We start from the raw sequence: 230686 nt of genomic DNA, 5'->3' as shown, positions 1-230686 counted from the left end.
TTGGTATATAGGAAGTTTGTTTTCTTTTAAGGAATGCAAGAAGGTAAAGGAGGTATAAAAAAATATAATTTATTAAGTGATATAAACTATTGTTTAAGGAGTGTTAGAAGAAAAGTATATAATCCTTAATCGCAAGCAATGAAGATTTAAAATATATAGTATTTAGATTGAAAAATTTATTAGAAAAAGGTAGCTGCCATATAAATATAACAACTACCTTTATAAATTAGGTACTTAATGTACACTAACCTACACAAGTTAAGTATATATTAAGTACCAGATGAAAGTCAAGGAGGTACTAAAATGTATGATGAAATTATAGAAATATATTTTGATTATTGGATAAATGAACATATGTATAGAGATATTTTAGAAAAAGACAAATATTATATTGAAAGTTGGAAAGAAATTAAGAAGGCTAATAAATTATTAGAAAAAAATTTATCAGAAGAAAAGAAAATGGATGTATTAATAGAATTAAATGATTTATTTAATTCAGTTGTAGAGATTGAAAGAGAACTTGGTTATAAGCTTGGTTTTAAGGCAGGAGCCAGATTTATGATTGAATTATTAAATAGTTAATTTGACATATTGTAAATAAAGAGTTTTTGAAGATGTAAGGAATTAAATGTGTAGTTATCAATGAAAAATAAGCTTTGAATAGTATATAAAATTATTATTTTGAATTTATGTGTATTAAGATTAAATTTTTATTTGTAATTAAAATAATTATCTACTATAATTTAAATATAAGGGAAGCTGGAACCTTCCCTTATATTTAAAATTTTAGATTATACCAAAGATGACTATTTTTACGACAGTTAAAAATGTGCCAACTTGAAGGACGAGTTCAGTTAATTCTTTTAGGAATTTTTTGAACTCTCGGATTTTTTTATTAGAAAACATTATGTATTATCACCTCATTTCTTTATGTAAATTGTAGGTTGAATAAATAAAACCGTACCATGCTTATATTATACATGGATATAAGGCGATTAGGATTATATAATAAAAATTTTATAAAAAAAATAATTATGTAATGTGTAGTATGAGAATAAGTAAAATTGTGTGATGAAATGTATATGCTAGAAAAGGTATTAAAATTGTACTTTGTAGAAAATTTTAATTGTTTAATATTATATAAATTAAATTATAGCATATTCTGAACTCTTATTTTATGGAGAAACAATTTTTTTATAATAAACTACCTATACAATAGACTGATGGTATTTTGTTTTTTGAAGTAAAATAGTGGAAAAAAATAAAGGCATTTAAAGATATATGTCTAATTTTATAAAATAAACATATATTACGAAATTTATATTAAATATTTGAGGAGATAAAATGATATTAAATAAGATAGAAATAATTGGAGATATAGCTCACTTTAAAATTCCTATGCATAGCAAGATACAAAGAACATATGAGATTCCACCAATATCAACAATCGTTGGAATTTTGAAAAATATATATGGTGAAGAAATCGATGATTTTACACTGGGATATGTTATATATCATAATGGTACATTTAAGGACTTACAAACGATATATAAAGAAATAAATCCAAATGTAAAGACATTAACAGATAGTGATAGATTTCAAACTGATGTATGTCCTATTGAATATCTAATTAATCCTAAACTCATCATATATACAGATATTAACAAAAATATAGAATTTAATGAACCACTATGTTTAGGTAAGACAAATTGCTTAGCAAAGGTACTGTCCTTAGGTGAAATTAAAGTAAATCTAATAGATAAAGAAGCTGTTGGATACAATCAGTATACAGATATTAATATTGGAGATGGAATGATAAAAAGAATAAATACATTAACAAAATATAATGAAAAGAAGGGTTATTATGATATATATTCATCAATGGTAAGAGAAAATAATGAGTTTGAATATAATAAATATTATGATGAAGATGAGAAACAGAATATTTTCTTATGGAATTGGAAAAAAGGAGGAGTAATTAAATGCATTTAGTAAGAAGATATTTGATACTCACAGTGGATAATGAAGTTGTATTAGATTACAATTACCAGTATGAGCTAATGAAAAGGATATATGAAGCTATTGAAGTTAATGATAGAAGAAAAGCACTAAGCCTTCACAATGAAGGTTATAAAATAGATAAAAAGGTATTTAAACTATTTAATTATACAATGATGTTTGAAGATGCTAAATATTCAAAAGAAGGAATACATTTGAATTCTCGAACAAAAATTAGATTAATTCTAAGTGGATATGATGATATATTAAATAACATAATAAAAGGTTTTATTAAATGTAAGGTTTTTAAACTATATAATATAGAGTTTAAATTATCAAATATGGATGAAGATTCAAAGATAGGTTTTAATAGTATAACACTTTATAAAGTAAGGTCACCTATTGTAGCAAGTCTATATGACTTAAAAAGTAAAAAGCAAGTATATTTAAATCCAATGCAAGAAGAGTTTTATAAAGCATTGCATGATAATTTAATGAAAAAATATAAGCTTATATATAATAAAGAATATACTGGTGAAGTATATTTTGATATTGAGGATGTCTTATCAGTAAAAAAGAAATATGTAACCAATATAAAAGGAAAAGGATTTGTAATTGGGTATACAGACTTTGAAATATTTGTAGAAGCTGATAAGGATATGCAAAAAGTTATTTATTATTGTGGACTAGGGGAAAAAAATAGTATAGGAATGGGGTTATTAACTTATATAACTTCTAGGAGGGCTTAACATGGATAGAAGTTACAATGTATTTGTTGATAATGGTCTATATGTATTAGCTCATTATTTGAATAAAGATGTTAATGATATAACTTATCAATATATAGAGAATAGTATAGATTTAATGAGTGATAAAATTGAGGAATTTGTAAGTTGCGAAAAATACTCTAATTTAAAAAGTATGTGTTTTAGTAATTCTACATTAACTCAACCAAAAGGAAAAGTTACTTTAAAGGATAAACTAAAAGGTTTTGTTGAAAATAAAGGAAATGAATATTGTAGTTTGTGTGGTCAATATAAAGCTAAAGTTAAAATTGAGGATAAAGAATATAATATAGGAAGAAGCTATATGCCTAATTTAGTTGCAAATACATTTTATAATTTTTCTAATAACTTGCAAGGTTTGAATATATGCCCATACTGTTTAGTATTGACTATGTATTCAATTTTAAATTGTAGAGTGAGTAAGTATGCTTTTTTATACAATTCCACATCAAATGAATTTATGGAAGATTACACTTACAATATGCAACAAGAAAATTTAATTGATATAGAGTTGAGAGCAAAGAAAGAAAAAGAAAAATATTCAACTATAGAATTATTAGAGAGTCTAATTTGTAAATATAACTCATTTGATGGGCATATAGAGCAATATATGTTTAATAACTCTGGTCAATCTCAGGATATTCAAGTAAATAACATAAAAAATAGTGATGTAAATTTGTTAATGAAATTGCAAAAAGAAGCATTACTAAGAGAGTTTAAAGATTTACACCTAGATATAGATGTACTAAGAGGTACTTTAGAAAGTAACTATCTCAGAAAAATCTATAATTTGGACAAGAGAGAGAAAATAGCTTCTGATGAACTTATTGTATTTTTAAACAGGGAGGTGAATATATTGAAAAAAGTTAAAATTGATATAATAAAAAAACTAACAGAAAAATTAAAAGCTAGTAACTTAGATATAGACAAAATTTACAAAGAATTGAAAATGTTAGGTAAATTTCATGCATATGAGGACTGGTTAGTTAATTTAAATGAAATATATTATGAAGATACTGGAGAAAAGTTATTAGAAACAGATGATTATATAGAATTGGATGATGTAAAAGGTTTTAGACAGATTAAAAATTTAATATTAGTAAGTTTAATTTAATAATATTATGGAGGGTTAAAATGGAAAATAAAAATTCAAATAGAATGTTAAATATAGGCTATGCAATAGAAGTTTTGTGTGGACGATTAAATGGAAGTAGCAGTGAAGTAGAAAAGAAAAATAATTCCTATAAGAACTCTACTTATACAAAAAAAATAGGAAATAGAAGTAGAATATCAAGTCAATGTCAGAAATATAATCAAAAGCTATTTATGGAGCAAGTTTGTGGCTATGAACAAAATATTAAAACTAAAGATGGTAAACAAGTAAAATTGATTCCAAACCCATTTAAATATGCGACAGATGATATATTTGGCTTTATGATGGCAGAAAAATTATCTATAGAAGAAGATGTGTACAATGAATTATCAGATGAAGAAAAAGAAATATATAAAAAAAATAAGAAGAAATATGAAGCAAATATAACTAAAAAAAGAAAGTCAAGATGGCAAATGAACTCTTTAATAAATGTATCAAATAGAAAGGTTGAATGGGAGTGGAATGTTTGTGGAACTACAGGAGATAGTATGCCATATCAAGTTGAGGTATATTCAGGAGTACATGCAAATATAGCAAATCTTAATATAGGAAAGATAGGAGAATATGATATATCTGATATAGCAAGTGAGCATAGAGATTATACAACTTTAGAAGCTAAATCAATTGGTGTTGAAAAGTTAGATAAAGAAGAAAAGTTTAAAAGAATAGAGGCTCTTCTAAAATCACTAGAATACTTAAGCATAGAAGGAAATAAGACAAATCATTTAACTGATACAAAACCAAAATTTGTTGTATTGGGGGAATACTCATGGGGAAATAATGTATTTCAAGGAATTGTCAAAGAGAATGGATTAGATATAGAGATGTTAAAAGAATCTATAGAACAAAATGAAGAATTTAGACAAAGTGATATATGGATTGGGATAAATAAATTTTATGATGATACATTTAATGAGATAGAAGTTAATAATGAAAAGGAACAAATAAAGAAATGTCTAGAAGAAGAATTTGAAGAATATGATTTTATAAAAATATCAAATGTACATGAAGCTTTTGAGAGTTATAAAAAATTTCTAAAAGAAACTTTATAAAGGTAACATAATGAATAGTTTAGATAAGTATAAAGCTAAATCAGATGGGATAAGTATAGATAAGCATAATGAAGATATGAATTACATAATGAATCAATTAGTTAGTATATATAATATATCTGATGATATGAGAAACGATTTGAATGAGGCAATTGTATGTCATGATGTAGGAAAAGTAGTAAAAAGTTTCCAAGATAATATTGAAAATACAATAAGAAGGGTTAGGCATGAGTTATTGTCAGCAAGTATTAAGCATTTAAAGAGAGGTCAGAAGCTAGCTATATTAACTCACCATAAAGATATAAAGTTTTTAGAGGGTCAAATAACAAATTCTATTTATGAAATTGAATTGAATGAATTAAAGGAAATATTAGATGTTGAAGTAGAAGATATAAGACCATTTATAAAGGAAATATCAAGAGCAAGAAATGATGATACTAGAAAACTTGAAAATATATTATTAAAAGGTTACTTGCAATATTGTGACCATATAGCTTCTGCTGGAATTAAAAGTATAGATAAAGGATTTAACTCTATTAAAGATTTTAGTCTACCAAAGGGTGTAAGTTATAATTCAATACAAGAAAAAGTCTTAAATATGGATAAAAATGAAGATATAATGATAATGGCTATGACAGGTCTTGGAAAAACAGCAACATCATTGTATTGGAGTAACCTAGCTCAAAATGAAGATAAAAGTAAGAGAGTGTATTATATACTTCCTTATACAGCAAGCATAAATTCTTTGTATGAAAATTTCCATAATAGGAATATAAGTGTAAGTATGTTACATAGTAAAGCTCCATATTTTTTGAATAAAATCAGCGATGAAGAAGATATAAAACAACTTTATCAGATATACAAAAAGAGTGTAAAACAGATTAATGTATGCACTATATTTCAGTTGGTAAAGTCTATATTTTCTTGTAAAAGATTTGAAATGTTACTATCACAATTAAAAGATAGTATATTTATAGTTGATGAAATACATTGTTTTGATACAAGAGTATTGTGTTATACATTGGAGTTCTTAAAATATTTAAAAGAAAACTTAAATATACAAATATGTATAATGAGTGCAAGTATACCAACTTGCTTAAAAAAGTTAATACAGGAAAGATTGAAAATAAGTACAATTATTGAGCCAGATAAGAATGATTTAATAAACAGACATAAGCTAAATAGAATAAATAAAAGTATACTAGATAGTTTAGACAAAATAGAAAATGATATGATTCAAGGAAAAAGGGTATTAATATGTGTTAATTCAGTGGATTTAGCTCAAGAATTATATAGGAAGCTTCAAAGTTATAATCCTAAACTAATACATGGTAGATTTAACACTAGAGATAGGGAACAAGCAGAAGAAGGTATAGAAAAAAGTTTTTTATTGATAGGTACTCAAAGTATAGAGGTGAGCTTAGATATAAGTTATGATGTACTTTATACAGAGTTAGCTCCTTTTGATTCGTTGTTACAAAGGTTTGGTAGAGTAAATAGAAAGGGCGAAAATAAGGAATTAAGTAATGTATATATATATGATTATGATATGAATCTTAATATATATGATTATGATATAGTAAATAGAACAGACACAGTAATATCAGAGATAATACATAAAGATAATTCTATAGTTAATGAGAGTAAAGTTTCATTTTATTTAGATAATGTCTATCTGGATATAGATATGGATAAATACAACAAGCATAAAACTACCTTAGAAATTATAATAAGAAACATGAGAGTAGGCGTCTGGAATAAATCTGCTAGTATTGACATGCTTAATAATGATAGTATTAGTGTTATACCTGAAAGTTTAATAGATGAGTATAAATTGTTTTTAAATCAAAAAATGTACTTGGAAGCTAGTTCATTATTTGTAAATGTATCTGTAAAAAGATATAATTCCAATAGAAATATGTTTTATGAAGATAATGATGTAATTGTTACAAGCTATAGTTATGCTAATAAATTAGGTCTAGAATTCGATTAGGAGTATTTATTTAGATAGTTGTAAATATACATGTTTTTATATATAATTATGTTGAAGCTTATTATTTAAATTGTACTATATTAGTTATAAAATACCATGCTTATATTATGTGTTTGAATTAAACTAAATTAGTTGAGATATTAAGAATAAAAATGTTAATATAAGCAAGTTATATTAAAATATATAGAAATCATATGATAATATTTATATATTTTAGATAATGAAAAAACTAATTAAAGACATAGACATATTTTTAATAGTTTGTATTTTGAGTATAAAAGATATTGATTGTTTAATTAATATCTTTTTATATTGTTATCTTATATCAAAAAGTATGCAATAATTCTATGTTAGATATGTTTTTAAATTTATTATGTCTTAAAAATAATATTTAGTAGTTTTGGTTTTGCAGTGAGCGAAAAAATTACATAAGTGGCTGTAAATTAGTGATGGCAAAGATTACAACTGTATTTTTGATTGTATCAAAAAACACTACTTAGGGCTCACTGCAAATTATTCATTTTAATAATACTATAAGTATTGGAATTACTGTAGTTTTATTTGGGGTTTAAATTACACTAAGTTAGTTATAAATTAGAACCCCTTTTAATTTGCTCGTATCCAACTAAAAAGTTTAAATTACACTAAGTTAGTTATAAATTGAGGATTACTAAGTATATATTTAGTTTCATCATCAGTTTAAATTACACTAAGTTAGTTATAAATAAAAAACAGGACAAACAAGACAAAATCTTTCAAACAAGTTTAAATTACACTAAGTTAGTTATAAATTGCATTAACAAAATCCTCAACATTCAAAAAAGAATCGTTTAAATTACACTAAGTTAGTTATAAATTTATATTGAGAGTATGCTTTTACATATCCTCTCCCAAGTTTAAATTACACTAAGTTAGTTATAAATGAGCAGGAAAAAGAACTTGAACGACTTAAAATTAAAGTTTAAATTACACTAAGTTAGTTATAAATCAGTCTAGCTTAGATTAATAATAGGAGCTTTTTAACACGTTTAAATTACACTAAGTTAGTTATAAATTGATATGCAAAGTCAAATATAAACATACCTTTTGGTAGGTTTAAATTACACTAAGTTAGTTATAAATATGTTCGCAAGTTTCCAAGACAATTCTAAGCTATAGTGTTTAAATTACACTAAGTTAGTTATAAATAAGCGTACGATTTGTCTAATAGCATATCATATCTACGTTTAAATTACACTAAGTTAGTTATAAATTGACTAATTTGTTCGCCAAGTTGATTAAACCATTCTGGGTTTAAATTACACTAAGTTAGTTATAAATCATTGGGTATATTATTCAGATGGTGATGGTGGAGGAGGTTTAAATTACACTAAGTTAGTTATAAATTTTCTTTTTGCTAAGAATAATATCTCATTAAAGAAAGTTTAAATTACACTAAGTTAGTTATAAATAGTGAAAGTACTTTTAATACTTTTGATGATTTTGAAGGTTTAAATTACACTAAGTTAGTTATAAATTTTCGCTTCTTTTTAATAAAACGTCGCATAATCATCGTTTAAATTACACTAAGTTAGTTATAAATATAAAACAATTGTGATTATTATATAAATAATTTTAAAGTTTAAATTACACTAAGTTAGTTATAAATAAGGTTCATAAAGGTACTAATCTTGTTGTATCTAATGTTTAAATTACACTAAGTTAGTTATAAATGAATCACCTTCTGAATCTGTTTCAGTCTTTATTGCCTGTTTAAATTACACTAAGCTAGTTGCAGATATATCAGAAAGTATATATAAAATTATGTGTAAACTATATTGTTATGAGTACAAATAATATTTACCTATTCATTAAAAAACTTAACTGAGAGTTTGATTTATATTATGGAACCATCAAGATTTTTGGGTAATACAAAATCATACCCCAACAATACCCCAACTACAAAAATAAACAATAAAAAACAACCAAAAAAATTGCTCCGATATCATAACTAAATAGCCATATACCTATATTCACAAAAACCAACAAAACAATCAAATAACCACTTATAGACTCCCCTCGTCTCCACCATTGAAATCCACAAAAGATATTAGCAAATTGCTAATATCTTTTTTTGAAAATGAATTTAATAACATATATAATTAACTTATAAAACACACATGAAGAGGTAAAACTATATGGCCAAAATTGATAATATGATGTCCATACTATGGATGTTAAACTCAGATAAAAAAATTACCGCAAAACAAATATCTGAAAACCTAGAAATAAACATAAGAACTGTCTACAGACACATTGATACATTATCTGCCAGTGGAATACCTATAATTTCAGATACAGGTCATAATGGTGGATATACACTTTTAAATAATTTCATCAAAGCACCTCTTTTTTTCGATACAGAAGAGCAAACTGCACTACTTCATGCAGCTATATTTGCTAAAGAAGAAGGGTGTTTCTTAGATGAAACACTAGATAAAGCAACGTCAAAGTTAAAAATGTATTCAAATCAAAAACAAGAAGAAATTTTAACAAAACATTTAATAGGTTTTGAAGTAATAAAACCCACTGGAAAAATATCCATAGAATCTGGACTTAAAAAGTTAAAAAATAGTATAGCAAATGAATTATCTGTAGAAATTGACTATCACACAGCTAGTGAAGAAAAATCAAAATGTAGGATTATAAATCCATATGGAATTGTTCGTTGGAATAATAATTGGTACATAGTAGCATTTTGTCAAATGAGAAATGAGATTCGTAGTTTTAGGGTAGATAGAATTAGTAGTGTTATAGAAACAGCAAATACTTTTAATAGACCAAAGGAATTTTCAGCAAGTGAATTCTTTATAAAGGGGATTATGGACGAAACAAAAGATGAAGATAATACTATACAATTAGTTATAGAAGGAAAGATAAATGCATTGGACAACTTATGTCAGCATTGGCTTCTAGGATATTATTTGAAAGAAAGGACTTCAAATAAAGCAATATTTAAACTTCAAGAAGAGATAATATTTACATATGTACCAAATATACTTATAACTTATAGAAAATCGATACAAATAATTGAACCATTAAGTCTTAGGGATAAAGTAGTTGAAAATTTACTCGAATTAATTAATCATTATCAAATTTAATAACTTAACTGACAGAGTCTGTCAGTTAAGTTATTTTACAATATAGGTATATTAATTAATAAGATAAGGAGTAAAAGATGAAAAATAGAAAAGTATATATGTATGTATTTGATACTATGTCAGATTGGGAAGTTGGATATTTAACTGCTGAATTAAATACAGGAAGATATTTTAAAAAAGGATTAAAACCACTAAAAGTAATTACGGTAGGAATTGATAAAAATCCTATTATAACAATGGGTGGATTAAAAGTTTTGCCTGAGATTACAGTTGATGAGTTCGATATGGAAAGTAATGATTTATTAATTTTGCCAGGGGGAAATACTTGGACATCTATAGGTCATGAGATAATATTAGAAAAAGCTAAAGAGGCTTTGAGACAAGGGTCTATCGTTGCAGCTATTTGTGGTGCTACTTTAGGACTAGCTAAAACAGGTTTACTAGATTTTAGAAATCATACAAGTAATGATTTGGAATTTCTAAAAATGGTGATACCAAGTTATTCTGGAGAAAAATATTATAAAATGGAATCTGCAATTAGTGATGAAAATTTAATTACTGCTTCAGGAATTGCACCATTAGAATTTACGATACAAGTTTTAAAAGTTTTAGATGTTTTTAAAGAAGAAGCATTAAGTTCTTGGTTAAATCTTTATAAGACACATGACTCTAAATATTTTTTCGAATTAATGAATTGTAATAAATAAATTTAAGATTTATTTTTAAATTCAAAATCTAAACCACTTTCTCTATGGCAATAGATAAGTGGTTTTTTATTTTGGTTATGAAATCCATACCCATACTCCAGCCACAAAAAAAGGTATTTTTGAAGGATATTGAAGTGAATTTAGGTTGTATAATTATACATTTCAATATTGCGTATTAATTAGAGTAATAGTTAGTAAATAATATGATTAAGAGGATAGATATAATAAACTAATCTAATACTGTATTGTAATTTTTATTAAGTAATATATTAAGTAGTAGAATTTTTTAGAGATATAGTTCTATAAAAGTGAATAAATAAGTAGTTTTATAATATTATTTGTAACTATTCTATGCTTATCATGAAATATTTTATAAGCTATACCTATAAAAAATTATTAAGAATTTACAATATTTTCTTGCAATTTATTTGGAAAAGTTATATATTTATAACATGAAGTGTTATAAATATATAACTTTTAAGGAGTGATTTTATATGTCTAGATCGAAGCTTGGTGTTAAAGCAAATCTTGTTTCAGAATTCCTGATGTTATCCTATTTATTTATAGACTTATTATTAAAAAAGTTTATTTTTAAAGAAGAAGGTATTTGGATTACTTTTATAATCTTATTAGTTTTTTGGGCATTTGACTCAATGTATAATAAAAAATATAATGATTTAATTGACGAGGCATCAAAACTTATGTTGTTAAAGGTTGATCAAATTGCATCAAAAATAATGCTATACTCTATGTTTGTAATAGCTGTTCTCTTTTCAGCTAATCATGCAAGAGATTTGGATATATCAAATTTGGATATAGGTATAATTCTCTTAGCAGTATTATTTATACAATCTTTAGCTAAATTAATCTTGTATATATATTTTGATAAAAGAGGGATATGTAACTGAGTGGCAATATCAACGAAAATAAAAAATTAAAATATAACTTTTAAGGAGTGATTTTATATGTCTAAATCAGAAACTGGAGTAAAGTCAAAGCTCATCTTAGAATTACTTGTAATAACTTATCTTTTTATAGCTGTATTAGCTACTAAGTATATTTTTAAAGGTCCAAGTACTGCATCTCTTCCAGGACTGAGCTGGTTAATAGTCTTTGGATGCTATTCAGTTTATAATAAAAAATATAATGATTTAGTTGATGAATCATCTAAATTTATACTATCAAAGGTTAATCAGATTGCAATAACAATAATGATGTATTCCATAGTTATAATTGCTATCTTCTTTGCAACTCCTTATACAAGGAATATAAATATATCAAACCAGGATACTGGAATAATTCTTATTGCAGTATTATTTATACAATCATTATCCAAATTAATTTTGTATATGTACTTTGATAAAAGGGGGATATGTAACTAAGTGTCAATATTGATGAAGACAAAAATAAAAGAGTATAGGGAAACACTCCTTATGACACAAAATGAACTTGCTAAATCAGTTGGAGTAAGACGTGAGACTATTGTACATTTAGAAAATGGAAAATATAATCCTTCTTTAAAGTTAGCGATGGATATCGCGAAAGTATTCGATACTACAGTAGAAAATTTATTTGAATTTATTGAAGAAGAATAGTGGATAGGTTATAAACATTTATAAGATGACTAATGAAATATGGTTATTTAATTATTAAATTTGTTAAAAATATTTATATAAGAAGTAGTCAATACTTTTGATTAATATTTAAAATAGAACCCACATATATACATTATTTATTGAAGGTGGACTAGATAAAAATAATAAGTGCTATAAGAAAGTATTCATACTATATAAGCATTCGTTCAGGTGGTCTATTTATAGGTCACTTTTTATGTGCATAATGATAATACTAATACTTAAAATATGTCTTGAAGAAATAAAATACTCAGATTGAAAAATGGATTAATGTGAATATAAAAATTATATGTATAAAAATAAGTATAACTATAGAAAAAAACAATAATAAAACAGGAGTATATAGAAAAATACAATTATATAGATTATTGTCGAATCGTTGACTATAAGAATAATAACATTTAAAATGAACATGGAGAATATGGGGGGAGGAGTTAATATGAAGAGAAAAATAGCAGCTATTTTATTAACTGTGGTAATGTCATTATTACTTGTAGCTTGTAGCAATGATAACACATCAAAAAGTGATAAATTAGAGGATACATTAGTAGTATATACTACTCATGGTGAGGATATGTTAGGAGCAATTTCTGAGGAATTTACAAAGGAAACAGGAGTTAATGTTGAATTCATAAACTTAAAAGGTGAATTAGCAGACCGCGTTAGAAGTGAAAAAGATAATCCACAAGCAGATGTAATGTTTGGTGGAGATACATCTACATATATGCAATTAAAAGAAGAAGGATTATATGAAAAGACTGAACCAAGCTGGAATAATGAATTAGACAAGTCTTATAAAGACTCAGAAGGATATTGGTATGGAACTATAAAAACACCAGTAATGATGTTTTATAACACAAAATTATTATCAGCGGATAAAGCACCAAAAGATTGGAGCGATTTAACAAAAGAAGAATATAAAGATTTAATAGTTACTAGAGACTCATTATCATCATCTATGCGTTCTACTGTTAGTAACTTAATCAATTACTATTCAACTACTAAGAGTGAAGCTGAAGCTTGGAAGTACCTTGAAGGTTTAAATAAAAATATCAAGAACTACTACAATAGTGGAAGTGTTATGTATTCAGCAATTGGTAAAGGTGAGGCTGCGATATCTGTTGCAGTGTTAAGTGATATAATAGATAATAAAGAAAAAAATAATATGCCATTAGAAGTTGTAGATGCACAGAGTGGTTCTGTAGTAATCACAGACTGTGTAGCAGCTCTAAAAAATGCTCCACATCCAAATGTAGCAGCTAAATTTGTAGATTTTGTTGGAAGTGCTAAGATTCAAGCTATGATTGCAAATGATTTTAACCGTATACCAACATTAGATTCTGCACTTAAAGATTCACCAAAATGGATGTCAAAAGAATATAAAGCTATGGATGTAGATTGGTCTGTAATTGGAAAAAATCAGTCTAACTGGATTGAAAAGTGGGAAACAGATATAATAGATAACAATAAAACTATAAAATAGTCTAGTTAGATAATTTAATATTATATACAAAAATAGTGAGGATTTTCCTCGCTATTTTACGTATAAGGGAACTATGGTATGTCATGATTTTTGTATAACTCATACAACCAAATGATACTAATGCACTGATATTAAATAAAATAGATTTTGAGCAATTAATGAAGTAGTCAACGATATGAAGTAATTCATTTATAAATATTAGATAATTTGCGGGGTCGATATGAAGAATATAGAATTAAAGGAAATTAATCATTATTATGGAAAAGAAAAAGTATTGCATGATGTTAATATATCCATTAAAGAAGGCGAGTTTTTTACTTTATTAGGTCCTTCTGGATGTGGTAAAACGACTATTTTAAGAATAATTGGTGGATTTATAAAACCTTCTTCTGGAAGTATTTATGTTGGTGATAAAGATATTACTAACCTAGAACCAGAAAATAGAAATATGGGAACTGTTTTTCAAAACTATGCACTGTTTCCGAATATGACTGTAGAAGAAAATGTATCTTATGGATTGAAAATAAAAAAGTTATCTAAAAAAATTATAGTAGAAAAATGTGATACTTATTTAGAATTGGCAGGAATGAAAAATTTTAGGAAAAAAAAGATTGATGAACTATCTGGTGGACAGCAACAAAGAGTGGCAGTAGCAAGAGCATTAGCTACTGAGCCTACGATGCTTTTATTAGATGAGCCAATGTCTAATTTAGATGTAGCTTTAAGAGTCAAAATGAGAGAAGAAATAAGAGAGATACAGAAAAAGATAGGTATTACTACTTTATTTATTACTCATGATCAACAAGAAGCTTTAGCTATTTCTGATAGAATAGCTATAATGGATAAGGGGAAAGTTCTTCAAATTGATATGCCAATGGAAGTTTACAAAAGACCATTGAATGATTTTGTGGCAAACTTTGTAGGTACTTCAAACTGTATTGAAAAAGAGGATTATGTTAATTTTAATATTGAAAAAGAGACAAAGCCATATATTTATAAAAGACCTGAAGAAATGGTATTATTGCAAAACACTAACCAAAGAGGGTTTGTAAAAGTAAAAGTAGAATCTAAGAATTTTTTAGGTCCAATCTTAGAATATACAGTATCAAATAATGGGAAAAAATATCAAGTGACTGAACTTAATAGGATGAATAATAGTAATAAATTAAATGTAGGGGATAGGGCATATCTAGGTGTGTTGAAAGGTGAATAATATGATTAAAAAAATAAACCATAGTAAATTCACACCTAAAAATATTATTTCTATTATTTTATACAGTATATTATTTTGGATTCTGATTGGGTATATTATCGTTCCAATAGCTAATACCTTTGCACAAGCATTCCAAAGTGAAGGTGGATATTCTTTTGAAGTTTTCAAAGAATACTTTTCAAACACTAATAATTTAAGGGTAGTAAGTAATACTATAATTTTGGGATTAGGTTCTGTACTTGTATGTGGAATTATGGGAATATCACTTGCCCTGTATATGACATTTGTTTGTGATAAACACAAAAAAATCATACATATTCTTTTACTAAGTCCAATGATGATTCCTGGAGTAATTATGGTAATTGCATGTATTCAGCTTTATGGAGAAAGTGGGATAGTTACAAAATCTATAGAAATTTTACTTTCCTTTATCAACAAACCCTATGATTTTAGTGGATTAAAAGGGATTTTATTTGTAGTCGCATATACTCAGTATGTGTATTTTTATTTAAATGTATATGTTGCCTTAAAATATGTAGATTACTCAACAGTTGAAGCTGCAAAAGGAATGGGAGCATCAAAGCTAAGAGTATTTTTTGATGTAATATGGCCTGTTATTACACCTGCTGTTATAACTTCTACTATTATAACTTTTGCATCAGGGATTAGTTCTTTCTCAGCACCAAATCTTATAGGTGGTGGTTTTAAAGTTTTGAGCACTCAGATTGTTAGGTCTAAGGCTAATAATCACATGGATATAGCATCAGTTCAAGTAATTACTTTGTTACTAATGGGGATTGCATTTATGCTCTTGTTACAGTATTATGGCAAAAAATATGGAGTAGTATCCTCCTTAAAATCTCAAAGTTATAAAGTCGATAATAGAAAAAAAGACTTATTTACATTTGTATGTAAGATTATTATTGAAATACAAATTATTATAATTATGCTTCCTATAATTACTATTGTATACTTATCATTTGTAAGTACACATTCAATTATGACGACCATATTTCCTAGAGACTTTACACTGGAGAACTACCAGATGATTTTCCAAAAATCACGTGTATTACAGCCTATTTTAAATAGCTTGAAAATGTCTTTAATGGCAGTAGCATTAGGATTGATAATTACTGTACCAGTTTCGTATTTAGTAATTAAAAAGGATAATACATATAATCGACTAGCAAAATTTATTATAATGTTACCTTGGAGTATGCCTGCAAGTGCCATTGCAGTTAACCTAATTAATACATTTAATCAAAAAAGTATATTTGCTTTTAATGAGTCCTTAATAGGTGGTTTTTATATTTTACCTATAGCATATGCAATTTATGCTTTACCATTACTATTTTCATCTAATGAGGTTGCTATGAGGTCAATAAATTTAGGACTAGAAGAATCATCAAGGAGTTTAGGTGCTGGAAGAGTACAAACCTTTTATAATGTAATAATACCAAATATGATGCCAGGGATAATTTCAGGAGCTATATTAGTATTCATTCGTACAATTGGAGAATATACAATGTCAGCCTTGCTTTATGGTGTTTACAATAGACCTATTTCAATTTCCATTGTAACTAATATGCAAGAGTTTAAGATAGGAGTATCTATGGCTTATGGTGTATTAGTAATTGGTATATGCTATATAGCATTAGGAGTAATTTTTAAATTAGATAGAAAAAGATTTACATAAAATAACAGATACTAATTTATAAATTGATGGTTAGAAGACTAAGACTCTTTATTTCTTGGAAATAAACTAAAGGAGTGTACTTTTGGTGTTTTATGTCAAGTTTATGACAGTGAAAAATTAGATAATTGTGAGTATGATTCCTATAAATCATCTCTACTATTGAAATCCACAAAAAGATATTAGCTAGTTGGCTAATATCTTTTTGATTTTTTTGATATCAATATAGTATTAACTATGGTACTAGTATTTTAAAATTTATATCTACATGTATGTAAAATATACTATTATTAACCATTAATTTTCTAGTAAATGAAAGTAGGGTATTTGATATGTTTACATCTTTTGATAAATTAGATGATATAGCTATAGTATAGAATTTAAATGAAGACTTACAAAGTAAGTGCAATTATTAGAGTATACTTTTTAGCTTCTTGAGTATTGATAATAAGTAAGTTTAAAAAATTAGGGCACTAAATTATTTTATAAAATTTTATAATTTGGTATATATTTGCTTTATGAATTATTATTGCAATTTATAATATTAATTTGTTAGAATGCAATAATTTGAAGCTTTAAAGAGATTATAGTTATATTTATCTAATTGATTATTATAAAGAATTAGGACGGATAAGATATATTAAAATAGTTAAGAAGAGAAGCTTTACATAGTAAGTATGGTTAACTATGATACAGGCTTCTAAAAATTCCTTATTGAAAAGGAACTAAGAATATATAATAAAAGTTCCTTTTCAATAAGGAAAACGATTGTTATTTTCTGACTTTTATTACCCTGATATTATTTAAATATAAACAACAACAAAACCAATAACAAATAAATCAAAATTTAAAATTAAAAATATCAGGAGGTACAATATGTTAATAAATATGAAGGAAATGTTACAAGTGGCACAAGAAAATAAATTTGCAGTACCAGCATTTAATATAGGAAGTGGGCAAATACTTAAAGCAGTGGTACAGAGTGCTAATGAAAAAAATGCACCAGTAATCCTTGCAATACACCCAAATGAGTTAAGTTTTCTAGAAGATAGCTTTGTAGCTAGTTGCATAGAAGAAGCAAATAAGAGTAAGGTACCAATGGTAATACACTTAGACCATGGAGCAAATAAAAATCAAATATTAAGAGCTATAAGATGTGGATTTACATCAGTAATGATTGATGGGTCACATTTACCATATGAAGAAAATGTAGCTATATCTAGAGAAATAGTAGAAATAGCAAGAGGATTAAATGTATCTGTAGAAGGAGAACTTGGCACAATAGGGACAACTGGAACATCAGGAGAAGGTGGCTCTGATGAAATAATATATACAAATCCACAATTAGCTAGGGATTTTGTTGAAAAAACAGGAGTAGATACACTAGCTATTGCAATTGGTACAGCACATGGTATATATCCAAAAGGATTTAAACCAGAACTTAGATTAGACTTATTGAAAGAAATAAAAGAAGTAGTAGACATACCTTTAGTCCTTCATGGAGGCTCATCAAATCCAGATGAAGAAATAGCACAAGCAGTTAAACTAGGAGTTTGTAAAGTAAATATTTCAAGTGATGTTAAATCAGCATATTATAAGAAGTGCAGAGAAGTATTAGAACAAAACCCAAGTTTATATGAACCAGATGCTATATATCCACAATGTATAGAAGCTGCAAGGGAGGTTATAGAGTTTAAAATGAATTTATTTAATGACATAGATAAATTAAAATGTTTTTCACAAAAAGAAGAATTAGTGATTGGATAACAATTTACGAGGAGGTGAGAGTCTATGATAGAGCAAATATTACGTAGCGATTGTATTGTATTAGATAAACAATTTAAAACTAAGAAAGAAGTAATTGATTATATGGCAAATCATTTGTATCATGGAAATTATATAAATGATAAAGAAAAGTTTATAATTGATATTAATAAACGTGAAAAAGAATCACCAACCAACATGGGAAATTTAATAGCTATCCCTCATGCCAAGTCAAGTGCAGTAAATCAACCTGTGATGATGTATTTAAGAACAGATAAGGATATTGTGGATAATGATGGTCAGAAACTTAGGTCATTTTTTATGATAGCAATTCCAGAATCAGGTTTGGATGCTCATCTTAAGATTATATCTAAACTAGCTACATATTTAATGGATGAAAATCTTATCAAGAATCTACTAAATGCAGAAACTCCATATGAAATATTAAATATATTTAATTGTAAGGCTGTAGAATCAGGAGATTTAAGTAATAATCAAAGTAAAGGTCTTATAGTTGGAATAACAGGATGTCCAACAGGGATAGCTCATACTTTTATGGCAAAAAAAGCATTAGAAGAAGCAGGGCAAGAACTTGGATATGAAGTTAAAATAGAAACACATGGAGCTATAGGTATAGAAAATAAGTTAACTAAAGAGGATATAAAAAAAGCAGAGTATGTGATTATAGCTTGTGATAGAGAAATTCAAACAAGTAGATTTATAGGAAAGAAAGTATTACAAAAGAAAGTAGCAGATGCTAAAAATGTTTCATTAGCTAAAAATTTAATTATAAATGCTGAAAATGGCATGGCTAAAGAAATTAAGCCAGGTGGAAAAACTTTAGAAGATTCAAAAGAAATACTTCAAGGAGCAGAGAAAAAAGGTATTTATAAACACTTAATGAATGGTGTATCTGAAATGATTCCATTTGTAGTAATAGGTGGGATTGGTATAGCTATAGCATTTATGTTTGGTATATTTGCATCAGACCCGACTCACGAAACATACAACCCTATAGCTGGATTCTTTGGGCAACTTGGAGGTGACTCAGCATTTAAGTTATTCATACCAATACTTGCTGGTTTTATAGCTAAATCAATTGCTGGAAGGCAAGGTTTTGCTCCTGCTATGATAGCTGGTTTTATGGCAGTTATTGGAGGTTCAGGATTTCTGGGGGGTATGGTAGCAGGATTTGCAACAGGATACATAGCTTTAGGAGTAATTAAGATAACAGAAAACTTACCAGATGTATTAAAGGGAGTAAATGCTGTACTGATATGTCCACTGTTAATTGCGTTTACAAGTGGAGCTATAATGTTCTTCATAGTTAATACACCAGCATCATGGTTAAATGAAGCTTTACAGTCTTGGTTACAAAGTATGTCTGGAACTAATAAAATATTATTAGGTGCAATATTAGCAGGAATGATGGCATCAGATATGGGAGGCCCTATTAATAAAACGGCTTCTGCATTTGGATTAGCTATGTTCTCTAGTAATGTATTTGAACCATCAGCTGCATTAATGGTAGGAGGAATGGTGCCTCCATTAGCAATAGCATTAGCTATGTTAATATTCAAAAATAAGTTTACTAAAGAAGAAAGAAAGTCAGCACTACCAACTGCTATAATGGGTGCATCTTTCATAACAGAAGGGGCAATACCATTTGCAGCTGCGGACCCGCTAAGAATGATTCCAGCAAATATAATTGGTTCTTGTATAGGTGGTGCAATATGTATGAGTTTAGATATAACCTTGATGGCACCACATGGAGGAATATTTGTAATACCATTTGCATGTAGTTCACCAATTGCGTATATAGCTTGTATATTAGTTGGAACAGTAATAACAACATTAATTATAGGGATAACAAAGCCTACTATAAAGAGTGAAAGTAGTGAATTTGAAGTACTTAGTGCTTAAATTATAAATAAAATTGAAAATAAGGATATTGAATAAGTAGTTGGTTATATCTCAATATCCTTATTTTTTATTTTGAAATTATATTCTATATTATATGAATTTTGTAAAGTGTATCATAAATTCTTTTACGATACAGAAGTATCTTAGTATTCTTACATAGCTATGAAATATGCTAAAATAGTACTTAATAGAAATATCAAAAAATAGGTAGGGGGCATAAGTATGCTTGTATCAAGACAAATTGAATTTCTTAAATTGATATTAAACGAAAATGAATATAGACCTATAAAATACTTTAAAGATAAATTAAATGTATCAGATAAAACATTACAAAAAGATTTGAAGATTATTGAGGTATATCTAGAAACTTTTAATATAAAAATTGATATAAAAAGAGGTTGTGGAATATTAATAGAAGCCTCAGCAAAGAACAATATAGACTTAATTAATAGTTTAAACATACAATCAAAGGGAAATAAATCTTTATCAGTAGAGCAAAGAAGAATGGAAATTTTAAAATATCTATTATTAAATTCAAGTAATATAACTTCAATAAATCAGCTATCGGATAAATATTATGTAAGTAAAACCTCTATAGTAAATGATTTTAAATATATAGAGGAATGGATAAAAGAATATAATTTAAAACTTAATAAAACCTTAGAAGGAACTAAAATTATAGGTAAAGAAGTGGACATAAGGAAATCGATTGCTAAGATGGTGGATGATTTATTAGATGAAAATTATGAACAGCATGATATATCTGAGTTAACAAGATTAGACTCTGCTACATTTAGTGCATTGATAAATTTATTTGATATTGATTCTATTATATTCGTAGAAACTATAATCACAGAATTGGAAGATAATTTAGGATATGTTATAAGTCAGCCCTACTATATAAATTTAATTACACATATACTTATATGCTTAAAGAGAGTTGGAGAAGGTAATCAAATAGAGTTCCAGGAGGAAAAGGAAGTTTCTATATGTAATTTGGATGAGTTAGTATATCAAAAGGTAACTACACTTATAGGTAAAATAGAAAATAGATACAGAGTAAAAATAACTAAAGATGAAATTAAATATATTTATATATATTTAGTATCATCTGGATTTAGTAGCGAAAGTAATAAGAGTAGCAATGATGAATCAGATATATTAAGTGATAGTGAAAAAGTGTCATCTATAATGATAGAGAATATGTCACAGTTTTTAAATATAAATCTTAGAGATGATGAATTATTACAAAAAAGTCTAGCATCTCATGTAAGACACATGTTAAACAGATTAAGATATGATATCCAAATAAAAAACCCATTATTAGAAGAGATACGAGAGAGATTTTCGGATGTACTGGGGTTGTGCATGATGACTATAAATATTATGACAGAGTATTATAATCTAAAAAATATTAGTATAGATGAAGTTTCATATCTAGCTACATATTTTCAAGCAGCTATAGAAAGAAATATGAGTGATAAAAGAGTAATAGTAGTTTGTAATACAGGATATGGAACGTCTCAGCTTCTTGCAGCTAGATTAAAAAGAGAATTTCCTGAGTGGACTATAGTTGATATAATTCCTATGCATCAATTGAATAAGCGAAATTTAGATGATGTAGATTTTGTAATATCTACTGTAAATTTAGACTTGAAAGACAAATTACATATAGTTGTATCAGTACTATTAATGGAAAGTGACATTAATAATATAAAAAATGCCTTACTTAATAAACCTCAAAATAATATGGTCTTAGATACAAACTTATTAGGTGTATATTTAAAAGATAATATATATTTTAATTTTGATGTAAGTCAGATGAGAAGTTTAATAGGTATGAATTTAAGCAGTAAATATGAATCTATCTCATTAGGAAAAGATTTAAATATATATATATGTAATCAAAGTAAAGTAAATAGAGGAATAATGAATGTTGATAATATTAATAGAACGATTAATCTTTATTTAGAAACTAGTAATCGTAGTTTTTTAAAGCATATTTTGATTGAAGTATCAAATCTATACAGGCAAAAGAACTATATAAATTATATAATAGATTGCGAAAGAAAAGAGGATATTAAAATATTATTTAATAACAATATACTGGAGAAAATAAATGGAAATTAGAGATATATTAAGCGAAGAAAATATTATTTTAGATTTAAAATCAACTACAAAAGAAGGCATAATACAAGAATTAGTAGATAAATTATACGATAAAGGAAGTATAACTTCAAGAAGCAAGTTTATAAAGGCACTAAAGCATAGAGAGAAAATAGGCTCTACAAGTATAGGTTATCAGATGGCTATGCCACATGGGAAAACAAAGTATGTAAAGAAAGCATCTGTGGTAATAGGTAAATCTGTAGAAGGTGTAGATTGGCCAAGCATAGATGGATTGCCTGTAAAAGTAATAATTATGTTTGCTATGCCACAATCTGAAGGAAATGAGGACATAATATTAATGTCTAAAATATCTTATATTTTAGGTGGTAAAGATATAAGTGAAAAGCTTTTAAATGCACATACTAAAAAAGAAATATTAGATGTATTTTATGAAGCCTAGATATTATATGAACTATAAATTTGAATTTATTTTGAGGTATTGAATTAATCTAAGAAAATTTGGTGAAATCTACATGGATTATAATTCTTATAAAAGATATATTTATTTAAAATGTGCATCTGATTGGGGATGTGCTTTTTTGTTATTTGTTATAACAATAAATAAAAGAAACTTATTATATGAAAACCATAATGCTTTAAAATGTATGAAAATCTTGTGTAATAGAGAGGGTAAAAATTTAATGGTAATCAAATTCTTTACCAATGAATATAAAAAATATCTACGTGTTATAATAGTTTAAACTAATGAACGAAAGGTAGATAAAAGCATATGAGATATAAGCATATAATTGAAGTTAATAAAGAACTTTGTATTGGATGTGGACTTTGTAAAAATGATTGTCCAGTAAATAATATAGATATAAAAAATAAAAAATCAGTAATAAAAAATCAAGATTGTTTAATGTGTGGGCATTGTGCAGCAATCTGTCCAAAAGAGGCTATTACACTAACAGGGTTTGATGAACCACCAATAGAACTTACAAAGAAGCCGAATATAGACCCAGATGAATTACTAATGGCAATCAAATCAAGAAGAAGTATCCGTAAGTTTAAAGATAAAGATGTTTCTTCAGAAATTATAAATCAAATTATAGAAGCTGGTAGATATACACCTAGTGCTAAAAACTCACAAGATATTTCATATATTGTTTTGGATAATAAAAAATTAATATATGAGAAGGAAGCAGTGAAATTTTTTAGAAAAATAAAGCCTATTGCAAATATCGCTGTTAAATATTCAAAGGAAGTTTCGATTGATGATAACTTTTTTTTCAAAAATGCTCCTACTGCAATAATGATAGTTACAAAAGATAAGATTAGTGGTTCACTTGCAGCATCAAATATGGCACTAATGGCAGAATCTTATGGTTTAGGAGTTTTATTTAGTGGATATTTTTCAGATGTAGCAAATAATTCACTAAAGCTAAAGAAACTTTTAGGTCTAAAACACAGGGCTCATGTACTCACAACACTAGTGATTGGATATCCAGATGTTAAATATAGACGTACTGCACAAAAAGAACCAGCAAATGTTAGATACTTATAAGAGGAGGAGGATTTTATGGAAAAAGAATGTCAGCAAAGAATGCAAGAAATAACATCTAGATTTAAAGAATGTCGTAAGGCTATCTCTGCTATGGGTGATGAAACTAGACAGTTAATTTTAATTACGCTTTTAGAAAGTGATTTTAATGGAATACGAGTGGGAGAAATTACAGAAAAAACACATCTTTCTCGTCCTGCTGTATCTCATCATCTTAAAATATTGAAAGAAGCAGAAATTGTTAATGTACGTAGAGAAGGAACAAAAAATTATTATTATCTCGATTCAAAAAAATCACAATGGAAATCATTAACAGAGTTAATAAATCTTATATTTATTGGAATACAACATATTGGTGAAAATGATATAAGAAAAGGTGAGTAAAGTAAAGTGATTTAATAAAAAGGAGGTAGTCTCAGAAATGATTTTAAAAATCGTTTTTGAGGCTACCTTCTTTAATAGTTCAAATAACAAAAATATATTATTCTAAATAGTATCTTTCTTTATGCTGAGTATTATTTTTATACTCGATAGCCTCAGTAGGGCAACCACAAATACATGCCATACAATGAGTGCAGTTATTTCCCCAATTTGGCTTTTGTTTTTTTAAATTAATATTATTTAAAGGACATAGTTCTACACATTTGCCACAGCCAATACATTTATCAGTATAGTGAAATCCTTTAGCATTAATAATCATTTTATAAAAAACTACATTTGTTATACCACTTTTAATTGTACCTCCTAAACCACTAGGGGTAATGATTTCAAATTCATTTTCATCATTTATATCAGAAACAATTTTATAGATTTGTTTATCTGCTTCTTCAATAATTTGTTTTGCTGTTTCTTTATCTGGTGTAGGAAATAAAGCTATATAATTTTCTGGCATTTTAATTTCTGCCATACCTTTTAGTTGCCACTCTTTGTATTTACATAATTTTTTAATATAGTTTATGGATTTTGCTGTATCACCACCACAGGTCATTATGAAGTAAACTTTCTTGTTGCCTAAAAACTTTGTTTTTTTTATAAAATCTGTAACCACTATTGGTAATCTCCATGCATAAGTAGGGCATACGAATATGAATGGCTTGTTTGTTGATATTAGGTCATCTGTTTTCTCTTCTTTTATAAGTTGATTTAATGATATTAGCTCATCACTTAATTCTTGTGCAATTTTGCGAGCTATATATCGGCTATTACCAGTACCACTAAAATATAAAATCATAATTATATCTCCCTAACTATTTTTTATTTTGACCCCTAATGCTTTTGTTCTAATAAAGTAATTTATGGATATATTGTATTGTAATAAATATAAAATTTACTAGTTAAAGAAATTATAGCACATTAATCTTTTTAATATTTATTGGTAAAGAATTTGATTACCATTAAATAATAGTTGTATAAGATGGAATATATAAAGAAAACGTTGACAAAATATGTCTAATGTTTTATCATAATAATTGGAATTAGGTAGTAATTGTTTAAGTACAAGCTAAGCTTATTCATTAATAATAGCAGTATCCTAGGAAGGAGTATGCCCATTATTATGGATAAGCTTTTTTTATGCTTAAAAGGAGGATAATCATGATAATTAATAAGATATTAAACAATAATGTTGTAATCACATTAGATGAAAATGATGAAGAAATTATCGTCATGGGTAAAGGCATTGGTTATCAAAAATCAAAAGGTAGTCTAATAGATAAAACTAAAGTAAACAAAGTATTTAGAATATCAAACAAAGAAATATCAAATAAGCTACAAGAATTACTTAATAATATTCCTATAGAGCATATGAAATTATCAAGTGAAATTATAGAATATGCACAGACAAAGTTAAACAAGAACTTAAATGAAAGTATTTATATATCGCTAAGTGACCATACATATTCTGCAATTCAAAGAATGAAAGAAGGAATAAACGTAAAAAATGCAATACTTTGGGAAATTAAAAGGTTTTACAAAGAAGAGTTTGAAATTGGAATGAAAGCACTGGACATTATTGAAAGCAAAACAGGTGTAAAATTGCCTGAAGATGAAGCTGGATTTATAGCTTTTCATATAGTCAATGCCCAGCTAAGTGAAGGTCATACTTTGGCATCTGATATTACAAAGTTAATACAAGAAGTACTTAGTATAGTTAGATATCATTTTAGGATAGAATTTCATGAAGAATCAGTATTTTATTATAGATTTATAATGCATCTTAAATTCTTTGCACAGAGATTACTTTTAAATAGTGCACATGAAGGTGAGACAGACAAAGAGTTATTAAGTATTATTAAGTCTAAGTATAATAAAGAGTTTGAATGTGTAATCAAAATTAAAAAATTTATTAAAAAACAATATAACTACATATTAACAGATGATGAACTTATATATTTAACTATACATTTAGCTAAAGTAGTTAAAGATTCAAAAATGTAAGTTGAATAATCTTGTAGTAGTTTATATGGGAATAGTTGTTGAAAGGAGTGATACTAAAAAGATATACCTATGGTTGGATGGTAACATTGAGTTGGCCAAACCTTCAAATTTCAAAAAATTAATTTAAATGGAATATGGAGGAGAAAATGGGAAAATACAAGCAATTAGCACAAGACGTAGTAAAAAATGTTGGAGGAAAAGAAAATATTAGTGGACTAGTACACTGTATTACGAGATTACGTTTTACATTAAAAGATGAAAGTATAGCAAATGATGATGTGTTGAAAAATATGGAAGGTATTGTTACTGTAATGAAAAGTGGAGGACAATATCAAGTGGTTATAGGAAATCATGTTGAAGCTGTATATAAAGATGTAGTTGAAATAATTGACTTAAATGAATCAAGTACAAATTCGGAAACTAAAAAATCAGGTAGTATGTTAGATAAATGTATAGATATAATATCAGGAATTTTCCAGCCAGTACTAGGAATAATGGCAGCCTGTGGTATGTTAAAAGGTTTTAATGCTTTATTTGTAGCAATGGGATTATATAGTGATGTATCTGGTGTGTATATGGTAATAAATGCAACAGGAGATGCATTGTTTACATTTCTTCCTTTATTTTTAGGATATACTTCAGCTAAAAAGTTTGGTTTAAAACCAATGCTGGGATTAGCATTAGGAGCTGCAATGTGTTATCCTGCTATACAAGGCAGCAGTATATCAGCAGGTACAGATGCGATGTACACATTATTTAAAGGGACGATGTTTGCATCACCAGTATATATTGATTTCTTTGGATTACCAATAATATCAATGGATTACACTGGAACAGTTGTACCAATTATATTTATAGTGTATTTTGCATCTAAGTGTGAGAAATTATTTAATAAATTTATTCCAGACTTAGTTAAGTTCTTCTTTGTACCAATGCTTACGTTATTAGTAACAGTACCTGTTGCACTTATAGTTATAGGTCCTATAGCAACATTTGGTTCTACACTTATTTCACAAGTTGTACTTTCAGTAAGAGATTTTAGTCCATTATTAGCAGGTGCTATAGTAGGATTTACTTGGCAAATTCTTGTTATTTTTGGTATGCACTGGGGGTTTATCCCTGTATATATAAATAATGTTATGACTTTAGGATACGATAATGTTATGATGCCATTCTTTGCTTGTACATTTGCAAGTTCGGCAGTTGTATTAGCGATATTTTTTAAGACTAAAAATAAGAAATTAAGAGAGATGGCAATACCAAACTTTATATCTGGTATATTTGGAGTTACAGAACCAGCAATTTATGGAATGTTATTACCTTTAAAGAAACCATTTATAATAAGTTGTATCGCTAGTGGTATTGGAGGAGCTTTCTATGGATTCTTTAATCTTAGAAAGTTTATAACTGGAGGGATGGGGATATTCGAACTTCCAGCAATGATTGAACCAGATGGAGGAATGAGTAACTTAATAGTAGCTCTTTCTGGTATAGCTATATCAATGATTGTAGCTTTTGTATTAACTATGGTTTTATATAAAGATGAGAAAACAGAAGAGTCTAAAGAGGTAAAAAATAAAGTAGAAGAAGAAACAAAAGAAGTTAAGTCTGTTAAATTAGAAAAAGAGATAATAGCAAGTCCTATAAAAGGAGAAGTATTAAATTTAAGTGATATAGAAGATGCAGCATTTGCATCTGGTGTACTGGGTCAAGGTGTAGCAATAATGCCTAGTGATGGAAAAGTAGTTGCACCAGTAGATGGAGTGGTTACAACCTTATTCCCAAGCTTGCATGCTATAGGAATTCTTTCAGATGCAGGTGTTGAAGTGCTTATTCATATTGGATTAAATACGATTCAATTAGAAGGAAGAGGTTTTGAGGCATATATAAAACAAGGTGACAGGATTACAAAAGGTCAAACAATGCTAAAATTTGATATTGATGTAATAAAAGAGTCGCGATATAGTGTTGTAACTCCAATTGTTATTACAAATTCATCACAATTTTTAGATGTAGTAGAAACAGAAAGTAAAAGTACTGAATTAGAAGATAATCTGATTACAGTTATATTTTAGTAAAAGATTATGGTGTTAATAAAATACTAAGGTATTAATGAAAGACTAAAGTATTAGCATAAGTTAATGCTTTAGTGTGATTTTAGGAGGCTTAACTATGAGTTTTAGAAAAGATTTTCTTTGGGGAGGAGCTACTGCTGCTAATCAATGCGAAGGTGGATATAATGAAGATGGAAGAGGTCTAGCAAATGTAGATGTATGTCCAACAGGAAAAGATAGAACAGCAGTTATTACAGGAAAATTAAAAATGTTTGATTTTGATGATGAGCATTATTATCCAGCTCAAACTGGTATTGATATGTATCATAATTATAAAGAAGATATAAAGTTGTTTGGTGAAATGGGATTTAAAGTATACAGAATGAGTATTGCATGGAGTAGAATATTCCCAAAAGGTGACGAAGAAACACCAAATGAAAAAGGTCTTCAATTTTATGAAAATATATTTAAAGAATGTAAAAAATATAATATAGAGCCATTAGTTACTATTACACATTTTGACTGTCCTATGTATTTAATTGAAAAATATGGTGCATGGCGTAATCGTAAGATGATAGGTTTTTATGAGAAATTATGTAATGTCATTTTTAGAAGATATAAAGGATTAGTGAAGTATTGGTTGACCTTTAATGAAATAAATATGATTCTACATGCTCCATTTATGGGGGCTGGTATTTGTTTTGAAGAAGGTGAAGATATTGAAAAGATAAAATATCAAGCTGCTCATCATGAACTTGTGGCTAGTGCAGTTGCAACTAAAATAGCTCATGAAGTTGATGCAAATAATCTAGTTGGGTGTATGTTTGCGGCTGGAAGTGTATACCCTTATAGTTGTAATCCTAATGATGTATGGGAAGCTACAAAGCTAGATAGAGAAAATTATTTTTTTATAGATGTACAATCTAAGGGTAGATATCCCAATTATGCATTGAAGTATATGGAACAAAAAGGTATTACACCAGAAATGGAACCTGGTGATATTGAATTATTAAATAAACACACTGTAGATTTTATTGCATTCTCATATTATAACAGCCGTTGCGTTAGAACGGATAAAAGTGTAGATGATGTAGCTGAAGGAAATATATTTACATCTGCTAAAAATCCATATCTTTCATATAGTCAATGGGGATGGCCAATTGACCCACTAGGTCTAAGAATTACGTTAAATCATGTATATGATAGATATGAAAAGCCATTATTTATTGTAGAAAATGGATTAGGAGCTAAAGATATAGCTGATGAAAATGGTTATGTAGAAGATGATTATAGAATCGATTATTTAAGAGAACATATAAAAGCTATGTATGATGCAGTTTCTATAGATGGAGTAGATTTACTAGGATATACTATGTGGGGTCCTATTGATTTAGTAAGTGCTAGTACGGGTGAAATGGAAAAGCGTTATGGATTTATATATGTAGATAGAGATAATAGTGGTGATGGAAGTTTGAAAAGAAGTAAAAAGAAAAGTTTTGAATGGTATAAGAAAGTAATTGCTTCAAATGGTGAAGATTTGTATTAATATAAGAATAATATAAAACTAGTATTGAGTATAATTTTTTATTTTTGTACCAATTATTTAAACTTACAAAAATATATTGTAGAGATAACTTATAATTATTATATTAGATTGATTGTGGTTAATTTTAGATTTAATAGCTATAAAAATCTATTAAAATAGAATTAAATTAAGATGTGCCCTATAGAGTAGATACCTAAAAAATCTATTTTGTAGGGTATTTTAAATATCTAAAAGATGAGATAGATTAAGTATGTACATGGCGATAATAATTAAAAGAATTAATAGGCATAAAAAAGATGGTTCCTATTTAATATAGGAATCATCTAATTAATGTTGTATAGATTTTTTAAAATTATTTCTGATATTTATTTTTTACTTTGTTGTAGGCAAATATCTATACAGTTATTTAGCCATTTAATTTGACCTTCTTCTCTTATAATTGCACCATCTAATACAAGATAATCACCAAAATAATCATCATAAAAATCAGGAATTTCAGTATAAGCATCTTTTTGACTTATTAAAAATTCAAGTCTTTTACTATGCTCAATACATTGATGTTTAAGTAAAGCAATTCTATTCTCTAAATCTAGATTATTATAAAAATATACTCTCAATCTAAACTTATTTTTAGGAGTAGGTTCCATTGGGATGTCTTTAGATAACCAAATTAAAAACTCTTCTTTTCCTTTTTCTGTTATGTAGTAAACTTTTTTTTCTAACACATCACCACTAATTTCAACTTCATGAACTATTAAATCCTCATTAGTTAATTTTTTTAACTCTGGATAAATTTGACTGTGTTTTGCACTCCAAAATTCATTTAGTTGAAAATTAAACTCTTTACTTAAATCGTATCCTGTCATAGGTTTTCTATTTAATAGTCCTAATATCGCATATTTAAGGGTTCCCATATTTCACCTCTTTAGTATTATTATCAATAAGTATATTATATCATTTTTTATAAAAAAATAGGTTAAATAAAACAAATGTAAATACAAACATGTAATTTATTACATGTTTGTATTTACATGAAAACATTATTATGATAATATTAACGTAAATAAAAGGAATAGATTGAATTATTTGGAGGGGAAAAAATAATGAACTATACTAAAAAAAGATGGATTATATTAATCGCAAGTTGTTTTATTAATTTGTGCATTGGGTCAATCTATGCATGGAGTGTATTTGCTACACCTATGGCGGAATACTTAAGTGGAATTAATGGGACAGTATTTACTGCAGGAACTTTAGCAATAGTATTCACAGTTACTAATTCTGTTGGTCCTATAACTATGATTACTGGAGGACGAATAAATGATAAGTTTGGTCCTAAGAAAGTTATTTTTGTAGGAGGACTTATATTTGGAATTGGAATGATTTTATCTGGATTTTCAAAAAGTTTACCAATGTTGATATTAACATATGGAATCATACTAGGTCTTGGGGTTGGTATGGTATATGGATGTACAATAAGTAACTCTGTTAAATTTTTCCCAGATAAACGTGGGTTAGTAGGGGGAGTAACAACTGCTGCTTATGGATTTAGTTCTGTAATTATACCACCAATAGCAAATGGCATAACTGCTAACTTTGGTATTACAACAGCATTTAAGTCAATAGGGATAGTATTTCTTATAGTTGTATGTGGAGCATCATTTTTTATTGAAAAATGTCCAGATGATTTTGTCCCAGAAGGATGGATACCACCAGTTATGCAAGGCAAACAGTTAAAAAATAAAGATTGGAGAGAAATGCTTTCTTCACCTATATTCTATGTGATGATTATTTTATTAACATGTGGAGCGTTTTATGGATTGATGTGTACATCCATGGCATCTGCTTTAGCACAAAATATGATAGGAATGACATCAGCAACAGCTGCGATGGCAGTTTCTGTTTTAGCTTTATTCAATACAGCAGGCCGTATTGTAGCAGGCTATATATCAGATAAGATAGGTAGAATAAATACTTTATCAATGGCATTTCTAATTTCAATTGTAGGTTTATTGTATTTATCAACTTCAGTACAAGGAGAAATAGTGAAGTTTTACATAGGTATTTCTATTATAGGGGTATGTTTTGGGTCATTTATGGGGGTATTCCCAGGATTTACAGTAGACCAGTTTGGTCCTAAAAATAATAGTGTTAATTATGGAATTATGTTCATAGGATTTGCATTTGCAGGATATATTGGTCCTACAATAATGAAAAACGTTTATGCAGTGGATGGTAATTATACGAGAGCCTTCACAATAGGAATTGTTATGGCAATAATAGGCTTAGGATTAACCTTTGTTTATAGATTTGTAAATAATAAAGAAATATTAAAATATCAAAGTAAAAAAGTAAGCTAATATGGAGGAGATAATATTATGAAAAGAAAATATCCAAATTTATGCAAGCCAATTAAAATAGGAAATGTAATATTCAAAAATAGAATGTTTTCTGCACCAATGGGTGGAACAGATATAACAGCTGATTGTACAATAGGACCAAAGTCTACAGCATTTTATGAATTAAGAGCAAAAGGTGGGGCTGGAGCTGTAACTATAAGTGAATGTATGGTTCATCCAGAAACTGATGGTTCACATGCATATCATTTAGATTTAAAAGTAGTTGATTCTTTAGCTAGTTTTACATATACGGCAGATGCCATAAGACGTCATGGCGCAGTACCAAGTGTGGAACTATCGCATTCTGGTCAATATGCAGGAACTTACTTAGTGGATAAAAGCAAAAAGCAAGGTTTGTCACAGTACGGAGTAAGCCCAAGTATAAGGGCTGATGGTCTAGAAGTGAAGGAGTTAACTCAAGAATTAATAGATGATATAGTAAAATCTTATGGAGAAGTTGCAGGTCTTGCTAAAAGAGCTGGGTTTGAAATGATAATGGTTCATGGAGGACATGGATGGTTAATCAATCAATTCTTATCACCATACTTTAATAAAAGAACTGATAAATATGGAGGTACTTTAGAAAATAGAGTACGTTTCGCACAAGAAGTATTAGATAGTGTTCGTGAAGCTGTAGGTCCAGGATTCCCAATAGAATTTAGATTAAGTGGTTCTGAATTATTTGAAGGTGGATATGATTTAGCTGAGGGGATTGAAATATCTAAGCTATTAGAGTCAAGAATAGACTTACTTCATGTTTCAGCAGGAACATATCAAAGAGGATTTGGAATAACACATCCATCTATGTTTGTACCTCATGGATGCAATGTTTATCTTGCAGCAGAAATCAAAAAACATGTAAGAGTAGCAGTTGCAACTCTTGGTGGACTAAATGACCCAGCTCAAATGGAAGAGATAATAGCTAGTGGAAAAGCTGATGTAGTTGAAATGGCAAGATCATTGTTAGCAGACCATGAACTTCCAAGAAAAGTAATGTCAAATAGAGATGAGGATATAGTTAAGTGTTTAAGATGTTTCACTTGTATGGCTGAAAGAGCTGCAACTTCCACTAGAAGATGTACAGTAAATCCACTTATAGGTCGTGAAATAGAAGGTATGGAAATAACTCCAATATTAAAACCTAAAAAAGTTTTAGTAGCAGGTGGAGGTCCAGGTGGATTAAAAGCAGCAATAACAGCGGCACAACGTGGTCATAAAGTAATACTTTGCGAAAAATCAGATGCATTGGGAGGAATATTAAAAGGAGAACAAGCCATACCATTTAAATATGAGATGTATGAACTTGGAAATACTTTTAGTAAATTAGCAAAAGATGAAGGTGTAGAAATACGCTTAAACACAAACGTTACTAAAGGGTATGTAGAAAAAGAAAATGTGGATGCCCTAATAATAGCAGTAGGTTCATCTCCACTAGTTCCGCCAATTCCAGGACTTGATGGTGATAATGTGATAGTTGTAAACAATTATTATATAGAAAAAGATAAGATTGAAGCTGCGAAAGAAATAATAGTGCTTGGTGGAGGTCTTGCTGGATGTGAAACAGCAATACATTTAGCTAAAGGAGGTAAGAAGGTTCATCTAGTGGAAATGAGAAGTGAACTTGCTCCAGATGCAAATATAAGACATCGTCCAATACTTTTAGATGAAATAGAAAAACAAGGTGTTGAAGTACATACAGAATTTAGAGGATTAAAAGTATCAGAGGAAGGCGTTCTTTGTGCTGATAAAAATGGTAATGAAATTTTAGTTTCAGGAACACATGTTGTATGTGCACTTGGTCAAAGAGCTAATAGAAATATAGTAGATGAGCTAATAGATTGTGCTCCATATGTAGCACAAATAGGTGACTGTGTACGTCCATCTACTATAACTACTGCAGTATATCAAGGATATCATGCAGCACTTGATATATAATATATGTGAAGTCCATGAAATAAAAAAATATTTATGAAATCTTTGATAGGTTTATATAGATAGTATATTAAAATTAAACGAAAAAGAATTTTGATTATATGACTTAGTCATGATTTTGAGCATGTTACTAATTAGAAGCCAGAGTTCAAGTATATATGTGAAAATAGAGGAACACTCTATACATATATGCTTGGGTCTTTTTTATTGAAAGGAGATTAATCTTCCTGATTATAAAAAAATTGTCAGAATATATTGACAGAAGTAAACTTTGAAATTATAATTTATATCAAGAATAGTCTAATAATATGAAAGTTAGTATCTTTAAAATTTAATAATTTTTTGTGGCTATTTTGAGAATAATTTAAGACTAGTAACCCTATAATTTATCACTGATTTAATATGATAAATAACTTTATTTCTTAAAATGTGATTTTCAAAGTTATTAGATAAAATTTATTTTGAAGAAGGGAGAACAATATTAAATATAAGTTTATCTTTAAACTTAAAGAAAACCTGGAATAAAATATCTTTTAACAATAGTAATAGATATGTTATTAATTTATATTAGACATTTTAGGAATAATTTAAGACATATATAAAGTATAAATACTATATCAATATTTAAATTAATATAAATTTTCTAACATGTATATTAAAATTAAAGATAATTGTGGTACAATTCTATATTTATCCAATAATCTAGAGAGTTAATGGATAAAAAAATCTAGTAAGTTAATAGTTTATAGTTAACATTTAAAAAGGTAACTGTAGATATATTTATTTAGGTATTTTAAGAATAATTTAGGACGAATAATGAATGTAAAAGATATTAAGTTGTGCTATATGTAGTCAAAAGTAACTGCAAAATATACATTTTATAATTATTGTTTTATTGATAAAAAATTATTATATTCAGGAGGAAACAACAATGGAAAATTTTTGGAATCCACTTACATGCTTTACTGTATGTGTAATGATTTATGCTTTTAGTGAGTTCTTATCTAAGAAAACAAAAGGTGCAATTTCAACGTTGCTATTTGTATGTATTATATTTTTATTAGGGTTTTGGACAAATATTCTGCCAAAAGATGTTACAGGTGCATCAGGGATATTAGCTGCAATGAGTAACTTTGGTATAGCATTACTAATAACCAATTTAGGAACACTTATAAATCTTGAAGACTTATGTCACGAATGGAAAACGGTTGTAATTGCAGTAGTAGGTATTGTAGGCATAGCAGTTGGGTGTTTCACAGTGGGTAGTATGTTATTTGGTAGAGAGTATGCTTTAATAGCAGCACCTCCAATAGCAGGTTCTACTGTTGCTGGAATTATCGTGACAACTGTAGCAGAAGCAGCAAATAGACCTGAACTTGCAGCATTTGTAATTCTAGTCTTATCATTTCAAAAATTCTTTGGTATTCCTATAACAACATATTGTATAAATAAAGAATTAAAATTTAAAAGAGATAAGGGAGATTTTTTTAAAGATGAAATAAAAAGTAATTTTAGACTTCCAAGTATGAAGATTTTCAAAGAAGAGTCAAGTAAAAAATCATCCACTCTAGTATATCTTGCGAAACTTTCAAGTGTAGCTATGATTGGTAATTTTGTGGGATTGGCAACTATAATACCTGGATTTACTCCTACAAATTATTATTTAAATCCCAATATAGCATGTTTGTTAGTAGGGTTAATTTTTACAAGGATAGGCTTTTTAGAAAAAGGGATTTTAGATAAATCTCAATCTAATGGAATTATAATGTTTGGTTGTATGTTGATGTTACCTGGAGGACTTGCTAAGGTGACTCCGACAGCATTATTTGGAATGATTGTTCCAACTATAGGGATACTTGTTGTAGGTTCTGTATTTATAATATTATTTACTGCAATTGTGGGAAAGCTGTTAGGATATTCTCCAAGAATGTCAGCTGCAATTGGTGTAACTTGTATGCTTGCTTATCCAGCAACACAGATAATTTCTAACGAAGGTATTGATGCAATGGAAGGAACTGAAGAAGAAAAGCAAAGAGCAACAGATTATTTGTTACCAAAGATGATTATAGGAGGATTTGTTACTGTAACTATTGCTTCAGTGGCATTTGCTAGTATAATAGGTCCACTTATATTTGGTTAACATGAATATATTTATAGGGGGTATAAGTAATGATAGGAAGTATATCTATAAGTGAGATAGATGAAAAAAGATTTAAACTTGATGATTTGAGTAAAAAGATATGGGAAAATCCAGAAAAGGCATTTAGAGAGTTTAAGGCATGTGAGAATACAGCAAATTTTCTAAGATTCGAAGGCTTTAATGTAGAAGTAGGAGTGGCAGGTCTAGCTACAGCTATTAAGGCAAGTTTTGGTTCAGGTAAGCCAGTTATAGGTTTTATGGGAGAATTTGATGCACTACCTGGTTTAAGTCAAAAAGTTTCAACAAAGCAAGAAGCATTTGAATTGGGAGGTTATGGTCATGGATGTGGACATAATCTATTATGTACTGCACATGTAGGAGCAGTAGTGGGTCTTAAAAGAGAAATGATAGAAAATAATTTAAGTGGGACTATAGTGTTTTATGCATGTCCAGGGGAAGAACAATTAACAGGTAAAGGGTTTATGGCTAGAGGTGGAGCATTTGAAGGATTAGACTTAGCTATAAACTTTCATCCAAATAAAATTAGCGAAGCTACAGTTGGTATATCAACAGCTGTTAACTCTGTAAAATTTCATTTTAAAGGAAAAACTGCACATGCTGGTTCAGACCCTCAAAATGGAAGAAGTGCCTTAGATGCTGTAGAACTTACTAACGTAGGAGCTAATTATTTGAGAGAGCATGTTACTTCTGATGTAAGAATTCATTATACTATTACAGATGGAGGAGTAGCACCTAACATAGTTCCTGATAAAGCATCAGTATGGTACTATACAAGAGCTTTAAGCAGGGAGACTGTGGAAAATACATATGAAAGACTTATAAAAGTAGCAAAAGGAGCTGCAATGATGACGGAGACTGAGATTGAAGTAGAGTTTTTAGGAGGATGTTACAATACTCTAAACAATCATATTTTAGCAAATCTTGTATCAGAATGTATGGATGATATTAAACAAGAGCCTTGGACTCAAGATGAATTGGATTTTGCAGCTGAGTTAGATAGACAAAGTACACAACAATATAGTGCTATGATAGGTAAATATAATTTGCCAGAAGGAACTCATCTATATTATGGTGGAGGAAATGTTACAAATTTCAATAGTTATGGCTCTACTGACATTGGAGATGTAATGCATATAGTTCCTACAGCATACTTTTTTACAGGATGCACAAATTTATGTGCTCCTGGGCATAGTTGGCAGTTTACATCTTGTGCAGGAAGTTCTATTGGAGAAAAAGGTATGATATATGCAGCAAAAATTATGGCGATGTTTGGAGCTAAAATACTTAACAATCCAGAAATAGCTAAAAAAGCGAAGGAAGAATTTGATAAAAATATGAATGGAAAGACATATAAGTGTCCTATTCCAGATGATATTCCAACCCCTTAAATGAGATATAAAGTTTAAAATATAGTTTAACAGACAATAACATAAATTATTAATAAATATTCAAAAGGTATATCTTAAAATACAAATACAAGATATACCTTTTAAAAAATTATATAATTTTATTTACTGCTCAGTGATAAAAGATTTCTCTATATACTATATTTTAATATTTATCTTCTGATATAAATAATTTGTATACTCTTTCAGGTCTACCTTTTGTTGAGTTTTGTTTTTCATATAATATAGTAGCATTTCCAGATTTCAAGAGACTACTTAAAAATCTATTGGCAGTTCTTACTGTTACATTTAAACATGAAGATAATTCCTTAGGAGTAACTTCATCTTTTTGTAGAATTTCAATGACGGATATAATTTTTTGAATAGTAAGAGTAGACAATTTAGAATTTTTGGCAATTGTATTTATGTGTGGAGTTACTTTATTTGAAACTGTAAGTAACTTATCACATAGTAAAGGCCCTATTGTCTCATAACTTTCATTAACTAAGAAACTGTAATTTAAAGGATTTATTTTAGATTCCTTATTAGCATTTATGGCATTAGACATAGCTTGTTTTATGTTATTACCAATCCCATATCCAACACATACTTTAAGATTTATACTATTTTCAATAGATTCTTTTATATAACATGTAGTAAAATTTTTAGTTAATGATTTAATGGTCTCACATTTAGTAAAAATTTTAAAAGAGCTACTATCTTTCTCAATTATAAAATCAGTTAATTTATCTTTTTTTAGATTGTTTAATATTTTATAAATTTGGTCTATAGTATAATCATCATGGTTTGTATCTTTAACTGTTATATATATTACACCTGGTTGGTTTATCTTCATTCTATGTAAATTGATGTCTTTTATTAAGTTGTTAAAAGTGTTTTTTAATAAATCTATGTCAGGATATATGAAATGAAAATTTACTCCTGCATCTTGTAGCAGAGGAACAATACTACTAAAACGAGTAGTAGAAAAATCAATTTTACCTTCATTCCATAAATCAATATGTTTTTTTGCAATACTTTTTTCAAGTTCTGCTATATCATATAAACTCATTTTAGAGGCATTTGCATTAATACTACACATTAAATCTCCAAATGTGCCATTTGATAGATAATATGATATGTTTTTTGGATTATCTGCCCAATCCATTAGGTCAAAGTATGCCCTAGAAAAATCTAATGTATTGTATTTAAAAATAAGTTTTAGAAACATATCATAATAACTTTGTAAATCAGTACCAAAATCAACTAAAGGTTTTTTTATAGAACCAGCTTTTTTTGTAATAGCTTCCTTAGGGATAGGTCCACTGACTGCGAATCCATCAAATTTATCTTCAATTTCTAGATATAAATCTCCAACATGAGAAAAGTTATTATAAATATATATTTCAATTTCTATATTAATATTTAATTTTTTTATAGAATTCTCTACAAATTCTTTTAAAAATTCGGTTGTTATGATTGCTATTTTCATAGATTACTTCCTTTTCAATTATTATAATTATTTTATGTTAGATACTATCTTAATCTATTGTGTTAGTTAAAATTATATTCAAATTGAAATAAATAGTTTTTTATAAAATACGATTCTTTAGATAGATTAGTGTTTATAAACTTTAAATTAGCCGAATGATTATATTCATTTACCTATTTTATGATTATAAGCTTAACTGTTTGATATTTTTTAATATTTGTGTTAGTCATTTACCATTTATTTTAATTGAAATTATTTAATTATTAAATCATTTATATAACTTTTACTTTTTCTAGTCAAGACAAAAACTATATTTATTTGTATTATTATATATAATGATATCATGCTCAAATATTTATTGTCTAATTAATTATAATGTATTAAAAATGATAAATGGGTAATAGACATTATTACTGAAAATCGTGTCCATCATGAAAATCTATAAAGTGTCTCTCACATAACATTTTATAATTGTCAGTGTGATAGTTACCAGTAATTTAAAAGTAAAAGTATTGAATATATTGAATTGTAATAACTTTCTAGTAAATGGTTGAAAAATTAATAAATAATTTAGATATTCTTCAGTTATATGATTGTATTCTTTATTTATCCATTCTTTAGGTAAATACTTTGTCTTATTAGCTATCTTAGAAATATCAGTATAATTAACTTAGTACTTATGGGGAGTATTACTTGTCATAGCAGGAGTATTTATAGGATTAGGATCAGCTTTTGCAAATATGGAAAAATTTTCTGATTTGGGGCTTACTGGGTTAATATAGGAAGGTTCATTCATAAATGTGTTCTTTAAAGTAATATTGGGTAAATGAGCTAGGTGCAAGTGGAGTTATTAGGAAGAAAAACTCAGTTTAAGTTATATTTGGGCCAAGAGCTCCTAAAATTAAAGCTGTGTTAGGTGTAGATTAATAGATATAGAGCCATGCAAATTATATTACTTTGTATGGTTTTATTTATTTAATAGTAATAGACACGATATGTCTAATAATTAAATAGCTATACAAGCAAAAATAAGGATTCTTCTATATTTTTATGCTATAATTTAAACATATTTATAACAATTAAGGGGAAAAAAATGCAGGAATCAAAACAACTAATTATAAATTCAAAATATAGTAATTTATTAAATGAACTAAAAAAAAATTTAAAAGAATGTAAATCATTTTATTTTAGTGTAGCATTTATAAATTATAGTGGAGTACAATTGTTGCTAGATACATTTAAAGAATTGGAAGAAAAAAATGTAAAAGGCAAGATAATAACTACTACATATCTAAATTTTACAGAACCAAAAGCATTAGAAAAAATACAAGAATTTAACAATATAGATATGAAAATATTCATAGCAGATAGAGAAAAAGGTTTTCATACAAAGGTATATATTTTTGAAAATGAAGACCATTATAAAATTATAATAGGTTCTTCAAATATTACTCAAAGTGCATTAAAAAGTAATATAGAATGGAATGTAAAGATAGTTTCAAAAGAAGATGAGCCATTTATAAAAGATGTATTGAAGGAGTATGATAACCTTTGGAAGATGAGTTCAAATCTTAATGATGAAGTGTTACAAAGATATATGTTATTTTTAAATGAAATTAAAAGAGCAGAATCAAAAAGAAAAATGGTGTTTGATAATTTTGTACCAATTAGACCTAATAAGATGCAAATAAAAGCTATGGAAAACTTAGAAAGGCTAAGGACTCATGGAGAAAATAAAGCTTTAGTTATTGCTGCTACTGGAACAGGAAAGACATATATGTCCGCATTTGATGTAATGGAATTTAAACCTAAGAGATTATTATTCATAGTTCATAGGGAAGAAATTTTAAAAAAGGCCAAAGAAACATTTTATAGATTGTTAAAAGGAATGAATTTAAAAACAGGTTTATTTACTGGTAATAAAAAAAACTCTGACGCAGATTATCTATTTGCAACAATACAAACTATGAATAAGCATTATACTGAGTTTGAAGAGGATTGTTTCGATTATATTATAATTGATGAAGCTCATCATAGTGCCAGTAAATCATATTTAAATATTTTGAATTACTTTAAACCTAAGTTTACATTAGGTATGACTGCTACTCCAGAGAGATGTGACAGTTTAAGTGTATTTGAGCTTTTTGATAATAATGTTGCCTTAGAAGTTAGATTGCATGAAGCACTTGAAGAAGATTTAGTAATACCATTTCATTACTTTGGTATAACAGATGTTGAAGGTGTAGATTTAGAGAATGTTGATTTAGAGAATACATCAGAGTTAGCTAAACGCTTAATGATACACAAAAGAGTAGATTTTATTATTGAAAAAATGAATTTTTATGGACATGATGGACAGTTTAGAAAATTATTAGGATTCTGTGTAAATATAGAACATGCAAGGTATATGGCTGAAGAGTTTAAGAAAAGAGGTATAAATAGTGTTGCACTTTGTGGTGAGGATTCTATTGATAAAAGACAAGAATATATTGAACAATTAGAAAGTAATAAGGATAGTTTGCAGGCTATATTTACTGTTGATATATTTAATGAAGGTGTTGATATACCTTCTATAAATACTATTTTAATGCTACGACCTACTGCATCTCCTATAATATTTATTCAACAATTAGGGAGAGGGCTTAGAAAAAGTGGAGATAAAGAATTTTTAACAGTACTTGATTTTATAGGAAATCATAAGAAGTCCTTTTTAATAGCTATAGCTTTAAATGGTGCAAGATATTATGATAAGGATAGCATAAAGGTAGCTGTAAGTACTGATTTTGCTAATATACCAGGATGTACTCATATTCAAATTGATGAAATCTCTAAGGAAAGAATTCTAACACAGATTGATGGAGAAAATTTCAGGTCAGCACAATATTTGAAGGATGAATATAATCAATTCAAAATCTTATGTGGAGGAAGAGTACCATATTTCTTATTAGATTATATAAAATTTGATGGTTCACCAGACCCAGTTAAGTTTATAGATAAAGATGGGACTTATTTAAGTTTTATAGGTAAGATAGAAAAGGATGATAGTATTAAAACATTATTAATGGATAAGGATTTTGAAAAAATATTAAAAGAATTAAATGCTAGTTTACCTTTAAAAAGAATAAATGAATTTATCATACTTAAATATTTATTAAATTATGAGAGTATTAACATAGAAATAGCAACTAATGAAATATTAAAGTATATTAATAAAATAGACTATGATAGTGTAATTCATGCTTTTGAATGTTTGAATCATCAATATTGCGATTCATCAATAATAAAAAATAAGGTTAAACTAATAGAGTATAAAGGTGATACTTTGTATAGAAGTAGTATATTTACCCAAATAATTAATGATAAAAAATATAGAAAATATATAGAGGATGCTATTACATATGGGATTATTAGATATGAAAAAGAGTTCAAAGAAGATTACTATGGAGTACCATTCTTAAAGTTATATGAACAGTACAAAATGATTGATATAGCATTACTTTCTAATTATAGAAAGATTCATTCTGCATTTAGAGGGAGTGGACTTTTGGTTAATGGGAATGAATATTTCCTATTTATTGATTTACATAAGGAAGAAGGAATAGATGAAAGGATAAATTATAAGGACAAATTTCTAAATCAACATTATTTTCAGTGGCAATCTCCAAATTCTACACGACAGTCAACTGATAGAGGGAAGAATTTAATTCATAATAAAGATAGAAAAGTTAACTTACACTTATTTGTGAGAAAATATAAAGAAATAGATAAGAAGGCACAACCATATATTTATATAGGTAAGGGTGATTCTGTAGAATATAGAGGGGAAAAGCCTATAACCATGAAGATAAAACTTCATCAAGAAGTTCCTGTTAAAATATATAGAGAATTTATAAAAAAAGTAGAGGTAATGAAATAGGGATATATTAATATATCCCTATTTCATTACCTCTTTTACAATAGGGATATCTGCAGGAGCCCATACTAAAGAGCTTAAGTTTTCTTTTTTAAGGTAAATTAACTTGGAGTGTTCATTCGGAGTAGGAAACTCCTCTATTAATGAACATTTTATACCAATTAAGTTTACTATAATTTTTTCATATTCATGAGTATTTTCAGCAAATATAATATCTGCTTTCACTTTACAACTTAATTCTTCTTGTATTTCTCTTTCTATTGCATCAAATAAATATTCTCCTTCTTTAACTTTTCCACCTGGAAATTCCCAGTGATTTGGTAGAGACATATCTGGAGCTCTAAGAGCACATAGAATTTCATTATTCTCATTTTCTATAATTGCAGCAACTACTTTTATTATTTTTTTCAACTAAATCACCTCATAAAATAAAATACCATAATTAATAAATTTAAACAAATTTAAAATTATAAAGTTAATTGTAAATATAATAGTATATATATTTTTACTACTTGTACCTTTATAAATAGAAGATGCCATTTTAGATAAACTAAAGATTGTATCTAGTAATTATAAATTTTTTTATAATATATTTAAGGATAAGCTTATATAAGAGAAATGTATATGAATATATACATAAATGTTAAAATTAGTTGATAGAATTTAAATAATAAATTTAGTACGATAAATATAGGAGATATGAAAAATATGCTTAATACAAATTTGAAAAGACTAAGAAAAATTCATCAGTATACACAAGAGGATTTAGCTGAGAAGCTTAATATATCCAGACAATCAGTAGCAAAATGGGAAAGTGGAGAATCTGTTCCTGATATAGATAATTGTATTAAACTTGCAAAATTGTACAATGTCAAACTAGATGACTTAGTTAATCATTCAGAAGAAAAAACAGGTATTATAGTACCACCTAAAGGGAAATTTTTCTTTGGAGCTGTTGTAGTTGGAGAATGTGGTCAGATTGTTATTCCAAAAGAAGCAAGGGATATATTTAATATAAATACAGGAGATAAATTATTGATACTTGGAGATGAAGAAAGAGGATTAGGAATTGTTCATCAACGTGATTTAGTAAATTTCATAGGTCATATGGGAGTAACAGATAAAGAAGAGTGATTTTAAAAAATTATAAAAGGATGGATAAAGTATGAGTAAAATAGTATTTTTCAGCATTCCTGCATATGGTCATACTAATCCTACAATTGAAGTAGTTCGTGAATTAGTCAATAGAGGGAATGAAGTATTGTATTATTCTTTTAATGAATTTAAATATAAAATTGAAGATGCTGGAGCAAAATTTATTGGTTGTGATAAATATCTTCCAGAATTACGTCCTGAAGATGAGAAAAAAATTGGCAAAGATTTCTCTGGGTTAATTGATATGATAGTATGTACTACGATATCTTTGGAGGAAAAAGTATGTAGAGAACTTAAAGATTTTAATCCAGATTGTGTTGTATCAGATTCATTAAGCTTTTGGGGGAAGTTGTTTGCACAAAAACTTAATATTCCATATATATGCTCTACAACAACTTTTGCATTTAATAAATATACAGCAAAGATGATGAAGCAAAGTTTTATGGAAGTTATCCGTACGATTTTTGGTATGAGACTCATTAATAAAAAAATAAAGCTACTACAAAGAAAAGGATATGATGTAAAAAATTTTATCTCTATGGTTTCCAATGACAATGATACAAATACTCTTGTATATACATCAAAAGAATTTCAACCAATGGCAGAAACTTTTTCCAGTAAGTATTCCTTTGTAGGACCATCGGTATCAAAGTTGATTGTCGAACCTAAAGATAAAAAGAAAAAGCTTATATATATTTCACTTGGCACGATTAATAATAAAAATATTAACTTTTATGAAAACTGTATAAATGCATTTAAAGATTGTGATGTTGATGTAATCATGTCTGTTGGTAGAGATACTGACATTAAAAGTTTAGGGCATATACCAAATAATTTTGAAGTTAAAAATAGTGTTGAACAGATTGCTATACTTCAAGAAACTGATGTGTTTATTACTCATTGTGGTATGAATAGTGTAAATGAAAGTTTGTATTATGGTGTACCTATGGTCTTATTTCCACAACATTCAGAACAGAGAATGGTAGCTAATAGAGTTGCTTATTTAGGTGCAGGGATTATGTTAAAAGAAAATAGGTCAAGAAATATTAAAGATATAGTATTTAAAGTTATGAATAACAATGAATATAAAGAAAATGTAATTAAACTATCTAAAAGCTTTTATAATGCAGGAGGTTCAAAGAAGGCAGCTGATGTAATATTACAGTTGATAAAGTCATATTGTTGAGGATATAAATTTAGAAAAAATACTGACAGTGAGGTCTTTTAACCCACCAGTTAGGGCATATATATTGATGTTAAATATGAGGGATGTTATATTTTAATAGAAAAATATAACATCTTTTTTTTGTGAATGATGATAAGTTTTAAATAATAAAAGGAGGGAAATTAACATGAGAAAATATAAATTTATTTTATTAGTATTAATTATAGGTATTGTAGGTATATCAGGAAGTGTTGTATATAATAATTATTTCAAGCCATGGAAGGATGCTGAGATATATATCAATAAATATATGGAAAAACAAGGTGTTTCAGAAGATGATATAAAGAGTATTACAAAAGAAAAGGCAAAGAAAGCAAGTTACAAAGGAATACTGTATAGAGTAAATTACAAAGATGATTCACAGTATGAATATCAGTATTTTTATAGTGATGATTATTATGCTCTATATGTAAATAAAGTTATGCTACAAATTTATAATGTAGAAAATAATAAGCTTCTAAAAAGTAATGAAGAATTAAAAAGTGTTAGGTATCCACCAATTTATCTTAAAAAAGAGTTGGATAAATAGTTCATGATAAAATAGAATGATTTTTTATGGTAATTTACTTTAAAATAGTGCTATCATATTTAAATAAAAATTTATCATTATAGCGAAATATTCATAGTTTTAAAGATGTTGCAAATTATAAAAAGAACACAAATATATATGTGGAAATCTAGGGCTGTTTTATACATATATACTTGAGTTCTTTTTATTGAAAAGAGGAACATATTAAAATAATTTGAATAATAATGAAACATTAGTAAAAAAATAAAAATAAAATTATTGTATTTGTCATTGGTGAATTTCGTCAAATAGGAATGATAAAGAAAATGAAGTTTTACTATGAAATATGATAATGATGTATTGTTAAAAATTTTAAATATATAGATACAAAATTTAATACTGTATTAATTTCATTTTTTTATATGAAAATTAATACAGTACTAGACCTTATTTTTACAATACTTTATCTTGCAAATAGTGCTAGATTTTGATTTAAGTTGACAATCTATATAAGATTGCATACAATTAACTTAATAACTGAATAAATATATTTAAAGAGTAGGGAAGTTGGTGAAAATCCAACACGAACCCATCACTGTAAGCATGAATAAATTCCACATAATACCAGAGTTACTTGGCAAAATTGAGGGATTAAATGTGTAAGTCAGATACCTGCATTAAATATTAATAAATAAATTTAGGGGGGAGCAACTAAACTTATTATTTTGTATATGAAATTTAGAAATTGAAGTATACATATTAAAATGGGATGTTATAGCATTATTTGCTATAGCTTTTTTTATGCTCATATTTATAAACAAGGGGGAAGTATATAATGAGGAAGAACTCAAATAAGAAGTTAATTAGTGTGATTTTAACAGTTGTGTTAATGTTATCCTTGTTAGCTGGATGTAGTAAGCCAAAAGAAAAAAATGATGTTAGCAAAATGAATAATGAAAAGGAAGTAGTTTTAGCAGCAGCTAGAGATTTGGCTCCAGGAGAGCAAGATGCATATTACACAAGTTCAATACTTTATGTATGGGAGCCATTAATAGGGTTAGGTGATGATGGCAAACCAAAAGCAGAACTTGCAGAGAAGTGGTCAAATTCAGATGACTATAAAGAATGGACATTTACAATAAAGAAAGGTGTGAAATTCCATGATGGAGTAGAGTTAAATGCTGATTCAGTAGTAAAAAACTTTGAGCGTTATATGAGTATGAAAACTAAATCTTCACCTTTTTATTCATTTGATATAGAAAAAACATATCCTAATTTACAAGAGGTGAGTAAAGTTTCAGACTATGAAGTTAAACTTACTTTTAGCAAGCCAATATCAACTTTAATATATAATATGGCGAGGTTTGGAAGTGCTATGTATAGCCCAGAGTGTTTTGATGTGCAAACAGGAGATTTTACTAAGTATGCACAAGGAACTGGTCCATTTAAAATAAAAGACAGAGAAAAAGAACAATATGTTTTATTAGAGAGAAATCAAGATTATTATGGAGAGAAAAGTAAAGTTAAAAATGTAAGAGTAAATGTAATTAAAGATGCTCAGACTCGTTATACAGCACTTAAATCAGAAGAAATTATGGGTGTTATGGACCTAGGAGCAATTACTCCTGAGTTAGCAAGTGAACTAGTAAAGGATGAAAACTTTGAGATTAAATCATCTCCATCAACAATAACTCAATTTATATCAACAAATGGTACGAGAGCACCATTTAATAATGTAAAAATAAAAGAAGCATTAAGTTTATTGATAGATAGAGAAACTATAGTAAATAAATTTTATGGAGGATATGGAACTCCAACTATGAATATATTAAACCAAGGTTCTCCTTTTGGTAAGGAAATTAAACCTATTTATGATGCTGAAAAAGCAAAAAAAATCATAAATAACGAATTAAAAGGAGAAACAAAAGAGCTAGAATTTATAATTCCATCTTATGGAGTAGACCGTTACCCATATAAAACTGTGGCAGAGTATATACAATCTGTATTAAGTGAAGTTGGGTTAAATTCTAAAATAACTATACTTGATGGAGCTGCTTTTAAGGAAGCACAAAAAACAGGAAATTATGATATAGCTCTTCACACTCAAGGGCTTCCAAATGCAGAGCCATTTTCTATATTCGATAGTTATATGAGAAGTACAGGTTCAAGTAATATAGCTTATTCATTAGGTTATAAAAATGAAAGAGCAGATGAGTTGATAGCTAAATTAGAAAAAACAATGGATTTAGATGAAAGAAGTAAAATATATGATGAACTTCAAGATATATCAGCACAACATCCATCAGCTATACCATTATTTGAAGATGTTAACTTAATTGCCTATAATAAAAAAATAACTGGGTACAAGCCTACATTATATGGAACTACATTAGCAAGTATGGAGTGGAGTGAGTAGTGAAAAATTCATTTAAATATTTGATTAGAAGAATATTGATGACTATTCCTATTTTGATAGGAATAACATTTTTAGCATTTATATTGGGTGTTATAGCTCCTGGCGACCCAGCAGTTGAATATTTAAGCATGGATGGTATTTCTGCTCCTACAGAAGAAGAAATAGAAATAGTTAGAGAAGAACTAGGATTAAATGATAGTATTATAGTTCAGTATATTAATTGGACTAAAAAAGCTATAACTGGAGATTTAGGACTTTCCTATATCAAAAAGACATCTATAACAGAAGATATATTGAGAAGGTTGCCAATAACCTTCTCTTTATCTTTAATGGCTATGTTTTTTGTTATAGTATTGTCTATACCATTAGCTATAATCATGGCTCTTAGGAAGGATTCAGCTATAGATAAGATTGGGACTTTTGTATCATTATTTCTGACTTCTATCCCAGGATTTTGGTTAGCCATTATCATGCTAGGTATATTTTGTGAAACTCTTAGGTGGTTACCTACAAGTGGGTATGGAACAATTAAACACTTAATAATGCCTGGATTTGTTTTAGCAGCTGGAACAATAGGAACTGTAGCTAGGTTAAATAGAGCAACTTTAATAGAAAGTATGGGACAAAACTACATAACAGTAGCAAAGTCTAAAGGATTGCCAAATAGGATAGTTACTTTTAAGTATGCTTTTTTAAACTCTTTAATGCCTATTGTAACTGTTTTAGGAAACTATTTTGGTGCAATTTTAGGAGGCTCTACAGTAGTTGAAGTTATTTTTAGTATTCCAGGTATGGGAAGCTATGTAATACAAGGAATAATGAGTAGAGATTATCCTGTTGTACAAGGATATGTACTATTTACAGGAATTATATTTGTATTGTTTAGTTTAGTTGTAGATATATGTTATCTATTTCTTAATCCTAAAATAAGGATAGGAGGTAAATGATATGGAGAAATTTAAAGGAATATTATTTATACATAAAGTAGCTTTTTTGGTGTTAATAATTATGATACTTGTTGCTTTTTTTGCTCCTAAATTAGCTCCATATGACCCTAATAAGGTGCAAATGGCTGACAGGTTAATGGGAATATCTAAAGAGCATATACTTGGGACAGATACTCTAGGAAGAGATATTTTAAGTAGGATATTGTATGGAGCTAGAGTGTCTATATCTTTAGCGTTTGTAGCAACTTTGTTAACAATGATATTTGGTAGCTTTGTAGGCATAGTAGCAGGGTATTGTGGTGGTATAGTAGATATAGTAATTCAGTCGATTGTAAATATATTTCAAGGTCTTCCAAGTCTTAGTTTTATGATTGCCCTTGCTGGAGTTCTTGGTCCAGGAATAAAAAGTTTATTAATAGCAATAGTATTTACTTCTTGGGCTGGATTTTCAAGAGTAGTTAGAGGAGAAGTATTAAAGGTAAAAGAAGAAAAGTATGTTGAAGGTGCAAGAGCATTAGGTGCCAGTCATCTTCACATAATTTTTCATTATATAATTCCAAATATATTTGCTCCATTCATAGTACTATTTACAATAAGGATAGGTAAAAGTGTACTTTCTATGGCATCACTGAGTTTTTTAGGATTAGGGATACAGCCTCCACAGGCCGATTGGGGAGTTATGATAAATGATGCTAAAACTCATTTTAGAAGTTATCCTAATCTGTTACTAGCACCAGGATTTAGTATATTACTGTTGTGTTGTAGTATAAATTTAGTTGGAGATGCATTAAGGGACATGTTTGATGAAAAAAACAATTCTTTAAGTCAATATCTTTAGAAGGAATTAAAAAATATGAGTAGAGATATAAATATAAAAGATTTAAAAATTTATTTTAATACTAAGGAAGGAAAAGTGAAAGCTGTAGATGGAGTATCTGTAACTTTTCAAAGTGGTAAAGTTACAGGAATTATTGGAGAAACTGGTAGTGGAAAATCAGTACTCGGATTAGGAATTTTAAATCTTGTATCTAATAATTCAATTATTTCAGGTAGCATTTTATATGAGGATAAAGATTTACTAAAACTTAAGGAAAAAGAAATTAGAGAAATTAGAGGAAAAAAGATAGCATTAATACCACAAAATCCATCGAGTTCTTTCAATCCAATACTAAAGATAGGAAGTCATATTAATGAACTTTTCCATTATCATGAAAAAGAAAGGAAGGGCTCTTGTAAAAAGAAAAGTTTAGAGATATTAAGAAAATTTTCTTTTTCAAATACTGATTTAATTTATAATTCTTATGGTTTCCAACTAAGTGGAGGAATGAGTCAAAGGGCATTAGCAGCTATAGGGACAGCACTAAAACCAAACTGGATAATTGCAGATGAACCAACTAAAGGGTTAGATGCCATAATAAGAAAACAAGTATATGAGGTATTTTATGATTTAAGAAGTAATATGGGTGTTAGCATGGTACTCATAACACATGATTTAATGTTAGCTAAAAAACTCTGTGATGAAGTTATGGTTATGTATGCAGGTAAAATCATAGAAAAAGGTTCCAAAGATAGTATATTTAACAATCCATTACATCCTTATACAAGAGGTTTAATTGATTCACAACCAAGTAAAAAATTAATGCCTATTGATGGAATAGCACCAAGTCTAACAGACTTACCAAAAGGATGTAGGTTTTTTCCAAGATGTAAAGTTGCAAAAAAATCATGTTCTGATTATGAGCCAGTATTATTTGATGTTAATGGTTCAAAGGTGAGGTGTTTTATTTATGATAAAAATTTGTAATCTTTACAAAGAGTTTAGGAGTGGAATAATTAACAAGAAAATAGTCAAGGCAGTAGATGACGTATCATTTGAAATAGAAGAAGGAAAGACTTTGGGTCTTGTGGGAGAAAGTGGGTGTGGAAAATCAACTTTATCAAGGCTTATTTTAAGACTTATTAAATCTGATGGAGGCAAAATTTATTTTAATGGTAGAGATATAAGTAATTATAATTTTTCTAAGATGAGGAATTTAAGAAAAGAGATGCAAGTAATATTTCAACATCCAGATTCGGCTCTAAGTCCTAAGAAAACTATATATGATAGCCTTATAGAGCCATTAAAAATTCATAAAATCTATGAGAAGAATAAATCAACAGAACTTATAAGGGAATATTTAAGTTTTGTTGGACTTAGTGAAGAAATCTTAACTAGATACCCATATCAAGTAAGTGGAGGACAAATACAAAGAGTTGCTTTAGCTAGAGTACTTTTATTAAAGCCTAAATTTATAATATTGGATGAGCCTACATCAATGTTAGATGTATCTGTGCAGGCTCAAGTTGTACAAGTCTTGAAGAAAGCTCAAAGACAGTTTAATATAACCTATTTATTTATATCTCATGATATAGACTTAGTTAAGGAATTTAGTGATGAAATTGCAGTTATGTTAAATGGTAAAATAGTTGAAATTATAGGTTCAAAAGAATTATATAAAGGTGCAAAGCATGCTTATACTAAAGAGCTTATCGAGAATTTTATTAACTTTTAGAATATAATCACCAGTCATTTAGCTAAGTATTTAATTAATCAATTATTATGTTGATAAAACTTAATCTTAACATTTTAGAAAGGGTGATTAATCATGTATTACAAAGATATAGATTTCGAAAAAAAATGGCATGAATATATTGAAAGTAAAGAAGGATATTCAAAGGAAAGAGCTTTTGATGATGAGGTAGAAAGATTATTTTTTAAAAAATTATCTCATAAATATGATGATAAGCCAACTCTTTATGATTATTCAAAAGAAGTATTTGATTTTATTGATAAATTAATAGAGAAAGGAAAAAATCTTATAGAAATAGGTGCAGGGACAGGAAAATTCACTATACCACTTTCTAAGAAATGTAAAGTTGTAATTGCTAATGATTTTTCAAGAGATATGCTTGATATGCTTGAAGAAAAGATTAGAGGATATAATATAACCAATATAAAAACAATGCAAGGTAAATGGGAAGATGTCAATTTTGAGTGTAGTGACTACATTTTATCTGTAAATTCTCTTTATAGAATTTGGAATATTAAAGATGCATTGAATAAAATGAATAAGTTAGCTAAAGAAAAAGTAATTATAGTAAGAACTATTCAAAAGCCATTATTTAATGACTTATATATTGCTTTAGGAGAGAAGGATAGAACTTGTCCAGATTATATATATATTCCAAATATATTACATTCTTTGAATATATGTGCAGATATAAAGTTTATTGACGTAGAAAATGAAATTGAATTCGATAGTATAGAAGACATATATCTTAAAATTAAGGCTGAATTAAATAAAAATATTAATTTTGTTGAAGTGGTGGATAAATATATAAACAATGTAATAGAAAGAAGAGAAAATAAATATATTTTCAAACATAAAACTAAGGTTGTGATTATATATTGGAATAGTATTAATTAAACTTGTTAATGTCATTAAATGTAAGTATTATTATATTGAAAATATTTACAATCTCGACATATTATGCTACAATTATTTACAATAAATAAAATTTAATAAGCATTACCTCGTCTAATAAAAAGATTGAGGTAGAGGTTGCATTTACTAAGATTAATATTGAAGAGGCCGGAAGCCAATGAATCAATATAAAAGGAGTAATTGCCGAAGTGCTAGTGTCCAAAGCTAGTGCTGGGACTGTATTTAATAGGTACAGTACTGTCATCAAAATCATCCCGAATTTTGATGGAGAGCTATCTTAAATAAGATAAAGGGAAGATGTAGGTATGTTGTATTTAGCACATTTAGCTCAACATGTATCCATGTTGAGCTTTTTTACATCTATACAAAATAGGATAGAAAAGGGATGCAATAATAAAATATTTTAATTTAAAAGTGGGGAGAATACAAATGAGCAGTTTAAAAAAGAAGAGGTTTACTATGCCGCAGACACTTACTATAATATTCTTATTAATAGTAGTAATGGCAGTTCTTACTTGGATAGTACCAAGTGGAAATTTTGAAAGGGTAGATATAGACGGAAGGTCAGTTGTTGTTGCTGGAACTTATGAAAAAGCACCATCAAATCCACAAGGTGTTACTGATGTATTTTCAGCTCCTATAAATGGATTTATAGATGCAGCTGAAGTCGTTGGATTTGTTTTGATAGTTGGAGGAGCTTTTGGAATAGTTAACAAAACAGGTGCAATAGAAGCAATTATAGCACATACTGTAAATAGAATGAAGAAGTTTCAATTTTTAATAATACCTATATCAATGATTTTATTTGGTCTTGGTGGTACAACTTTTGGAATGAGTGAAGAAACATTACCTTTTTATATGATATTTATTCCACTTATGACCAGCATGGGATATGATTCGTTAACCGCGGTGGCAACAGTATTTATAGGGGCAACAGCTGGATTTGGAGCGGCTACTACTAATCCTTTCTCTGTAGGAATAGCACAGGCATTGTCACAAATAGCACCAGGTTCTGGAATAGAGTTTAGAGTTGTTATGTTTATAATATATATGGCTATATCTATAGCATTTGTTATGATGTATGCTAATAGAGTGAAAAAAGACCCTAAAAAGTCTTTAGTACATGATATATCACTGAATCAAGAATCAATAACTAATAGTGATACAACTATAAAAGAATTTACAAAAAGAGAAGCCATTGTAATAGCAATTTTTGTAATAGGTATGGGAATTATGATATTTGGAGTTTTAAGATTAGAATGGTATATAGCTGAAATTGCAATGATATTTACAGCCATAGGTATAATATCTGGAATAGCATCAGGGCTTAAACAAGATGAAATAGTTAATTCATTTATAAGTGGAGCAGGAGATTTAATGACAGCAGGGTTGTGTATAGCATTTGCACGTGGAATCGTAATAATAGCAGAAAATGGATTTATAATAGATACAATTTTAAATTCTGCAGCAAATTTATTAAATGGATTACCAAAAACTATATTTATAAATTTAACTTTCTTAATAGAAGGATTAATAGCATTTTTAATACCATCAGCATCAGGGCTTGCATCACTTACGATACCTGTACTTGCACCACTTGGAGATTTAGTAGATGTATCTAGACAAATGATAGTTACAGCGTATCAATTTGGTATAGGTGTAACTAACTTAATAACTCCTACATCAGGTGTTTTAATGGGAGCACTAGCAGTAGCTAATATTCCTTGGTCAAAGTGGGTTAGATTCGTAGTTCCTCTAATGGTAGTATTAACAATTCTTGTAATGGTATTTTTGACAGTAGGATTATATCTAGGATTTTAATAGGAGGTAAGTTATGATAGAGAGTATAAAGAAAAGAGCTTATGATATAGAGAATGAACTTGGAAAACAAATTGAAGAAGTATGTGATTTTATATTCAACAACCCAGAACTAGGGGAAGAAGAATATATATCATCAAAATATTTAGTAGAGAAAATGAAAGAGTATGGATTTGATACAACTTATCCATACTGCAATATAGATACTGCTTTTAGAGCAGAACTAGGGGATAGTGATGGTCCTACTATAGCATTTTTAGCTGAGTATGATGCACTTCCTGGATATGGAGAAGATAAAGAACCAGGTCATGCTTGTGGTCATAACTGGATTGCGGCATCTACACTAGGGGCTTGTATAGTATTAAGCAAGTTAAAAGAAAGTTTTAAAGGAAAAATTGTACTAATAGGAACACCAGCTGAAGAAACAACAGGAGGAAAATGTGACTTAGTTAAAGCAGGAGCTTTTGACGATATTGATGTAAGCTATCAGATGCATATAGAAGCTTTTAATAATATAAATTGTAAGGCTTTAGCAATAGATTCATTAGAATTTAGTTTTGAAGGTGTATCAGCACATGCAGCTAGTCATCCTCATATGGGAGTTAATGCTTTGGACGCAGTACAACTTACTTTTGCTGGAATAAATGCTCTAAGACAACATGTAAAATCAGATGTTAGAATACATGGCATAGTTTCAAATGGAGGGGAAGCACCGAATATAGTTCCAGAAAAAGCAGCTTGTAAGTTTTTCGTAAGAGCTGCTGAAAGAAGTTATTTAGATGAAGTAACTAAAAAGGTTATAAACTGTGCAAAAGGTGCAGAATTAATGACAGGAGCTAAGCTATCTTATAGATATTTTGAAAATTCTTTTGATAATATAATAAATAATAAAGTACTTCAAAATATAACAAAAAATAATTTAATTGAAGCAGGCATAACAGATATATTAGAGGGAAAAGAGGGACCAGTAGGTTCTACAGATATAGGTAATGTAAGTCAAGTTTGTCCTACTATGTATACAGAAATAGCTTTAGATATAAATCCAATGGTATATGTACATGAAAAAGAGTTTCTAAATTATGCAAATTCTACGGAAGCTTATGATAAACTTCATAAAGCGGTAAAGGCAATGGTGGGTTGTGCATTAGAAATTTATTTAGAAGATGGACTACTTGATGAGATTAAGAAAAATCACTTAAATTAATTTAAATTAAACATAAAACAAAGAGGTATTACTTGAAAATTGGTAATACCTCTTTTATTAATATTATAGAATTTAAGGGATGTTATAATAATTCTAGGTATATAAAGAGAAAGATGTATGATAATAATTAGGTAAATAATTCTATAAGAATAAAATCTATTTCATATATATCTGACCTTTTTTGTAATGAAAAAATAGGATAATTTATATACAAAGAAATATAGAGTATAAAATAAAAGGAAAATTAGTCTTATAAAATTGTATATTAAAATAAGGAGTAGATAAATATGAAAATATTAATCTCTATAGATTCATTTAAGGGGAGTTTATCTTCAATTGAAGCAGCAAACGCAATCAAAAGAGGAATATTAAAAGTCGAAAAAGATGCAGAAGTAAAGATACTGCCACTTGCTGATGGTGGTGAGGGTACTGTAGATGCTTTAGTTCAAGGTATGAATGGTGAAAAAGTAACTATATCAGTTATTGGACCAATAGTTAAGAAAGTAAATGCGACATATGGATTATTAAAGGACACAAATACTGTAATAATAGAAATTGCTCAAGCATCAGGATTGACATTAGTGCCAACAGAATTTAGAAATCCTTTGTACACTACAACTTATGGTGTCGGAGAAATAATAAAGGAAGCAATAAAGAAGGGTTATAGAAATTTTATAGTAGGTTTAGGTGGTAGTGCTACCAATGATGCAGGAGTGGGTATGCTTCAAGCATTAGGATTTGAGTTTTATGATGAGAATAACAAATTAGTAGGTTTAGGTGGAAAAGTTCTAAAAAAAATAAGACATATAAAAATAGATAATAGACTAAAAGAATTAGATGAATGTAACTTTAAAATAGCCTGCGATGTAAACAATCCATTGTTTGGAAAAAATGGAGCCACATACATATATGGACCTCAAAAAGGTGCAACACCAGAAATAATTGAAGAGTTAGATAGTGGGCTTAGAAATTTTTCTAATATAGTCAAAGATGACTTAGGTAAAGAAATAGCTAATGTAGAAGGTGTAGGAGCAGCAGGAGGCTTAGGATTTGCCTTTTTAGCATTCTTAAATTCAAAGCTAGAATCAGGTATAAAAATAATATTAGAAGAAATTAAATTAGAGGATGAATTGCAAGATGTAGACTTTGTAATAACAGGAGAAGGTAGATTAGACAATCAAACTGCAATGGGTAAGGCACCAATAGGAGTTGCAAAATTAGCTAAAAAATATGGAGTAAAAGTAATAGGTTTAGCTGGGGCAACAACTGAAGATGCAATTAAGTGTAATGAAGAGGGAATAGATGCTTATTTTTCTATAGTAAATAGAGCTATGACAATAGAAGAGGCTATGGATAAAAAAATTGCAAGTAATAATATGACTGCGACAACAATACAAATATTTAATCTTATAACTAGTGTACAACAGTCAAGAAATAAGTCATATTAAAATTAGATGAAAAAAGAAAGCTGTTACACATTAATTTAGGTGTTTTCAATGTGATAGCCTATTTATTTTTATTACAGAATATTATAATAATATAATGAATTGAAGTACAAAATCATGATATTATAAATAGACATTGACTAAATCTTAATTGTGTATAAAAATAAGTAATTAAGAGGTAATAGATTATTTATATAATATTTGATAAATTTAGATATAAGGAGAGAAAAATATGATAATTGAGCTAAACAAAAGTAATTCTGAAAATCTAACTAAGACAGAACTTGAAATAATTAAATTTATAAATGAAAATGAGTCAATATTGCCAGAATTATCTATAGTAGAGATTGCTCATGAGACATATTCATCTCCAGCAACTGTTTCAAGGGCAATTAGAAAATGTGGTTTAAATGGATTTAATGAACTTAGGTATAGACTAACAGTAAAAGATGAAAATGATGACATACAAAATATGGGAGACATAATAAATAAATCTTTTATTGAAGCACAGAGGGTTATAGAACAAATATCTTTAACTACATTAATTAATATAATAAAAGCTATAAACGAGTCTAGTAAGATATATATTTTAGCAAGAGGACTTACTGAATATGTAGCAAAAGAGTTTAGTCTTAAGTTGCAACTGCTCGATTTCAATGTGGTCTTTATAAATGACCCTAACATAATGAAAATAAAATCTAAATCAATAAAAAAAGATGAGCTTATAATTATTTTTTCATTGAATGGAAACACTGTAGAACTTGTAGAGTCAGCACAAAATGCCAATTTAGGAGGCGCTAAAGTTATAACATGTTGTTGTAGTGAAAATGCAAAACTTATAAAGCATTCAGATTTATATATTGTGGGATATAAGCATGAGCATATATCTATTTCTGAATATGAAGTATCATCTAGGTTACCCTTGTATATTATATCTAGGATAATTATAGACTATATGGTTAGGTATAATAATTCTGAGAATTAAATTTAAAAGTCTATGAAAATCAATTTTCTATTTGTGAAAAGATTTTCATAGACTTTTTTATTATAATGAAAACATACATAACAGAAACAAGGGGGAAGACAATGATATATACATTAACTACGAATCCTGCAATAGACATGAATATATCTACTAATGGTATAAAGAGTAAATTAGTAAATCGTACATCAAATGCAATATATTCTCCTAATGGAAAAGGTCTAAATGTATCATTTGTACTAGGTTATTATGGTATAGAATCTAAGATATTAGGTTTTTTTGGAGGATTCTCAGGAAGATATATAGTTGAAGAAAGTGAAAAGAGAGGGTTTGATGTATTACCCACTTGGGTAGAAGATACTACTCGTATAAATATATTTTTAAATGATGGAAGTGATGAGTTTAAGTTTGTTAATTCTGGCTCATATGTAAATGAAAAACAAAAACTAGATATGTTGGAGAAGATAGAGTCTTTAGAAGATATAAGTCATCTATCAATAAGTGGTAGTCTGCCACCTGGAATTGATGATAATTACTATGAAGATATATTTAAGATTTGTAAAAATAAAAATATAAAAATAATACTGGATATAAGTTCACCAAAGTTAAAGGAATTACTACAATATAATCCATATTTGATAAAACCAAATGATGAAGAAATCAAAGATATATTTGGAATTATTGTAAGAGATGAAGAAGATATTAAAGATGTACTTAAGTTACTACACTTGAAAGGTGCTCAAAATATCTTATTAACCTTAGGGGAAAAAGGTTCTTATTTTTATAATGGAAAATCAATTTATTATGCTAGTACTCAACCTGTTACAGTTGTTAGCTCTGCTTGTGCAGGAGACTCTGCATTGGCTGCTTTTTTGAGTATATGGTTGGAAAATCAAGAAGATATTGAAAATGCATTAAAAAGGTCATCAGCAACAGGAGCAAGTGTAGCTGAAAGTAATGGTATAGGTAATTTGGAGAATGTAGAAGATTATATAAAAAATATAAAAGTTAGAAAGGTGGTATAGAAATGGGTAAGAGGATGATTTTAGGTGTAACAGGTTGCCCAACTGGGATAGCTCATACTTTTATGGCAGAAGAAGCGCTAAAAAAAGCTGCCAAAGAATTAGGTTGTGATATAAAAGTTGAAACGAATGGAGCTATAGGAGTAGAAAATAAACTAACAGCAAAAGATATCGAAATGGCAGATGCAATAATAGTGGCTTGTGATAAAAACGTTGATATGGATAGATTCAATGGAAAGCCAGTAATAGAAGTACCTGTCAAAGAAGGCATACACAAAGCTAGTGAGCTTATACAAAGGTGCATTGATGAGAAAGTACCTATTAGAAAAGGAAGTACATCAAGTAGCAAACTTAAAGAAGAAGGTAATTTGTCATTTGGTCAAAAGTTATATAAGGACTTAATGAATGGTGTATCCCATATGTTACCTTTAGTAGTAGCAGGTGGAGTACTAACTGCCATATCATTTTTATGGGGTATTTACTCATTTGACCCAAATTCAGAACAGTATAATCAGATAGCAGCTACATTAAAATCTGTTGGTGGATATTCTATGAATTTGATGGTTCCTGTATTAGCAGCGTTTATAGCTCAATCTATATCAGGAAGACCTGGTATGTTAGCAGGTCTTGTTGGAGGAATGATATCATTTGATACAGGTTCAGGATTTTTAGGTGGAATTATAGCAGGATTTTTAGCAGGTTACTTAGTAAATTTATTTGTACATATATTAAGAAAATTACCAAGACAGTTAGAAGGTCTTAAATCAATTTTTATAATTCCTATAGTGAGTGTAGGTTTTGTTGGTGTAGTTATGTTATTACTTGGAGGGCCATGTTCAGCACTTAACAATGCTATGATGAACTTCCTTTCAGGGTTACAAAACTCAAGTCCTATAATATTAGGAATCGTAATAGGTTGTATGTCAGCATTTGATATGGGAGGTCCAGTAAATAAAGCAGCATATGTAACTGGAACTATGCTTCTAGGACAAGGAAACTATTTATTTATGGCAGGTGTATCTGCAGCTTGTATAACACCACCACTAGTAATAGCAATAGCATCTACTTTATTTAAAAATAGATTTACAGAAGAAGATAGAGCAGCAGGGTTAATTAACTATATACTAGGTAGTACTCACATAACAGAAGGAGCAATACCTTTTGCAGCAAAGAATCCATTAAAAGTGTTGCCAGTACTTATGATTGGTTCATCAATATCAGCAATTTTAACTTATATAATGAAAATAGAAGTACCAGCTCCACATGGAGGATTTTTGGTTCTAGGATTAGTCAATAAGCCACTTTTATGGGTAGGGTGTATATTGTTAGGTTCATTAGTAGGAGCCATACTTTATATGTTGGTTACACCTAAAGTAGTAGATAACAAAACTACTACAGAAAATACAACTGAAATCAAAGATGAAAATAGACATAAAAGCACAGATAACATTACAAGATTGGAAAACGTATCTAATGGCATAACTTTATATGATGAAGAAACAGTAGTTTTAAATGTTAAAGGAAAAAAGAAAGCAGATGTAATTGATGAGATGGTTGAAATACTTGATAAATCAGGTATTCTTTCAGATAAGAATAAATTTAAAAAAGAAATTTATAAGAGAGAAGAAATATCGTCTACAGGATTTGGTATGGGGATAGCGATACCACACGCAAAAACAGATGCAGTAAAAATACCACGTGTAGCAGTAGGTATATCAAAAGAAGGTTTTGATTTTGAATCAGAGGATGGAAGTCTAGTACATATTATATTTATGATAGCAGCGACAGATAATGGTGATAATTTACACTTAAAGACATTATCTCAACTATCTTCAAAGTTAATGCATGAAGAATTTTTAAATGAGTTACTAAATAGTAAGACAAGTAGAGAAATAGTATCAAAATTGAATAATGAAGAAATCAGTATAAGTATATAGGAGGATTAATTATGGCATTAGTGACAACTAAACAAATATTATTAGATGCACAAGAAGGACATTATGCAGTGGGTGCATTTAATGTTGAAAATATGGAGATGGTTATGGCAGTAATAGAGGCAGCTGAGGAACTTAAATCACCTGTGATACTACAAACAACACCTTCAACAATAAAGTATGCAGGGCTAGATTATTATTTAGCAAATGTAAAGGTAGCATCAGAAAAGGCAAGTATCCCTGTAGCAATGCACTTAGACCACGGTTCAAGTTTTGAGCTAGCTATGCAAGCACTTAGAGTTGGATACACTTCTATTATGATTGATGGTTCTCATGAAAGTTATGAAGACAATATTTCAATATCCAAATCTGTTGTAGATGCATGTACGCCTTCAGATATACCTGTTGAAGCTGAATTAGGTAAAGTTGGAGGTAAGGAAGACGACTTAGATGGTGGAGATGGTGGAGCATACACAGACCCACTAGAAGCAAAAGAGTTTGTAGAGAGAACTGGAGTATCATCTCTAGCAGTAGCAATAGGTACAGCACATGGTCTATATAAAGGAGAACCAAAGCTTGATTTAGATAGATTATCTAACATTAGAGAAGTGGTATCAGTTCCATTAGTGTTACATGGTGGGTCTGGAATACCAGATGAGATGATTAAAGAATCTATAAAAAGAGGAATTTGTAAGGTTAATTATGCAACAGAATTAAGAATTGCTTATAGCAATGGAGTTAAGGATGTACTTAATTCTGACCCAGAAGTGATTGACCCTAAGAAGTATGGTAAAAAAGGTTTAGATTCAGTTAAAGAGTTTGTTAAGAGTAGAATGGAAGTTTGCGGATGTGTAGGAAAAGCAGTAGGAACAGTGGAGTGTTAATAAAAGAAAATAATTTTATGAACATTTGAGATAAAGTTATATACAATTACAGAAAAATTAAGAAATAAAATAGAGAAGATTTAGTGCATATTTATTTAACTAAATAACTAGTTCTTCAAGTATCTAGATAAATCTAGTAAAAACATATTATACAAGTCTTAAAGTTATAATTGTATTAGAATGTAGAAAGGATTTTGTAGATAAGTCAAATAATCCTAACAAGTATAAAGACTAAATTTATAGTTTAATATTAGAGTAAAATAAACAATTGAATATGTATAACATAGATATACAAAAAGAGATATTGAATTTTTCTGCAATATCTCTTTTTTGGTAATAAATTAGATAATTAAATTAATTTAAATACTATCTAATTAAATTTTTAATATTAAGGTCTAATAAAAAATATTATACAAAAATAAATCTATGACTTTATTAATAAATCATATGTACAAATAACTCATTAAGACAAACTAGATGTATTTCTGCTATATTGACTTATAAAACCTTTAGGCATTTTACTTATAAAATATACAACCATAATGCAAGATAAAGGCTTGTCAACTATATTGCTTAGAATTCTTGGAAAGAATGCAGCAGTAAATATCTCCTGCCCAGACTGAACTAAAAAACCAACCAATAAATCAGCACCACTTCCACTCAAGCCACCAAACAATAAAACTGAAATAGGAGTACCAATTAAAGGACAAACAATAGCTAAAATTATTCCTGTGATAATAGCATTTTTATAATCAAACCCTTTTTTCTTAGAAATATAACCAACAATAAGACCAAGAGCAATGTTTACAAGGGCAAAAGGAATATTTGTAGGTCCTGATATAACACCTAAAACTAAATTTGTACAACCACCAATAAGGGCACCCCAAAAAGGACCTAAGACAACAGCCCCAAGCACAGTACCAACTGTATCTAAAAATAATAATGGTATGTTTATCATAGATATAAATATACCTAATACAATGTTAATGACTATACACATTGAAGAAAATGTGATTTTTTTAGTATTCAATTATAATACCTCCTAAAAAATGTATACATTTATCATATTATAGATTATAAAAGATTACTAATTGTATATTTCTATATAGAATATTACAAATATAGAGCAAATAAATAATATAATTAGCAAAATATGTAGTATTATTAAAATTAAGAATAACTAAGGAGATTATTATGAAAAGAAATAGAGAGATAGTAGTGGTATGTCATTGTATATTAAACTGTAACTCCAAAGTAGAGGGTTCATCAGAATTTAAAGGTGCACAAAATATAGCAGTAAATTTAATAAATAATGGATATGGACTAATTCAACTACCATGTCCAGAGATAATTATGTATGGAATAAATAGGTGGGGGCATGTAAAAGAACAGTTTGATAATAGTTTTTTTAGACAACAATGTAGACAAATGTTAGTACCTTATATAATGCAGTTTGATGAATACTTAAAAAATAATTACAATATAAAAAGTATTATAGCAATAGATGGTAGCCCAAGTTGTGGTTATAATAAGACTTGTAGTTCTGAAAAATGGTTTGGTGAATTGTGTGGTTGTACTGATTTGAAGAATAAAATAAATGATGTACAATTAGTAAATGGCAAAGGAATTTTTATAGAAGAGTTAGAAAAATTACTTAATGAATATAATTTGAATATACCAATAGTTGGATTTAATGAAGCTAAAGAAGGAAAATAAATATATTTTCATAAGGCATGATAACTATTTACTATTAAAAGAGTATTGAATACCTATAATGATATAAATGAATTTATAAAATGATTATTTATATAAATTAAATTTGTAGTAATTTTAAAATTAAAAGAATAAAACTCTTGAAGATACTAGTTTAGTAAAGCTAGTATCTTTTGTTTTGCCGTAAAATCCATCAATTATATCAAAAATATGTATGAATCAATCAAATTACTAACAAATTCAAATTATATCCATTACTAATATATAATGATTTAATACATATGGGTCAGTATAATAAAAAGACTACTAGAAATATATGATTTGTTATACTTTCTAATTATGAGAAACTAAAAAAATATAAATTAAAATAAATTTAAGACATTAAAAAGTATTATCTTTTATTAAATTGGAAAATTACGTTAAATTATGGAAAACGATTGACAAATAGAGTCAAATAAAGTATATTATTGGTAAGTTAGTTTAATGTACAAATAAATGATGGTATAAAGTCATTTACATCAACTCATATATTAGAGTAGTTGACCTAACAGTACATTAAATATAACACTATATCATCTATTTAGGAGGGTGGCTGTGGTAAGAATATTTGAAGATTATATTGAAAAAAGATTTGACAATGAACTATTGCGAATAGAAGCATGGGGAAAAAATTCTTTACGTATCAGGTCATTTGTAGACCAAAATTTTGTTGACGAAAACTATGCTCTTGACGAAAAACCTAAGTTAAATAAAGACGATATTATAATTAATAAAAATGAAGATGGTAGTGTAGTCATTAAAAATGGGAAAATAAAGGCTGTCTTAGACCATAGAGATAGAATTACTTTTTACAATGATAAAAATGAAATATTATTGAAAGAGTATATCCGATTAAGAGCTGTAAAACATGATGATGGTGGAGAAGATGTAGGTACAATTGAAATTACCAAAGATTTTAACTCTACTCTTAAATTAAAATCAAGAGAATATCGACCAAGTTACAATGGTGATTTTGAAGTAACTACTAGATTTGAGTCTGAGCCTTCTGAAAAGGTTTTTGGAATGGGACAATATCAACATAAATTTTTAGATTTAAAGAATACTGTACTAGAATTGGCTCAAAGAAATTCTCAAATATCAGTTCCTTTTTATATTTCTAGTTTAGGTTATGGATTTTTATGGAATAATCCAGGGATTGGAAAAGTATCTTTCGCCAAAAATATGACAGAATGGAAGATGTTTTCTACAAAATTTATAGATTATTGGATTACTTGTGGAGAAAGTCCAAAAGAGTTAAACAAAAATTATTCTCAAGTCACAGGGACTGTCCCTATGATGCCTGAAAACCTTTTGGGGCTATGGCAAAGTAAATTAAGATATAGAACTTCAGAAGAAGTTTTAGATGTTGTGGAAGAATACTCTAAAAGAGGAATTAAACTTTCATCAATTGCAATTGATTATTTTCATTGGCCTAAGCAAGGTGAATATAAATTTGACCTAGATTATTGGGAAAATCCTAAAGAATTAGTTAGGAAACTAAAAGAAGAGTATTCAGTAGAGCCAATGGTATCTGTATGGCCTACAGTTCAAAGTGATGCAGAAAATTACAATGATTATTTAGAAAATGGTTATCTAGTTAATGTTAATCGTGGTGTCAGAATGACAATGCAAATTCAAGGAAATACAGTATTTGTAGACATGACAAACAGAAACGCAAGGGACTATGTTTGGGATAGAATAGATAAAAATTATAAACAACTTGGAATTAACTATTATTGGTTAGATGTAGCTGAACCTGGATATTCTGTTTATGATTTTGATAACTATAGATATAAAAAAGGAAATGTTTTAAGTTGTGGCAATATTTATCCGATTGATTATTTAAAAATGATTTATCATGGTTTACATGATGATACAGAGTCTGTTGTAACTCTTGTAAGAGGAGCTTGGGCAGGAGCTCAAAAGTATGGAGCTTTGGTATGGTCTGGTGATATTGATTCTAGTTTTGAAGCTTTTAATAATCAAGTAAATACAGGATTAAATATGGGACTAGCAGGTATACCATGGTGGACTACAGATATTGGAGGTTTCCATGGAGGAAATCCTAAAGACCCAGAATTTAGAGAGCTTATGGTAAGATGGTTTCAATATGCTACTTTTTCACCAATTTTGAGAATGCATGGAGATAGATTACCTCATAGCAAACCATTATCAAATAAAGGTGGAGGTTCAATGGTAACAGGAGCTCCTAATGAAATATGGTCTTATGGCGAAGAAGTTGAAGTAATTCTTACAAAGTTTATCAAAATTAGAGAAAGTATAAAAACTTATTTATCAAAATTGATGAAAGAAGCTCATGAAGAAGGAACACCAGTTATGAGAACTTTATTTTATGAATTTCCTGAAGATGATAAAGCTTGGGAGATTGATAATACATATATGCTTGGAGATGAAATCTTGGTTGCTCCAATAATGAATTATAAAGACAGAAGTAGAAAAGTATATTTGCCAAAAGGATATACATGGGAAAATATCTTTAGTGGGGTTAGTTATGAAGGTGGAAAAGTTTATGAAATTGAATGCCCTCTTGAAGAAATTCCTATATTCTTAAAGCAAAATTCTAAGTATAACTTTGAAGAGTTAAAAAATATTTTGAGTGAGGTGAAATCATAATGGAACCACAATTATGGCAATTATTATTAATAGTAGTATATGGATTTTTTATAAACTATGAAAAAAATTCAACAATGTTTGGAACATATCAACCAGTAACAGCAGGTTTTATTACTGGTCTTATCTTAGGTGATATAAACACAGGTTTATATATCGGAGGTACACTACAACTATTATCATTAGGTATTAGTAATTTTGGTGGAGCATCAATACCTGATTATCAGACAGCAAGTATAGTAGCAACATTTATAACTATTACAACTAAGCAAGACGCATCTGTAGGAATCTCTATAGGTATTCCAGTTGCTTTATTGATGGTACAATTAGATGTTCTTAGAAATACTATTGGTATATGGCTAGTTCATAAAGCAGAAGATGGAGCTAGAAAAGGAAATTATAAAAATATAACATATATGCAAATGTTAGGAGTATTACTAACAGCAGCTACAACAGGTATTCCAGTTGCTCTATCTGTAATATTTGGACCTTCTTTAATTAACACAATTTTAAAATATACACCTGAATGGTTAACAGGTGGTTTAACAGTAGCTGGAGGATTACTTCCAGCAGTAGGAATAGGATTATTACTTAGATACCTTCCTGCTAAAGAGTATTTTAGTTATTTAGTAATTGGTTTTGTTTTAGCAGTATATATGAAAGTACCATTGTTAGGTGTAGCTTTAATTGGAGGAGCAATTGCACTTATAATTTACAAAAAGAATGTAGAAAATCAAGCACAACATTATACTGTGGTAGGAGGTATGGATGAAGATGAGTGATAATGTATCAGTAAATAAATCAAATGAAAAAGTTAAAAAAAGTGTTTTATGGCGTTGGTTTTTCACGAGTTCTGTCTCTTCAAATTACGAGAAGATGCAAGCTTTAGCATATTGTTATGCAGTATTGCCATTTTTAAAGGTAGTATACAAAGATAATCCAGAGAAACTTCAAAATGCTGTATTAAATCATTTACAATTTTTTAATACGAATCCATGGGTTGCACCTTATATTTTGGGTATTAATGTAGCTATGGAGGAATTATCAAGTGAAGATACTGAAGAGGCTGTTACTTCAATTAAAACAGGATTGATGGGACCTGTAGCAGGTTTAGGAGATAGTTTATTTGTTGTTATTCCATGGACAATTTTTGGAGCAATAGCAGCTAATATGGCGATAGATGGGAGCCCATTTGGAATCCTACTATGGATTGCAGTGAGTGTAGCATTAAAATTATTAAGTATACCATTATTTAATGCTGGATATACATCAGGTACTAAGCTAATATCTTCAATTGAAAAAAGTTTGAAGATTTTAACTGAAAGTACATCTATTTTAGGATTAATGGTGGTAGGTGCATTAATACCATCTGTAGTAAAAGCTAATGTTGCTTTGAATTTTCAACAAGGCGACTTTACAATGAAAGGTCAAGAAATATTAGACCAAATTATGCCTGGACTAGTTCCTGCAATTTTAGTTCTGGTTGTTTATTGGGCTCTTAAAAAGAATGTAAAGCCTATATACTTAATTTTAGGTGTAATGGTTGTTTCAATAATTTTATATGCATTAGGTATTTTAAAATAAGGAAAGGATGATATTAGATATGGAAATGAAAGGTATTAAAAATATTCGTATAGATGACCGTTTAATCCATGGTCAAGTTGCAACTATGTGGAGTAATAAATTAGGTGTTACAAGATTAATGGTAGTAAATGATGCAGTAGCTAATAATTCTGTTCAAAAACAAGTTCTAAGAATGGCTACACCTGCTGGAATAGCATCATCTATAATTACAGAAGAAACTGCTATAAAAAATATTACTGCTGGGAAGTATGAAGGACAAAATGTATTATTAATTGTCAAGTCTCCTGTTGACCTTATTCCATTTGTAGAGGCTGGATTAAAAATACATAATATAAATGTAGGAAATATGTCAAGTAGAAAAGATACAACAGTATTAAAACCTAATATCAGTGTTACAGAAGAAGAGAAAGAAGCCTTCAAAAAACTTTTAGATGAAGGTGTTGAAATAACAACTATAATGACACCTGATGATAAGAAAACTTATCTTGTAGACATTTTATAGATTTAGAGAGGTGTATTAAAATGAATAGTATTATTTTAATGAGTCATGGAAATATGGCTGAAGAAGTATTAAATTCTGCAAAAATGATAATAGGAAATTCTATAGATTATCCTACTGTAAATATGAAACAAGATGATGGAATTGAAGGAACAATAAAAAAACTTAAGAAAGCCTTGGAAGTATATAAGGAAAGTTCAGAAATAGTTATAATGGTGGATTTACTAGGTGGAACTCCATGCAATGCAGCTTTATTAGAGGCTAGTAGTGATAGCAGAATTAAGATTATTTCAGGACTAAATTTAGGTATGGTTGTTGAATCAGCTTTTTCAGATGCAAAAGAATTAGCAGTAAAATTAGAGCAAATAGGGAAAGATAATATTTCTATTGTTGAGCCAACAACAAGTTTATTATCTGATGATGAGTAGATAATGTTAAGATTTAATTAATATATAACGTATAAGAAAAAGAATACAAATAATTTTGTGTAAGTACTAGAATAAATTTAATTTTAGAATGTACAGTTTAAAGGGGTTATGGCTATATAGTCATAACCCTTATTTAAGCTTATTTTTATTTTTATAAAAATAGTACATGTCTTAAGATATTCTTAACTTTTTTGACTTTCATAATTACTATAACTAATATTTAATTAAGATGAATATTTGATTGATTTAATAATTTAGGTCAGTTTCTAAAACTTTGAATTCACTTATATATAATATCGAAGCTATTAAATAAAGTGACTTATGAAGTGATTCATCTGTTGTAAAGGTTGATTTAGATGTAGTTATATTTTTTTATGTTCCATTACAATTGTAGCAAAAGCAATAGATAGATTCACTTAGATATTAAAAAATGTAACTAGCTTAAATAAGCTAGTTCTCAGATTATTCAATATTATAGCACAGCTATTTTATCATTTATTTCATTCATCAAAGTTAGGTTTTGTATATTTAAGAAGCTTTTAATATTTACAGCAGAACCACCATATAGAGATGCCTCAGAACCTAATGATGAAATTTCTATATTTATGCCTTTGTTAAAAGAGCTAACCAGCATATCTTTTGTAATCTCTAATATTTCAGGTATATTTCTGATTATTTCGCTATTTAAATATATTATCTCAGGAGCATAAGTTGCAATAGCATTGTTTATAGCTAGCGATAGGTAACTACAAAATTCATGGATAACTTTTTTAGTATTCTGATTATCTTCATAGTATAATTGTTTTACCATATCAGAATCTATTTTAGACATATTTTCTAAAGAACAAATCTGTTCAAATACTTTTTTCTCTGAGCAATATTGTTCTAAACAGCCACGGTTTCCACATGGACATAGTTTACCATTAGGCATGATAATAGTATGACCAATTTCACCACTCATACCATTTCTACCACTATATAATTTATTGTTTATTATAATGCCTGAACCAAATCCACTATGAATACTAAGACTAAGTAGTGAATTATGTACAGTTGAAAAAGTACTCTCAGCTAAAGCTGTTAAGTTTGCTTCGTTTTCTATATGAATAGGGAAGTTGTATTTTTTACTTAGGATACCATATAAATCAATCTCATTGAGATTATAATATGGAGTGAATAATATATTATTTTCACAAGTAATCCCATGTATAGCTAAAGTTAGCCCTATTACATTATAAGGAGTGTCTATTTTGGACATATTATAACTATCTATAATTTCATCTATCAATTGTATAACGTTATCTTTATTGACTTGTATATCTGTTAATTTCTTAGATTTTATAATAGTTCCATCTAAGTAAGATAGAGAAGAAAATATATAGTCATATCCAATATCCATACTTAAAGAAATTCCCGCACATTTATTGAATACTAAAAGTATGGGTTTTCTTCCACCACTATGGGTACTATTTCCAATTCCTATTTCATGAATCAAAGACTCATCGATAAGTTTTTTGGTAATAGCAGATATAGTTGCTTTATTTAATCCTATAGAAGAGGCTATACTTGCTCTAGAAATAGGACCATTCTTTATAATTTGTTCAAGTACCAATCTTTCATTCATTTCTCGAATTGTGTATTTATCAGTAACCAATTTGATATTCCTCCTTAAAATAATATTGTAATACTTTTCAGACAAAAATAAAAGGTTATTTTGCATTGACAAAGATAATTAAATATTTTATTATTAGTTCATAAGTTAGTTTAATATACTAACAAAAATAAAGCAAGTAAAATATGCCTAAAATATAAAAAAATTGAATTAGGAAAACGATAATTATGAAGTGATGTCTCAAGGAGGGATGAAGTTGGAGTATGTATTAGGTGTGGATATTGGTACATCAGGTACTAAGACAGTCTTATTTGATAAACTAGGAAATACTATAAAAAGTTGTACATATGAATATCCTCTTATACAAAAGAAAGCAGGTTGGGCAGAACAGGATGCAAATGATTGGTGGGAAGGAGTAGTTGAATCCATAAGACATGTAGTTCAAAGTTCAAATATAAGTAGTGAATGTATAAAAGGAATTGGATTATCTGGGCAGATGCATGGTTTAGTTATGCTAGACAAAGAAGGAAATACTCTAAGAAACTCTATAATATGGTGTGACCAACGTACAGTAAAAGAATGTGAAGAGATAACTGATTTAGTAGGTAAAGAAAGATTGATTGAAATAACTGCTAATCCAGCGCTTACAGGATTTACAGCATCGAAGATATTATGGGTTAGGAATAACGAGCCTGACATTTATGAAAATACTAATAAAATACTTCTTCCAAAAGATTATATAAGATACAAATTGACAGGTGAATATGCTACAGAAGTATCAGATGCAAGTGGTATGCAATTACTTGATATAAGAAAAAGAAATTGGAGCGATGAAGTACTAGAAAAGTTAAACATAGATAAAAGCCTTTTAGGTAAAGTTTATGAATCTCAAGAAATTACAGGGTATGTGACTAGGGAAGTAGCAAACTTAACAGGGCTTAAAGAAGGAACAATAGTTGTAGGTGGGGCTGGAGACCAAGCAGCAGGAGCTATAGGAAATGGAATAGTTAAAGATGGAATAGTTTCATCTACTATTGGTACATCAGGTGTAGTCTTTGCATATACAAAAGAACCGAAAATTGATAAGGAAGGTAGAGTTCATACTTTTTGTCATGCAATACCAAATACATGGCATGTTATGGGAGTTACTCAAGGAGCTGGATTGTCATTAAAATGGTTTAAAGATAATTTTTGCCAAAGTGAATTGGAAGTATCAAACTCTTTAGGTAGAGATGTATATGAAATTATAAATAGTCAAGTAAGCCAAGTACCAACAGGATGCAATGGATTACTTTACCTACCATACATGATGGGGGAGAGAACTCCTCATCTTGACCCTTATGCAAGAGGAGTATTCTTTGGATTATCTCCAATACATTCTAAAAAAGAAATGGCAAGGTCAATTATGGAGGGAGTTTCATATAGTCTAAAAGATTGTATGGGTATAATAGAAAAACTTAATATAGAAGTCAATGAAGTAAGAGCTTCAGGTGGAGGAGCTAAAAGTAAAGTATGGAGACAGATGCAAGCGGATATGTTTAATCAAGTTGTATATACTATAAATTCAAGTGAAGGACCAGCTCTAGGAGTTGCAATTCTTGCATTAGTAGGAGCTGGAATATACGAAAGTGTCCAAAAAGCTTGTGAGGTTATAATAAAAACTTCAACTAAATTAGAGCCAATCAATCAAAATGTAGATATATACAAGAAATATCATAGCTTATATAAAAAGATATATAATTCTTTAAAAGATGACTTTAAATTATTAGATGAAGTAGTTAACTTTAAATAAGAGTAATAAAAATAGCTTATAAATGAATATAAAAGATAGTTTTAAATAAAAAAATATTACATACATCATATGTGTAAAACATTAGGAGGATATAAAATGAGTGAAATATTTAAAGGAATAGGACAGATAAAATTTGAAGGTCCACAATCTAACAATGAGTTAGCATTTAGATACTACAATCCTGAACAAGTAGTAGGCAATAAGACTATGAAAGAACACTTAAGATTTGCAATGAGTTATTGGCATACTTTATGTGGAGAAGGTAATGACCCATTTGGAGTAGGTACAGTAGATAGACCTTGGAATAATATAACAGACCCAATTGAAATTGCAAAGATTAAAGTTAATGCAGGGTTTGAATTTATGTCTAAGATGGGAATTGAATATTTCTGTTTTCATGACAGAGACATAGCTCCAGAAGGAAAAGATTTAGAAGAAACAAATAAGATATTAGATGAAATAGTTGAGTACATAAAAGTTAAGATGAAAGAAACAGGTATAAAGCTATTATGGGGAACTGCTAATATGTTTGGAAACCCAAGATTTGTTCATGGGGCATCTACAACATGTAATGCTAATGTTTATGCTTATGCAGCAGCTCAAGTTAAGAAAGCTATGGAAATAACTAAGTATTTAGGAGGAGAAAACTTTGTATTCTGGGGTGGAAGAGAAGGTTATGAAACTTTACTTAACACTAATACAGAACTTGAAATGGACAACTTTGCAAGATTTCTACAAATGGCTTTAGATTATGCTAAAGAAATAGGATTTACTGGACAATTTTTAATAGAACCTAAGCCAAAAGAGCCTACTAAACATCAATATGATTTTGATACTGCTACTGTTTTAGGATTCTTAAGAAAGTATAATCTAGATAAATACTTTAAAATGAATATAGAAGCAAACCATGCTACACTTGCAGGTCATACTTTCCAACATGAATTAAATATGGCAAGAATAAATGATGTTTTAGGAAGTATAGATGCAAATCAAGGAGACTTATTATTAGGGTGGGATACAGACCAATTTCCAACAAATATATACGATGCAACACTTGCTATGTATGAAGTATTAAAGCAAGGAGGGATAGCTCCAGGAGGCTTCAATTTCGATTCTAAAGTAAGAAGAGCATCTTTTGAAGTAGAAGACTTATTCCTAGCATATATTGCAGGTATGGATACATTTGCAAAGGGATTATTAGTAGCTCATAAATTATTAGAAGATAAGGTATTTGAGAACTTTACTAAAGAAAGATACTCTAGTTTTAGTGAAGGTATAGGTAAAGATATAGTAGATGGTAAGGTTGGATTTAAAGAATTAGAAACTTATGCATTACAAATGCCACTTATAAAGAATAAGTCTGGAAGACAAGAAATGCTAGAAGCTATACTTAATAGATACATATATGAAGTAGATACAATGTCTAAGAAGTAGATATAATCTATAAAATACAAAATCAAATTAAAATCATAATAAAATACCTATTTTGAATTAACAAATTCAAAATAGGTATTTTAAAAATTATTGCAGCCAAAATGGCATATTTACAAATGGTGTAAAATTATCAAATAAGTCTAAATACTCTTGAGCTCTTTTAGGGTCATCACATTGTACTAAACCATTTTCAATAGTTTGGGTAATTGTGATTTCTTTTGTAATTAGTTTTGCCCAAATCTCTTTAGAAGCATCAATTGAAACATCAGCTTTTACATAACTATCCTGATTATGTATTTCAACAATCCCTCTACGTAGCTCTAGCTTAAATGCTTCATTAGTATCAGTCACACATGCTAATAGTGTCATATGAATATCAGAACATTTAGGGCCATTTAATTTAACCTTAAAAGATTCAAACATGGCCTTGGATGTTAGGCCTATAAATGAGTTTGAAAATGGAGGAAATCCAGCATTGGCTCCAACTTGATTTACTATCTGTTCAAAACCTCCATCTAATGCAAGAGCACTAGTCAAATACCAATTACGCCAAGTAGCATTTTCTGTTTGGTATCCAAGCATGCGAATAGCAGTTGCTTTAAGTCTTCTAGCCTCCATATCATTATTATCTATACGTATAGGATAATTTAATATCTCTGTAGCCCATTCATAGTCTTTTTCATCAATAGCTTTCTTAGCCTCAGCTAATATTATTTCACGGCCACCCATAATTTTCACATATTTTTTAGCTGAATCTTTAGGATAAATCGGATTTAATTTACTTGCCTCACCATTGAACCAACCTATATATTGGTCATAGACAGCTTTAACTCCCTGCTTAAATGTTCCATAAAATTCACCTAAACGCTCTCTTTGAAATAGATGAGGAGGAAGTTTTCCTAATTCATTTATTGCATAATCAGGAGTATAACCCATATTTATAAGTCTAACAGCTTGGTCATGAGTATATTGTATGGCATCTCTATAATCTGTTAGAAGTGAATTACATTCATCTTTACCATGTAAAGGTCTCATATGAGTTCCAACTAAATAATGTGGTTGATATTCACGAATTTTATCAATTCCTGTGTACCATTTCTTAGCATCACGAACGGTGCCTCTAACAGTATATATATTGGGGAATATTTCACCCTGAACAGCATCTCCAACAAACATTATCTTTTCTTTAGGTAAAAATATACACATAGCATCTTCAGTTTCAGCTTCACAGTGGAATAGTTCTAAATCAACTCCTGATATAGTTATTTTTAATCCATCTTCAACAGATGAAAATGTATTCGGTTCAATAAATTTATTAGAACCTTTTGATAAAACTGGTCCACATCCTAAATTAACATAACCATGTTCTCCCTTAGGAAGTACAGAACCATACATCCAAACAGCTCTTCCCATTCTAATATCTAGTAGTTCTCCACTAGCTTGAGAGAAGTGTTTTATAAATGTTTCATCAACAATAACTAGAATTTCTTTATTTTGGCTTTGTTTTTGATTTACACAAACACTCATACCACCCCAGTGGTCACCATGATTATGAGAGATTATGACAGCCTTAATGGGTTTATCAGTAATCTTACGAAAATGCTTCATGATTTCTTCCATCATTTCAATGGTTTCACCTGGGTCAATAATTATAATTCCATCAGTGCCCTCAATCATTATAGGATAAGATAATCCAAAACCAACTGCACTATATACATTTTCGCCTGTTTTATAAATTTTTTGTTCCATTGTTTTAGAATGCTCTGTCAATCTAGGATTAACAAATTTTGATTTTTCAGTATAAGCAAAATTACTCATGAATATTACTCCTTTTAAATATTAAAAAATTTATTGGTTTACTCTAGTAACAACTGGAGGTAACCATTTACCTAAAATGGCATCTTTACTTGGACCATATAACCTTAGTGTCATGTAAAATTTCTCTTTAGGGGATGGTAACCAGTTTGATATTTTATTTTTATCTTTAGGTGATTTATTTTGTATATATATAGTTAGTGAACCATCTTCAGCGTAAGATAGTCCTTTTGTACGGTCTCCAATAGAGTAACGGTCAATCTCATTATCTACTAAGAACACATTTTTAAACAAATACATTGTTAATGACCAAAATTGGCTGACAGGAGGAAGTTGATTTTTATTGAACTTTATCTCATAATCGAAATTTCCATCTAAAAATTGACCAGTACTATCTTGGAAAGTACTTGGGTATAAAGATTCTTCTGGTTGATTAGCTAAAGCACCTTTATGCCAAACTATGGAACGTTGTAAATAGTCCTCTCCATAATTACCAATACCTTTTCTAGCTACTCTCCAAAAGTTATGGGATTCTCCAAATTCTAAGCCACCTTCATTAATAAGTTTTATTGCACTATTACAAGCTTCATTTAATATATCATCAGGAACTTCTTTTAGTTGCTTTAATGATAATATGTTTGTCCTAGTTTTTAAGGTTGGAATTAATAAAAGTATGTTATTAAGGGTTTCAAAGAATTCATGGTAATTTGAATTTTTATATATTGGTAAATCCTTGGTATCATGGTCATCATGAGATGTTTTATTAGACGTTTCAGAAAGTCTATGTATTTTAAACTTGTTTTGTATATCTTTAACTTCTTGAACATCGTTTTTATCATGGATAAGAATTCTTAAAAATGCTAATGCAAAAGGTGTATCACTCTTAATCACATTGGTATCTTTAGGTAAGTCACCATTCCAATCTGGTCCGATAATAGTAAATCTATTTGACTTTGTACCTGTTAATCTTCTTCCAATATTAGTAATTGTTTCTGTAAATAAGTCTAATAATTGTATAGAGTAGTATCTATCATTAGTATCTGGAACTTCTATTACTGCTGGTTGTTCACGTAAGTCTAGCCAAGCTCTTGAATATGTTGTATCATTGTTTGGTGCTGGTATAAATGATGTTTTTGGTGATGCTACAGTGGCAGTGTGAGCAAACTCATTAAAATTTGTTGATTTAGTTTTTGGATTAATAACTTGTGTATAGAGTAATTCATACATACCTACTATTGGATATCCATATATATAAGTATTTTGAATTGTTTCAAATAAATTAGTTTTGTTCATTGATAGCCTCTCCTTTAAAATAATCTCATTATATTCCACAGACATGTCATAATAACGAATAACATGACTGAATTATAAGCAATGATTAAATTATTTTTATTTATTTTTTTATTAATAGTTGTACCGAGTATTCCACCTAAAATTGCAGCTGGAATTATATATAGTAACATCGGTATTTCAAGCTCTGAAGGTATTGATTTTGAAATTAATAGAGTTATTATCTTTGAAGCTTGTGAGAATAGTATTAGTATTATTGAGTTAACAGATGCACTTTTTAAATTCATTGAAAAAAATAATGTCAGAGCAGTTATATTTATAGGGCCTCCTCCTATTCCTAAAAAAGATGAAATCATTCCTAAAGTATATCCAAGCAAAACTGTAAATATACGATTCTTTATATTGAATTGTTTTTTGTTAGGTAGATTTATGTATACCAATATGGTTACTAATAAAGACAAAAGGAGTCCATTTTGAATTAGCTTTATAAACCTATCTTTGTTAATAAAATCAACTACAAGTTCAAATATCTCAGTGCCAATTAAACCACCTAAAATTGCACCTATTCCAAGTAATACAGTTGTAGGTTTTTCAAATTTAGTTTTATATTTAATATGTTTAGTAACAGCAGAACAAGACATAGCAAATACTGCACATGTTGATAAAAAATTTATAACTGAAGCATCTAGTTCAGTTACTGCATCTAGCACTGGTTTTATGATAATCCCACCACCAAGTCCAGAAATTGCACCTATAATAGAGGCTATAAATCCTACTATAAAAAATACCATATGTATCTCTCCTATTTTGAAGTTTTATGTTGATTTCTTGATAGTAAGTGTGCCCTAAAATAGTAAAATAATTTATCTATTTTTACAAATACTTTAGATATATGATAAAATGTAGTAATTATTTGACTCTTACATTTTAATTTGTTTAAAATTATTTTTAGTTAAAAGAATTTAAAAAAGAGAAGAATAGTAATTTCTATTTACGATAAGAATATTAAGATATTAAAAATGTCTAACTAATATAAGAATTATAATAAAATCTAAATATTATTAGATATTTATGATGTTACTAATATAATAAAATCTAAAATTTGAAAGTTGATGAGAATTATATGAAAAAGAAAATATTGTTTTTAGTAATTATTTTAACATTTATAATTTTATTAGGTAATTCTACTTATTCCCAAAAAAATCAACTATCTGAAGCAGAAAAAGTAGATGATTTTAAGCATGTATATAATGTTATAAAAACAGGATATCCTTATCTAAATGTAAATAAAAGGATTAATAATACTGATTGGTTAGAAAATAAGGATGAATATATAAAAAGAATAAAGAGTACTGAAAATGATGAAGAATTTATAGAAGAAATGTCATCCATATTATCTGAATTAAATAATAAACATACAGAGGTAATTGACAATAAAAAACGATATGAGCTTTTTAAAAAATCATATTCTAATAATGATTGGTATGATTTTCTTAATGATGAAAAAGTTGTGGATAGATATGATTCTATAAATACTAAAATAAAAGTCCCAAATAATATTTTTGCAAGAAAAAAATTAATTTTAGAAGATGTAATCAAAGGAAAAGTAGGATATATGTATCTACCATCAATGTCATCAAAGAGTGGGCCTATAGGCAATGATTTAAAGGATATTGAAACCTATATTAATACTTTAGAAAAACATAAAGCTTTAATTATCGATATAAGAGGAAACTCAGGTGGCAGTGATAGATACTGGCAAGGTATTGTATCAAAACTTATAAAAAATGATGTTGAAATAAATGGATATAGAATTTATAGGAATAATAATGAAATAGTAAGAAAATACACAAGTGTAAGAAATATAAAATTAGAACCTATAGAAAACTTACCAACAAACATAAAGAAAAATGCACCAAAAGAAATTATGAAAGATTTTAGTGATTTTGAAAATACTTCTTATACCATAAAAGCAGAAAATGACTTGAAGTTTAAAGGAAATATATATTTACTTGTAGATAAAAAGATATATTCATCATCAGAGTCATTTGCTATGTTTTGTAAGGAAACTAAATTTGCTACTTTAGTAGGTGAAACTACTGGAGGAGATGGTGGATGTATAGATCCTGTGTTGTTTAACTTAAAAAATAGTGGTCTGATAGTTAGAATGGCGAGTTGTATGTATCTAAATAAGAATGGAATATGTGATGAAGAATTTAAAACTATTCCAGACTTTAAAGTGAAAGATTGTGATAGAGCTATGAATTTTGAAGATGATAATTGTATAAAAAAGGTACTAGAGCTTGAAAATATTAATAATTAGAAAGCTTTTAAAAGTTATCTTGTTAGTTGAAATATTGAAATATAAAAATGTAAAAATACACTGTGAAAAGCAATTTGAAAAGATTTTAAATCTTTTCAAATTGCTTTTTTACTTAAGAGATTTTTCATTATAGTTGGACATGATTAAGCAATTTAATTTATAAGTTTAGTAAAGATATTATAATAAGTTACTAGAAAATATTAGAATGCAATAAGATAGAATTAAAGTATATTAAAATCTAATAAATAGCAATAAAATACAAAATAAATTTGACTTTTTGATATTTCTAAATTAAGATGTTATTATTATCAAATGAAAGGTAAGTGTAATTATGGACGAAAAATTTTATACAATAGACCAAGTTGCAAATATTTTAGAAATGCATCATAAGACAATAAGAAAATTTATAAAAGATGGAAAATTAAAAGCTAATAAAGTTGGCAAACAATGGAGGATATCAAAAGAAGATTTAGATAGGTTTATGGATGTAAAGAGTGATAAGAATAATGGTTTAGAATTTAAATTGAATTCATCTAAAGAACTAGGATGTATTCCAAAGATTAATGTATCTACAGTAGTTGACATAAATAGTATTTCAAATAATGAATACTCACGTTTATCAAACTTACTTTTGGCACTTGTAAATAATCCAACTTCAATGTCAGGTGGCTCTACTATTAACTTGAAATATAATGAAAATGAAAATAGGCTTAGAGTTATGTTATGGGGAGATATAAAGTTTATTGAGGATATGTTAGGTTCTATATCCATATTAATGGAAAATATTTAAAACAGAAATGAGGAAAAAGATGAATTATAATATAAAAGAACAAAATGACAGAAAATATATTTTTTTAGAGAGTAAATTTAATTCTGAAGGAGAAATAATGGATATTATATCTCTATGTATGGAGCATGGTATAAATTATCTTATGCTTAGTAATAATGCATTTTCAGATGATTTTTTAAATCTAAAAACTGGGCTAGCAGGTATTGCATTACAAAAATTTATGACTTATAGGATACAAGTTGTTGCAATTATTGATGATGAAAGCAGGATAAATAAAAGATTTTCAGAATTAATGCGAGAGCTAAATAAATCAAATAATTTTAGAGTAGTTAACAATTTTGAGAGTGCTAAAAAACATATCTCAAATATAAATTGATAATATAAAGCTATAGACTAAATACTTTAATAGCCTTTTTACCTATGTTACGAAAGTGTAATGTTAACAGTTAAAATGTAATATTTGCTTAAGGATTTATCTATATAAAACCTTTAAAATAAACATATATTAAAAAATTAGCAACTGGAGGCTATTATTATGAAAGAAATATTAAAAATAAAAAATATATCAAAAGATTATGGGATAAAAGGATTTAGAACAAATGTATTAAAAAATATATCTCTTACAGTTAATGAAGGTGATTTTATAGCGATAATGGGTCCATCTGGTGCAGGGAAAACAACATTACTAAATCTTATGTCTACACTTGATAAACAAACTTCAGGAGAGATAATCCTAGATGGAATTAATATATCAAAAGTAAAAAATAATGAACTGTCAAAACTAAGAAGAGAAAAAATAGGATTTATATTTCAAGACTATAATTTATTAGATAACATGAAGTTAATGGATAATATAGCACTTCCTCTAGCATTAGGAAAAAAGAAAAGTAAGGAAATAGAAGCTAAGGTATTTTCTATAGCCAAAAAATTTGGATTAGAAAATCATTTAGATAAATATCCTTATCAGTTATCAGGAGGGCAAAAACAAAGAGGAGCAGCAGCTAGGTCATTAATTACAAACCCAGCAGTTATATTTGCAGATGAGCCAACAGGTGCTTTAGACTCTAAGTCAGCATATGAACTTTTAGAATCATTAGAAAGAATAAATAGAGAAAATAATGCTACTATTATAATGATTACACATGACCCTCTAACTGCAAGTTATTCTAATGAAGTATACATGATAAATGATGGGAATATAAAGTGTAAATTAAACAAAGGAAGTAATAGAAAAGAATTTTATAAAAAAATTATGGATATGTTGGCCTCTATGGGAGGTGACATGTAAGTGAGTATACTTGGAATTGCTTATAATAACTTTAAAAGTAACATAAGAACATATCTAGCATTTTTTATATCTATGGTTTTTTCAGTAGTTGTACTAACTAATTTTGAATTATTAAGATATGGTGATGCTATAAATGTATTGCAAGGAGAAAATAAAAATTTTACATTATCAGTGTTAATAGCTGTAATAATGATATTATCAGTATTTTTATTTTTCTTCATCTGGTATGCAACAAATATATTTTTTAAAAATAGGTCAAAAGAAATTGGGATATTGTCTTTTATGGGGTTAGACTTATATACGATAGGAAGAATATATTTTGTAGAAAATATGCTTATAGGGGTAAGTTCTTGTATAACAGGAATAATTATAGGAATAATAACCTCTAGATTTTTTCAAGTAGTGATAATAAAATTATCTGGATTTGATATAAATGTATCTAATGGGCTTAGCATGGAAGCTATACTATATACTACTTTGATATTTATTTCTATATTTATAGTAATGGCTATAAAAGGTTTTATAACAATATGTAGAAGTAGCGTAATAAATCTAATTAATACATCTAAAAAGCAAGAAAAAATACCTAAAGTAGGAATAGGGATATATATTTTAGCTATAATATCAATTATAGTAATAGGATATGGTTATTACCTTTCTACTAATATAAGGACTGGAAATATAATGAGTGTAATACCTGTCATAGCTATAATAATAGTTGGGACTTATGGACTATTTAAATCAGTTGTTCCTGTTATATTTGATATTATAATAAAAAATAAAAAAATATTATTTAATGGAAACAATATAATTGCAATAAACAATATAAATTACAGATTAAATAAAAACTATAAAACTTATGCTATAATAGCAATAATTATAACCACTACAATATCTACTCTTGGAGCATCAGTTGCAATGAAATTTATACATCAAAATGCTCAAGAGCAAAGAAATGTATATACTGCCAGTATAGTTTCAATGGACAAAGATGAAGTGAATAAAACACAAATAGAGAATATAATAAAAGATACTAATAAGATAAAATATTCAGTAAATCCCGAACTAACAATTTTAGAAAACACAGATAGTAAGAATATTTATGATAAAACTAATACGATAATGAAATATAGTGATTTTAGTAGTATTCTTAAAGCAAATGGTCATGATGAAGAATTAAGAGAGTATAGTGATAAGCTAGTTAGAGGAGGTAATGTAATAGAGTTAAAAAGTCCTCAAACTATAGTATCAATAGCCACAAAAGAAGCTCATGTAAACCTTGATGGATATTTATATAATATTTCAAAGGGAGAAGTAAAAGTTCCAGTGTTAGGCACAGGATTTAATCAAAGCATCATAGTAGTAGATGATGATACATATTTCAAATTAAGAGATAAAGGACAACAAATATATTTTTATGGAGCAAAGGTGTATCAAGAAGAAAATAGCCAATTGATGTTTAAAAATCTTGAAAAGAATCTAAATTTAAAAAATAGCTATATTCAGAATGGACATAAAGCTCTAAATGAGGGGCAATGGATGAAATTTGCATATGTAGTACTTGTATTTTTATTCTTAGTATTTGCACTTGTAGCTGGAAGTATAATTTACATGAAAATATATAGTGATGCATATGAAGATAAAGATAAATATAAGATTTTATTAAAAATAGGTACTACAGAAAAAGATATAAATAGAGCTATACTTAAAGAAGTAGCTATTTTTTATACTTTACCAATGTTAAGTGCAACAATATCTAGCTATTTTGCATTGAGGTTAGCAGGAGATTTGTTGATGACTAATTTATTTGGTATATATATACTAAGTTTAGTTATATGCTTGATGATATTTATAATATATGGAGCAATATCTGTCAGTAAGTTTAAGCGTGTAGTATATAAAAATTAATTGATAAATTGCTAAAAAGAAAGGAGATTCTTTTAATAAGAGTCTCCTTGTTGATTAACGAAACAATTTGGTTAATCAACCTATATAATAAAATATGTTATTATAGTAATAGTTCATAGTATAGTTAAATATTAAAATAATGGAGAATACATAAATGTATAAAATTTTATTAGTAGAAGATGATATTGATTTATCCAAAGAAATTGCTCTTGCATTGGATAAATGGGGATTTAGCATAGAATTAATTAATAACTTTGAGATAGTATTAGATGAATTTATAGATAAAAAACCAGATGTAGTACTTTTAGATGTAAACTTACCATTATATAATGGGTTTTACTGGTGTGAGAAAATTAGAGCTATTTCCAATGTACCAATAATATTTTTATCGTCAAGAGATTCTGACATGGATTTAATAATGGGGATAAATAATGGAGCAGACGATTATATTACCAAACCATTTTCTATAGATATATTAGTTACCAAAATAAACGGTATAATAAGAAGAGTTTACAATTATAGTGACTCTAGTAGTATTATGTACTGTGAAGAGTTGATGTTTGATGTAGGTAGAGGAATTATAAAGCACAAATACAATGATAAAAGTTTAGAATTAACTAAAAATGAAATAAAAATTTTAACTTTATTGTTAAAAAATAAAAATAGAATTGTATCAAGAGAAAGCCTGATGATGACTTTATGGGACAATGATGAATTTGTTACAGACAATGCACTTACTGTAAATATTAATAGATTGAGAAGTAAAATTAAAGAATTAGGGTTTGATGATTTTATAAAAACTAAGAAGGGCATAGGATATATAATACAATGATAGCGAAATATTTAAAAGGTAGGTCTAAGTATCTTATCATCTGTTTAATTATAGTCAGTATAATAAATATATACTTATTTGCTATAGATGTATTTAAAAATAAATATGCAGAGTTGGTATATTTAGATTTTTTAGTACTCTTTATAACAATATTATTTTTTGTTGTGGATTATATCAGCTTTAGAAATAGTTATAAAAGTTTATATGATTGTATAGAAGATAATGGTGAAATAGATGGTTATTTGGTTGGGGGACAATCTTTTGAAGAGAATCTAATGAGAGCTATTATAGAAAATCTAAAAATAAAAAATAACAATGATATAGAAATTTATAAACAATCTTTAAAAGAATTAGATGAGTACATGGCTAAGTGGGTTCATGAAATAAAGATTCCAATATCTTCTTTGAGTATAATTACAGATAGGTTAAGCAGTATAGAAGATAGTATAGATATTAAGAATCAAGTTGCTAAGATAAACTTTTTAGTTAACTCCATTTTATATAGTAGTAGAAGTAATACCATGTTTGAAGATGTATTTATAAATAAGGTTAAATTAGAAAAATTAGTAAAAATGGCCATAAAAAATAACTCATTTTTGCTTATAAAAAATAACATTGAAGTTAGTTTAAATAAACTAGACTATGATGTCTATACAGACTCTAAATGTATGTCATATATTTTAGACCAAATTATTAATAATGCCATAAAGTATTCTAAAAAAGCTGGTAAAATTGAGTTTGATTCAAGGGAGTTAGAAAATGGAGTAGTATTATCTATAAAAGATTTTGGAATAGGCATAAGTGAAGAAGATATAGTTAGGATTTTTGATAAAGGTTTTACAGGTACAAATGGAAGGAATCAATTGTATAAGTCTACTGGAATGGGGTTATATTTTGTAAAGAAAATGATAGATAATTTGGGTCATGATATTGATGTCCGTTCAGAAAATGACTCATATACAATTTTTAATATTTATTTTTATGATATATCAGATTATTTAAACATGAATAATTAGGATACGAGAAAGATAATCTAACAAGATTAAAGACAAAGATATATATACTTTAGAAAAACTATATATATTTTTTTCATTGAAAACTGTCTCTACATTTAATATTAATTATATAGTATTTTTTAAATAAGACATAGATTTTAGGGATATAGATAAAGGGATAGCAATTTAAGCTCTCCTTTTATTTTTATGTAAATATAGTCTATGAACGAATAGCTATTTAATAAATAAAAGTTATTCATTTAAAAATAACAAAAATGAACAGAAAAATTAACCTATTAAATAATAATATATATAAACATTAGATTAACATTAGAATGTTATATTTGTTGAAACAAAATAAAATTAGAATAGCAACTATTAAAAAATACTAATATGTGATTGCAATATAAATAATACTCAAGGAGGAATAAATAATGAAAAGATCAAAAAAGGTTTTAGTTGCATCAGCTATTTCATTGTGTATATTAGGTACCACAACAGGTGTATATATAAACAAAAGTAAAAGTTTAGAAGCTGAACAACACAATATAATAGCTCAAAATAGAATTGTAAAAGTTCAAAGAGGAGATATAAAGACAGTTGTAGAGGCAGGAGGAAAGGTATCTCTAAGTGATAAAAAAGAAACAAACTTAAATGAGATAGTAGTGACATTATCAATAAATCAGTATGATATATCTAAGTTAAAAATAGGCCAAATTGTTAATGTAAAATCGAAAGCATTTCCAAATGATAATATCATAGGAAGGATATCTGAAATATCTAATAAAGTTAATGAAGGAGAGAATCCAACATATACAGTAACTGTGTCAATGGATAATCCTGTAATGGAATTAGGAGAAAGCACTCATTCCAATTTGGTTCTAAGAAAAGGCCCATCTAAAGAGTATATGTCAGATAATAAAATAGAAAAAGGAGAAGTATTTTATATACTAGAAAAGAAAAATAACTGGGTCAAGATAAGATTAAAAAACAGTACTGAAGGTTGGGTATCAAAAAATGCAGTTAAATTAAAAGGATTAGAAAAAGAGAACATAGAATCAAGTATAGCTAAAAAAGAAGTGATTCTTAGAAAGAGTAACTCATCAGGAAGTAATAGTATTAGAAAGCTGGTTCAAGGCGAAAAGGTTAAACTAATTGATAAAAAATATAATTGGTATAAAATTGAATTGAGTGATAAAACTACTGGATGGTTGCAAGAAGAAGATTTAGTGTTACAACAGTTAAAGGATGGGATGTCTGTAACAGGTACAATATTAATAAGTGAAATTAAAAATATATTAAAAATTCCTATAGATACAGTTCAAAAAGATGAAAAAGGATACTATGTAACTATAGGAGAAACAAATAAGAAAAGATACATAGAAGTAGGTGAGAGTGATTCAGAAAATATAGAAGTTACAAAAGGTCTTTTATACGGGGAAAGTGTAAGTATTCAATCACCTATAAGTTCTAATGAAAATCAAGAATCAAGTCCAAAGATAGATAAGCAAGTAGGCTAGAGAGGTGATAATTTGTGAATAATTATGTAATACAAGCTAAAGATTTATTAAAGACTTATAGGATAGGTGATGAAAAAATAACAATCCTAAAAAAAGTATCATTGAATATAAAACATGGAGAATTTGTATCGATAATAGGACCATCAGGTTCAGGAAAATCAACTTTTATGAATATTATTGGGTGTTTAGACTTGGCTGACAAAGGAGAATATATATTAGATGGTAAAAGTATAACATCTTTGAATGAAGATGAATTGAGTGTAGTAAGAAATAGAACAATAGGATTTATATTTCAAAACTTTAATTTATTAAGCAAACTATCTGCCTTGGAAAATGTAGAGTTACCACTTATTTATCAAGGAAAAACACCAAAAGAACAGAGAAAAATAGCTTTGGGATGCCTTGATAAAGTTGGGTTAAGAGATAAAAAAAATAATAAGCCAAATCAATTATCTGGAGGTCAACAACAAAGAGTAGCTATAGCTAGAGCCTTAGCTACAAATCCTCAAATATTATTAGCTGATGAGCCAACAGGTGCATTAGATAGCAAAACAAGTGAAGAAATACTTAATATATTAGAAGGTTTAAATAAAGAAGGAAAGACTATAGTTATGATAACTCATGATATGGATATAGCAAGAAATGCTACAAGATTGATAAGGATAAAAGATGGTGAAATTTTTGAATAGGAGGTGAGCATATGAACATTTTACCAATAATAAAAATAGCTTTAGGAGAAATAAAATTTAATAAATTGCGTTCATTTCTTACTATATTAGGTATATCCATTGGAACAGCTAGTGTAATTCTATTTGTTACTATATCTATAGGTAGCCAACAGAGTATGTACAAGAGTTTTGAATCAAAACCATTAGACCTTATAACTACAAATGTATATGGTGACAAAAAGATAAGTGACTTTGACTTGAAGGCTTTAAAAAGTAGCAAGAATATAAAAGAAATATCTCCAGAGACAAATAAGTCTGCGACTGTTAGTTATAATAAAAAAGATAGTCAAAGAAATATAGTTGGAACAGATGGAAATTACGCAAAATTAAATAATCGTGAACTTAAAAATGGAAGATTTATTATGCCAATAGATAATGATAAATCTACAAAAGTAGTTGTATTGGGTAGTAAGGTTGCTAGTGATTTGTTTCCAACAGGAGATGCTATTGGAAAGAACATAGACATAAAAGCTATACCTTATAAAGTTATAGGTGTATTAGATAAGCTTGATGAAAGTTATGATAGTCCAGAAGATGAGAATCTATACATTCCTTTTGAAACAGCACAAATTATTTTAGGTCTAAGTGATATATCTAAAATAAATGTAAAATCTTCTTCAAATGATACTGTAATGTTATCAATGAGTGAAATAAAAGCTTATTTCAATAAAAAAGGTATGGGAGTGACTGATTTTTATGTGGCAAGTAATAAGGAAATGCTAGAATCCATGAAATCTATGGATAGTATTATGAACTTAATGGTTGGAGCGATAGCGAGTATATCATTATTTGTAGCTGGTATAGGTATAATGAATATGATGTTAGTATCTGTTACAGAACGAACTAAAGAAATAGGTATAAGAAAAGCCTTAGGATGTCCAAGAAAATTTATATTGACACAGTTTCTAGTAGAATCTCTCACAATAAGCTTTATAGGTGGTGTAGTAGGTTCTATAATAGGTATATTTGGGTCTATCCCTATATTAAATTCTATGAATGCTGAGACATATATAGCCTGGAATGTAGTATTTATAGCAGTGGGGTTTGCCATATTTATGGGGGTAGTATTTGGTATATCCCCTGCGAATAAAGCATCTAAACTACAACCAATAGTCGCTCTAAAATCAGAATAAAAATTATTTATAATAAAGATAACTTAAGTAATTTAATAAATAATATTTAATAGGTTAACTTTTAATAAACAGTAGTTGTATATAATAGAAGATATTAGAATTTTAACAAATTTAACTAAAGGAGAATAGTATGAAAATTAATAAAAAACTATCAACAGCAATAATAATATCAATGGTAGCATTTGCTACAGTAGGATGTGAAGGGAATGACAATCAAGGAAATGCAGAGAAAAAAAAGCCTGTAAATGTACAAGAACAACAAGATATCCCAGAGCAATTAGACTTAAAACCTGGTGATGAAGATAAATTGATAACACCTTAAACAGAAAACTAAATAAGTTAAAACATTAATTAATAATGAGTTTAAGAAAAGAATCATAAAATTGAAAAATCTATTCATATATATTTATTTATTACTACTTGGAATAAATATATGAAATATACTACAATAAAAACCTAATGTTTATATTACATTAGGTTTTTTATTTATAAAAATTATTGTCTCTAAGTTCCTGAGCGTGTATACGATTAATTAAAAATTGTTTTAACTTAGTCAAGCATAAGAATAAAATAGCCCTATTTTCAAATTCTATTCTATTTACAGGCAAAGGTTGATTTTGCATGCTTAACAATAATCTATCCAATTCTTCAAGTAGTAGACTCCCTGTCTCAGCTTCAAATTCAGTATAACCTATCTTATGTATGAAGGCAGAGAGAATATGAGCTTGTGGAGGAGCAAAACTTAGTTGAGATACATAGATATATAAATTTTCTAAGATGTCACGTTGACTTTTTACGATTTCCATGTGGTCTAAAAAAAATTTTGTATCACTTAATAAAGTATTATTTATTTTGTCATAGGCTTCAGAAATACTACTATCGATAAGTGTATTTAGAGTATATAAATCTCTGTTATATCCACTTTCTTTTTTAGGATTTACAATGATTTCAGCAATATCTATAAGTACATTACTCACTTCTTCTTGTAACTTTTTTTGCACTTCATAAATTTTATGTATATTGGTTGGGATATACATATTAATTATAACTCCTATTCCAGTACCTATTACAAATATACCAGCTTCATTTAAAATCCATTTAGCAGATGTTTCTCCTTGAAGAAAGTAATGTGAACCTAAAACTATACACATTGCAATAACATCTTGTATATTGAATAAAAAGCAAAGCAATATTATTATAAATATGAATATTGAAAATGAAGTTAAATTATATCCTAAAATATTAAAACATAGGTATGAGAAAATAGTACATAGAAGAAACCCGTAAATTTTTCCAATAGAACCTTTAAGTGTCTCTTTTTTAGTGTTCTTTACTGTAAGTAACACTATAACTCCAGCAACCATTGAGTATTCTAATTTTAATAACCAAGCAATAAATATAGCAAGAGAGCACCCTAAAGATAATTTTATAACTTTAAGTAAATCAATATTGTTCAAATACAAACCTCCTTTAAAATATAATAAAAATAATTTTATCATAAAATCAATTTTATTTGAAATGGAGTTAACAATATTTTATTTAAAAAATACTGTAAAAGCCGATAAAAAGATAAGCAAATAGAAATACAAAGATATCTTTTTTAATGTAAAACATTGTAGAATACAAAATATTCTAATGAATATAAAATAATTATACTATATTTAGGAAATAATATTTTAAATTACTATTATATTAGTGAACAATATAACCATAAATATATCTATTATTATTAACAGAAAATAAAATTATATAGTTAATGTTATTTTATAATTGATTTGGTATGGAGATTTTTTTCTTTTATGTTATACTATTTATGAACGTAAATATAAAGATTAAAATACATAAATAAATATGTATTATAAGTTTTAAATAGCCATATTAATGAACTTAATTATTGTTCATAATAGCAAATTGGAGGAGATAAAAATGAAAATTACTGAAGGATATATGCCTTTTGAAGGTTTTAAAACCTATTATCGTATAGTAGGAGAAAACATTGAAGGAAAGAAACCATTAGTACTACTTCACGGAGGACCAGGCTCTACACACAACTATTTTGAAGTGTTAGACAAGATAGCTGAAAGTGGTAGACAAGTAATAATGTATGACCAAATTGGCTGTGGTAATTCATTTGTAGAAGGGCACCCTGAGTTATTTAATGCTGATACTTGGATAAAGGAGCTTATTGAACTGAGAAAACATCTAGGGCTTGAAGAAATTCATCTATTGGGTCAATCTTGGGGAGGTATGCAGGCTATTTGGTATGCAATTGAGTATAAACCACAAGGTATAAAGTCATACATTCTTTCATCTACTCTTTCCTCTGCAAAGCTTTGGGAGAAAGAACAAAAAAGAAGAATCTCATATATGGATGAAGCCGACCAAAAAGCATTGCTTGATGCAGTAAGTACAGGAGATTACTCTAGCAAGGAATATAATGATGCGCTAGAAAAATTTATGGAAATGTACTGTGCAGGTGAGGTGACAGAAGATTCTCCTGAATGCCTAAGAAGACCTAAAAAATCAGGTTCTGAAGCATATATTGTAGGATGGGGACAAAATGAATTTTCGCCTACAGGAACTCTTTCTGGATATGAGTTTACAGATAGATTACATGAAATCAAGGAACCTTGTTTAGTAACTAGTGGGGCAATAGATTTATGTTCACCATATATTGCAAAAACTATGTATGATAGAATTCCTAATAGCAAATGGGAGTTATTTGAGTATTCAAGACATATGCCATTTGTTGAAGAAAATGATAAATATATAGAAGTTTTAACTAAGTGGCTAGATGCTAATGATTAAAATAATTTAAATTTATATAAAAAGAAGGCTGGACATATTGTCTAGTCTTTTTTTAGTATAAGCAGAAGTGTTAAAATTTTATTTAATTTTATAAATAATGGAAATATATTTATGTATCTGTATTTAATTTTATTGGATTCTAGAAATTTTTTTATATATTGGTATAATTATTCTGTTTAAATTTGCTTAAAAAGTATATTAATTATAATAAGAAACAATTATATAAATAGGAATAGATTATTATAATTAGTATAGAGATAAAAATAATTATAGAAAGAAAGGAATATTATGGAAAAATCAAGAGTTATTGAAATGATAAAAAATAATCCTAATATTATATCTACTTTAAATAATCCAACTGACGAAATGAAACTACTAGCTATCAAAGAAAATGGTCTTGTACTAGAATATATAAATAATCCAACTAGAGAAATGCAAGAATTAGCAATAGATAATAATGTTAGAGCAATTAAATTTGTAGATAATCCAACAGAAGATATGATGATAAAAGCGGTAAATGAAGGGTGGAGTATACTAGACTATATCAAAAATCCAACTGATAGAGTTATTAAGATGGCTATAAATCAAGCTGGGTGGGCTATTAAGTATGCTAAAAATCCAAGTGAGGAGTTACAATTATTAGCAGTAAGAAAAAATTATGATTCAATAAAATTTATAAAAGAGCCTTATGAAAGTGTACAAGAAGAGGCAGTTAGAATAAGTTATGATGCATTAAGATATATAGATTCACCTAGTTATAATACTGAAATTATAGCTATAAAAAATAATGAAGCAGCTATTGGTTTTATAACTGATTTAGATAAGAACAAAATATTAGAATTCTTGAAAGTTAATATTTTAGTGATTAAATATATTATAAAGAAAATATCTAAAGATGACCTAGAGGGAGTATTAAAAGAAGTATTATCAAAGGAAAATGTTGAAGAAAAATATGTTAGAGATTTTTTAAACTGTAGTGTTATAGATAGGAATAGTGAAAATATACCAATAGATAAAATTATGTTTATTTATAAGTATGGGAGTAAGACAACAAAAAAAATAGCTGTGGACGAGAAATTAAAGATTATGTAGGAGAGAGAAAAATGAATTTTATAGACACATTAAAAAGCGTTGACTTAATATTATCCACTGGAGAAGTACCTTTAATAGTGGGTGAAAGTGGGATAGGAAAAACAGCTTTAGCAAAAAAGCTTGCTGAAGAAAATGAATGGAGTTTAGTTGTTATTGATGGAAACCTACTTAAAGAGGGTGAAATAGGAGGTCTTCCAACTATAGAATCTTATGTAGGAGTTAATTCCAATGGATATAAGGTTGAAAAGAAAACAACAGTATATGCGGTTCATAATAAATTAAGAGAAATTGATGAAGAAATATCCAAGGGTAAGATTGTTCTTTTATTTATAGACGAGATAAATCGTTGTGAGCATACAGTGCAACAAGAACTTATGAACTTAATTTTGAATAGAGAGATTAATGGATATAAGTTACATGATGATGTAAAGATTTTAGCAGCAATGAACCCATCAAGTAAATATGGTTCAGACTTTGATTATCAAGTTGTGGATATGGATGCAGCTCAAGAAAACAGATTTGTATGGCTAAATATGGAGAGTGAGCATACACAATGGTTAAAATGGGCAGTTGATGAAGGTATTGAAAGAAAAGTTATAGAGTTTATTTCTACTTTTCCAGAATATCTTCACAAAATAAATGAAGATGATGTAAGAGCAACTCCTAGAAGTTATGAAAGAGTATCTAAAATTTATAAAGTTTATAAGGAAAAAAATAATTCAATTCCTAGAGCAGTATTTTTAAACGTTATAAAAGGGAATATAGGTAAGGTTATTGCAGAAGAGTTTATAAGTTTTATTGAATCAGATTCTAAACCATTAATATCTTATGAAGATGTTTTTTTAGGAGAATCTATGGATGATTCTATTATAGAAAGAGTAAAAGATGAGAGTCATACAAGGCTTTATCTATCAGCTATGAATATTTTAAAAAACTTAGAATTAAATATAAAGAATGATAAATATGAGTCAAACCAATATATTAATAGATTTATTGAATTTTTAAAAGTATATCCTGTGGATTTAATGATAGGAATTATGAAGGATATTAGAAACAGTTATACAGAAGTGTATAAAAAAGCTATAGAAAATGAAGAGTTCGTAAAATCATATTTTGAATCTTATAGTCTAATAAGGGGATAATGTATGGAAAATTATTTTGATAATAAAGCAAAAGAACTTTATAATAAAGCAAGTGAAATTATAAGTACTCATTCTATGTTAAAGGCAAATCGTGCGAATGAGAAATTTGATGTAGACATACCAAAAGATTTTAAGGATGAATTTTTTAATCTTATAGATAAAGTTAATTTAAGTCTTATGGAAGAAAAGGATAATTTTTATGGGTATTTTTTGTTTCAGATGTCAAGAGAGATAAGATTTGATATAAGTAGCCCCACAGGTGTAAATTTTAAAGGGGCTAAATATGTTATTTACTTTAATCCAATGATTTTTTTAACACTTGATATAGAGCAAATGGAAACTACAATTAAACATGAAATTCATCATATATTATCTATGCATTTGGTTAGAGCTAAAGAATTAAAGGGAAAGTATAGTACATTAGCTATTAATATGGCAATGGACATAGTAGTAAATAAATTCTTGAATAATTTACCACCATATGCAACTACTTTGGAATGGGTAAATTTAAAATACTCCTTAAAACTTGAGCCATATGAGCCTTTTGAGTATTATGTAGAAAAGATTCAAACTGAATTAGATTTACTAGAAGAGGACAAAGATGGTGAAGAAGATGATAGTGATAAATATGGAAATATAGAAACTAATTATAGCCCAAAAAAAACTCATAATATTTGGGAAGAATCTAATGATATAGATGAAAAAACTCTTAAAGAATTTACTGAAAAATTTATTAATAGCTCTCAAAAAGGCAAAATTTCTGCTTATTTAGAAAGTATGATATCATCACTTAAAAATAGTAAAGGCGAATTGCCATGGAACTTGTATCTTAATAGGATAATGGGTACAGTTGAAAGTAATAAAAAAAAGACTATAACAAGAAGGAATAGAAGACAACCAAATAGATTAGACTTGAGAGGGGAACTTAGAAGTCATAAGGCAGAAATAGCAGTTGCTTTTGATATAAGCGGAAGTATCAGTGATGAAGAGTTTAAACAAGCGATTAAAGAAGTTCTTAATATTGTGAAAAACTATAGTCATGAAATTACAATTATAGAATGTGATAATGAAATTAGACGTGTATATAAAGTGAGAAACGAAAAAGATATAAAAGATAGAATTCGTATGGGTGGAGGTACTAGATTTTCTCCAGTATTTGAATATGCAAATAATAAAAAGATTAATTTGTTGGTTTACTTTACTGATGGTAAAGGGGAAAATAAGCTACAAGTAGCACCTAAAGGGTACAAGATTTTATGGGTTATTTCTGGAAGAGGAGATGAGCTTTCATTGAAAGAGCCTTATGGAGCAGTTAAGAAACTTACTAAAGTTGAAGTAAAGAATGAAATATTAGAGATAAATGATGTAAGAAATGATGGATATTCAATGAATAGTCAAGCTCCAATTTTATAAGTACTCATAAAATATAAACTATTTTCAGTTATATTTGTTATGCAAATATAAAAAATACATTAATTAGTGGTTAATGTATTTTTTTTATTTTAATAATATAAGTTTTATTTACATTAAAGGTCCAAAATATGTTAAAATTAATATATAGCAGATAGTTTTGGCAAGATGAATTCAGTTGCCAAAGCTATTTTTTATTAAGGATGGTGATGTTTTTGTTTAAGGTTGATGATTATATAATGTATGGTATGACAGGAGTATGCAAAGTCCTGGATATAACAAATGAACAATTTACAAATGGAATAAAAAAAGAGTATTACGTGTTAAGTCCTATTTATTCTAGTAACACAGTAATAAAAATTCCTGTAGATAATGAGAAAGTACCAATGAGAAAGTTACTTTCTAAAATTAATGTTATTTCATTAATAAATGATATTCCTAATATGGATACATTATGGATAGACAATGAAAAAACAAGAAGTGAGCAATTTAAAAAAATACTTAGAAATGGTAAATGTGAAGAGCTAATAAAATTAATAAGGAGTATATATGATAATAAAGAGTATGTAAAATCTATTGGTAAAAAAACACATCAAGCAGATGACAATATAATGAAAGAAGCCGAAAGATTATTGAATGAAGAATTTGCAACTATTTTAGATATCTCTCCTGATGAAGTTAGTTCATATATATCAAGTCGTATACCTCAATAAAGTATTTTATAGTATCTTTTATTTAAAAATCATAGTCTAATAAAATATAATTAAAAAATACGAGCAGAATATAATTTAAATTGTAAGTATTAGAACATAAAAAATATTAAATTTAAAGTAACTATACATAATTTAAATATAGACTGTAATAAATTTGAAAAAGTAATATTCAATACAAAAGATAAAATAAAATTTAAAAATAATTTTAAAATATATGTTTATGAATATTTTTTTGTTGTTTTTAATCAATTTTAAAAATTGAATATTTAGGTTGATAGTATGATGGGTTATCTAGATTCTAAAGTGTATAATATTATCAAATATTTTTTTATTTTAAGCAAATAAGATGGATACTATGTTGAATAGAATCCATCTTATTTAAATTTCATTTATAGTTATTTATTTAGGGACTATTTTTTATACATGAAAATCTATTGTAATAGAGTATTTTTTGATTATGAGATTTTTTAAAAATATAATCGACAAAATAAGACTAAATATATAATGATACTTATAATCAAGGAAATTACTGTATATTTACAGTATAACTTGAAAAATTATAGGTGTACAAAATTTGTTGAGCATTTTATTGGAGTAGTATGTAATGGTTTAATAGTTTGTTTTTAAATAAACTTTTTCTTTTTTAATTAAAGTGCCATTAAGATAATAAATAAATATAATTATTTATAAATGATTATATTTTGTTAAAAAATACTCATTAGATGTATTTAGTTAGATTATTTATAATATAGCTGGAATAATTGTATTTATCTATATTTAGAAATTTAAGATTATAAATCATTTTTAGAAGATAAAGTATATATAAGTTTGAAAATTAATGAAATCTATTAAGTTAATTAAATATATAACAGTTATTTAATTAACTTAATAGATTTTTTTAATTCAATTTGGATTTTTTTATCTCTTATTTATTGTCATTACTTTCAAAAAATATATCTATTTTGAAATATATAATTTGGTTATTATATATTGGATACAAAAAGCTTATTTTAAGCAATAAGTAAACTAATAAAAAAGTAAAAATTTCATTTCTAAAAAAACATTCTAGGTATTGATTTAACTTATATTTCCATACAAAATATTTTATATAATAAATATGACAAATATAATTTAAATTTTTCTAATTATTTACTGTCGATTAATCGATTTTTTCCTTGCATAGAAGTATATATTTATGGTACGATTTACATGGTGAAATAAATAGGGGGAGGTGAAAAACAAATATTCGTGAAAAAGTTTTCAAATTGAAGCATTTTTGTGTGAAATATATTATAAATACATAACACAGCTTTGGTTAATACTATTAAAGCGAATATATTGATAATCACTTTAAAGTAAAAGTTTTTATGTTTACATTCACAGTTTTTAGTATAAGTTTAATCACAAGAAATAAATCTAATCTGTGAATAGATAGTAGTTTATTTATTTAAGTTGAGAATTGGTTAGATGAAGTAATATATAGATTTAAAAAGTAAATAAACATTATTTAAATAAATATATGTTGCTTTATTCAAGACTCCTTTAAAAAAGCACTTAAATGTAATCATATAAGTTGCCACAAAAGGAGGAATTTAGTTTGTAAAATACTATCACGTAAAAAAATAAGAATTGCTATGGTGAAGCTTTTTCATGGTTTTAAATAAGAATCTAATGACTTATAAATATATCTGAAAATAATGAATTTATATAATTTAAATTTATAATCAAAAAAAACATTAAATTTGTTCCATGAAAAGATAAACTCTACAAATAAAAACGCAATTATCTTAATAATTATTACAAATTGTTTTACAAAACAATATCACCATATCTTTCGTTAAAAAGGAAGAATCTGGATATAACGTAAAAATATAAAAATACAATTAAGAAAGGATTTAAACTTATGAGCACAACAGTAAATAAGAAGGGTAAATTCCCTATAGGATTTTATATCTGCTCTACAACTTTCTCATTTGAAAGAGCAGCATATTATTCTGCAAAGTTTTTAATTTATATATTCCTTACAACAGCTGTAATTCATGGTGGACTTGGAATAGATAAGGGACAAGCTGCTATAATGCAAGCTAACCTTGTTGCATTCACATATCTTGCACCAATCATTGGGGGATATATATCAGATAGATGGATAGGAGCTAGATATACTATACCTATAGGTATGCTTATCATGGGAGTTGGATATTATCTTGGTTCTATTGCAACTACAGTTTCTATGGTAAATGCAATGATAATATTAGTTTCAATTGGTACTGCATTCTTTAAAGGAAATGTATCTGCAGTAAATGGACAGCTTTTTGATAATCAAGAAGAGCTTGATACAGCATTCTCAGTACAGTATTCTTTTGTTAATATAGGTTCTTTTATTGGAACTACAGCAGTTGGTATTCTTTATCTTAAAACATTTGCAAAAAATGGTATACTTGGATTCTCTCAATGTTTCTTCATAGCAGCTGTACTTTGTGTAATAGGTGCAATATGGTTCACATATGGATGGAGATTCCTTGGAAATGCAGGAAAGAGACCATTTAAAGAAGGCGTAGTTGCTGAAAAAGTTGAAGCAAAAGATAATTCGCCTCTTACAGGTATGGATAAGAAGAGAATTTGGGCTATTATACTTATTTCATTCTTCTCTGTAGTTTTCTGGTTATTCTGGTACTTAACTTATCTTGCAGTTTATGATTATGGTGCAGCATTTGTAGACATGACTATTGGAGGGTTTGAAATTCCTCTTGCTTGGTTTGACTCATTAAATGCACTTGTATGTATAGGACTAGGTCCAGTTCTTGGAGCATTATGGTTCAAACTTGCTAGTAGACCACAAGGAGATATAAGTTTATTTAAAAAGACAGGTCTTGGATTAGCATTCTTAGGTCTTGCATTCTTAATGCTTGTTGGAGCAGAACTTTCAAGAGGGGTTGGAGCTCCTGAAACTGCTAAAGCTAGTATAATATGGATAATCATGTTTGGTATACTTCTAAGTTTTGGAGAAATGCTATTCTCACCACTTGGTAACTCTTTTGTAAGTAAGTATGCACCTAAGAAACTTCTAGGTGTTCTTATGGGAGTATGGACATGTGCTACTTTCCTAGCTGGTCAAGGGTATGGATATATATATGCATTCACTCTTAAATTTGATATGATTAAGGTATATACTGTAATTCCAGCAATACTATTTGTTGCAGCTATACTATTATTCTTATCTGACAAGACATTAAGTAAACTTGTTGAAGAGGATAAATAATCAGTAAATAACAATTATTTTATATGAATTAATCTATTATGATTATATTGTATTAGGCTGATTTGTAGCTAATTAGTAATAACAATAAAAATTTACTTTTAAGTATTACATTATTATATATTGAAGTGAATTTATTAAAAAATAGATAAAAAATACTAGTCTTAGTTGGCTAGTATTTTTTTATATTAAATTAGATAGAGAATTAATACATAATTTCTCCACTTAAAACAGTATAAGCACTTCCTCCGATTTTTACAGAAGAGATATCATTATTTTCTTTTGTTATATTTACATATACCTTTCCAGGTCTATTTATAAAGTTACCTTGTTCACCAATAAAACTAGTTTTCTCTAAAATATTATGCTGTACTATATAAGATGATACACAAGCATTTCCAGTTCCGCATACAGGGTCTTCTGTAACTCCAACATATGGAGCAATAGATCTTAAATGATAGTCACATTTTTCGTCTATAGTTTCTGTACAGAATGGAGTTATACCAATTATGTTATTTTTACCACTAAATTTTTTGATTTCATTTAAGTCAGGAGAAATATTTTTTAAATCATCCAGAGACTTTAATCCAAGTACAAGCCACCAAAGTCCAGTATTTACCTTCATAATTGGATAATCAAGTAATCTATCTTCATTTACACCTATCATTTGTGCAAGCTCTTTTCTGTAACTATCTAGATTTTCAAATTCAGGGGGATTTTGTTCCATCATAAATATATTTTCATTATCTATTTCTTTAAGTTCTACAGATAGTACACCAGCTTTTGTTTCTTGATAAAAAATATTTTTATTAGTATCAAGTTTTCCCTCTTCTAAAAGTGCATGAAAAGTTCCTACTGTTGCATGCCCACATAAATCAACTTCTAAGCCAGGTGTAAAGAATTGTACCTTGAAATCTGCCACATTTGACTTTGAAACAAATGCAGTCTCTGATAAATTCATTTCTTTAGCTACATTTTGCTTGATTTCATCAGAAATATTGGATGCATCAGTAACTACACCAGCAGGATTTCCACCAAAAGGTATAGTTGTAAAGGCATCAACTTGTTTAATATTAATTTTATTCATTTTTAAAACCTCCTTTTGTTTTTTCTGAAATATAAATTTCATGTTTTATGTATTGAGCTCCAATATATAATATATTAGAGTTTCTTGTCCAGATTGAAATAGCTTCACTTCCTTTAGATAAGTTTCCTGTCAATATTTCATTGTCATCTACAATTAAAATAATCCCTTTATAAAACTTTTTATTTTCAAGTGTAGTATTATTTCCTCCATGAATATGAATGTTACTTAGACCTTCAATATTTTTATTTTCTAAAAGTAGTATTTCAACATTAATATTTTTTTTACAGGCAATTAGAAGGTCATTTTTTAGTTCAAGAATTTCCTCATAAGGGCAAGTAATTATAATTTCTTGCTTTGCATTGTTTATCATTTCTGTTGCTTTTTTTAATATATTTTTATCGCCTTTTATATTTAAAACATATTCTATACTTTTACCCTTATTTAATACCTGTAAGTTATCGTTTAGTTTGTCTATAGAATTATTAAATTCTTCTTTTTTATTTTTTAATAATTCACTAGGATTTATAGGGACATATTTAATAGGGTCGGTTCCAACATTGACAATTATATTATTGTTTATTAGTTTTGTTATATTTTCATAGACTTTTGACTGTGGGACACCTGATAATTTACTTATCTCGTATCCTGTTAAAGGATTTTCTTTTAATAATGCTATGTATATTTGAGATTCATATTTTGTAAATCCTATATTTTGTAATTCACTAACTATATCATCCATAGGTAAACTCCTTTCATAAGAAATTAGTAACTACATAGGTAGTTATTAATTAAATTTTATAACTTAAATAGCGAAATGTCAACTATAATTAAATAAAAAATAAAAACACATATTATAAATATTTAACATTACAATCATGCTTAGCATTAGATTAAAGTTACTAAAAATGAGTAGTTACAAAAAAGTGACTAATTGAACTGTTGAATGGGTCGTAGTATATTAATATCAAGAAAACAATAAAGGAGATATATATTATGTCAAAAATAATAAATAATAATGATTTTATAAACGAAGTAGAAAATAAAGATGGATTAGTAGTTGTAGATTTCTTCGCAACTTGGTGTGGGCCTTGTAAGATGTTATCACCAGTATATGAAGCCTTAGGAAATGAGATGGCTGAAAAAGCAAACTTTTTAAAAGTGGATATAGACCAAAGTATAGAATTAGCTCAGCAATTTGAAGTATCTACAGTACCAACTGTAATAATATTTAAAGATGGGAAACCTGTAGATAGATTAATAGGTTTTATACCTAAAGAGAATTTAAAAAACAAAGTTGAATCATATATGTAATTAAAATAAATCTCATATATAAACAAAAAACTCATCATAATGAGTTTTTTGTTTATATTTATATTGTACAAATCTTTAAAGTGGTTACAAATAAGTGCCTAATTGCCAATTATATCATATGTTGATATATTATTTATATAAAAGAAAAAGGAAAGGTTATTAAATAATAGGTGAGACTATGAGATATGATATTGCGATAATAGGAAGTGGTCCAGCAGGACTTGCAGCTGCTATAAATGCCAAAATTAGAAACAAAAATATAATTTTATTTGGAATTGAAGATATAAGTCAAAAACTTATTAAAGCACCTTCTATAGAAAACTATTTGGGAATTGGGAATATAAGTGGCTTACAGCTTAAAGATAAATTTAAAAAACATATAGATGATATGGGAATAGAGATAACTCAAAAAAGAATTAATAATGTATATAGTATGGGTGAATATTTTACATTAGTTTCTGGAAATGATACATATGAATCAACTACAGTTGTACTGGCAACAGGTATTGAATATGGAAAGATGATAAATGGAGAAGAAGAATATCTCGGAAAGGGAGTAGGATATTGTGCAACATGTGATGCCATGTTATATAGAAATAAAAAAGTGGCTATAATAGGATACAATCATGAAGCAGAAGAAGAAGCGAACTTTTTAAGTGAAATAGCAAGTAGTGTGTACTATATACCTATGTACAAATTAGAAAATAAAATCAATAGTAGCATAAATATAATAGATGATAGACCTTTAGAAATAAAGGGTGAAAAATTAGTTAATAAATTAGTACTTAGAAAAAGCGAGTTGGATATAGATGGTATATTCATTATAAAAGATAGTGTATCGCCAAAATATATGGTTCCAGGGTTAGAAGTAGAAGATTCACATATAAAATCAGATAAAAATATGAACACAAATATTGAAGGTTTATATGTAGCAGGAGATTGTGCTGGTAAACCATATCAATATTTAAAATCAGCAGGACAAGGTCAGACAGCTGTATCTAGCGCAATTTCTTACTTAGATAAGCAAAGGATAAAGAAGTCTGTGCTTGTTGACACTTATTAGATAAGATTAATAAAAACTCTAGGTATTATTTTTTTAATACATCCCCCAACATTGAAAAATGTTATTTAAAAATAAAGCTTCAATGTAAAAAGGTGAATTCTATTATATGAATTCACCTTTTTACATTGAATATTATATAAGTTTTGTATAAAAAATGTATTTCTTTTGACGATTAAAAGTATTTTGATATAGTTCATTTTTTATTTGAAAATAATACTAATCTTTATCTATTGCTGAAAAAGAATAGAAAAAGCTTATTTAAAAGCCAAAGTTTTAATAGCATATATAAATCTATCTATTTCATCAAAAGTATTGTACATTCCTAAACTTATCCTAACAAGACCTACAGGATTTTCCCTCATAAATCTGATGTATGCTTCTTTTGGACTTATACCTAATAGTTTTTGTACATAAATATCTGCTCCTACTACTCCAGCCCCAGTTTCTATTCCAAAGTCATCAACTAAATATTTTGCTACATCCTTATAATACATATTGCTTATATTGAATGATATATTTGGGATAATTACATTGTTTGATTTATCTCCATATATTATCACATTAGGTATTTTCTTCAATTCTTCTTTAGCATATAAAAATAATTCTCTCTCGTATTTTGAAATCCTGTTTAATCCAATTTTATTTAAAGTATTTAGTGCTTTTCCCATTGCAAGAGTTCCAAAATACTCTGGATATCCTGCTTCAAAACGCTGAGGTACATTTGCATATATTATTTTGTCATCAGATACAAATTTAGTAGAACCTGAGCCATATAGCACAGGTGTAAATTTTTCAAAGAATGATTTAGGACCTACTAGAGCACCACCATTTAGTGGTGAATAGCATTTGTGTCCACTAAAAACAATAAAATCTATATGCTCATCACATTCATGTGGCATCATCGAAAAAGGTTTATGCTGAATTACTTGAACAATATCCACTAATATCTTGGCACCATACTTATGAGCCATCCTTGCTATTTCATATATAGGAGTGGTTATACCTGTAACATTACTAGCACCTGTGACTGTAACAAGAGATACATTACCAGCATTATTTTTAAGCATATTTTCTAATTGGCATAAATCAAGTTCTCCTTTTTCTGTAATTCCAACAACCTTTGTAGGAAAGTTAACTTTAAAAGGTAAGTAATTAGCCATATGCTCCATTGCTGTAGTAATAACAAGTTTATTTGAATTTTCATTTTTAAAAAATTCTGCTAATAAGTTGATTCCTTCTGTAGCACTTTTGACATAAATAACAGAGTCTTTTTCTTTGTCTGCATCAATAAGCTTTAGAATAGTATGTCGTACATTCTCATACTCTAAAGTATTTTTTTCTGAGAGTATTCCTGGAGCATTAATATAAGTAAGCCAAGGAATCTCACAATTTAAGTTATCCACCACGTTTTTTAAAACTAATGGAGTAGCGGAGTTGTTAAAATATATTCTTTTAACAGCTTCACTATTCTTAGTTTTAACTTTAAGATTTGCACCTTCAATGTATTCTGATAAATCCATGAATGGCATAAAAAAACCCCTTATCTAATAAACTATTTTATTTTTTATTAAACAAGCTTAAGTTTTAATCAAGAGCTTGTTTAATATATGTTATGTTTTTATAAAAGATTTTGTTAATTAATGACTGTTAAATCCTTTATTGAATTTATTAATACATTGATTGTTAAATATCTTGTTGAGATATTTAAAGACTGGATTGCTTCAACTCAAATTTGACAAGTACAAATATTTGAATAATAATAAGGTTGAGTTTTGTTTAAAATATAAATAGTTATAAAGCTAGGTTAACATTCAATAAACATTCATTATATATAATAAAGAGATTGATATTTTATTTAGGAGATGATTATGTGAGAGTATTAATAATAGAGGATAATAAGGAACTTTCTTATAATATAAAGTCAGGTTTGGAAAATGAAGGGCTTGTAGTAGATATAGCAAATTGTGGATTAGATGGAGAAGAAAAAGCATTTATAAATGACTATGATGCTATATTATTAGATTTAAATTTACCTGATAAAGATGGAATAGAGATATTAGAATTTTTTAGAAGTAATAATCTAAGTACACCAATAATAATTGTAACTGCGAGAGATGGAGTAAATGAGTTAGCTAAAGGTCTTGATTTAGGAGCTGATGATTATATAGTAAAGCCATTTCAAATTATAGAATTAAGAGCTAGGATACAAGCTATTATAAGAAGATTTTATGGTAGGACAAACCCAGATATTAAAGCAGGACCTATTACAATAAATCCAGCATCAAGAAAAGTGTATGTATATGATAAAGAGGTAAAGTTGGGAACTAAAGAATTTGATATAGCAGAATATATTGCAAGTAGGTATCCAAATATTGTGTCAGGTATAGATATATCAGAACATGTTTATGATGAATATTTTGACCCATTATCATCTGTATTAAGGGTACATATAGCTAGATTAAAAAAGAAATTAAAAGAAGTTGCAGGTAAAGAGATAATAATAACAACTAGAGGGATAGGATATTCTATATGCAAGGATTAAAGGATAAAAAAACTATAGTATTAATTTTATATTCTGTTATAGTTTTTGTGATTTTTGCAATAGGTCTAAAATATATTATAAATACACCCGATATAGATAAGAACTCAGTTTATAATGACTTAACTCCATATAAGGGTGAAATAACCTTAGACAATATGTATGATACAGATAAAGTGGTAATGAATAATTATGAGCTTATACTTAAAAGTAATTTTAATGTAGTGATGATATTATTTTTTGCTTTTATAGTAACGTCTAATTTTATACTTTTAGCGATACTAAATCGATTGGATTTTAAAGAAAGAATAGAGATATTAAATAATATAAATAACATTGAAAATGAGAATGAAATATTGAGCATAGACCCAGTTATGTCTGGAGTATATAAAGATTTAAAAAATAAATTTGATTCTCATATTGAGGACTATAAAAGATTGAATTCATATCTATCACATGAACAAAAAAATGCTATATCTATATTGAAAACAAGTTTAGAGCTTGATGGAAATAAGGAATTATTAAATACTCTTGATAAAGTTTCAAATAGCATAGAAGATGTACTTGCAATAAGTGATATAAAAAATAATGAGGATATGTATGAGATTGATATAGCCTTAATATGTGCACAAGTGTGTGATAATTATTCTAAAATATATAGTAATTTGAAATTTGATTTTGATGAAGATGAAAATATGAGTATCTATGGAAAAGAAAAGTGGATTTATAGAGGAGTATCCAATCTTTTAGATAATGCAATAAAATATGGAGAAGGTAAAGATATATATGTAAATGTAAAAAATCAAAAGGGCAGTGTTATTGTATTGGTAAAAGATAATGGTATTGGAATGAATAAACATTATATAGATAAAATATTTTATGATAGGTATAGAATAAATGAGCTAAATAAAGATGGGTATGGTATAGGCCTTAGTTTAGTAAAGCATGTATGTAATTTATGTAATGGTTTTATATGGGTTGAAAGTGAAGAAAATAAAGGTTCAACTTTTTATTTAGTATTTAAAGAATATAATTAACAACTAATAAAAATTATAATAATATTGCTAACATAGTATTCAATTAATAAGAGGAGATATAAAGTGTATATTTTAAATAACGCAATCAAAAATCTGATTAGAAATAAAGTTTATAGTTCATTTAGTATAGTTATTATGTTATTAATGGTTTTATCAATATCTATTTTCTCAATAATAAATTTAAGTTCATCTATTATAAAGCAAGAATATGAGAAAAAACTTGATTCACAGGTTAGTATTAAAATTAATGAGAAAAAGATTGTCCAAAATGATTCAATAGAATACTTGAGAGGATATGATATTTTAAATTTAGATGACTATTTAAATTTTTCAAAATCAAAATATGTAAAGAAAATGTCACTGATAGGAAATCTTGTGGTATACCTTGATAATAATAAAAAAAATATAGTTAGTAATGATAAAAATCGTGCCTATGATAATATAGTTACAAGTTGTGTAGTTATGGGGTTTACAGATAAAAATACCAGCCTCAAATATTATAATTTAGATATAAGCAAAGGAAGAGTATTCCAAAAAGACAATGAATGTATAGTAAGTGAAGACTTTCTAGGTGTTAGTAAGTTTAAGGTTGGAGATACAATATCTTTGCTAAATGATTATGATACTAATGTGAAGTTAAATCTAAAAATAGTAGGCATATATAAGAAAAAAACTGGCAATAAAGTAGAAAATACTCAAGATATAAGTATATACAACAATATATTAACCTCATATAATACTATAGCTGAGTTTGAAAAAAAGATTAAACCAGAAAATCAGATGATTTATACAAGTGCTAGCTTTTTACTTAGAGACTCTAATAGTAGAAAAGTCTTTGAGAAAGAACTAAGAAATAAGGGGCTAAGTGAAATCTATAAAGTTACTATAGATGAGTCAGCATATCATAAATTGATGACTCCAATAAAACATTTGTCTAGTGTAACTTTTACGGTTACTCTTGGAATATTAGTGTTAGGTTCAATACTGTTAATGATAAGTTCTGTAATATCAATTAAAAAAATAAAATATGATATAGGAGTACTAATGCTAATTGGAATGTCTAAATTTAAGATAGTCAGAAGCTTTATTTATGAAAGTATCATAATGATTTTTATATGTATTATACTTGGATTAGGAATTGCAAGTATATCGGAAAAAGCAATATCAAATTATGCTTTTGAATATCAATATAAATACAATATAACATATAATGACTATTTGTTTGATTATGTGGGAGATAAAGATATAAATATAAATGACAATATCACCAAGCAAGAGATGAAAAGTTTAAAAGCTAAATCTACTTTAAATTTTATGTTTAATATAATTATTATATCAATAATATTGGTATTGTTAACTAGTATAGTATCCATATATAGTACAATTATGTACAAACCAATACAAATAATCTATGATAGAAATTAGGTGATGCAGATTGTCAATACTTAAATTAATTGATGTTAATTATAAATATGAGAGTAGTAGTAAGTTTGTATTAAAAGATGTCAGTGTAGAATTTGAAACTGGAAAAATGTATGTCATTATAGGAAAAACTAGAGCGGGAAAGAGCACTTTGTTGTCTATAATAGCAGGTCTTGATGATTGCACTAGTGGAAGCATTATATATAATGGTGAAGATTTAAAAGATGTAAATAAAAATATTTATAGGAATAAGCATGTAGGTGCAATATTTAAAGGCTATAACTTGTTAAATAATGCTACTGTTTTAGATAATATTATTCTTACTATGATGATTGGTGGAAATAGAGAAAAGAATAAGAATGAAATTGCATATAAGATTCTAGAAAAAGCAGGAATTAATAGAGAAAAAGCAAATTGGAAAGTGAAAGATTTATCTCACTATGATAAGAAAAAGGTATGTATTGCTAGAGCATTATCTAATAAGCCAGATTTAATAATTTGTGATGATATTATAGAAAATATTGATGATAAAAGTGAAAAAAAATTGGTAGATGTATTTTACGAACTAGCATCTAAAGATAATAAATGTGTGATAATAGCTACAACTTTTGACAGAGTCGCTTTATGTGCTGATGAGTTGTGGGGAATAAATAATGGAAAATTAATGTTTATAAAAAGTAGAGACAATGAGATAGATTAAACTACTAAATTACACGAAAATGAGCTACAGTTGGGGGGAACTGTAACTCATTCTATTTTGGGGGAGATAGGTTGAACTTATTGGTTATCCGTATCATGTTTTTAGTATAGTCACTTATTTAAATTTATATACATTTTTTTATAAATTTTACATAAAATGTTAAATGGTCATTGAATATAGTAATAGAAATGAATAGTAAACTTATAAAAATAGTAAAGATATGGTTAAATAAAAAGAATAAAAATGTATTGTAAATAATTAAAAAAGTATTTTATAAAGTTATAAGAGATAAATAAGTATAATAATTTGACAAAAAAAGAAAAATACAATACATAATAAAATTATATAAAATATTGTAAAAAATATGGCCTAATTTTTAAGAATTAAAATTTATATTAGTTAATATATATATTTAAAAAAAGATTAGAAATACACTATAATCTGAATTTCAATAAATATATATAAAAATTAAAATGGAACACTTGAAAATACTGGAAAATAATTAAAAAATAATTTGAGGATATAAAATATAGATTAATTTTAATTAATTAAATACAGAAAAGAAATACTTAAATATATTTAAATAAAAAAACGATAAAATATGACAATTTGATTGGAAACAATTAAAATATTTTGTTATTGTAGTATTATAGGGTAAAATGCAAAATATATTCGAAAATGAAATTTTAAATATTGACATTAAATTAAATATAATATACTATGTAAGTGTGATGAGAGATTTTTTTTAGAGGGGATTTATAGTGAATATAAAAAAAATATTTAATAACAATGTAGTAGTAAGCTCCCTGGAAGATGGCACAGAAATAATTATTACTGGTGCTGGAGTTGGATTTAAGAAAAAAGTAGGAGATTTGATAGATGAAAGTTTGATTTCTAAAAAATATTTTGTTCAAGATAATCAAAAAGACAAATACAATCAAATACTTAACAAGACCTCTATTGAATACTTTAAAATTTCAGAAGAAATTATAGAAAAGGCTAATGAAGTTTTAAATACTCAAGTAAATGATTCAATAATATTAGCCTTAACGAGTCACATAGAATTTGCTGTCCAAAGAGAAAAACAAGGTATAAAATTACCAAACTTAATATTGAATGAGACAAAACAACTTTATAGAGAAGAATTTGAATTTGGATTATGGGCAATTAATGAAATTGAAAAAAAGATAGGAATAAAGTTGCCTGAAGATGAAGCTGGATATATTGCTATTCATATAATCAATGGGTTGGAGAATTCTCAAAAAGATGAGGGTATTAATATACTAGAGTTTTCAAAACAAGTTATTCAGATAATTGAAGAAGTACATGGGTTTAAATTAGATGTAAATTCACTAAATTACACTAGACTTATAACTCACTTAAAGTTTTTTGTTCAAAGGATTTTAAGAAAAGAAACTTATAAAGATAGTGATATTGAAGATATGTACAAGTTGGTGAATAAAAATTATAATAAACCTAAAATATGTACTCAAGAAATTGCAGCATTGGTATTAGACAGATTTGAATATAAAATTAGTAAAGAAGAAGAATTATATCTAATGATTCACATAAATAAAATAACAAACAGTGGTTGTTAGGATTGTAACTGATAAGCAGGCAAAACCTAAGTCATTGAACTTAACTATTAGATTAAGTTTTTTGATTTAGGCTTTTTTATTAAATACAGACAGTGAGTTTTAGGATTGTAACTGGTTAAGCAGGCAAAACCTAAATCATTGAACTTAACTATTAGATTAAGTTTTTTGATTTAGGTTTTTTTATTAAATACAAGCAGTGAGTTTTAGGATTGTAACTGGTTAAGCAGGCAAAACCTAAATCATTGAATTTAACTATTAGGTTAAGTTTTTTGATTTAGGTTTTTTTATTAAATATAGACAGTGAATTTTAGGATTGTAACTGGTTGAGCAGGCAAAACCTAAATCATTGAACTTAATTATTAGATTGAGTTTTTTGATTTAGGTTTTTCTATAAATTTGATTATGTTTTTATATGAAAATAGGAGGGTAAAATTATGAAAAAAAATAAGTTAGGTTTATGGAACTTCTTCCAAATGTTAGGAAAAACGTTTATGTTCCCAATAGCGCTACTTAGTGTTTCAGGGATGATGTTAGGACTTGGTGCAGGTTTTACAGACCCTAAGATGATTGCCATGGTTCCGTTTTTAGGAAATGAATATGTCAACATGATTTTAAATTTCATGCTGACAATAGGATTATTTGCATTTAATAATTTGGGAGCATTATTTGCAATGGCAATTCCATTAGGATTATTAAAAAAAGAAAAAGAGTTTGGAGCTTTTTCAGGTCTAGTAGGATTTATAGCAATGCACATAGGTACAAATTTTTATTTAACAAGAGCTGATTTATTAGTACCAATAGACCAAATGTCAACTAATGGTCAAGCTATGATTATGGGAATACAAACATATAATACGAGTGTTTTAGGTGGTATTGTAGCAGGTCTAATCGTTTATGCCATATATGATAAAGTTAGTAATTTGAAAATGCCAGAGTCATTAGGATTCTACAGTGGTCCAAGACTAGTTCCAATTGTTAGTTTAATAGTTATGAGTATTGTTGGTTTATTAATACCTATTGTTTGGCCACCATTTTTCAATGCATTCCAAAATTTAGGTAAATGGATTTCTTCAGCAGGGCCATTAGGATATTTCTCATATGCAGTAGCAGAAAGAGTTACAATTCCATTTGGATTAAATCATCTTGTAACATCTGTATTCCGTTTTACACCAATAGGTGGAACTGCTGTTATTGATGGAGAAACATACTTTGGGACATTGAATATGTTTATGGCATATGTAGAGAATAATCAGATTATACCTCTTGATTTAGCTGGTAAAATGGAGCAAGGTAAATTAATGATTCAATATGGACTAGCTGGTGCTGCATTAGCTATATATCGTACAGCAAAACCAGAAAACAGAAAAGCACTTAAAGGGCTTTTAATATCAGGAGTTTTAACAGTTATTATAGGTGGTATAAGTGAGCCAATAGAATTCTTATTCTTATTTATCTCACCAGCATTATTTGCTTTCCATACATTTATGAATGGTTTAGCAAACATGGTGCTTCCATACTTAGGTGTATTAATGGGATTCACAGGAGATTTAATTGCATTCATAAGTTTTGGTGTGTTAAGAGGAACGGCTACAGGATGGCCAATAGCAGTATTAGTAGCCGCTTTATACTTTGCAATTTACTATTTTGTATTTAAGTGGGCAATTATTAAGTTTAATATAAAAACTCCAGGACGTGAAGATAAAGAGATAAAAGTATCTGAGGGTAATGGTTCAGATTTTAAAAACCTATCTACATATAAAGGACAGCAAATGATATCTGCTTTAGGCGGACAGTCTAATATATTATCATTAGACAATTGTGTAACTAGATTACGTCTAAAATTGCAAGATGTATCATTAATAAATGAGGATGCAATTAAAGAAGCTGGTGGTATAGCAGTTGTTAAATTGGATGAACACACAATACAAGTAATTATAGGAACTCAAGTGTATTCTTTAAGAAAGCAAATGGATAAAGCTATGGAAGGTCATTTGGAGGCATGCAATGATTAACTTTGATAAAAAAATAGACCGATTGGGTACATATTGTACCCAATGGGATTATGTAGAGGATAGATTTGGAAAAAAAGGATTACTTCCTTTTACAATATCAGATATGGACTTAGAGTTTCCGCATGAAATAACAGAAGCCTTGCAAGAAAGATTAAATCATAGAGTTTTGGGATACAGTAGATGGAAACATGATGATTTTAGAAATTCAGTTATAAACTGGTACACTAAAAGATTTAACTGTTATATTGATGGTAATTGGATATATTACAGTCCTAGTGTAATGTACTCAATTAGTAAGCTTATTGAGATATTCAGTGATGAAGGAGATGGAATTCTGATAAATACTCCTGCATATAATGCTTTTTATGATGTTATAGCAAATAATAATCGTAATATTATAAAATCGCCTCTTATAAATGAAGGTGGATTCTATTTGATTGATTTTGATGATTTTGAGAAAAAATGTAAGAAGTCTAAGATATTTATTTTATGCAATCCACATAATCCAACTGGGAGAGTGTGGAGTGAGTTAGAACTTGCTAAGATGATAGGCATTTGTAAGGATAATAATGTAAAGATAATATCAGATGATATACATATGGATATTGTTTATGATAATAGAATGACTCCTATTTTAAAGGTTGCAGAAAGCTATTTAGATTCCATATTTATTTGTACATCAGTATCGAAGTCTTTTAATATACCAGCATTGACTGGGTCATATGTGATTATACCAAATGATGGTACTAGAAATAAATTTGAAAATATCACTAGATATCGTGATTTTGTAAATTCTCCTGCAATACTAGCAATACTAGCAACAATGGTTTGTTACAATGATTGTGAATATTGGTTGGATGAGCTATTAAAATATCTTAAAGAAAATCTTGAATATACAATTAATTATATAAAAGATAATTTAGGACCATTAAAGTTGGTTATGCCAGAAGGTTGTTATTTTGCTTGGATAGATTTTTCTGACCTTAAGATAAGTAGTGAAGAATTCCAAAAGTTATTGATGGATATTGGAGAAGTAGCTATTATGTCAGGAAATGTATATGGAGAAGAAAGTGAGTTTTATTTACGATTAAATGTAGCATGTTCAAGGGAGAAACTTGAACATGGTTTAAATAGAATTAAAAAAACTATAGATTATATTGCAAAAAATATTTAATATAGAAAGGGAGATAGTTATGAGCTATTTAAAAACAATGGTTGATGTTATGACTACTGAAATGAATGCCATAAAATGTTTAATAGATGAAGCAGGTATTGAATATGAAAGTATAGTTAATGAAATTGCCAACTGTGAAGGTAAAGTGATTTTTATGGGTGTAGGTAAATCTGCACATATAGGTAAGAAATTGGCAGCTACATTTGCCAGTACTGGAACACCAAGCTTTTTTGTACATGCAACAGAGGCAGTACATGGAGATTTGGGAATGATTGAAAGCAAAGATATTACAATTCTAATCTCAAATAGTGGAAATTCTATGGAAGTAGTAAATTGTATAAAGTATGTTAAAGCAATTGGTTCTAAAACCATTGCATTTACTTCAAATAGAAATTCAGTATTGGCAACAGAGTGTGATTATGCTTTAATATATCCAGCAAAGGATGAAGCAGACCACTTAAATTTAGCACCAACAACATCATCTACAATTACTTTAGTTTTAGGAGATTCTATTGCATGTGCATTATCTAAAAATAGTAATTTTGATTCAGCTGATTTTTATAAATACCATCCAGGAGGAAGTCTAGGGGAGAAACTAAAAGCAGCTAATAATGGTTAAAAGTAAAGAAGGAGAGTATGTTTTATGTTCAAGATGTTTAAAAAGAAATCAATAAAGTCGCCCATATCAGGGAAAGTAATAGAATTATCTAGAATTCCAGATGCTGTATTTTCTCAAAAACTTATGGGAGAAGGTGTAGCTATAGATTCTACAGGAGACATTGTTTATGCGCCAATTAATGGAAAGATAGCAGTAATAGCAGAAACTAAACATGCATTTGTAATAGAATTAGAAAATGGGATGGAGCTTCTTATTCATGTTGGTTTAGATACTGTAAATTTAAAAGGCGAAGGGTTTGAAGCATTAGTAAGTGTGGGTGAACAGGTCAAAGAAGGGACACCAATGTTGAAAATTAACCGTTCTTTGATTGAATCAAAGGGTATATCACTTATTACTCCAGTTACAATAACTAATTATTCAGAGTACAATATGAATACATATAATGTAGGCAATAGTGTTGAAGGTGGAAAAGACACTGTAATCGAATTTAAATAAAAAACTAAAATATAGGATTAGTATCTATAAATTTATAGTTTAATTAATCAAATAGGTTTGTTGAATAAAAAGGAATTCTTTAATTATTAATTGAGGAATTTCTTTTTTTATATTGCAATTTCAAATCAATAAATAAACGGACTTTATAAACAAAAAACAAAAACGTTGACCTTATTAATAAACTTTAATATAATGTATCTATATAAATAATAAACTATAGAACAGAGGTGGATATATGAAAATTGAAAATCTTTCTATTAATGATATTAAACAAGGTTATGTATTTAATGATGAGTTAAATTGTTATATTTGCATTACATGTGAAAAAACATATGAAGTGGGAGAAATATACAGAATAGGTGATAGATTCTTTGAAGCCTCAAAGGCTATTGAATTGCATATGGAATTAGAGCACAGTGATTACTTGGAAAAATTGATTAATGGCGATTCAAAGTACAACACACTGACTGAAAATCAAAAACAATTATTTCAATTATTTATTAGTGATTTACCAGATAAGGAAATTGCAAAAAAGGTTGAAGTATCTACATCTACTATTCGCCATCAAAAATTTATGTTTAGAGAAAAAGCAAAACAAGCCAAATTGTATTTAGCATTGTATGAGTCTGTGTTTGAAGAAAAATCTAATAGAGGTAGTACTATAATACCAATCCATGAGCATGCTAAAATGGTTGACGAAAGATATGTAGTAACTGAAGAAGAGAGAAAACACATTTTAGAGACCTCATTTGAAAGTATGAATCCTCTAAAATTAAAAGTATTTTCATCAAAGGAAAAGAAAAAAGTTGTAATTTTATCTAAGATTTTGGAAAAATTTGAGTATGGGAAGCAATATTCGGAAAAGGAAGTTAATCAGATTTTAAAATCTATATATAATGATTTTGCAACAATTAGAAGATATTTAATTGAATATGGTTTTATGAGTAGAAATAAAGAATGTACAAAGTACTGGTTAACATAATGATAATAGTAAAGTCTACTAACATATAAGGTTATTTTACTTTGTTAATTGTGGAAGGAGTTAAATATGAATGATGAGTTGAAATATATTTTACACAGTAAAGGTGTAGATATTGTTCGTTTTGTTGATATATCTGAATTTCCAGCAAGTCAAACACATGGTTTTTCTAAAGCAATTTTATTTTGTATAGGATTATCAAAAAAATTCGTTACAGATATATATAACAACTTATCTACAGATAATGATGATTTCTTAGAAAAGGAGGAAAAAGCAGAAGAGTTAGCTGATTGGATTTCAAAATATATTCAAGATAAAGGTTATAAAGCTTATTCTCAATCAGAAAAAAATAATCTAGAACATGGATATTCTGAAAAAGGCTATATTAATCCAACAATGCAATCAGGTATTAGTACTTTACCACATAAGACCATAGCAAATATTAGCGGTATTGGATTTATGGGAAAAAATAATTTGTTTGTAACTGAGAAATATGGTTGTGCTTTTAGTATGTGTACTGTACTTACAGATGCTCCAATTTATGTTGAAAGATATCCTTTAATGGATTCGAAGTGTTTAGACTGTAATATTTGTGTAGAAAACTGTACTGCAAAAGCTATACATGGAAATGAGTGGGCTTTGCCAGGTAAAAGAGAGTCTCTTATTGATATTTCAAAGTGTTTTTGTGTATTGAAGTGCATGATGAGTTGTCCATGGTCATTAAAATATGCAAATCAGAAATAAGTCTACTAGATATTATGTTAAAATATATTAGAGCATAATTATATTAATAAGGAGATTGAATATGATAGTAAGTGTGAGTAGGAGAACTGATATACCTGCTTTCTATAGTAAATGGTTTTTTAACAGGCTTAAAGAAGGTTTTGTATATGTTATTAATCCAATGAATCCAAAGCAAGTTAGTAAGATAGAGTTAAATCCACATACTGTCGATTGTTTTGTATTTTGGACAAAGGATGTAACTCCAATGATACATGATTTAAATAAATTAAAAGACTATAAATATTATTTTCACTATACTATAACATCATATGGCAAAGAAGTAGAAACACGAATTTCAGATAAACAAAAGGTAATAGATTCATTTAAGAAATTGTCTGGAAAAATAGGTAAAGAAAGAGTGATTTTAAGATATGACCCAATTTTTCTAAGTGAAAAGTATACTGTAGGTTACCATATTAAAGCATTTGAAAGGTTATGTAATCAACTTGATGGATTTACAGAAAAATGTATAATAAGTTTTATTGATTTATATAAAAAAACGAAATTTAATACTAAATCATTACATATAAAACCATTAGAAATTGCAGAAGTAGAAATGCTATCAAAAGAGCTTTCTAGGATTGCTCATAAATATGGTATAGCGCTTGAAATGTGTTCAGAAGAATATAATCTAAGTAAATTTGGGATTGGAAAAAGTAAGTGTATTGACGATAAGTTAATATCAAAGATTATAGGTAGTGAAGTAGAAGTAAAAAAAGATGATACACAAAGAGCTGTTTGTGAGTGTGTCAAAAGTGTTGATATAGGACAATACAATACTTGCAGACATTATTGTTTGTATTGTTATGCTAATTTTAATTATACTAAAGTAGAAGAAAATTATAGACTTTATAAAGAAGACAATAAATTACTTATAGGGACTTTAAGAGCAGATGCTAAAATAAGCACTAGATACATGAAGAGTATTAAAGTAGATAAAAGTGAGGATACACAAATTAGTATGTTTGATTTAAAATAAGTCAATTGCTTTAATATATTAAGAATATAGATATTTATAATGATGAAATTAAACTTAATAGATATTTTCTATACAAGAAAAATGGTCATAATATGTCAATTTGACCATTTTTTTGCTATAATTAAAAATACAAATAACTTAAGTAACAAAGGAGGTAGAATTTGAATTTTTTAAAAAAATATCCTATACCTATTGCAAGTTTGATTTTATCGATATTTACTCTAGGTAACTTACTACAATCTTATAGTGAATCATTACGTAATGTAATTGGATTTATAGGGTTTGTTTTATACGCAATTTATATAGTCAAAATAGTATTACTTAAAAAGGGTGTTAAAGAGCAATTAGAAAATCCCTTAATATCAAGTACATTTCCAACTGTAACAATGGCAACAATGATATTTGCTACATATATAAAACCATTATCCTTAGAATTAGGTATTGTAATTTGGAGCATTGGAGTTGTAGGTCATATTGTGTTGATAGTCTTATTTAGTAAGAAATTCTTAGTTAAATTCTCAATAAAAGCAGTATTTCCATCTTGGTATATAGTATATGTTGGGATAGTTGCAGCAAGTGTTACAGCACCAGCATTTAATCAGCTTTTAATAGGTAAAATTGCTTTTTGGATAGGATTTATATCTTATATAGTTCTTATACCTGTAGTTTTAAAAAGAGTGTGGATAATCAAGGAAATGCCTGAACCATCTTTACCAAGTATAGCTATATTAGCTGCACCAGGGTCATTACTATTGTCTGGATATATTAATTCTTTTTCAGATAAAAATAGTGTAATATTATACTTGTTATTTATACTTTCAATTGTATTTTATATTATAGTTTTGGGGTATTTACCAAAATTATTAAGATTACCTTTTTATCCAAGTTTTGCTGCATTTACATTCCCTATGGCAATAAGTGCAATGGGCATGAAACTAATGAATGGTTATCTAACTAAATCAGGTCATCCTGTGAGTTGGATTTTATATGCTTCTAAACTAGAAGAGATAATAGCTACAGTGATTATTTTGTATGTTTTAATTTTATTTATTATATATCTTGGTAAATCAGAAACTACATCTAAAGCTAAATAAAAATTATTAAATATACGTATTTAGTAAAGATATTAATATCAATAGATGAAAGTGATATTAATTTTAGAGACTTGATTTAGCTTAATTTTATTGGAGGATAAACAAATGAAAACAAAAGAGGAATATGTAAAAGAGGTTAGAGCAATAGCAGAAGAATACTTTAGAAAAGGAGAGTTTTTTTGTTCTGAAGCAGTTCTTCAAACAATAAATGATGCTTTAGGACAACCTTTGAGTCCTGAGATAACTAAGTTAGCATCAGGATTTCCAATAGGACTTGGAAAAGCACAATGTCTTTGTGGAGCAATATCTGGAGGTGAAATGGCTTTAGGTATTGTATACGGAAGAGTTCATGGTGAAACTATGAATCCAAAGATGTTTGAATATGCTAAGGATTTACATGATTATATTAAAAAGGAATATGGCGCAACATGTTGTAGAGTTATTACAAAGAAGTGGGATGGAGATAACTTTATGTCTCCTGAAAGAAAGGAACACTGCATTAAAATAACAGGTCAGGTCACAGAGTGGGTTGCAAATAAACTTGTTGAAGATGAAAAACTTAATATTAAATAGGATTATAAGAGCCTGTAAATTTTGAAGAATAAATTTACAGGCTTCAATTATGTAACTAATTTTAATAATACAATTAACTCTAAATATATAAATAGATTAGTTAAAGCAAATAAAATATTTACTTTATAATACTTAGCATAAGGACACCAAACATGATTAATATTATGCCAAGAAAAATAGAAAGCCATTCTTTTTTATTTTTCTTCTCTTTAAAGAATATAATACCTCCTAAAGTGGCTACTATCACACAACTTTGGGAAATAGAAAAACTTATTGTAACTCCCAATGCATTAGTTGTTATAAACATACCTAAATTCGCTATTGACCATAGTACTCCAGTAATTAAATTAAATAAAACATTTTCCTTATATATAATTTCTTTAGAAAAATACTTAACAATAATAAATGAAGTTATCAACATACCAACAGATTGAGGTAATATAATTCTATATCCTTCTATTGAAAATATTTGATTAGTTACAACATATAATGCTAAAAATAAGGAAGACAATAATACAACTCCAACACATTTTAACATATCATTATTAGTAGATTTTTTTGTTTGATAGTTTGTAAGAAGTATGCCAAGTACTATACATAATATCGACAAGGAACCAATCAAAAACATTTTAGAACTACTCCACTCATTAAATAAGATTACAGCTAATAATGTTGTAAAAGTCAATTGTGAACCATTTGAAATCGGCATTACTTTAGAGACACTAGTAATTTGAATTGCTTTAAACTGCATTAGTTGCCCCAAACTCCAGAATATCCCAGAAATCATACTTACAAGAAATGAAAAAAATGTAATCTCAGGATGTATAACTAAAGTTATTATAGTGGAAAATATAAACGCACTTATAGATGTACCTAAAAGTTGTTCATAAGGAGAACTTTTTTTTAGATTTGCAACTATTGGCATCAATCCCCATCCCATTACAGGAAGCAAAGCAATAATTATTGTCAGCATTAGGTTATTTCCTTTCACATTAAATTTAGACAGTTTTTAATTTATCATCTAAAATTAAAGTATTCAATACATCAAAATTACTGTATTTAATAAGGAAATATTAGTAGTTTTTTAGAAAAACATTTTCCATTAAAATAAAAACAAAGGGAAGGAGTAAATTTGAAAATGTTAACTGATATGATTCAAAATCGTGAAATTAGAATAATAAAGTTTTTATTAAAAGAAGGTCATACAACTGTCAAAGAAATAGCAGATGATTTAGATGTTTCAGAAAAAACAGTTTCAAAATCTCTTAAAGAAGTAGAAGCAGTGCTTAAAAAGATAGGTCTTTCTTTAGTAAGAAAACCTAAAATAGGAGTTTATATTGACGGAGATTTAAAAAAAATACTTCCTTACCTAGATAATAAAGGAAGTCAAATTCCTACAACTAGAGAGGAGAGAGTAATATATATATATTCAATATTGTTAAAAAGTAATGATTATATTACTATACAACAAATTTCTGACGAATTATATATAAGTCGTGGAACTATTGAAAGAGATTTAGCTGAGGTTGAAAAATTACTAAAAAACGAAGGCGTCTCTATATATAAGAAACCTAGTAAAGGAATAAAATTGGATATAAGTGAAAGAGATAAAAGGCAACTTACTGCTAAGTTTATACATAAATTTTGGAGTAGAAACTGGTATATTAAGCAAGAACAAGAAAGCTTTTATCAGGCCTTTGAAAAGATACAAGCAGATGTAAATGGTATTTTTTCTGAAGATGATTTATCCATAATTATTGATATTCTTAGGAATTTCAGCAGAGAAAGAAATTTTGAGTTTTCTGATTATGAGTTTCAGTCATTAGTTATCCATTTAGCCATAGCTGTAGAGAGGATTAGAAAAGGTGAGTATATAGAAGAAAGTTTGTATGTCGGAAATATTGAAAATAATCAAATGTCAAATACAAATTATTTGGCAAAACAACTAGAGCAAAAGTTTTCGATATTATTGCCAAAATCTGAAATTGGATATATAAACTTACATTTAGTAGCAGCTGACCAACATAGAGACACTGCTGAACTGAAAGATACTCCAGATAATCACTATGAGACAAATACAAATAATATCTCAAATCTTCGAGAGATTATTAAAAATACATTGTATGAGACAGCTTATGACAAAGATTTGATTGATGGACTTACTTCACATGTACATTCATCAATAAATAGATTGAAATATGGTCTTAGTATTAAAAATCCATATGTAAATACAATCAAGCAAAACTTTTCTTTATCATTTGAACAGGCTTTAGATTTAAAGAAAGTAATTGAATTTATATATGATATTAGGATAAATGATGATGAATGTGCTTATATAGCACTACATTTTGAAGCTTTTAGGGAAAGAATGAAAGAACTTCCACAAAATGTTAGAGTAGTTCTAGTATGTAGTACAGGTCTAGGCTCATCCAGATTATTATCTGCAAGAATAAAAAAATACTTTCCTATGATAAAAATTGAAAAGATACTTTCTGTACAAGAATTAATATCTAGTAAAATTGATGCTGACTTGGTGATAAGTACTATTTATTTAGAGTTAGAAACTATTCCTACAATAATAGTTAGCCCTATTTTAAATGAAAGTGATATAAGAACATTAGAAAAAAATATACAAAATGTTTCAGTAAGTACTTCTAAAAAATATAAATCTTTTAAAAACTTAATTTTTGAAGAAAATATTTTATTAAATATTGAAGCTTCAAATTATGAAGAAGTAATTAAACATATAACAGATAATTTGATAAAAAAAGGTTTTGCAAAAGAAGGAGTAGCTGAGAGTGCAATTGAGAGAGAAAATTTATCTTACACATCTTTTCAATCTATAGCCACACCTCATGCTAATCCTAGATATATTAAAAAATCTAATATATCTATTGCAACTTTAAAAAATCCTATTATATGGGGAAATGAAAAAGTAGAAGTTATTTTCTTTATTTCATTAGAAAATGACAAAAACCTGGAGCTTGATGAAATATATGAAGTTTTTTATGACTTCATTGACAATAAAAAAAATATAGATGACATACTAAGTGCAACTTCACCAAAAGAAGTGTACGATTTGCTAATGGAGGAGAATATATAGTGAAAATATCAGATGTATTAAAAAAAGAGCAAATTGTTTTTAATCTTGCTACAAGCACAAAAGAAGAAACAATAAAAGAATTAAGTAGCATATTTGTTAAAAACGGAATTGTAGATAATGAAGAAGAATATGTTAAGTCTGTTTTAGAAAGAGAAGAACATGCAACTACAGGTATTGGTAATGGTATTGCTATTCCTCATGGGAAAAGCGATGCTGTCAAGCAATCTTCTATAATATTTGCAAGAACTAAAAATAAGATTGAGTGGGATGCTTTAGATGAAAAACCAGTAGATAGTATTTTCTTACTGGCTATAAGTAACATTGATAAGGATAGTAATCATCTTGTATTATTATCTAAATTGGCTACTAAGCTTATGGATGATGATAATGTAGATGCACTAAAATTAGCTAATACAGAACAAGAAATAATTAATATATTTAATGAAGGAGATATGTAGAGATGAAAAGAAAAATTATAGCAGTAACAGCATGTGCAACAGGAGTTGCACATACATATATGGCAGCACAAGCATTAAAGAAAGCTTCAAAAAAAATGGGGCACCTTATAAAGGTTGAAACACAAGGAGCTACAGGAATAGATAATGAATTAACTACAAAGGATGCGCAAATTGCAGAAGTAGTAATATTTGCAGTAGATACTAAAGTTAGAAATGCCGAACGTTTTGAAGGAAAAGAAATATTAGAAGTACCAGTTAATGCACCTATAAAGGATGCGGAAAAAGTAATAAATGATGCACTAAAGTTAATTGACAATAAATAAGTGGAGGAAAGTAGAATGTTAAAAAAGATAGTCTCTGAGTTAAAAAAACATGTCTTAACAGGAATTTCATATATGATTCCATTAGTAATTGCAGGCGCTATGATAATGGCAATATCTCGTGTGGGTGGTTCTTTCTATAATATACCAGATATATGGGATGCTAAATATGCAGAAAGTGCTAGTAGTATTGTTAGAATATTGCATGATTTAGATGGTTTTGGAGGCACTGCTTTAGGATTAATGTTTCCTGTAATTGCTGCATTTATAGGATTTTCTATAGCTGATAAATTAGCCATTGTACCAGGTCTTGTTGGAGGTATGATTGCTAAAGATATAGGAGCTGGATTTTTAGGAGCTTTAGCGGTTGGTTTGATAGCAGGATATACATGTTTATTTATTAAAAATCATGTTAAGCTACCAAAATCAGCAGCTTCAATAGTGCCAATATTCATAGTTCCAGTATTCGGTACATTAATCACTGTTGTATTAATAAATTATGTGATAGGGATTCCTTTTGCTACATTAAATACTGGATTAGAAAATTGGTTAAATGGATTATCAGGTACAAATCAGATATTAATGGCAGCTATTATTGGAGCTATGATGGCAGTTGACTTAGGAGGACCAGTTAATAAAGCCGCTTTAACAACATCACTTGCATTATTAACAAGCGGAATTTATGCACCTAATACTGCTGCAATGGTGGGAATTGTTATACCACCATTAGGATTGGGGCTTGCTACTATATTAGCAAAACAGAAGTATAATAAGCAGTTACGTGAAGCAGGTAAATCTTCTCTTATAATGGGATTAATTGGAGTAAGTGAAGGGGCTATTCCTTTTGCAGTAGAATCTCCATTGAAAGTAATCCCTTCATGTGTGATTGGAACAGCGATTGCCTCAGCTATGGCAGTTGGTCTAGGTTCAGTAAATGCAACTCCAATTAGTGGGTTTTATGGGTGGTTTACAGTTGAGAACTGGCCAATGTATATATTATCAATAGCAGTTGGAACAGCAATTGTGGCTGGTTTAGTTATAGTATTACGTGGAAATCCAGTAATTGAAGATGATGAATTTGAAGAAGATGATTTTGATGAAGCAGAGTGGGAATCTTAAAATTCAATATAAACCTTATTCTACATAAGGTATTAAATATTGATTTTAGACTTAAATATAAAAGATAAAGAACAGAGGAGATTAAATGGTAAAAGCACATATTGTTAATCATACACATTGGGATAGAGAATGGTATTTTACTTCTGGTGATGCATTAGTACTTAGTGAACAACTATTTACAGATGTAATTGATGAACTAGAACGTAACACAGATGTAAGTTTTGTACTTGATGGACAGCTTTCTATTTTGGATGACTATGTACAACTACATAGAGAAAAAATAGAAATCATCAAAAAGTTAATAAAGGAAGATAGACTGCATATTGGACCATGGTTTACTCAAACAGATGCATTCTTTGCTAGAGGAGAGTCTATTTTAAGAAACTTAATGATTGGTATTTTTGAAAGTAAAAAATATGGTAAGTATATGAAAATTGGATATTTACCAGATACATTTGGGTTTAATGCACAAATGCCTGTCTTATTAAAACATGTAGGTCTTGACAATATATTCTTTTGGAGAGGTATACATCTTGGTAAACAGGTTCAATCACCATATTTTAAGTGGAAAAGCCTAAATGGTGAAAGTTATATATATGCTGTAAATATGCCACATGGATATGGAACAGGTATGCTTTTGGAGCCTTCATCAAAGTATGTTAATGGACGTTTAGACCCTGCAATTGATTTCATTAAATCTTATAGTGATGTAGAGGAGGTACTAATACCTTCAGGAAATGACCAGTTGAATATAATAGGTGATTTTAAAAATAAAGTTAAAGAGATTAATGATATTGGAAAGCATTCATATATAACAAGTTCATATCAAGAGTTTTTGAATTATGTAAAATCTATAGAGTCACTAGAAAGTTATAGGGGTGAATTTAGAGAGCCAGTACTTGCAAGAATACATAAATCAATTGGTTCTAGTAGAATGGATATAAAATTAGCCTGTGATAAACTAGAAAATAAGCTGATTAAAAGGATAGAACCATTGTTAGTAATTGCTAAAAAAAGTAACATTAAAATAAGTAATCAACTATTGATAAATACATGGAAGAAACTTTTAGAAGGACAAGCACATGATAGTTTGGCTGGATGTGTAACTGATATTGTGACAGATGATATTCTTCATCGTATAAGAGAAGCAAACGAAATCTGTGACAGTATTGAAAATACTATTGTCAAAAAAATTTCAGAAGGGCTTAAATTATCTAAAAATGATATTTTAATATTTAATACAGAAGCTAAAAGTTTTAATGGATATAAAGAAATACAAGTTGTAAGTGATAGTAAAAATATTTGTTTTAAAGAAGATGTAGAGGCTACTATAATTGAAGAAACTTATGTTAAATCGAGAGAAAACATATTAGAAGAGACACCTGCTGGTAATATATTTATTGAAGAGCCAGGTTATTATATATTAAAAATAAGAATAAATATACAGCTTCCTGCACTTGGATATAAAGTTGTTAGTTTTGAATCAAGTGATAAGGAAATGTTAATACTTAATGAATCTAATGATACCTTTATATCTAATGATAATTATAAGATAATGTATGAAGATGGAAGCTTAAATTTACAGCTTAAAGATGGCACTTATATATCAAACTTTTTAACATTAAAAGACAGTGGAAACGCAGGAGATACTTATGATTTTTCTCCATTAAAAGATGATGAAGATATCAAACTTTCATTTAATAAAGTATCTACAGAAAAAGTTATGGGATATGAAAAAATAATGGTTGAAGGTACAACTTTACTACCACTTACATTAGAAGATAGGAAAAATAAAAACCTTAATGGAAAAGTAAATGTAAAAGCTAGTATTACTTTAGTAAAGGAAAGTCCATTAATAGATATAAAACTTTATGTTGATAACGCAATACACAATCATAGATTACGTGTTCATGTAAGAACTGATATAAAAGATAACAGAAATATAGCATCATTACCATTTGGGTATATAACAAGAGAAAATGGAGTTGTTGATAACTGGGAAAAAATTTATAATGAGATGCCTATAGATTTAGAACCTTTAGAAAGTAATATTACACTAACAAATCAAAATAGAAGTTGTACTGTATTTACTAGAGGAATAAAAGAATATCAACATATTGAAGATGAGATTGCACTGACTTTACTTGCTACTACAGACGAATTAGGTAAACCTGATTTATTATATAGACCAGGACGTGCTTCTGGTGACACGACTAAAAAGGGTCATGTAAGAATTAAAACTGATAAAGCTCAAATTCTTAAAGAGATAGAGTTCTCATTTGCAGTATACATGAATTCCAAGCCATTTGATGAATTAGAAGTTGCAAGTTTAACTCACAATTATCTAAAAGAATGTGTAAGTTATCAATTACAGGACTACAATTTCTTTTTGTATCGTATAGATAATAAGATTCAAAAATCTATTGTTGAAAAATCCGTAAGTAGAGAATTGGAAATAATATCTTTACCAGAGCGCTACCTTGTGTCAGCATGTTACCCTTCTTACTATAATGAAGAAAAGTTTGTAATAAGATTGGAAAATCCAACTAGTAAAAAAATGATATTAGATGAGCAAATATTTAAAAATAGAAACGGGAAAATAGTAAATGCAATAGAAGAATTACAAGAACAACAAGTTTATGAAATAGCACCTTTTGATGTTATTTCAATATTATTAGATTTATAAGTGAAAAATAAGTTTATTGTTTAAAGTCTGACTGATAGTAATTGGTCAGACTTTTTAATTTGCATAAATTTGGGTAAATATTAATGTATAAGTTTAGTATTTCATATGAAATTTGTTAAAGTAGAGGAATAGTTTAACAGGATAAGCAGTTTAAACAAAGAACTATTATATTAGAGTAATTTTATGGGTAGCTTGGAATCAATAAAATTTTAATAAAATGAATTAAGATATATATTTCAATAACAATTATTCAATTTGATTTTGTGTTAAGTTCTATGTAGTTACAAAAAAGTGACCAATTGTGATATTTATATAAAACTGATATATTAATTACATGACATTTAAAATAATTTGTTTTTAGGGATACATATAATAAAAATTTTAATTAAATAAAGTTAGAAGTATACATAATATCCATAAACATACTGCTATAAAAATTCATTTAATAATTAAAGAAAAGAGGAGAGTAAAATGTACAATATAGATGATATGATATATGATTGTCCAGTAGAGGCTTTATCAAGTATATTAGGTAAAAAGTGGGTAGCAATAATAATCTGGGAAATACAAAAAGATAAAAAACGATTTGGAGAGTTACAAAGAGCTATACCAGAGTGTAGTAAGAAAATGCTAACTCAACAATTAGATTTTTTAATTGAACAAGAAATTATAGTTAAGAAAAAAAGGCTGGTTAATAATATTGTAGAGTCAACATATTTTTTAAGCGAGTCAGGATTACTATTGCTTCCTGTTATGGAAAAAATGATAATGTGGAGCAATAAAAACTTAAATTGTGATAAATAAACCTTAAAACTTACTATGAAATTTAGAATGAAGCAGTTAAACTATGAGTAAAAAAGGTATTAAAATTGCATGTTTTTAATCTGATTCTGGTATAGCAATAAAATTGTAATATTGGAAATAAAATAAGGAGGAATTTTAATTTGCAAAATGTAAATTTATTTTTAGTATTTATAGAAGGTATAGTGTCGTTCTTTTCACCATGTATATTGCCAATTCTGCCTATTTATTTAAGTATATTATCAAATAGTAGTGTGGAGAGTTTAAAAGAAGGAAAGACAAATTTTATAAGAAGTTCTCTATTTAAAAATACTATATTCTTTGCTCTTGGAATCTCTACTACGTTTTTTATATTAGGTTCATCGGTAAGAGTATTGAGTATGTTCTTTAGTGAGAATAAAGATTTAATAATGTTCATTGGTGGGATTATAATTATTATCATGGGCTTATTTTACATGGGGATAATTAAGTCTTCAATACTGAATAGAGAAAAAAGATTTAATGTAAAGTTTAAAGAAATGAAAGCAGTGACAGCTTTTATATTAGGGTTTACATTTAGTTTTGGGTGGACACCTTGTATTGGTCCAATACTAGCATCTGTATTAGTAATGGTTTCAAGTTCGAGCAATCACCTTAGTGCAAATCTTTTAATAGCAGTATATACTATTGGATTTATTTTGCCATTCATAATTACATCTATGTTTTATAGTAAACTATTTAAAACTATAGATAAGATAAAATCCAACATGGAAATTATTAAGAAAACAGGTGGGCTTATACTTATAGTATCAGGAATATTAATGATGGTGAATGGATTTGGAAGTATAAGCAAACATTTTAATATCCCACAAAATAGTAAGATTGAAAGTAATCAGGAAGATAATAAACAATCAAGTTCTAAGGATAAAGGAGATAATTCTAGTGTTAATGATGGTCAAAAAGACTCTAGTGATGGAGCGGGGTCTAAAGATGAAGAAAGAATAAAGTCTATTGATTTTACTCTAACAGACCAATATGGTAAAACACATAAATTAAGTGATTATGAAGGCAAAGTTGTATTTTTGAATTTCTGGGCTACATGGTGTCCTCCATGTAAAGAAGAAATGCCTCACATAGAACAACTATATAAAGACTATAAGAAAAATAATGAAGATGTAGTAATTTTAGGAGTAGCTTCACCTAATTTAGGTAGAGAAGGCTCAAGAGAACATGTGGTTAACTTCTTAAAAGAAGAAGGATATACTTTCCCAGTTGCACTTGATGAAGATGGAGCGTTAGCGTATCAATATGGGATTAATGCTTTTCCAACTACATTTATAATTGATAAGGAAGGATATGTAACTCAGTATATTCCAGGAGCTATGGATAAACAGACTATGGCATCTTTTATTGAGAATCAAAGAAATAAATAAATTAAAATGTTTAAATATAAGGACTTAAATAAATTTAAGGTTACAAAAAAGTGCCTAATTGTACTACCTAGATAATCTTGTTATAGTAAAGGTATAAATAACACAAGAAGGGGTTGAAAATTATATGAAAAAAACATTTGATGCAATAATAATAGGATTTGGAAAAGGTGGAAAAACATTAGCAGGGGATTTGGCAAATAAAGGATTAAAAGTAGCTTTAATAGAAAAGTCAAATAAGATGTATGGTGGAACATGTATAAATGTGGCATGTATACCAACCAAAAGTTTAGAGAATTCAGCAAACAGTGTAAAAGTAAAACATATAAGTTCTTGGGATGAAGCTCAAGTTGAATATGAGAAAGCTATAGACAAAAAAGAAACTTTAATTACAAAACTTAGAGAAGCTAACTATAATAAATTAAATTCAAATGAGAATGTAACGATATTCACAGGAATGGGGACTTTTATTGATGAAAATACAGTTCAAGTTAGAACTGAAAATGAAGTTTATGAATTAGTAGCAGATAAGATATTTGTTAATACTGGCTCAAGACCATTTATACCTAATATTAAAGGTGTGGAAAATAAGAATGTAGTATATGATAGTGAGTCTCTTATGAATTTAAGAACTCTACCTAAAAAAATGACAATCATAGGAGCTGGCTTTATAGGTCTAGAGTTTGCAGGTATTTACAGTTCATTTGGAGCAGAAGTTACAATATTAAATTCTAATAATGGTATTTTACCAAATGAAGATACTGAGGATTCAGAAGAGATAATAAAATTACTTGAAAAGAGAAATGTAAAAATTATAAATAATGCAAAGATAAAAGAGATTAAAGAAGTTTCTAACTTAGCTATAGTAGAGTATGAAATAGAAGGTAAATTACAGGAATTAACAAGCAATATGATACTTGTAGCTACAGGAAGAAAGGCAAATACTGAGGGCTTAGGACTAGAAAATGCAGGTATAGAATTAAATGAAAGAGGGTTTATTAAAGTATCAAACACTCTTAAAACTAACAAAGAGCATATATGGGCTATAGGAGATATAAACGGAGGTCCACAATTTACTTATATTTCACTAGATGACTATCGTATAATTATTAATCAGTTATTTGGAGATAAAACTAGAACAAATAGTGATAGAAAAAATATACCAAATTCTATATTTATAAGTCCAGCATTTTCAAGAGTTGGTCTTAATGTTAAACAAGCTAAGGAAAAAGGATATGAAGTATTAGTAGCAAAGATGCCAGTTGAAGCAATTCCAAGAGCTAAGCAAATTGGTAAGACAGATGGATTTATAAAGGTTGTAATAGATAAAAAATCAAATAAGATACTTGGAGCTACTATGATATGTGAAGATTCAAGTGAGATTATCCATTTAATTCAATTAGCTATAGATTTAGAAGTAGAGTACACATATTTAAGAGACCGTGTTTATGCACATCCAACTATGACAGAAGCTCTTAATGATATTTTATCTCCTAATATGATAAAGGAAGTATAAAATAAATTTAATATATAAAGCCTAAAATTATCATTATAAATAGATTTTATAAAAAGGATACTATAATAAATTACTAATAGTATCCTTTTTGTATTGCAAAGTTATAAAGGTACTATAGAATTTATTATTTTGTATTATAAACTGGAATTAAACGGTATAATTTAAGTATTGGATAACTTAAATGGATAATATAATAGTATAAAAAATATTTTAAAAGAGTAAGTTTTTCATACTTAGGGTAGTATGGCAATGTTTAAAATAGGGTGGTGAAATCATATGAATAAAGTGTCTAAAAGAGGATTTGATGAAAGTGACAAGAGATGGTTTTCTAGTAATGAATTAATAAGACTTATAAAGGCCAAGGAAGAAATAGAATGGTTAATAAATAGGGATTATAAAATAGACCCAGTTGTTACTTTCGTTGGAGATAGATATCAGTTTTCCATAAGACAAAGAGATGCACTAAAAAGGGCAGTATGTACTGACGCAAAAAATATAATAAGACAATCAAAAAGACTTTCTCTAGATAAAATCAAAGAAGAACTTATAAATATAGATGGTTTTAATTTGATAATAGCTATAGAAGTAGCACTATCTGGTGGAACTCTGGTAATAGGTAGTGATGGTAATATAAGAGATTTAGCAGGACTTAGGGGAACATATAAGATTATAGATAAAACAGAAGAAGCTTTAAAGTTGATAGGAGAATTTTTTAATAAATACAATGCACAAAAAATTAGATTTTACCTAGACTCTCCAGTTTCTAATTCAGGAAATTTAAAGTATAAGATATTGGAGCATGCTAAGAATTGGGGCATTGAAACTGAAGTAGAACTAGTAAAAAATGCAGATGTTGTATTAGAAAAATTAGATAGAGTAGTTAGTAGTGATGCAGTCATAGTTGATAAATGTATAAGTTATTTTAATGTTACTAGAGGTATAATTGAAGAATATATTGAGGGTTGTAATATTGTAAATTTAAATAAATAGATAAATATAAGTGAAAAAAGATAAGTTTATATACAGCAATAATATTAGTAATATAAGTAAAGTTCTAAAATAGGAGAACGAATACATATCGAATTTCATAAAATGTTGTAAAAAGACATATGAGAGGATGGTATGTGTGAAGTTAACTAAAATAAATATTAAAAAATATAGAGCACCTATATATAAATATGCTTTAGTAAATGTAAACTTGAGGTCTGGTAAATCTACAAATTCAAGTATTATAACTGTAATACCTCAAGGAGCAAAAATGGAGGTATTAGATGAAGAAGATGAATGGATTAAAGTAATGTATAATTCTCAAGAAGGATATGTATATAAAGACTTGGTATCGGTAAGCGAATATACTTGGAGTAACTTAAACTTAAGAGAAGACAAATCTACAACTTCAAATATAATTACAGTAATTCCTGAAAAATCTAGGGTCGAAGTTCTAGAAGTAGATGGGGATTGGAGTAAAGTTGTATATGATGACAAAATAGGATATGTTTTTAATTATTTCTTATCAACTGATGGAAATAAACCTAATGAGTTAGATTATAAGTATTTTTATACTGATATGACTAAATTTGTTAATGAAAATAATATTAAAAGTACGAGTGATTATCTAATTGTGACAGACCTTAGAAATAAGTATACTTATATTTTTAAGAAAGATAATGGAAGTTGGGGTCAACTTTACAAGTGGCAATGTACTATAGGGAAACCTGAAACTCCAACTATAACAGGTACATTTTATATAAGTGGAAGAAAACCTTCTTTTGGAACAGATGAGTATTCGGTTAAGTATGCTACTAGAATTAAAGGCGGATATTATTATCATTCTGTATTATATGATTCAACAGGTAGCTATATAATAGATGGTAGACTTGGTGAAGCTCTCAGTCATGGTTGTATAAGATTAAATACGGAAAATGCAAAATGGATATACGATAATATTCCAGACACAACAACAGTCATAATTCATTAATAAAATATTTGATTTGTTAATTAAGAGCTAGGATTCTTAATTAACAAGAGTATATGTCAGTCTTTGATAAGAATTACGATTTTAAAGGTGTAGTAAGAGAGTGCAAGTAATAAAATAAAGGTATTTTGAGGCACTCTCTTATAAGTATATAATTAATTTATGGGGTAGGTTGTTATAATTAAGATATTTTCATAAACAGTTCTATAAGTTTATCTTTATCAAAGAAAACAGGATTAGCTCCAGCACAGGCATCTTTCATAGCGTTTTCTGCAAGTAACTCAAAATTAGGATTATCAACACCTACATCTTTTAAAGATTTTGGTATTCCAACTTCTTCAGAAAGAGTCTTTATTTTATTTATTACAAAGTCAACACACTCTTTATCTGATTTATTATGTATATCCATTCCAATAATTTCAGCGATTGAACGGAATTTAGAAGGAGCAGATTTGGCATTTTCTTCTTCAACTATTGGAAGTAGCATGGCATTACATACTCCATGAGGTAAATCATATAAACCTCCTAATTGATGAGCCATGGCATGTACATTCCCAAGTCCTGCATTACTAAAGGCGATTCCATTTAAGAAACAAGCATAACACATTTGTTCTCTAGCTTCGATGTCATTACCATTTTTAACAGCTCTTGGAAGGTATTTAAATATCTGTTTTATAGAATATAAAGCAGTTGAATCTGTGACATCATAAGCTCCATTAGCTACTATAGCTTCTATAGCATGAGTTAACGCATCCATACCAGTTGCGGCTGTTAAATTAGATGGTTTACTAATCATTAACTCTGGGTCATTTACTGTCATTGTAGCTAATGAATTGGTATCAACCATTATCATTTTTACATGTCTTTCTTCGTCAGTTATAACATAGTTTATTGTAACTTCAGCAGAGGTACCAGCAGTAGTAGTTATGGCTACAATAGGAAGACATTTTTTAGAAGTTTTGTTAACACCTTCATAATCTCTAATATCCCCTCCATTAGCAGCTAATATAGAAACGGCCTTACCACAGTCTTGTGGAGAACCCCCTCCTATAGTAATAACAAAATCACAATTCTCTGACTTTAATATTTCAAGTCCTTTATTTACATTGGTTACAGTTGGATTTTGTTTAACTTCATCATAAACAACAAAATCTACACCTATTTGAGATAGAATATCTGTTACCTTTTTTACAGTGCCATTTGAAACTAGAAATTTATCACTAACAACAAATGCTTTTTTAGTTTCAAGTGATTTAATAGAATCTTTAGCTTCACTAAGGCATCCTTTTCCAAGTAAATTTATTGGTGGGACATAATAAATGCTCATAACTAAAATCTCCTTTTATTTTAAATTGATTTTTATGTAAGGAATATATCTAATAATCTTCCATAAGTTTGCCCATCATACATTATGTCTTAGATTAATTTAGATACATTGGTTCTTATATAAGAACTTAATTCGTAAATACGATTATGATTAGAATTTAACATAGTATTTTTATCATGTCAACAAAAAAATAAAAAATACCATAAAAAAACAAAGCTACTGTAGCTAAATCAGTAACTTTGTTTTTTATTGTATAATCAAATAAATATGCCAGCTTAAAATAAAATTTTTAATTATTACGGTTTTTAGCATATCCATATACAAAATATTAACTTAATTTATTATAATATCTTCATTACGTTCTTCCATCATAGATTGAATATTTTTTTGAGCATTTAAAAGTAACTCTTTTATTAGTTCTATTTTTTCTTCATTAGCTCTAAATAGCGGTAGTGTTACACTAATAGCAGCTCTTATACATCCATTTTTTCTTATTGGTACAGCAAAACATTTTAGGTGTTGCATTGATTCTTCACATTCTGAAGCTATTTGTGTTTTTTTAACTTCAAGAAGTTGCTCATATAAAACATCAAAATCTGTAATTGATTTTTCTGTAAATCCTTTTAAACCATCTGGATATAAACTTATTAGTGTTTCCTTATCAAAATCACATAAAAGAGCTTTTCCAAGACCTGTGCAATTAGCAGGTATTTTTTTACCAACATAAGAAATAAGTCTAATTGGTTCTGGAGAATCTACTTTACCAACATAAAGAACTTCATTGTTATCAAGTATACCAAGCTGGCAAGTCTCAGAACAAGAATTAACTATATTAGTCATTTCTTCAATTACATAATTAAAAATAGTTCTCTTTTCAAAAAATGAAGAGCCTAATGTGTAAGAACGTATCCCTATAGAGTATTTGGATGTATTCTTATCAATAGTAATATATTTTCTAGCACTAAGTGTGTGAACTATAGGAAAGATGCTACTTTTTGGAGCATTAATAGCATCTGCTATTTCAGTGAGAGTATATCCGTTTTCGGATTCAGCTAATGCTTCTAAAATATCTAATATCCTAGCTGTTGGGCGATGATTATCTGAAGTCATAAATTTCCCCCCTCTTTTTATTAATTTAAAGTATTAGAATATGTTGATTTTAGCACACTATGGGATATTTTACAATGTGGAAAATAAATATGTAGATTTGTATATAAAGAAGTTCTTTATTCAAAGACTAGCAGCTATTTTTTGATAGTTCTACATTAATAATTATATTAATTTCCAAAATATACCTAAAGAAAGTTGATGATATTTAGTTATATAATTTAAGAGAATCTATTTAATAGCTGTATTTTGTATAGATATATCAAAATATTATGAATTGTACATTATAATTTGCCTATTGTTCAAATTAACTAAATAATTTTGTACGTTTGAGTATTATATATTTTTTATTGCTTTGTGTTTTTGCATATAATGAAGCCATTTGATAATACATAATATATTATCAGACAATTTGAAAAAATTTTGACAAAAATTTATTTTTCTTATTGGCTCGTAAAAAGGAAAATGCTATCATTAATTCAAAGATTCGTAAATAAAAACTTAGTTCTTAAATACGAACCGAAACGGCCGTTAGAATTAAAGCTAAAAATTTAATAAGAGTAATTAAATATCATGTTTTAGGAGGAGTAACTTTATGATAATGGATTTTATTAAAAAAATTCCTGCAGGTATGATGATAGTTCCAATGTTTATAGCAGCTTTCATTAATACATTTTGCCCAGATATTGTACAAATAGGTTCCTTTACAACAGCAGTATTTTCAAGTGTTGGGTCTGCAACTATAATTGGGGTCCAGCTAGTGTGCTTGGGAACTCAACTTCAATTTAGAGAAATGCCAAAAGTTCTAAAAAGGGGTGGAATACTTCTTGGTTCAAAATTTGCTATAGGTGCTTTAATAGGTATCCTTATAGGTAAACTATTTGGAATGGATGGAGTACTTGGTCTTACAACATTGGCTGTTATAAGTGCAGTTACAAATAGTAATGGTAGTATATATCTTTCATTGATGACTTCATATGGAGATGAAACAGATTGTGCAACTATGAGTTTACTTACTTTAAATGATGGACCATTTTTTACATTAATAGCTCTTGGGACTTCAGGTCTTGCAAATGTACCTTTGTTGTCTTTATTGGCTGCAATAGTACCAATACTTGTTGGTATGATAATAGGTAATTTTGATAAAAAAATGAAAGAATTTTTAGAGCCAGGGTGTAATTTGCTTGTGCCTTTTGTAGGATTTGCGTTAGGTAGTAGTATAAATCTTGCAAGTATATTAAAAGGAGGATTATCAGGAGTACTACTTGGATTAATATCTGTGTTTGTAGGAGGTATATTTATAGTATTCTGTGATAGATTTATAGGAAAACGCCCAGGATATGCAGGATGGGCTGTAGCTACAACTGCTGGAAATGCAATTGCAGTACCTGCTGCTGTTGCATTAGTTGACCCATCATGGCAACCATATGTTGCAACAGCAACAACTCAAGTAGCAGCTGCAGTAGTTGTCACTGCAATATTAGTACCTCTTATAACTAGTTGGTGGGCTAAGAAGTATGGATGTCCTAAGTTTCCAAAACAAAATGAGGATGGAACAATAGTAGCTTAATATTACATAAGTTACTGTTTAAATAGCAAACTCTTTAATTAGATTTTAGGATATTAATAAAATTATATTATTTACAAAGGAGAATAAGAATAATGATAAATGCAGTGATAATTGATGAAAAAGATAATGTTGCAGTAGCTATTGAAGCAATAGCTAAGAATAGTGAAATTAGTTTTAAATTAAAAGATAAAACAGTAAAAACGATTACAGCACTAGATGATATAACTATTTATCATAAGCTTGCTATAAAAGATATGGATGAAGGCGATAAAGTTACTAAGTATGGAGAGCATATAGGGGAAGCAAATCAGGAAATAAAAATTGGTCAACATGTACATATTCATAATGTTAGAAGTGTCAGAGAAGATTTGGATGAACAAGCTATGGTCAATGTATAAAATAATTCTTATAAGTTTATAGAATTTAAATTCATTGCTTTTTACTATTTAATAATTGTCAAATATGATTTTAAATATTTGATTAGTGAACAAAAGTTATAATATATAAAAATCACAGAAGGTATATAGATTATTTTAGGAGGAAATCAGTATGAAATTTTATGGATATAGAAGACCAGATGGAAGAGTTGGTATAAGAAACCACATATTAGTATTGCCTACTAGTGTTTGTGCATCAGATACAACTAGAATAATAGCATCTCAAGTTCAAGGGGCAGTTACTTTTAATAATCAAAATGGATGTTCACAAGTAAATTCAGACCAACAACTGACTATGGATGTTATGGCTGGATATGCAGCAAATCCAAATGTATATGGGGTAATAGTTGTTTCTTTAGGATGTGAAAATTGTCAGAATGATTTGGTAGTCGATGCAATAAAAGAGAGAACAAATAAGCCAATAAAAACTCTTGTAATACAGGAAGAACATGGAACCTTGAAAACTATAGAAAAGGCAGTTCGTTATGCTAGAGAAATGGCTCAAGAGGCGTCTTTGCTTAGAAAAGAAGAATTTCCAATATCTGAAATTATACTAGGAACTGAGTGTGGAGGGTCTGACCCAACAAGTGGATTAGCAGCAAATCCACTAATAGGTGAATTAAGTGATAAGTTGGTTGATTTAGGAGCAACATCAATTTTAAGTGAAACTACTGAGTTTATAGGAGCAGAACATATATTAGCTAGAAGAGCAGTAAATGAAGAAGTAAAAGAGAAAATATTACATATAGTACATAGATATGAAAATTCATTAAAATTAGTTGGAGAAGAGGTAAGAGAAGGAAATCCATCTCCTGGAAATATAGCTGGTGGTTTAACAAGTCTTGAAGAAAAGTCACTAGGTTGTATACATAAAGGTGGTCATAGACCAATAAGTGAAGTATATGATTATGCTAAACAAATTGATAAAAAAGGTCTTGTTATAATGGATACACCTGGGAATGATGCTTCATCTGTTGCTGGTATGGTTGCAGGAGGAGCTCAGATAGTAGTATTTAGTACAGGTAGAGGAACTCCATCAGGAAATCCAATAGCTCCAGTAATAAAGATAACTGGAAATAAAATAACTTTTGCAAATATGGAAGATAATATGGATTTTGACGCTAGCCCAGTCATATATGGTCCACAAACAATGGAAGAATTAACAGATGATTTATTAAATATGATTGTAGATGTAGCAAATGGAAAACAATCAAAAGCAGAGTCTCTTGGATATACTGAAATGGCAATAGCTAGAGTATGTAACTATGTATAAGATTTAAGTAAAAAACTGAATACATAGAATTTTAATAAAGGATGAGATTATGAAGTTTGTCAGTTTTACTGAAGGAAAAAATGAATGTAAAAGGATAGGAATTTTTTCTAAAGATGAATTATTTATTGTAGACATTAAATCCTTAAATCTTAGTAAATCTTTTAAGGATTTAAATGATTTAATTAAAAATATATCTAAAAGCGATATTATTAAACTAAAAAGTATTATAAAGGAAGGTAAATTCCACAATTATGATGCTTTTAAAAGAGAAGAATGTACTATACATGTTCCTATAGAAAAACCTATACATGATATTTTATGTGTGGGAGTGAACTATAAGGACCATCTTGAAGAAACTCAAACTCACTTTGATGATAGCTTTGAAGAACCCAAAAAAACAGTTTATTTTACAAAACGTGTGACAAAGGCGATAGGTCCAGAAGATGATATAGATGGTCATTTTGATATCAATAGTCAATTAGACTATGAAGTTGAACTTGGAGTAGTAATAGGTAAAACAGGTGTTAACATTAAAAAAGAAGAAGTCGAAGATTATATCTTTGGATACACTGTTATAAATGATATTTCTGCTAGAAAGTTACAAAAAGAGCATGTTCAATGGTTTAGAGGAAAGGGTTTAGATACATTTACATCTTTAGGTCCATGTATCTTACATAAAAGTGCCATTTCTTTTCCTATAAAACTTAAGGTATGCAGTAGAGTAAATGGTGAAGAAAGACAAAATTCTAATACAAGGTTATTCATATCAGACATTTCAGACATGGTTTCAGAACTTTCAAAAGGTATGACTTTAGAGGCTGGAGATATTATAGCTACAGGCACACCTTCTGGAGTTGGTATGGGGTTTTCACCTCCTCGATACATGAGTAGTGGAGATGTGATTGAATGTGAGATTGAAGGTATTGGAATTTTAAGAAATTACATTAAGTAAATGTTTTAATATAGCTAATGTTAAGACAAAACCTGAATGTATTAAACGAACATATTAAAATAAATTTTAGGAGTTTAAATTATGAAAGCAGAATTTTTGACACCAGTGGTTACAATATTTGATGAAAAAGGAAATTTAGATAAAGAAGGAAATAAGAAAGTATACGAACATCTTATAGATGGCGGTGTAGATGGTCTAGTTATAATGGGAAGCACTGGAGAGTTCTTTAATATGTCCATGGATATGCAAAAAGAACTTATAGACTTAGTAATTAGTCATGTTAATAAGAGAGTAAAAGTGTTTATAGGGACAAGCCGTATGAGTATAAAAGAATCTATAGAGCTTTCAAATTATGCGCATAATAGTGGAGCTGATGGAGTTATGATAATAAGTCCTTACTATTTCTCTCTTGATGATGACAGTATTGAGTTGTTTTATAGTGAAATAGCTAAAAACACAGAAGCTGAAATATATCTATACAATTATCCAGATAGAACTGGTTATGATTTGAGTCCAGAACTTACATTAAAACTTGTAAAAAAACATAAAAATATAGTTGGTTATAAGGATACAGTAACTTTGATGGGACACACTAGAGACTTAATAAATACTATGAAAGCAGAGTTCCCAAATTTTAAGATATACAGTGGTTATGATGAAAACTTTATACATAATGTAATGTCTGGGGGAGCAGGTTGTATAGGAGGTTTATCAAATTTAATTCCAGAAGTTTGCTCAAAATGGGCAGAAGCTTATAATAATAGAGATATGGACAAGGTTATAGAAATTCAAAAATATATCAACAAAGCAATGGATTTTTATTTAATAACAAACCCATTCATACCAGCAATGAAAAAAGCTATGAACATAAGAGGATTACAAGTAAGTGATTATATGACTGCACCTTTTATAAAACCAAATGAAAATCAAGTATGTGAGATTAAAAGATTGATGAATGAATTAAATATATGCTAACTGCTTAATTAGATATATAGCAAAAAAATAAAGAGTGCTTTAAAATGATTTTTATAGTCATTTTAAAGCACTCTTTATTTTATATGTAAAATCAACCTTGCAAAGTGACCAACAATAAACTACAATTATCTTAATAAAAATTAAATAATATTAGGGTACTAGATTAGTTTAATAGGGAAAGTGATGTAAATTCACTACAGCCCCCGCTACTGTATACGGATACGAAATCAAAATCCACTGAGATTTATATTAAATTTTGGGAAGGGTGATAGAGGAAAAGCCGTGAGTCAGGAGACCTGCCCAGTATTACATAGGTGCAATTTAGGGTGGAAATTGTAATTTATAATAAAATGAAATATCAATTCATTTTTTGTAAAGTTGATATATAAACTTCTCCTTTCTAAATTAGGAGAAGTTTTTTATTTTATTAAACGGTTATAATTATTAAAGATGACTTTAATATAGTTTTAATAAGAAATATTTTAAAAATGTATGTTATTAAAGTTTTTAACCACTTATAAAAATAAAATATTGGAGTGAAAGAGATGAAATGTAAAGTAAATGTTTTAAAGCAATTTTTTCTAATTATCATGATAGTTTTTTTAGTAGGAGGTCTTATAGGATGTAGTAAAAATGATAAAGATAATGCACAAGTTAGTAGTGGTAAGAAGTTAGAATTAAAATATGCAAGTGGATTTAGTGTTGAGGATTTGGAGGATGGAATTAAAAAAGTAACTGATGGAGATAAAAGAGAACTAATTTTAATACCTAAAAAAATTGAAATTCCTGAAAAATATAAAAATGCTAATATAGTTAGAACACCTGTAGATAATGTCTTAATAGCATCTACAACACAAGCTTGCTCTCTAAGAACAATAGGTGAGTTAGATAGTATAAAAGCAGTAACAACAGAAGAACAGTATTGGACTATTAAAGAAATTAAAGATTTAATGAAGGATGGAAAGATACATTATGTTGGTTCAAACTTAGCACCAGATTATGAAAAAATAGTAGACTTAAATCCTGATTTGACTATAGTGAGTAGTGGCTTGTCAGAAGCTGATACAAAATTTATTGATAAACTAAAAGAATTAGGACTTAATTATGTTGTAGATAATGAATATAAAGAGCAAAACCCATTTGGAAGAATGGAGTGGACAAGTTTAATAGCTGCATTTTATGATAAAGAAGATATAGCAACTAGTGAGTTGAATAAAACAGTGCAAAAGGTAGAAGAAGTAAGCAAAAAAATAAAAAACAAAAGCAAGCCTAAGGTAGTATGGGCATCTGTATATGAAGGAAATGCTTATGTAGCACCTAAAGATTCATATGTAGATAATATGATAAGAATGGCTGGTGGAATAAATGCATGTGCTTCAATAGATTCAAATGAAGGAAGAGTGAGTATTGAACAACTACATGAAGTTGCAAAAGATGCAGATATATTTGTATACTCATCAAGTTCAGATTATGCACCAAACTTAGATTCTATAAAATCTAGTGCACCTATATTGGCTGATTTGGATGTTGTGAAAAATGGTAACTTATGGGTGTTTGCACCAGATTATTATCAATCAGTAGATAAGACAGATGAATTAATAGTAGATTTAGTTGAGATGTTTCATCCAGGGACTACAGACGAAAAAATTAAGCATTATATAAATTATGATAAATAATATAGAATACGACACTAAAAGATGAGTTTTATGGATTTTAGTTAATATAGATTTGTTAAGAGGGGTATATAAATGGATTTTATCAATAAAATGAGAATAAAGAATACTACAATATTTATAGGACTAATTATAGGTATGATACTTACTTTTTTAGTGTGTGTAGCATTTGGCTCTGTAAAAATTGAGTTTAAAGAAATAATAGATGTTGTATTAAGAGGTATGGACAATACAGAACATTATAAAATAATATACAATATAAGGATTCCAAGAGTACTTGCAACCATGATGGGTGGAGCTTGTTTAGCAGTATCAGGAATCTTACTACAGATATTTTTTAAGAATCCAATAGTTGAACCATATATATTAGGTGTATCTTCAGGTTCTACCTTATCAGTAGCACTTATGCTTTTGGGTGGATATACATTAGGGTTCGAAAATGTAACTTCAATGAGTATATTTGTGGCAGCATTTATAGGAGCTTTGATTGTAATGTCTGTTGTAATTTTATTTGCAAGTAAGGTAAAGAATATAACAACTCTTTTAATAATAGGAATTATGACCGGATATGTGTGTAGTGGTATAACTAATGTACTACAATCATTTGCAAATAGCGAAAAATTAAAGGAATTTACTGTTTGGTCTATGGGAAGTTTTTCTGGATTTACTTGGGAGAAAGTAGAGATACTTATATTGATTGGTGTGTTAGGTCTTTTAATGAGTATATTTATAATAAAACCTCTAAATGCTTTTTTATTAGGAGAAGAGTACGCTAAAAGTATTGGTATAAATATAAAATTTTTTAGAGTTTTGGTAGTATTTATATCTAGTATACTAGCTGCAGTAGTATCAGCATTTGCAGGTCCTATAGGATTTATTGGACTTGCAGTACCACAAATTTCGAAATTGATATTTAAGACATCAGACAATAGAGTATTGATACCAGTGGTAATCTTTTTAGGAAGTATAGTTACAGCTCTTTGTGATTTAATATCAAGAGTAATTTTATCACCAGTGGAGTTACCAATAAGTACAATAACATCTTTATTAGGTGCACCAATTGTAGTAATCCTATTGATGAGAAGGAAGGACAGGTCTTAGATATGTTGAAAACTAATAATTTAAGTGTAGGATATAATAAAAGAGTAGTTGTGAGTGATATAAATATAGAGGTAAAAAATGGAGAAATATTATGTCTTTTAGGAAGTAATGGTGCTGGAAAAACTACTATATTAAGGTCTTTATCTAAACTTATAACGCCAATAAAAGGGGATATATATTTAAATGACATAGATGTAAATCATATATCAAGAAAGGCATTATCGAAAAAAATGGCTTTAGTACTTACAAATAGATTATTAGGCGATTTAATGACTGTACAAGATATAGTTAATATAGGAAGGTATCCATATACAGGATTTTTTGGTAGCTTATCTAAAAAAGATTTAATACTGGTAGATGAAGCATTAGAATCTGTAGATGCACTGCACTTAAAAAAAAGATATTTTGATGAACTAAGTGACGGAGAGAAACAAAAAGTATTAGTTGCAAGAGCTTTAGTTCAAGAGCCAGAAATAATTATATTGGATGAACCTACAACTCACTTAGATATAAAACATAGGTTAGAGCTTATAAATATACTAAAAAAATTAAGTAAGGAAAAATCAATTTCTGTAATACTTTCATTACATGAAATAGATATAGCATTAAAAAGTTGTGATAAAGTTGCTCTTATAAAGAACAATAAAGTCATAGCTTATGGACAGCCTGAAGATGTAGTGGATGAAGATATTATAAATTCACTTTATGAATTGGATGATAAAAATTTTAATAGTCTCTTAGGTGCAGTAGAAATTAGTAATAAATCTAAAAATGAAGTTTTTATAATTGGTGGTGGAGGTAAAGCTACACCAATTTATAGAGCTTTTACTAAAAAAGGAATAGGTCTATATTCTGGAGTAATACATGAAAATGATATTGATTATGAAATTGGTAGAACTATGGGAATAAAGATGTTTACAGAAAAGCCATTTGAGCCAATAAGTGATGAGAGTTTCGATTTGGCTATTAGAAATTTAAATGAGTCTAAGGTTATAATAGACACAGGGTTTAGTGTAGGAGAAACAAATAAAAGAAACCTAGATATTATAAAAGAGGCTTTAAAATTGGATAAAAAAGTTTATTCATTTAGGAACATAGATGAGAGTAAGAAATATTATAATGAGTTGAGTAATAATATAGAATATATAGATAAAGTTTCAAAAGTTATGGATAGTATCAGTATAGATAATTTGCTATAGATTATAAAATAAAATGTAATTGTAAACTACAAAGTGTATAAAAGAGTATCTTAATAATTTTCAAATATTATTAAGGATACTCTTTTTTTATTATTTAATTGTTCTATATACTATAAAAGGTATTCATTTATAAATAGCCAATAGCTTCTTCTCTAGTTAGAAAAAAGTGAATTCCTGTAGTTGATTCTTGCCATCTATTTTCATTAAATTCTTTAGCTATAATCGTTTCCCCCACTCGATATATGAAATTTTCATCAGCATATGCACGAGCACTTTTAAAAGATTCTTTACCATCTATACTTGTAATTGAGAGTACTTTTGCTTTGTCACATCTACAGGCATTTGATGTAGCAGATACTCTTTTTGCATCACTTGGGATTAATAATTGTACCATTCTAAAATTAAAACATTTTTTATAACCTATAAATGCTCCTTTTTCAGGACAGTACAATTTAAAGAAACGTGTACTTTCATCTGATATTAATCCATCCAAAGTAGCATATTCTAAATTGGAATTTTCTAAATTAGTTCCTCTAATATCTGAGTTAGATAAATCACAAAATCTGAAATTAGCTCCACTTAGGTCTGCTTTTTTTAATATAGAATTTTTTAATGAACAATTTGAAAAATAAGAATTACTAAAGCTAGAATTTTCTAAATCTGCTTTTTCTAAATTTAAATTAATAAGGTCAGACCATGAAAAATCAATATTACTTAAGCAGTATCCCTTTAAATCCATATTTTCTAATTTTACTTCTCTTAAATCTGCTCTTTCTCCATCATTGTTGTTTTTAAGCCATAGATAATGTTTTTCAAGTATTTTTTCAAGTTCATATTTAGAAATATCTCTCATAAAAATCACCTTCATGAATTTATTTTTATACCTTAATAATAGCAAAATAACTATATATATAATTATATAACAATAAATGAAAAACTCCTAATTATTGTATAAAATACTTAATATATTATTAAAATCTCAACACAAGAAATAAAAATACTATATGAAGAATATCTAAATTAATTTTATGTTAAATTAGTTAGAATTTCTTGAAAACAAATATAATATAAGCAAAAGAATAATAAAAGTTTAGATATAAAAAAATTTGTGTATATACTATATGTAGTATATAATAGATAAAGCGCTGACTATATGTAGTGCTTTTATTTTTAAAAAATACATATTATATTTATGAGGTTATATGCTATTTATAAAATTTAAACTGGTAAGGATTAAGTGGAATAATAAGCAAATTAAATGAAATTATAGCACAAGATTATGTTAAAAGGACGGTAAATAATGAATTGGATAGAGCTTAACAATCAAGTGATAATTAAAAATGAACAAGGTAAGTATCAATTAGAAAAGGACAAAGAAGCCTTAAGTAGTTACATAGAAGAATTTATAAAACCAAAGTTGAAAAAATTTAAAGATTTGGAAGAAAGATTAAAGTACTTAATAGATGAAGGTTATTATTCAGAAGAAGTAATAAATAAATACAGTATGGATTTTATCAAAATGGTATATAAGTTTATTGAGGAGTACCAGTTTAAATTTCAATCATATATGAGTGCAAACAAGTTTTACCAAAATTATGCATTAAAAAGTAATGATGGAAAAGAAATATTAGAAACATATAATGAGAAAGTATTAATTGTAGCTTTGACATTGGGAAATGGTAATGAAAGCTTGGCTCTAAGTCTTACAGAAAAAATAGTAAAACAAGAGTTTCAACCAGCTACCCCAACATTTTTAAATGCTGGAAGAAAAAGAGCTGGAGAGATGGTATCATGTTTCTTATTATCTGTAGAAGATAGTACAGAAGGTATATCATATGCTATATCTTCATCAAATCATTTATCAAAGATTGGTGGAGGAGTTGCACTAAATTTATCCAAACTTAGAGCATCAGGTGAATCAATCAAAGATATAGAAGGAGCAGCTGGAGGAGTTGTTGGTGTAGCAAAGATGCTGGAGCAATCCTTTAGTTATTTTAATCAAATGGGAGCTAGACAGGGTTCTGGAGCAGTTTATCTTACTGTATTTCATCCTGATTTTGAATTGCTGATGGATACAAAAAAGATAAATGCTGATGAGAAAATAAGACTTGCTACATTATCACTAGGAGCTATAATACCCGATAAGTTTATGGAATTAGCAGAAAAAAATGAGATTGCATATGCATTTTATCCTCACACTGTTTACAAGAAGTATGGAGTTTATCTTGATGAGATAGAAATGAATGAGTGGTACGAAAAGTTGGTTAATGATAAGGATATAAGAAAAAAAGAAATAAATCCTAGACAAATGCTGACTAAAATAGCACAGATGCAACAAGAAAGTGGATATCCATATGTAGTATACATAGACATAGCAAATAAGGAACATACATTAAGAGATGTTGGAATGGTCAAGATGTCTAACTTATGTTGCGAGATATTCCAATATCAGACACCTTCACAAATAGAAGGTTATGGGGGTAAAAATGAGTGGGGACAAGATATAAGTTGTAACCTTGGTTCTTTAAATATAGCTAATGTTATGGATAATAAAACTATAGAAAGTACAGTTGAGACAGCAATAAGGGCATTGTCATTTGTAGCAGATAGCACAGATATAAAACCAGTACCAACAGTTAGTAATAGCAATAGTAAGTCTCACTCTATAGGATTGGGAGCTATGAATTTACATGGATATTTAGTAAGAGAAAATATCTTATATACTTCAGAGGATGCCATAGAGTTTTCTAATGTATTTTTTGCAATGATTAGATATTACTCAATTAAAGCATCAATGAAAATAGCTATAGAAAAAAATCAAACTTTTGAAGGCTTTAATAAATCAGAATATGCTAAAGGTAGAAAAAGCAAAGTACTATCAAAATACTATGAGCAATCTTATTTACCAAAGTCAGAGAAGGTAAGGTCATTATTTGAAGGTATCCATATACCAACTAAAGAAGATTGGGCAAGTTTGTTAGATGAAGTAAAAGAAAAAGGCATCTATAATGCTTATTTGATGGCGATAGCACCAACCCAAAGTATTAGTTATGTGCAAAATGCTACATCAAGTATAATGCCAATTACTGAACCAGTAGAAGTAAGAACATATGGAGATTCTACTACAATATATCCGATGCCATTTTTAACAAATGACAATATATTATATTATCAATCAGCATACAGGATGGATATGAGAAAAGTAATAGATTTAGTAGCAACAGTTCAAAATCATGTTGACCAAGGCATATCAACAACACTGTTTGTCACAGATGAAAAGACAACTAGAGACATAGCTAGACATTACATATATGCATATAAAAAAGGTCTGAAAAGTTTATATTACACAAGAACAAAGATGACAAGAGACACTCATGAGTGTTTAGTATGTTCAGTATAGGGAGAGAAATATATGACATTTAATTTACATAAAATACATAATGCAGTTAACTGGAATAGAGAAGAAGATGGATTTACACAGGCTTTTTGGGAACAAAATGTAAAACAATTTTGGCTGCCTGAAGAAATATCTGTTTCTAAGGATATCAAGGTATGGAATGAACTAAGTGATAAGGAAAAGGAATTATATAAAAAAGTATTGGGTGGTTTAACATTATTGGATACAAAACAAGGGAATAATGGAATACCATCAATGATGAGTTTAACAGAAAATCTGCAAAGAAAGGCTGTCTTATCTTTTATGGGGACTATGGAAGAAATACATGCCAAAAGCTATTCCTCTATATTTATGACTTTACTTTCTAATTCGGAAATAGATGAGTTGTTTGAGTGGATAGAGACAGAACCAACTTTACAAAAAAAGGCTGATTTAGTTTTAGCTCAATATGAGAATACTACAAATCAAAAGGGCTTGTATTTATCAATGGTTACAAGCGTATTTTTGGAGAGTTTCTTGTTTTATTCAGGGTTCTTTTATCCACTATATCTATCTGGTCAAGGAAAGATGGTTGCTAGTGGAGAAATAATATCACTTATTCTTAGAGATGAGTCTTTGCATGGTAAGTATATAGGATTGCTTGCACAAGAAATATACGACGAATTTGATGAAATTGAGAAAAATAAATTAGAAGAGAATATGTACTCTATACTTAACAGCCTCATGGATAATGAAATAGAATATACAAATGTTATATATAAAGAAAGTGGACTTGAGAAAGAGGTTGTAAACTTTTTAAAATATAATGCAAATAGGGCTTTAGAAAATCTAGGATTTGAGAAATTATATACTGTAGATGCTATCAATCCAATTGTATTGAATGGTCTTAGTACGGAAACTAAAACACATGATTTCTTTTCAACGAAGGGGAATGGATACCAAAAAGGAGTATATGAGGAATTAGAAGATGAAGATTTTATAATATAATGTATAAATTGTGACACACTGTTGTCACTTTTACCATGATAATATCAATGTATAAAATATATATACGGAGGTATTTTTTATGAAATATGAATGGAGAAAAAAAGACAAAGAACTATACTTACCTAAAGAGAATCCTATAGTGGTTGAAGTACCAGAGCAAAAATTTATCATGTTAAGAGGTGGTGGAGACCCAAATGATAAAGAATTTACTGAAGCAATAGGAGTGCTTTATTCTTTGGCATATGCAATAAAAACTATGCCTAAGAAGGGAATTGTGCCAGAAGGATATTTTGATTATACTGTTTTTCCCTTAGAAGCTATATGGGATAAAGGAGAAAAAAGCAAATGTTCAGATATACTTATTAAAGAAGATTTAATTTATACTATGATGATACGTCAGCCAGATTTTGTTACACAGGACTTGTTGGATAAAGCTATTGATATAGTAAAAAAGAAGAAGCCACATAATCTTCTTGAAAAAGTTAGGTTTGAGTCTATGAATGAAGGATTGTGCGTCCAAATGCTTCATGTAGGTTCATATGATAATGAACCAGAAAGTTTTGATATTATGAGTGAATTTTGTAAAAGAAATAATCTTATAAGAAAATCTAATATACATCGTGAAATTTACATAAGTGATGCTAGAAAAGTATCGCCTGATTCATTAAAAACTGTTTTGCGTTTTGAGGCAAAAAGAGAAATATAAGTGTTCTATTGTGGTATTATATTGCTTTATTGTTATACTATAATAAAGTAATGAGGTGATTATATGAAAAGTAATAGATTGTTTGAAATTATTTATATCCTTTTAGATAAGAAAAAAGTAACTGCAACAGAATTAGCTGAACACTTTGAAGTATCTAGGAGAACTATTTGTAGAGATGTTGAAATACTGTCAGCTTCTGGTATTCCAATTTATACTGACAAAGGTAGAAATGGGGGTATAGGTATTTTGGATAATTTTACTTTTGATAAGTCCATTTTATCTGAGAAAGAGCAGAAAGAAATTCTAGCATCATTAGAAAGTTTAAATATGATTAAATATCCAGAGGTTGATTCAACTTTATCAAAACTTAGACCTTTATTTTGTAAGCCAGATATAAACTGGATAACTGTAGATTTTTCTCATTGGGGTAGCAATGATATAGAGAAAGATAAATTTATAAAAATAAAATCGGCCATTTTAGATTGCAATATTATAACTTTTGAGTATATAAATACTTATGGAAAAGTAACAAAGCGTTGTGTGGAACCACTTATGCTTTGGTTTAAAGAGAAGTCTTGGTATATCAAAGCTTATTGTCGTCAAAAAAGTGATTATAGAATTTTTAAGATTGTAAGGATGAGAAATATATGTGTTTGTGAACAGACCTTTATAAGGAGTATACCAATTGAAGTTGGAGAGATAAAAGAATATGAGAATGAAAGTGTTACTTTAAAGTTGAAAATTTCTAAAAATGTAGGCTATAGAGTGTATGATGAATTTGATATTGATAATATATTGCATGATAATGATGGAGATTTTGTTGTAACAGTAAAGTATCCAAAAAATGATTGGATTTATGGATATATACTTTCTTTTGGAAACAACATTGAAGTATTGGAACCAATAGATATTAGAAATAAAATTTTGCAAATTATAGATGATGTTAAAATGAAATATTTATAAAGATTGTAAAAGGTGAAGTCTGTTTAGACTTCACCTTTTTATTTTAGTTTCAATATTCGATTTAATTTCTTATAATACTTCCAAATATTTCTACTTTTATTGATATTATTATCAAATATTAATACTAATTATGTACATATCATTATATAATATTTATAGATTATTATATAAATAGGTTACTAGCAATATGTGTATATTATTATTTAAAATAAATTGAATATACTATTTAATATTTTAATTTAAATAGCAAAAAAATGTAGATAAAGATTATTTTATTAAGAAAAATTTAATATATTGACAAAATTTAAGTGCTCATTTAAACTAGTAATTGATAATAATATTCAATATTAAATAATAGGAGGAGCTATGAATAAATATCTTCTAATAAATCCAGTGGCAGAAAGAATGTATGGGGAAAAGTTTCAACTTGTCAAAGAAAATTTGATAAAAAAGGGGTACATAATGGCAGAATGTGAGCCACAATTGGAATATGTAAAGAAGCAGTACAAAGAGTATGCAAAAAAGACTGAAAATACAATGTTAGATTGCAGATGTCCAGAAAGTATAAATCTTTTAAAAAGAAATAATTTGATAGATAGTTTTGAGGTACCTATGATAGAACCAATACTGGTAAGAACTTGTAGGGTTTTATATGATAAATATATCAAAAGTGAAGAGGATATGTTGATAGTAACCTGTCCATGTACACAATTAAGGGATTTTGCAAGTGAAAAATTTAAGGATAAGAGTAATGCTATATTTTATACATGGAAAGAATTTGCTGAAAAAGAAGGTATAAAATCACTTGGAAAGATAGACGAATCTCCAATTCCATTAGGATATTTCAAAGATTCTTTTGAAAAAGTTCTTGAAGTATCAAGTGAAGAAGAAATCTTAAGTGAAATACAAAATATAAGAAATAATTCTGAAGATAAGTATGATATAGTAGAAATGTTTTATTGTAAAGATGGATGTAATAATGGAGATGGTTTGTAAATGGTCAATAAATTTAATAATAAGTTTTTAAGTCTAGTAAAAAGTGTTTTGATATTTTTTATAATTCTTTTATTATGGAAAATTACTAATTATCTTGGTATTTGGAGTGATTATATATTACCATCACCTGAAAAGGTGTATAGTACATTTTTAAACATGATAAGTGATGGTTCAATATTTATTAATGTATATGCAAGTATGAAAAGAGTTTTGATAGGATTTGCAATAAGTACTGCGATAGGTGTACCCTTAGGAATATTCTTTGGAATTTATAGTGGAGTATATGAATATTTTAAATCACTAATAAATTTTTTAAGAAATACACCTCCACTTGCTTTAATACCAATGCTTATACTATGGTTTGGTATAGGAGAAGAATCAAAAATTATAATTATAGTTTTGGCTTCTTTTTTTCCAATCTTTACAAGCACATTGAAGGGGATTAGGAATTGTGACTCAAAACTGATTGAAGTAGGTAGAGTATTTGAGTTTTCAAAACTTCAGATAATATTTAAAATAATTATACCTAATGCCATTCTTGATATTGCAGTTGGACTAAAGTTGGCTCTTGGATATAGTTTTAGAGCTATTATTGGAGCAGAGCTTGTAGCAGCTTCATCAGGTCTTGGTTACTTGATATCTGATGGAAAGGAAATGTCTAGGACAGATGTTGTCATTGTAGGTATAATCGTAATTGGACTTTTAGGAATAATTACGGATTATATATTTTCAATTATTGTTAAAAAGGTAAGCAAGGGAAAGATGGTGGAAGCATATGAATAATTTAGTATGTGATTCTGGTTATATAATCAGAAATCTATCTAAAAGTTATGAAGTTGACAATAAAGAGCACATAGTTCTTAGTGATATTTCTTTAAATATAGATAAAAATCATATAACTGTAATTTTAGGTGAAAGTGGATGTGGAAAGACCACATTACTTAGAGCAATTGCATCTCTTGAAAATATAAATGGTGGCGAGATTAGATTTATTAAAGATAATAAGGAGCATAAACCTAATGTAGGATTTGTATTTCAAGAGAGTAGATTGATGCCTTGGTTAAATGTAAGTGAAAATATAGCTTTTCATAACCAAAGAAAAAACACCATTTTAAGTAAAGTACTTGGCAAATTTAAACATCAGAAAAGTATTGCTAATAAAAGTACAAGTGATGATTCCATAGATTTAGAAACTAATGATAATTTAAATAACCCTAATAGACCTAATAAGAAAAATTATATTGATGTAGAAAAATATCTTAAGATGATGAACTTACAGAAATTTAAAAACTCTTATCCAAATGAATTATCAGGAGGTATGGCACAGAGAGTGAGTATAGCCAGAGCTCTTTCTTTCAATCCAGATATGTTGTTTATGGACGAGCCTTTTTCGGCATTAGATTATTTTACAAGGATTGATATGCAAAACGAAGTTATAAGAATACATAAATCAACTAATAAAGGTGTAATATTTGTAACTCATGATATCGATGAAGCATTAAAGATAGGCAAAAAAATAGTTGTTTTTACAGACAAAAGAAAAATAAAAGAATTTAATATAGAAGATGATTATAATAGAGATTTGACTTCAGACTATTATATTAAATTAAAAAAAGATATTTTAATGACAATGAAATCAAATAAAGGCATTTAAAGAAATTAATAATATTTTAAGGAGTAAAATAAATGAAATTAAAAAAACTATTAGTAGGTATAACGATATTAACACTTGCAACAACATCATTAGCTGGATGTGCTAAAAAAGATGATGTAGAAAAACTTTCAGAAATAAATTTAACTTATGTAAAATCACCATTAAATGTTCCTTCTATAATTCAAAAACAGGATGATTTATTTGGAAAGGAATTTAAAAAGGATAATATAAAAGTTAATTTCCACGAAATTACTACAGGACCAGAACAGACACAGGCCTTAGCTGCTGGAGAAATAGACTTTTTACATGCACTAGGTGGTACATCAGCTTTGATAGCTGCGTCTAACGGAGTAGAATTAAAAATACTAAATACTTATAGTAGGTCACCAAAAGGATTTATGATTTTAACTAACGATGGTTCAATAAAATCAGCAGCAGATTTAGCTGGTAAGAAGGTAGCGGGACCAAAGGGAACTATACTACATCAAGTATTAATTGCAGCTCTTGATAAAGAAGGATTAAGTATGGATGATGTAGAGTTTATTAACATGGGTATTCCAGAAGCATCAGCAGCTCTTGCTGATGGTAGTGTTGATGCTGCATTGATTGCTGGACCAGCAGCTCTTAAAGCTATGAAGTCTGGAAGTAAACTTGTAGCAAATGGTGAAGGTTTAGTAGATGGTATAATAGTAACCGCTGTTAGTACAGATTTTGCAAATAAACATCCAGAGATAGTTGAAAGATTTATGAAGGTTGAAAAAGAAACTTTAGAATATGTAAATAATAATTTTGATGAAGCTATAGAAAAAGTAGCTAAAGAGGTTGATTTAAGTGTTGAAGAAACTAAAGAGTTATACGCTTGGTATGATTTTAGTTTAGATATAACAGACAAAGACATATCTTCACTTGAAGACACACAAAATTTCTTAATAAAAAATGGACTACAAGAGAAAAAAGTAGATATAAAAGAATTAATATACGCTACTAAGTAGAAATTGTGCTAAAATAATATTAAATAGAAACTATAATAAAAGTTTAAGTTACCTTAATTAAGGTAACTTTTTCTATTTTATATTAATAATTATATTTATTTTTAGTAGGGTTAGTTAATCTTAAAATAGATATTGGGAGGAACCTATGAGTTATAAAATATATCTTGTGGAAGATGATATATCAATAAGTACATTACTTAAGGATTATATTGAAAAATATGGATTTGAAGTGATTGTTGAAGAAAACTTTGACAATATAATGATTGCATTTGAAACATTTAAGCCAGATTTAGTGTTATTAGATGTAAATTTACCTAAATTTGATGGTTTTTACTGGTGTAGATGTATTAGACAACAGTCCAATTTACCTATAATTTTTATATCAGCTAGAGATGGAAATGTAGACCAGATTAGAGCTTTAGAAAGTGGAGCAGATGATTATATAACAAAACCTTTTTATTATGATGTAGTAATGGCAAAGATAAAGAGTCATATAAGAAGGGTATATGGTGAATATTCACCTAAAATAGATGAAAGAATAGTTGAATTAAATGGATTGAAGTTTTATCCAGAAAGATTGGAACTAGAATTAGGTGGAAAGGTTCTAATTATTACTAAGAAAGAAGGGATATTGATTGAATGTCTCATTAGAAAATACCCAAAAGTTGTAAGTAGAGATTATCTGTTAGAAAAGATATGGGACGATATTGAGTTTGTAGAAGAAAATACTCTAAATGTAAATGTTAGCAGAATAAGAAAAAGATTTGAGGAATTAGGTATAGATAATGCTATTCAGACTGTACGAGGATTAGGATATAAATTAAATAAAAATTGGTAAGGAGAAAATATGAAATTATTTTTTAGAGATTGTAAGGGTTATATTTTTATATATTATATAGGGATATTTATGACAATTATTTATTGTAATCTTATGAAATTTATCAATTTTGGAGAGAGTTTATATATTCTTTTGTTTAGCTCTTTTATATTAGTGTGTTTTTTAATATATAAGTACTATAAGCATAGAGAAGTATATACTCTGTTCAAGAAAGGCATAAAATCTTTGGATGAATCATTCTTGTATTTAGGGAATTCCTTCTTGGGAAGAAATATATCAGCTATTTTAAAACAACAACATAAGTTATATCAATCAATGATACAAGAACATAAAAAAGTACATAGTGAGCATTTAACTTTCATCAACCAGTGGATTCACCAGATGAAAACACCAATATCAGTTATAAGTCTTCAACTTCAAGAATATGAGGGAGAAGAAGTAACAGAAAATATAAGAGAAGAGCTAGACAGATTAAATAAAGGTCTAAATATGGCGATGCACTTTGCAAGGGCAGATAATTTCCAAAAAGATTTTGTGGTTGAAAAAGCTAGATTGAATGAAATTGTAGTTAGTATTGTAAATGAAGAAAAGAGATTGTTTATAAAAAGTGAAGTTATTCCGAAGATAAAAATAGACAAATTTACTTATGTTTATACAGATATAAAATGGATGAAATTTATAATAAGCCAATTGATTACAAATGGTGTGAAATACTCTAAGGGTTATAGCAACTACTTAACTATAAGGTCTGAAGAAAATAATAATTATGTGATTCTAAGTATAATAGACGAGGGAGTTGGTATTGTTTCTAAAGACATAAAAAGAGTATTTGACCCGTTTTTTACAGGGGAAAATGGTCGTAAGTTTGGGGAGTCTACAGGTATGGGACTCTATCTAGTAAAAAAAGTATGTGATGATTTAGGGCATAAAGTTAGTATAAAATCAGAAGTAGGAAAGGGTACAGAAGTTTCAATAATGTTTAATAAAGATAATATGAATAATCTACTATAATAAATTTTTAATTGATTATGTTTTTTATTGATTTATATATCACTTGTTGAATGAGATAATTACAGTTAAAAAATCAAATTTTAATAGAGTTTACTTGCAAACCTTACATAGCTGTAAGGTTTGTGTAATGTTTGTAGATAGTTAAATTTTCTAATCTAAATTACAATTAGTATAAGAAATAACATAAAAAATAAATTTTGCAAAAAGGAAAGGATGTTTATTGATGAGCTTAGATATTATTTTTATATTAAAATCAGTTATGATAGCTATAGTAGAGGGGCTTACGGAATTTATCCCAGTTTCATCTACTGGTCATATGATATTGGTTGGTAGCTTGATAGATTTTAAAGGACAATTTGCTGAAATGTTTGAGGTTGTAATACAACTTGGAGCAATATTAGCAGTAGTAGTACTTTATTGGAAAAAAATAAAAGATAGTGTTATAGAATTTTTTAAGTTTATATTTACTGGTGGAAAAGAAGGAAAGACTGGCTTTAAATTTGGAATGAATGTAATTATAGCATGTATTCCATTTGCTATTGTGGGAGTTCTATTTTATGACAATATAAAATCCTTGTTTAATTTACAATCTGTAATTATAGGATTTATAGTAGGTGGGATTTTATTACTAGTGGTAGAGACTTTATTTAGAAAAAAGAAACATTCTACTGACAATATAGACAAAATCACACCAATACAAGCATTAAAGGTTGGAGTTTTACAAGTTTTATCTGCATGGCCAGGTATGTCAAGAAGTGCATCTACTATTATGGGTGGATGGATAGCAGGACTTAATTCTCCTATAGCAGCTGAATTCTCTTTCTTTTTAGCTGTACCAGCTATGGTAGCTTCATCAGGAAAGGATTTATTTGAATTTGATTATTCAATAATGACACCAACATTGTGGATTGCCTTGATAGTCGGATTTATAGTAGCTTTTATTGTATCAATCGTGGTTATGGAAAAATTCGTTAATTTCCTAAAGAAAAAATCAATGAGCGTATTTGCTATATATAGGATACTTATGGGGATATTACTTGCTATATTAGCTTTTACAAATATAATTAGTGTATAGATTAAAATATATTTATTATTTACGAAAATTAGCTAACCAATATAAATAATAATTAACAAATAAATATATATGTTATTTCAAAAATTAGATTAGAGAGGATAGTTAATAATGAAAATTTTAACTGTAAATAATTTAAGTAAAGTATATGGTAAGAAAATAATTTTTAATGCATTAAATGATATAAATTTCAGTATAGAAGATGGAGAATTTGTAGGAATTATGGGGCCATCTGGTAGTGGTAAAACTACTCTTTTAAATATGATTTCTACTATTGATAAACCCACTACAGGGACTATAGAGCTAAAAGGTAAGAATCCCCTATTATTAAAAGGTGAAGAACTTGCATTATTTAGAAGAATAGAGTTAGGTTTTGTATTTCAGGATTTTAATTTATTAGATACTTTAACTATAGGTGAAAATATAGTATTGCCATTGACATTAGATAGGGTTAGTGTAAGAGAACAAAATAATAGATTAGATGAAGTATCTGGAATCTTAGGAATAAAAGATTTATTAGAAAAAAGAACCTTTGAAGTATCAGGTGGTCAAGCTCAGCGAACTGCTATTGCTAGAGCATTAATAAACAGACCATCAATACTTTTAGCTGATGAACCAACTGGTAATTTAGATTCGAAGTCGTCAAAGATTGTAATGGAGTTATTTGAGAATATAAATAGAGAAAATAAGGTTACTACTATGATGGTGACCCATGACCCATTGGCTGCAAGCTACTGTAGTAGGATTTTATTTATAAAAGATGGAGCCATATATAATGAAATATATAAAGGGAGCAGTAGAGAGCAGTTTTATCAAGAGATAATGGATGTACTTACATTATTGGGGGGCGATAATTAATGAATATAAAACAATTTGCAATCAACAATATTTCAAGAAATATTAAAGCCTATTTAGGGTATTTAGCAAGTATTGTTATATCCTCTGCACTACTATTTTCTTTTATTATGTTTACGAGTCATCCAGATTTAGAGATATCTCAATTTCCTGATTATCTAAAAGAGGGACTTAAGATGAGTAAAATAATTGCATATTTATTTTTATTCTTCTTTGTGTTTTACTCAGTGAGTATATTTCTTAAAAGTAGATATAAAGAATTTGGAATACTTTACATTACAGGTATATCAAAGCGACAGGTAATGAAGTTGATTTTTATAGAAAATATAATAATAAATATAGCATCTTCTGTAATTGGAATAATAATAGGTTTAGTCTTTGCAAAGATATTTTTAGTGATTATGTCTACCTTTTTAGAATTATCACCATTAAAGTTCTATATACCAATAAATGCAATATTATCTACGTTAATTTACTTTATAGTTTTGGCTATATTAACATCAGTATTTACTTCTTTTATAGTTAAGGAAAATCAAGTATTGAGATTGCTTAAAGGTACAAAAACTCCAAAACCAGAGCCTAAAACATCACTAGTATTTGTTATATTAAGTATTTGTCTGTTTGTAATAGCATATTATAATGCTATTACATCAACTGACCAATATACAACATATCTACGCTTAGTTCCAGTTACATCTCTTACTATATTAGCAACCTATTTATTTTTTTCTCAATTTAGTGTGTTTTTTCTAAAAAAGCTAAAATTAAATAAGAAATTTTATAGAAAAAATACAAATATGCTTTGGATTTCAAATTTAATTTACAAAGTAAAGGATAATGCTAGGATATTCTTTTTGATAGCTATCACTTCTGCAGTAGCATTTACTGCTATAGGAACAGTTTATTCATTTTGGAAAGATGTAAAGCGTCAAATTAATTTAATATATCCTAACACAATGTATTATTCAACAATGACTTTGCATAATGATACTAGCAAGCCTGATAGTAAAGAAAAAGATGAGGAAAGAATGAGATTTATAGAAAGTAAGTTAAGAAAAGAAAATATAGATTATACAAGAATTAATGGAGAATTTAAAACTGTATTTCCTAAGAAAAGCGATTTTAATGTGAGAATTATGAAAGAATCTAAGTATTTGGAAATTACAAAGATTATAGGAGTTAAGCCTATAAGTTTTGAAGATAATGAATCTATATCATTGCTTTCATCAGACTTACCAGGAGATAAGAAAGTTAAAGAAAATGTTGTTGTAGGGAATAAAAGTCTAAAGGTATCAAAACAAGTAGAAGAGTGTGTTATGCCAGCCTATTATGATAATATGTATGTGGTAAAGGATAATTTTTATGATAGTATAAAATCAAAATTTATAGTAGATAGATTTACTGCATTTGAAGTAGCTAATTCAAGTAAAACCACAGATATATGTAGGCAATTTGAGAATAAATTTAATGATGAGTCTGGAATGCAACCATATTTATTTTTCTCTAAAGAATTAATGATAGAAACTGGTAAATTAACATATTCTACATTTATGTTTTTGGCAATATTTATAGGTATGATTTTCTTTGTTACTACAAGTAGCTTTTTATATAATAAGTTTTATATGGATTGTCAAGTTGACAAGAAAAAGTATGAGCAGTTAAATAAATTGGGAATGACATATAATGAGATTAAAAAAGCTTCAACTATTGAGATTGGAATTGTGTTTTTGTTGCCTTATGTAGTGGCAGTTATACATTCTATATTTGCACTTACTGCACTGAGGAATTCTTTTGATATAGAGGTAGCATCTTCAGCAGTTTTGGTAATGGGAAGTCTGTTTTTAGTTCAAATAGTGTATTTCTTAATTGTGAGAAATAATTATTTAAAAGAGATAAGGTTAAATTTAGTTAATTTTTAGAGTAGTTTATTAACTAATAAAAGTATTTAAAATTAATTAATATTACTGGAATTATAAATATTTATTTTTTCAGTAATATTTTTTATTGTATTAATTATTAAGATTATATACTAATATGTCATAATAAGCATCTAATATAGTAAAATATTCTACTTATATAAAACATAAGGAGGTTATATGTATATATGTGTAGAAATAAACAATACAAGATATTAATTAATATTATTAGGAGGTGTTATTCATTAGTAAATTAGCTAATACAATAAGAATGATGATATTAATTCAAAGTAGAGGAAGAATGAAGTGTAAAGAGCTAGCAGAAGAGTTGGAAGTAAGTGAAAGGCAAATAAAAAGTTATAAGGAATATTTAGAACAAGCAGGTATATTTATAAATTCAACACCTGGAATTTATGGTGGATATGAAATAGACAAATGTAATAGTATCTCATTAATTAAATTATTAGATAGTGAAGTTTCAATTCTAGATATGATAAATTCACAACTAGAGTATAATAATGATATTTACAAAAATGAATTTAATAGTATTGTAGAAAAAATAAAAGCAGTATTAAATACAGGAGAAAAAAGAGATACATATATGGATTATTTCACAGTACAAGCACAACGCAATTATAATTATGAGTTTGAAAAAAATAAATGTAATGAAATAACTAGAGCATATACCACAAAACGTAAGCTTTGGATAGAATATTATTCATTAAATTCAGGCAGTAGCGAAAGAATTGTTCATCCATACGGTTTATTTAATTATAAATCAGATACCTATATGGTAGCTTTTTGTGAAAAAAGGATTAAGTTTATAGATTTTAAATTGTGTAGAATTAAAAGTTATAAGGTTTTAGAAGAAAAATATAGTGTAGATAAAAGTTTTAATTGGGATGAATACAGTAAAAATAGTATAGGCATTTATAAGGGAGAAGAAATTAATGTTGTTATAAAAATTAGCCATCCATTTTCAACAATTATAAAGGAGAAAGTTTGGGTTAATAATCAAAAGATTATAGAGTATGACAATAATTCTATACTATTTAAAGCTAAAATGAGAGGTTATGAAGAGATAAAAAGTTGGATTTTGAGTATGGGAGCTTGTGTTGAAGTTATAGAACCTATTAGATTTAGAGATGATATATTGTCAGAAATTGAAAAAATGAAGAAAATTTACTGATTTTTTCAAATAATTTATATTCAGACAGATATACTTCACGGTCTAGTGTTAATATATTAGTTGAGAGAGGTGATATTATGAAAATGAAAATTGAATTTAGTACAGAGTGTATACCAATATCTTATAATTCACTTTTTATGAGTATTATAAAAGAAGCTATAAGAAAGTCTAATGAAGATTATTATAAAAATATGTACTATTATAATGAAAAAAATAATAAAAAAACTAAAAACTTCACATTTTCAGTTTATATAAAAAAATATAGTATTGAAGGCGATAATTTTATTATTAAAGATAAAGTAATATTAAATATAAGTACTCCAGATTTAGAATTAGGTTTTCATATGTATAATGGATTAATGGTTTCTAAAAAGTGCTTATATAAAGAATATGAACTTACAAGGATTAGAATAGACTTATCAAGAGAAAAGAAGGTAACAAAAGGGATGGTACTATTTAATGCACTATCTCCAATTTGCATAAAATCTAAAGAAGGAAAATTCTTGGAGATAGATGATGATGGATATATAGAAGAGTTAAACTATATAACTAATGAAGTTATCAAAAACTATAGGGGGCATGGATTAAAAAGAAAGTTAGAGTTTGAAAATGTAGGTCTTAAAAAGATAGTAGTGAAAGAAAGTTTAAGAGAATTTAAAAAAATAACAGGCAAAGAGTATCAATATGTTAATGGTTACAAAGGTAAGTTTATATTAAAAGGTGATATTGATGACTTAAATCTTATCTACAACCTAGGAATAGGTTTTAGACGAGCACAGGGATTTGGAGATGTAGATATTTTAGAATGGAGGTGAGATAAATGAAGTTAAGGGTTTATAGAGGAGACTGGTTTTTTAATATGGGTATAGTTGGATTTTTAAACATAATAAAAAAAGCAGACAAGAAATCAGAAATATTTATTATGGAAGACTATATTGAATTTGATAGTTCCTTTCTTGAAAACTTTCATGAGTATTATTTTGATTACTTCATGGAGGAATATGATGTATCAAAAAGGATTAGAAAGAGTGTTGATTACAGTATAAATTTTATTAAATCTAAGCCTGATAAAATCAAAGATGGAATTAAGAAAATTAAAGATAATATAAAACAACAAAATGATAAGGTTAAAAAATTTGATGAAGATAATTCTAACTTGATAAAAGAAAAGCTAGATATTATTTCTAAGATAAAAAGTTATGATGAATTTAATTTATTAGAAACCTTAATTGATGATATTATTGATATATTTAAACTAAAATCAATAAATGACAGACTTACAGCCAATCTTTATAAATATGTAGTTCAAGATAATTATTTTGGACAAGTTAGTTTTTTTAATGTTGCTAAGGCTAAATTAGATTTAGATGGATTAAAACAAGTAATGTTTAATGACTATTTAAGACAAATCATATATTTAGGAGAATTAGAAGATTTATTAGAAGAGAATGACTATGATAAATTAAAAATCTATTTAAATGATAGATTAGATAGTATATCTAAAGATGTAAATGAAAAAAAGGTCAGTAAGTCTAGTATAAATACTATAGAAAAAATTATGAAGGAAATAAACAATAAATTTATAAAGAAAAATAAGAGTATTGAAGATATAAGATTGTATATGGATAGTTTAGAAGTCTGTGAAATGTGTGGCTCATATAAAGGGATATTAGATGAATACTCAGAAAGTAATTTTGCCCCACTTGGAGTAAGTACTAATAATGCTAGAAATATGTTTTGGAATCAGGAATATACAACATCAATATGTGATGTTTGTAAACTAATATTGTTCTGTACACCAGCAGGAGCTACTTATACAAGAAAAAATTATCTGTCTAATGAAGAAAATGAGTTTTATTTATTTGTTAATATGGATACTTCTATAAATGAGCTTTTTGAAAGAAACAACAATTTGAAAATTCAGAAAGATGAGTCTTCAAGTTTTCAAGATGAGACTCCTTTTAATAAACTTATAAAAAGTATAGTAGAAGAAAATAAATTAAAAAGTGAATGGCAGCTTCGTAATATACTTTTTGTAGAATTTAAAGCAAGTATAGATTCTAAAAAGTGTAAGATAAATTATTTTAATATTCCTACTTATTTGGCAAAAGTCTTTACAAACAAGGAGACAAATAAAAAAATACAGAGTATATATGATTATAAACTTAAAGCAAATATATTAGATTTCCTTTTGAAAAATAGGGATTTGAAGCATTTAATTAATAATACATTAAGAAATAAAGTTAAAAATGATATGGAAGGTAGCAATAAATCAAATATATCAGGAGCAGATTGCTTTAAACTGGTTCAATTAAGAACAATAGTAAATAACTATAAGAGAGGAGTATATAAAATGGAATATAAAACATTAAGAGAAGTTTATGAATCAGGTTGTGAAATACATGATTATTATATTGATAAGAATGCTAAAAATAAAATAGAAGGAATAACATATAGGCTTTTAAATTTGATTAAGGTTGGCAATAAGAATGATTTTTTTCAAACAATTTTAAGAATTTTTTCACCATGTGAAAAAACTCCACCAGAAGCGTTTTTACAGATGCTTAGTGAGGAGGATTTAGATTTTGAATCCATAGGATACGCATTTACAATGGGACTAATGTCAGAAAAATATGATAGAAAAAATAGAAGAATAACTAATAAGGAGGAAAAATAATATGAAAAGAGGATTAACATTTACAATAATAACACAAGCTCAAAGTTTGAACTATGGTGAAGGAATAACAAATATATCCGAATTAAAAAAACTAAGTAGAGGAGATGGAAATCTCTACACATTTGCATCTCGTCAATGTTTAAGATATGATATAGTACGATTAGCCTCAGAGTTATTTAATTGGAATTTACAAGTTGTTGATAAAGGAAAAGGTACAGTTCAATTTAAAGATAACATAAGTATAAGAGAATCAGAAGAAATGGATTTATTTGGATATATGAAAACAAATAAAAAAGATGAGAAAGATAAAAAAGGAGGTTCATTGACCAGAGAAGCTACTGTAAGATTAAGTAATGCAATTTCTCTTGAGCCATATAGAAGTGATATGGACTTTTTAAATAATAAAGGATTAGCAGATAGAATAGGAGAACACCCTAATCTTGCAAACATAGAACAACATTTAAGCTATTATACATATACAGTGACTATAGATTTATCTAAAATAGGTAAAGATGGAGATATAGAACTTGATAATAAAGATAAATGTAAACGAGTAGTAGAATTTTTAGAAATAATAAAAGTATTAAATAGAAATATTAGAGGTAGACAAGAAAATTTATCTCCTCTGTTTGTAGTAGGAGGAGTGTATGAAATAGCAAATCCATTTTTCTTAGGAAGAATAAAATTAAAAGGAGATAAAAATGGATTTAAAGTAAATAAGTCAGCAATAGAAGAAGTAGTTCAAGGTACTTTTTTAGGAAAGGGTCTAAAAGAATTTACTTATGTTGGAATGGTAGATGGAACATTTACAAATAAAGAAGAGTTTAAAGAGTTATTTGAAGATAAATTTTTAAGTGTAGATAAATTTTTTGGACAATTAGTTAAAGAAGTAAAGGAATATTATGAGGTGAATTAATATGAAAGTATTGAAATTAGATTTATTTCAAGAAACTGCATGCTATAAAAAACCATTTGCTATGAAAATTACAGAAACTTATCCACTACCACCATATTCTACAGTAAATGGATTAATTCACAAAATATTAAATGCTACAGAGTATATACCATTTAATATAAGTGTACAAGGAACATATGAAAGTATATTTAATAATTATCAGACAACATATTTTTATAAAAAGGATAGTATTACATCTATGCCAATGAATAGTCATATGTTGTTAAATGTAAACTTAATAATTCATATAGGAGGAGATTTTGAATTATTAAAAAAATTATATGATAATTTATTTAATTGTAATGAACATTTATCATTAGGAAGAAAAGAAGATTTAGTAAGAGTTAATGATATTAGATTTGTAGAAGTTAATAAGTTTGAAGTAGACTCTGATATGCAATTAGATGATTATGAAAATTATATGTTATCAGAATATAATATAAGAATACCTATATATATACCAAAGTCAAGTTTAGAAGATACAGATATAAGTGGTATAAGTTATAGACTCAATAGTTATTATAAGAATGATTCTAATAAAGACAAGAAAAGAGTTTGGAATAAGGTAGATAGTTATTATGTAGAGGATGGAAATACTTTAACAGTTGGAGAGATATTTTTAGATAATGAGATGGATTTACTATATTTTAATAATATAAGTTAGGTGGATGAGTATGATATATGCTAAATCTAATCCAGTAGAAACACTGAGGGAACATACTGATGAGCTTTTAAAACAAATGAATGTGCTAAGAGAATGCTATGGAACAAATATAAATAGACTAAATTTTTTGGAGGAAGAGAGGTTTTGGCAATTACTTGATTTTGTTATAGAATTTCATGATATTGGAAAATCATTTTCTCCATTTCAAAAACTAATAAGAAGTAATATAGATATTGAAACAAATGAACCTAAGATAGTAACTCATCTAGAAAATAATGTAGGTCATAATTATCTTTCTCCTGCATTTATTGATTATAGTTATGTAGACAAGGAAAAGGATAGAGAACTGAGAGCAGTATTAAATCAAGTTATTGTATATCATCATGAAAGAGATATATTTATAGATAAAGATTTTAAAGTTTTAATACAAAAAATATTAGATGAGGATTTAATAAATAAAGTTTATGAATTACAACATGAATTTAAAGTTAGATATCCAATAAGAACCGAAAAATTAAGTAAAGTGTATATACAAAGTGTAATAAAAAGAATAGATAAAAATCACAAATACTATAATCTATATATTATGTTAAAAGGTATACTACATAGATTAGACCACAGTGCTTCTGCTCATGAGATTGTTGAGTGCAATAGTAATATGAATATAGGCGAATATACAGAAAAACATTTAGTAAAAGAGTTTGGCAGTTTAAGAGAAGTTCAGTCATTTGCTAAATTGAATAGAAACAAGAATATAATACTAATTGCATCTACAGGGATGGGAAAAACAGAAACTGCTTTAATTTGGATAGATAAGGATAAGGCATTTTTCACACTGCCATTAAGAGTAAGTATAAATGCGTTATTTGATAGAGCAAAAAATATAATTGGAGTAGGAGAATCAAATGATACATTCTTAGGTCTGTTACATTCAACAGCAATAGATTATCTAGAAGAAAGTAATCAGGAAAATTCAAATGAGATTGTAGATTTAGCAAAGTTATTATCTTGTAAACTGACATTTTCCACAATAGACCAAATATTTAAATTTCCTTTTTTGTATAGAGGGTATGAAAAAGTGTATTCAACATTAGCATATTCAAAAGTAGTAATAGATGAGATACAAGCATATTCACCAGAAATAGCAGCTGTATTGGTAAAAGGTATAGAAATGATTCATAAAATAGGTGGAAGATTTATGATAATGACAGCTACTATGCCAAAGATATATATAGATGAACTAGAAAAAAGAGGTGTAATTGATAGTAACTTAGCTGACTTGATATGTAATACAGAGAAAATAAGACATTGTGTGTCTATTGTAGAAAATTCAATAGATGAAAGTCTGGAAAAAGTAATACAAAGTGGAATGAATAAAAAGGTTCTTGTAATAGTAAACACAGTTAAAAGTGCTATAGAAAAATATGAATTAATAGAAGATATAGTTAAGTCAAAAAGAATAGAGATTAATGTAAATCTTTTACATTCTATGTATGTACAAGAGGATAGGGCAAAGCTAGAAAAATATATAAAAGAGTTTGCAGATAGTGATAGTAATGGTATTTGGATTACTACACAATTAGTGGAAGCATCCCTTGATATTGATTTTGATGAACTTCATACAGAAAATTCAACACTAGATAGCTTATTTCAAAGATTTGGTAGATGTTATAGAAGTCGAGAGTATGAAGAAAATAGTCCAAATATATTTATATATACAGAAGAAGCTACAGGAATAGGTAGTATTTATGATAAAGAGATTTTAGAAAAAGGACTTGAGATATTGAAATCTTTTATAAATGGCAAAGAATGTTTGAAGATGGAAGAAAAATATAAGGTAGAAATGGTTAATATGCTATACTCTGAAGAAAATTTAGAAGGTACAGGCTTTAAAAAAAGATTTACTAGTGCTTTAAATATTTTAGATACTATAACACCATATAGTTTAGGCTCTAACGAGGCACAAAATATACTTAGAAATATTGAAGGGTATACAGTAATACCAGAGGATATATATAGCAAAATTGAAAAAACTTTAATAAAAGATTATGAAGAGTTGGGAGAAGAACTTACAGAGGCATATAGAAATGATGATAGACAATTGATAAATGAAATAAAGTCTAAGAGAAAAAAAGCAAGAAGGGAGATAATTAAAAAAACTGTAAATTTACCAATATATAAAGCTAAACAAAATATAGTAGATATACGGGTGAAAGGTCTGGAAGATTTAAAGATACTTTTATATAAATATGATATACATGAAAATGAGCATACAAAACAGATATTTGGCAAAGGTGTGATTATAGGTAAGGAAATAGACCAATTTATTTGATTTTTATATTAACAATGTGGCTAAAATTTACTAAAGAAGGTGATTTTGTGCCAATAGATTTAGAATTATTAAAAGTTCAAGGTGTAAAGATAAATTATTACTATGTGTGCAAAAGAAAGCTATGGTTATTCTCTAAAGGAATAACTATGGAACAAAATAGTGATAGAGTATTGTCTGGAAAGATAGTACATGAAGAGTCATATAAAAGAATGAAAAATAAAGAAGTGTTGATTGATGATATCTTGAAATTAGATATAATAAAGGACGAGTATGTAAAAGAAGTAAAAATAAGTTCAAAGATGAAAGAAGCAGATGAAATGCAGTTATACTATTACTTATACTATTTAAAAAATAGTATGGGGATAGAGAAAAAAGGAACTATAAATTATGTTAAGGAAAAGAAACAAGAAGAATTGATATTGACAGAGGAAAAAGAAAGAATTATTGAAAATACACTTATAAATATAAATGAAATAAACATGAAGTTATCTCCTCCCAAAATTGAAAAGAAATCTTATTGTACAAAATGTGCTTATTATGAATTTTGTTTCGTGAAGGAGGAGTAACAATGTATAGAGATTATTATATTATAAGTAATGGGAGTATAAAAAGAAAAGAAAATACGATTTACTATTATAATTTAGAAGGTGAGAAAAAAATATTACTAGTAGAACAAGTTGATGATATTCATATATATGGGGAAGTGGATTTAAACACAAAACTTATAAATTATATAAGTCAGTATGGAGTTATGCTTCATTTTTATAATTACTATGGATATTATTCAGGTACGTATTATCCAAGAAAGAAAAATGTATCAGGGTTCAGTTTAGTATCTCAATCAGCTTGCTATTTAGGTAAAAATGAAAGACTATACTTAGCAAAATCCTTTGTGGAAAGTGCGGCATACCATATTTTAAGAAATATGAGATACTATAAAGTTGATGAAAGCTTAATTGATACTATAAAAGATGAACTAAATAGTTTGAATGATGTCAAAGAAATATCAGAACTTATGGGTAAAGAAGGAAGAATAAGAAAAACATACTACAAATCATTTAATCAAATATTGAAAGATGACTTTGAGTTTTACAAGAGAGAAAAAAGACCTCCTAAAGACCCAGTAAATGCTCTTATGTCTTTTGGAAATAGCATAATGTATACAAATGTTTTAAGTGAAATATATAAGACACAGCTTGACCCTACAATAAGTTTTTTACATGAACCATCGACAAAGAGATTTTCCTTAAGCTTAGACATTGCAGAGATTTTCAAGCCAATTATAATTGACACAATAATTTTTAGCTTGATTAATAACAAAAGAATTAATAAGAGTGATTTTGAATATCAGGATAAAATTTGTTATTTAAGTGAAAAAGGAAAGAAGAAATTTCTGCAAGAATTTGAAAATAAGATGCAGACAACTATAAAACATAGAAATCTTAATAGAAAAGTTTCATATAGAATGTTTATAAGGTTAGAATGTTATAAATTAATTAAACATTTTATCAATGATGAAAAGTATAAAGTTTTAAAGGTATGGTGGTAAAGTATGTTTGTCATTGTTACTTATGATGTTGTTGAAGCAAGGTCATTAAACAGGGTTAGAAAAATACTTAGAAAATATTTGACTTGGACTCAGAATTCTGTTTTTGAAGGAGATATTACTGATGGGAAGCTACATAAATGTATTTCTGAAATAGAAAAGATTATTGATAATAGTGAAGATTCGATTTATGTTTATGAGATAAAAAATCCTAATTCAATTAAAAAGAAATGTTATGGTATTGATAAGTATTCTGATGAAATGTTTATATAGGTTTGCAGTGAGCGATATTTGTGCTAAAATAGGGCTTAACAGTTGGAATATAAGAGATTGAAGGGGACTGATAATTGTTATTAATTGCACTATTGCTCGCTCACTGCAAATTTTGATGTTTTTATTGAATCATGATTGCGTGAGTGTAGCATTTTCAAGCTATTCAATTACACCTATTTTGGTGTTTTATATTAACTAAGTGGTATGTAAAGTGTTTTCGTCCTTCTTCTTCTGCAATTGATATTATTGTTTTATATTAACTAAGTGGTATGTAAAGTCTCTAAAAAGAAGGTATGCCACTTCTATTTTTCTTGTTTTATATTAACTAAGTGGTATGTAAAGTTTGATGTTCCTGATGTTGTTTCTCTTGATTTTAGTCGTTTTATATTAACTAAGTGGTATGTAAAGTTAAATTAAATATAGAAAAAAATAAAGTAGATGGTAGTTTTATATTAACTAAGTGGTATGTAAAGCTAGGCTCCATAAATGTATATCCAGCTTCTTGCAGAGTTTTATATTAACTAAGTGGTATGTAAAGGTATGGCATTGAAAAACTAGAGAGTCCAATCAAACATTGTTTTATATTAACTAAGTGGTATGTAAAGGCATCTAATCCGCTCGAACCCGAATCAACTAAAGAAGTTTTATATTAACTAAGTGGTATGTAAAGCAAACCTGCAAAAGCAACCCCAATCCCAGCTATTAAGTTTTATATTAACTAAGTGGTATGTAAAGGAAGGACTAGAAGAAGTTGAAGTTTACAATATAACTGTTTTATATTAACTAAGTGGTATGTAAAGTACACTATAAACGTAAAAGGTTAGTTGAGCCAATGCGTTTTATATTAACTAAGTGGTATGTAAAGAAATAGAATATAATGGACTAATAAAATAATTTAATGTGTTTTATATTAACTAAGTGGTATGTAAAGACGGGAATACTAAATGATAGTAAAATAAAAGTTGCGAGTTTTATATTAACTAAGTGGTATGTAAAGGTTTTTCTTATTATCTGATAAGCTCTTACTCTGCTTGTTTTATATTAACTAAGTGGTATGTAAAGGGGAAAATTAAAGAAAAATTAGACGATATAATAAAAGTTTTATATTAACTAAGTGGTATGTAAAGTTGCATATCCAAAAACTTTATTTGGATAATTATTTTGTTTTATATTAACTAAGCAGTATATAAATGAAGGAAACTTATACTATAAATAAAAATCAACATAAAAATGAGGTGGAATAAAATTTATGATAAGAAAATCAAATGACAAAGATATAAACAAAATCATGGAAATATGGAAAGAAAGCACAATCAAAGCACATGACTTTATAAGTAAAGAATACTGGGAAAATAACTATAACACTGTCAAAAATGAATATATACCTATATCAGATACGTTTGTATATGAGGATGGTCAAGAAATAAAAGGATTTATAAGCATAATAAATAAAAGCTTCATAGGAGCCTTATTTATAAGTACAAACTATCAAAACCTAGGTATAGGAAGTAAACTTTTAGACTATGCAACTAAAGAATACAAGAATCTAAGTCTAGCAGTATACAAAGACAATAAAAAAGCAGTTGGATTTTATAATAAAAAAGGATTCAGCATAGTAAAAGAGCAAATAAATGAAGACTCAGGATTTAAAGAATACATAATGGAATATAGTAACTAATATTAATATATTCGACTAAAAGGATAATTAATGTATTTATTATTTCGTTAGTCATAATTTAAAAAATATTTTTTGAAATTATGACTTATATGTACTTAAGACATTAAATAAACATAATGACAGGGGGAACTATAATGAATAAAAGAGCATTTATGTATTACATTAGAATAAGAAGATAGTGCACAAATTGTGGCTATCTTACAACAACTTATAACATATTTTATATAATCTAGAAAAAGTTATCTTATACAAGTAGCCATAATTTCGTGCTATTTAAATTAAATAGTAAATTTAAGGAGATTATGGAAATGAAACAGAATATAAGTAGTGTAAATAAGAAAAATACTGGTAAACTAAAAAAGATAGAAACAACTAGATTACTACTTAACGAAAATATAGAAGTATTTAAATGCCCACTTTGCAAAGAAAATATGGCTGAAGTTGATAAAAATAGTGTTAAATGTGTGAACAAACACTGTTTTGATATATCTAAAAAAGGATATGTAAATTTATTAAATAGCAATACAAAAACTATTTATGATAAAGAACTATTTGAGTCAAGACATGAAATATATAATTCTAATGTGTATGATTATTTAATAGAAGAAATAAAATCTATAATTAAAAATTGTACTTTAAATAAGTATAGTAACTACATATTAGATGCAGGTTGTGGTGAAGGATATTTCTTAAATAAATTATATGAAGATGAAGAGATTAATAATAGATGTAAATTAATTGGAATTGACATAGCTAAAGAAGGGATTTCTATTGCTACAAGAGAAGAAAATGAAATTATATGGTGTATTTCAGATTTAGCAAACATACCACTTCAAGATAGTAAGTTTGATATAATATTAAATGTACTTTCTCCTGCAAACTATAAGGAGTTTACAAGAGTTTTAAATAATGGTGGAATAGTAGTAAAGATTGTTCCAGAATTAAATTATTTAAAAGAAATAAGAACAAGTATACAGAAAAATATAAAAAATAGTGATTATGATAATAAAAATATTGTAGATGTATTTAAGAAGCATCTTGATTTGATTTATGATAATAGAATTAATTATAAGACCAATATCAATGTATTAAACTTAAGTAATTTAATTAAAATGACACCTTTGACATCATCCTTAGATGAAGAGGATATTTTAATGTTGTTAGAATCAGGTATATCTGATATAACAATCGATTTAAGAGTTATGGTTGGTACTATAAATAAATAAAAAGAATACTTATAAGAGTTTGATAAAGTTTAATTATGATTGATAATAGAAAATTGCTATGAGACTGACTTAGTAAAATCTAGTTTCATAGCAATTTTAATCATTATAAAAATGTTTCTCTTTGTATATTCTAAAACTTATATAGTATCTAATGAAATATTATTCTTATTTGAAATTATAAAATATTAAAGTATTCTTTTTGAGATAAATCTATTTCAGAGTCGCAATTTCCACAACAATAAGATGTTGAAACATATCCAAATTCTTCAGTATTTTCATCAAACTCCATTTTTTTCTTTTCAAGAATACCGACTTTAGTTAAATTAGAACCACAATTATTACAGTTTTGGATTTTACATATACTATATAATTTATCGGATGTAACATTTTCTAAGAATTCTTCACAATTACAACATTTGATAGAAGCAATTTCACTAGATATTTCAACAGGTTCAGATTTTTCAAAAGAAAATTTATATATTATGTCATTTGATACTTTATAACCAGTATCAAAAATATTAGAATTACAGTTTGGACACAAGTATTTTGGAATATATATATCTTTTTTTTCAAGAGTATCACAACTAGTATTACAATCTAAATCATTTAAATCTGAACTTTCATCTATAGTTTTGTCCTTATTTAAATTTAGAAGATAATTATAAATTTTTTTATCTTCATTCTGTTTTGCTGTATCTAAAAGATGACTCATTATATTAGGATATTCTTTATTTTTTGATGGTACATTCAAGTCTATATAATTATTCTCAATAGCAAAGGATAATATATTAAAGTAATTATACTTAACTGCAAAGAATAATAACATCTCATCAAATACTTTATCTATTACTTTGTCAGAAATGCTTATCCAAAAATCTGGTGAATCTAAATAAACTTTCTTACTAAGTTCATCCAACTCTTCATCTATATTATTTAAATTATCTTCATTAATTTTCATATCATCACTTCCTTATTATTTTTATATAAAATAAAATCTCATATAAAAATATATCATATTATAATTTACAAGTATAGACAAAATAGGTTTGTTTCTAAATAAATTTTTCTAAATGACCATTAAAATATAAAGCATTAATCCACAGTTTACTTAAAAATGAAATGTAAACCTAAAATATGTTTCGAGTTGACAAAAAAACGTCTTTCTTTTATACTAAAACAAAGCTTTGATAGAAAACTTGTATATATACATATAAACTAAATTGAATAAGATATATGAAGGGAATTATAAAAATGAAAAATACTAAGGTAAATATTCAAGATTTAACTAAAATGTCAATATGTGTAGCATTGTTATGTATATCATCCTACATATATATACCATTGCCATTTACACCAGCAGGAGTAACAGCACAAACAATAATGATAAATTTAATAGCTTTGATTTTAACACCAAGACAAGCATTTAGCACAGTTGGCGTATATATAATGATAGGTTTAATTGGAATACCAGTATTTGGTGGAGGAACATCTGGGATTGGAAAATTGTTAAGTCCAACAGGAGGTTTTTATTTTGGATTTTTGTTTGCAGCATTAATCATTAGTTTATTAAAAGGAAAAAATAATGATATTAAACGATATATACTAATAACAATTTTTATTGGTATGCCAATTATATATTTTATGGGAACAGTATTTATGTGTTATTTTAATCAAATGACAGTAGAAGCAGCACTTTTTGCAGCTGTTGTACCATTTTTAATTGGTGATACAATAAAAGCAGTTATTGCATCTTTTTTAGGTATTAAATTAAATAATGTACTAAAAAGAAATCTATTATAAGGAGAAATTATAATATATGGAAGAAGTTTTTATATTAGGAGGACTTAGAAGTCATATAGGTCTAAAAAATGGGATATTTCAATTTGTTCAACCTGAATCATTAGGCGCAAGTGTATTAAAACATCTAATTGAAAAATATGAAATTGATAAGATTGATGAGATTATATGTGGAAATGCAGTTGGAACAGGTGGTAATATAGCAAGATTAATGACTTTAACAGCAGGTGTGTCAAATGAAGTACCTGCTTTTACTGTAGATATGCAGTGTGCTTCTGCCATGATGAGCATAGAGATAGCATTTTCAAAAATTAAATCTGGGCAGTGTGATTTAATTATTGCTGGTGGATTTGAAAGTAGTTCTCTGCAACCAATGCGTACATACCATAAAAATGATAAACGATATGATATAAAGAATCCTAATTATACGGTTGCTCAATTTTCACCTGATGATAATAGTGAAAATAGCATGTTAGAAGGTGCAGAGAGAGTAGCAAAATTGTATCAAATTGAGAAAGTAGAATTGGATTTTTGGGTGAAAGAAAGTCATAAAAGAGCAAAGAAGGCGAGAGAAGATAAAGTGCTTGAAGATATTATATATCCTATAGATAATAGTTCTTATGATGAGGGTATACGTGATAAGATGAGCCAAAGATTATTAGACAGAGTTCCAGCCATTTTGGGAAAAGAAACTATTACAAATGCAGCAAATTCATCTCTTATTAATGATGGAGCTTCATTTATTATATTGTGCTCTAAAAAATACATAGAAAATACAAAAAAGAAACCTAAAGCAAAGATTGTTAATGCCTGTACAATAGGAACAGATACAAATTTAAGTCCAACATCTGCTATAAAAGCAATGGAAAAAATTTTAGAAATAGAAAAAATTAATTATCTAGATATATCTGCTGTTGAATTTAATGAAGCATTTGCAGTTATAGATGTACTGTTTCAAAGAAAATATCCAGAATTGATTGATAGATACAATGTATTTGGTGGAGCTTTAGCATATGGCCATCCATATGGTGCTTCAGGTGCAATTATTGCATTACATCTTTTAAAGGCATTAGAAAAGACTAATGGTAGATATGGGATTTGTTCTATAGCTGCAGCTGGTGGATTGGGTTCAGCCTTATTAATTGAAAGGGTGTAGATTATGAACTACTATGAACTTCTAAAAATAAAAAGAGATAGTCATAAAAATAAAGATTTTTTAATTATAGATGGAGAAAAACATACTTATGAAAATATGTTAAGTTATAGTGAGGAGCTTGGAAAACAAATTTATATAGGAGATAATACACCTATTTTAATATATTCTAAAAGTATAATGTTTCAGTTAGTGAGTTTTTTCGCAATTAATTATTCAAAAAATGTACCTATTATTTGTCATTATAATCTTTCTAAAAAAGTATTGAATGATATTCTAATAAAAAATAATATTTCAATAGTTATATCTGATGAGCCTATGGACAACATTAATTTATCTGATGCTAACAAAGGAGTAAAGAAAATTAATTTTTCTATATTTAATTCGAAATTTAATATATATATGTATCAATATAATACTCCTATAAATTATATAGATAAAGATATTTGCATGGGTGTTTTGTCTTCAGGTTCTACAAGTGTTCCAAAAGTATTGTATAGAAAATATGAGAGTTGGGTTGGATTCTTTCCTATTCAAAATGATATTTTTAATATATCTAAGGAATCAATTTTATTTATTAATGGAACATTGAGTTTTACAGGAAATCTAAATTCTTTAATATCAGTATTATATGAAGGTGGAAGTGTTGTAATAAATTCAGGTATGAATTGTAAGGCATGGATAAAAACAATAAAACAATATAATATAACGAATATATATCTCATACCTACAAAGTTACAACTCTTAGTCAAACACTTAAAAGAAGAGATACTCAATGTTGTAAGTATTTTCACTGGTTCTCAATTATTGTTTGAAAATACTGCAAAAAGTTTAAAGTACTATATGCCAAAATCTGAAATTATTTTATATTATGGAGCAAGTGAATTAAACTACATTACATATTTATGCTATGATGAATTGATTAAGAAACCTTTAAGTGTAGGAAGACCATTTCCCAAAATAGATGTATATGTTAGAGATGGAAAGATTTTTGTAAATACAAAATATACAGTATATAATGCAACAAAACCCTATTCTGTTAATGATATTGGCTATTTTGATGATGATGGATATTTAATTTTTGAAGGAAGAAATGATGATATTGTAAATATTGGGGGATTTAAAGTTAGCTCTACTAAGGTTGAAAATGAAGTGAAAAAAATTCCGCAAATTGAGAATGCAATTGTATTACCATATTCAGACTCTATAAGAGGAAGTCAAATTGCATTATTTGTAACAATTATAGATAAAATTACAAAGAAAGATTTATTAATTAAAATGAGAGAGAATCTAATAAAAAATGAAATTCCAAGAAAAATTATCTTTTTAAATTCATTTCCATATACCTCTTCTGAAAAGATAGATAGATTAGCACTATTAAAAATATTATAGGCATAATATTTAATAATTTTAGTGAACCAATATATTGATAAAAACATATTGTATATAGTAAAGGAGGCTTACAATATGTCAAATCAATACGATATAACTGTTATAGGGGGAGACCTGCGACAAGTGTACATGGTAAAAAAACTAATTAATAAAGGGTATTCTGTAGTCACTTATGGAATATCAAATGAAATTATAAATGGAATCGTTGGAAAAGCAACTTCACTAGCTGAGGCACTATCCAAAAGTTCCATTATTTTATGCCCAATTCCATTTACAAAGAATCAAGTTAACATTGAAAATACTGATGGTTGTCTAGATACTACTATTGATAACTTGCTAATTAATTTATCTCCTAATCACGTATTATTTGGAGGTAATATACCAACTAAAGTTTGTAAATTTTGTGAGCAACACTCTATTCAGGTTTGTGATTTTATGAAAATGAATGATGTTGCTATTTTAAATGCAGTTGCTACAGCTGAAGGAGCTATAGCAGAAGCTATTAAAAGAAGTATAATCAATATACATCAAAGCAATTGTTTAGTATTAGGTTTTGGAAGATGTGCACAAATACTTGCAAAAAAATTATACTCTTTAGATGCAAATGTATGTGTTGGAGCAAGAAATAATGATGCAAGAAGTACGGCTAACGCATTTGGGTATTCTAGTATTTCTTTGAATCAACTTGATGAAAAACTTTTACAGTTTGATTATATTTTTAACACTATACCAGAATGTATTTTAACAAAAGAAAGACTGGAAAAAGTATCACAGGAAGTAACTATTATCGATATAGCTTCTTCTCCTGGTGGAGTAGATTATTCTGTTACGAAAGATACAAGTATTAATGCGACTCTTTGTCCTGGGCTTCCTGGTAAATATTCACCAAAAACATCTGGTGAAATTCTTGTTAACGCTATAGAAAATATTATAAATGAAAGAAGGGATTAGAAATGAGACTTGAAGGACTTACAATTGGAGTGGGATTTACTGGTTCGTTTTGTACTTATGATAAAATATTTATAGAGTTAGAGAATTTGGTTAAAGAAGGAGCAAATGTACACACTATATTTTCAGATGTATCACAAAATATAGATTGTAGATTTGGAAATTCTGAAGAATTTATGAAAAAAGCATATGAACTTACAGGTAATAAGCCTATAGTTACAATTGAAGAAGCAGAGCCATTTGGACCTAAAGGGATTGCTGATATTATAATAATAGCACCTTGTACTGGAAATACTGCTGCAAAATTAGCAAATGGAATTACAGATTCACCAGTATTGATGGCAGCAAAAGGTCATCTTCGTAATGATAAACCACTAGTAATATCAATATCAACGAATGATGCTCTAAGCTTCAACTTCAAAAATATTGGTATTCTCCTTAATTCTAAAAACATATATTTTGTACCTTTTGGTCAAGATAATTGTAAAGCAAAGCCTAATTCTATGATTGCACATACTGAGTTAATAGTTCCAACTATAGAACTTGCTTTAGAAAATAAACAATTGCAACCTGTTATAAAAAGTCCACACCAATAGATTAGTGATGTGATATATTTATGTGATATTAATAAAGTCCAGCAATATTATTTGCTGGACTTTATTCTATGATATATTAAAAGTATTTACCTAATCTAATTTATAAACTGGAATTTATATTATATTAACTATATCTTATTTCGTATTAGATAAGAATTGTGAATGTATATATTTAATTATACTATATTAAAAAAACTTATCAGTATGTATTTTTATTTGTAAGGAAAATAGAAAATATTGTGTTAAAACAATAACGTTATCATTAAGTTTTGAGATGAATTTTTATATAATTTACATAAAAAATAAAGTGATTTATAATGAAGCTAATGATTCATAAAGTAGAGTATTAGAGGGACAAGTAAGATTGTTTTAAACAAAAAGAAAATGTTAAAAAAATAACTTGAAAATGGAGAAAGAAGATGTTATACTGTTAATAAATTAACAGTTGGATAAAAAATACTATTCTAGGAGGTTGTTAAAATGGCCAATAAAGAACAGGATATAATAGAAAATATAAAGGGAGATGAGGTTATGTCAGTTAATGTAGGTGTTGTAAATAATGTTGAAACTTTAGTTAAAAAATTAGCAAAAATTAGAGAGGCTCAAAAAATATTTGCCACATATAATCAGGAACAAGTAGATAAGATTTTTTTAGCAGCATCTTTAGCAGCTAACAAGCAAAGAGTTCCTTTAGCCATAATGGCACAAAAAGAAACTGGTATGGGAATTGCAGAAGATAAAGTCATAAAAAATCATTATGCTTCAGAATATATATATAATGCATATAAAGAAACTAAAACTTGTGGTGTAATAGAGAAAGACGAGGCATTTGGTATGACTAAAATTGCTGAACCAATAGGTGTTATTGCAGCTGTTGTACCTACAACTAATCCAACTTCTACTGCTATATTTAAAGCGCTTTTGGCACTTAAAACTAGAAATGGGATAATCTTCTCTCCACATCCAAGAGCAAAAAATTCTACTATAGAAGCTGCAAAAGTAGTTCTTGAAGCGGCTATTTTAGCTGGAGCTCCTGAAGGTATAATAGGATGGATAGATGAACCTTCTTTAGAATTAACTACAACTGTTATGAAAGAAGTAGATTTGACTCTTGCTACAGGAGGACCTGGAATGGTTAAATCAGCATATTCATCTGGAAAACCAGCTATTGGAGTTGGAGCCGGTAATACACCAGCAATAATTGATGATAGTGCAGATATAAAAACTGCTGTAAATTCAATTCTTGTGTCTAAGACTTTTGACAATGGTATGATATGTGCTTCAGAACAATCAGTTATAGTATTAGAAAATGTATATAATGAGGTTAAAAAAGAATTTGAAGAGCGTGGTGCTTATTTATTAAATAAAGATGAAACAGAAAAAATGAGAAATATAATTTTGGTAAATGGAGGATTAAACTCTAAAATAGTTGGGCAGACAGCTTGTACAATAGCAAAACTTGCAGGCTTTGAAGTTCCAGAGGATGCTAAAGTTTTAATTGGTGAAGTAGAGTCAGTTGAATTAGAAGAGGCTTTTGCTCATGAAAAACTTTCACCAGTACTTGCAATGTATAAAGCAAATGATTTTGATGATGCAGTTAGAAAAGCAGAAAAGTTAGTAGAAGATGGAGGATTCGGTCATACATCTTCACTATATATTGATGATGTAAATCAAAGAGAAAAACTTGATAAATTTACTTCTGCCATGAAAACTTGTAGAATTTTAATCAATACTCCTTCTTCTCAAGGTGGTATAGGTGATTTATATAATTTTAAACTAGCTCCTTCTCTTACTTTAGGATGTGGGTCTTGGGGTGGAAATTCAGTATCTGAAAATGTAGGAGTTAAGCATTTACTTAATATTAAGACAGTAGCTGAGAGGAGAGAAAATATGCTTTGGTTTAGAGCACCAGAAAAAGTTTATTTCAAAAAGGGTTGTTTAGGGATAGCTTTAAAAGAACTTAAAGATGTAATGAATAAAAAGAGAGCTTTTATTGTAACAGATACTTTCCTTTACAATAATGGATACACTAAATCAGTGACTAACTTATTAGACGAAATGAATATTAAACATACTACATTCTTTGAAGTAGAACCAGACCCAACTTTAGAATGTGCCAAGATAGGTGCTAAAGCAATGAGAGAATTTAACCCAGATGTAATAATATCTATAGGTGGAGGAAGTGCAATGGATGCAGGAAAGATAATGTGGACACTGTATGAACATCCAGAAGTAGATTTCCAAGACCTAGCTATGAGATTTATGGATATAAGAAAAAGAGTCTATACATTCCCTAAAATGGGTGAAAAGGCTAATTTTGTAGCAATACCAACATCAGCAGGTACTGGTTCAGAAGTAACACCATTTGCTGTTATAACTGACCAGGATACAGGGGTGAAATATCCACTAGCTGATTATGAATTAATGCCAAATATGGCTATAATTGATTCTGATATGATGATGAATATGCCAAAAAGCTTAACTTCTGCTTCTGGTATAGATGCTTTAACTCATGCATTAGAGGCATATGTATCTATGCTTGCAACTGATTATACAAATGGTATCGCACTACAAGCCATTAAGAGTATATTTGAATATCTTCCACGTGCATATAATAATGGAGCAAAAGACCCAGAAGCTAGAGAAAAAATGGCAAATGCTTCAACAATGGCAGGTATGGCTTTTGCAAATGCATTTTTAGGGGTTTGTCACTCTATGGCTCATAAACTAGGTGCTTTCCATCATGTACCACATGGTGTTGCAAATGCTCTTTTAATAACAGAGGTTATGAAATTTAATTCTTCAGATGCACCAAAGAAAATGGGAGCTTTTTCTCAATATAAATATCCAGAAGCGTTAAAAAGATATTCTGAAATAGCTTCATTCTTAGGTTTAAAAGGAAATTCTGATGAAGAGAAATTCCAAAGCTTACTAATAGCTATTGAAGAATTAAAATCTAAAGTTGGTATTCCTAAAACTATAAAAGAATTTGGGGTTGAAGAATCTAAGTTCATAGATTCAATAGATGAAATGGTAATTCAAGCATTTGATGACCAATGTACAGGAGCAAATCCAAGATATCCTCTTATGAATGAAATAAAAAACATGTATTTAAATTCATATTATGGAAGATAAATTACTAAAAAATAGATAAAATAAAGTCCCTTATACATAATATAAAAATTATTGTATAAGGGATTTTTATTTGAAGAAATGAATAGTTTTTATTCTTTAATTCAAAATTCAGTTAAATAGTGTTATTATAATAATTAAAGGATGTTTTATATGATAATTATACTGGTTTTAGGCATTGTATTTGGGTATATTTGTATATAACATTAATGATAAATTTGTATTAAAAAGATATGTTAGATATATAAAGTATTGACTAATTAGGGGAGGAGTTAAATGACGAAAATAAATAAGAGTGTTACATTAATTATAATTCTTTTGCTGACCTCAGTATTTATGATAATGGGGTATATATATATAGAAGACACAAAGAAACTTCTTATATCAGAGGCAGAAGTACATATAAAAGAAGTTGCAATACAAGGTTCTCAATTAGCACAAAAACAAATTGAAAAAGATTTAGATATTTTAAATATTTTTTCAAATTATTATGCTTCAAATCCAAACATATCAAATGAAGAAAAAATGAAAAAGCTTTTAGATGAAATGGAAAATCAAAAATTTTATACTATGGCAATAGTTGACATAAAAGGTAATGCAGAAAATACTAAGGGTAATAAATTTTCAGTTAAGGATAGAGAATTTTTTAAAAATTCAATTAAAGGTAAAAAATATGTTTCAAGTCCATATGTTGATGAAGTAGACAAATCTGTAAAAAAAGTTACTATATCAGTTCCAATATTAAATGACAATAAAGTGGTTGGAGTTTTATATTGTACTTATGATGTTAACACTCTAATGAAACTTATAAATGTATCCTTTTATGAAAATAACAGTATATCTTATGTTGTAAAAAATAATGGTACAGTTATACTTCATCCTCAACAAGATAGACTATCAGAAAATATTTATAAATTGTTAAAACAGGATAATGATATTAAAGAGGTAAATAGTTTAAAAAAAGAATTATACGAAAATAAAACAGGTGCAGCAATCTTAGAGATGTCAGGGGAAAAAAGATATCTAGGATATGCCACTATGGATAATGGTAATGAGCGAAATAACTATATAAAGGATTGGAACTTGATTTTTTCAGTTCCAGAAAGTGTTATATTTAAGAATTCAGAGCAAATTATTAAGAGAGCTTTATATGCAGTGTTATTGATTGTATTTATATTTATTACAATTATTTTGTATATAATGTACATAAAAAATTCTAATGAAAAAGAAGTATTAAGTTTGGCCTATGAAGATAAGATTACTCATATAGGAAATCAAAACAAGTTTTATAAAGAGTGTGGTAAATATCTTTTAAATAAACCATCTTTAAATTATATTATAGTATATTTTGATATTAATAATTTTAAGATGATTAATGATACTTTTGGATATGAATTTGGTGACAATCTGTTAATTACAATAGCAAAAGCTTTGAAATCAGAACTAACAGAAGGCGAAATATATGCAAGACTTTCGAGTGATTATTTTTCTATTTTCTGTGATTATAAAAAAGGAAGAGATAAAATTATAAGGAAACTAGATAACATACGAGATAATATTGAAAGGAATCTAAACACAGTATTTGAAATTTCTTTGTGTGTTGGGATTTACTTTGTAGAAGAGGGAGAAGTAGATATTCAAAAGGCTGTAAATAAGGCAAATATGGCTAGGTCTGTTGCCAAAGGTAAAAATGTAAATTATGCTATTTATAATGAGGATGTTAGAAATAAGCTTAGTGAAGAATCAATTATTTTAGATGATATAAAAACAGCATTAGTAAAAAATCAATTTGAAGTATATTATCAACCTAAGTTTTCACTTGTAAATGGTGAAATGATAGGAAGTGAAGCACTAATAAGATGGAATCATCCAGAATACGGATTTATAAGTCCAGCAATATTCATTCCCATAGCAGAGAAAAGTCAATTGATTTTAAAAATTGGAAGGTTTGTGTTTGAAAGAGTATGTAGAGATTTATCTGATTGGAAAAAACAAGGTAAAAATATAGTTCCAGTTTCAGTAAATTTATCTAGGGTTGAATTATACCAACCAGATATAGTGAAATTTATCAATGATACTATACAGATGTATAATATAAATTCAGATTTAATTGAGCTGGAGATAACAGAAACTGTAGCTATGAATGAATTAAATATTTTAAAGAATGTCTTAAATGAGTTAAGAAAGTATGGATTTTTTATTTCTATGGATGATTTTGGGACAGGATATTCTTCTATTAGTTGTTTAAGAGATATGCCAATTGATGTACTTAAATTAGATAGGTCATTTCTTGATGGTATTGAAAATGATAAGAGAAGCCGTAATATAGCAAAATCTATAGTATCTCTAGCTAAATCACTAGACTTAGTTGTAATTATAGAAGGTGTTGAAACTAAGGAACAAGCTGAATTAATGAAGCAATTTGGATGTGATTTAGTCCAAGGATTTTATTTTGCAAGACCAATGCCAGGGATAAACTTTATAAACTTACTAAAAGATTAAAATTTAATTTTTATATAAAACACTAATTATAGATACTTGAGTTTAATAAATTCTTGTTAAATAATTAGTGTTTTTATGATTTTTAGTCATATATTGACTGTATATAAAGGAAAAATAATAGTCTTTTACAAAAATTGTATTAAAAATAAATTATTTTGTTAATAAACATGTCATTAACAAAGGAATAGTACTATAATGTATAGATGATAAAAACTTTAATAAAAATTTAGTGGATAGGAGTTGTTTGAGTATGATAGATGTAAGTATTGATAAAAAACTTAAGGAAAGATGGCCTAGTGCTAAGTTAGGTTGTATCCAAGCAAAAGTAGCAGTAAATAAGAGTTCAGAAAAATTAATTAATGAAATAAACGAGTTTTGTGACATTTTAAATCAAAGTCTAACAGTTGAAGATATTACAAAATTGGATAAGATTAAAGATGCAAGAAATGCATATAAAGAACTTGGTAAGAATCCAAGTAGATATAGAACATCTTCAGAAGCATTAGTTAGAAGAATTATCCAAGGTAAAGGTCTTTATACAATAAATAATATAGTTGAAATAAATAATCTAATATCAATAAAATCATTGTATCCAGTAGGTACATATAATGTAAGTAAATTACATTCACCAGTATGTTTTACTGTAGGAGATGAAGGAGAGCAATATAAAGGAATTGGAAAGGAATTGATAAACATAGAAAATCTTCCTATATTATCTGATTCACTAGGTAAATTTGGAAGTCCAACTAGTGACTCTGAGAGAGCAATGATAACAGAGGATGCAAGTGAAATACTAGTTTGTATATTTTCTTTTAGTCAAGAATCTGATATTGAAGAATATTTTGACTATGCTAAGGAATTACTTAAAGAATATGCGGATGGAAAAGATATAGAAACTAAGATAATTAAATAGAATGTATATAACAACGTTATGTTAGATTGAAATATAATCTTTAAAAAATAAGTTAAGATGAATAAACCAATAAATAATTATTTTTGTAACTTTAAAACAAGTAGTTTAAAGTTACAAAAATAGATAGATATCCCCATGATTCCTAAAAGTATGGTAATATATTAATATAGCAGAGCCTATATTTAAGGGATTTGAAAGGAGGTATTTACAATAACTATTTTATCAAAAACATAAAATAGTATCATGAAAATAACTCTATATTTAAAAATGTAAATAATACTATAGTAATTTGGGTATATAAAATAAGGCAAACATGATTTTGTTTAAGAAGCAATAAAGTACATAGGTAATTATAATGTAAGGAAGGATTTAATTATGATTGATGGAAAAGAGGTAAAACAAGAAAGTGGGCAAAAAAATCTAAAAATTAAGATAGGTATAGTAGTAGGTGTTTTAGTTGTAGCTTATATAGGAATGGCAATCTTTTTTAGAAGTCATTTTTATTTTGGAACAACTATTAATGGAGTTAAAGCTTCAGGAAAAACGGTTGAGCAAGTAAATGACTTATTATCATCAAGTACTAGTTCTTATACTTTAAACTTGGAGGAAAGAAATAACAAGAAAGAGCAAATAAAAGCAAAAGATATAGAGTTAAAGTTTACACCAGATGATAAAGTCCAAAAGATAAAAGACAGTCAAAGTGCATTTGGGTGGATTGGTGGAATATTTAAATCTAAAGAGTATAATAATATGGTAACTCTTTCATATAATAAAGATTTACTAGAAAAGAAATTTAATGCTCTAGCTTGCTTTGATAGTAAAAAAGTTGTAGAACCTAAGAGTGCTTACCCTAAGTATGATAGTACTAAAAATGCTTATGCTATAGTTCCAGAGGTACTTGGAAACAAAGTAAAAAAAGATGATTTTTATAAGTTAGTACAAAAATCAATTAATTCTGGAGAAACTACTATTTCTTTAGATGAAAATAAGGTATATGAAGCACCAAATAATACAAAGGATTCAGAAAAATTGAAAGAAGCTATCAAGACATTAGATAAATATGTCGGTGTAGTTGTTACATATGATTTTAGTGACCGTAAGGAAACTTTAGATGGTGTTGAGATTAACAAATGGTTAAAGGTAGATTCAGAAAAGAATTATGAGATAAGCTTTGATAATGATACAATGGTTGAATATGCAAGAGGACTAAGCAAAAAATATAGTACTTTTGGAGATTCAAGACCATTTAAGACTGCAACAGGTAAAGAGATTACAATTTCAGGTGGAATTTATGGTTGGTTGATAGACAAAAATAAAGAAGCTAAAGCATTGGTTGATGTTGTAAAAGCTGGTAAAAATGTTACAAGAGAACCTATTTACATACAAAAAGCTGTATCTCGTAATAAAGATGATATTGGAAAGACATATGTAGAGATTAGTCTTTCTGACCAACATATGTGGTTCTTTAAAAATGGAGAGATGCTTGTATCAACAGATGTTGTAACAGGTGATTTAGGTAGAGGATTCGCTACACCATCAGGTATATATCCTCTTAATTATAAGGCTAGAAATGTTTCTTTAACTGGGCAAGGCTACAGTTCTCCTGTAAGTTACTGGCTTCCATTCAATGGAAATATAGGAATTCATGATGCTACTTGGAGAGGCTCTTTTGGTGGAGGTATATATAGATCTTCAGGTTCACATGGATGTGTAAATACTCCTTTTTCTAAAGCAAAGAAGATATATGAAAATATAGAACCGGGTACACCAATTATTTTATATTAGTGAATATATACGATTATAAGTATTAAGTGAAGTCATCTTAGTTTTTTAAGATGACTTTATTTTTATATAGAGGTTATTAAAAGGAGGAATATATAATGAATGAGAAGTTAATTAGGGTTTTAGAAGAAGCTAGGAAAGATGAGAAGTTCAAAATAGAGCTTATGAAAACAAGAGAACAACGTGATGTTATGGATTCGTTTTGTAAAGTTGTTGAATCTAGAGGTTATGATATAACAATAGGTGAACTTTTTTCTATAGGAGAAGAATATACATCCAATCTATTGAAAAGTGTAAATGGAGGAGCTGCATATCCTATTGAAGATTGGAGTGATTGGTACGAGGATTTTTTTGTAATGTTGTCGAATATATAATATATAAAGTAACTGGATATATTATCAATTTTAAATCAATATAACTAGTTAAAATAAAAATATCACAGGTAAGTGTAAATTTTATCAATCTTAGAAAATCTTAATTTATTTCTAAGTAAATATAAAAAATTAGGTTGAAAATAAGGTGACAAAAATCGATATGGCTTAATGATTTATAAAACTTAGATGAAATAATGTGAGATATTTCTAAAAATTCAAAAAAAACAATTAGTTTCAATGCCCTAAGTGTTGAAAAAACAGATAAAAATATTTTATATGTAATAAATAAAATTATATATAGAAAAAAATTGAAATAAAAATTAAAAATGTCGATAAAACGTTAATTTTAAAACAGAATAACGCTATTGACAAACCATATCGCTTTAAATTATAATTATTGAAAATAATGGTATTAAAAAATCATACTCATGTCATAGTCTAAAAGTAAGTCAAAAAAGGATATAAATCTAAGTAAATGCTATTCTAAAATATGTTTTATTAAGAGATAAACGTAAAAAAATATTAATTATTATATAAAAATGCTGTTTATACTTTAACAATGAGGTAGTAATCTAATTAGAATAAAAAAATCTAATTGGTTATATACATAGTAAAAAGGTAAGAGAGGTGATTTGGATGGCTTTTGAAATAATAAAAAGCATTGTTGAGGCAGAGCAGACAGCAGACAGTATCAAAGTAAAAGCTGTTACTGATGCAGAGTCTATCAGAGCTGATGCTGTAAACCAATGTGAAAGCATCTTTGCTGATGTAAAAAAGCAAGCAAAGCTTATGGAAGAAACTCTTATTGAGAAGGCAGTCACCGACAGTAAGGTGGAGGTTGATAAAATCTTAGCTGATGCTAAAAGTGAATGTCTGAAAATTGAAAAAACTGCTAAAGAAAGAAAAAGTAAGGCAATTGAAGCGGTTATTGGAAAGGTAGTGAGATAATATGGCAATAGTTAATATGAACAAAATATCTATTGTTGGCTTAGAAGCTCAAAAAAGCCAGATTTTAAAGCTACTTATGAACCGTGGGTTTGTTCAGATTGATGATAGTGCCTTTCTTACTGAGGAGGAGGAGTTAAAAAATTATCTTGTAAAAGATAGCGAAGAATCAGAAGTTATAATGCTAGAACAAAAGATGTCTCATGTAAATCAAGCAATTAACATTGTTTCTTCACTAGTGAAACAAAAGAAAGCCATGTTTGCACCAAAAAGAGAGTTTAACAGAATTGATAGTGAGAAAGAAGAGCAAATTTATGCTGAGGCTTTGGAGTTAAACGCTCTACATAAGGAGATAGGTACAATAAGGACTAACATAAATCTACTGAATAACAATAAAAATATGTTAGAACCATGGGTGAATTTTGATATTCCTCTTGAAAATATGGAAACTAAGTATACAAAAACTATACTTGGGACGGTGCCTACAAGTGCAAATATTGATGACTTAAGAGTAAAATTAGAAGATGAAATACCAGAAAGTGTCCTTGGAATTATTAATTCCGACAAGTTAATGAACTATGTTTATTTAATTACTCTGAAAGAAACTTTTGATAATGCTTTAGAAGTTCTAAAAGAATTTAATTTTTCAGTAGTTGCATTGTCAAATGAAGAAGGTACACCATCACAAGCTATTAAGAAATATAATGAAATGATAATTAGACAGGAAAACGTTTCTAAGAATAAAACAGAAGAAATTAAAAGCCATGCAGATAGTATACACATACTTGAAAATCTATATGATTTTTACACTATAGAAAGAGACCAAAAAAAGATTATAGAGAGGCTTGTAAAAACAAAAACAACATTCTGTCTTAATGGTTGGCTACCAAGTAAAAGAGCAGATGAGCTAATTAAAGAAATTACAGAGAAATTTGATTGTTGTGTTCAGACAGAGGAAGGGGATAAAGAAGAAGGTTTCCCAATTCTGCTTGAAAACAATAAAATTGTAACACCTTTTGAAAGTGTAACAAATATGTATAGCTGTCCAAGCACAAAAGATATTGACCCAAATACAATTATGACTTTCTTTTATGTTGTATTCTTTGGAATGATGCTGAGTGATGCTGCATATGGGATGATAATTGCACTAGCATGTGGATTTATTGTATATAAATCAAAAATGCAAAAAGGTGAAGGGAATTTAATTAAACTTATTGGTATTTGTGGAGTTTCAACTACTATATGGGGTCTTATATTCGGGGGTATTTTGGGGGATTTAGTTCCTATAAAAGCTTTAATCAATCCTTTGGAGGATGTTATGGTACTTATGGGAATGTCATTACTGTTCGGTATTATCCATATATATGTAGGTTTGGGAATTAAAGCATATACATTAATAAGAGATGGAAAGGTAATAGATGCAATTTTTGATATAGGTTTTTGGTATTTATGTATAACTGGGGTATGTCTACTTATAATACCTTTTGTTGCAGGAGATATAGGTGTATTTTCTGAAGTAGGAAAATATTTAGCAATTATAGGTGCTTTGGGTCTTGTTCTTACTCAAGGAAGAAGCTTTAAAGGTGTTCCTGTTAAGCTTTTTAAAGGGTTCTCAAGCCTTTATGGTATAACAAGTTATTTTGCTGATATATTATCTTATACAAGAATTATGGCACTTTGTTTAACAACAGGAGTTATAGGGCAGGTTATCAATCTTTTAGGGGCTATAGCTGGTCCAATATTTGCAGTTGTAATTGGTGTTGTAGGACACACAATAAACCTTCTTATAAATGCACTAGGTGCATATGTTCATACAAGTAGGTTACAGTATGTAGAATTTTTCAACAAGTTTTATGAAGGCGGAGGAGTTCCTTTTGTTCCGTTTAAGTATAAAACAAAATATACAAGCATTAATAAAAAGGAGATGTAAATATGGAATTTTTAAACGCGTTAGGAAATGGTCAATTTTTGGCAATATCAGGAGCTGCTATAGCAGCATTATTTGCAGGTATGGGTTCTGCTAAAGGTACTTCAATAGCAGGTCAAGCCGCAGCAGGTGTTGTAACAGAAGACCCTAGTAAGTTCGGTCAACTTCTAGTTTTACAACTTCTTCCTGGTACACAAGGTTTATATGGATTTATCATAGCTTTCCTTATTTTATCAAAAGCAGGAATTATTGGTGGAGACGCAATACCAACATCAGCTCAAGGTTTACAACTTCTTATGGCAGGACTTCCAATTGGTTTAGTTGGTTTAGTGTCAGGTATTGCACAAGGTAAGGCAGCAGCAGCAGGGGTTGGAATCGTTGCCAAAAGACCTGAAGAACTTGGTAAGGCTATAACATTTGCAGCGATAGTTGAAACATATGCTCTTTTAGGACTACTTGTTTCTTTCTTAGCTTACAATGGAATTGCAGTTGGTTAATTATAGATTATAATTCATAAGTAAAAAAAATGAAAAGGAGGAAGCACTCCTATGGGTAATGAACAAAAAATGATTGACAGAATTATAGCTGATGCCAAGCAAGAAGCACAAGAAATATTGGATAAAGCTAAGAGTGAGGCAGATTCAAAAATAAATTCAGCTAATGAAAAAGCTGAAAAGGAAATAGCTTCCTATACAAAGCTTGCAGAGGCAGAAGCAGAAAAAGCTGCTTCTAAAGAAATTTCAGGAGCTTATATGGAGGCTAAAAAACAAATATTATCAAAAAAACAGGAGATTTTAGAAGAAGTAATTTTAGAAGCTAAAAATAAACTTTTAAATCTCAAAGATAGTGAATATGAAGAGATTATATTAAATATGATTGAAAAATCAAACTGTACAGAGGACTCACAGATAGTATTATCTAAAAAAGACAAAAAAACATTGAAAGATATGTTATCAAAAAAAGGTATTAAAGTATCTGATGAAATTAGAGATATTACTGGAGGCTTTATAGTTAAAAAAGGTGACATTGAGTACAATTATTCATTTGAAGCCATAATTGCAGTAGAACATGAAGATATTGAGCAAATTGCAGCAGAAATTTTGTTTAATTAAGGAGGGGTTAAAAAATGGCAGAAGAAAAAACTTATCCCTATGCCGTGGCACGAATAAGAGTGCTTGAAAAACAGCTTCTTAACAGACAAATGTTTATTCAAATGGCAGAAGCCAAAAGCCCTGAAGACTCTTTAAGAATTATAGCTGAAGCAGGTTATGTGGATACATCAAATAATAATATCCATAATTTTGAGAATATTTTGACTCAAGAATTATCTAAGACATATGAAATTCTTAAGGGTCTAGCTCCTGAAGAAAAATTTGTTGATGTATTTCTTTATAAAAATGACTATCATAATTTAAAAGTGCTGATTAAAGAAGAAATTTCTGGTGTAGATGGTGAAAAATATTTGATTGATGGAGGTACAATTCCTCTTGTTAAGCTTAGAGAATCTTTAGCAAATCGTAGTTTTAGTGATTTACCTAATATAATGGCAGCAGCCATAGTAGAGGCATTTGATGTTTATAATAAGACACAAAATGGTCAGATGGTAGATATTGCTTTAGATAAAGCGACTTTTTCTAGTATGAAAGAGACTGCTAAAGAAAGCCAAAATAAATTTGTAATAGATTATGTTATGAAAGCTTGTGATTTAACAAATCTAAAAAGTTTTATAAGAGTTAAGAATATGAAGAAAGATTTCCATATGTTTATGAATGTGTTTGTTTCAGGTGGTTCACTTGATAAAGAAAAATTCTTAGAAGCTTTTTCTTCAGACACTCCAGCATCGTGTTTTAAATCTACTTCTTACTCTGATGTCTGTAAAAGTGGAATGGGTAATGGATTCACTGTATTTGAAAAACTTTGTGATGACTATCTTATGGAATATGTTAGAGAAGCGAAATTTAAACCTCTTACATTAGAGCCATTAATTGCTTATTTATATGCTAAAGAATCAGAGATAAAAACAATAAGGATTATTTTGACTAGTAAGCTTAATAATATAGACGCAGATACTATAAAAGAAAGGCTAAGGGATGCTTATGTATAAGGTAGGAGTAGTTGGAGATAAAGATAGCATCATGGGATTTTTAGCTCTTGGAATAGATATCTTCCCAGCCTATGATAGTGACGAAATTAAAAAAAATATACATAAGTTGGTTGAAGATGAGTATGCGATAATTTATATTACAGAACAGGCATCATTGCTTGCAAAAGAATCAATAGCAAAATACAAAGACTACCAACTTCCTGCTATTATAGTTATTCCAGGTATTGGAGGAAGTATGGGATTAGGTATGAATGAAGTAAGAGAATCTAGTAAACGTGCTATAGGTGCAGATATATTATTTAAAGAATAAATGGAAGTTGGATAAAAGACAATCTCAAATTTTATTAGTGCTAAAGGTATGTATTGATAAAATACAGGAGGGAGTATTTAAATTTTGATAAAGTATATGATTGCAGGTGAGAGAATATGAAAACAGGCACAATTGTAAAGGTGTCAGGACCGCTTGTTGTAGCGGAAGGCATGAGAGATGCGAATATGTTTGACGTCGTAAGAGTTTCAGATAAACATCTTATAGGCGAAATTATAGAAATGCATGGAGATAAAGCTTCTATACAGGTTTATGAGGAGACTTCTGGTCTAGGACCAGGGGAGGAAGTTGTTTCTCTTGGAATGCCTATGAGTGTTGAACTTGGGCCAGGTCTTATTTCAACTATTTATGATGGTATTCAACGTCCACTTGAAAAAATGTATGATATTTCAGGTACTAATATAACTAAAGGTGTTGAAGTATCTTCACTTGATAGAGAAGTTAAGTGGGAATTTAAACCTAAAAAAGCTGTAGGCGATAAAGTTGTATCTGGTGATATAATTGGTGGAGTTCAAGAAACAGCTGTAGTAGAATGTAAAATTATGGTTCCTTATGGAGTTAATGGTACTATAAAAGAAATATATTCTGGAGAATTTACTGTTGAAGATACGGTTTGTGTTATTACAGATGAAAAAGGTAAAGATATAGCTGTAACTATGATGCAAAAATGGCCAGTTAGAAAAGAAAGACCATATAGAGAAAAGAAAACACCAGATTCACTTCTCGTTACAGGTCAAAGAGTTATAGATACATTTTTCCCAATAACAAAAGGAGGAGTAGCAGCTATACCAGGTCCTTTTGGAAGTGGAAAAACTGTTACACAACATCAGCTTGCTAAATGGGCAGATGCAGATATAGTTGTATATATAGGATGTGGCGAGCGTGGAAATGAAATGACAGATGTTCTTCTTGAGTTCCCTGAATTAAAAGACCCAAGAACAGGTGAGTCACTTATGCAAAGAACTGTGCTTATAGCAAATACATCAGACATGCCAGTTGCTGCACGTGAAGCTTCTATATACACAGGTATTACAATAGCTGAATATTTTAGAGATATGGGATATAGTGTTGCACTTATGGCAGACTCTACATCAAGATGGGCTGAGGCTCTTAGAGAGATGAGTGGTCGTCTAGAGGAGATGCCTGGTGAAGAAGGTTATCCTGCATACTTAGGTTCACGTCTTGCTCAATTCTATGAGAGAGCAGGAAAGGTAAATTGTCTAGGTATGGATGATAGGGAAGGTACACTTACAGCAATTGGTGCAGTTTCTCCTCCTGGTGGTGATACATCAGAACCTGTCAGCCAAGCAACACTTCGTATAGTAAAAGTATTCTGGGGGCTTGATGCTTCTTTGGCATATAAGCGTCATTTCCCAGCAATCAACTGGTTAACAAGTTATTCACTCTATCAGGAAAAAGTTGATGTATGGACAGATAAAAATGTAAATGATAATTTCTCAGAGCAAAGAGCTCAAGCTATGAAACTTTTACAAGTTGAATCTGAACTTCAAGAAATAGTTCAATTAGTTGGTGTGGATTCACTTTCAGATGGAGATAGATTGATACTAGAAGTTACTCGTTCTATAAGAGAGGATTTCCTTCATCAAAACTCTTTCCATGAAGTTGATACTTACACATCACTTCATAAACAATATAGAATGATGGGACTTATATTAAAATTCTATAAGTCAGCACAAGATGCTATCAAGCAAAATGTTACTATAAATGATATTATCAAGCTTTCAGTTCTTGAAAAGATTGGTCGTGCTAAGTATGTAGAAGAAGACAGTATAGATGCTACTTACGATTCAATTGAAAATGAAATAGACAACGAGCTTGCAGACCTTATTAAAAAGAGGGGGGCTGAAGAACTATGATAAAGGAATATAAGTCAATACAAGAGGTAGCCGGTCCTCTTATGCTAATAAACGGTGTAGAAGGTGTAAAATTTGATGAACTTGGAGAGATTGAACTTTCAAATGGAGAGATTCGTCGTTGTAAAGTTCTAGAGGTAAATGAAGATACTGCACTTGTTCAGCTTTTTGAAAGTTCAACAGGTATAAACCTTGCTGAAAGTAAAGTTCGTTTTTTAGGAAAGAGTCTTGATTTTGGAGTTTCACCAGATATATTAGGGCGTGTTTTTAGTGGAATGGGTAAACCTATTGATGGAGGACCAGAAATTATACCAGATAAAAGACTTGATATAAATGGAGCTCCGATAAATCCAGCAGCACGTGACTATCCAGCCGAATTTATACAGACTGGGGTATCTGCAATAGATGGACTTAATACACTGGTTAGAGGGCAAAAGCTTCCTATATTCTCAGCAGCAGGTTTGCCACATGCTAACCTTGCAGTTCAAATTGCAAGACAGGCAAAAGTACGTGGAACTGATTCTAAGTTCGCTGTTGTGTTTGCTGCAGTTGGTATAACTTTTGAAGATGCAGATTTCTTTATAAGTGACTTTAAAGCAACTGGCGCTATTGACCGTTCTGTAGTATTCGTAAACCTTGCAAATGACCCAGCTGTAGAGCGTGTATCTACACCTAGAATGGCACTTACAGCAGCAGAATATCTTGCTTTTGACCAAGGTATGCATGTACTTGTTATAATAACAGATATTACAAATTATGCAGAGGCATTACGTGAAGTTTCAGCAGCTAAAAAGGAAGTTCCAGGACGTCGTGGATATCCAGGTTATCTTTATACTGACCTTGCTACAATGTATGAAAGAGCAGGAAAAATGAAAGGGCATGAAGGCTCTATAACTATGATTCCTATACTTACAATGCCTGAGGAAGATAAAACACATCCAATTCCTGACCTTACAGGATATATTACAGAAGGGCAGATTATACTTAGCCGTGAACTTTATAAAAAAGATATACAGCCTCCTATAGATGTTTTACCATCACTTTCTCGTCTAAAAGATAAAGGGATTGGTAAAGGGAAGACTCGTGAGGACCATGCAGATACAATGAACCAGCTTTTTGCAGCTTATTCAAGAGGTAAAGATGCAAAAGAACTTATGGCAATACTTGGAGAATCTGCACTTTCTGAGATTGATTTAATGTATGCAAAGTTTGCAGATGAATTTGAGAAAGAATATGTTTCACAGGGATTTAGAACTGACAGAACTATTGAGCAAACATTAGAAATTGGATGGAAGCTTCTTAGTATGTTACCAAAGAGTGAACTTAAACGTATTCGTGATGAATATTTTGAAAAATATATGCCTAAGGAGTGATATCTGTGGCTAGATTAAATGTAAATCCAACACGTATGGAAATGACTAGACTTAAGAAACTCCTTAAAACTGCTACAAGAGGTCATAAGCTTCTTAAAGATAAGCTTGACGAACTTATGAAACAATTTCTTGAGATTGTAAGAGAAAATAAGCGATTACGTGAAGAAGCAGAAAATGCTCTTGATGGTGCTTATAAAAATTTTATAATTGCAAGAGCAGTTATGAGTCAGGAGTATCTAGGTTCAGCACTTATGATGCCAAAGCAATCTGTTTCAGTAGATGTCTCTACTAAAAATATAATGAGTGTTGATGTTCCTGTGTTTGACTTTAAAACTGAAAACAATCAAAGTGATATTTATCCTTATGGTCTTGCTTTTACATCAGGTGAATTAGACTCTGCTATGGAAGCATTTTCAGCTGCTATGGAGCCACTTTTAAGACTTGCAGAAAGTGAAAAGAGTGCACAACTTCTTGCTCAAGAGATAGAAAAGACACGTAGACGTGTTAATGCCCTTGAGAATGTAATGATACCAAATTACATGGAGACTATTAAGTATATTGCTATGAAGCTTGAAGAAAATGAAAGAGCAAGTACTACTAGACTTATGAAGGTTAAGGATATGGTGCTTAAAAAGGCACTAGAAGAAAAGAAAAAAAATAATTTGGTTGTATAATTAAATACTTATAAAAATAAGTCTAACATTCTAATTTATAGAAGTTAGGCTTATTTTTATGTTCAAATTAAAAGTATAGATACTACAAAAACGAGATATTGTTTAAAAACATACTATAATTAATCAAAAATAATATATTTAACAAAAATTTCTAAAAATTAACGAACTGTTAATTTACACTTAACTTTATATTAACAAATTAGGTGTATTATATAAACATAAGCAAAAACAATAAAAAACAATTAAAAAAAGATAAAAACACGTAAAGGGGGAAGATATGAAAGAATTTATATTTACTTGTCTGTGTATTGTAGTAATTACATTTATGACAAGTTGCATATCAACAACACCACAAACTACTCAGGGAAAAGGAAATAATAAACTTACAATATATGCAGCATTAGAGGAAGAGCAAATAGCTTACTATATGGAAGGTTTTAGAGAAGAGCATCCAAATATAGATGTAGAGATAGTTATGGATTCTCATGGAGTAATAGCTTCAAAATTATTAGCAGAAAAAGATAATCCACAAGCTGATGTTATATGGGGTTTATCAGCAATGAATATGATAGAGCTAAAAGAAGATGGAGCACTTGAAGCATATAAGCCGAAAAATTATGATAAGGTTGATAAAAAATTCAAAGATACTGGAAAAGATGTATCTTGGGTAGGAATGAGTGTACCAGAAACAGCTATAGTAGTTAATTATAAAGAGCTTAAAAAATTAGGTATTGATATTCCTAAAAGTTATAAAGATTTGATAAAACCAGAATATAAAGGACTTATAACAATGCCAAATCCAGCATCATCTGGAACTGGATATCTTACAGTATCAGGACTTATTCAAATGATGGGCGAAAAAGATGCTTACAATTATATGGATAAATTACATAAAAATATAGCTACATATACGCATTCAGGTTCAAAACCGGCTAAACTAGCTGGCTCTGGAGAATATCCAATAGGTATTACACTTGGATATAGAGCGACACAGCAATTATCTAGTGGTGAACCTATAGAAGTAGTATTTCCAAAAGAAGGCTCAGGCTGGGATTTAGAGGCAAATGCCTTAGTTAAAAAAGATAATATAAAAAAAGAAGCAAAGATATTTTTAGACTGGGCAATGAGTGATTCGGCTATGAATAGATATTCACATGAAGTAGCAGTTACTTCTATAAAGACAGATAATCCAGTGCCAAAGGGGTATACTAAAAAGCCATTTGAACAGTTAATAAAGGAAGTTGATTTAAACTCTGCTGCAAAAAATAGAAGTGCAATATTGAAAACTTGGGAATCAAAATATGGTTCAAAATCTGAAAGCAAGTAAAATTTAAAATAAAAATATAATTATATAAGGGGAGATAAGATATGAGTTACTTAAAAATAAATAATGTGTTTAAAAATTATGACCAAAAAAGGGTTTTAAATAATATTAGTTTAGATATTGAAGAAGGTGAGTTTCTATGCTTACTTGGACCTAGTGGATGTGGTAAGACTACATTACTTAGAATAATAGCAGGTCTTGAAGAAGTAAATAGTGGAGCTATAATTCTTCAAGATAAAGATATTACAAACCTAGAACCATCAAAAAGAGGTTTTGGAATAGTGTTCCAATCATATGCATTGTTTCCAAATATGACTGCATATAACAATATAGCTTTTCCACTTAAAGAAAGAAAAGTTTCAAAAGAAAAAATAGATAATAAAGTTAAAGAAGTTCTAGAAATAGTAGGATTAACTCATGAAGCCCATAAATATCCTAAAGCTTTGTCAGGTGGACAACAACAGAGAATTGCAATAGCAAGAGCATTAGCACTTGAGCCAAAGTTTTTACTTTTAGATGAGCCAATGTCGGCATTAGATGCAAAGGTTAGACACAAGCTTAGAATGGATATTAAGAGACTACAAAAAGAACTTAATATAACTACAATAATGGTAACACATGACCAAGAAGAAGCTATAACAATGGCAGATAAAATTGCCATTTTAAATGGAGGAGATATAATGCAGATAGGAACTCCAGAAGAAATATACCAAAATCCTCAAAATCTATTTACAGCTCAATTTATAGGAGATACAAACTGTTTTGATAATGGAGATTCTATATTAACTGTAAGACCAGAATATGTTCAAATAGAGAACTCAACAAAAGAAAATTATCAAGGAATAATATCCAATATAGAGTTTAGAGGAAATCTACTAAGAGTGGAAATAAAAGACAAATTAAATGAAAATTTCATAATAAGTGATGTTTCTATAAAAGAATGGGTTAATTTAAATTTAGTAGAAGGTGACCTTGTAAAGATAAGTATAGACGAAAAATACTATTTAAAGTATCCAAAAGTTAAAGGAGCATAAATATATGAATAATAATGCTATAAGTTCTAAAAGTATAAGTCTTAAATCAAAAATGAATTTAGATATAAAAAAATGTATGCTTACAGTATTAGTTATGTCTTTAGTAATATTCTTATTGGCACCTATAGTATATCTATTTGTTCAGGCATTTTTAGATAAAGATGGAGTCTTTGTTGGATTACAAAACTTCCAAGAATACTTAGCTTCTGAAGCTTTGTTGAATTCACTGAAAAATACAGTATTCGTATCTATTATATCAACTGTAATATCATTAACACTTGCATTAGTGTATGCGTATGCATTAACAAGGACGAAAATTAAATTTAAAGGATTTTTTAAGTCGTTAGCGATGTTTCCTATGTTTGCTCCAACAATGATGCATGCAATAGGTTTAGTATATTTGTTTGGGAATCAAGGGTTAGTAACTAATTTACTTGGGATACATGTTCCAATATATGGAGCAGTAGGAATAATATTAGCACAAATTATATATGTATTTCCTCAATCATTTCAAATACTTTATATATCATTAAGTTCAACAGATTATAGATTATATGAAGCTAGTAACACTATGGGTATAAGTAAGATAAGAGAATTTATAAGCATAACAATTCCAAGTATAAAGTACTCTTTGATAAGTTCTGCATTTGTGTCATTTACATTATGTTTTACAGATTTTGGAGCTCCAAAAGTAATTGGAGGAGAGTTTAATGTATTATCAATAGATGTGTATAAGCAGATTATAGGGCAACAAAATATGCCAATGGGTGCTACTGTATCAATTTTACTTTTAATACCTGCAATAATATCATTTATAGTAACTAGAAAAATTGAAAAAAATCAAAATTCATATATAAATTCAAAGTCAATTCCATATAAAGTTAAATCTAATAAGTTAAGAGATAGTGTTTTTGGTGGGATTGTAGGGTTTATTGCATTTGGTATAATAGCTGTAATGCTAACTGTAATCTTGTCATCATTAATATCTGTTTGGCCATATGATTTGAGACTTACACTGGAACATTTCTCTATGAAAAATAGTATTGATGGCATTACACCATTTATAAATTCAATAAAAATGTCGCTATTGACAGCTATTCTTGGGACGAGCTTTGTTTTCTTATTTGCATATCTAAATGAAAAAACAGAAAAAGCTCCATATTTAAAATCACTTGGATATTTTTTAAGCACATTACCTATGGCATTGCCAGGGTTGGTTTTAGGTATATCTTATGTACTGTTTTTTAATAAGTTAGAGTTTAATTTTAAGGATACAATATACATTAAAAACTTATTCAATGGATTATATGGAACATTACTTATAATGGTTATATGCAATGTAGTACATTTCTTTTCAGTAGCATTTATAACTGCAACTACAGCTATTAAGAAAGTAGATAAAGAATTAGATATGGTAGCTAAGTCGATGGGAATAAACAGTGCATCAATTCTTAAGAATGTAACTATACCACTTTGTTTGCCAGCAGTTTTAGAAAACTTTATGTATTTTTTCTTAAACTCTATGGTCACAATATCAGCTTTAGTATTTATATATACTGCAAGTTCAAAAGTAGCTGCAATATCAATTGTACAATTGGATGATAAAGGTAGCACTGCACAAGCTGCAGCATTAGCAGTATTAATATTAATCACAAATATATTAGTGAAAGTAATACATGAATTCATAAAAAATCGTTTGGAAAAAAGAACAAATCTTAATTAAAGAAATTCTTAAAAGATTACAAATTTAAAAAGTCTATTCTTATTATTTATAGAATAGACTTTTTAAGTTTAGAATTAATATTAATCACGTGCTTTAAATTTCCTTTTATTATCATACATTTGAGAATCTGCACGATGATATGTATCAAATAAAGAAAAATCTAAATTCTCATCAAAGATAGCATATCCAATAGACATTGATAATTTCAACTCATTAGTTAAGTTTTCTTCAATTATTTTTAAATTGATATTATCTATAGTATTATTTATCTCTTCATGAGATGAATTCTTTAGAATGACTATGTATTCATCTCCACCAACACGATAAACCACGTGCTTTTTAGCTATAACATCTCGTATAATTTTACTTGCATGCTTAATGTATAAATCTCCTGTTTGATGACCAAATTTATCATTAATTTTTTTTAATCCATCTAAATCTATTGATATAATAGATATTAGATTTTTTAAACTTAAATTGTTTAAATTATTCATATCTATTTCGAAAGCATTTCTATTTTTTAGACCTGTTAAGTAATCTGTATTAGCAAAATCGGTATATGTAGGATTTGATATACGTTTAAATAGAACTACTGCAACCAATGCTGATATTAGACAAGTCAATAATGCTATAAGTGGTGTAACTATACTTATAAATTTAAATGTATTGTACTGATGTTTTGCTTCAAATTCAATTCCTATTACTCCAACAACTTTACCATCGTTATTATGAATAGGGAAGTATGATATGAATATGTATCCCCAGGATGTTTCTTTAATTTTTTTAGGTAGCAATATATTATTATCTAGTGCTTTGTTAAGATCACCCCAAATCTCTTTTTCTATCAAATCACCAGCATTTCTAAAATCACTTCTAGATGAATCCAAGCCATCAACAACATACACTAATGAGCCATCTTTTGTTTTTTTAGCAGTATATAGATACATAACTCCTGTGGTATTTTTTACAGATTCTAATAAGGTTTTAGAACTTTTATAAGAGTCTTTTGATTGGTCTTCTTCAGAGTTAATTTCAGTAAATGTATCTTTATCAATATTCTTTTCTACATACTCATATATGCGTCTAGACCTTTCACTCAATGTATATATCATATCATTGTAAGTTAATTGATAATTAAAAAAATATACACACGAAGAAGATATTATTACAATAATTGCAGTAAGTATTGAAACCTGCATATCAACTCTATTAAATTTTTTATTTATTTTCATATCTTAAATTTTTTGTGAAAAGAGCCTCCACAATCTCCTCATAATTAATATATATCTATAATTTTCACCATAACATATCTATATATTACCAAATATATATAAAAATTACAACGAATAAACAAGCTTAAAACGTTCAAATATAAGGCTTTTTAGAATTATAATATATTTTAATAAATATTTTAATATTACTTATATTATAAATGTTTTATTTATTAATATTTGCTATTATATCACATACTATATCAATTCTTTTAAATGGTGTAATAATATAATAACCATCCACATAGGGTTCAATTTCTTTTGCTATTTGAGTAGATATAGTAATAGCAAGTTTAGTAGAATCTTCTTTTGAAATGTCTTTGTACATGTCTATAATATTCTTGGAAACAGTAATCCCTGAAATCTCATTATTCATAAAGCAAGCATTTCTATAGCTTACAACAGGTATTATTCCACCTAGTATCTTTGCAGGCAGTATTTTTTTAGCTTTTTTTAGATTCATTAAAGCTTGTTCTGTTAAAACTGGTTGAGTTAAAAACATAGTAACTCCATTTTCTATTTTAATCTTAGCATGTTTAAGTTGGGAATCGAAGTTTATTGCATTTATATTTAATGCTCCAAATATATTAAAAGGTGTATTAAATGTATTTTCATTCAATGTTTTTATGTAATTTGCTAATATTGAAGAGTTAAAACTAAACATAGCTTTTATTTCGTCTCTTTCAGCAGATGGTATAGGGTCTCCAGTTACTACAAGTACATTATCTATGCTTTCAATATTAAGTCCTAAGAGGAGAGCTTTAGTTGCATTAATATTCCTATCTCTACATGTCATATGAGGTATAGGTGTAATATCTAATTCTCTCTTTATTTTACAAGCTAATAAACTACTGTCAACTCTTGCTCTAGCTATTGGGCAATCTGCAATTGTAATTGCATCAACTCCATAATCTTTTAATTTTTTAGCACTGTTCATAAAAAATTCAATATCTGTATCAATTGGAGGGTCTAATTCAACCGCTATAATTTTTTTGCCTACTTTAAGTTTCTCCACAAGTTTATTTTTTGATATTGGTTTAATTTTTTCCTTCGAAGAAATAACTTTTTCTATAGTAGATTCACATTTGTATGAAGAATTTATTGTATCAACAGTTTTTTTTATAAATTCTGGTGTTGTACCACAGCATCCACCTAATATACGGACTCCTTGATTTAGTATTTCTAACATTTGTTCTGAAAAATAGTCTGAGTTATCCTCAAAAAAAGTACGGTTATTGATGATAGTAGGATAGCCTGCATTAGGCATAATGGAAACTATACTGTCATTAATATCAACTGTCTTTATAAAATGTAATAAATGATGTGGTCCAGAGATACAATTAAATCCTAATGCATCTATGTTTTTATTCTTTGAAATAGATTCAAATACTTTTGTACCACTTTTTCCAAGTCTAGTAAATCCCTCAGGATTAACTGCAAATTCTGTTAGTATAAATGAATTTGGTTGTTTTTTCTTTATATAATATGAGATTTCTGGTATATATTCATCGCTACTAAATGTTTCAAATATAAAGTTTGTCGCACCAATCTCTAAAAATATATCTACTATTTTTTTATAGTCAGATAGTAAATCCCTATCATTTAAAGCAGGTATAGGACCTATGTCAGCAAACACAAATACATCTGTATTTTTTGTTGCTTCTAATGCAATTTCATATCCACTTTTGATAATATCTTTGACAGTTTTAAAATCACATTCTAATAGTATTTCATTGGCAGCAAAGGTATTTGTTTTAATAGCTTTACACCCAGCCCTTATATATTCTCTATGAATAGATAAAATTGTAGAGGCATCATTGATATTAGCCATTTCACAGTTGAAAGCGTTATTCTTTAGTTTAGAATAGTATGTTCCCATAGCACCATCAAAAACTAAAATAGAGTCTTTTATATATTCATTTATGTTCATTGATTCACCTCATAAGAATTTAAAATATTTTAAATATTAGTATATCAACCCCAAAAAAACTTGTCAATCTTTGGAAAACATAGAATAAAGAATTCTAATTAATTATAAGTTTATTATTTATTGAGCTATATCTACTTAATTGATGTTAAGATAAGAATTATAATAAGAATTGAGGAGATAATTATATTTATACTTATGAATATATATCAATTATATTTGCGATAGAGAGTTTAACTAAATAAGTTGATGAATCTAACTGTATAAATAAATTAAAAATTTTATAATATATAAGAGGTGAGAAATGAAAGATAGGCTTGATTTAACAGAAGGAAGAATTACAGAAAAATTACTTAAACTATCACTTCCAATAATGGGTACTTCATTTATACAAATGGGATACAACATGATAGATATGATATGGGTTGGTAAAGTTGGAAGCAAGGCGGTAGCTGCGGTTGGAACAGCTGGATTTTTTCCATGGCTTGCAATGGCATTTATTATGATTTCTAAAGTAGGCGGAGAAGTAAAAGTAGCACAAAGTATAGGAGAAAACAATATAAGTGCAACTAAATCATATATAAAATCAGCAATAGAAATAAATATTATGTTAGCAATAATATATACAATATCTTTAATAGTGCTTAATAAACAACTGATAGGTTTTTTTAAATTGGGAGATTTAGAAGTTATAACTATGTCTAGACAATATTTGATAATAGTAGCCTTAGGTATGGTATTTTATTTTATAAACCCAGTGTTTACTGCAATTTTCAATGGTCTTGGAAATAGCAAAACTCCTTTTTGCATTAATACAGTAGGATTAATAACTAATATTATACTTGACCCTATATTAATTTTCGGATGGGGTCCTGCTCCAAGGCTTGGTGTAGCAGGAGCTGCTATAGCAACTGTATTTGCACAAATAGTAGTTACGATGTGTTTTTTATGTATAGTTCTTAAGAGTAAAGAAGAATATTTTAGAATAAAAATATTTAGAAAAATAGAACTTAGATATTATAAAGTATTGTATAAATTAGGTTTTCCTGTAGCAGTACAGAATGGAATGTTCACAGTGTTTTCAATGTTACTAGGAGTAATTGTGGCATCATGGGGACCTGTTGCTGTTGCTGTTCAAAAAGTTGGTTCACAGATAGAAGCAATATCATGGATGACTGCTGAAGGATTAGCAGTCGCATTAGGGAGTTTTGTTGGACAGAACTATGGTGCTAAAAAGTACTCTAGAATAAACAAAGGATGTAAAATAGGTATAATTGTGTCTTCTATACTTGGAATAATAACTACTTTAGTATTAGTATTTGCAGGAGAGAGTATATTTTCTGTTTTTATAGATGAAAGTGAGGCTATAGAAAAAGGAGCAACTTATCTTAAAATCTTAGGATATTCTCAGTTTTTTATGTGTTTAGAGATAATTACAACAGGAGCTTTCAAAGGATTAGGGAGAACCTATATACCTTCTACTATAGTTACTATATTGACTGGTGCAAGAGTACCATTAGCGTACCTTATATCTAGACCAGAAATATTAGGCTTAGATGGTGTATGGTGGAGTATAACTTTATCAAGTATCTTAAAAGGGACACTGATGATAAGTTTATTTATATATTTATTGAAAATTGGAAAGTTGTATAAGATGCCTGAATAAAATTTAATTTATCTTAAATGTATAGACATTTCCTTTGTTTGTATATAAAATTATCTTATTATGTAAAAGATTTAATTAATGAGGAGTGAATTAAATGAAAGAGCCAATTTATAAAGTTATAGAAAATCATGTTAGAGAATTGATAAATTCAGACAGTTTGAAGAAAGGGGATTTAATCCCCTCTGAAAAACAGTTGAGTGAAGAGTTTAATGTAACTAGAATGACTGTAAGGTCTGCATTAAATAATTTAGTGAAAGAGGGATATATAGCTAGACAAAGAGGTGTAGGAAGTATAGTTCTTGCAAATAATATATATGATAATATATCATCTGTGAGTGGATTTACTAAAGAGATGGAAAGTAAAGGATATAAAGTATCTAACATATTGGTATCTCTTGAAATAGTTCAGGCAGATGAAGAATTATCAAGTAGATTAAATATAAGTCTGGAAGAAAATGTATGGGAAATAAAAAGAGTAAGATTAGCAAATGATGCAAGAGTTTCATATATGATTACTTATATGCCAGTTAAGCTATTTCCAAATTTAAATAAGATGCATTGTGAAAATTCTCTTTATAATTTTGTTGAAGAGGTGTGTGGATATAAGATAGCTATGTCAGAGAGAGAAGTACAAGCTGTAATATCAAATGAAGAGTGTATGGTTAACTTGAAGTTAGAGGAACCAGAGGCCCTTTTGTATATAAATCAAATTTGCAAGTTACAAAATAGTGAGGTTTTTGAATACTCACACACATATCACCATGGATATACTTTAACCTTGAGTGCTGTTGTCGAATAAAATTTAAATAAAATGAAAAAGTTTTCTTGAAATGTATATACATTTGATATATAATAATATCAAGAATTAAATGTATATACATTTAAAAATAAGATATATACATTAGAATAATAATTAGTAAAAAAGCATACTTTAAATGTATAATTTAAAGAAATTATGACTTAAAAACATTTAATAAATCTAATTTGGAGGGAAAAAAATGATAAAAATAATGTTAGCTTGTTCAGCAGGAATGTCAACTAGTTTGTTAGTTACAAAAATGGAGGATGCTGCAAAGGAAAACGGTATAGAGGCAGAAATATGGGCTATATCAGAAGTAAACTTAAAAAATGAAATAGAAAATTGTGATGTCTTACTTTTAGGACCTCAAGTTAGATATGTATTAGGAAAAGCAACTGAAATGGCAAAACCACATAATATTCCAGTAGAAGTTATAAATATGATGGATTATGGAAGATGTAATGGAAAAGCTGTGTTAGATAGAGCTATAGAATTAAATAATTCGAAATAAAGTTGTACTGGAGGATGTAAAATGGAAAAATTCATGTCATTTATGGATAAATATATAGTGCCTGTAGCTGCTAAAATAGGAGCTCAAAGGCACTTAGTAGCAGTAAGGGATGCATTTATATCGATGATACCTATAACTATGGTAGGTGCATTAGGAACATTAATAAACAACTTGCCACTAGAAGCATATAAGAACTTAATGGCAAGTATATTCGGAGAGAACTGGACTACATTTGGAGGAGACCTTTGGTGGGGAGCAATAGGTACAATGGCAGTATTTTTAGTAATAGGTGTTGCCTACTTCTTAGCCAAATCTTATGAAAGTGATGGACTACAGGCTGGACTTATAGCACTATCTATCTTTTTCATAATGTCTCCACAAATTGGTAAAATAGTTCCTGAAGGAGGAACTACAGCAGTTGAAGGATGGGGAATGATACAACAAACTTACTTAGGTACAGCAGCATTATTCTCTTCTATATTAATAGGATTATTATCAACTGAGATATTTGTAAGATTATCTAAAGTAAAGAAATTAACTATAAAAATGCCAGATGGAGTACCACCAGCAGTTTCAAGGTCATTTGCAAAGTTAATACCAGGAATGTTAACTATAATGATATTTACAGTAATAGGACTATTCATAAAGATACTTTCAAATGGAAGTTTCTTAACAGATATTTTAAACACTTATTTAGGAGCACCACTATCAAATGTAGCTGATAGTCTAGGTTCTACAATGCTTATTGCATTTATAATTCATATACTTTGGACTGTCGGTCTTCATGGTGCAAATATAGCACTTCCTTTTACAGAAACTATACTTATGAAATTAGGTGGAGAAAATGCTGCTTTAGCTCAAGCTGGAGCAACTGAAGGATACCATGTACTTGCAGGCTCATTCTTTGATGCATTTGTTTACTTAGGTGGTTCTGGAGTGGTGTTAGGATTAGTTATAGCTTTAATAATAGCAGGAAGAAGACGTAAAGAAATGATAGTATTAGGTGGACCACCAGCAATATTTAATATAGGAGAGCCATTGATATTCGGACTTCCAATAGTTTTAAATCCTATATTTATGATTCCATTTGTACTTGCCCCAGTAATATGCAGTGCTGTATCATACTTAGCAATAGATTTTGGATTAGTAGCACCAGTAATTTTACCTAAAATACCTTGGGTAACACCTCCTATATTAGGCGGAGCAATGGCTACTGGAGATTGGACTGGTGGAGCTTTAGCATTATTTAATCTAATACTATCAATATTGATATATATTCCGTTCGTCATAGCATCTGAAAAAATGGAAGCTAAGAAACTAAAAAATTAACAACTAGGTAATTTTATTCGAATAATTAATTTATCGAGTTGTATAGAATATACTAAATTATAGGTAAGGATGGTATAATGAGATGAAAAATGGACTAAAAATAGTTACAATCGGAGGAGGCTCAAGTTATACTCCTGAGCTTGTAGAAGGGTTTATAAATAGATATGAAGAGCTACCTGTAAAGGAATTGTGGCTTGTAGATATAGAGGATGGAAAAGAAAAATTAGAGATAGTAGGAAATCTAGCTAAAAGAATGGTAAAAAAAGCTGGAATAGACATGAAAATAAAACTTACCTTAGATAGAAGAGAAGCTCTAAAAGATGCAGATTTCGTGACAACACAACTTAGAGTAGGGCTTTTAGATGCAAGAATTAAAGATGAAACTATTCCTTTATCTCATGGAGTTATGGGTCAAGAAACTAATGGTGCTGGAGGACTATTCAAAGCCCTTCGCACAATACCAGTTATATTTGATATAATAAAAGATGTGGAAGAATTATGTCCAAATGCATGGATGGTGAACTTTACAAATCCAACAGGAATAATAACAGAAGCTGTATTCAAATATACTAATTTTAAAAAATATATAGGTTTATGCAATGTTCCAATTCATCTAAAAAACGATGTTGCTAAATTATTTAATGTAAAAAGTGACAGAATAAGTATGGATTTTGCAGGTCTTAATCATATGGTTTATGGTTTAAATGTATTTTTAGATGGAGAAGATGTTACAAAAGAAGCGATAGAAAAGTTTGTTAAAGCAGACATAAGTATGCAAAACATAAAGGCAATTGACTTTAATTCAGAATTTATAAAATCTCTAGGTGCAATACCTTGTCCATATCATAGATATTATTATAAAACTAAAGAAATGCTTGAAGATGAGTTGAGAGAGTTTAAAGAAGGAAAGGCCAGAGGTCAAGTAGTTAAAGAATTAGAGGAGCAACTATTTGATTTATATAAAGATGAACAACTAGATATAAAGCCACCTCAACTTGAAAAAAGAGGAGGAGCTTATTATAGTGATGCAGCTTGTAATTTGATAAGTTCTATATACAATGATAAAAAAGACATTCAAGTAGTTAATACATTAAACAATGGTGCTATAAGAGACTTTAAAGACGAGCAAGCTGTAGAAGTTAGCAGTGTAATAACAAAAAATGGTCCAAAACCATTAAGCATAGGATATTTACCAGATTCTGTACATGGGTTAGTAAGTCAAATTAAGTCATTTGAAGTATTGGCAGCTAAAGCAGCTGTATATGGAGATTATGAATCTGCTCTTTTGGCACTTTGTATCAACCCATTGATTCCTTCAGATGATTTGGCAAAAACTATATTGGATGAAATGTTAGAAGCTCATAAGGATTATCTTCCTAGATTTAATAGATAGTCTATAGAAAGTAGGTTATGGTATGACTAAAATTATAATAAATGCAGATGACTTTGGATATTGTGAAGCTGTTAATTATGGTATAATATCAGCTCATAATAATGGAATAGTTAAGTCTACTTCTATGATGGCGAATATGCCTGGGGTAGAGCATGGAGCAAAATTACTTAAAGAAAATAAGTCTTTAAATTGTGGAGTTCATATGACTTTAAGTTGTGGTAGACCATTATTGTCTGACTTAAAAACTATTGTTGACAAAGACGGTTTTTTTATTAGAAGAATTACAGACGAAATTATTAAAAACATGGATTGTGATGAAATTTATAGAGAACTTTGTGCTCAAATAGATAAAGTAAAAGAACTTGGAATAGAAGTATCTCATTTGGATAGTCACCATCATATCCATACTTTAGTAAGTTTAAAACCAGTGATAGAGAAGATTGTGAATAAGTATGACCTTCCAATAAGAGGTGGATTTGAATATAATTTAGAGTATTCAAAGATAGTCCCATTAATTGATAGTTTTTATAAGGAAAATGTAAGTGAGGAGTTTTTTATAAAAAATATAGACAAAATAATGAAGTATGATGTAGTGGATATTATGTCTCACCCAGCTTTTTTAGATGATTATATTTTAAATTCTACATCTTATGCGATTGACAGAACAAAAGAGCACAAGATACTTACATCTAAAGGTGTCAAAGAATTTTTAGAAGAGAATGGATTAGTCATATCAAGCTATAGAGATATCTAGGAGGTAGAATAAATGGATGAAAAAATGATAGAAATATCTTTTGGAATAATTGGATTTGCAGGTGACGCAAAAGGATTGGCATTTGAGGCTATAAAAGAAGCAAAGAGCGGGAATATAGATAAAGCAAGAGAATGTATTGAAAAGTCAAAAGAATCAATTCATAAAGCTCATAAATTCCAAACGGAACTAATACAAAATGAAGCTAGTGGCAATAAAACTGATATAAGTGTTATACTTATTCATGCACAAGACCATTTGATGACATCTATGAACTTTCAGCAGTTAGCAGAAGAATTTATAGATGTATATGAAAGATTGGAAAATAATTAATTTAAAATTATTATCATAAAAGGGAATATTGTAAAATGAAAAGGGAGCTCTTAGGAACTCCTTTTCCATTTTACAATATTCCCACTTTTTTTATAATTTATGACATAAAATCAGAATGAAAACACCAATTGCTTGTGCTTTCATTAAAAGTATTCTCATATGTTGTAACCTTTGTAAAAAAGTATTATAATAATTTCATAAAATAAGTCATTTCATAAATTACAGTTACAAACAATTTAATTATCCTGATATGAGAAACAAGACATATATATAAAAGATAGTATATTCCTATCATTATGAATTCTATATGTTAGTTATTACTTGGCAATGTTAAAATGATATTGCATACTTTTGAACAAACTATATAGCTTATTATGGCATTAATTTTTGTAAATTATATCCTTGTTCTATATATGTGACATTATAGAGTTTATAATTAAAATTATATCATAATTTGATATGGAAAATAGATTGTGTTCTCAATAAAGAAGAATTTATAATGAAAAATAGAAAACTGGAGGGATATGAAAATATGAAACAGACACAGGAAGAACACAATAAGGATTTAGAATATCTGTTACGCATGGCACAAGCAAAAGATAAAGAATTAGAGGGTGTGCTTGCGTATGCTGCTGATGGGATAGGAAAATTCGCATGTGATGAGAATTTTACTATACTTTATTATAATGATGGTCTAGCAAGACTAGTTGGAACAACAAGAGGGCGAATTGAAAAAGAAGGTTTTAATAGTAGTCTTTATATTTATCATGATGATATAGAGTATGTTCAGAAAGAAACAGTAAATGCTATGAATAATAAAGAAGTATTTGAAATGCGTTACCGATTGAAACATATTACTGGAAAAAACATATGGGTAAAAGTAAAAGGGATTTTCATGGAGGATTATTATAAGGGAATTTATCCTATAATGTACTTGTTATATACGGATATCACAGAGTTGGTTGAGACAAATGAAAAGCTTCAATTTGAAAAAGAAAGATATAAGGCATTTACTTCTTTGGTTCACGAACAATTTTTTGAATACAATTCCAGTAATGAACAATGTCCACTCATATTATTTGGTGGTGATTACGATGATGATGATAAAAAAGCATCACCAACCAAAGAGAATAAAGAACTATTTCTGGACAGCTTGGGAGAATGTGAAAGTCTGATAGAGGTTGAGGTTTTACTTTTCAACAATAAGCATGAATTGAACTGGTATCATGTTTCTGCAAAGGGACTGAAGAAAGAAAATGATAAATGGAGCATTGTAATTGGAAGGTGTGAGAATATCCAAAAACAGAAAGAAATAGATGAATGGAGAAGCAACAGAGAGCGTGAACTAATCAAATATTCTGAAATAGATTCTCTAACTGAACTTTTCAATCGATATGGCTTAGAAAAATCTGTAAATAGAGTAATCGAAGAATACGATGAATATGTATGTGGGGTTATAGATATTGATAATTTTAAAAGATTTAATGATTTATATGGGCATGTGTTTGGTGATGAAGTATTGAAGTATGTAGCCAGTGTACTTAAAAATGCATGTGATGTTTACGATTTTGTAGGGCGTATAGGTGGAGATGAATTTTTTATTTTCTTTAATGATATTAATAAAAAGAAAATAAAAGGACGTCTAGAAATGATTTTAAAGGAAGTTGCAAAGTCGAAAGAGACGTTATCGATACCAACAGAGGTTTCTGTCAGTATTGGAGCAGTCATAGTTTCAAAAATAAATACAGACTTTGTAGATGTATATCATCATGCCGATACAGCTTTATACAAGGCAAAAAGAAAGGGTAAAAATACATATTTACTGGAACTGTATAATGAAATATTCATTTAAATAAAAGTTCTCATTCTTGTTTAACTACATAAGAATGAGAACTTTTTGTATGTAATTGAATTAAGATAAAGAAAGATTATTGTTAAACTCATTTTTATCTGCAATATCCTTTTTTAGGTTAATGGAGCTTAGCAATATAATATCATTTTATCATTACTTAGCAGAAAAAGTTATTTTATCAAAATTTAAATATATTACTTAAAACTAAGAAAACCTTATCTGTAGTATATATAATTAAGATTAATTAGGAATTTTTATCCTTTTACAAAATAATATTGACTAAAAACAGAAAAATGCTATAATAAATATGTGCTCATGATAATCAATATCATATAAGTATAATAAACAGGTAGGAGAAAAAATCATGAAAAAAATAAAATCACTTGCAATATTTATATCTATTATAACTACGCTGGTACTTGTTACAGCATGTTCAGATAAAAATACAGAGGATAAAGATAATTCAGATACAAGAGTTGTACAATCTGTTAAAGGAGAGGTTAAGATACCATCAAATCCTAAAAAAATAGTTGATATATCAGGAAGTAGTGAAGAACTATTATTAGCAGGTCATAAACCTGTTGCAACAGCAAATGTAGACTCATATAAAACTGATAAATTACCAAGTTACATAAGAGAAGAGCTTAAAGATGTAAAAATAGTTGGACACTCAATGATGGATACTATGGATATGGAAGCTATATTAGAAGTAAATCCTGATTTAATAATAATGAGTCAAAGACAAGAGAAGATATATGACCAATTAAAAGAAATAGCACCTGTAGTAATGATGAAAGATTATGCAAATGACTGGAGAAGTAAGCTAACTGATGTATCAAAATTATTTGATAAAGAAGAGGATGCTAAAAGTTGGTTACAGAAGTATGATGAAAAAGCTACAAAATTAGGTAAAGAAGTTACAGAAAAAAACGGAGAAAAAACTTATTTACCAGTGTTAGCAAGTTCAGGTCAATTTATGGTATTTAGCGATGGTGGAATAGGAACTTTAATCAATGATGATATGAAGCTAGCTAGACCTGAGAACATGCCTAAGCAAGATGGAATAACATTACCAATGGTAAGTATGGAAGGTCTAACAGATATAGATGCAGACCATATAGTTGTAATTGCAACAGAATCAGATAAAAAAGATTTAGAAAATAGTGCTATCTGGGCTCAAATAAGAGCAGTAAAAGATGGAAATGTAACAATACTTGATGCAGCTCCATTTTTTAGTCAATCATATAATCCAATTGGAAAAGAGTTATTATTAGAATCAGTTAAAAATGAATTAACAAAGTAATTCTTAACTTAGTAGGTGTGAGATAATGATATTCATTTTTCACACCTATTTTTAGTAAAGCTTAAAAAATATTTAATAGATGTTATTATGCTAACGATTAAAAGGGAGAAGGAGGTAGGATAATTGACTAATTTTAGTAAAAAAAATTTAACTTATTTGTTGATATTAGTAAGTATAGTTGTACTTGTACTTGGAATTGTATTATCCATAGCTATTGGGGCAAAAAATATGAATCTATCCACTGTTATAGATAGTTTAATAAAAATGGAAGATGGAATAAATATGAGAATAGTAAAGGATGTTAGACTTCCAAGGGCAATAGCAGCAGCACTTGTTGGAGGCTTTTTAGCAGTTTCTGGGGCAATAATGCAGGGGATAACAAGAAATCCTATAGCTGAACCTTCTGTTATAGGCATTACACAAGGGGCTACATTTGCAATTGCAATATCACTAGTACTTCAAAAAAAACTTCCTCAGCTTATACATGGAAGCTTTAGTGTAATGATGTTTGCATTTATCGGAGCAAGTATAAGTGGATTATTTATATATTTTATAAGTTCTAAGTCAAGAGGAAGAGTTAATAATGTAAAATTAGCTCTTGCAGGAGTAGCACTTGGGACACTGTTAATTTCTTTAGCATCAGCGATATCTATGTATTTTAATCTATCCCAACAATTGAGCTTCTGGATATCAGGTGGTCTTGTAGGAGTAAATTGGGAAGGTGTAAAGTTATTATTTATAGCTGGTGGTATTGGATTTATATTAGCTATGGTTATGGCTCCAAGAATAACTATATTAAGCCTTGGAGAAGAAGTAGCAATAGGATTAGGTCAAAAAACTAATATTATTAGATTCATATGTATAATACTTGTAATATTAATGACTGGGGCATCTGTTTCGGTGTCTGGTAATATTATTTTTATAGGTCTTATAGTTCCTCAAATAGCTAAAGGAATAGTAGGTTCAGATTATAAGTATATAATACCAAGTTCTCTAGTTCTAGGAGCTGTATTGCTTGTATATACAGATATATTAAGTAGGATGATAAATCCTCCATATGAGACACCAGTAGGTTCTATAACAGCGCTTATAGGAGTGCCAATATTTATATACCTTGTTAGAAAGGGGGAAAAATAAGTACTATGAAAAATATTATGAAAAACAATTCAAAAACATTGCTTGTTGTATCAATTTTAGTGGTACTTATTTTTGTCACTTTTCTAGTGAGTTTAAACATGGGCTCATTTTCTATAGAACCAATGGATGTTATAAAGACTTTTTTAGGTGAAGGTCAACGGAATCATGAAATTGCTATATTCAAATTGAGATTGCCAAGAATAGTCATAGCTCTTTTGGTTGGTTCAGCATTATCAACAGCAGGTGTAATACTTCAAGGTGTTACAAAGAATGACTTAGCAGACTCTGGAATTTTGGGAATAAATTCAGGTGCTGCATTATTTGTAGTCGTTTATATATACATTATGAATGGGAATGTTTATGAAGGAATGAGTAATCTTACTGTATTTACAATGCCAGTTGTTGCACTTGTAGGAGCTTTATTTGGAGCTTTTCTTATATATTCTCTTGCATGGAAAGGTGGTATAAATTCTTCAAGACTACTACTGATTGGTATAGGTATAAACATAGCTTTTACTTCAATTTTGACGATATTTCAATTGAAATTTACAACACAAGAGTTTAATAGAGTTATGGCATGGACATCAGGTAGTATTTGGGGGACTAGTTGGAAATATGTGATAGCTGTACTTCCATTTATAGTAGTTTTTATGGGTATAACTATGTATAAAGCAAAGTATATAGATGTTTTAAACTTGGGTGACGAAGTATCTACGAGTCTTGGTGTAGAAGTAGAAAAACAAAGAAGAAGACTTATAATATATGCAGTAATTTTATCTGGTGTATCTACAGCAGTAGCGGGTAGTATTTCATTTTTAGGTTTAATAGCTCCACATATAGGTAGAAAAATAATAGGACCAAAACATAAAAGATTAATACCAGTATCAGCACTGATAGGAACATTATTACTTTTAGTAGCAGATACGATATCTAGAAATATTCTGGCACCTATAGAAATACCAGTGGGTATAGTAGTTTCTATAATAGGAGTGCCATACTTTATCTATTTAATGTTGGCAAATGATTAGGAAAGGGTGTTGTTATGAACTGTATAAATACTAAGAATTTAAATATATCATATGGAAACACAGATATTGTAAAAAATTTAAATTTAAATATACCAAAAGGAAAAATAACTACTATAATAGGGGCTAATGGTTGTGGAAAATCAACAATACTTAAAACTATAGGAAGAATTATTAGTCCTAAAAGTGGAAGTATATATATAAATGGAAAGGATATCTATAAAAAGAAATCTAAAGAAATAGCAAAAGATATGGCTGTACTTCCACAAAGTCCTCAAGCTCCTAGTGGTCTTACTGTTTCAGAGTTAATTTCTTATGGAAGATTTCCTCATAAAAGTGGATTTGGTAATTCTAGCAAAGAGGATAGAGATATTGTAAATTGGAGTTTAGAAGTTACTGGAATTTCAGATTTTAAAGATAGAAATATAGAAGATTTATCAGGAGGGCAAAGACAAAGGGCATGGATAGCTATGGCTTTAGCACAAGAGACTGATATATTACTACTAGATGAGCCTACAACATATTTGGATTTAGCTCATCAGTTAGAGATACTAAAATTATTAGACGAATTAAATAAAAAACAAGGAAGAACTATTGTCATGGTAATACATGAACTTAATAATGCGGCGAGATTTGCTGACCACATGATAGGTATTAAGAAAGGTAAAATAGTTTGTGAAGGTGATGCATATGATGTTATGACAAAAGATAATCTAAAAGAATTATTTAACATTGATGCAGAAATAGCAACAGACCCAAGAACAAATAAACCAATTTGTATAACTTATGACATGGTATAAATGGTGACAACATGGAAAATCAAGAAGCATTAAGGCACGAAAAAATATGGATTTTATTACTTAGATATTCGATACCTGCAATAATAGCAATGATGGTGACTTCGCTTTATAATGTAGTAGATAGAGCATTTATTGGTTCTATGGACGGAATTGGTTCAATAGCTATTGCAGGTCTTGGTGTAACTATGCCAGTATTCACACTAATAATAGCTTTTGGAATGCTAATATCGGTAGGAGCTAGTACAAGATTGTCTATAAAGTTAGGTGAAAGAAATAAAGAAGAAGCAGAAAAGATATTGGGTAATGCTTTAACATTATCTATAATTATATCTTTAATGATAACTATATTAGGATTAGTTTTTTTAGAAGATATACTTTTTATTTTGGGTGCAAGTAAAGATTCAATCTCTTACGCAAAAGACTATATGAGTGTCATATTGGTTGGAAGTATATTTAATCTAGTTGCATTTTCTCTTAATAATGCAATTAGGGCAGAAGGCAATCCAAAATTAGCAGCAAGAACAATGATTGTAGGTTGTGTATTAAATTTAATATTAGACCCTATATTCATATTTGTGTTTGATTTAGGCATAAAGGGAGCAGCTATAGCAACTGTACTCTGTCAAGTGGTAGTATTTATTTGGGTAACACAGTACTTTATAAGAGGGAAGTCTAATCTAAAACTAAAAAAATGTAACTTAAAGTTGGATAAAGATATAGTTAAAAATGTATTTGCAATAGGTATGACACCTTTTGCTATGGAAGTAGCTATAAGTATAACTCATATGTTTACAAATAATTCTCTAAAGGCTTATGGTGGAGATTTGGCTATTGGAGCTATGACAGCACTTACATCTATTTTATTGATGTTTATGATGCCTGTGTTTGGTTTGAATCAAGGTATGCAAACTATAATATCATACAATTATGGTGCAAAACAATATGAGCGTGCAAAGAAAACTTTAATACTATCCATTATAGTATCAATTGTTATATTATCATTTGGATTTTTAGTAGTACAAGTTTTTCCAGAAGTATTTGTAGGTATATTTAATAAAGATTCAGACTTAATGGAGATAGCTGTAAGAGGTATAAACATAAACTTAATTACATTGCCTATAATGGGAATTTCTATTGTAGGACCTGTGTATTTCCAATGTGTAAGTAAGGTTAAACATTCTATGTTTTTAACTCTTCTAAGACAATTTATTTTATTTATACCATTAATTATTGTACTTCCAATTCAATTTAATTTAGATGGAGTTTGGTTAGCACAGCCCATTGCGGATTTTATTGCTATGATAATTGTATTATTATTCTTAAGAAGAGAATTTAAAATAAGTCGAGTATAGATATATTAGAAAATAAAAGGTCTATCTAAAAATAATTTTGATTATTGAGAGATAGACCTTTTATATATTTCAAATTTTATGTTAAAAGATTTTTAGCTTGTATATTTATAGGGGGAGTGTAAAGATACTTTATATATTATATTTATCAGATATTAAAATGTAGAAGCAATTCTATAAATACCAAATTCTCTATGACCAAGGCTTTCAGCTTTAGTATATTTACCATTACAGACTTCCACTATTTCGCTGAATATTTCTTGACCTATATCTGCTATCTTAGCACCATCTGTTATGATTCTACCTGCATTTATATCTATATTATCTGGCATTTTGTTGTATGTATCACTATTTCCAGTGATTTTAATAACTGGAGAAATTGGGCTTCCTGTTGGAGTGCCTCTACCAGTTGAAAAAATTACAATTTGTGCACCACCTGCTACCATACCAGTAATAGAATCTATATCTTGTCCTGGCGTATCCATAAAATACAGACCTTTTTTATCAGAAGGTAAAATATCAGCATATTCAAGAGCACCTTTGAATGGTTTGTTACCTGCTTTATACATACATCCAAGTGATTTTTCTTCAATTGTTGAAAGTCCACCAGCTTTATTTCCTGGAGTAGGTTGACCACTACGTAAATCTTCTCCCATTGCAATTGCTCTTTTTTCTACATCACTTACAAATTTAAGAAATTTATCTTTCATTTTTTCATCTTCAAAACGAGTAGCTAGTAAATGTTCTGCACCAATTACTTCTGTAGTCTCACTTAGTATACTGCTTCCACCTTCATCTACAAGAAGGTTTGAGGCAACTCCAATTGAAGGGTTTGAAGCTATTCCACTTGTTGGGTCAGAGCCACCACATTCAAGTGCTAATGTAATTTCGCTCATATCGAATTCAACCCTTACTTCTTTTGATACTTCACGAGACATTTGACCTATTATTTCAGCTCCTTTAGAGACTGTCTTTAATGTTCCACCACATTCTTGTATAACAACATAATCTACTTTTTTTCCTGTTGTAGCTATCTCAGAAGCCAAGTCTTTTGCTTGAATACCATCACAACCAAGACCCACCACTAAAACTGCTGCAACATTAGGATTTTTACCAAATCCTATCAATGTTTTTGCTGTAAGTTCTATATCAGAACCAATTTGACAACATCCATGTTGATGAGGGATAGCTATTGCTCCAGGAACAAGTGATGCTATTCTTGTAGCTGTCTCACTTGAACATACAGATGTTGGAATAACTAAAACATGATTACGAATACCAAATTGTCCATTTTCTCTTAAATAACCCATTAATTTCATTTTAATTACCTCCTATTTTTTGTCTCCACGACCACGTGTACTTTCAATATTATGTACATGAACATAGTCACCAGTTTTTATGTTGACTGTTGCGATTCCTATAACTTCACCATATTTATAGACAACATCACCTTTTTTTACATCCTCTGTAGCCATCTTGTGAAAAACAGGGATATCATCATTTACTATGTAAGATTCTCCATCAATTGAAACCTTCTCCCCTTTAACTAAAGGTCTAACACATGTAACTAGATTATCTTTTTCGTTTGCATGAATAATTGCATTCATTACTTTTACCTCCTTAAATGTTAATTTACCTCAATATTTTCATTTGTTTTAAAAATAGTTTTTTTTCTTTTGTCCCTCTTATCTAGGAAAGAAACTAACATTGGACAACATATTGCTGTAACAATGATAGCAGCAGCAACTTGTACTGTTGAAACAGCTGCAATTGTCGCTAGAGTTGGGTCTATAGCAGCTAAAGCTTCAGGAGTACCAGCTGCATTACCAGCCGTTGTACCAGTTGCTGCACCTACTGCTGGATGTTCTGCACGTATAAGTTTCATTACAAAGTATCCACCCATACCTGTTATTAGAGTAACTCCTAAACCAAGTGCAACCCCAGGTAACCCAGCCGTTATAATTTGATTAAAGTTTAATGCAGCTCCTAAAGGGAAAGCAAAGAAAGGAATTAATAATGTTGTACCAGGTGCAAGGAATTCTCGTATATCTTCATCGAGATTACCAAGTATAAATCCAAGTAGTATTGGTATAAGTGCTGCAAATAGTGCTACTATAGGTACATTTGCAAGTCCAGTCACTCCAAAAGCAAGCATTGTGAAAAAAGGACCATCATTTAGTGATAATATAGATATTGCTCCAACATCTGTAGAGTCTCCATATTCTCCTGCAAGTGCAGCAAAAAGACCTCCATTTGAATTAGTCATAGTAGCAACTATGGCAAGTGGTGTAATACCAAGGATACCTTTAGGACCTATAAATTTACTAACAATAATACCTAATACTGCACCAATTACGAATTTTGTTGCTGTAAGTGCTATTCCTTTAGTCAATGGTTTACCAGCTTGCCTAATGTTAATTTGAGCTCCATTACATAGACAAAATAGAGCAAGTATACTCATTGCACCAGTTTTAAATAAGGATGTTGTGAATCCTCCAATTTCTAGGGCTTGTGGACATACTGTATTAAATAGTGCTCCCAATAATAGGGGGCATACCATAAGTCCTCCTGGCATCTTTTTCACTGATTTTAAGATGTGCATTTAGTATCACTCCTTTTCATTTTTATATAAGTATCTAAAAGCAATTACTATGCCAATATATAGATTTTATGTTTTAAGTTATTATGATTATTTTTATTGATTACTTGAAACACGGTAAGTTACTTAGAATTAGAAGCAGAATTGTGTAAACTTTAACATTAAAAATAATTATTTTATTATGTAATAGTGTTTTTCATTTAAAATAAATAAACGCCTTATGTATTAAAATTAAACATAAAACGTTTCGATATATTAAGAATGTATTATTTTTAAACATTACTTTCAATTTCTTTTAACTTTCTCCATAGAGTAGAGCGAGTTATTTTTAAAATTTCACAAGTCTTTGTAGTATTTCTATTGTTTTCGTTGTAAATTTTGTAGATATATTTTTTTTCTAGTGTATTTAAATCCAAGTTATTACAATCCAAGTTATTATTATTCATATTACCTATATTGTTTGTATACTCACTATTATATTTTTCTAACAAAATTGAGTCAAATGATTCTACAATAACAGCCCTTTCCATCATTCCTTCTAATTCTCTTATATTTCCTTCATATTCTCGTTCAAGAAGTACTTGCTTGATATTTGGAGTGATGATTAAAGGTGTTTTGTTGTATTTGATTGAATATTTATGTATGAAAAATTCTGACAATTCTAAAATATCTTCTTTTCTTTCTTTTAATGAAGGTAGATATAAAGTTAAGATATTTATTCTAAAATAAAGGTCTTGTCTAAATAAACCATCACGCATCATATTTTTTAAGTTTTTATTAGAGGCACAAATAATTTTTACATCTATAGGAATGACTTTATCACCTCCAATTCTCATAACTTGTTTTTCCTGTAAGACTCTCAGTAGTCGTCCTTGAAGTTCAAGAGGAATTTCACTTATTTCATCAAGAAAAATTGTACCTTCATGTGCTAGTTCAAATACACCTGCTTTGCCTTTTTTTCTTGCACCTGTAAATGAACCTTCCTCATAACCAAAAAACTCACTTTCTATTAAAGAAGGAGGTATGGCAGCACAATTTACAGCTACAAAAGGTGCATTTTTACGTTTACTATAGTTGTGTATACTTTGACAAAACAGTTCTTTACCAACACCCGATTCTCCAGTAATAATCATAGGAGTGTCATAACAGGCATATTTCTTTGCAATTTCTATGCAATTTTTCGTTTTTTCACTAGCATGTATTATGTCATCGAAAGTGTACTTAGCAGAAAGACCTTTATTTAATAGACTTCTTCTTATTGTATGCTCAAAAGAGCTTATCTCCTTACTATCTTGAAATGTAGAAACAGCTCCTTGAATTTGACCATCGACGATGATTGGAACTCTATTTGTAATTATTTTTGTACTTCCTATATTTTGTATCTCACCAATTTGAGGCTCCATAGTTTGAACTACTTGTGGTAGGACTGTATTTGGAATAACATCTATAATGTTATGATAAAGTGCATTCTCCTTTTTTATGCCAAATATTTTTTCTGCACTCTTATTAAATAATGTGATTATAAAGTTTTTGTCAACAGTTATTATGCCATCATGTACAAAATCTGTCATAGCCTCTATCTGTAATCTTCTTTTTTGTTCATCTTTGGTTGCATCAAGTATTTGTTCTGCTTGTTGAATAGCTCTAAGTATATTTTCTTCCCTAGACTCGATTAATATTCCCTTGCAATTGAGTCTTTTAACAATATGTGCAACAGTAGTATCTCCTATGTATGTGTTGATACCTTTTTTTCTGTATTTCTCTATAGCATCATAAATTTCTTCTTCTTTTTCAATTTCAATCATAGTTATTTTCTTATTTAATATTTCTTCTATGATGTCAAAACCATAGATTACATTATTAAATCCAATTATTCCAAATGGCTCATTAGAGTTTTTTACTTCTTTATAGCTTTCTATGATATCATAAGCATCTACTTTAATCTCAACTATAGGTATGTTGTAAGTAGATTTTAGCATATTATAAGTACCACCTCGGCTTATGATGATTCTAGTTCCATGATTAATGCTTTTTTCTGCAAGAGGTATCCCTTCTTTTAGATTGCCAAATACAACATCAATATTTGTATACTTGTTTTTTTTAACTATGTGAATTGATTTTTCATAGGTTCCTTTAGTAGGAGCAATAACGAGTATTTCTTTCATAATAATTCCTCCATGTTTCATCAAATAAACTTAAATATTATACTAAGACTAAATTTTATCAGTTATATTTTAATATTTTACTTTATATTTAATTATAAATAAAGTATTTTTAAAAAGAACATTATAAAAGACTGTATAAAAGTTAGGTTTTAGAATTCTAAAACTCCTTTTTGTACAGTCTTTTAATGTATAATATCTATTTGTCAAATCTATTTACTCTAAACAATTTCATATTTCTATTTTCTTTACCAAGATACAATTCACTCAACATTATACCGCCTAATATTGCAAATAGTATTCCATTTGCTCCATAACCCAGGCAATACCATAAATTGTGGTTTTTGTTATCTGGTCCAATAAATCCTAAATTATCTAAAGTAGAAGCAAAACAACCACAATATTTATATTCAATCTGTATATCCTTTATATCCTTAAACATGCTTTTCAATCTTTGCTCTAAAATGTCATACTTTTTATTGGCTAAAGTTTCATTTTCTATATCATCAAAACTTACATCCTCGCCGCCTATGATTAATCGATTATCTTTCGTAGTTCTTAGATAATTATAAGGGTCGCAGTTATCTCTAATTAGAATATTGTTTTTCCAAGAATCTATGTTTTTAAGTGGCTTTGTTGCTATATTGAAAGTATTTGACTTAGTTGCAAAGTTTCTTTTGGTAAATAAACTTGTATTATATCCTGTAGCTACAATTAGTTTTTTTCCATGAACTTTATAACCATAAGATACCTCAGCAGTTACTTTATCATTTGAAAAATCTACTTTTTTTACTTCTGTATTTTCATATACCTGAAGGCCATTTTTTAGACTTACATCGATTAAATGATGACTGTATTTATATGGGTCTAATTCTCTACCTCCATTTTTTGCTATCAGCCCTGACTTTAAATCAAAACTAAAAGGGTTTGTAGATTCATCAATATATTCAACATCAAATCCATTTTCTTTTCTTAAATTATATTCTTCTTTTATAGCCTTAATCTCAAGTTTATTAGCAGTGTAAAGTAGAGTATCTCTTTTAGCATAATCACACTTATTTCCATATAGTTCTATAAATTCATCTAATTCTTCAAGTGCTGATAAGCAAAGGTTGTATGCCTTCAAGGCATCAGTTAAAGTCATAACTTCCGTTAAGTCTATCAAATTGTCATCTAGTTCATACTGCAAAAGAGAAGTGGTTACACTAGTGCTTCCATGTGCAATCCTTCCTTTTTCAAGAATGACTGATTTTATATTATTTTTAGCTAGATAGTAAGCACAAATACATCCAGTAACGCCGCCACCAACAATTATAACATCAGTATCAATATCCTCAGTAAGATATGGAAATTGTTTTGGGATTTTATTTATATTAGTAAAAATAGGCTTTCCTTTTACATATTCTTGATTCATATATTTCACTCCTAACATTTATTATGTATGAGTGTATTATTTTCTATAGCAAATAATATTATACATTTTAATTATCTGGATATATGGGTATGTATAAATAAAAATGTGATAACATTTTAGTGTAAAACATATGTATAATATATTCATAAGTACTTTGTTTTAAGTAATAGTGGTATATAATGTTTTAATAAGAAAAGGGATTTAATAAAAATTAATTAAAAATTTAAAGTAGGAGGTAAATTTATGCTTTCAAAAGATATAGCTTCAAAGGTATTAGAAAAGTGCCTAATTACCGGAGGAGACTTTGCTGAGATTTTTGAAGAAGACACTTTAAATAATTCTATTAGTTTAATAGATAATAAAGTAGAAAATGCAATAGGTGGAAGAAATTATGGTATAGGAATAAGAATATTTAAAGGATTAAAGAGTATCTATGCTTATACAAGTGACAATTCTTTAAATAGTCTGTTGGATGTAGCATATAAAGCTGCTGTTGCTTTAGGTAAATTAGAAAATGGGAAAAGTGTAATATTAAATGACAGTATTAAAATAAATAACATACATAATATAAAAATTTATCCAAATTCAATAGGTAATAGAGATAGAGTAAATGTAATGAAGATTGCATATAAGAGTGCAAAAGAGTTTAGTAGTGATATATCTCAAGTAAGTGTTAATTATTCAGATAAAGACCAAAAAATATTAATTGCAAATACTGAAGGGATATATGTTGAGGATAGAAGAATAAGAACTAGACTTGGAATAAGCTCAGTTGCATCTAAAGGCAATGAAAATCAAACTGGATTTGAAGGACCAGGAGGTTGCAAAGGATTTGAGATATTTGAAGAAATAGACCCAGAATACTATGCAAGAGAATCAGCTAGAGTAGCACATACTATGTTACATGCTAAAAATTGTCCAGCAGGCAATATGATGGTGGCAATCGATAATGGATTTGGAGGGGTAATTTTCCATGAAGCTTGTGGACATTCTCTGGAAGCTACAGCAGTTGCAAAAGGGAACTCTGTATTTGCAGATAAATTAGGTCAACAGATTGCTTCTACAAAGATTACGGCTATAGACGATGGAACAATACCAAATTACTGGGGTTCCATGAATATAGATGATGAAGGAAATCCAGCTCAAAAAAATATATTAATCGAAAATGGGATATTAAAGTCTTATATGATAGATAAGCTTAATGGAAGACGAATGGGAATGAATCCTACAGGAAGCTCTCGTAGACAAAACTATAAATTCGCTCCAACTTCAAGAATGACCAACACCTATATTGCTGCTGGAGAAGATAAGCCAGAAGATATTATAAAGTCAATACCAGATGGTCTTTATGCTAAAAAAATGGGTGGTGGTTCTGTAAATCCTGTAACAGGAGAGTTTAATTTTGCAGTTTCAGAGGGATACTTGATAAAAAATGGAGAAATACAAGAGCCAGTTAGAGGCGCTAGTTTAATTGGAAAAGGTAGCGATGTACTTATGAACATAGATATGGTTGGGGATAACTTAGAACAAGCTCAGGGGATGTGTGGTTCATCATCAGGAAGTATACCAACTAATGTAGGTCAACCTATGATAAGAGTAAAAGAAATTACTGTAGGTGGAAGATAGGAGGGATAAGTATGGAACTTAAAAGTTTTAAAGATATATTATTTAAAAAAGCTCTAAGTGAAGGTTTTGAAGAGTGTGAGGTATACTATTATACAGGAGAAAATTTAAGTATAAATATATATGAAGGCGAAGTTGAAAAATACAATCTTGATAAGTCTTTTGGTCTATCTTTTAGAGGGAAGATAAATGGGAAAATAGGTTACTCTTATACAGAAATTTTGGATGATAAAGCTGTTGATATGTTGATAAAAAATGCAAAAGATGGAGTAAATACCATTGAAAATGAAGATGTACAATTTATATATGAAGGTGACAAACAATATAATGAGGTAAAGACTTATTCTAAAGAGCTAGAAAATTTAGAAGCGGATAAGTTGATTGATTTAGCTTTAGAAATTGAAAAAGAAACTAAGGCTTATTCAGATAAAGTAATAAATTTATCTAGATGTACTATATCTTATTCTGTATCAAGTAATGGTATATATAATACTAAAGGTCTTGATTTAAGTAATAAGACTAATATGCTCATAGGATTTGTAGTTCCCATCATACAAGACAATGAACAAAAATACGATGGAGTAGGGTACAATATAGCAACTTCTATTGAAGAAATAAAGCCTTACGAGATAGCAAAACTTGGTGTTGAAGATGCTTTATCTAAGGTAGGGGGTAAGAGTATTCCATCAGGTAAATATAGAACTATATTGTTTAATGAGGCTATGGTATCTTTACTTAGCACATTCTCTGGAATATTTAATGCTGATTCAGCTCAAAAAGGATTATCTTTATTAAAGGATAGAGAAGGGGATATGATAGCATCTCCTATAGTTACAATAGTTGATGACCCACTTTTAGAAAATGGTATGGCATCTACTCCTTTTGATGATGAAGGAGTAGCTACCTTTAGAAAAGAAGTCATTTCAGATGGCAAGCTTATAACTTTACTTCATAATTTAAAGACGGCTAATAAGGCAAATGTAAAAACTACAGGAAATGGAATAAAATCTTCATATTCATCACCTATAGGTATACATCCAACTAATTTCTATATAGAGAAAGGGGATAAATCTATAGATGAAATTATGAAGGACATAGGTGAAGGATTGATGGTTACTAGTTTTGCAGGGCTTCATTCAGGTGCAAATTCAGTAACAGGAGATTTTTCTTTAGCAGCTAAAGGCTTTTATATCAAAGAAGGTAAAAAAGTATTTCCAGTAGAGCAAATTACAGTAGCAGGAAACTATTTTGACTTGTTGAAAGATATTGAAGTTATAGGGAATGATTTAGAATTTCCAATGAGTAGTATAGGTTCACCTTCAGTTGCTATTAAAGAATTATCAGTAGCAGGTAAAGATGAATAAGTAAAAATAATTGTATAAAGTAAAAAGCCATGTTAATTTTGATTAACATGGCTTCTTACTTTATAATTTAAATTTTGTTATTTAAATCATATAGACGAATTTGGATACATACAATTAATATCATATGTTAAATTTAAAGGAGGATATATTATGAGTGATGCACATTACGATATGCATAAGAGAAAGGGATACTCAAGTGATGAACCATACCCAGAAATCAGAGTATCAGGACCAAATAAGTATTATGCAGAACTACTGATGGATGATTATTCTGGTAGAGCTAGTGAATTTACAAGTGTAACACAGTACTTATACCATGATTTTGATTCAGATAAAAATTATAAGGAACTTAATGAAATGTGGGTAAATATATCTATAACAGAGATGTTACATATGGAGATATTAGCTAAGACAATAAGACTATTGGGTGGAAATCCTATATACAGGGGTTCTACAAGTTCATGTGGTGCATATTGGAATGGTGGTTTTGTATATTATGGAGATTCCATTTGCGACAGACTAAAATCAGATTTAAATTTGGAGTATGTAGCCATTGATAATTATTATAGAGATATAAGTATTATAGAAGACCCTTATATAAAAGCTATATTAAATAGAATAATTTTAGATGAAAAGGTTCATGTAGGCTTGTTTAAAAAAGCAATAGAAAAGTACTGTAGATAAACTTAAAAGTTTAGTTATTCATCATTTTATTCATATATATAAAATTACTATCATACATTTTCTTGAAGGGAGTTGCTATTGATATGTATTATGTATATGTAAATGATATAAATATAGCAGTTTATGATTTAAATCCGAGTGCTAAAAAAACAGTACTTTTTATACATGGCTGGCCATTAGGACATAAGATATTTGAATATCAAACTAACATACTGCCGAAACTCGGATATAGAACAGTTTCAATTGATTTAAGAGGTTTTGGAAAATCTGGTGCGACATCAGGAGGATATACTTATAGCCAATTAGCAGATGATATTTATAAGGTGGTACATGCTATTGGATTAAAAGACTTTACTCTTGTTGGTTTTTCAATGGGAGGAGCAATTGTACTTAGATATATGAGTCTGTTTCATGGATATGGGGTATCAAAATTAGCATTGCTTGCAGCAGCAGCACCATCGTTTGTACAAAGACCTCCAGAGTTTCTGTATGGAATGACACGTGAAGATGTTAATCATTTGATAGCTCAGGCATGTACTGATAGACCAGAAATGGTAAGCAATTTTGGAGAACAAGTATTTGCATCAAATCCATCAGAAAGCTTTAGAAGGTGGTTTGACGATATTGGTTTTAGTGCATCAGGTATTGGTACGATTGCAACAGCAGTATCTTTAAGAGATGAAGAATTATTTAATGATTTAAAATGTGTAAGAGTGCCAACAGGTATCTTCCATGGAAAATTAGACCAAGTATGCCCATATGAGTTTGCAGTTTTTATGAATGAAAAAATAGAAGATTCAACTTTATATACTTTTGAGTATAGTGGTCATGCTATATTCTATGATGAACTCAAACTATTTAATCAGGAATTCTTACAGTTTTTAGAGGAATAGAGATATCTTAGAATATTTAAAATAAAGTAATAGTATATTATAAAGTGGTATAGATGGAGTATTATGCCACTTCATATACTATAGATAAATGGGGTTTTAGAACTATCACTAAGTTCTGAGACCCTATTATTATATGTCATTAAAGATAAGTGTTATGTATATTATTTAGAAAAAATTCCTTTATAAATAAAATTAATAAATATATAATCGAAAATAAAAATAGATACTTATCTGAATAAAGTATATGGCTATTTATTTATTTGCATACCTTTGTGTAGAACTGATATTGCTGCTGATATAAGTATTATACCCATGAAAGCAGGAGAAGCATGACCAAATAATACATAGATTTGACCTCCAATAATAGGTCCAATTATTCTTGCTAAAGATTGAATAGACTGACTACCTCCTTGAATTCTCCCTTGTTCACTAGAATCTACAGATTTGGATATCATACCATTGAATGAAGGTCCAAAGATTGAATCACCAAAGCCAAATATAAACATTCCAATAATAAAAAGAGGATAGAATGAGAATAAAGCTGATGTAGCTATAAAACAGTAACCTGCAATCTCTGAAACCATTCCTAGAATTACTATTTGTACATCACGAAGCTTTAGTAGAAGTTTTGGCATTATAAAACCTTGTGAAATTATATCTTGTATACCCATAATTGAAAACATAAGTCCAATTAGTGTAGGCCCCCAATTAAAAGTATCTAGTGTAAATTGAGAGAAGACAGCCTGCAAAGAGCCATTGGGTATCCAAAGTAAAAATCCTGATATAAGCAATCTTTTTAAGGTCTTTATGGAAAGTACACTTGTGAGTTGTGTGAATGGATTCAATCTTACAAATGTAATCTTTTTAAGTCTATTAGTTTTATCAAGACTCTCAGGCATATATAAGAATCCATAGATAAAATTTAATAAAGTAATTGTAGCGCCAAAATACATAGGGACAGAATAACCAAATCTTGCAAGTAAGCCACCAATAGTAGGCCCTATAGCAGCGCCTGCACCTGCAACTGCACTAACCCATCCAAAGTATTTTGTTCGTTGTTCTATAGGAGTGATATCTGCAAAATATGCGAAGATAGTACTTATACTACCTCCTGTTAGACCTTCTATTATACGTCCTACAAATAATACCCATAGAGCTCCTCCCATACCAAAGACTAGGTATCCAATTGCAGAGCCTAAGAAGCATATTAAGAGTAAAGGACGTCGACCATATCTGTCACTCAAAGCTCCAAGCCCAGGAGCAGCAAAAAATACACAGAATGCATAAATGGATGTAAGTAGCGTAACGACTATTGCTTGATTTTTTGGATTAGTTATATAAGGTTGTACTAAGAATGGGACAACAGGATTTATAATACTGAAGCCTATTCCACAAAGAAACACAGACATAAGACCAAATGTTAAAGCCTTTTTATTTAGGGTTTGTTCTGTGATTCGTTTGTTGTTTGATTTAAATTTGAACATTTAAATTCTCCTTTCAAAAGTTATTTTGGTTCCTTGGAAACATATTTATCGTATCATCATTTTGTTTCTTTGTCAACAAAAAGTAAAAATAAAAAAAGCAACCTGTTCTCGTTTGAGTCTGGTTGCTTGTAATTTTATTTTATTCATCTAAATTTATTCTGATTTAATATCTATATCAAGTTTTTTAATCTCTGCATCCAAATGATTATTATATCTTTCTACAAGGTTAATCATACTGTTAAGTTGCTCTTCTGTTACATCTTCAAATACAGTTTTATCTCTTTCTTGAAATTCTCTATGCAGTTCCTCATGAACTTTGTTAATTGCTTTTCCTTGCTTAGTAAGCCTAAAATAGATTTCTTTTTTATTATCCTGTTTTTGATAACTTTCAATATAGCCTTTTTTCATGAGTTTTTTAGTTACTTTACTCATGGCTCCTCTAGTCATATAAAAAGATTCTGCAAGTTTTGTTACGTTGGAATCTGTATTTTTTGCAATGTATTCTATACAATGTACCTCAGAAGGTTTATAATCCTTAAGTGCCTCTTCCATCTTAGACTTATTAAGCCAAGCCAGTTTGTTAAATAAGTTCCTAAAGCCTGTTATGACTTGCTCTTCTTTATTCATGAACCGTCCTCCAATTCGTTGATGCATTAACAACATTATATTAAATTTTTGTTACTATTTCAACAACGTCAAAATAATCATATTAGAAATTAAATAATATATAAAAAAGATAGCATAGACAACTTTCCTATAGAAAATAATACCAAATGATATAAAATATGATTTTTAAGATTTAAAACTTTTTCAAAAAGTGCTACAATAGACCAAATTATTAGTTTCTATATTCACTAAATAGGAGGTGGTGGTATGAAAAAACATAATATTTTATTTGTATCAACAGATGACAAAATAAATATAGATATCTCAAAACAGTTAGAAAATATATTTGGAGAATTTTGCAATATAGATAATTTGGTTTATATAGATAGAATAAATATTGAACTATTAAAGTATGAACTTATAGTATGTTCAGATAATGAGATAAAAGAACACATACACAATAATATCGATAAAAATATACCAATTGTAATAATACATCGTACAATAAACATTGAAAATATAAATCAGATAATAAGTATAGAAAATGATTCTGAAGTTATGGTTATAGATGATTATAAAGAATCAGCAGATGAAACAGCCAAGATAATTAGAAAACTAGGATTAATTCATATTAATCTGATACCATATTATCCAGGATGTGATAAGTCTAAATGTGAGATTGGAATTATTACAGGAAGCAGAAATAGTATACCACAAAATGTAAAGCAAATAATAGACATAGGGGATAAAATAATCGATATAAATACAGTCATAGAAATCTTTACAAAGCTGAA

The 230686-nt window shown here is 28.2% G+C and carries 195 protein-coding genes, 1 pseudogene, 2 CRISPR repeat arrays and 3 riboswitches (2 of these 201 only partly in view); of the genes and pseudogenes, 169 read left to right on the top strand and 27 right to left on the bottom strand.

Features of this window, described 5'->3' with window-relative positions:
* The 21 genes from ACTG47_RS16710 to ACTG47_RS16610 all read left to right on the top strand — a co-directional run.
* Positions 1-58, top strand: partial view of a DnaB-like helicase C-terminal domain-containing protein gene (locus tag ACTG47_RS16710; protein WP_219672797.1) — the 3' end only. The gene continues 1277 nt to the left of window position 1, outside the view; 58 of the gene's 1335 nt are visible here — the last part of the coding sequence; the start codon falls outside the window, past its left edge; it ends in the stop codon at positions 56-58.
* Between the two features lie 245 nt (positions 59-303).
* Complete coding sequence (locus tag ACTG47_RS16705; RefSeq protein ID WP_219672798.1) at positions 304-582, top strand: DUF6809 family protein; 279 nt, start codon at positions 304-306, stop codon at positions 580-582.
* 762 nt (positions 583-1344) lie between these two features.
* Complete coding sequence (gene cas5 / locus ACTG47_RS16700; protein WP_479925397.1) at positions 1345-1992, top strand: CRISPR-associated protein Cas5; 648 nt, start codon at positions 1345-1347, stop codon at positions 1990-1992.
* Complete coding sequence (cas6, locus tag ACTG47_RS16695) at positions 1983-2747, top strand: CRISPR-associated endoribonuclease Cas6 (protein WP_021363929.1); 765 nt, start codon at positions 1983-1985, stop codon at positions 2745-2747. Before cas5 ends, cas6 (ACTG47_RS16695) begins: the two co-directional genes overlap by 10 nt.
* A 1-nt stretch (position 2748) precedes the next feature.
* Positions 2749-3897, top strand: a complete 1149-nt coding sequence (locus tag ACTG47_RS16690) for a hypothetical protein (protein WP_219672800.1) — start codon at positions 2749-2751, stop codon at positions 3895-3897.
* Between the two features lie 20 nt (positions 3898-3917).
* Entirely contained in the window at positions 3918-4988 is a 1071-nt protein-coding gene (locus ACTG47_RS16685; protein ID WP_219672801.1) for a DNA repair protein, read from the top strand.
* A gap of 10 nt (positions 4989-4998) precedes the next feature.
* A complete protein-coding gene (cas3, locus tag ACTG47_RS16680) occupies positions 4999-6981 on the top strand; it encodes a CRISPR-associated helicase Cas3' (protein WP_219672802.1) in 1983 nt (660 codons plus the stop codon).
* A 566-nt stretch (positions 6982-7547) separates the two neighbouring features.
* Positions 7548-8760: direct repeats of the CRISPR family, unit length 29 nt; unit sequence GTTTAAATTACACTAAGTTAGTTATAAAT.
* A gap of 398 nt (positions 8761-9158) precedes the next feature.
* Positions 9159-10121 (top strand): helix-turn-helix transcriptional regulator, encoded by a 963-nt coding sequence (locus ACTG47_RS16675; RefSeq protein WP_479925396.1) that lies wholly within the window; start codon positions 9159-9161, stop codon positions 10119-10121.
* A gap of 77 nt (positions 10122-10198) precedes the next feature.
* Positions 10199-10828, top strand: a complete 630-nt coding sequence (locus tag ACTG47_RS16670; RefSeq protein WP_479925395.1) for a type 1 glutamine amidotransferase family protein — start codon at positions 10199-10201, stop codon at positions 10826-10828.
* Positions 10829-11322: 494 nt separating this feature from the next.
* Positions 11323-11736, top strand: a complete 414-nt coding sequence (locus ACTG47_RS16665; RefSeq protein WP_479925394.1) for a hypothetical protein — start codon at positions 11323-11325, stop codon at positions 11734-11736.
* Between the two features lie 57 nt (positions 11737-11793).
* Positions 11794-12210, top strand: a complete 417-nt coding sequence (locus ACTG47_RS16660; protein ID WP_479925393.1) for a hypothetical protein — start codon at positions 11794-11796, stop codon at positions 12208-12210.
* Complete coding sequence (locus ACTG47_RS16655; RefSeq protein ID WP_169469095.1) at positions 12211-12423, top strand: helix-turn-helix transcriptional regulator; 213 nt, start codon at positions 12211-12213, stop codon at positions 12421-12423.
* A gap of 478 nt (positions 12424-12901) precedes the next feature.
* On the top strand, positions 12902-13945 hold the full coding sequence (locus ACTG47_RS16650) for an extracellular solute-binding protein (protein ID WP_479925392.1): 1044 nt from the start codon (positions 12902-12904) through the stop codon (positions 13943-13945).
* 220 nt (positions 13946-14165) lie between these two features.
* Positions 14166-15158: an ABC transporter ATP-binding protein gene (locus ACTG47_RS16645; RefSeq protein ID WP_479925391.1), complete on the top strand. Its 993-nt coding sequence runs from the start codon at positions 14166-14168 to the stop codon at positions 15156-15158.
* 1 nt (position 15159) lies between these two features.
* A complete protein-coding gene (locus ACTG47_RS16640; RefSeq protein ID WP_479925390.1) occupies positions 15160-16854 on the top strand; it encodes an ABC transporter permease in 1695 nt (564 codons plus the stop codon).
* An 873-nt stretch (positions 16855-17727) separates the two neighbouring features.
* A complete protein-coding gene (locus ACTG47_RS16635; protein ID WP_479925389.1) occupies positions 17728-18618 on the top strand; it encodes a ketose-bisphosphate aldolase in 891 nt (296 codons plus the stop codon).
* Positions 18619-18642: 24 nt separating this feature from the next.
* Positions 18643-20538 carry a PTS fructose transporter subunit IIABC gene (locus ACTG47_RS16630; RefSeq protein ID WP_479925388.1) on the top strand — a complete coding sequence of 632 codons (1896 nt, stop codon included), beginning with the start codon at positions 18643-18645 and terminating at the stop codon, positions 20536-20538.
* Between the two features lie 222 nt (positions 20539-20760).
* Positions 20761-22668 (top strand): BglG family transcription antiterminator, encoded by a 1908-nt coding sequence (locus ACTG47_RS16625; RefSeq protein WP_479925387.1) that lies wholly within the window; start codon positions 20761-20763, stop codon positions 22666-22668.
* Complete coding sequence (locus ACTG47_RS16620) at positions 22658-23107, top strand: PTS sugar transporter subunit IIA (RefSeq protein WP_479925386.1); 450 nt, start codon at positions 22658-22660, stop codon at positions 23105-23107. Before ACTG47_RS16625 ends, ACTG47_RS16620 begins: the two co-directional genes overlap by 11 nt.
* Before the next feature lie 330 nt (positions 23108-23437).
* Positions 23438-24214, top strand: a complete 777-nt coding sequence (locus tag ACTG47_RS16615; RefSeq protein WP_479925385.1) for a nitroreductase family protein — start codon at positions 23438-23440, stop codon at positions 24212-24214.
* Positions 24215-24229: 15 nt separating this feature from the next.
* Positions 24230-24595: an ArsR/SmtB family transcription factor gene (locus tag ACTG47_RS16610; protein ID WP_054271605.1), complete on the top strand. Its 366-nt coding sequence runs from the start codon at positions 24230-24232 to the stop codon at positions 24593-24595.
* 97 nt (positions 24596-24692) lie between these two features.
* Here the strand turns inward: ACTG47_RS16610 and ACTG47_RS16605 are convergent, their stop codons facing one another.
* Positions 24693-25442: an EFR1 family ferrodoxin gene (locus tag ACTG47_RS16605; protein ID WP_479925384.1), complete on the bottom strand. Its 750-nt coding sequence runs from the start codon at positions 25440-25442 to the stop codon at positions 24693-24695.
* A 362-nt stretch (positions 25443-25804) separates the two neighbouring features.
* Between ACTG47_RS16605 and licT the strand changes: the two genes are divergently transcribed.
* The 3 genes from licT (at position 25805) to ACTG47_RS16590 (ending at position 30247) form a co-directional block, all read left to right on the top strand.
* Positions 25805-26647, top strand: a complete 843-nt coding sequence (gene licT / locus ACTG47_RS16600) for a BglG family transcription antiterminator LicT (RefSeq protein ID WP_479925383.1) — start codon at positions 25805-25807, stop codon at positions 26645-26647.
* A gap of 146 nt (positions 26648-26793) precedes the next feature.
* Positions 26794-28722 (top strand): beta-glucoside-specific PTS transporter subunit IIABC, encoded by a 1929-nt coding sequence (locus tag ACTG47_RS16595; protein ID WP_479925382.1) that lies wholly within the window; start codon positions 26794-26796, stop codon positions 28720-28722.
* Positions 28723-28819: 97 nt separating this feature from the next.
* Complete coding sequence (locus tag ACTG47_RS16590; protein WP_479925381.1) at positions 28820-30247, top strand: 6-phospho-beta-glucosidase; 1428 nt, start codon at positions 28820-28822, stop codon at positions 30245-30247.
* Between the two features lie 365 nt (positions 30248-30612).
* Here ACTG47_RS16590 and ACTG47_RS16585 read toward each other — a convergent pair whose 3' ends face one another.
* Complete coding sequence (locus ACTG47_RS16585; protein ID WP_169469123.1) at positions 30613-31161, bottom strand: PadR family transcriptional regulator; 549 nt, start codon at positions 31159-31161, stop codon at positions 30613-30615.
* A 189-nt stretch (positions 31162-31350) separates the two neighbouring features.
* Here ACTG47_RS16585 and ACTG47_RS16580 point away from each other — a divergent pair, with 189 nt between their 5' ends.
* From ACTG47_RS16580 to ACTG47_RS16565, 4 genes are all read left to right on the top strand, one after another.
* Complete coding sequence (locus ACTG47_RS16580) at positions 31351-32607, top strand: L-lactate MFS transporter (protein ID WP_479925380.1); 1257 nt, start codon at positions 31351-31353, stop codon at positions 32605-32607.
* Positions 32608-32625: 18 nt separating this feature from the next.
* Positions 32626-34581: an oxidoreductase gene (locus tag ACTG47_RS16575; RefSeq protein WP_479925379.1), complete on the top strand. Its 1956-nt coding sequence runs from the start codon at positions 32626-32628 to the stop codon at positions 34579-34581.
* Between the two features lie 928 nt (positions 34582-35509).
* Complete coding sequence (locus tag ACTG47_RS16570) at positions 35510-36718, top strand: hypothetical protein (protein WP_479925378.1); 1209 nt, start codon at positions 35510-35512, stop codon at positions 36716-36718.
* Positions 36719-36747: 29 nt separating this feature from the next.
* Positions 36748-38127, top strand: coding sequence for a M20 family metallopeptidase (locus tag ACTG47_RS16565; RefSeq protein ID WP_479925377.1), 1380 nt, complete (start codon positions 36748-36750; stop codon positions 38125-38127).
* Between the two features lie 163 nt (positions 38128-38290).
* Here the strand turns inward: ACTG47_RS16565 and ACTG47_RS16560 are convergent, their stop codons facing one another.
* Positions 38291-39616 (bottom strand): hypothetical protein, encoded by a 1326-nt coding sequence (locus ACTG47_RS16560; RefSeq protein WP_479925376.1) that lies wholly within the window; start codon positions 39614-39616, stop codon positions 38291-38293.
* 1093 nt (positions 39617-40709) lie between these two features.
* Here ACTG47_RS16560 and ACTG47_RS16555 point away from each other — a divergent pair.
* Positions 40710-43532, top strand: coding sequence for a DEAD/DEAH box helicase (locus tag ACTG47_RS16555; RefSeq protein ID WP_479925375.1), 2823 nt, complete (start codon positions 40710-40712; stop codon positions 43530-43532).
* 18 nt (positions 43533-43550) lie between these two features.
* Here ACTG47_RS16555 and ACTG47_RS16550 read toward each other — a convergent pair whose 3' ends face one another.
* On the bottom strand, positions 43551-43940 hold the full coding sequence (locus ACTG47_RS16550) for a (deoxy)nucleoside triphosphate pyrophosphohydrolase (RefSeq protein ID WP_479925374.1): 390 nt from the start codon (positions 43938-43940) through the stop codon (positions 43551-43553).
* A gap of 288 nt (positions 43941-44228) precedes the next feature.
* Here ACTG47_RS16550 and ACTG47_RS16545 point away from each other — a divergent pair.
* The 17 genes and pseudogenes from ACTG47_RS16545 to gatY form a co-directional block, all read left to right on the top strand.
* Positions 44229-44420, top strand: a pseudogene (locus ACTG47_RS16545) (helix-turn-helix transcriptional regulator); the annotation flags it as partial.
* Positions 44421-44447: 27 nt separating this feature from the next.
* A complete protein-coding gene (locus ACTG47_RS16540; protein WP_479927093.1) occupies positions 44448-44663 on the top strand; it encodes an AbrB/MazE/SpoVT family DNA-binding domain-containing protein in 216 nt (71 codons plus the stop codon).
* A gap of 31 nt (positions 44664-44694) precedes the next feature.
* Entirely contained in the window at positions 44695-45870 is a 1176-nt protein-coding gene (locus tag ACTG47_RS16535; protein ID WP_479925373.1) for a macrolide family glycosyltransferase, read from the top strand.
* A gap of 166 nt (positions 45871-46036) precedes the next feature.
* A complete protein-coding gene (locus tag ACTG47_RS16530; protein ID WP_479925372.1) occupies positions 46037-46438 on the top strand; it encodes a DUF3139 domain-containing protein in 402 nt (133 codons plus the stop codon).
* A 516-nt stretch (positions 46439-46954) separates the two neighbouring features.
* Positions 46955-47091, top strand: a riboswitch (cobalamin riboswitch).
* 161 nt (positions 47092-47252) lie between these two features.
* Entirely contained in the window at positions 47253-48833 is a 1581-nt protein-coding gene (locus ACTG47_RS16525; protein WP_479925371.1) for an ABC transporter substrate-binding protein, read from the top strand.
* Complete coding sequence (locus ACTG47_RS16520; RefSeq protein WP_479925370.1) at positions 48833-49780, top strand: ABC transporter permease; 948 nt, start codon at positions 48833-48835, stop codon at positions 49778-49780. Before ACTG47_RS16525 ends, ACTG47_RS16520 begins: the two co-directional genes overlap by 1 nt.
* Position 49781: 1 nt before the next feature.
* Positions 49782-50618: an ABC transporter permease gene (locus ACTG47_RS16515; RefSeq protein WP_479925369.1), complete on the top strand. Its 837-nt coding sequence runs from the start codon at positions 49782-49784 to the stop codon at positions 50616-50618.
* A gap of 15 nt (positions 50619-50633) precedes the next feature.
* On the top strand, positions 50634-51584 hold the full coding sequence (locus tag ACTG47_RS16510; protein WP_479925368.1) for an ABC transporter ATP-binding protein: 951 nt from the start codon (positions 50634-50636) through the stop codon (positions 51582-51584).
* On the top strand, positions 51568-52332 hold the full coding sequence (locus ACTG47_RS16505) for an ABC transporter ATP-binding protein (protein WP_479925367.1): 765 nt from the start codon (positions 51568-51570) through the stop codon (positions 52330-52332). The genes ACTG47_RS16510 and ACTG47_RS16505 overlap by 17 nt, the downstream gene beginning before the upstream one ends.
* Before the next feature lie 93 nt (positions 52333-52425).
* The gene (locus tag ACTG47_RS16500; RefSeq protein ID WP_479925366.1) at positions 52426-53247 is read left to right on the top strand and encodes a class I SAM-dependent methyltransferase; all 822 of its coding nucleotides are present in this window, start codon (positions 52426-52428) and stop codon (positions 53245-53247) included.
* Positions 53248-53368: 121 nt separating this feature from the next.
* Positions 53369-53548, top strand: a riboswitch (Lysine riboswitch).
* Positions 53549-53694: 146 nt separating this feature from the next.
* Positions 53695-55086 (top strand): YfcC family protein, encoded by a 1392-nt coding sequence (locus tag ACTG47_RS16495; RefSeq protein ID WP_169469155.1) that lies wholly within the window; start codon positions 53695-53697, stop codon positions 55084-55086.
* Positions 55087-55099: 13 nt separating this feature from the next.
* Positions 55100-56287, top strand: a complete 1188-nt coding sequence (locus ACTG47_RS16490; RefSeq protein WP_169469157.1) for a M20 family metallopeptidase — start codon at positions 55100-55102, stop codon at positions 56285-56287.
* 287 nt (positions 56288-56574) lie between these two features.
* A complete protein-coding gene (locus ACTG47_RS16485) occupies positions 56575-57735 on the top strand; it encodes a glycerate kinase (RefSeq protein ID WP_479925365.1) in 1161 nt (386 codons plus the stop codon).
* A gap of 229 nt (positions 57736-57964) precedes the next feature.
* Positions 57965-58717: a MurR/RpiR family transcriptional regulator gene (locus tag ACTG47_RS16480; protein WP_169469162.1), complete on the top strand. Its 753-nt coding sequence runs from the start codon at positions 57965-57967 to the stop codon at positions 58715-58717.
* A gap of 101 nt (positions 58718-58818) precedes the next feature.
* Entirely contained in the window at positions 58819-59739 is a 921-nt protein-coding gene (locus ACTG47_RS16475) for a 1-phosphofructokinase family hexose kinase (RefSeq protein WP_479925364.1), read from the top strand.
* Positions 59740-59741: 2 nt separating this feature from the next.
* Entirely contained in the window at positions 59742-61673 is a 1932-nt protein-coding gene (locus ACTG47_RS16470) for a fructose-specific PTS transporter subunit EIIC (protein ID WP_479925363.1), read from the top strand.
* Between the two features lie 11 nt (positions 61674-61684).
* A complete protein-coding gene (gene gatY, locus ACTG47_RS16465; protein WP_479925362.1) occupies positions 61685-62554 on the top strand; it encodes a tagatose-bisphosphate aldolase subunit GatY in 870 nt (289 codons plus the stop codon).
* 463 nt (positions 62555-63017) lie between these two features.
* Here the strand turns inward: gatY and ACTG47_RS16460 are convergent, their stop codons facing one another.
* A complete protein-coding gene (locus ACTG47_RS16460; protein WP_479925361.1) occupies positions 63018-63584 on the bottom strand; it encodes a CD3073 family putative ECF transporter S component in 567 nt (188 codons plus the stop codon).
* Between the two features lie 164 nt (positions 63585-63748).
* Between ACTG47_RS16460 and ACTG47_RS16455 the strand changes: the two genes are divergently transcribed.
* The 6 genes from ACTG47_RS16455 (at position 63749) to ACTG47_RS16430 (ending at position 69448) form a co-directional block, all read left to right on the top strand.
* Entirely contained in the window at positions 63749-64270 is a 522-nt protein-coding gene (locus ACTG47_RS16455) for a CD3072 family TudS-related putative desulfidase (RefSeq protein WP_479925360.1), read from the top strand.
* A 591-nt stretch (positions 64271-64861) separates the two neighbouring features.
* Entirely contained in the window at positions 64862-66940 is a 2079-nt protein-coding gene (locus ACTG47_RS16450; protein WP_479925359.1) for a glycoside hydrolase family 31 protein, read from the top strand.
* Entirely contained in the window at positions 66940-67719 is a 780-nt protein-coding gene (locus ACTG47_RS16445) for a PTS sugar transporter subunit IIC (protein ID WP_169469181.1), read from the top strand. Before ACTG47_RS16450 ends, ACTG47_RS16445 begins: the two co-directional genes overlap by 1 nt.
* Complete coding sequence (locus ACTG47_RS16440) at positions 67706-68521, top strand: PTS system mannose/fructose/sorbose family transporter subunit IID (RefSeq protein ID WP_254176382.1); 816 nt, start codon at positions 67706-67708, stop codon at positions 68519-68521. The genes ACTG47_RS16445 and ACTG47_RS16440 overlap by 14 nt, the downstream gene beginning before the upstream one ends.
* A gap of 19 nt (positions 68522-68540) precedes the next feature.
* The gene (locus ACTG47_RS16435; RefSeq protein WP_479925358.1) at positions 68541-69023 is read left to right on the top strand and encodes a PTS sugar transporter subunit IIB; all 483 of its coding nucleotides are present in this window, start codon (positions 68541-68543) and stop codon (positions 69021-69023) included.
* 20 nt (positions 69024-69043) lie between these two features.
* Positions 69044-69448, top strand: coding sequence for a PTS sugar transporter subunit IIA (locus ACTG47_RS16430; RefSeq protein WP_169469183.1), 405 nt, complete (start codon positions 69044-69046; stop codon positions 69446-69448).
* Between the two features lie 472 nt (positions 69449-69920).
* On the opposite strand, the gene ACTG47_RS16425 is transcribed toward ACTG47_RS16430, so the two are convergent.
* Positions 69921-71102 carry an ROK family transcriptional regulator gene (locus ACTG47_RS16425; RefSeq protein ID WP_479925357.1) on the bottom strand — a complete coding sequence of 394 codons (1182 nt, stop codon included), beginning with the start codon at positions 71100-71102 and terminating at the stop codon, positions 69921-69923.
* A gap of 208 nt (positions 71103-71310) precedes the next feature.
* On the opposite strand from ACTG47_RS16425, the gene xylB reads away from it, so the two are divergent.
* Positions 71311-72852, top strand: a complete 1542-nt coding sequence (gene xylB, locus ACTG47_RS16420; RefSeq protein WP_479925356.1) for a xylulokinase — start codon at positions 71311-71313, stop codon at positions 72850-72852.
* A 96-nt stretch (positions 72853-72948) separates the two neighbouring features.
* Positions 72949-74286, top strand: coding sequence for a xylose isomerase (gene xylA / locus ACTG47_RS16415; protein WP_479925355.1), 1338 nt, complete (start codon positions 72949-72951; stop codon positions 74284-74286).
* An 87-nt stretch (positions 74287-74373) separates the two neighbouring features.
* Here the strand turns inward: xylA and ACTG47_RS16410 are convergent, their stop codons facing one another.
* Genes ACTG47_RS16410 through ACTG47_RS16400 form a run of 3 tightly spaced genes read right to left on the bottom strand, consistent with a single transcriptional unit; the run spans position 74374 to position 78182 of the window.
* Complete coding sequence (locus ACTG47_RS16410) at positions 74374-76104, bottom strand: alkyl sulfatase dimerization domain-containing protein (protein WP_479925354.1); 1731 nt, start codon at positions 76102-76104, stop codon at positions 74374-74376.
* Positions 76105-76134: 30 nt separating this feature from the next.
* A complete protein-coding gene (locus tag ACTG47_RS16405) occupies positions 76135-77394 on the bottom strand; it encodes a DUF1254 domain-containing protein (RefSeq protein WP_479925353.1) in 1260 nt (419 codons plus the stop codon).
* 14 nt (positions 77395-77408) lie between these two features.
* On the bottom strand, positions 77409-78182 hold the full coding sequence (locus ACTG47_RS16400) for a sulfite exporter TauE/SafE family protein (RefSeq protein WP_479925352.1): 774 nt from the start codon (positions 78180-78182) through the stop codon (positions 77409-77411).
* A gap of 332 nt (positions 78183-78514) precedes the next feature.
* Between ACTG47_RS16400 and ACTG47_RS16395 the strand changes: the two genes are divergently transcribed.
* The 11 genes from ACTG47_RS16395 to ACTG47_RS16345 all read left to right on the top strand — a co-directional run bounded on the left by ACTG47_RS16395 (position 78515) and on the right by ACTG47_RS16345 (position 89230).
* On the top strand, positions 78515-79714 hold the full coding sequence (locus tag ACTG47_RS16395; protein ID WP_479925351.1) for a S41 family peptidase: 1200 nt from the start codon (positions 78515-78517) through the stop codon (positions 79712-79714).
* Between the two features lie 331 nt (positions 79715-80045).
* Positions 80046-80504 carry a helix-turn-helix domain-containing protein gene (locus tag ACTG47_RS16390; RefSeq protein ID WP_479925350.1) on the top strand — a complete coding sequence of 153 codons (459 nt, stop codon included), beginning with the start codon at positions 80046-80048 and terminating at the stop codon, positions 80502-80504.
* Positions 80505-80523: 19 nt separating this feature from the next.
* On the top strand, positions 80524-80880 hold the full coding sequence (locus ACTG47_RS16385; protein WP_479925349.1) for a DUF4180 domain-containing protein: 357 nt from the start codon (positions 80524-80526) through the stop codon (positions 80878-80880).
* A gap of 159 nt (positions 80881-81039) precedes the next feature.
* Entirely contained in the window at positions 81040-81792 is a 753-nt protein-coding gene (locus ACTG47_RS16380) for an ABC transporter ATP-binding protein (RefSeq protein ID WP_054271565.1), read from the top strand.
* Positions 81793-83700: an FtsX-like permease family protein gene (locus ACTG47_RS16375; RefSeq protein ID WP_479925348.1), complete on the top strand. Its 1908-nt coding sequence runs from the start codon at positions 81793-81795 to the stop codon at positions 83698-83700.
* A 154-nt stretch (positions 83701-83854) separates the two neighbouring features.
* Complete coding sequence (locus tag ACTG47_RS16370) at positions 83855-84532, top strand: response regulator transcription factor (RefSeq protein WP_479925347.1); 678 nt, start codon at positions 83855-83857, stop codon at positions 84530-84532.
* Complete coding sequence (locus tag ACTG47_RS16365; RefSeq protein WP_479925346.1) at positions 84529-85548, top strand: sensor histidine kinase; 1020 nt, start codon at positions 84529-84531, stop codon at positions 85546-85548. The genes ACTG47_RS16370 and ACTG47_RS16365 overlap by 4 nt, the downstream gene beginning before the upstream one ends.
* Before the next feature lie 413 nt (positions 85549-85961).
* Positions 85962-87047, top strand: a complete 1086-nt coding sequence (locus ACTG47_RS16360) for an SH3 domain-containing protein (RefSeq protein WP_479925345.1) — start codon at positions 85962-85964, stop codon at positions 87045-87047.
* Between the two features lie 14 nt (positions 87048-87061).
* Positions 87062-87736, top strand: a complete 675-nt coding sequence (locus tag ACTG47_RS16355) for an ABC transporter ATP-binding protein (protein ID WP_479925344.1) — start codon at positions 87062-87064, stop codon at positions 87734-87736.
* An 11-nt stretch (positions 87737-87747) separates the two neighbouring features.
* Positions 87748-88908, top strand: a complete 1161-nt coding sequence (locus ACTG47_RS16350) for an ABC transporter permease (protein ID WP_479925343.1) — start codon at positions 87748-87750, stop codon at positions 88906-88908.
* A 130-nt stretch (positions 88909-89038) separates the two neighbouring features.
* Complete coding sequence (locus tag ACTG47_RS16345) at positions 89039-89230, top strand: hypothetical protein (protein WP_479925342.1); 192 nt, start codon at positions 89039-89041, stop codon at positions 89228-89230.
* Between the two features lie 160 nt (positions 89231-89390).
* Here ACTG47_RS16345 and ACTG47_RS16340 read toward each other — a convergent pair whose 3' ends face one another.
* Positions 89391-90365, bottom strand: coding sequence for an aromatic acid exporter family protein (locus ACTG47_RS16340; protein ID WP_479925341.1), 975 nt, complete (start codon positions 90363-90365; stop codon positions 89391-89393).
* A gap of 469 nt (positions 90366-90834) precedes the next feature.
* On the opposite strand from ACTG47_RS16340, the gene pepI reads away from it, so the two are divergent.
* The 6 genes from pepI to ACTG47_RS16310 all read left to right on the top strand — a co-directional run bounded on the left by pepI (position 90835) and on the right by ACTG47_RS16310 (position 99332).
* Positions 90835-91716 carry a proline iminopeptidase gene (gene pepI / locus ACTG47_RS16335; RefSeq protein ID WP_479925340.1) on the top strand — a complete coding sequence of 294 codons (882 nt, stop codon included), beginning with the start codon at positions 90835-90837 and terminating at the stop codon, positions 91714-91716.
* Between the two features lie 288 nt (positions 91717-92004).
* Positions 92005-92808 carry a hypothetical protein gene (locus ACTG47_RS16330; RefSeq protein WP_479925339.1) on the top strand — a complete coding sequence of 268 codons (804 nt, stop codon included), beginning with the start codon at positions 92005-92007 and terminating at the stop codon, positions 92806-92808.
* Between the two features lie 11 nt (positions 92809-92819).
* Positions 92820-93950 carry an ATP-binding protein gene (locus tag ACTG47_RS16325; RefSeq protein WP_479925338.1) on the top strand — a complete coding sequence of 377 codons (1131 nt, stop codon included), beginning with the start codon at positions 92820-92822 and terminating at the stop codon, positions 93948-93950.
* Between the two features lie 3 nt (positions 93951-93953).
* Complete coding sequence (locus ACTG47_RS16320; RefSeq protein ID WP_479925337.1) at positions 93954-95363, top strand: vWA domain-containing protein; 1410 nt, start codon at positions 93954-93956, stop codon at positions 95361-95363.
* Between the two features lie 206 nt (positions 95364-95569).
* A complete protein-coding gene (locus ACTG47_RS16315; RefSeq protein ID WP_254176438.1) occupies positions 95570-96073 on the top strand; it encodes a CarD family transcriptional regulator in 504 nt (167 codons plus the stop codon).
* A 1903-nt stretch (positions 96074-97976) separates the two neighbouring features.
* The gene (locus tag ACTG47_RS16310) at positions 97977-99332 is read left to right on the top strand and encodes a peptide MFS transporter (RefSeq protein ID WP_479925336.1); all 1356 of its coding nucleotides are present in this window, start codon (positions 97977-97979) and stop codon (positions 99330-99332) included.
* A 202-nt stretch (positions 99333-99534) separates the two neighbouring features.
* On the opposite strand, the gene ACTG47_RS16305 is transcribed toward ACTG47_RS16310, so the two are convergent.
* Together ACTG47_RS16305 and ACTG47_RS16300 are read right to left on the bottom strand one after the other, a co-directional pair.
* The gene (locus tag ACTG47_RS16305) at positions 99535-100416 is read right to left on the bottom strand and encodes a PhzF family phenazine biosynthesis protein (protein ID WP_479925335.1); all 882 of its coding nucleotides are present in this window, start codon (positions 100414-100416) and stop codon (positions 99535-99537) included.
* A complete protein-coding gene (locus ACTG47_RS16300) occupies positions 100409-101155 on the bottom strand; it encodes a TrmB family transcriptional regulator (RefSeq protein ID WP_479925334.1) in 747 nt (248 codons plus the stop codon). Before ACTG47_RS16300 ends, ACTG47_RS16305 begins: the two co-directional genes overlap by 8 nt.
* A gap of 254 nt (positions 101156-101409) precedes the next feature.
* Here ACTG47_RS16300 and trxA point away from each other — a divergent pair, with 254 nt between their 5' ends.
* Together trxA and ACTG47_RS16290 are read left to right on the top strand one after the other, a co-directional pair.
* On the top strand, positions 101410-101727 hold the full coding sequence (gene trxA / locus ACTG47_RS16295; protein ID WP_479925333.1) for a thioredoxin: 318 nt from the start codon (positions 101410-101412) through the stop codon (positions 101725-101727).
* 178 nt (positions 101728-101905) lie between these two features.
* Entirely contained in the window at positions 101906-102790 is an 885-nt protein-coding gene (locus ACTG47_RS16290) for an NAD(P)/FAD-dependent oxidoreductase (RefSeq protein ID WP_479925332.1), read from the top strand.
* 254 nt (positions 102791-103044) lie between these two features.
* Here ACTG47_RS16290 and ACTG47_RS16285 read toward each other — a convergent pair whose 3' ends face one another.
* Positions 103045-104319 carry an aminotransferase class V-fold PLP-dependent enzyme gene (locus ACTG47_RS16285; protein WP_479925331.1) on the bottom strand — a complete coding sequence of 425 codons (1275 nt, stop codon included), beginning with the start codon at positions 104317-104319 and terminating at the stop codon, positions 103045-103047.
* A 341-nt stretch (positions 104320-104660) separates the two neighbouring features.
* Between ACTG47_RS16285 and ACTG47_RS16280 the strand changes: the two genes are divergently transcribed.
* The 14 genes from ACTG47_RS16280 to ACTG47_RS16215 all read left to right on the top strand — a co-directional run bounded on the left by ACTG47_RS16280 (position 104661) and on the right by ACTG47_RS16215 (position 118794).
* On the top strand, positions 104661-105332 hold the full coding sequence (locus tag ACTG47_RS16280) for a response regulator transcription factor (protein ID WP_479925330.1): 672 nt from the start codon (positions 104661-104663) through the stop codon (positions 105330-105332).
* Positions 105320-106366 carry a sensor histidine kinase gene (locus ACTG47_RS16275; RefSeq protein WP_479925329.1) on the top strand — a complete coding sequence of 349 codons (1047 nt, stop codon included), beginning with the start codon at positions 105320-105322 and terminating at the stop codon, positions 106364-106366. Before ACTG47_RS16280 ends, ACTG47_RS16275 begins: the two co-directional genes overlap by 13 nt.
* A gap of 63 nt (positions 106367-106429) precedes the next feature.
* Positions 106430-107791 carry an ABC transporter permease gene (locus ACTG47_RS16270; RefSeq protein ID WP_479925328.1) on the top strand — a complete coding sequence of 454 codons (1362 nt, stop codon included), beginning with the start codon at positions 106430-106432 and terminating at the stop codon, positions 107789-107791.
* Between the two features lie 10 nt (positions 107792-107801).
* On the top strand, positions 107802-108488 hold the full coding sequence (locus ACTG47_RS16265; RefSeq protein ID WP_479925327.1) for an ATP-binding cassette domain-containing protein: 687 nt from the start codon (positions 107802-107804) through the stop codon (positions 108486-108488).
* A 761-nt stretch (positions 108489-109249) separates the two neighbouring features.
* Positions 109250-110086, top strand: a complete 837-nt coding sequence (locus ACTG47_RS16260) for a PRD domain-containing protein (protein ID WP_169465339.1) — start codon at positions 109250-109252, stop codon at positions 110084-110086.
* A 434-nt stretch (positions 110087-110520) separates the two neighbouring features.
* The gene (locus ACTG47_RS16255) at positions 110521-112098 is read left to right on the top strand and encodes a PTS transporter subunit EIIC (protein WP_169465337.1); all 1578 of its coding nucleotides are present in this window, start codon (positions 110521-110523) and stop codon (positions 112096-112098) included.
* Positions 112091-113272, top strand: a complete 1182-nt coding sequence (locus tag ACTG47_RS16250) for a MalY/PatB family protein (protein ID WP_479925326.1) — start codon at positions 112091-112093, stop codon at positions 113270-113272. The genes ACTG47_RS16255 and ACTG47_RS16250 overlap by 8 nt, the downstream gene beginning before the upstream one ends.
* A gap of 19 nt (positions 113273-113291) precedes the next feature.
* A complete protein-coding gene (locus tag ACTG47_RS16245; RefSeq protein WP_054271547.1) occupies positions 113292-113891 on the top strand; it encodes a KpsF/GutQ family sugar-phosphate isomerase in 600 nt (199 codons plus the stop codon).
* Positions 113892-113915: 24 nt separating this feature from the next.
* Positions 113916-114386 carry a PTS sugar transporter subunit IIA gene (locus tag ACTG47_RS16240; RefSeq protein WP_479925325.1) on the top strand — a complete coding sequence of 157 codons (471 nt, stop codon included), beginning with the start codon at positions 113916-113918 and terminating at the stop codon, positions 114384-114386.
* A gap of 235 nt (positions 114387-114621) precedes the next feature.
* The gene (locus tag ACTG47_RS16235) at positions 114622-115368 is read left to right on the top strand and encodes a DUF2087 domain-containing protein (RefSeq protein WP_479925324.1); all 747 of its coding nucleotides are present in this window, start codon (positions 114622-114624) and stop codon (positions 115366-115368) included.
* 66 nt (positions 115369-115434) lie between these two features.
* Entirely contained in the window at positions 115435-116109 is a 675-nt protein-coding gene (locus tag ACTG47_RS16230) for a 4Fe-4S binding protein (protein ID WP_479925323.1), read from the top strand.
* A gap of 61 nt (positions 116110-116170) precedes the next feature.
* Positions 116171-117127 (top strand): DUF1848 domain-containing protein, encoded by a 957-nt coding sequence (locus ACTG47_RS16225; RefSeq protein WP_479925322.1) that lies wholly within the window; start codon positions 116171-116173, stop codon positions 117125-117127.
* A 161-nt stretch (positions 117128-117288) separates the two neighbouring features.
* Positions 117289-118221, top strand: coding sequence for a TDT family transporter (locus tag ACTG47_RS16220; RefSeq protein WP_479925321.1), 933 nt, complete (start codon positions 117289-117291; stop codon positions 118219-118221).
* Between the two features lie 105 nt (positions 118222-118326).
* Positions 118327-118794, top strand: coding sequence for a C-GCAxxG-C-C family protein (locus tag ACTG47_RS16215; RefSeq protein WP_479925320.1), 468 nt, complete (start codon positions 118327-118329; stop codon positions 118792-118794).
* A gap of 118 nt (positions 118795-118912) precedes the next feature.
* Here ACTG47_RS16215 and ACTG47_RS16210 read toward each other — a convergent pair whose 3' ends face one another.
* Positions 118913-119767: a GRP family sugar transporter gene (locus ACTG47_RS16210; RefSeq protein ID WP_169465321.1), complete on the bottom strand. Its 855-nt coding sequence runs from the start codon at positions 119765-119767 to the stop codon at positions 118913-118915.
* 165 nt (positions 119768-119932) lie between these two features.
* Here ACTG47_RS16210 and ACTG47_RS16205 point away from each other — a divergent pair, with 165 nt between their 5' ends.
* From ACTG47_RS16205 to ACTG47_RS16160, 10 genes are all read left to right on the top strand, one after another.
* Complete coding sequence (locus tag ACTG47_RS16205; RefSeq protein WP_479925319.1) at positions 119933-121897, top strand: BglG family transcription antiterminator; 1965 nt, start codon at positions 119933-119935, stop codon at positions 121895-121897.
* Positions 121897-122355, top strand: coding sequence for a PTS sugar transporter subunit IIA (locus ACTG47_RS16200; RefSeq protein WP_479925318.1), 459 nt, complete (start codon positions 121897-121899; stop codon positions 122353-122355). The genes ACTG47_RS16205 and ACTG47_RS16200 overlap by 1 nt, the downstream gene beginning before the upstream one ends.
* A 2-nt stretch (positions 122356-122357) precedes the next feature.
* Entirely contained in the window at positions 122358-122678 is a 321-nt protein-coding gene (locus ACTG47_RS16195; protein WP_479919409.1) for a PTS fructose transporter subunit IIB, read from the top strand.
* Between the two features lie 15 nt (positions 122679-122693).
* Entirely contained in the window at positions 122694-123794 is a 1101-nt protein-coding gene (locus ACTG47_RS16190; protein ID WP_479925317.1) for a PTS fructose transporter subunit IIC, read from the top strand.
* Positions 123795-123879: 85 nt separating this feature from the next.
* A complete protein-coding gene (locus tag ACTG47_RS16185; protein WP_479925316.1) occupies positions 123880-126480 on the top strand; it encodes an alpha-mannosidase in 2601 nt (866 codons plus the stop codon).
* Between the two features lie 471 nt (positions 126481-126951).
* The gene (locus tag ACTG47_RS16180) at positions 126952-127284 is read left to right on the top strand and encodes a winged helix-turn-helix transcriptional regulator (RefSeq protein WP_021385918.1); all 333 of its coding nucleotides are present in this window, start codon (positions 126952-126954) and stop codon (positions 127282-127284) included.
* A 140-nt stretch (positions 127285-127424) separates the two neighbouring features.
* A complete protein-coding gene (locus ACTG47_RS16175; protein ID WP_479925315.1) occupies positions 127425-128693 on the top strand; it encodes a cytochrome c biogenesis protein/redoxin in 1269 nt (422 codons plus the stop codon).
* Between the two features lie 124 nt (positions 128694-128817).
* Positions 128818-130206, top strand: a complete 1389-nt coding sequence (locus tag ACTG47_RS16170) for a dihydrolipoyl dehydrogenase family protein (RefSeq protein ID WP_479925314.1) — start codon at positions 128818-128820, stop codon at positions 130204-130206.
* A 276-nt stretch (positions 130207-130482) separates the two neighbouring features.
* Positions 130483-131196 carry a DUF434 domain-containing protein gene (locus tag ACTG47_RS16165; RefSeq protein ID WP_479925313.1) on the top strand — a complete coding sequence of 238 codons (714 nt, stop codon included), beginning with the start codon at positions 130483-130485 and terminating at the stop codon, positions 131194-131196.
* A 136-nt stretch (positions 131197-131332) separates the two neighbouring features.
* A complete protein-coding gene (locus ACTG47_RS16160; protein ID WP_479925312.1) occupies positions 131333-132184 on the top strand; it encodes a L,D-transpeptidase family protein in 852 nt (283 codons plus the stop codon).
* Positions 132185-132362: 178 nt separating this feature from the next.
* On the opposite strand, the gene ACTG47_RS16155 is transcribed toward ACTG47_RS16160, so the two are convergent.
* The gene (locus ACTG47_RS16155) at positions 132363-133508 is read right to left on the bottom strand and encodes an iron-containing alcohol dehydrogenase (protein WP_479925311.1); all 1146 of its coding nucleotides are present in this window, start codon (positions 133506-133508) and stop codon (positions 132363-132365) included.
* 333 nt (positions 133509-133841) lie between these two features.
* Entirely contained in the window at positions 133842-134618 is a 777-nt protein-coding gene (locus ACTG47_RS16150; RefSeq protein WP_479925310.1) for an IclR family transcriptional regulator, read from the bottom strand.
* Positions 134619-135210: 592 nt separating this feature from the next.
* Between ACTG47_RS16150 and ACTG47_RS16145 the strand changes: the two genes are divergently transcribed.
* The 8 genes from ACTG47_RS16145 (at position 135211) to ACTG47_RS16110 (ending at position 143795) form a co-directional block, all read left to right on the top strand.
* The gene (locus ACTG47_RS16145; RefSeq protein WP_169465303.1) at positions 135211-136185 is read left to right on the top strand and encodes a 2-keto-3-deoxygluconate permease; all 975 of its coding nucleotides are present in this window, start codon (positions 135211-135213) and stop codon (positions 136183-136185) included.
* A gap of 92 nt (positions 136186-136277) precedes the next feature.
* The gene (locus ACTG47_RS16140) at positions 136278-136583 is read left to right on the top strand and encodes a UxaA family hydrolase (protein ID WP_479925309.1); all 306 of its coding nucleotides are present in this window, start codon (positions 136278-136280) and stop codon (positions 136581-136583) included.
* A gap of 151 nt (positions 136584-136734) precedes the next feature.
* Positions 136735-137895: a UxaA family hydrolase gene (locus ACTG47_RS16135; protein ID WP_169465299.1), complete on the top strand. Its 1161-nt coding sequence runs from the start codon at positions 136735-136737 to the stop codon at positions 137893-137895.
* 49 nt (positions 137896-137944) lie between these two features.
* Positions 137945-138847, top strand: coding sequence for a fumarylacetoacetate hydrolase family protein (locus ACTG47_RS16130; protein ID WP_479925308.1), 903 nt, complete (start codon positions 137945-137947; stop codon positions 138845-138847).
* Positions 138848-138928: 81 nt separating this feature from the next.
* Positions 138929-139822 carry a dihydrodipicolinate synthase family protein gene (locus ACTG47_RS16125; RefSeq protein ID WP_479925307.1) on the top strand — a complete coding sequence of 298 codons (894 nt, stop codon included), beginning with the start codon at positions 138929-138931 and terminating at the stop codon, positions 139820-139822.
* 135 nt (positions 139823-139957) lie between these two features.
* Positions 139958-140140, top strand: a riboswitch (cobalamin riboswitch).
* A 227-nt stretch (positions 140141-140367) separates the two neighbouring features.
* Positions 140368-141498 (top strand): ABC transporter substrate-binding protein, encoded by a 1131-nt coding sequence (locus ACTG47_RS16120; protein WP_479925306.1) that lies wholly within the window; start codon positions 140368-140370, stop codon positions 141496-141498.
* 72 nt (positions 141499-141570) lie between these two features.
* Complete coding sequence (locus tag ACTG47_RS16115; RefSeq protein ID WP_479925305.1) at positions 141571-142596, top strand: FecCD family ABC transporter permease; 1026 nt, start codon at positions 141571-141573, stop codon at positions 142594-142596.
* Positions 142597-142598: 2 nt separating this feature from the next.
* Entirely contained in the window at positions 142599-143795 is a 1197-nt protein-coding gene (locus ACTG47_RS16110) for an ABC transporter ATP-binding protein (RefSeq protein WP_479925304.1), read from the top strand.
* A gap of 127 nt (positions 143796-143922) precedes the next feature.
* Here the strand turns inward: ACTG47_RS16110 and ACTG47_RS16105 are convergent, their stop codons facing one another.
* The gene (locus ACTG47_RS16105) at positions 143923-144648 is read right to left on the bottom strand and encodes a pentapeptide repeat-containing protein (RefSeq protein ID WP_169465287.1); all 726 of its coding nucleotides are present in this window, start codon (positions 144646-144648) and stop codon (positions 143923-143925) included.
* Between the two features lie 447 nt (positions 144649-145095).
* Between ACTG47_RS16105 and nrdE the strand changes: the two genes are divergently transcribed.
* The 24 genes from nrdE to ACTG47_RS15985 all read left to right on the top strand — a co-directional run bounded on the left by nrdE (position 145096) and on the right by ACTG47_RS15985 (position 171722).
* The gene (gene nrdE / locus ACTG47_RS16100) at positions 145096-147195 is read left to right on the top strand and encodes a class 1b ribonucleoside-diphosphate reductase subunit alpha (RefSeq protein WP_479925303.1); all 2100 of its coding nucleotides are present in this window, start codon (positions 145096-145098) and stop codon (positions 147193-147195) included.
* Positions 147196-147207: 12 nt separating this feature from the next.
* On the top strand, positions 147208-148179 hold the full coding sequence (gene nrdF, locus ACTG47_RS16095) for a class 1b ribonucleoside-diphosphate reductase subunit beta (RefSeq protein WP_479925302.1): 972 nt from the start codon (positions 147208-147210) through the stop codon (positions 148177-148179).
* 79 nt (positions 148180-148258) lie between these two features.
* Entirely contained in the window at positions 148259-148885 is a 627-nt protein-coding gene (locus ACTG47_RS16090; RefSeq protein WP_479925301.1) for a GyrI-like domain-containing protein, read from the top strand.
* Between the two features lie 63 nt (positions 148886-148948).
* Positions 148949-149848, top strand: a complete 900-nt coding sequence (locus ACTG47_RS16085) for a helix-turn-helix transcriptional regulator (protein WP_479925300.1) — start codon at positions 148949-148951, stop codon at positions 149846-149848.
* Between the two features lie 366 nt (positions 149849-150214).
* A complete protein-coding gene (locus ACTG47_RS16080) occupies positions 150215-150844 on the top strand; it encodes a hypothetical protein (RefSeq protein ID WP_169465277.1) in 630 nt (209 codons plus the stop codon).
* Positions 150845-151627 carry an ABC transporter permease gene (locus tag ACTG47_RS16075; protein WP_479925299.1) on the top strand — a complete coding sequence of 261 codons (783 nt, stop codon included), beginning with the start codon at positions 150845-150847 and terminating at the stop codon, positions 151625-151627.
* Entirely contained in the window at positions 151620-152498 is an 879-nt protein-coding gene (locus ACTG47_RS16070; RefSeq protein WP_479925298.1) for an ABC transporter ATP-binding protein, read from the top strand. The genes ACTG47_RS16075 and ACTG47_RS16070 overlap by 8 nt, the downstream gene beginning before the upstream one ends.
* Positions 152499-152530: 32 nt before the next feature.
* Complete coding sequence (locus ACTG47_RS16065; protein WP_479925297.1) at positions 152531-153490, top strand: NrtA/SsuA/CpmA family ABC transporter substrate-binding protein; 960 nt, start codon at positions 152531-152533, stop codon at positions 153488-153490.
* 145 nt (positions 153491-153635) lie between these two features.
* Complete coding sequence (locus ACTG47_RS16060) at positions 153636-154328, top strand: response regulator (protein ID WP_479925296.1); 693 nt, start codon at positions 153636-153638, stop codon at positions 154326-154328.
* A 261-nt stretch (positions 154329-154589) separates the two neighbouring features.
* A complete protein-coding gene (locus ACTG47_RS16055; RefSeq protein ID WP_479925295.1) occupies positions 154590-155339 on the top strand; it encodes an ATP-binding protein in 750 nt (249 codons plus the stop codon).
* Positions 155340-155562: 223 nt separating this feature from the next.
* Entirely contained in the window at positions 155563-156414 is an 852-nt protein-coding gene (locus tag ACTG47_RS16050) for an undecaprenyl-diphosphate phosphatase (RefSeq protein ID WP_479925294.1), read from the top strand.
* A 108-nt stretch (positions 156415-156522) separates the two neighbouring features.
* Positions 156523-157269, top strand: coding sequence for an ABC transporter ATP-binding protein (locus ACTG47_RS16045; protein ID WP_479925293.1), 747 nt, complete (start codon positions 156523-156525; stop codon positions 157267-157269).
* The gene (locus tag ACTG47_RS16040; protein WP_479925292.1) at positions 157269-159185 is read left to right on the top strand and encodes an FtsX-like permease family protein; all 1917 of its coding nucleotides are present in this window, start codon (positions 157269-157271) and stop codon (positions 159183-159185) included. The genes ACTG47_RS16045 and ACTG47_RS16040 overlap by 1 nt, the downstream gene beginning before the upstream one ends.
* A 268-nt stretch (positions 159186-159453) precedes the next feature.
* Positions 159454-160371: a helix-turn-helix transcriptional regulator gene (locus ACTG47_RS16035; RefSeq protein ID WP_479925291.1), complete on the top strand. Its 918-nt coding sequence runs from the start codon at positions 159454-159456 to the stop codon at positions 160369-160371.
* Positions 160372-160448: 77 nt separating this feature from the next.
* Positions 160449-161186: a CRISPR-associated endoribonuclease Cas6 gene (gene cas6 / locus ACTG47_RS16030; RefSeq protein ID WP_479925290.1), complete on the top strand. Its 738-nt coding sequence runs from the start codon at positions 160449-160451 to the stop codon at positions 161184-161186.
* Between the two features lie 5 nt (positions 161187-161191).
* Complete coding sequence (gene cas8a1 / locus ACTG47_RS16025) at positions 161192-163048, top strand: type I-B CRISPR-associated protein Cas8b1/Cst1 (RefSeq protein WP_479925289.1); 1857 nt, start codon at positions 161192-161194, stop codon at positions 163046-163048.
* Between the two features lies 1 nt (position 163049).
* Positions 163050-163964, top strand: coding sequence for a type I-B CRISPR-associated protein Cas7/Cst2/DevR (gene cas7i / locus ACTG47_RS16020; RefSeq protein WP_479925288.1), 915 nt, complete (start codon positions 163050-163052; stop codon positions 163962-163964).
* Between the two features lies 1 nt (position 163965).
* Positions 163966-164667 carry a type I-B CRISPR-associated protein Cas5b gene (gene cas5b, locus ACTG47_RS16015; protein ID WP_479925287.1) on the top strand — a complete coding sequence of 234 codons (702 nt, stop codon included), beginning with the start codon at positions 163966-163968 and terminating at the stop codon, positions 164665-164667.
* 10 nt (positions 164668-164677) lie between these two features.
* Positions 164678-166999, top strand: a complete 2322-nt coding sequence (gene cas3, locus ACTG47_RS16010) for a CRISPR-associated helicase Cas3' (RefSeq protein WP_479925286.1) — start codon at positions 164678-164680, stop codon at positions 166997-166999.
* A gap of 14 nt (positions 167000-167013) precedes the next feature.
* A complete protein-coding gene (cas4, locus tag ACTG47_RS16005; protein ID WP_207713548.1) occupies positions 167014-167565 on the top strand; it encodes a CRISPR-associated protein Cas4 in 552 nt (183 codons plus the stop codon).
* A gap of 2 nt (positions 167566-167567) precedes the next feature.
* A complete protein-coding gene (gene cas1b, locus ACTG47_RS16000; protein ID WP_479925285.1) occupies positions 167568-168548 on the top strand; it encodes a type I-B CRISPR-associated endonuclease Cas1b in 981 nt (326 codons plus the stop codon).
* A gap of 3 nt (positions 168549-168551) precedes the next feature.
* The gene (cas2, locus tag ACTG47_RS15995) at positions 168552-168818 is read left to right on the top strand and encodes a CRISPR-associated endonuclease Cas2 (RefSeq protein ID WP_021385887.1); all 267 of its coding nucleotides are present in this window, start codon (positions 168552-168554) and stop codon (positions 168816-168818) included.
* A gap of 183 nt (positions 168819-169001) precedes the next feature.
* Positions 169002-170010: direct repeats of the CRISPR family, unit length 29 nt; unit sequence GTTTTATATTAACTAAGTGGTATGTAAAG.
* Between the two features lie 57 nt (positions 170011-170067).
* Positions 170068-170496, top strand: a complete 429-nt coding sequence (locus tag ACTG47_RS15990; RefSeq protein WP_479925284.1) for an N-acetyltransferase — start codon at positions 170068-170070, stop codon at positions 170494-170496.
* 308 nt (positions 170497-170804) lie between these two features.
* The gene (locus ACTG47_RS15985) at positions 170805-171722 is read left to right on the top strand and encodes a putative RNA methyltransferase (RefSeq protein ID WP_479925283.1); all 918 of its coding nucleotides are present in this window, start codon (positions 170805-170807) and stop codon (positions 171720-171722) included.
* 175 nt (positions 171723-171897) lie between these two features.
* Here the strand turns inward: ACTG47_RS15985 and ACTG47_RS15980 are convergent, their stop codons facing one another.
* Positions 171898-172680, bottom strand: a complete 783-nt coding sequence (locus ACTG47_RS15980; RefSeq protein ID WP_479925282.1) for a hypothetical protein — start codon at positions 172678-172680, stop codon at positions 171898-171900.
* Between the two features lie 293 nt (positions 172681-172973).
* On the opposite strand from ACTG47_RS15980, the gene ACTG47_RS15975 reads away from it, so the two are divergent.
* The 22 genes from ACTG47_RS15975 to ACTG47_RS15870 all read left to right on the top strand — a co-directional run bounded on the left by ACTG47_RS15975 (position 172974) and on the right by ACTG47_RS15870 (position 199617).
* Positions 172974-173522: a biotin transporter BioY gene (locus tag ACTG47_RS15975; protein ID WP_054271498.1), complete on the top strand. Its 549-nt coding sequence runs from the start codon at positions 172974-172976 to the stop codon at positions 173520-173522.
* 16 nt (positions 173523-173538) lie between these two features.
* Positions 173539-174675 (top strand): thiolase family protein, encoded by a 1137-nt coding sequence (locus tag ACTG47_RS15970; protein WP_479925281.1) that lies wholly within the window; start codon positions 173539-173541, stop codon positions 174673-174675.
* A gap of 3 nt (positions 174676-174678) precedes the next feature.
* Positions 174679-176064: an AMP-binding protein gene (locus tag ACTG47_RS15965; RefSeq protein ID WP_479925280.1), complete on the top strand. Its 1386-nt coding sequence runs from the start codon at positions 174679-174681 to the stop codon at positions 176062-176064.
* A 75-nt stretch (positions 176065-176139) separates the two neighbouring features.
* Positions 176140-177015, top strand: coding sequence for a dipicolinate synthase subunit DpsA (dpsA, locus tag ACTG47_RS15960; RefSeq protein WP_479925279.1), 876 nt, complete (start codon positions 176140-176142; stop codon positions 177013-177015).
* 2 nt (positions 177016-177017) lie between these two features.
* Positions 177018-177608 carry a dipicolinate synthase subunit B gene (locus ACTG47_RS15955; RefSeq protein WP_054271494.1) on the top strand — a complete coding sequence of 197 codons (591 nt, stop codon included), beginning with the start codon at positions 177018-177020 and terminating at the stop codon, positions 177606-177608.
* A 480-nt stretch (positions 177609-178088) separates the two neighbouring features.
* A complete protein-coding gene (gene adhE / locus ACTG47_RS15950; RefSeq protein WP_479925278.1) occupies positions 178089-180743 on the top strand; it encodes a bifunctional acetaldehyde-CoA/alcohol dehydrogenase in 2655 nt (884 codons plus the stop codon).
* A gap of 273 nt (positions 180744-181016) precedes the next feature.
* Positions 181017-183242 (top strand): bifunctional diguanylate cyclase/phosphodiesterase, encoded by a 2226-nt coding sequence (locus tag ACTG47_RS15945; protein ID WP_479925277.1) that lies wholly within the window; start codon positions 181017-181019, stop codon positions 183240-183242.
* Positions 183243-183492: 250 nt separating this feature from the next.
* A complete protein-coding gene (locus ACTG47_RS15940) occupies positions 183493-184155 on the top strand; it encodes a B3/B4 domain-containing protein (protein ID WP_479925276.1) in 663 nt (220 codons plus the stop codon).
* Positions 184156-184530: 375 nt separating this feature from the next.
* The gene (locus ACTG47_RS15935; RefSeq protein ID WP_479925275.1) at positions 184531-185940 is read left to right on the top strand and encodes a L,D-transpeptidase family protein; all 1410 of its coding nucleotides are present in this window, start codon (positions 184531-184533) and stop codon (positions 185938-185940) included.
* 95 nt (positions 185941-186035) lie between these two features.
* On the top strand, positions 186036-186311 hold the full coding sequence (locus ACTG47_RS15930; RefSeq protein WP_479925274.1) for a Nif11-like leader peptide family natural product precursor: 276 nt from the start codon (positions 186036-186038) through the stop codon (positions 186309-186311).
* A gap of 636 nt (positions 186312-186947) precedes the next feature.
* Entirely contained in the window at positions 186948-187259 is a 312-nt protein-coding gene (locus ACTG47_RS15925; protein ID WP_021385841.1) for a hypothetical protein, read from the top strand.
* Between the two features lies 1 nt (position 187260).
* Positions 187261-189186: a V-type ATP synthase subunit I gene (locus ACTG47_RS15920; RefSeq protein ID WP_479925273.1), complete on the top strand. Its 1926-nt coding sequence runs from the start codon at positions 187261-187263 to the stop codon at positions 189184-189186.
* A gap of 2 nt (positions 189187-189188) precedes the next feature.
* Positions 189189-189680 carry a V-type ATP synthase subunit K gene (locus ACTG47_RS15915; RefSeq protein ID WP_021385913.1) on the top strand — a complete coding sequence of 164 codons (492 nt, stop codon included), beginning with the start codon at positions 189189-189191 and terminating at the stop codon, positions 189678-189680.
* 51 nt (positions 189681-189731) lie between these two features.
* Positions 189732-190295: a V-type ATP synthase subunit E gene (locus tag ACTG47_RS15910; RefSeq protein ID WP_479925272.1), complete on the top strand. Its 564-nt coding sequence runs from the start codon at positions 189732-189734 to the stop codon at positions 190293-190295.
* Between the two features lie 14 nt (positions 190296-190309).
* Complete coding sequence (locus ACTG47_RS15905; protein ID WP_479925271.1) at positions 190310-191287, top strand: V-type ATP synthase subunit C; 978 nt, start codon at positions 190310-190312, stop codon at positions 191285-191287.
* Positions 191280-191597: a V-type ATP synthase subunit F gene (locus ACTG47_RS15900; RefSeq protein ID WP_479925270.1), complete on the top strand. Its 318-nt coding sequence runs from the start codon at positions 191280-191282 to the stop codon at positions 191595-191597. Before ACTG47_RS15905 ends, ACTG47_RS15900 begins: the two co-directional genes overlap by 8 nt.
* 116 nt (positions 191598-191713) lie before the next feature.
* Positions 191714-193492 (top strand): V-type ATP synthase subunit A, encoded by a 1779-nt coding sequence (locus ACTG47_RS15895; RefSeq protein ID WP_479925269.1) that lies wholly within the window; start codon positions 191714-191716, stop codon positions 193490-193492.
* Positions 193489-194862: a V-type ATP synthase subunit B gene (locus tag ACTG47_RS15890; RefSeq protein WP_054271483.1), complete on the top strand. Its 1374-nt coding sequence runs from the start codon at positions 193489-193491 to the stop codon at positions 194860-194862. Before ACTG47_RS15895 ends, ACTG47_RS15890 begins: the two co-directional genes overlap by 4 nt.
* Positions 194863-194867: 5 nt before the next feature.
* Positions 194868-195536: a V-type ATP synthase subunit D gene (locus ACTG47_RS15885; protein ID WP_169465209.1), complete on the top strand. Its 669-nt coding sequence runs from the start codon at positions 194868-194870 to the stop codon at positions 195534-195536.
* Between the two features lie 277 nt (positions 195537-195813).
* Positions 195814-196863: a putative 2-aminoethylphosphonate ABC transporter substrate-binding protein gene (locus ACTG47_RS15880; protein ID WP_479925268.1), complete on the top strand. Its 1050-nt coding sequence runs from the start codon at positions 195814-195816 to the stop codon at positions 196861-196863.
* Positions 196864-196904: 41 nt separating this feature from the next.
* The gene (locus ACTG47_RS15875) at positions 196905-197894 is read left to right on the top strand and encodes an ABC transporter ATP-binding protein (RefSeq protein WP_479925267.1); all 990 of its coding nucleotides are present in this window, start codon (positions 196905-196907) and stop codon (positions 197892-197894) included.
* Between the two features lie 4 nt (positions 197895-197898).
* Complete coding sequence (locus tag ACTG47_RS15870; protein ID WP_479925266.1) at positions 197899-199617, top strand: putative 2-aminoethylphosphonate ABC transporter permease subunit; 1719 nt, start codon at positions 197899-197901, stop codon at positions 199615-199617.
* A gap of 80 nt (positions 199618-199697) precedes the next feature.
* Here the strand turns inward: ACTG47_RS15870 and ACTG47_RS15865 are convergent, their stop codons facing one another.
* A complete protein-coding gene (locus ACTG47_RS15865) occupies positions 199698-200849 on the bottom strand; it encodes a GGDEF domain-containing protein (protein ID WP_479925265.1) in 1152 nt (383 codons plus the stop codon).
* A 205-nt stretch (positions 200850-201054) separates the two neighbouring features.
* Complete coding sequence (locus ACTG47_RS15860; protein ID WP_479925264.1) at positions 201055-202818, bottom strand: bifunctional homocysteine S-methyltransferase/methylenetetrahydrofolate reductase; 1764 nt, start codon at positions 202816-202818, stop codon at positions 201055-201057.
* Between the two features lie 301 nt (positions 202819-203119).
* Between ACTG47_RS15860 and ACTG47_RS15855 the strand changes: the two genes are divergently transcribed.
* From ACTG47_RS15855 to ACTG47_RS15795, 13 genes are all read left to right on the top strand, one after another.
* Complete coding sequence (locus ACTG47_RS15855) at positions 203120-204481, top strand: MATE family efflux transporter (RefSeq protein WP_479925263.1); 1362 nt, start codon at positions 203120-203122, stop codon at positions 204479-204481.
* 94 nt (positions 204482-204575) lie between these two features.
* Entirely contained in the window at positions 204576-205280 is a 705-nt protein-coding gene (locus tag ACTG47_RS15850; RefSeq protein ID WP_054271475.1) for a GntR family transcriptional regulator, read from the top strand.
* Positions 205281-205479: 199 nt separating this feature from the next.
* Complete coding sequence (locus ACTG47_RS15845; RefSeq protein ID WP_207716168.1) at positions 205480-205791, top strand: PTS sugar transporter subunit IIB; 312 nt, start codon at positions 205480-205482, stop codon at positions 205789-205791.
* 21 nt (positions 205792-205812) lie between these two features.
* Positions 205813-207120, top strand: coding sequence for a PTS sugar transporter subunit IIC (locus ACTG47_RS15840; protein ID WP_479925262.1), 1308 nt, complete (start codon positions 205813-205815; stop codon positions 207118-207120).
* Between the two features lie 82 nt (positions 207121-207202).
* Positions 207203-208513 (top strand): 6-phospho-beta-glucosidase, encoded by a 1311-nt coding sequence (locus tag ACTG47_RS15835; protein WP_479925261.1) that lies wholly within the window; start codon positions 207203-207205, stop codon positions 208511-208513.
* A 22-nt stretch (positions 208514-208535) separates the two neighbouring features.
* Positions 208536-209267, top strand: a complete 732-nt coding sequence (gene chbG / locus ACTG47_RS15830) for a chitin disaccharide deacetylase (RefSeq protein ID WP_479925260.1) — start codon at positions 208536-208538, stop codon at positions 209265-209267.
* A 12-nt stretch (positions 209268-209279) separates the two neighbouring features.
* Positions 209280-209597 carry a PTS lactose/cellobiose transporter subunit IIA gene (locus ACTG47_RS15825; protein WP_479925259.1) on the top strand — a complete coding sequence of 106 codons (318 nt, stop codon included), beginning with the start codon at positions 209280-209282 and terminating at the stop codon, positions 209595-209597.
* 532 nt (positions 209598-210129) lie between these two features.
* Positions 210130-211449 (top strand): diguanylate cyclase domain-containing protein, encoded by a 1320-nt coding sequence (locus tag ACTG47_RS15820; protein WP_479925258.1) that lies wholly within the window; start codon positions 210130-210132, stop codon positions 211447-211449.
* A 364-nt stretch (positions 211450-211813) separates the two neighbouring features.
* Complete coding sequence (locus ACTG47_RS15815) at positions 211814-212752, top strand: iron-hydroxamate ABC transporter substrate-binding protein (RefSeq protein WP_479925257.1); 939 nt, start codon at positions 211814-211816, stop codon at positions 212750-212752.
* A gap of 123 nt (positions 212753-212875) precedes the next feature.
* A complete protein-coding gene (locus ACTG47_RS15810; protein ID WP_479925256.1) occupies positions 212876-213889 on the top strand; it encodes a FecCD family ABC transporter permease in 1014 nt (337 codons plus the stop codon).
* 5 nt (positions 213890-213894) lie between these two features.
* A complete protein-coding gene (locus ACTG47_RS15805) occupies positions 213895-214917 on the top strand; it encodes a FecCD family ABC transporter permease (protein ID WP_479925255.1) in 1023 nt (340 codons plus the stop codon).
* 14 nt (positions 214918-214931) lie between these two features.
* Positions 214932-215714 (top strand): ABC transporter ATP-binding protein, encoded by a 783-nt coding sequence (locus tag ACTG47_RS15800; RefSeq protein WP_169465182.1) that lies wholly within the window; start codon positions 214932-214934, stop codon positions 215712-215714.
* 11 nt (positions 215715-215725) lie between these two features.
* Entirely contained in the window at positions 215726-217066 is a 1341-nt protein-coding gene (locus ACTG47_RS15795) for an MATE family efflux transporter (protein ID WP_479925254.1), read from the top strand.
* 152 nt (positions 217067-217218) lie between these two features.
* On the opposite strand, the gene ACTG47_RS15790 is transcribed toward ACTG47_RS15795, so the two are convergent.
* From ACTG47_RS15790 to ACTG47_RS15770, 5 genes are all read right to left on the bottom strand, one after another.
* Positions 217219-218382 (bottom strand): UxaA family hydrolase, encoded by a 1164-nt coding sequence (locus ACTG47_RS15790; protein WP_479925253.1) that lies wholly within the window; start codon positions 218380-218382, stop codon positions 217219-217221.
* A gap of 12 nt (positions 218383-218394) precedes the next feature.
* On the bottom strand, positions 218395-218670 hold the full coding sequence (locus ACTG47_RS15785; protein WP_479925252.1) for a UxaA family hydrolase: 276 nt from the start codon (positions 218668-218670) through the stop codon (positions 218395-218397).
* A 20-nt stretch (positions 218671-218690) separates the two neighbouring features.
* A complete protein-coding gene (locus ACTG47_RS15780) occupies positions 218691-219665 on the bottom strand; it encodes a 2-keto-3-deoxygluconate permease (protein WP_169465175.1) in 975 nt (324 codons plus the stop codon).
* A 269-nt stretch (positions 219666-219934) separates the two neighbouring features.
* On the bottom strand, positions 219935-221827 hold the full coding sequence (locus tag ACTG47_RS15775; protein ID WP_479925251.1) for a sigma 54-interacting transcriptional regulator: 1893 nt from the start codon (positions 221825-221827) through the stop codon (positions 219935-219937).
* A gap of 196 nt (positions 221828-222023) precedes the next feature.
* Entirely contained in the window at positions 222024-223238 is a 1215-nt protein-coding gene (locus tag ACTG47_RS15770; RefSeq protein WP_479925250.1) for an NAD(P)/FAD-dependent oxidoreductase, read from the bottom strand.
* Between the two features lie 243 nt (positions 223239-223481).
* Here ACTG47_RS15770 and ACTG47_RS15765 point away from each other — a divergent pair, with 243 nt between their 5' ends.
* The 4 genes from ACTG47_RS15765 to ACTG47_RS15750 all read left to right on the top strand — a co-directional run bounded on the left by ACTG47_RS15765 (position 223482) and on the right by ACTG47_RS15750 (position 227802).
* On the top strand, positions 223482-224864 hold the full coding sequence (locus tag ACTG47_RS15765; protein ID WP_479925249.1) for a TldD/PmbA family protein: 1383 nt from the start codon (positions 223482-223484) through the stop codon (positions 224862-224864).
* An 11-nt stretch (positions 224865-224875) separates the two neighbouring features.
* On the top strand, positions 224876-226225 hold the full coding sequence (locus tag ACTG47_RS15760; protein WP_169465167.1) for a TldD/PmbA family protein: 1350 nt from the start codon (positions 224876-224878) through the stop codon (positions 226223-226225).
* A 150-nt stretch (positions 226226-226375) separates the two neighbouring features.
* Complete coding sequence (locus ACTG47_RS15755) at positions 226376-226909, top strand: ferritin-like domain-containing protein (protein WP_169465165.1); 534 nt, start codon at positions 226376-226378, stop codon at positions 226907-226909.
* A gap of 83 nt (positions 226910-226992) precedes the next feature.
* Positions 226993-227802: an alpha/beta fold hydrolase gene (locus ACTG47_RS15750; protein ID WP_479925248.1), complete on the top strand. Its 810-nt coding sequence runs from the start codon at positions 226993-226995 to the stop codon at positions 227800-227802.
* A 248-nt stretch (positions 227803-228050) separates the two neighbouring features.
* Here ACTG47_RS15750 and ACTG47_RS15745 read toward each other — a convergent pair whose 3' ends face one another.
* Positions 228051-229286, bottom strand: coding sequence for an MFS transporter (locus ACTG47_RS15745; protein ID WP_479925247.1), 1236 nt, complete (start codon positions 229284-229286; stop codon positions 228051-228053).
* A 153-nt stretch (positions 229287-229439) separates the two neighbouring features.
* Entirely contained in the window at positions 229440-229913 is a 474-nt protein-coding gene (locus ACTG47_RS15740; RefSeq protein ID WP_169465159.1) for a MarR family transcriptional regulator, read from the bottom strand.
* Between the two features lie 246 nt (positions 229914-230159).
* Here ACTG47_RS15740 and ACTG47_RS15735 point away from each other — a divergent pair, with 246 nt between their 5' ends.
* Positions 230160-230686 carry the start of a sigma-54 interaction domain-containing protein gene (locus tag ACTG47_RS15735; RefSeq protein WP_479925246.1) on the top strand. The gene runs 1519 nt beyond the window's last position, so only the first 527 of its 2046 coding nucleotides appear in the window; its start codon is at positions 230160-230162; its stop codon lies off the right edge, out of view.

The sequence above is a fragment of the Clostridioides sp. LIBA-6622 genome, assembly GCF_056716095.1.
This window is presented reverse-complemented; position numbering and strand designations above follow the sequence as displayed.

What these genes read in the sequence shown, in the direction of transcription:
- ACTG47_RS16330 (WP_479925339.1), top strand. Translation starts at nt 92,005, where the DNA reads ATGGAAAAATCAAGAGTTATTGAAATGATAAAAAATAATCCTAATATT.
- ACTG47_RS16090 (WP_479925301.1), top strand. Translation starts at nt 148,259, where the DNA reads ATGAAATATGAATGGAGAAAAAAAGACAAAGAACTATACTTACCTAAA.
- ACTG47_RS15750 (WP_479925248.1), top strand. Translation starts at nt 226,993, where the DNA reads ATGTATTATGTATATGTAAATGATATAAATATAGCAGTTTATGATTTA.
- ACTG47_RS16555 (WP_479925375.1), top strand. Translation starts at nt 40,710, where the DNA reads ATGCAGGAATCAAAACAACTAATTATAAATTCAAAATATAGTAATTTA.
- ACTG47_RS15900 (WP_479925270.1), top strand. Translation starts at nt 191,280, where the DNA reads ATGTATAAGGTAGGAGTAGTTGGAGATAAAGATAGCATCATGGGATTT.
- ACTG47_RS16610 (WP_054271605.1), top strand. Translation starts at nt 24,230, where the DNA reads ATGGAAAAAGAATGTCAGCAAAGAATGCAAGAAATAACATCTAGATTT.
- ACTG47_RS16315 (WP_254176438.1), top strand. Translation starts at nt 95,570, where the DNA reads ATGTTTTTGTTTAAGGTTGATGATTATATAATGTATGGTATGACAGGA.
- ACTG47_RS16510 (WP_479925368.1), top strand. Translation starts at nt 50,634, where the DNA reads ATGAGTAGAGATATAAATATAAAAGATTTAAAAATTTATTTTAATACT.
- ACTG47_RS16380 (WP_054271565.1), top strand. Translation starts at nt 81,040, where the DNA reads ATGAAAGAAATATTAAAAATAAAAAATATATCAAAAGATTATGGGATA.
- ACTG47_RS16645 (WP_479925391.1), top strand. Translation starts at nt 14,166, where the DNA reads ATGAAGAATATAGAATTAAAGGAAATTAATCATTATTATGGAAAAGAA.
- ACTG47_RS15875 (WP_479925267.1), top strand. Translation starts at nt 196,905, where the DNA reads ATGAGTTACTTAAAAATAAATAATGTGTTTAAAAATTATGACCAAAAA.
- ACTG47_RS15980 (WP_479925282.1), bottom strand. Translation starts at nt 172,680, where the DNA reads ATGAAAATTAATGAAGATAATTTAAATAATATAGATGAAGAGTTGGAT.
- ACTG47_RS16650 (WP_479925392.1), top strand. Translation starts at nt 12,902, where the DNA reads ATGAAGAGAAAAATAGCAGCTATTTTATTAACTGTGGTAATGTCATTA.
- ACTG47_RS16675 (WP_479925396.1), top strand. Translation starts at nt 9,159, where the DNA reads ATGGCCAAAATTGATAATATGATGTCCATACTATGGATGTTAAACTCA.
- ACTG47_RS15945 (WP_479925277.1), top strand. Translation starts at nt 181,017, where the DNA reads ATGACGAAAATAAATAAGAGTGTTACATTAATTATAATTCTTTTGCTG.
- ACTG47_RS16115 (WP_479925305.1), top strand. Translation starts at nt 141,571, where the DNA reads ATGGATTTTATCAATAAAATGAGAATAAAGAATACTACAATATTTATA.
- ACTG47_RS16535 (WP_479925373.1), top strand. Translation starts at nt 44,695, where the DNA reads ATGAGTAAAATAGTATTTTTCAGCATTCCTGCATATGGTCATACTAAT.
- ACTG47_RS15930 (WP_479925274.1), top strand. Translation starts at nt 186,036, where the DNA reads ATGAATGAGAAGTTAATTAGGGTTTTAGAAGAAGCTAGGAAAGATGAG.
- xylB (WP_479925356.1), top strand. Translation starts at nt 71,311, where the DNA reads ATGAAGTTGGAGTATGTATTAGGTGTGGATATTGGTACATCAGGTACT.
- ACTG47_RS15890 (WP_054271483.1), top strand. Translation starts at nt 193,489, where the DNA reads ATGATAAAGGAATATAAGTCAATACAAGAGGTAGCCGGTCCTCTTATG.
- ACTG47_RS15770 (WP_479925250.1), bottom strand. Translation starts at nt 223,238, where the DNA reads ATGAATCAAGAATATGTAAAAGGAAAGCCTATTTTTACTAATATAAAT.
- ACTG47_RS16630 (WP_479925388.1), top strand. Translation starts at nt 18,643, where the DNA reads ATGATAGAGCAAATATTACGTAGCGATTGTATTGTATTAGATAAACAA.
- ACTG47_RS16130 (WP_479925308.1), top strand. Translation starts at nt 137,945, where the DNA reads ATGAAGTTTGTCAGTTTTACTGAAGGAAAAAATGAATGTAAAAGGATA.
- ACTG47_RS15860 (WP_479925264.1), bottom strand. Translation starts at nt 202,818, where the DNA reads ATGAACATAAATGAATATATAAAAGACTCTATTTTAGTTTTTGATGGT.
- ACTG47_RS15905 (WP_479925271.1), top strand. Translation starts at nt 190,310, where the DNA reads ATGGCAGAAGAAAAAACTTATCCCTATGCCGTGGCACGAATAAGAGTG.
- ACTG47_RS16430 (WP_169469183.1), top strand. Translation starts at nt 69,044, where the DNA reads ATGAATAGTATTATTTTAATGAGTCATGGAAATATGGCTGAAGAAGTA.
- ACTG47_RS16635 (WP_479925389.1), top strand. Translation starts at nt 17,728, where the DNA reads ATGTTAATAAATATGAAGGAAATGTTACAAGTGGCACAAGAAAATAAA.
- ACTG47_RS15940 (WP_479925276.1), top strand. Translation starts at nt 183,493, where the DNA reads ATGATAGATGTAAGTATTGATAAAAAACTTAAGGAAAGATGGCCTAGT.
- ACTG47_RS15910 (WP_479925272.1), top strand. Translation starts at nt 189,732, where the DNA reads ATGGGTAATGAACAAAAAATGATTGACAGAATTATAGCTGATGCCAAG.
- ACTG47_RS16210 (WP_169465321.1), bottom strand. Translation starts at nt 119,767, where the DNA reads ATGCTGACAATAATTATTGCTTTGCTTCCTGTAATGGGATGGGGATTG.
- ACTG47_RS15990 (WP_479925284.1), top strand. Translation starts at nt 170,068, where the DNA reads ATGATAAGAAAATCAAATGACAAAGATATAAACAAAATCATGGAAATA.
- ACTG47_RS16410 (WP_479925354.1), bottom strand. Translation starts at nt 76,104, where the DNA reads ATGAGTAATTTTGCTTATACTGAAAAATCAAAATTTGTTAATCCTAGA.
- ACTG47_RS15785 (WP_479925252.1), bottom strand. Translation starts at nt 218,670, where the DNA reads ATGAATGCAATTATTCATGCAAACGAAAAAGATAATCTAGTTACATGT.
- ACTG47_RS15815 (WP_479925257.1), top strand. Translation starts at nt 211,814, where the DNA reads ATGAAAAAAATAAAATCACTTGCAATATTTATATCTATTATAACTACG.
- ACTG47_RS16045 (WP_479925293.1), top strand. Translation starts at nt 156,523, where the DNA reads ATGAAAATTTTAACTGTAAATAATTTAAGTAAAGTATATGGTAAGAAA.
- ACTG47_RS16230 (WP_479925323.1), top strand. Translation starts at nt 115,435, where the DNA reads ATGAATGATGAGTTGAAATATATTTTACACAGTAAAGGTGTAGATATT.
- ACTG47_RS15920 (WP_479925273.1), top strand. Translation starts at nt 187,261, where the DNA reads ATGGCAATAGTTAATATGAACAAAATATCTATTGTTGGCTTAGAAGCT.
- ACTG47_RS16560 (WP_479925376.1), bottom strand. Translation starts at nt 39,616, where the DNA reads ATGAAAATAGCAATCATAACAACCGAATTTTTAAAAGAATTTGTAGAG.
- ACTG47_RS16400 (WP_479925352.1), bottom strand. Translation starts at nt 78,182, where the DNA reads ATGGTATTTTTTATAGTAGGATTTATAGCCTCTATTATAGGTGCAATT.
- ACTG47_RS16515 (WP_479925369.1), top strand. Translation starts at nt 49,782, where the DNA reads ATGGAGAAATTTAAAGGAATATTATTTATACATAAAGTAGCTTTTTTG.
- ACTG47_RS16125 (WP_479925307.1), top strand. Translation starts at nt 138,929, where the DNA reads ATGAAAGCAGAATTTTTGACACCAGTGGTTACAATATTTGATGAAAAA.
- adhE (WP_479925278.1), top strand. Translation starts at nt 178,089, where the DNA reads ATGGCCAATAAAGAACAGGATATAATAGAAAATATAAAGGGAGATGAG.
- ACTG47_RS15765 (WP_479925249.1), top strand. Translation starts at nt 223,482, where the DNA reads ATGCTTTCAAAAGATATAGCTTCAAAGGTATTAGAAAAGTGCCTAATT.
- ACTG47_RS16290 (WP_479925332.1), top strand. Translation starts at nt 101,906, where the DNA reads ATGAGATATGATATTGCGATAATAGGAAGTGGTCCAGCAGGACTTGCA.
- cas8a1 (WP_479925289.1), top strand. Translation starts at nt 161,192, where the DNA reads ATGAAGTTAAGGGTTTATAGAGGAGACTGGTTTTTTAATATGGGTATA.
- ACTG47_RS16365 (WP_479925346.1), top strand. Translation starts at nt 84,529, where the DNA reads ATGATAGCGAAATATTTAAAAGGTAGGTCTAAGTATCTTATCATCTGT.
- ACTG47_RS15780 (WP_169465175.1), bottom strand. Translation starts at nt 219,665, where the DNA reads ATGCACATCTTAAAATCAGTGAAAAAGATGCCAGGAGGACTTATGGTA.
- ACTG47_RS15845 (WP_207716168.1), top strand. Translation starts at nt 205,480, where the DNA reads ATGATAAAAATAATGTTAGCTTGTTCAGCAGGAATGTCAACTAGTTTG.
- cas5 (WP_479925397.1), top strand. Translation starts at nt 1,345, where the DNA reads ATGATATTAAATAAGATAGAAATAATTGGAGATATAGCTCACTTTAAA.
- ACTG47_RS16170 (WP_479925314.1), top strand. Translation starts at nt 128,818, where the DNA reads ATGAAAAAAACATTTGATGCAATAATAATAGGATTTGGAAAAGGTGGA.
- ACTG47_RS16245 (WP_054271547.1), top strand. Translation starts at nt 113,292, where the DNA reads ATGAGCTATTTAAAAACAATGGTTGATGTTATGACTACTGAAATGAAT.
- ACTG47_RS15745 (WP_479925247.1), bottom strand. Translation starts at nt 229,286, where the DNA reads ATGTTCAAATTTAAATCAAACAACAAACGAATCACAGAACAAACCCTA.
- ACTG47_RS16060 (WP_479925296.1), top strand. Translation starts at nt 153,636, where the DNA reads ATGAGTTATAAAATATATCTTGTGGAAGATGATATATCAATAAGTACA.
- ACTG47_RS16620 (WP_479925386.1), top strand. Translation starts at nt 22,658, where the DNA reads ATGGAAATTAGAGATATATTAAGCGAAGAAAATATTATTTTAGATTTA.
- ACTG47_RS16660 (WP_479925393.1), top strand. Translation starts at nt 11,794, where the DNA reads ATGTCTAAATCAGAAACTGGAGTAAAGTCAAAGCTCATCTTAGAATTA.
- ACTG47_RS16705 (WP_219672798.1), top strand. Translation starts at nt 304, where the DNA reads ATGTATGATGAAATTATAGAAATATATTTTGATTATTGGATAAATGAA.
- ACTG47_RS16310 (WP_479925336.1), top strand. Translation starts at nt 97,977, where the DNA reads ATGAGCACAACAGTAAATAAGAAGGGTAAATTCCCTATAGGATTTTAT.
- ACTG47_RS16155 (WP_479925311.1), bottom strand. Translation starts at nt 133,508, where the DNA reads ATGAGCATTTATTATGTCCCACCAATAAATTTACTTGGAAAAGGATGC.
- ACTG47_RS15935 (WP_479925275.1), top strand. Translation starts at nt 184,531, where the DNA reads ATGATTGATGGAAAAGAGGTAAAACAAGAAAGTGGGCAAAAAAATCTA.
- ACTG47_RS16445 (WP_169469181.1), top strand. Translation starts at nt 66,940, where the DNA reads ATGGAACCACAATTATGGCAATTATTATTAATAGTAGTATATGGATTT.
- ACTG47_RS16615 (WP_479925385.1), top strand. Translation starts at nt 23,438, where the DNA reads ATGAGATATAAGCATATAATTGAAGTTAATAAAGAACTTTGTATTGGA.
- ACTG47_RS15825 (WP_479925259.1), top strand. Translation starts at nt 209,280, where the DNA reads ATGGATGAAAAAATGATAGAAATATCTTTTGGAATAATTGGATTTGCA.
- ACTG47_RS16665 (WP_479925394.1), top strand. Translation starts at nt 11,323, where the DNA reads ATGTCTAGATCGAAGCTTGGTGTTAAAGCAAATCTTGTTTCAGAATTC.
- ACTG47_RS15955 (WP_054271494.1), top strand. Translation starts at nt 177,018, where the DNA reads ATGAGACTTGAAGGACTTACAATTGGAGTGGGATTTACTGGTTCGTTT.
- ACTG47_RS16475 (WP_479925364.1), top strand. Translation starts at nt 58,819, where the DNA reads ATGATATATACATTAACTACGAATCCTGCAATAGACATGAATATATCT.
- ACTG47_RS16395 (WP_479925351.1), top strand. Translation starts at nt 78,515, where the DNA reads ATGAAAAAGAAAATATTGTTTTTAGTAATTATTTTAACATTTATAATT.
- ACTG47_RS16405 (WP_479925353.1), bottom strand. Translation starts at nt 77,394, where the DNA reads ATGAACAAAACTAATTTATTTGAAACAATTCAAAATACTTATATATAT.
- ACTG47_RS16350 (WP_479925343.1), top strand. Translation starts at nt 87,748, where the DNA reads ATGAACATTTTACCAATAATAAAAATAGCTTTAGGAGAAATAAAATTT.
- ACTG47_RS16205 (WP_479925319.1), top strand. Translation starts at nt 119,933, where the DNA reads ATGTTAACTGATATGATTCAAAATCGTGAAATTAGAATAATAAAGTTT.
- ACTG47_RS16165 (WP_479925313.1), top strand. Translation starts at nt 130,483, where the DNA reads ATGAATAAAGTGTCTAAAAGAGGATTTGATGAAAGTGACAAGAGATGG.
- ACTG47_RS15775 (WP_479925251.1), bottom strand. Translation starts at nt 221,827, where the DNA reads ATGAAAGAAATACTCGTTATTGCTCCTACTAAAGGAACCTATGAAAAA.
- ACTG47_RS16225 (WP_479925322.1), top strand. Translation starts at nt 116,171, where the DNA reads ATGATAGTAAGTGTGAGTAGGAGAACTGATATACCTGCTTTCTATAGT.
- ACTG47_RS16070 (WP_479925298.1), top strand. Translation starts at nt 151,620, where the DNA reads ATGAATAATTTAGTATGTGATTCTGGTTATATAATCAGAAATCTATCT.
- ACTG47_RS15855 (WP_479925263.1), top strand. Translation starts at nt 203,120, where the DNA reads ATGAAAGATAGGCTTGATTTAACAGAAGGAAGAATTACAGAAAAATTA.
- ACTG47_RS16080 (WP_169465277.1), top strand. Translation starts at nt 150,215, where the DNA reads ATGAATAAATATCTTCTAATAAATCCAGTGGCAGAAAGAATGTATGGG.
- ACTG47_RS16670 (WP_479925395.1), top strand. Translation starts at nt 10,199, where the DNA reads ATGAAAAATAGAAAAGTATATATGTATGTATTTGATACTATGTCAGAT.
- ACTG47_RS16490 (WP_169469157.1), top strand. Translation starts at nt 55,100, where the DNA reads ATGATAGAGAGTATAAAGAAAAGAGCTTATGATATAGAGAATGAACTT.
- ACTG47_RS16235 (WP_479925324.1), top strand. Translation starts at nt 114,622, where the DNA reads ATGAAAATTGAAAATCTTTCTATTAATGATATTAAACAAGGTTATGTA.
- ACTG47_RS15850 (WP_054271475.1), top strand. Translation starts at nt 204,576, where the DNA reads ATGAAAGAGCCAATTTATAAAGTTATAGAAAATCATGTTAGAGAATTG.
- ACTG47_RS16140 (WP_479925309.1), top strand. Translation starts at nt 136,278, where the DNA reads ATGATAAATGCAGTGATAATTGATGAAAAAGATAATGTTGCAGTAGCT.
- cas1b (WP_479925285.1), top strand. Translation starts at nt 167,568, where the DNA reads ATGTATAGAGATTATTATATTATAAGTAATGGGAGTATAAAAAGAAAA.
- ACTG47_RS16565 (WP_479925377.1), top strand. Translation starts at nt 36,748, where the DNA reads ATGATAGGAAGTATATCTATAAGTGAGATAGATGAAAAAAGATTTAAA.
- ACTG47_RS16495 (WP_169469155.1), top strand. Translation starts at nt 53,695, where the DNA reads ATGAGCAGTTTAAAAAAGAAGAGGTTTACTATGCCGCAGACACTTACT.
- ACTG47_RS16480 (WP_169469162.1), top strand. Translation starts at nt 57,965, where the DNA reads ATGATAATTGAGCTAAACAAAAGTAATTCTGAAAATCTAACTAAGACA.
- ACTG47_RS16595 (WP_479925382.1), top strand. Translation starts at nt 26,794, where the DNA reads ATGGGAAAATACAAGCAATTAGCACAAGACGTAGTAAAAAATGTTGGA.
- ACTG47_RS16605 (WP_479925384.1), bottom strand. Translation starts at nt 25,442, where the DNA reads ATGATTTTATATTTTAGTGGTACTGGTAATAGCCGATATATAGCTCGC.
- ACTG47_RS15800 (WP_169465182.1), top strand. Translation starts at nt 214,932, where the DNA reads ATGAACTGTATAAATACTAAGAATTTAAATATATCATATGGAAACACA.
- ACTG47_RS16370 (WP_479925347.1), top strand. Translation starts at nt 83,855, where the DNA reads ATGTATAAAATTTTATTAGTAGAAGATGATATTGATTTATCCAAAGAA.
- trxA (WP_479925333.1), top strand. Translation starts at nt 101,410, where the DNA reads ATGTCAAAAATAATAAATAATAATGATTTTATAAACGAAGTAGAAAAT.
- ACTG47_RS16180 (WP_021385918.1), top strand. Translation starts at nt 126,952, where the DNA reads ATGTACAATATAGATGATATGATATATGATTGTCCAGTAGAGGCTTTA.
- ACTG47_RS16580 (WP_479925380.1), top strand. Translation starts at nt 31,351, where the DNA reads ATGAACTATACTAAAAAAAGATGGATTATATTAATCGCAAGTTGTTTT.
- ACTG47_RS16455 (WP_479925360.1), top strand. Translation starts at nt 63,749, where the DNA reads ATGAAAAGAAATAGAGAGATAGTAGTGGTATGTCATTGTATATTAAAC.
- ACTG47_RS15975 (WP_054271498.1), top strand. Translation starts at nt 172,974, where the DNA reads ATGAAAAATACTAAGGTAAATATTCAAGATTTAACTAAAATGTCAATA.
- ACTG47_RS15965 (WP_479925280.1), top strand. Translation starts at nt 174,679, where the DNA reads ATGAACTACTATGAACTTCTAAAAATAAAAAGAGATAGTCATAAAAAT.
- ACTG47_RS15740 (WP_169465159.1), bottom strand. Translation starts at nt 229,913, where the DNA reads ATGAATAAAGAAGAGCAAGTCATAACAGGCTTTAGGAACTTATTTAAC.
- ACTG47_RS16500 (WP_479925366.1), top strand. Translation starts at nt 52,426, where the DNA reads ATGTATTACAAAGATATAGATTTCGAAAAAAAATGGCATGAATATATT.
- cas2 (WP_021385887.1), top strand. Translation starts at nt 168,552, where the DNA reads ATGTTTGTCATTGTTACTTATGATGTTGTTGAAGCAAGGTCATTAAAC.
- ACTG47_RS15790 (WP_479925253.1), bottom strand. Translation starts at nt 218,382, where the DNA reads ATGAAATTAATGGGTTATTTAAGAGAAAATGGACAATTTGGTATTCGT.
- ACTG47_RS16120 (WP_479925306.1), top strand. Translation starts at nt 140,368, where the DNA reads ATGAAATGTAAAGTAAATGTTTTAAAGCAATTTTTTCTAATTATCATG.
- ACTG47_RS16105 (WP_169465287.1), bottom strand. Translation starts at nt 144,648, where the DNA reads ATGAGAGATATTTCTAAATATGAACTTGAAAAAATACTTGAAAAACAT.
- ACTG47_RS15840 (WP_479925262.1), top strand. Translation starts at nt 205,813, where the DNA reads ATGGAAAAATTCATGTCATTTATGGATAAATATATAGTGCCTGTAGCT.
- chbG (WP_479925260.1), top strand. Translation starts at nt 208,536, where the DNA reads ATGACTAAAATTATAATAAATGCAGATGACTTTGGATATTGTGAAGCT.
- ACTG47_RS16385 (WP_479925349.1), top strand. Translation starts at nt 80,524, where the DNA reads ATGAATTATAATATAAAAGAACAAAATGACAGAAAATATATTTTTTTA.
- cas6 (WP_479925290.1), top strand. Translation starts at nt 160,449, where the DNA reads ATGAAAATGAAAATTGAATTTAGTACAGAGTGTATACCAATATCTTAT.
- ACTG47_RS16215 (WP_479925320.1), top strand. Translation starts at nt 118,327, where the DNA reads ATGAAAACAAAAGAGGAATATGTAAAAGAGGTTAGAGCAATAGCAGAA.
- gatY (WP_479925362.1), top strand. Translation starts at nt 61,685, where the DNA reads ATGGCATTAGTGACAACTAAACAAATATTATTAGATGCACAAGAAGGA.
- ACTG47_RS16035 (WP_479925291.1), top strand. Translation starts at nt 159,454, where the DNA reads ATGATGATATTAATTCAAAGTAGAGGAAGAATGAAGTGTAAAGAGCTA.
- ACTG47_RS16275 (WP_479925329.1), top strand. Translation starts at nt 105,320, where the DNA reads ATGCAAGGATTAAAGGATAAAAAAACTATAGTATTAATTTTATATTCT.
- ACTG47_RS16050 (WP_479925294.1), top strand. Translation starts at nt 155,563, where the DNA reads ATGAGCTTAGATATTATTTTTATATTAAAATCAGTTATGATAGCTATA.
- ACTG47_RS16040 (WP_479925292.1), top strand. Translation starts at nt 157,269, where the DNA reads ATGAATATAAAACAATTTGCAATCAACAATATTTCAAGAAATATTAAA.
- cas3 (WP_479925286.1), top strand. Translation starts at nt 164,678, where the DNA reads ATGATATATGCTAAATCTAATCCAGTAGAAACACTGAGGGAACATACT.
- ACTG47_RS16505 (WP_479925367.1), top strand. Translation starts at nt 51,568, where the DNA reads ATGATAAAAATTTGTAATCTTTACAAAGAGTTTAGGAGTGGAATAATT.
- ACTG47_RS15760 (WP_169465167.1), top strand. Translation starts at nt 224,876, where the DNA reads ATGGAACTTAAAAGTTTTAAAGATATATTATTTAAAAAAGCTCTAAGT.
- ACTG47_RS16250 (WP_479925326.1), top strand. Translation starts at nt 112,091, where the DNA reads ATGATTAACTTTGATAAAAAAATAGACCGATTGGGTACATATTGTACC.
- ACTG47_RS16300 (WP_479925334.1), bottom strand. Translation starts at nt 101,155, where the DNA reads ATGGATGATATAGTTAGTGAATTACAAAATATAGGATTTACAAAATAT.
- ACTG47_RS16625 (WP_479925387.1), top strand. Translation starts at nt 20,761, where the DNA reads ATGCTTGTATCAAGACAAATTGAATTTCTTAAATTGATATTAAACGAA.
- ACTG47_RS16075 (WP_479925299.1), top strand. Translation starts at nt 150,845, where the DNA reads ATGGTCAATAAATTTAATAATAAGTTTTTAAGTCTAGTAAAAAGTGTT.
- ACTG47_RS16320 (WP_479925337.1), top strand. Translation starts at nt 93,954, where the DNA reads ATGGAAAATTATTTTGATAATAAAGCAAAAGAACTTTATAATAAAGCA.
- cas4 (WP_207713548.1), top strand. Translation starts at nt 167,014, where the DNA reads ATGTGGCTAAAATTTACTAAAGAAGGTGATTTTGTGCCAATAGATTTA.
- ACTG47_RS15870 (WP_479925266.1), top strand. Translation starts at nt 197,899, where the DNA reads ATGAATAATAATGCTATAAGTTCTAAAAGTATAAGTCTTAAATCAAAA.
- ACTG47_RS16390 (WP_479925350.1), top strand. Translation starts at nt 80,046, where the DNA reads ATGGACGAAAAATTTTATACAATAGACCAAGTTGCAAATATTTTAGAA.
- nrdE (WP_479925303.1), top strand. Translation starts at nt 145,096, where the DNA reads ATGAATTGGATAGAGCTTAACAATCAAGTGATAATTAAAAATGAACAA.
- ACTG47_RS16195 (WP_479919409.1), top strand. Translation starts at nt 122,358, where the DNA reads ATGAAAAGAAAAATTATAGCAGTAACAGCATGTGCAACAGGAGTTGCA.
- ACTG47_RS16065 (WP_479925297.1), top strand. Translation starts at nt 152,531, where the DNA reads ATGAAATTAAAAAAACTATTAGTAGGTATAACGATATTAACACTTGCA.
- ACTG47_RS16470 (WP_479925363.1), top strand. Translation starts at nt 59,742, where the DNA reads ATGGGTAAGAGGATGATTTTAGGTGTAACAGGTTGCCCAACTGGGATA.
- ACTG47_RS16570 (WP_479925378.1), top strand. Translation starts at nt 35,510, where the DNA reads ATGGAAAATTTTTGGAATCCACTTACATGCTTTACTGTATGTGTAATG.
- licT (WP_479925383.1), top strand. Translation starts at nt 25,805, where the DNA reads ATGATAATTAATAAGATATTAAACAATAATGTTGTAATCACATTAGAT.
- ACTG47_RS16240 (WP_479925325.1), top strand. Translation starts at nt 113,916, where the DNA reads ATGTTCAAGATGTTTAAAAAGAAATCAATAAAGTCGCCCATATCAGGG.
- ACTG47_RS16150 (WP_479925310.1), bottom strand. Translation starts at nt 134,618, where the DNA reads ATGACTTCAGATAATCATCGCCCAACAGCTAGGATATTAGATATTTTA.
- ACTG47_RS16345 (WP_479925342.1), top strand. Translation starts at nt 89,039, where the DNA reads ATGAAAATTAATAAAAAACTATCAACAGCAATAATAATATCAATGGTA.
- ACTG47_RS16485 (WP_479925365.1), top strand. Translation starts at nt 56,575, where the DNA reads ATGAAAATATTAATCTCTATAGATTCATTTAAGGGGAGTTTATCTTCA.
- ACTG47_RS16255 (WP_169465337.1), top strand. Translation starts at nt 110,521, where the DNA reads ATGAAAAAAAATAAGTTAGGTTTATGGAACTTCTTCCAAATGTTAGGA.
- ACTG47_RS16285 (WP_479925331.1), bottom strand. Translation starts at nt 104,319, where the DNA reads ATGCCATTCATGGATTTATCAGAATACATTGAAGGTGCAAATCTTAAA.
- ACTG47_RS15985 (WP_479925283.1), top strand. Translation starts at nt 170,805, where the DNA reads ATGAAACAGAATATAAGTAGTGTAAATAAGAAAAATACTGGTAAACTA.
- ACTG47_RS16440 (WP_254176382.1), top strand. Translation starts at nt 67,706, where the DNA reads ATGAAGATGAGTGATAATGTATCAGTAAATAAATCAAATGAAAAAGTT.
- ACTG47_RS16525 (WP_479925371.1), top strand. Translation starts at nt 47,253, where the DNA reads ATGAGGAAGAACTCAAATAAGAAGTTAATTAGTGTGATTTTAACAGTT.
- cas7i (WP_479925288.1), top strand. Translation starts at nt 163,050, where the DNA reads ATGAAAAGAGGATTAACATTTACAATAATAACACAAGCTCAAAGTTTG.
- pepI (WP_479925340.1), top strand. Translation starts at nt 90,835, where the DNA reads ATGAAAATTACTGAAGGATATATGCCTTTTGAAGGTTTTAAAACCTAT.
- ACTG47_RS15795 (WP_479925254.1), top strand. Translation starts at nt 215,726, where the DNA reads ATGGAAAATCAAGAAGCATTAAGGCACGAAAAAATATGGATTTTATTA.
- ACTG47_RS16585 (WP_169469123.1), bottom strand. Translation starts at nt 31,161, where the DNA reads ATGGGAACCCTTAAATATGCGATATTAGGACTATTAAATAGAAAACCT.
- ACTG47_RS16360 (WP_479925345.1), top strand. Translation starts at nt 85,962, where the DNA reads ATGAAAAGATCAAAAAAGGTTTTAGTTGCATCAGCTATTTCATTGTGT.
- cas5b (WP_479925287.1), top strand. Translation starts at nt 163,966, where the DNA reads ATGAAAGTATTGAAATTAGATTTATTTCAAGAAACTGCATGCTATAAA.
- ACTG47_RS15895 (WP_479925269.1), top strand. Translation starts at nt 191,714, where the DNA reads ATGAAAACAGGCACAATTGTAAAGGTGTCAGGACCGCTTGTTGTAGCG.
- ACTG47_RS16435 (WP_479925358.1), top strand. Translation starts at nt 68,541, where the DNA reads ATGGAAATGAAAGGTATTAAAAATATTCGTATAGATGACCGTTTAATC.
- ACTG47_RS15835 (WP_479925261.1), top strand. Translation starts at nt 207,203, where the DNA reads ATGAAAAATGGACTAAAAATAGTTACAATCGGAGGAGGCTCAAGTTAT.
- ACTG47_RS15755 (WP_169465165.1), top strand. Translation starts at nt 226,376, where the DNA reads ATGAGTGATGCACATTACGATATGCATAAGAGAAAGGGATACTCAAGT.
- ACTG47_RS16690 (WP_219672800.1), top strand. Translation starts at nt 2,749, where the DNA reads ATGGATAGAAGTTACAATGTATTTGTTGATAATGGTCTATATGTATTA.
- ACTG47_RS16590 (WP_479925381.1), top strand. Translation starts at nt 28,820, where the DNA reads ATGAGTTTTAGAAAAGATTTTCTTTGGGGAGGAGCTACTGCTGCTAAT.
- ACTG47_RS16145 (WP_169465303.1), top strand. Translation starts at nt 135,211, where the DNA reads ATGATAATGGATTTTATTAAAAAAATTCCTGCAGGTATGATGATAGTT.
- ACTG47_RS16575 (WP_479925379.1), top strand. Translation starts at nt 32,626, where the DNA reads ATGAAAAGAAAATATCCAAATTTATGCAAGCCAATTAAAATAGGAAAT.
- ACTG47_RS16190 (WP_479925317.1), top strand. Translation starts at nt 122,694, where the DNA reads ATGTTAAAAAAGATAGTCTCTGAGTTAAAAAAACATGTCTTAACAGGA.
- ACTG47_RS16305 (WP_479925335.1), bottom strand. Translation starts at nt 100,416, where the DNA reads ATGAATAAAATTAATATTAAACAAGTTGATGCCTTTACAACTATACCT.
- dpsA (WP_479925279.1), top strand. Translation starts at nt 176,140, where the DNA reads ATGTCAAATCAATACGATATAACTGTTATAGGGGGAGACCTGCGACAA.
- ACTG47_RS16110 (WP_479925304.1), top strand. Translation starts at nt 142,599, where the DNA reads ATGTTGAAAACTAATAATTTAAGTGTAGGATATAATAAAAGAGTAGTT.
- ACTG47_RS16185 (WP_479925316.1), top strand. Translation starts at nt 123,880, where the DNA reads ATGGTAAAAGCACATATTGTTAATCATACACATTGGGATAGAGAATGG.
- xylA (WP_479925355.1), top strand. Translation starts at nt 72,949, where the DNA reads ATGAGTGAAATATTTAAAGGAATAGGACAGATAAAATTTGAAGGTCCA.
- cas3 (WP_219672802.1), top strand. Translation starts at nt 4,999, where the DNA reads ATGAATAGTTTAGATAAGTATAAAGCTAAATCAGATGGGATAAGTATA.
- ACTG47_RS16640 (WP_479925390.1), top strand. Translation starts at nt 15,160, where the DNA reads ATGATTAAAAAAATAAACCATAGTAAATTCACACCTAAAAATATTATT.
- ACTG47_RS16135 (WP_169465299.1), top strand. Translation starts at nt 136,735, where the DNA reads ATGAAATTTTATGGATATAGAAGACCAGATGGAAGAGTTGGTATAAGA.
- ACTG47_RS16325 (WP_479925338.1), top strand. Translation starts at nt 92,820, where the DNA reads ATGAATTTTATAGACACATTAAAAAGCGTTGACTTAATATTATCCACT.
- ACTG47_RS16685 (WP_219672801.1), top strand. Translation starts at nt 3,918, where the DNA reads ATGGAAAATAAAAATTCAAATAGAATGTTAAATATAGGCTATGCAATA.
- ACTG47_RS15880 (WP_479925268.1), top strand. Translation starts at nt 195,814, where the DNA reads ATGAAAGAATTTATATTTACTTGTCTGTGTATTGTAGTAATTACATTT.
- ACTG47_RS15805 (WP_479925255.1), top strand. Translation starts at nt 213,895, where the DNA reads ATGAAAAATATTATGAAAAACAATTCAAAAACATTGCTTGTTGTATCA.
- cas6 (WP_021363929.1), top strand. Translation starts at nt 1,983, where the DNA reads ATGCATTTAGTAAGAAGATATTTGATACTCACAGTGGATAATGAAGTT.
- ACTG47_RS15865 (WP_479925265.1), bottom strand. Translation starts at nt 200,849, where the DNA reads ATGAAAATAAATAAAAAATTTAATAGAGTTGATATGCAGGTTTCAATA.
- ACTG47_RS15970 (WP_479925281.1), top strand. Translation starts at nt 173,539, where the DNA reads ATGGAAGAAGTTTTTATATTAGGAGGACTTAGAAGTCATATAGGTCTA.
- ACTG47_RS16530 (WP_479925372.1), top strand. Translation starts at nt 46,037, where the DNA reads ATGAGAAAATATAAATTTATTTTATTAGTATTAATTATAGGTATTGTA.
- ACTG47_RS15925 (WP_021385841.1), top strand. Translation starts at nt 186,948, where the DNA reads ATGGCTTTTGAAATAATAAAAAGCATTGTTGAGGCAGAGCAGACAGCA.
- ACTG47_RS15915 (WP_021385913.1), top strand. Translation starts at nt 189,189, where the DNA reads ATGGAATTTTTAAACGCGTTAGGAAATGGTCAATTTTTGGCAATATCA.
- ACTG47_RS15820 (WP_479925258.1), top strand. Translation starts at nt 210,130, where the DNA reads ATGAAACAGACACAGGAAGAACACAATAAGGATTTAGAATATCTGTTA.
- ACTG47_RS16085 (WP_479925300.1), top strand. Translation starts at nt 148,949, where the DNA reads ATGAAAAGTAATAGATTGTTTGAAATTATTTATATCCTTTTAGATAAG.
- nrdF (WP_479925302.1), top strand. Translation starts at nt 147,208, where the DNA reads ATGACATTTAATTTACATAAAATACATAATGCAGTTAACTGGAATAGA.